Here is a 230,686-nt window from a genome sequence, read left to right as displayed (position 1 = left end):
AAATTTATGGTGGGTTACGAAATGATGGCTGAATCACAACGTGATTTAACCCCAGAGCAAGCAGCACAAAGATTACGTGATGTACCAAACGTACATTATAAGGAGGCTAAGTAATGCCAAGAACTACAATGCTTATTAGCCAATTTGAACAACATTTTAATTGCCCGCCAGAACAGCTATTTCATGCACCTGGGCGCGTTAACCTCATTGGTGAACACACAGATTATAATGATGGTTTTGTGCTACCTGCTGCGATTAATTTTGGCACCGACATTGCTGCAAAAGCACGAGCTGATCGCAACATTAACGTCTTAGCAATTGATTGTAACAGCGAAACCAATAGTTTTAGCCTAGATAAAATAGAATTTAGCCAACAACAAATGTGGGTTAATTATATTCGCGGCACACTGCAAGCATTAATGCAAAGCTATCCAAATATTAGTGGCGCCGACTTAGTGGTATCGGGAAATGTGCCACAAGGTACAGGTTTGAGTTCATCAGCTAGTTTTGAAATTGCTCTTTTAAAAACGTTTGCAACATTAAACAATATTCCGCTCGATGGTGTTAAAGCGGCACTTATGGGACAAAGTGCTGAAAATAATTTTGTCGGCTGTAATTGCGGCATTATGGATCAATTAATTTCATCGATGGGCAAGCAAGGGCATGCCATGTTGCTCGATTGCAGAAGTTTAACCTTTGAATATGCTGTGATTCCAAAGGGAATGTCGTTAGTTATTGTTAACTCTAATGTTAAAAGAGGGCTGGTCGACAGCGAATACAATACCCGACGCGAGCAATGCGAAGCTGCAGCAAAGCACTTTAATAAACCGGCATTGCGCGATGTTACTCTTGAGGAACTAGAAGCAGAGCAAGCTAATTTACCGCCATTAATATATAAGCGCGCTAAACATATAGTCACTGAAAATACCCGTACCGAACTAGCTCTCAAAGCGCTAAACGTCAATGATATGGTAACTATGAGCCAACTTATGGCACAATCGCACCTATCAATGAAAAATGATTTTGATATTACTACCTCTCAAATAGACTTTTTAGTGGATATTACTGCTCAAGTTTTAGGCGAACAAGGCGGCGTGCGTATGACCGGTGGTGGTTTTGGTGGTTGTATCGTTGCTTTAACACCGGATCATTTAGTTGAGCAAGTACGTAACACTATTGACACACATTATTATGCAAAAACAGGGCTTCAAGCAGACGTTTACGTATGCCTGGCTTCTCAAGGTGCTTTTAGTAACGCGGATTCAAATCTGAAGTGCATAACGTTTAGGCGGCTTTAGCCGCCAAGTGATCCTGCATCAATTTTGCAGGCGTTTCAAATCCAAGTGTCTTCCTCGGACGATTATTAAGTTGCTCAAGTACTGGTATAACTTGCGCTGGTGTTACCGCCTTAAAATCTGTGCTCTTCGGCCAATACTGACGTAGTAATCCATTCGTGTTTTCATTCAATCCGCGCTCCCATGAGTGATAAGGGTGAGCAAAATAAACAGGAACACTTAAAGCGTCTGTGATTTGCTCGTGATAAGCGAACTCTTTTCCATTGTCAGCCGTGATGCTATGAAGCGCTGACCTATATGGCCTTAATAGTTCTATCGTCGCCGTAGTGACGGCTTCCGCTGTTTTTCCTGCCACCTGAGTTGATACAGTGAATTGGGTAACCCGCTCTACAATGGTAACAAGGGCGCCTCGATGACCTTTGCCTATGACGGTATCTATTTCCCAATCTCCGATACGACCTTTCTCATCAACTATTTGTGGGCGCTCTTCAATGCTAACGCGATTTTTTATTTGCCCTCGGTTTGTTTTACCATGACTGCGCTTGTGATATTTCTTACCGTGTCGGCGCAGATGTAGGTATAACTCACCACCTGCTTTTTTATCTTCCCAGATATACAGATAAATGCATTCATGGCTGACAGACAGTTCACTTTCTTTGCGTAACCATCCCGTTATTTGTTCAGGACTCCACTTCTCATTAAGCTTCTGGGTAATTAAAGCTATCATTTCAGGTGTCATCTTAAGCGGTTTTCTTACACTTCTTCGACGAAACAAAGCCCGCTCATGAGCTTGTTTGTGTCTGTAACCTCGCTTACCTGTATTTCTAGAAAGCTCTCTTGAAATCGTAGATTGCGATAAATTAGTTAGCTCAGCAATACTTTGTTGCGTAAAACCACTTTTCTTTAGAACGGCGATCTGGCATCTTTGCGCATAGGTCAGTTGTTTGTAATGTCTCATTGTAAAATCTCTTGCCGGAGAAAAAGCAGTTAGCTTATGAGCAACTGACCACTTTATCTAGCCAAAACAAGTTATGCACTTACAATTTGAATCTAGGTAATTAATAAAACACAATAAAAATCAATAAGACAACAAGGTTAAAGTTATGAAATTACAACCGCTCGACATTGCCATATTTTTTACTTATGTGGTGGGGTTATTAGTACTCGCGCTGTGGATCTCGCGAGAGGAGAAAGGTGCCAGTAAAAATACTGAAGACTACTTTCTTGCTAGTAAAGCACTGCCTTGGTGGGCAATTGGTGCATCATTAATTGCTTCAAATATATCGGCAGAACAAATTATTGGCATGTCTGGTTCGGGCTATGCGATTGGTTTAGCTATTGCATCTTATGAGTGGATGGCAGCAATTACCTTAATTATTGTAGGTAAATATATGCTGCCGATATTTCTTAAAAATGAAATATTTACTATGCCGCAATATTTAGAGCAACGCTTTGATAGCAAAGTTAAAACAGTGTTAGCGCTGTTTTGGCTAGCGGTATATGTATTTGTAAATTTAACCGCTGTTTTATGGCTTGGTGGTTTAGCAATAGAAACCGTTGCCGGTGTTGACTGGATGTACGGAATGATCTTTTTAGCCTTATTTTCAGTCGCTTATTCACTTTATGGTGGTTTGAAAGCCGTTGCTTATACCGATATTTTACAAGTAGTACTGCTGGTATTTGGTGGCTTGTTTTTAAGTTACTTAGCACTAGATGCAGTGGCAGATGGCGATGGGATAATAGCAGGTTTTGGTGTTTTAACTGAGCAGCTACCTAACCACTTTGATATGATTTTAAGCCCAGATAGCCCGCATTATATGAGTTTACCTGGTTTATCAGTATTAATTGGTGGCCTGTGGATAATGAACATTAGCTACTGGGGATTTAATCAATATATTATTCAGCGCGCACTTGCCGCTAAAAACCTTAAAGAAGCACAAAAAGGTATTGCCTTTGCTGCCTATTTAAAATTATTAATGCCAGTAATTGTAGTGTTGCCAGGTATTGCTGCGGTTGTTTTATACCCGCAACTTACCACGCCAGATCAAGCGTATCCGTCTATGATGGCGTTAATGCCAACAGGTATTAAAGGTCTTATTTTTGCTGCATTAGTGGCGGCAATTGTTTCATCACTTGCCTCTATGACTAACAGTATTTCAACTATTTTCACTATGGATATTTACAGCAAGTTAAAACCAGGTAAATCACAAAAACATTATGTATTTATAGGCCGCTCAGCTGCATTAATATCTTTAGCTATAGCCTTGGTTGTGGCAGAGCCATTATTAGGTAAGTTCGATCAAGCGTTTCAATATATTCAAGAATTCACCGGTTTCTTTACTCCAGGTATTGTAGTGATTTTTGTAATGGGTATGTTTTGGTCAAAAGCCAGTTCAGCGGGTGCGTTAGCTGCGGCAATTGGCTCGGCTGTATTCTCAATCCTGTTAAAAGTTTACTGGGTAGCGCTGCCATTTATGGACAGAGTAGGCTTAGTATTTTTACTGTGTTTAGCATTGTGTGTAATTGTATCATTAGCTAAGCCAGATAAAGGCCAAGACAGTAGCGTTAGCCTAGACGATGTTAACTTTAAAACCTCAAGCAACTTCAACATAGCGGCATTGGGTGTAGTTATCATCTTAATCGCTTTGTATACTACTTGGTGGTAATGCAGAATGCTTACTAAGTGAGTATGACAGCCATAGCTATCTGCTCACGTGTTTAACGCAAAATATAGTGAATCAAAGCAGCTTAGGTTGCTTTGATTTTTTTGTGTTCTAATAGACATAACAAGAAAACAGTAAATGAATCAATTACACAGTTATATATTAAGCAATGAGCAAGGCATGCGGGTCGAAATATTAAATTATGGCGCGCGGGTTAAATCTATTTTATTTCCGGTAAACGATACACCCACAGAAATGACAGTCGGGTATGTCGATAGCAGTCGTTATTTAACCGATACTTATTATTTAGGTGCTACCTGTGGTCGCGTTGCTAATCGTATTAGTGGTGCTAGTTTTGAGCTTGAAGGTGAGCAATATTTACTGAGTAAAAATGATGGTGAAAATTGCTTACATGGCGGTGCGGATAACTTTTCTCTGCGTTTTTGGCAAGTGCAATCGAGTACTGCCAACGAAGTGATTTTGAGCTTAAGCTCAGAAGATGGCGACCAAGGTTTTCCTGGCAAGGTTGAAATGCAAATACGTTATCATTTATCACATGATAATAAGTTGACTATGAGTTTTAGCGCAACCACAAATAAAGCAACCCCTATTAACGCTACTAATCATTGCTACTTTAATTTAGGTGAGCAAAATTGCTTGCCACTCACGTTACAAATAAATGCGGCCAGCTATTTAGAGCGTGACAATAACAGCTTACCAACTGGTAGAGTGTTAAGTGTCAAAAATAGTGACTTTTGTTTTGACCAACCGGTTATTATTGGCCAGCGTCTGCAGTCAGCTCAGCACCCACAACTAACAGGACCAACAGGGTTTGATCATTGTTTTGTTATAAATCAGCCACAAGCAAACAAAGCTGCAGCGGTATTAAGCTCATTACGCAATAAAGTTAAAATGTCGTTGTACACCGACCAAGCATCTATACAGCTTTATACTGGTGCATTTTTAGCCGCACCATTAAGCCCTGATCAGGGAGTGTGTTTAGAAGCTCAAAATTATAGCGATGCAGTAAACTTTCCAGATTTTGAAAACTCAATACTAAAGCCGGGCGAAGTTTATAATAAATATATTAGCTATCACTTTGAAAATATTTAAATAAAGCTGTGCTAATAGATAGCACAGCTTTATTCGCTATTTAGTATAAGGGCTATGAGCTATTTTTTAACGGGAATATCTTCGAGTATCTTTAAAATAGCCTGATTACTGTTTAATTTGGCTAAATCGATTAGGTAACTTTTTTCAAGATCTTGCATAGGTTGCTTTGTTAATAGCGCTTTTACTGACTCTTCTTCTGCATTTACTATGGCGGTTTTTAACGCTGCAAAGTTTGCGATACTGTGTTCATTTTGCTCAGTCATATTAAATCCTCTTATTGGCGCGAGTTGTGACTTTTAAAGTTATGGCCTTAACTACTTGGCCATATAATTAAATCTACGCGCTTTCATAAACCAGCCAGCGGTGTACTTACTCAATAACAAATAAGTCCATAAAGCTATTTACAGGCATGGCCTCAAGCGCTGTTTGATTTTTACAAAGCGTGAAAATAGTGTGGCATTGTTTATTCTCAAAGCGGGATGCTAAATTAGCTTTAAATTTTTGCTCCAATAGTGGTATCCCTTCCTCACGACGGCGACGATGACCCACAGGGTATTCTATAACTATGTCCTCGGTGCTACTGCCATCTTTAAAGAAAACCTGAATAGCATTGGCGATAGAGCGTTTATCATCCTCTAAATATTCTTTGGTAAAGCGTGCATCTTCTACAATGTGAATTTTGTTGCGCAGCTCATCAATAATCGGGTGTGCGTTATGAAATTCGTCTTCGTAATGATCAGCGGTTAAATTGCCAAATATTAACGGCACTGCAATCATGTATTGTAAACAATGATCGCGATCGGCTGCGTTATCAAGGGAACCCGTTTTTGAAATAATACGAATGGCCGACTCGTGAGTACGCACAACAATTTTATCAATATCGGCTAGCCGATCTTTTACCTGAGGATGTAAAATAACCGACGCTTCAGCGGCTGTTTGGGCATGAAACTCAGCAGGAAACGATATTTTAAATAAAATATTTTCCATAACATAACTGCCGTAGCCTTGGGTGAATAAAAACTGCCGTTCGGCCTCAGGTTTAAGTGCTTGGTCTTTGTTGGTTTTAGAAAAAGAGACATCATAAAACCCCCATTGCGGGGCTGTTAACACGCTTGGAATGCCCATTTCACCACGCATAGATATATCAGCTAAATGAACGGCTCGGGAAGTTGCATCGCCAGCAGCCCATGATTTACGAGAGCCTGCATTGGGTGCATGCCTATAGGTGCGCAGCGCTGAGCCATCTACCCAAGCTTGTGATATAGCGGCCATAATTTGTTGTTTATTGCCGCCCATCATTTTAGTGGCAACCGCAGTAGATGCAACCCGTACTAATAATACGTGGCATAAACCTACCCGATTAAACGAATTTTTTAGCGCTATTACGCCTTGAATTTCATGCGCCATGATCATGGCTTCTAGCACTTCGCGCATTTTTAAAGGTTGTTCACCCTTGCTCAGTCTCACTTGGGATAGATGATCAGCAACGGCTAAAATAGCACCTAAGTTATCTGACGGATGACCCCATTCGGCGGCCAACCAAGTATCGTTATAATCGAGCCAGCGAATAATGCAGCCAATATCCCATGCCGCTTTTACAGGGTCGAGTACCAAAGATGTGCCCGGTACACGTGCACCATTAGGCACAATAGTACCTGCTACTATAGGGCCGAGGAGTTTGCTGCATTCAGGAAATCGCAGCGCTAATAGCCCACACCCTAAAGTGTCTATTAAACAGTTACGGGCAGTATTGAGTGCTTCCTTGCTGCTTACTTTATAATTTAATACATAATCAGCTATATCTTGTATTACATGGTCGTAATCAGGGCGATTATTAATATCTACATTATTACTCATTTTTTATCCTTATTCGTTTAATGTTAACGATTAGAATGTGCACTGAGTATTTAATACATATTTATTAAACACTTTTATTTTTAACTAGTTTACGTTTCAACCATAGCACGAGGCGTTACCAGCTAATAGGGAAGCAGGTAAACATAATGTCGTATATTTAAAATACACTTATGACTAGGTGAAATTATTATGTACACAGAAATATTGGGCGCTTTTGTATTAAATATTGTGTAATCTGTATTTAATTACCTAAATTCAAGATAATAGTGGAGACGCAAAAATTAAAAAGGGCAGCGTAGAGATCCGAGTGGATTTTGCGCTGCCCTTATTTATGCAAACTTAACGTTTAAAGTCATGTTTGTATTTAGTTGGTGATTAATCACCATTGCTTATAAACCCAGTTTACAATTATAACTTAGGTGGCGTACCTTCAGCGTTAGACACTACCGCATCAATTTGTACTAGCGCGTTCATAGGGATAGCTGATACGCCTACCACAGTTCTTGCTGGCAAATCACCTTTAAAGAAGCTGGCGTACACTTTATCAATAGCGGCAATATCGCTAATGTTTTTAACTTGAATGTTAACTTTTACAAGGTCGTCCATAACATGATCAATACTCTCTACAATGGCTTTAATATTGTTTAAGCACTGTGTTGCTTGTGTTGTTACGTCATCAGCTACAAGATTAGCCGTTTTTGCATCAATGGGTAATTGTGCTGAAATATGGTTGTAGTGCGAAAACGCCACTGTTTGTGTAGATAGAGCATTAATGGGGGCATTTTTGGTATTACTTGCTCTAATAATAATGCCGTGTCTGTCCTCAACTGCTTGTGGTGGTGTGCCATCACCATGGGATATAACTGCATCAATTTGTACTAAAGCATCCATAGGCAGTGCTGCAACAACCATGGTTGATCTAGCTGGTACGTAAGCTACAGCTCTGGCAATAGCTGAGTCTGGAAAAAAGGTTGTATAAATTTCGTTTATTGCGTCAATATCTGCCGGATTTTTAACAAATATATTTACCTTAACTATGTCGTCAAAGGGTACGTCAATACTCTCTAAAATAGCTTTAATATTGCTTAAACACTGTTTAGTTTGATTTTTTATACCACCTGTTACTATTTCTCCCGATTTAGGATCGACAGGTAACTGAGCAGAAATATTATTGTAATGAGAAAAAGCAACCGTATGCGTAGACACTGAGCATGTAGGTGCATTTTTGCTATTTTTTGCTACTTTAATTAAATCGCAAGGTGCTTGCGGTGTAGTACCTTCGCCATTAGAGATAAGCGCATCCATTTGTACTAATGCACCCTCTAGCGGTAAAGCTGCCACGGCAACTGTTGTGCGTGTTGGTAAGTAGTCTTGGAAGAAACTAGCGTATACGTCGTTTACAGCATCAATATCTGTGATGTTTTTTAAAAACACATTAATTTTAATCACATCGTCCATAACATGATCAATACTTTCAATAACCGCTTTAATATTTGTTAAACACTGTTTTGCCTGTGTTTTTATATCATCAGCTACAATGTTACCGCTTTTAGGAGCAATCGGTAATTGTGCTGAAATATTATTGTAATGTGAAAAAGCAACTGTTTGTGTAGCTACAGTGCTGCTTGGTGCATTATTGGTGTTTCTTGAAAGCTTTATGATTGTGCCGCTCATCTTGATATTTCTCCTAGCTGAGATAGTTTTAATGAGGTTAAAATTAACCACATTAAAAGTGGGTTTATTCTCGCAGACTATCTAGCTGCTGCTCGATAGTCATTGATTTGAAGGTAAGGGTAACCATAGCATCAACTATGTTAGCGACAGTAAAGCTACCCTAATGGGGATAATAAATTCAGTTGCTATTAGCCAACTGCCAATACGCCACCAATTACAGCAACAACACCGCCAAGTGCACGGGTAGCGCGGTTATCAGCTTTTAGCATAAGTGTGCCTAAACCACGACCAATAAAGGTGATAGCTAAAGTAGCAACAACAAAGCCTGCCATGTAGCTCAATATACTTGCGCCTTCAGCCATTTCTGCACCGTGGGCATAACCATGTGTAAGCATAAATAAAGCGACTAAGCTTGCGCCTAATACGGTTGGTAATTTAGCCATAGTGGCAATTAAAATACCGGCTAGTAATACGGTCATTGCAATACCGGTTTCAACGCCTGCAAAGCTTAAGCCACTCCAAGCAAGGGCCGCACCTAAAACCATGCCGCCAACTACAAATAATGGCGCGCCGCGTTTCATTGCTGTGCTTTGGCGAATACTCCAAAAGCCAATTGCTGCCATTGCTAATAAGTGGTCAATACCCATCAGTGGATGTAACAAGCCACTAAGAAAACCGTTATGGGTTTCAACGCCATGACCAGGGTGGGCTAAAGCTGCAGTAGCTGTTAGCATTAGGCCTAATCCCATCAGTAATTTGGTCATTATTTTCATACTATTCTCCGTTTATATTTTTTACTATTGAATTGTGTTTTGATTAAAAATTGTGTTGCTTAATTAATACTATTTGGCTTGCCAGGTCGGCGTTCAGGTAACATGCCTTGCTTTAAAATAAAGCTGATGATTTCTTCTAAGCCAACACCATCGTAAAGGTTAGCAAAAACGAAAGGGCGTTCACCGCGCATTTTTTTCGAGTCACGTTCCATTACCTCTAACGAAGCATGTACATATTCTGCGATATCAATTTTATTAATTATTAATAAGTCAGACTTAGTGATACCTGGGCCACCTTTACGTGGAATTTTGTCGCCAGCAGACACGTCAATCACATAAAGTGTTAAATCAGAAAGCTCTGGGCTGAAAGTAGCTGATAAGTTATCGCCGCCAGATTCAACCAGTACTATTTCTAAATTGGGGTGGCGTGCTTGTAAGTCGTCAATCGCAGCTAAGTTCATAGAAGCATCTTCACGAATTGCCGTATGTGGGCAACCACCTGTTTCTACTCCTAAAATACGGTCCGCTGGGAGTGCGTCGTGTTTAAGTAAAAAGTCAGCATCTTCGCGGGTATAAATATCGTTTGTAACCACAGCGATATCATAGTGATCTTTCAATGCTTTACATAATTGACGTAATAAAGCTGTTTTGCCAGAGCCAACTGGGCCGCCAACGCCGATTCGTAAACAATGTGTCATTGCTGTTTTCCTTGTGTATATAGAAGCGTATTAGCTTCGAAATAATCTTGAATATTGTGTTTCGTGCTGTGCACTACCAAGCGCTAAGCCAGGCATAATTGGCCCAAGTTGGTCGTCGGCTAATGCTAATGCAGTGTCGATTGCGATAACCATTTTAGGCCGTAATTGCTCAATTAAACGCTGCGCTGCAGTATGGCCAAGCGGCATTGCTTTACAGGCAACCGCCAGTTGGTTTTCTAACCAGCCCCAAACAAACCCGAGTAAGCTTTGGCGTACTGGAATTTGTCGCTGCTGCGCTAACCAGGCAAAAACGGTGACATAACCTGGGTCTTGCGGTAATGCTGCATGACCTTGCTCGATTTGTGGCTGTAACTGTAAACTGTTGAGCAAACGCATCAGAGCTAAGCCTAAGCGGGTATCTTCATCGCTTAATTCGGCAGTTTCACGATTTGCATGTAGCCAGTCGTTCCAGTAGCTTAAACCTTCGCTGTCGCTTTTAGCCCAGCAGTTTTGTAGCCGAGCAAGTACCGGTAATTCGCAGCGCGTTAAACCGTCGTCAAGCACACCTTCTAACCATTCGCCAAGTTGTTGCTCATTAGTAACCCAGCCAAGTTCAAACGCGCTTTCTAACCCCTGAGACCAAGCAAAAGCACCAATTGGCAGCGCCGGGCTGATCAATTGCATCAAGCCCAATAATGCCAGATCACTGCTTTGTGTTGGCTCAGTATTAGTGTGCATGAGTATGACCATCGGCATGTGAATGTTCATGGGAGTGAGCATGCGATTGCTCACGACCCGCGTGTGCATATGCACCTGATTCTGGATCAAACGGTGCTTGATGGTGCGTTAATTGCGCGCCTAAAAGTACCGCTAACTCTTCTAATACATGATCTGGCGGAAAACGTATCCAATGGCGACCATCAGTATCAACGCCAATTGCAAGTGACACATGGCGGTTACCTAAGTGGTAACATAAACGTGCCAAAGGCAAGCCGTTTTCTATGTATGCAGTGGTAACCGGCTCATCGGCAGCGCTTATACTAAATACTTCGCCGCTGCTGGCACGCAGTAAATCGCCATTTCGTAGCACTGGGCCACGGTCAAGAAATAAACCAACATCATGACCATTGTCAGTCACTGCTTTTAGGCGACCACGAATACGTAACTCGTATGGCAAGGTGAGGGTATCGAACACAGCATCTTGTGTGTTGCTATCTATTCTTTTTGTTAATTCAAACATCTAATTGTCCTAAAAATGGATTAAAACAAATGGTAGCGCTGGGCTAACGGTAATTCAGTTGCAGGTTCGCAGGTAAGTAATACACCGTCAGCGTGAACCTCATACGTTTGCGGATCTACCGTTAATACTGGGCAAGCATCATTGAGCTTCATATCGCATTTACGCACTTGTCGCACATTTTTACAGGCCACAAGCTGGCTTTTCAAACCGAGCTTTTCTTCAAGCCCAGTATTCATAGCAGCTTGGCTTACAAAGGTCATACGTGTTGCACTTACTGCTTTACCTAATGCACCAAACATACGGCGGTAATGTACCGGTTGTGGTGTAGAAATAGCTGCGTTTGGATCGCCCATTGCCGCACCTGCAATCATGCCGCCTTTTAATATAATTGACGGTTTAACCCCAAAAAATGGCGGTTTCCACAGTACTAAATCTGCAAATTTACCTACTTCGATTGAGCCTACTTCATGGCTTATACCGTGAGTAATGGCTGGGTTAATAGTGTATTTGGCAATGTAACGTTTTGCGCGAAAGTTATCGGCGCCCAGTGCTTCATCTTCTGGTAATAAACCACGTTGCACGCGCATTTTATGAGCGGTTTGCCACGTACGACACACTACTTCGCCAATGCGACCCATGGCTTGCGAGTCAGAGGACATCATCGAAATAACGCCCATATCATGAAGAATATCTTCGGCCGCAATTGTTTCACGGCGAATACGTGAGTCGGCAAAGGCTACATCTTCAGGAATGTTAGGGTCGAGGTGATGACAACCCATCAACATATCAAGGTGCTCATCCACGGTATTAATAGTGTATGGGCGAGTCGGGTTAGTTGACGACGGCAACACATTAGGCATAGCACAAGCAACAATAATATCAGGGGCGTGGCCACCACCGGCACCTTCGGTATGATAGGTGTGGATACAACGATCTTTAAATGCCTCTAAAGTATCTTGCACGAAACCAGATTCATTGAGGCTATCAGCATGAATGGCAACTTGAATGTCGTAGCGATCGGCAACATCTAAAGCATTGCTAATAGAAGCGGGTGCTGCGCCCCAATCTTCATGAATTTTTAAACTCATAGCGCCGGCTTTAATTTGTTGCTCAAGTGCTTCGGGAGTACTTGCGCTGCCTTTACCTAGAAAACCAATATTAATCGGTAAATCGTCCACGGCTTGCATCATTTTGCCTAAATGCCATGGCCCCGGTGTATGTGTTGTAGCTACTGAGCCTGTTGCTGGGCCAGTGCCGCCGCCAATCATGGTGGTTAGGCCACTCATGAGCGCTTCGTCAACTTGTTGTGGGCAAATATAGTGCACGTGGGTATCAACTCCACCGGCGGTCAAAATTTGACCTTCACCGGCAATAATTTCGGTACCTGGGCCAATAATAATGTCTATATCGGGCTGTGTATCAGGGTTGCCAGATTTGCCAATAGCAGCAATGCGGCCATTTTTTAAACCCACGTCGGCTTTAATAATGCCCCACCAGTCGATAATCACTGCGTTAGTGATAACCGTGTCCATAACGGCGTCATCACAGCGTTGGCTTTGACCCATGCCATCACGAATAACTTTACCGCCACCAAATTTTACTTCTTCACCATAATGGGTATGGTCGTGTTCTATTTCGACCCATAATTCGGTATCACCTAAACGAATTCTATCACCCGTGGTTGGGCCATACATGTCAGCATAGGCTTGACGAGATATTTTCATTACACGCTCTCCTGTTTAGGTTTATTGTCTAAAGGTCCCATTACTTCACCACGAAAACCGTAAAGACGACGTAAACCTGAATAGGGGATCAAAGATACTTCACGGGTTTGTCCTGGTTCAAAGCGAATTGCTAAACCAGCAGCAATAGCTAAGCGATAACCATAGGCTTGCTCGCGATCAAAACTCAGTGCTGGGTTACTTTCGGCAAAGTGGTAATGAGAGCCAACCTGTACAGGTCGATCCCCTTTATTAGCAACATTAATGGTGATGCTTTTACGGCCAACACACAGTTCAATATCGCCACTTTTTAGTTGATATTCACCTGGAATCATAACGAACTTCCTTAAACTATAGGGTTATGCACAGTGACCAGTTTGGTACCGTCAGGAAACGTTGCTTCTACTTGTACGTCTTGAATCATCTCAGCAATGCCTTCCATTACATCGTCGCGGGTCAACATTTCACGACCCAATGCCATCATTTCTGCCACTGTGCGCCCTTCGCGCGCACCTTCCATAATAGCGCAGGTGATTAGAGCAATTGCTTCTGGGTAATTTAGTTTTAGCCCTTTGGCTTTGCGTCGCTCTGCAAGTAAACCTGCAGTGAATAACATTAATTTATCTTTATCTCTGGGTGTTAATTCCATCGCTAACTCCATAGTCCTCGATGTTGTTATATTAATTACCTATGACTAATTGGCACAGGTAGTGTGTTCGCCTAAGCAAAAGCTAAGACGATATGTTTAAAATATCGGTACAGTTTTCTTCAGCCAAGAGGCTAATCATAAGCAATAACTAGGCTCTGCTTATAATTAACACCTTGGTAAATAATAGTGTTTAATTAATCACCTAAAGAGCATAGGCGATAGAATTATTGTTGTTATTTTTAGCCATGACAAACAGTTAAAAATTAGGTTAACCAAATCCGTGGTATGGTGGCTTGATGTCCGCTTAATAGCGGGCGAAGTATGTTGCGTACCTGTTCAAATAATTTCCATACTTGGTTACGTTCGTGCCCTAAATAGCGCACTAATAAAACGTCACGGCGGTAGGTAGCGGCCCAATTATTACTGGGCGGTAGTTGTTCACGCAGTGCAGCAATAGCTGCTGCTGGATCGTTTAAGCCAACAGTCCAAAATGTGCCATGTACGGTAGCACCACCTTGGCCCCATTTACCGTTAAATCTAGGGTGAGTGGGGTCTAAATTTTGACGCTCTAACCACAATGGCTTACCGTCTTGGGTTAACTTAAAACGCTGCTCAATACAGCCAGTAGCAAAGGGCAAATCACTGGCAGGGCGACCAAGGCCTAGTATTTCCCAGCCTAGGCACTTAGCTGTTTTAGCCAGTTCAATGTTAAATACTTGCAGCCCACGAGAGCCATCAAAGGCGAGGGTTTCTTGCGGCAACCACTCTAAAATGGCGTTGTCATCCACTTTTAAATTAGTAGTTTGGCTCCATGCAACCCCGTTGCTGTCGGCTTTATAAAGCTTATTGGCAGCAGGTGTGGTAATTAAACTATGCGCACCTTTAGTGAGCGAAATATTGATATTGAGCGCATCGCCACTCACAACCCCACCGGGCGGATGCAGTAAATACACGTGACAGCAACCATCTTTGCCTTCAGGGTAAAAAGGTCTTTGTACACGTAATGGACCATAATGACGAGCAATATTCATGCGCGTAACACGTGTATCGCCGCTGTTTTGAGCACAGAAGCCGAGCGTTAAAGAAGCCGCCCAGTGGCGATTGGCATCAAAGCTATGCCCAGATTTAGCGTCTGCCCGATGTGCTACGGGCATGGAGGAAAGTGTCATCATTCCAACATATACCTTTTATATAGGCCCAGCAGTGCACCTTTCGCTAAATTTATGGCTTTTCTGACGCGCAGGGGTATAGCCTTAAGATAGCAAAATCTTTAAGAACGTCCACATGTGTGGATTCGGTCAAATTGACGGAGTTGGCTTGTTAGCCTTCGCCGGATGTCAGTATGCGGGCAATTAATTGCCTGAAATTGCAAAACTGATGAAGATAAACTTCGAATACATATCAGGGTGTGTATCTACTTCCCGCAAATAGAGTCTGTTAAAGCTCAAATCATAGGGCGTGTAGAGTTGTGAGGAAATAACTATGTTCTAGCTAGATGTTAGCTGAGGAAAATAAATTGTCCAGAAAAAAATTAATAAAATTGCATTTTTTCAATGTGTTTAACTATTTGTTGTTATTTATTAATTAGATACGAGCTTTTACTGTTGGTACAAAATATGTACCAAAGGTTAAAGTTGATTAAAATAACGCCTGTTTAAGCATTAGTACAATGCTGTACTAGCGGTTTCTAAGCTTTGGATTAGTATAAATATTAAGCCTTTGAGGGTAAAAAACACAAGCTCAGAAATAGCAATTAATGCAAATATACTTTTGCGCTAGCGTACTATTTTAGTGTTAAAATTATATTTTAGCTTAAAATACAGGCAGCTTAATAAGTTAAATTCCCTGTATGCTATGAATTATCTTTGCGATAAAACGGGCTAAATTATTTGCTGTTTTGTGCTGCAGCACTATTTACAAGTTATAGGTATAAACATTTATATAGGTATATACGTTTTAACCTAAAAATAAGACCCTAATTTAAAAGTAAGAATAAAAAACGATTATGTAAATTACCTGCATCTTTTGTGTAATTGCAATGACGTGCCACATTCTCAAAGAGAGAATGGTGCGGGCTAAAGTAACGCTATTCATTAATTAAATAAGAACAAAGGATGTTGGCTTTCGTTAAACTACAATATGAATTATAGATAATCGACTGTATATAAAATCAAAATAACATACGTTTATTTTTATAAAGCAACTTAAGAGGATGTTTATTATGGCTAAAGTGCTTAAAGCGAAAGAGCATGATATTGGTGGGTTAAATGTAAAACGCGTTTTACCTCATCAAGAAAAACGCATGGTAGGTCCATTTGTTTTCTTTGACCAAATGGGGCCAAATAACTTCCCTGAGATCCGAATAAAACTCACACCTATTTATGCATAATAACTAGGTGTGGGTTGCTCAAACTTAACTTGTCTGAAGATAATCTGCAGAATTAACAACAAAAATAAAATATAAAGCAATAAGAGGTAATCATGCTTAGAGTCACACTAGAGCAATGGCGAATGTTTCGCTCTGTGGTGCAATTTGGTGGCTTTAATCAAGCCTCACAAGGAATTCATAAAAGCCAGTCAAGTATTCATAATGCGGTGGGTAAAATAGAAAGCTCGCTCGATGTTAAGTTATTTGAAATTGAAGGGCGAAAAACTGTTTTGACTCAAGCAGGTGAGCTAATGCTTAAGCGCGCCAACTTTTTGCTTGATGAAGCCGCTAAGCTGGAAATAGTGGGTCATACTCTTGGTCAAGGCACAGAAGGGAGCCTAAAAATTGCAGTTGATGAAATGTTTCCACAAGCAAGGCTGTATAAAGTGCTTGATACTGTTTCTGCCCAATACCCAATGCTGCAAATTGAGTTGGTGGAGTCGGTACTGAGTGGGGCAAGCGAACTGATTGAGAATGCTGATGTAGATATTGCTATTTCACCGGTTGCATTAACAGAAGGTTTTAGTGAGCAACTTTGCCAAATAGACTTTATTGCAGTTGCTAATCCAGATCACACATTACATTCTTTGGGGAGAGATTTAACCGCAGAGGATTTAAAAAGTCATCGTCAAATTGTAGTGCGCGACTCAGGTATGCATCGTAAAAGTGATGCAGGCTGGTTAGGTGCTAACCAGCGCTGGACGGTGAGTCATTTACGTACTTCTATTGATATGATCTGCAGTGGTTTAGGTTTTGCTTGGCTACCTTTAACTTCTATTAAAAATGAACTAGCACAGGGCAAACTCAAAACACTCCCTTTGCAACATAACAGCAAGCGCTCTATGCAGTTGCATTTAATCTTTAAAGATGGCGACAGCTTAGGTCCAGCAGCCAGAGCTTTTTTAGCTGAACTAAGATATCAATGTGAAGAACTACAATAAACATTCTTTTAAATCGAATGATTGATACTAAAACAGCTAATTTTAATCGTATAAACACAGTAGTAAACTGGCTTCATTGAAATAGATGAAGGAATTTATAATGAAATATATAAGAAAGTCACAAGAGCGCGGCTCGGTCGATCTTGGTTGGTTGCAAAGCAAACATAGTTTTTCTTTTGGCAGTTACTACGATCCAAAACATATGGGTGTTTCAGCACTGCGCGTAATAAACGACGACATGGTTATGCCAGGTAAAGGTTTTGGGACGCACGGGCACCGCGATATGGAAATTATTTCGTATGTTATGCAAGGCGCATTAAAGCATGAGGACAGTGAAGGCAATAAGCACACTGTACCGGCAGGCGACGTACAACGTATGAGTGCGGGCAGTGGCGTAATGCATTCAGAATATAATGCATCTAACACTGACCAAGTTAAGTTTTTACAAATTTGGATACAGCCCAATAAAATGGGAATTAAACCAAGTTATGAGCAAAAAAGTATTGCGCAAAATGGTCCACTAACGCCATTACTTACACCAGAGGGCGGCGAAAATGCATTGTCAATTAATCAAGATGCAAGCTTGTCACGCTTAGTTTTAAACGTGCAACAAACGTTTATGCTGGCCTCGGGTAAGCAAATTGGTTACCTGCACATTGTAAAAGGTAGCGTAATGGTTGATGGTAAAGAATTTGCTGCAGGTGATGCCTTTGCGGTTGACCCCGCGACAGAGTTAAACCTTGAAGCAACAGCTGAACTTGAAGCTTTATGGTTTGAATTACCGGCGGATTTCTAGTATGGATATTACAACACTTGTTTTAATAGCAGCTGTTGTTGTGTTAATCGGTGTTTCAAAATCAGCATTTGCAGGGGCATTAGGCGTGTTTGCCGTGCCGCTGCTAATGCTAAAATTGCCAGCAGCGCAAGCCATTGCACTGATGCTGCCACTATTAATTATTGGCGACATGTTAAGCGTAAGAAGTTACTGGCGAAAATGGGACAATCAACTATTTCTGCCCCTAATTCCTGGGGCAATAGTAGGTGTGCTCATTGCTTATTTAATTATAGACGTTATTAATGCAAAGCACTTACGCTTGATAATCGCCTTAATATGTATTGTTTTTTCAATTAAAAATATTTTCTTTAAAAAAAGCTCGCTTAAAATTCTCAATAATAAAATTGGCGCGGGGATAATGTCCATGTTCTCCGGTATTACCAGCAGTTTAGTGCATGCGGGTGGGCCACCCATTATTATTTATTTCACAGCGATAGGGCTTACTCCGGGTAAGTTTGTTGCTACCGCGGCGATATTTTTCGCAATGATGAATGTAATAAAACTTATTGCAGCTTTATCGTTCGGCTTGTTAACGGGTGAGACAATTTTAACTGCACTGGCCTTTTTCCCACTGGCATTTGTAGGTAATTGGTTAGGGGTAAAAATTAATGAAGTACTGGATAAAGTGTTATTTTTAAAGATAATGAATTATTTATTGTTAGTGCTCGGTTTTTGGTTACTTTTAGGTAAGTAACTGTAAATAGATTAGTTTTTTAATTACTTAAATATTTGAACAACCACAGGAGATACTCATGTCTGAATTGAAAATGTCAAACTTAAAAGATCTACAACAATTAGCACAGAAGCGTCGCTCTATCTATGCTCTAAGCGATCAGTTGCCAGTTTCTAACGAAGAAGTAGTTAAGCTTGTTGAGCACGCGGTTTTGCATACGCCATCAGCTTTTAACTCACAATCGGCACGTATCGTCGTTTTGTTTGGTGATGAGCATCACAAACTGTGGGACATTACTGAAGAAACGCTTAGAGTTATCGTTGGTGACGACGAAAAATTTCAAGGTACTAAAAATAAAATTGCAGGCTTTAGAGCCGGTGCAGGTACGGTATTGTTCTTCGAGGACAAAGCCGTAGTAAGAAACATGCAAGAAGCTGCACCTTTGTATGCTGACAAATTTCCAATTTGGGCACAACAAAGCAGCGCTATGCATCAGTATGCGATTTGGACAGCATTGGCTAGCTTAGATATTGGTGCCAACCTGCAACATTATAATCCAGTTATCGATCAAAAAGTTGCAGATGAGTGGAACATAGCTGCAGACTGGGAATTAAATGCACAAATGGTATTTGGCGCTATCGATCAGCCAGCAGGCGACAAGGAGTTTAAACCGGTTGAAGAACGTATGAAAGTATTTGGTTAATACACTTACTTTAATATAATTTAACCAATGAAACCGTTTTGATATATTTCTAGCGGTTTCATTTTTTATAAGTAACCAATTAATCTAACATTGATTTAAACAACAGCCAAAGCGTTTAACTTTAACATTTGTAATGTTAAAGTATGACTTACTTTCTTAGTGAATAAATCAGAATACCCGCCATAGCACCTAATACCTAATACCTAGCAATAGCATTCAGTATAAAATGATAAGCACTACTTCGCTTTGTAACCTCTACTTAGCTTATATTTTTAAATTAGCAATTTATAGCTTCAATAATCAAACGCTTGGCAATATAGCTTTATCCTATAAAAACAATACCGTGGCTTTCATAGTTGCTTAGGTATAGTTAGTTTAAGTCATTGTTTTCATTTCTTATTAAATTAAATTTAGGTTTATTATATCTGTAAGAAAGCGCATCTAACCGGCATAGCTTTTCTGAGAGCTTTGTTAAATTTAATTAATATTAGTTCCTTAAATTATTAGGCGACACGTATGAAACTGATGTAGATGGAAATTCAACTCAACTGCAAGCAGGTATTATTCCACCAGCTTCAGTACCTGGCTTCTCTAAGCATGTATTTAGTAGCCAGTTGTACTAGCAAATTGGTGGATTCGATACCGCGGTTATTTACAAATACCGTAGCGAATACTTCCAACCTTACACATCTAATGGTACTCGCTTACGTTATGTTGACGGGGTAGGAGTGTGGGAAATGCGCGCATCTTATAAAATTAATGAGCACATTAGAATTAAAGCAGAGGCAATTAACTTATTTAGTGCACCTAAATCACAAGACTACTTTGTTGAGGGTAACCTAGGTGAAGTGAATGACTACGGGCCACGCTTATTCTTAGGTATGAGCTTTAAGTTCTAATTTAAAGCAATTAACACACAAAAGGCTCTAATTTAGAGCCTTTTTTATTTGGTGAACAAACTAACTTAGTGGGTTAAATGGGTAATAGAATACAATCCACGCGTTTCATCTGTTTTACGTTTTATCTCTTCAAGCGCTTTAGCTTCACTGGCTGCAAATAATGCATTAATTAATCGGTTAAAGTGGTTATGCATTGCTTTTCTTGCTGCTGATGAGTCATGCGATGCAATTGCTTCGTATATAGCAGTGTGTTCTTGTATTCGTTGCTCGTTACTTTGCGAACAAACATCTTCATGAGCCGAGATAATTTCAGGTTCGGTTAATCTCAACTTCCAAAGATTATTAATTGTTAAAACAATAGCGTTATTACGGGTTGATTGCGCAATAATTTCATGAAAACGTTGATCGGCTGAATTCGCGGTTTCAGCAATGCGCATGTCATCAAGTGTTTGTTTTAACAACGCCAACTCTTCACTTTGTATCGTTGCAGCAGACAGTGCTGCAGCCTCGGCTTCAACCAAAGCACGGGCTTGAGTTAGCTCAAATGCACTAATTGGTTTAGCGAAGCTTTCTGACTTTTTAGTGTCAGTAACAAAAACACCAGATCCCGTTTTTACTTCAACGCGCTCTCTAACTTCAAGTGCAATAATTGCCTCGCGTATAGTCGGGCGGCTTACTTGGTGAATTTCGGCTAACTCACGCTCTGCTGGTAACCGTGTACCTACAGGATAAATACCTTGAGCTATCGCGGCTTCTAATTTTTCAACAATTGTCCAAAAACGTCTGCGCCTTTTCATTTTCATATCCTCTGATTTAAATTGTTGTAAATTCATAATGTTGCCACAATAGAAAATTAATAAGGCTACTTTACGCCTACTTTGTAATCGTAAGTTAATTGGTAATTTTATAATACTAATTGGTAAGATAACTCCCTTCAAGAAGCTTGTCAAATTGGCTTCACTTTTCATGTAAGGTATTGATATACATTTCTCTATTGATAAATACCTAGCGTATTATTGCAAACAAAAACGCATTTATTAATCAATCTTATTTACAAATAAATCTAAGGCATAATGCTGTGGTTTGAGGTAGCCTATTCAACACTTTAAAAATGCATTTATAAGCAATTAAAAATTTAGCGATTAAATACATGGTTTATTTAAAGCCATGAGTTAAATATATAAATAAAAGGAGTTTAGTATGAAAAGTTATAAAGCGTTCCCGCTTGAAGTTAAAAATGACATAACAGAGTCAATTAAAAGTCAGTTTGGTGATACTTTTTCAAATGATTTAATTTTAACCTTTATTCGGGTAATGGAAGAGTCAACATTTGTTGAAGTTGACTTTGCGGATTTATTAGCATTTTTAGCCGAGTGTAAACATGGTTTTAAAACCTTTTCTAATCAAGATACGTTAACTGAATTTGTTAAATCAAATCAGTACACACCAAAGGCTTTATTTGGGCATAAAAAGTTGCTTGAAAACTCCGAGACTAATTTTATGGATGACTTTTCTGATAGTGTAAATAAGCTTAAACAGCTTGTAGCAAATGATGGCTTTTTATATGTGTCGGCTGGCTTTAATCAAGACTTAAGTGAGCAGAAAAACGGTTTTGAATTTTTTATGATTAGCTGTCATGAATAGAGAAGGTTAATTATGTAGTGGAACTGGTATAAGGGAGAATATATAAGTGCATTATTTAAATGGGTTATATAAATTAAACCACAGATTAAGGTTAACCACATTTATTACTGCTGTAATTAGCTGGCTTTTTGTTAGAAAAGCCAGCTAGCAATAACTGCGTTTTAGCATAAAACTCACAAATAGACCGGGTTACACTATTAAGCCAATAAAATTATTTGCCCTTTAAGGGCAGCAAATATAACAAAGCATCCTTGCTTATTAAAACTGTGTTTCTAGCTGTAATAGCAAAATTTAGATATAACTAATAGTTTATAAGCAGCCAGGTAAGTGTTTTGCAGGGTCTGTTTCACGTGCTTTTATTGCATCAGCAACAGTCATCCCAAGGGCTTTAGCAACACCTTCACCATAGGCAGGATCGCACCGATTACAGTTACGAATATGACGATATTTAATAAAGTCATAGGTATCACCTATTTGTGCCGCCGTATTACTAAATAGCGCTTGTTTTTGCTCATCATTCATTATGTTAAAAAGAGCGCGTGGCTGACTAAAGTAGTCGCTATCGTCTTCACGGAAGTCGTAATGTTTAGCATCGCCATTAATTTTAAGTGGCGGTTCAACATATTGTGACTGCTCTTGCCACTGGCCAAAGCTATTCGGTTCGTAGTGTGGCCTTGCGCCATAGTTACCATCAACACGGCCTTGTCCATCGCGCGCATTGCTATTAACAGGGCAGCGAGGTTGATTTACCGGCACTTGATTATGATTCACGCCTACACGGTAGCGCTGTGCATCAGCGTAGTTAATTAAACGGGCTTGTAGCATTTTATCGGGTGATACACCAATTCCAGGTACTAAATTACTCGGTGCAAAAGCAGCTTGCTCTACGTCAGCAAAGTAGTTATCAGCGTTTTTATTTAACTCATACTCACCTACTTCAATCAGTGGGTAATCACCTTTAGGCCATACTTTAGTTAAATCAAAAGGGTGATACGGCACGTTATCAGCTTCGGCTTCAGGCATAATTTGCACATACATTTTCCATTTAGGGAAGTCGCCGCGCTCAATCGATTCAAATAAATCTTTTTGATTACTTTCACGATCCATAGCAACTATTTCAGCAGCTTCTGCATCGGTTAAGTTTTTAATACCTTGTTGTGTACGAAAATGAAATTTCACCCAAAAGCGCTCCCCGGCTTCATTCCACAAACTATAGGTGTGTGAGCCAAAACCATGCATATGTCTATACGAGGCAGGTATACCACGATCACTCATTACAACCGTTACTTGATGGAGCGCTTCAGGTAATAAAGTCCAAAAGTCCCAATTGTTAGTTGCAGAGCGCATATTAGTACGAGGATCGCGCTTTACCGCTTTATTCAAATCTGGGAATTTAAGAGGATCACGTAAAAAGAATACAGGGGTATTATTACCAACCATATCCCAATTGCCTTCTTCGGTATAAAACTTTAATGCAAACCCACGAATATCACGCTCAGCATCAGCAGCGCCACGTTCACCAGCAACCGTACTAAATCGAGCAAACATTTCGGTTTTTTTACCAACTTCGCTGAATATTTTTGCACAAGAATACTTACTAATGTCGTTAGTAACAGTAAATGTGCCAAACGCGCCAGACCCCTTTGCATGCATACGGCGTTCTGGAATAACTTCGCGCACAAAATTTGCCAGCTTTTCATTTAGCCAAACGTCTTGAGCAAGTAATGGCCCACGCTTACCAGCGGTCATACTATTTTGGTTATCAACAACAGGCGCACCGCTGTTAGTGGTGAGAGGGGTATGGTCAAAAGGACATCTTTTATCACTCATACAATTGCTCCTTTAATGATTATTTAGAATGAAAACAAAATACACTGATCACTCAATACTATACTAATAGCCCAAATAGTATAGTACGAGAATTAGCCGAGATAGATCCCTGTAAAAAATGGTATTTAAAGTTTTATAAAAAGGCTTTTAGATCAGCAGTGGTTGAGCACAATAAATTTAAAAATAACAATGTGGGGACGAAAAGCACGTTAAATAAACTTTAAAAGTAAAGATCATTTTATTTCTAAGGCATGTTTTGAGTCTTCTAAAGCAGTACGGCAAACATAAATAAGTATGCTATGAATGATATTTCCTTGTATTAAACAAAATAGTTAAAACTACTTTGCAAGCTTGCGATCCTCTTTAATAAATTTTTTAATTTAATATTAAAGGCCTTAAAGTACACAAGGCTTAAATAATGTTAACAATGCAACAAACAACTCATTCAGTTTCGATCACCAATTTTGAATTTATTAAATCAACTTTTCCGGAACTATATCGTTTAGCAAACGAAATGGAATATTATTATTCAACCGACCATAGTTGCGCTTTACTCAAAGCTCGCTTGTTTGCTGAGGTTTGGTGCCATCAAACAGCACAGTTTTTTAATTTAAAGTTAGCTAAAAATTCAGATCTTAGTCAAAAAATAAATCAGTTAAAGCTTTCATCTACGGTTCCAACTTATATTATTGATGAGTTAAGCCTAATAAGAACAAGCACTAATCATGGGGTTCATGCATCTCAGGAGTGGGAAGGGAGTTGGCGTTCAGTTGTTAGTTGTAGTCGTACACAAGTAAAGCAAACACTAAAGGCTACTTTTGAACTAGCTCAGTTTTCTTACTTTAATTTAGCAAATGAGCTAGGAGAGCAGGCTATATGGCAAGAGCCTGTTTTAGAAAATACCGTTTCTAATGTAAACCTTGCTTTAAATGGATGCCCCCAAGCAAATTTAGCAATTGCCGAGCAAGCGTATTCGCAATTGCTTTCAATAAAAAATCAAGTATCTACTTTGAGTAATAAAACAAATAAAAAAGCGTATAACACACTAAATAAAAAAGATTTAGAGTATTGGTTATCTCGGGCGCATTCATTAAATGCTTCAGGTACGTGGCAATTATATGCACAAGCATACGAGCAAAAATTTTTAGAAGAGTCTAAAACTATAAATGCAGAGTATTGTTATAAACAGGCTATAAAAGAATGCACTACGGGTGAATCATACTTTTTATATGCTAATTATTTAAGTGTAATAGGTCAGCCTAAAAGGGCATGGACTTTTTGTGAGGAGTCTGCAAAGCATGGTTATCATCAAGCTATTGTTGCTTTGCAGAAAAAACACTATAGATCAGATGATAGTATTTATAATCATTGGGTTAAGCAGGGGGTTGAGTATAAAGAAATTAACTCATTTACTATCGATGCTGCAAATAAACTCGAATTATGGCTAACAGATAAAGAAAACGATTTGGCAAAAAAACGAGCTCGTACGGCGTTAATTACAGCTCAAGCAACGCAAGCACCAGGGTATCAATATTTAAAAGCATTTTGTGATTACTTTGGTTACTGGGGTAAAACACCAAGATTAAATGTAGTTAGCGAGCTTATTAATACTTATAAAAATTTGCCGGGTACAGTGTATTACCAAACTCGGTTATTTAGCATATTAAAAGAACACACTGCGCACAGAGTAACCGCTATAGAGATTGGTTGTGTCGCAATAAAGTTAGAAAAAAATATAAAACTAAAAGCACAAATTCAGTTTGAAATAGCAATGCTGATGAAAGAAGAGCTAGCAAGTTGTGGCAAAGTAAAATGCAGCTTTGGGCTAAAAGCGTTAATAAAAGAGTCGGCCCAATTAGGATATGAAAAAGCTAAACAATTTTTAAAGCTTCCTGTAGGCAAGGCACTAATGCGAGATAATTCCTTTATTAGCCAAACAACAACATTTAAACAAGTTAATCGTCAAAAGCAAAAAATAGCTAAAAAACAGGCTAAAAAAGCAAACAAAAAATAGTTATACCAAAATAGTGTTAACTTTAAATAGGTAACAACTTATTTAAAGTTAACAAAATGATGTTAAAAAATACAATATAAATTAATTAACTCAATAACATAAGCACTTCTAGTTTCACTTAAGCAGCCTTTGGGATAAGATATAACAATCTCATACGAAAGGATTCTTGATGAAAAATATTCTACTAATAGTTACTGGTGCAAGCCCACAAGTATTAACCGAAACTCTTTTTGCGCTTTATCAGCAGGGTAAGCCTATTCCCGAAGAGATTTTTGTTATTACTACAAAAAGCACAAAGCCAATGCTTACTAATGGATTATTTGAGCAAGGTCATTTAGCTAAATTAATAGCAGATTATAAACTTCCTGATATTAAACTCCCCGATGAAAATATTTGGCTAATAGAAGACGATGAAGGCCAACCTATTAATGATGCTAAATCTGAAATAGAACAAACTTACATGGCCGACTTTATTACCCGTAAAGTGTTTGAACTTACCAATAAAAACGATATTAGTATTCATGCATCTATTGCTGGTGGACGTAAAACAATGGCGTTTTATTTAGGCTATGCCATGTCATTATTAGGCCGTGAGCAAGATTCGCTCAGTCATGTATTTGTGAATAACGAATTTGAATTTGTCAGAGACTTTTACTACCCAACACCTTATGACCATATTATTGATGGTAAAAACGGCACGCAGGTCAATTGTATTAATGCAAAGGTAACCCTTGCCGAAATACCCTTTGTACGAATGCGCCAATCTATAGACGAAACTCTAATTGCTTCAATGCAAAGTGCATCGTTTAGCCAAACAGTAGCAAGCTTAAACTCAGCTCATAAAAAAGATTTAACCCTTGAAGTAAACGCAAAAGCAAAAACGCTCACCTTTGCAGGTATCGAAATTAAACTTACCGCAAAAGAAACCGCCTTTTATTTATGGTTAAACCAATACAGCCAAAGTGAACATAAAAAGCTAGTTGTGGGTCGTGATTTTGAAGAGTCTTTGCGTTACAGCAAAGAATATCTCATGCTTTTACAGCAAAATAGTAGTGATTTACGTATATTCCGCGATACGTTTGGCATAGAGCCCGAAGATTTCAGAGATGGTTTATACAATGATTTGAAAGTAATGGAAAAAACCTTTGTGCAACAAACGCGCAGCCGCATAAACAATAAAATAAATAAGGTGTTACCAAACGAGCTTGCTAAAAAAGTAGCGATTGACTCTAATAACCAAAGCTTTGAAACAAGCTATTGGTTAAGTGCAGCAACAAGTAACATAAAAATAAATATAACAGCTTAATATTCTCAAGCTTGCAAACGCATAAAAATAATAACGCATGGTAAATTAGTTGATAAGGAAGTAATCAGGAATGAAGCAGTCAATGAACTTTGAACATATTCAATCTAAGTGGCCAGAGCTACACCAGTTAGCCGCTTTTGCAGAAGACTATGCGATTACCGATCCGCAAAGCTCATTGGTTAAGCTGCGTTGCTTTGCCGAAAAAGTAGTAGGCTACTTATACAAAGAGCTTAGCTTACCTGTTTTACCAACGTCTAACATTTTCGATAAACTCACCGCCGACGACTTTACCAGTGCCGTGCCGCGTTTAATAACCGATAAGCTCCATGCCATACGTAAAAGCGGCAACCAAGCCGCGCATGAAGGCAAAGTAGATCAACAACAAGCTATTTGGATATTAAAAGAAAGCTACTTTGTAGCCTCTTATTTGTTTATGGCTTATGCCAATGGCACGCAACAAGAATGCCCAGAGTTTAAAGCGCCTGAGCAAACACAACCTAGCAATCAAAGCGATGCCCAGTTTGCTAAAAAGAACAAGCAACTCACTCAACAATTAGCCGAAAATCAAGCCCGTTTAAAACGCGCGCTTGACGAACTAGAAGCCGCAGAGCTTGCACAAAAACAAGCCCAGCAGCAAACAGCAAAACTAAAACAAACTATTGATGCAGAAAAGCTTAACCAGGTTAAAACCCGCAATGAGCAAATTGTTAACTCAAGTTTTAACTTTAACGAAGATGAAACCCGTAAACGCATTATCGACTTAGACCTGCGTAATGCAGGTTGGAATGTAGCACTTGACGACAAATCAACAGAAGACGTTGGCAAAGAAGTAAAAGTAACAGATCAACCTACAACAACAGGCATAGGTTATGTTGATTACGTATTATGGGATGACGATGGCAAGCCACTTGGCGTAATTGAGGCAAAACGCACCCGCGAAAATATCGAAAAAGGCCGCCAGCAAGCAACGCTTTATGCCAACGCGCTCGAAAAGCAATATGGTCAACGCCCCGTTATTTTTTATTCAAACGGCTGGGATATAAAAATTCTTGATGACGCGCAAGGTTATAATAGCCGTGGTTTATACGGTTACTACTCAAAAGATTCCCTGCAATACCTAATAAAGCAACGCACGCTTAAAAAAGAGCTAAACACCACGCCAATAGATACCGCAGTAGCAGGGCGTTTGTATCAAATGGAAACCATAACCCGTGTGTGTGAGCGCTTTAGTGATAAACACCGCAAAGCGCTTATTGTGCAAGCAACCGGCACAGGTAAAACACGCGTATCTATTGCCCTTGCCAAACGGCTGCTCGATGCAGGTTGGGCTAAGCGCGTACTATTTTTATGTGATCGAAAAGAGCTACGTAAACAAGCGGGTAATGCCTTTACTGAACACACCAAAGAGCCAGTACACATTGTAGGCAAAAGCGCTAAAAACACCGCAGCAAGTGCGCGTGTTTTTATAGCAACCTACCCAGGCATGCTGCGTATAATGAACAAGTACGACGTAGGCCACTTTGACCTAATAGTAGCCGATGAATCGCACCGTTCAATTTATAATATTTATGGTGATATTTTTAAATACTTTGACGCGCTAGAAGTGGGCTTAACCGCCACGCCGGTTGAAATGGTATCGCGCTCAACCTGTGACTTGTTTAGCTGTGATTACAAAATGCCAACAGCCAATTACCCACTTGAAGACGCCATAGAACAAGGCAACTTAGTCCCTTACAAAATTGTAAGTTACACCACACAATTTTTACGCGAAGGCATTAAAAAAGATAACCTAACCGATGAGCAAATAGCCCAACTAGAAGAGCAAGGGATTGATCCGAACGAGCTCGACTTTGACGCAAAACAAATAGACGAAGCCATTAAAAATAAAGACACCAACAGGCTAATACTACGTAACTTAATGGAAAAAGGCCTGCGCGATAAAGACGGTCAGCTACCAGGTAAAACTATTATATTTGCCCGTAACATAGCTCACGCCGAATTAATGGCGCAGTTGTTTAGCGAGCTTTACCCGCAGCATGGTGCTAATTTTTGCCGCGTTATTCACTCAAAGTACGAACGCGCTGAAGAGCTAATAGACGACTTTAAATCAAGCGACGAAAACAGCGTACGCATAGCCGTATCGGTCGATATGCTCGACACCGGCATAGACGTACCAGAATGTGTAAACCTTGTATTTGCCAAACCCATAAAATCAAAAGTAAAGTTTTGGCAAATGATTGGCCGTGGCACACGCTTATGCGAAAACCTATATGGCCCTGGCAAGCACAAAACTCACTTTTTAATATTCGACCACTGGGCAAATTTTGAATACTTTGATGAAAACCCAGAAGAAGAAGACGTAAAACAAGCTAAATCGTTACTGCAAAAGCTATTTGAAGCGCGGGTAACCCTTGCACAAACCGCCCTCAAAAAAGCCAATATGGATGTGTTTGATCAAACAATAAAATTAATTCACGACGATATTTGCTTACTGCCAATGGAATCAATATCGGTGCGCGACAACTGGCAAGTGGTCGAAACCTTTAAAGACCTAAAACGCCTTAATCAGTTTATCCCTGATGATGTACAAACGTTGCTAGAAGAAGTAGCGCCGCTTATGCAATGGCGTAACATTATGGGGCAAAGTGAAGCGTATAAATTTGATTCTGAGCTAACCACCATTCAAACGCTGTTAATTACCGATGAAAGCCAAATTGATTTAGCTAAACAAAATGTAATGAACAAAGTTGAATCGCTACAAATGCACTTAAACGAAGTACGTAGCAAAGCACCTGCAATAGCAGAAATACAAACCGAGCAATATTGGCAGTATTTAACCCATGCAGCGCTTGAGCAAAGCCGCATTAATTTACGCAGTATTATACACCTGCGTAATAAAGACATAACACCGCCAAAAAGTGACTTTATACTCGATATAAAAGAAGACGCAAACCAAATACACGAAGCTGATAGGCTTACAAAAATAGTCTCTATTGATTATCAAATATACCGACAAGAGGTTGAAAAAACACTCACCCCGTTATTTGAAACCGACAGCGTTCTGCAAAAAATTCGCAATGGCGAACAAGTAACCGAAGCCGACTTAGCGCAATTAAGCTCGTTAGTGCATACGCAAAACCCAAGTGTTGATTTAAATACATTAAAAGAGTTTTTTCCCGAATCAACCGCTAGCTTAGACAAAATATTGCGTACCATAGTCGGCATGGATAAAAACGCCATAGAGCAAAGCTTTACAACCTTTGTGCAGCAAATACACACCCATGTTAATGCCAAGCAACAGCGCTTTATTGGTATGTTAAAAAACCACCTAATTCGCCACGGCTCTATTGAAATAGCCCAGCTTTACGACGCACCTTTTACACAAATACACGACATGGGGCTCGATGGCGTATTTAGCCAGCAACAAGCCGACGTAATAGAGCAATTTATTAAGCAGTTTGATGTACAATTGGGTGATAAAAACCAATCTGTTGAAAAAGAGGTGAGATTGTAAATGGCTAATCAAGGTGTTGTTATATACCAAACTCCGGATGGTTCGTTATCTTTTGATATTCAATTTAAAAATGAATCGCTTTGGATGTCTCAAGCGCAAATGGCTGATTTATTTGGAACGAAGCGACCCGCTATTACAAAGCACTTGTCTAATATTTTTAAGACTGGTGAACTGGAGCAAGAAGTGGTTAGTTCCATTTTGGAACAAACCACTGAACACGGTGCAATAGCTGGGAAAACACAAAAATCAAAAACTAAATTTTACAATCTTGATGCTATTATTTCCGTGGGCTACCGCGTTAACTCAACCCAAGCAACGCGCTTTCGCCAATGGGCGACTAAAACATTAAAGCAGCATTTATTAAAAGGCTACACTTTAAACCAAGAGCGATTAGCACAAAATGCAACAGAGCTAGATAACGCATTACAACTCGTTAAACGTATTGCTGTTTTGCCACAAAACAGTGAGTTTGGTGCAGGGCTTGTAGATATAATTGCCAGTTACACGCAAACCTTCTTATGGCTACAACAGTATGATGAAGGACTGCTTAATTCACCAAAAGGGGAATTAGGCGGTGCACTTACACCACTTAATGATGCAAAAATCGCGATTTCACAGCTTAAGCAAAACCTTATAAACAAAGGCGAAGCCACCAAGTTATTTGCACAAGAGCGTAACAATGGCCTAAATGCAATTTGGGGCGCGTTAGATCAAAGTGTATTTGGTGAGCCTGCCTACCCAAGCATAGAAAGTAAAGCGGCGCATTTATTATATTTTGTTGTTAAAAACCACCCATTTAGTGATGGCAATAAACGCACCGCAGCATTTTTATTTGTCGATTTTCTAAATCGTAATCAACGCCTGTTAAATGAAAATTATCAACCCGTAATAAACGACACAGGCTTAGCGGCAATAACCTTATTAGTCGCAGAGTCAAACCCTAAAGAAAAAGACACCATTATTCGCTTAATCGAAAATTTATTAAGCCAAAATTAAATAGCACAAAACGTAGGTTGGATAAGCCAGAGCGCCATCCGACGATGTTGGATAAGCCAAAGCGCCATCCGACGATGTTGAATAGGCAAAGCACCATCCGACACCATGATATAAAATTTAACCAATACAATGAGCGCAACAAACCGCTCAAAATAGGAAAACTATGATCACCGGACCTTTAAAAAGTAAAATAGACAAACTATGGGAAGAATTTTGGACAGGCGGAATAACTAACCCGCTTACCGTAGTAGAGCAAATTACTTTTTTAATGTACGCCCGCATGCTCGACATGAACGAGCAAGCCGACGAAAAACGAAGTGCACGTACCAAGCAGCCATTTAACCGCCGCTTTAGCGACGCAGAGCAACACATTCGTTGGCAAAACCTGCGCCATTTAGGCGCAGAAGAGTTATACAAACTAGTTAAAGATGAGCTGTTTCCGTTTTTTTCAAAAACCTCAGACGACGTATCGCCAGAAGGCGCGGTATTTAACGAGTTTATGAAAGACGCGCAATTAATGATTCAAAAGCAAAGCTTGTTGGTAAAAGCCGTTGAAATGGTAAACGATCTCCCGCTTGAAAACGCCGACACCAAAGGCGATTTGTACGAATACTTGCTTAGCAAACTCACCACCGCAGGCATTAACGGCCAATTTAGAACGCCGCGCCACATTATACGTGCCATGGTCGAAATGATGGACCCAGACGTTACCAGCCAAATTTGTGACCCATCAACCGGCACCGGTGGCTTTTTATCGGTAAGTTACGAATACCTGTTACAAAAATACACATCAGCCGAGGGCGTCGAGCGCGAACCCGTGCTTGATGTGGATGGCAACGTACAGCTTGATGACAGCGGCAAACCGCTTGAAAATTGTCTCTATTCAGGTGATTTAATTACTCCAGAGCAGCGCAGCCACATAGATACAAACATGTTCAACGGCTTTGACTTTGACGCTACCATGCTACGCGTAGCTGCCATGAACTTAGTAATGCACGGTATTAAACAACCGGGCATTCATTATCAAGATACCCTAAGCCAAAACTTTAAAGAGCACTACCCACAAAAGGCAAAAGAAGGTTTTGACATAATACTCGCCAACCCGCCATTTAAAGGCAGCCTAGACGAAGAAGACGTATGCCCTGAGTTATTACGTAAAGTAAAAACCAAAAAAACCGAGCTGCTATTTGTTGCCCTTATTGAGCGCATGTTAAAAGTAGGCGGGCAGTCGGCCACTATCGTACCCGACGGCGTACTCTTTGGCTCATCAAAAGCGCACGTACAACTTCGCCAAATGCTGGTAGATAACAACCAGCTAGAAGCCGTAATTTCACTGCCAAGTGGCGTGTTTAAACCCTACGCCGGCGTTTCAACCGCCATACTTATATTCACTAAAGGCGGCAGCACCGATCACGTATGGTTTTACGATGTTCAAGCCGATGGTTTTAGCTTGGATGACAAGCGTACTCCAATAAAAACCAACGACTTACCAAGCCTAATCAGCGAATTTAAAGCCCGTGATAAAGCACAGGCAACAAGTGGTAGTAATGATAAAACCCAGAAAGCCTTTTGGGTAAGTAAAGACGACATAGTTAGCAATAAATACGACCTTTCAATCAATCGCTACAAAGAAGTGGTGTACGAGGAAGAAACATACGAACCGCCAAAAGAAATTTTAGGTAAATTAGTGAGCTTGGAAAATGAAATACTGGCTGATTTAAAAGAGCTGGAGGGGATGCTGTGAGCTGCCCATTGGTTAAGATAGGAGATGTTTGCAGTTTAATGACTGGTGGAACACCAAAAACGACAATCTCAGAATATTATGAAGATGGAACTGTACCTTGGATTGTTTCAGGGGATATTCACAAAGGTGAGATTTTTGATTGTGATAAAAAAATTACAGAACTAGCTGTAGAGAACTCAAACGCAAGATATTTACCAAAGGATAGCGTTCTTATCGCACTAAATGGTCAAGGTAAAACTCGTGGGACAGTAGCATTATTGAGAGCATCAAATGCTACTTGTAATCAATCCATTGTTTCAATAAACCCTAATAACCAAAGAGAGTTATTCTCAGATTACTTATTTTACTTTTTAAAATCTCAGTATCGTCAAATTAGAAATATTACTGGAGATAAAGATAGAGCAGGGTTGAACATGCCACTTATACGTAGCATAACAATCCCACTTCCACCACTCGAAGAACAAAAACGCATAGCAGCGATTTTAGATAAAGCCGACGCCATCCGCCGCAAACGCCAACAAGCCATCCAACTCGCCGACGACTTCCTACGCAGCGTATTCCTAGACATGTTCGGCGATCCTGTCACTAATCCAAAGGGGTGGGAAGTTAAGAAACTTGATGAAGTTGGAGTATTAGACAGAGGCAAGTCCAAACATAGGCCAAGAAATGATCCAAAGTTATTAGGCGGTGAACATCCGTTAATCCAGACTGGTGATGTTGCTAAATCTGGTGGATATATAACATCTTACAGTGCAACTTATTCTGACTTTGGTTTAGCTCAAAGTAGAAAATGGAAAGCGGGGACACTTTGCATAACTATTGCGGCAAATATTGCAAAAACGGGTATCTTAACTTTTGAGGCGTGTTTCCCTGACAGTGTAGTCGGGTTTAAACCAAATCAATTAGTTACAACAGAGTATGTTCAAACTTGGCTTAGCTTTTTGCAGAAAATTCTTGAAGCTAACGCCCCTGAATCGGCTCAAAAAAATATTAACCTAGCTATATTACGTGATTTAGATATTCCTTTACCACCGATAGAACAACAAATTCGTTTTACGAATACTGTTGAAAAAATAAATGAGCTTAAGAGAAAGTTGAATAATTCTAGTAAGTTAAATAAAGATGGTTTTAACTCACTAAGCCAAAAAGCCTTTGCTGGCGAGTTATAACAAAAAATAAGTAATACCCAATAAACTAAGGGAGTAGTAAATATGTTGGATTTTATGCCATCAGAGCATTGGTTGATACCGCAATCTGTATTGGGGGTATCTTTTTGGCTTGCATTAATAGCCGTGTTTGTTGTTGCTTTGATCTCGATTATTGTACTTACGGTTAAGAGCAATAGTCGAGTAAAGCAAGTTAGGCACATTATTAATGGTGAATCTATTACTACGCTTTATGATAATAGCTTGGCTATCAGCGAGCGTGCTAAAGCGTCAAAATCTAAAATAGTGCACAGCCTGTGGCATGAATTTGGTGAAAGCTTAGTAAAAGATGATCGCTTGCAACGTGTTTATAATACGCTGGACGCGGAGCACTTTTTTAACCATAAAACCCTTTCTGCTGGGCTTACATCTAACAGGTTATTAGCGGCTACCCCCTCATTTTTAACCGCAATTGGTGTGTTAGGTACCTTTATGGGCCTCACTATGGGTTTGCGTGATATTAATATTGGAAGTGAGGATATAGAAGTATTAAAAGTTGGCATAAACAGCATGATGAGTGGTGCCGCTTTCGCCTTTGTTACCTCTGTATGGGGGGTAGGTTTGAGCTTACTGCTCAACTTTATTGAAAAAATAGCGGAGCGTTTAATCATACGAAATATTACTGCTGTGCAACACCGCATTGATTTTTTATATCCGCGCTTGCCTGCTGAAAAATCACTTGTTGATATTTCTAAAAACACCAGTGATAGCAGTGAGGCTTTAAAGGAATTGCATGAGCGTATTGGTGATAAATTACAGGAGACGATTTCGGGTGTGAGTGACAGCATGCAAGATGCTTTTACTAACGCACTTAATAATGTAATGGCACCTGCTATGCAGTCGTTAGTCAGTAATACCAGCCAACAAACCAGCGGCGTGTTGGAGCATTTAATTAGTAACTTTACCGAAAGCATGCAAGCGGCAGGTAGAGGCCAAGGTGAGCTTATACAAAAGTCGACTGAGCAAATGCACGAGGCCGTAAGTAGCCTGAGCGGGCAAATGAGCGCAGTGCTTGAGCAAAGCAGTAAACAAGCTGAGCTAATGGCCCAGCAACAAGCGGGGGCATCATCGCAATTTAATCAGCAACTCGAAGTGATGCTGAGCAAAAGTGAAGAACGCCAACAGCTTATGGAGCAAAAGTTATTTACGGCGATCGAATCGCAGCAGCAATCCCAAGCGACGCGTGAAGCAAACCATGTAGATAATTTACAGTCGGTATTAGGTGGTTGGTTAACTGAGCAATCGCAAACGCTTAATAAGCTTTCTGACTCTATGGCCGAAGTACAAAGCGCTATGGGCGAATCGAACCGTGGATTTGTTAATGAGCTTTCTAGCCAAAACGAAAAAACAACGGCGCAGCAACAGGCGTTTACTAGTGGCCTTGAAACAAGTTTACAAAGCTTTATGCAAAGCTCTGAGCAGCGCCAAAAGACGCTTGAAGAAACGTTTGGCTCATTGATTAACAGCCAACAGCTTGAAGCCTCTAAGCGTGACTCAGAGTATCGTGAGCAATTACAATCGCAGTTAGGTCAGTGGCTAGCACAACAAGACCAAATGCTTACCTCGATGACTGATGCTGTAAAACGTACGCAAACACATATGGATTCGGTTATTGCACAGCATAAAGACGTTATTGGAGAGCTTAAAACGGTTGCGGAGTCATCTGCTACAAGTAGCCAAAACCTAAGTAATAGCGCAAACCAAATTGGGGTGTTATCGGGCAATTTATTAAAAGCAACAGAGCTGTTTGATACGCGCTTAGCTGATATGACCGACACTATTAAAGGTATTTCAGCTCAAAATGATGGATTAGCGAATCACGTAATTGAACAAGCTAAAGTGCTAAGAGGGCTCGAAACCTCACTTGTTGCTACAACAGAGCAATTTGGTAATACAGCTAAATTAGCTCAAAGTGGCTTTAGCGAAATGAAAACACACCAAAGTGAGTTTATACGTGGTGTTGAGGCATCGTTTGAAGGGCTAAGTAATACTTTAGCTAAGCAAGTGTCTGATATTGAAAAGCAAACAAATGAGTGGCTACGCAGCTATTCATCAGAAGTAAATACGCAAGTTAAAGAGCGTATGGAAACCTGGAATACCACAACCCTTGAGTTTGGTGACCAGATGCGCCGTACAGTAAGTTCTATTTCTGATTTAGTGGATGAATTGGAGCGTAGCTAATGCGAGTATTTAAAAGCAACCAAGTAAGTGTTGATGAAGAAAACCCTTACTGGATGTCGTTTTCGGATATTTTGTCGGGCTTACTTATTTTATTTGTTTTAGCATCTGTTGTGTTAATGGTTGAGCTTATGGAGGCCAAAGAAGAGCTTGAAAATAAACAACAAGCATTTACCCAAGAGCTAGAAATGCTGCACATGGCTGAGGGTGTTCGCAAAACGATATTACATGAAGCTGCTGAGTTACTGCGTAAGCGAGGCATACAAGTTACGGTTAGCGAAAATGAAACGGTATTAAGTATTCCTAACGATATTTTAGGGTTTGATAGCGCTGCATTTAATATAAGTCCGCAGTTTGAAGGCACTGCACTTGAAATTGGTGAGGTGCTAGCTGAGGTTATAAATAAAGATAACCGTGAGCAATTCCTCGATACTATTTTTATTGAAGGGCACACCGATAGTAAAAACTTTAACGGTATGCTGGGTAAAGGTAATTGGGGCTTATCGACCTTTAGGGCGATTTCGTTATGGGAGCTTTGGAGTAAGTTACTGCCAAGCCAACACGATTTAGCTAGTATTACTAACAAAGAAGGCAACCCACTTTTTTCGGTGAGTGGCTATGCGGCAACAAGGCGCATGGTTGTTGAAGAGCTAACAGAGAGTGATTTTAGATCAAACAGACGCATTGATATACGTTTTACAATTCGTAGACCCACCAGCGCTGAATACGAAACAGTAAGAAGCCGTTTGGAGATGCCTTAATTATGTTGCTTTTACCTCCTATTCCTCAGCTTTCAGAATTTAGCTGGGAGCGATTTTCACAGCAGTGGAATAGCCTGACTTCACAAACAAAGAAAATTGCCGACGGTGCAGGGCAAGGTGAAGAATATAAAGCCCTTGAGCAACAGATTAATCGCTACGTTATGTACGATCAAAAAGAAAAGCTTAAACAAATTTTAATTAAGCGAAAAGGTGTACGTGTTTTAACTCAGTTATGGATTGATAAAGAAGAAGTAAGAAAAAACTCATTAAACGAAGAAACAATAGATTACATTCAAGCTAAACATCCCAAACTTGGTATGTCGTCGTTAATGAATTTAATTTCGTTAGTTTATCGTTATTTTGATGCACTGGTTGATGGTAATATTTTTAACAGATTAACGCAGTGGCTTAAACAGCAAATAGAGCAACGCTTAAAAGATCGAAAAAATACAAGTGACACAATTTTGTCGGTGCTTAATCAAGCCAAATGGCTGTTTGATTTAACAGCTCCTAAGGCTTTGGTTAACCTTGCCAAACAAAACCACTTAGACTTAAACGAACAATTAAAAAAACTACGCTTAAACGAGCTGCCGCAAGGGCGTTTTTTAGATATTTGTCACGCGCAATATTACCTGGATACACTAAAAGAAATTCCTGTTGGTGAGCAGCATGATGTTCTGCATGAGCTATTAAAACAAGATGTTGCCACAATGCCTTTTGAAGAAGGTAAACGAATAGGGCACATAGCGCTTGAAATTATTATTGACCGCTCTGCTGGTGCACCAAGTGAAATATGGCAAAACTTTGTACTGAATTTAGCTGGCGATCCGCGTATTGCTAATACAGCTACAAATTACCGCCAGTGGTGGAAGCCCATTGGTGAGAATAGAGTAAAAGCAGTGACAAGCTGGCTTGCCAAAGAAGACTTGCGGTTATTTTTAGGCGCTATTGAAGAGTACGCAAATTACACCGGTGATGAAGCGTTAAATAGAATGTTCCCTGCACGTAAGCGCTTTTTAGAAGGGCTGTATGAACATGGCTTTGTGCGAAATGCACGGCTAATGCTTGGAAACCAAGCGGAGCATACAGTTAAGCGAGTGCTAGGAAAGAGTTTAACAACCAGCTATATAAAGCTTAGAGGAATGGCTCAAACTTCCATTATTTATTTAGATTGCGGTGATTTTCATATCATTGAAGGATCGCATAACTTTAAGCTATGGATTTATATGGGCCTTCCGAGTAATAAGTTGAATGATTACTCTTTGGGTGAGTTAAACCATTTTGCTTTAACAAATAGCTTTCCACAAGAATATAAAAAGAACTATCTAAAAGGCGATTTAATGCCAATTCAACACTCGCCGACTTCTTGGCAAAAAAATGCGATTGATTTTTTAACTCAAAATGGTGTTGAGCTCGATTTAGAAAAGCTCTTTTATAAAGACGAATACAGGAGATATGTAAATCGTTATGGATTACCTGTTTTAGGAAGAAAAGAAAAAGTAGAAATAGAAGTAGAAGCAAAAACGGAAGCCACTCAATCGCTGGAGTCTTTAATTTTGCATGTACTAGATGTACATCAACCTATAAATAGTAACTCAATTACTAATATCTTAGCGCAGGAGTTTGAGCTTCGCAAAAGTGTTCACCAGGTAAATTTTGCACTTTACTCTTTACGTACAAAAGGTAGGGTCACCTTAAACTCTGAAGAGTTATGGAGCCGTTCGCTGTAGCCCACTTCAGAGAAAAGCATGAACTTTAGGAATATTAAAAAGGGATTTAAAAATACATGTCACTTGTTAGTTTGATAAAAGGGCTTTTGCCTAATAATAAAAATAGTCATTTAGCGGACGATAAATACTCCTTAGTATATGACTCGTATGGCGTTAATTTTGCCACTAATGAAGCTACATTTCATTGCCTAAACAAAGGTGAGGGCGGAGGTAGCCAGCTTATTCAGCATGTTGTACTTAAAATGCTTGAAGAAAGACATATTGCTGAAACACTGCCTAATGGCTTTAGGCTTGATAGTGAGCAAGCATGTTTATTAGACCCAGAAGATGCAGACGTTTTAGGGTTACCGCCTTTTTTTAATAACGACTTTGACGTTGATATTCAAGGTAGAACAACTAAAAGTAGCTTTTCGCTGCAGTTGTTTGCAAAATTTGAGCAGCAAAAATATCCAGTAAAAAGAAAAGGACCGATACTTTTTTTTAGTGAACAAACACAATATTTAATGACGCCTGAGCAGCTTAATGCTGTTTTAGCCGTAGAAAAACATTCGTCGCTTACGCCCGATGACCGCACTGAGCTAAATAATGTGTTGGCAGTTGCTAAGTTACAGCAAGCAGTTAAAGATGGGTTAAAACTAGATTTAAAACATTTTGATAAATTTGATTTAGTACAACCACAACATATTACAGTAACAGCAAATCAAAAAGTTGATGGTAGCCTAGAGCTTAGCCCAAGCTTTGGTGATGGCTCTTCATCTGAAGACTTACAAAATCGCTTAGCTCAGTTACAGGGCGACGGGCAAGTAATGCGAATAAAAGATCGCATTGTTTTACTTACTGACGATAAAAAACAAGCTGTTAAAGAAGTACTGCAAAATAGAACCATTCCTGCACACAAAGTCGCAGAATTTATTAAAACCCCTTCAGCTTTTTTAGATGCATCTATTTTAAACCTCGATCTTGGATTTTCTCTGAGAGTTGCTGGTATTGGCAAAATGGTACACATTCCTTTTGGTCAAGACAGCGATGGCAGTAATGGCTGGTTTTCGACAAATACAGACAGTGAGCCACCAGAGCGCTTAGTTAAGTTGCTTGAATGCGAGGACGATGTTGTATCGTTTGAGCAAAGTTACCAGCAAGCTAAAGGGCAAAATGCAGATAGTGTTGTTGTTGATGATGAGTTAATTGACATACGCGATGAGCAGCGAGTTAGTGAAACACTCGCAGAGGTAAGAGAAAATTTAGCAAACCCTTCTAATGACTCAGATACGCCTGGAGTTGAAGATACTCTGGTTCGTAAAGAGCAAGTCTCCTTGTTACTAAAAGATGCGGAAGAACATAATCAAGACATTGTAAATAAAGTTGCGCAGTTAGACCGATCTATTAGTTTTGACAGAACTAATTTAGCGCGAACACCTTTCCCTCATCAAGAGTCTGGCATTAGCTGGATGATGTCGTTACTTAAGTCAGCTCAATTAGATAACCATGATGATATGTATAGAGTGCAAGGGGCTTTACTAGCCGATGATATGGGGCTTGGTAAAACCTATATGACGTTAGTTATGCTGGCTGAGTACTTGTCAATGCAGCAGCAAAGCAATAAATCCGAAAAGCCCATATTAATAGTCGCTCCACTTAGTTTATTGGAAAACTGGGAACAAGAGGTTGAAGCTACTTTTAAAGATTCTCCATTTAGAGATATTAAAGTCCTGCAGTCATCAAGGGATTTAAAAGAGTTTAAAGTTCAAGGGGCTGAACGAGAGTCTATGCAGCTTGCGACGGTAATGAATGATTCGCATGCTGATCATAAATCTATTCGTTACGCTTTGCATGTTGGGGCTGATGCAGCAACAAAGCGTTTAGATATGGATAGACGTGTTGTTATTACGACTTATCAAACGTTACGGGATTACCAATTTTCTTTATGTGTTATTGACTGGGGAATTGTAATATTTGATGAAGCTCAAAATATTAAAAACCCAAATACTCAAGCAACACGTGCAGCTAAAGCACTAAAAGCTGATTTTAAATTACTAGCTACAGGTACTCCTGTTGAAAATAGTTTAAGCGAGTTTTGGTGTTTAATGGATACAGCGCAACCAGGGCTATTAGGCGATTGGGGCTATTTTAGAGAGCGCTGGATTAAGCCAATAAGTAGTGCTAATGAGGAAGAAAAAGCAGAGGTGCGTTTAGAAGTTGGTAACGATTTACGTAATGCTGCTGGGCAGTTTATGTTACGCCGAACCAAGGAAGACGAGCTAACCGGAATGCCTACTAAAACAATAAAAACAGGTATTCATAAAAACTTGGCTGACAATATGGCATTTGCTCCAGAGTTAGCTCGTAATATGACCGGAGGTCAGTTGCTTGGCTACAACCAAATTGTTGAAGATTATAGAAAGGAGAAAGCAAAAGAGCAGGGCGGCGGCCATGCTTTAACAGTATTACAGCAATTAAGGGCTGTTAGTTTGCATCCAAGGCTTGATGAGGTTTTTAAACAGCCACCTAATAATGCCAAAGAGGCACAGCGTAATTTACAAGAGTCTGAAAAGTTACGCATGTTGTTAGATATATTGTCAGATATAAAAAACAAACAAGAGAAGGTAATTATTTTTGCGACAACTAAAAAGCTCCAGGCTGTTCTTAAAATATGCTTAGATAAAATTTATGAGCTAAACATTCATGTTATTAACGGAGACAGCAAAGCGATTGCTACAAAAAAAGATCAGCTGTCTCGTAAAGGGATGATCACTGACTTTGAAGCAGAAGAAGGCTTTAACGTTATAATTATGTCGCCTGTAGCGGCAGGCGTTGGCTTAACGGTTGTTGGTGCAAACCATGTAGTTCATTTAGAACGCCACTGGAACCCCGCAAAAGAGGCTCAAGCTACAGACCGCGTTTATCGTATTGGTCAAGAAAAACCTGTGTTTATTCACTTACCCTGCCTTTTACACCCAGAATATGATTCGTTTGATGTGAACCTAGACAAACTACTCGCAAAGAAAACCATGCTAAGAGATGCGGTAGTAATGCCTGAAGTTGTGAGTGAGCATGAGCTAATGTCGTCAATGGGGTTATGAGGTTAGTTGGCATTAAGGGTGAGCTTACTACTTTGCAAGCTTGTGAAATTAATTTCGAAAGATAAAAGCATAATATTGAGATGTGTATGAAATATTAAGCCTACAAGGTATTTAAATTATTTATACAGGTTTTAGTAGTAAAAGCAGAATAAGACTTATACATAAAAAATATAGGAAGAATAATGGATACAAAAAGAATTACGCAATGGATGCTATCTAATAAAGATGCGCAACAAATAGGTGTTGATGCATCATTTGACAAAATGGTTATGCATTTAGAAGAAATGATTCAAAAAGAAATTATTGCCTTTGTAAATAATGTAACAGTTACGGGGGAAGATAGGCCATTAGTTAATGCGTTAAATAATTGTTTTAATGAGGTTGAAAGTGAATTTAATAGTGATCGTTGGGTAAACTTTGGGGGTGATATTTACTTTGATAAACAAGCCAAAGGCTTTTGGATGCTTTGTGAAGCTAAGGTAAAAGCATTTAATAAAGACTCATATTTTAACTCGGGCCAATCATATAGTGATGTAATAGAAATAATTAATTCTGAATTAAAAGATGACTTTAATGAGTGGGATGTACCGAACCTCGCTACTCTTAGGTTGTTAACAAAGTTATTAAGTGCACCTTTTAATATTAACCGAGGTCGTTTCTTATTAAATGCTTACTATTTATATAAAAAAAATAATAAGGTACAGGGTTTTGATTGTGATTTAAATTGCTTTACTGATGCCTCAAAAGGTTTCTGCCTACCCTATCTATCCCAGCATGATATATCTGGATTGGGGGCGAAAGGGATATTCATTAATGCCATATACAGTGGTTTTGTCCCGACTAAACTCAAAGATAATGCGTTATATAAAGTATTAATTGTTGCATTAAATTACAAAAATAAAGCTGCAATTCAAAAAATAGCTGATAAAACTGACATATTAAATCAGCTAGTCACAAAAAAAATAACTAATAGCTTGCTACTAGAAGACCATATTCGCGCTGACATAGCGCCTTATCACTCAAAAATGGTAGAAGATACAGAGCTCGGTCATTGGTCTTTGTGGACCGATGAGCTTGAAAATACTAATGAGCAAAGTATTAATTTACCCATTCCACTGGTTGCGCGAGACCCAAAATCGAGTATTAACGATGGGGTGGTCGCAATAGATTTTGGTACAAAAAGTACCGTTGTAGTGTATCAAAAAGATAATGTGAATATTCATCCTATGCGAGTTGGTACTGGGGATTTACGTACAGATATACAAGCCCATCATTATGAAAACCCAACAATTATGGAATTTAGAGACCTTGACGCATTTATTAGTGCTTATGGTGCAAAAGCCAATAAACCTTATACTCGTTGGCAAGATTTAACTATTTCCCATACTGCCAAAAATGCAATGGAAGGCACTGAGTCTAGCCAATTTAATACCTTTTTAGATGAAATAAAACAATGGGCGGGCGATAAAAACAGAAAGCTAAAAGTAGTTGGACAAAAAGGCAAAGTGATTGACTTACCACCATTTTTAGAACTTGGCACTGACGACTTTAACCCTATTGAAATTTATGCATATTATTTAGGTTTATATATTAATAACTTAAATAATGGCATTTTTATGGAGTACATACTGTCGTTTCCTGTGACTTACGAAATGCCAGTGCGCGATAAAATTATAGAAAGCTTTGAAAAGGGGCTTAAAAAATCACTTCCTGCTGAATTAGGGCCTGACACTATTGAGCAATTAACCGTTATAAAAGGGGCGAGTGAACCTGCTGCTTATGCCTTAACTGCTTTTAAATCTCATGACTTTGACCCAGAAGGTGACGAACGCATTTTTTATGGCGTTTTTGACTTTGGCGGCGGCACAACCGATTTTGATTTTGGCATTTTTAGAGAAGCTAAAAGTGGAAAAGAGCGCCGTTTTGACTACGTAATAGAGCACTTTGGTGCTGGTGGCGATCAATTTCTTGGTGGTGAAAACCTTTTAGAATTATTAGCGTTTGAAGTATTTAAGAAAAACAAAGTAGCACTTTTAAAAGCGGGAATTCAATTTGAAAAACACCCTGAAAAAGATGAATTTGCAGGCAGCGAACAACTACTAAGTTATTCACAAGAAGCAAGAAACAACACAAAAAAACTATGTATTGCTTTGCGCCCATTTTGGGAAGAGCACGAAGGCTTTTCGATTGATGCTTCTGGAGAGCTTAGTATAACGCTCACAGATATTAATGGTATTCAGCATTCTGCTTTTGCGCTTGATGTTGATGAGGATGAACTAACTCAGTTACTGTCTGATCGTATTGAGCGAGGCGTTGAAAACTTTTTTAATGCGCTGCGTTTGGCTTTTAGCAATATTCAAGAATCATTAAATGATATTGATGATGTAAAAATATTTTTAGCGGGTAATTCAAGCCAGTCTAGCTTTGTTAACGCATTATTTGAAAAGCATATTAACTTACAAGATGAAGCTATTGGCAATATTAGTGGTAATAGCCATTTTAAATTATTTGCGCCACTGGGCGCTAATAAAACTGACCTTGAAAAACCAACAGGTAAAACAGGCGTTGCTTTTGGTTTAATTGAGTCGCGAGAAGGCGGCAACATAATGGTGATTGACCGTAATGTTGGCGATGATGATATTCGTTTTAAATATTACCTAGGCGAAAGCCGTAAAGGTAAATTTAAACCAATAATAGACCGTGAAAGTAATTTTAATCAGTGGATTGAGTTTATTGATGCAGGCTACCAAAAATTTGAATTATTTTACACTGAACAACCAACATCAAGCACAGGGAATGTATCTATTGCTGACAGTGGTATTAAAAAGAAAGCCATTAAGCTTGATATGACCGATAACGATGCAATGGTTTACTTAAGAATTATATCACCTACTCAGATTGAGTACGTGATAGCTGATGAGCAGGACATTAAAAATAACTCTTATCTAAATGAACCTCAAAGCCTAGAACTATAATATTTAAGGAAGATTATGTTAGTACCTACACTTATCCCTACAATAATAACAGCGGTTAGTAAATTAGCTTCGACTCTAGGACCAATGCTAGTTAGAACCGCACCTATGGTATTAAAAACAGTAGGTGAAAACTTACCTAAGGTTGTTCAAGTCATTGAGCAGTTAAGCATTGCTTCGAGCGTTCTTAAACCGAATGAAAGCGTTAATGAGCTAGGCGCTAAAGCTATTTCTGCTGATAAAACACCCGAAGACTTTAATCAAATTAATGATTATATAGATTACTTACGAAATGATGTGACAGAAGTAACGCTAACTGATGAACCAACAAATGTTTTAGCCTGTCAGGCGATAGGGAGTGCCATTTTATTGCAAGGCTTGAACAGGGAATTGAGTACCAACATTTCTTTACCATTTTTAAATAAAGTAGCAGAGATAGGTGTAGGTTCGAAAGTGGTTTTCGAGATTATTAAAGCGTATTCAGGCAGTGGCTTAAATTTAGAGCAAATAGAAGCTTACAGTGACGGCCAGCTCCAATTGAATGAAACTAAACAACATAGTGATTGCTTGGTTAGCGCTTATAAAAATGCTGAACCATCTATGACTCAACAAGAAGCCGAACAAGCTGTAATGAAGGATTTTTAAAATGGCAAGGATAAAAAAATCGTTAGTTGAACTTTTAAAAGCAAATAGTATAGATGCAGCTGTGCAAGTACCTGCTATTGAAAAGCCATTTTTACTAGCTGAGCATGAATTTTCACTTTACCACATAAAAGAAGTAACTTTTGATGAAGAACTTCCTCGAAAAGAGGCGTTTGAGAATGTGTTAAATTCGTTAAATATTGAAGGTATTCTCTTTCTTTATTTACTCATTGGCGATGGAGAAAGCGTTAAGTTTTTATTTGGTATTGCAAAAGATAAGCGCTACAAAGGAGATTTATCCCTTGATGTTGACGATATAGGCGAAAGTATTTTAAAACCCTCTTTAGAGGGGAATTTTAGAGGAAGCATAGTTAAAAAGCTTGATAAATATGAACGCAAGCAAGTTAAAAGCGATGTGGATGCTTTTTCTAAAGTCTCTAAACTTGAAGGCGTCCCTAGCGTTCATGAAGATAACGAACAGTTTCAAGGTGTTGACCGTTTGGTTGATATAATGAGTGGCGATAAGTTTTGCTTAGCTGTTTTGGCTGATCCTCTTTCACTGACTGAGGTAAACGAACTTGAAGGGCAATTACATGAAATTTATGACAAATTACTGCCCTTATCTAAAAAAAGCATTCAAGACGGAACAAATAAGGCTAAGACAGAAGGAGCCTCTGAAGGTTCTAGTAGCACTAAAACAACGAGTGAAAATGACGGTAAATCTGTAACAACTAATACGGGTAAATCGGTTACTACAAACAAAGGGACAAATAACACCGAAGGTAGTAAGCAGTCATCATCAGGCTTTTCTGAGACCGACCATAGTCGCCATATAAATGGTAGTGAAAGTACAACGAAAGGCACCTCAGAGTCTACGGCTACAGGCAGCAACCGAGGAACAAGTACATCGGAGTAAACAGGTACATCATCTAGTGAATCTCGTGAGTTTTCAGATAAAACAGTGCAAGATTGGGTTAGTTATATTGATGAAGTGTTATTAAAACGGATTCAAATAGGCAAAAATAAAGGGCTTTATCTGTCTAATATTTACTTATTATCTAACTCTGAGGCTAGTGTTTTAAAGCTAGGAAATACGGCAAAATCAATTTTTTCGGGTGAAGAGGCGAACAAGTCACCTTTACAACTTAAAAAATTGACGGTCAAAAATGAGATTTCTACATTAAAAAACTTCCAATTGCCTGCATTGCAAGCAGCAAGTGCTGATGCTGCGAAAAGTGATAACAATATCCATCAATTAAATCTATTGCTTTCTAGAAACCCTTTTAATCGATATTTATGTAATTGGCTCTCTACTAATGAATTGAGTGTTGTTGCTGGTCTACCTCAGAAAGAAGTTGTGGGGTTAACTTTAAAAGAAGAAGTTGAATTTGGCTTGAATATGACGCAACAGGCCAGTGATGAAAACAAACTCTTTTTGGGTAACCTAGTTAAAAGTGGTTTAAAGCAGAGAACAGAGGTGAGTATAGATAAGCGTGACTTAGACAAACATACGTTTATAGCAGGTGTTACAGGAAGTGGTAAAACGACAACTTGCCATCGATTATTACACTCAGCTCAAATGCCATTTTTAGTCATTGAGCCAGCTAAAACAGAATACAGAGTACTAACAAAAAAAGATAACAGCATTTTAATTTTTACCTTGGGTAACGATAATGTTGCTCCTTTCAGACTCAACCCTTTTGAATTTTTCCCCCATGAAAATATTACCTCTAGAGTCGATATGATAAAGGCGAGTATAGAATCAGCTTTTGATATGGAAGCTGCAATACCACAATTAATAGAAGCTGCTATTTATCGTTGCTACGAGGCTAAAGGTTGGAATATTGCTAATTCTAAAAATAGCTATTATGAAAACCCATTTGCCCCAGGGGTGTATGCGTTTCCTACACTAGCTGAATTGATTGATATGACTGAGGTTGTTGTAAACGAGCAAGGCTTTGATGATAGGTTAAAACAGGATTATGTAGGGTCAATAAAAGCACGCTTGCAAGGGTTATTGATAGGCTCTAAAGGCCAAATGTTAAATACACCGCGGTCTATAAACTTTAAAGACTTAGCGCAACGCAATGTGATTTTAGAACTTGAAGAGATCCGTAACCCAAGTGAAAAGTCTTTAATTATGGGGTTTGTTTTAGCTAATCTAAATGAAGCCGTACGTGCTAATCACGAAGAATATAGAAAGCGCGGCGAGAAGTTTAGACATATTACACTGATTGAAGAAGCACACCGTTTACTATCTAAATTTGAGACAGGGGATAGCTCCAATAAAAAACAGGGGGTTGAAACATTTGCTGATATGTTGGCTGAAGTACGAAAATATGGGGAGTCGTTGATTATTGTTGATCAAATTCCGAATAAACTAACGCCAGAAGTATTAAAAAATACGAGTACTAAAATTATTCATAAGCTTTTTGCACAAGATGATAAAGAGGCCGTTGGAAATACAATGGCACTATCGGATGAGCAAAAAGACTTTTTATCAAATCTTGAACCTGGTCGTGTTATTTTATCTACTTCGGGGACGACAAAACCTCTTCAAGTTCAAATAAAAGAGTTTGTTAGTACAACACAAGAAACAGATGTTGATCCTGAAGAAATTAGAAACATAGCGCTTCAATATTATGCGGATAATTACAAGTTAGGTTTAATTCAGGGGTTAGAGCTTTTAGAAAGTAAACCTTCAGCAGATGTTATTCAGGATATATTACAAGGGAATCCAATGCTTGCTTGGATTAACACTGTAAAAAATTATAAATCAAACATTGAGTTACATAACTATATTAAAGGTTATGGTATTGGTTTTATGCATCAATATATTCTTACCACTTGTTATAAAACACCTGCAGAATCAGACGAAAATGAAAAACAGTCAAATAGTCGAAGCGACTGTTTAAGGCTTTACCTATATGCAGTGCTCGAAAACTCTGAAGTTGCATTTAATATGGAACAAAGAAATGCGCTTTGTACTAATAAAAAATTAAATTTTAATTAAGGAAATAACTATGGGTTTTTGGAGTGGTTTGTGTAGTGCTGTGAGCAGTGCATGTAGCGTTATAAGTAGCACAGTATCAAGTATTGGTAGTAGCATTGCAAGTGCTGCTACAAGCATTGCCAGCTTAGGAATAAGCCTTGCGGCAAAAGTTTCTGATGCCATTAAGTCGGTTGGCATTTCTTTAGGCATTATTAGCCCAGAAGATACAATGGAAGAGCTAGGCGAGCGGGCTATGTTAAGTGATAAAAAGCCAGAAGATTTCGATTCAATTAATGATTATATTGATCACCTGAGAAATAACGTCGTCTTTGATAAAGAAAAATTTGATAGCCTTGATGAAAAAGATCTTTTGGCACGTTCTTCTATTGGTGCCTCTATTACTTTAAAAGGAATTAATGAAAAACTAGATGCAACAGTGACACCTGAATTCATGGCGACTGTGGCGGCTCAAGAGCTAGAAACTGATGAAATTATTGGGACTATAAAGGCCTATAAAGAGAAGGAATTAAAGCTAGATAACTACGAGCTTTACCTTAATGATGAGCTCTCTCTTGATGAAACAACGAAGCATAGTAATGCCTTAGTTGATGCTTACCAAAAACTAGAGCCTGAATTATCTATTGAACAGATTGAAAGCAAGGTTATGGGGTTAAGTAAGTAAATGGCTGATTTTTATATTCAAGTAAAAAATAACATGGCTAAAACGAGTCGCATTATAGATGGTGACTTAGAGATTATTCGCTTTGCCGGAGAAGAGTGGATTTCGGTTAATTTATACTGGCAACAATTTAAAAATAAAATTGAATATACTACGACTGAAAAGCTGGCCTTTGTTATTGATACAGATATTAACTCTTTTAATGTTGATACGAGTATTTCAATCGCTGACAAGTTTATTACTAGTGAACAAGATCTTCAGTGGATTATTAATGGTATTGACACTGCTTGTTCTCAAGTTTTTCTTTATCCAGATATTTCAACAAGGCTTAAAGTAAGCAGTGCGGTTAAAAATGATCAACTTGGTGTTGATGAAAAAACCGTTAAGCCAGCTGTTGAAGAAGTAGATGCTGGCAATAGTAATGTTTTACAGAATTATTACCGAAAGGCGACAAGGAATTTTAAAAGAGGCAATCAATAATGGATGAGCAATTAATTGGAGATCAAACTTTAAAACAGAGTTTTTTATTACTTTTGGAAGACAGTGAAGTCCAAGGAAAAGTGCGTGAAATAATGTTGAAACCGGCAGTTAACAGGACTTTAGAAACAACAGTTGTTGAAGACTTAGCTCTCAATGACAATACTTTAACTCAGGAACTACAAGAAGAAGGTAATAATTTAGATATTGAGGTAATAAAATTAAGAAGTGAGAATGAAGAAATGAAAGAAATTATTATAAAACTTAAGTCATTACTCGGATTGAAAGACTCCGCTTTAAATAAAAGCAACGAAGCTATTTTATCACTAAACCAAGATAAGTCAGGCTTAGAAGCTAACTTATCTACAGTAACTTCTAACCTTAATCAAAACAAACAGAGCTTGTCGGAGGCTTCTAGCAATTATAAATATTTAAAGACAGAATATGATTCTATTAAAGCGAAATATGAAGAACAAGAAAAAAAAATAGCATACTACCGCGATAACTTTGAAGAAGATCTTCGAATTAAAGAAATCTATGATGCTCTTTCTACTCAAACCAAATTATCAACGGATAATATATTTACCGATCCTAGCGTAAAAGGGCTAGTTGCTTGTGGTATTCAAGAAAAATATATTTTTAACTTGTGGGATTATATTAAAGCGGAGGTGGTTAAAGGAAATAACTCAGACCAAGAGCGTATTATCCAACTGTTTATGTTGTTGTTTAACCGCTTTAAGCTTGCTTATCCGATGTTTGAACTGCAGCGAGTTAAAGCTGGGGATAAATTTGATACCCAATCTCATATTAAACACAATAAAAGTGAAAATATGAGTGGCGATATTCAAAGTGTTTTATTTCACGGTTGTATAAATACTAAAACAGGTAAAGTGCTTAAGCCATCGATTGTTATTCTTTAATAGTTAAAAATAAATTTTGACTAAGCAGTTATTTAACTCGGCAAGCGGATGTCTGCTTAACTTTATTGTTATACAGATAATCTGCAAAGGCGCGAGGTCGAATTAGGTGCTAGGTCAAGGAGCTAAAAAAGTGGTTTGGGCGCTTGGGCACAAGTTTGGGCACAAATCGATAAAAACTGGAATTTTTAGGATGATCTTTTGAGGCTTGGCTCTCGTTATTTTAAAATTTTGAATACAAAATAATAAAAAACTAAGAATTTAATTTTTAGTTGAATAATTAAACGAATAGATTGAATAGGGTTTTTAACTGTTTGAAATATAGAGTTTAATTGGTACGACCGAGTGGATTCGAACCACCGACCTCTACCATGTCAAGACGTTAGTTTAACTACTTCTATAAATAATAATCTCCAGTAAATATAATGAATTGCATATTATTACAATAACTTATATAAAATTTAGTTAATATTAAAATCTGTTTTTGAGTGTTTTACGAACATTTAAAGCTTGATCTGGGCACTGTTTAGGCACATTATGAAAATGTCAAAAATGACTACTTATTGTTCTGGTGCTGAATATGATTGATGAGAATGTTGAAGGCAAATTAAAAAAGATCGATGAATTATTAGACAGGTCTACATTTGAGTATATTGTCGCAGAAAATATTACCCTTGAAAAAACCATAGATAATTTAATTAGTAATATAAATTTGTTTTCGTTTTTAAAACCAAGTTCAAACGACAGCTTTGATACAATTACTACTTGGAAACTTGATGCTTATCAAGCCCCGATAATTGGATATAAAACTGATAATGAAAAGTTAAAACTAGTCTCTGGCTTATTTACATTTCATAAAGTTTGTCGACTTCAAGAACAGTCAAATCAACTTGTCCCATGTTTGATCCTTCCTAATCGTCCGACACCCGATCTTAGACGTTTAATTTTTCTTAATGATATTGTTCGACTACTTTTTAAGCAGTACTTTAATGCATCCGGCCCTTTAATCTCAGAGTTACTTATTGGCTTATTCAAAGGTGAACAACCAGTAATTGATTCAACAGAATGGCGTACCTTATTTCCAGCTATTAAAACAAAAACAGAATTATGTAAATGGCTTAAAATTAGTACAAAAGTGATTAAATTATGACGGGTACGCTAAAAGTTAAGCTTCTTGAGCATATTGAGTTGTATTGTAAAGGGGTAAACTTGGAAATCAGTATCGAGGATATAAAATCTGACTTTGATGATTTTACTTCTCGCATAAGTGCCCCTGAAGATTTGAGTGGTTTATCACAAGTTTTTTTATTATTAAAAAGGATGAATGATGCGTCACAGAAGCTATGGGAGTTTACTAAAAGTGAGCTATGTCTTCCTGAGTATATTTATTATGCCTTTAATGAGTATGGAGTTGAGCTAGATGCAAGCTCAAGAGAGAGTTTTAATCGCAGCACATATAAAAATGGTTGGTGCAATGAGATACCATTCTATGTATTACTTATTAAATCATATGAGTATAAGCAAGATTCAAAATCATTAAATCTTCTTGCTAATTTTATTGGTAATTATTTTAAAACAATACATACACTCATCGATCCTGAATTAGCTACAAGCTATCTAGCGTCAATTAACTTGGCCGGTTCCGCGTCAATTATCTTGGCCGGTTGACACCGAATTTTATTTGCTCTTATTGAGCGCTGTTTTGCGTCGGTAACTTTCACCTTCGCAATGAATAATCGTTGCATGATGAACCAAGCGATCGATTGCCGCGACAGTCATCGTTGAATCATCAAATAGTTCATCCCATTGTTCGAATGATTTGTTTGATGTGATGATCATGCTGTGTCGCTCATAGCGATGGGCTATCAATTCAAACAGCACACTCGTTTCCTGTTCCGTTTTTCGAACGTAACCAACGTCATCAACGATTAATAAGCTGTATTTATCGAGCTTTACAAGTTCGTCTTGCAAGCGTAAATGTCGCTTTGCTTGCTGGAGTTGTTGAACAATCGCTGACGCGGCAACAAACTTAACTTTATGGCCCTGCTCGATAAGGCCATAACCGATGCTACTGGCGATATGCGTTTTACCAAGACCACTGGCGCCAAATAACAATATATTGCCACCGTACTTCAACCAATCCGGCTGATTTATTAAATCAGCAACAAGGGGCTTACTAACCCCATCAACAAGGGTAAAGTCGAAGCTGCTAAGGTGTTTACCCACGGGCAATTTTGCATCTTTTAAAAGCCGCTGAAGGCGTTTGTCATCGCGTGTCGCAAGTTCAATATGGCACAGCTCAGATAAGTATTGCTGTGGGCTCCATTGTTCTTCTATCGCTTTTTTGCCCAGAGTATTCCACTGTTGAAGCATGGTGCTAAGCTTTAATTGTTTCAGCATTAAAGGTAACGAGGCCGTGAAGTTATCCATGTAGACCTCCCGGTATCATGCTGCTATAAGCGCTCAAGCTGTGTTGCTTTATTGTTATTGTGGGTATGTTTGATGCAATCACTAAAAATTGCGCTTCACATTCTCGGATGGCCGGTAATTGTCGCTGAGTAATTGACGCTGCTACAAATCGTCCTAATTGACGTTCACACCCACTTTGCTTCGCTAAATGGAGCAATTTCACCATGTAATAGCTCGCTTCATCCGCTAAAAGGTGGGCATTAACGTATTCCCAAATAGCTTTGTAATTGTCGCTTGGAAGTAAGTCGTCACGTAGTTGTGAGTAGCGAAATGCCAATGGTTTTTTAACCAGTGCGTCAATAACATGCAAGTAACTAATATTACGTGCACGGCATCCTTTAGAAGCATAGACACGCGCTAACGTTTGAACTAAATCGCTGCCATAGCGCAGCTCTAAACGGTTGTCATATAAACGAACAAGTAATCGGCTACCAATAAGGCGTGACGGGACGCTATAGGTAACACGTTTCAACGAAATAGTACTCGTACGTGACACCGTTAGATAATGCTCGGTGTAATTGACGCTCATCGTCCGTGGTAAAGCATGTAATTGTCGCTGCTCTACTGCGTATTTATCACTTACACGGCGATTACGGCGAGCTACAATGTCGGCAACAAACGATTCATAGACTTCTCTTGTCTGAAAGTCATAACTACCACGGATTTTTAATGCTTGCTCCAGTTGCGATTTAAGATGCCCATGAGGGCTCTCAATAGCCCCATTTTCATGCGCAATACCACGGTTATTGCGGGTCGCTTTAAAGCCATAATGGGTGACTAATTCATTAAAGCGCTCTGTAAAATCGTTATCATTAGTGTGATTACGATAGGCGGCACTCAGACTGTCTGTACGCACTTCTTTAGGCACACCGCCGGCTGCTTTAAATGCGTTTTGCACGCCATCAGAAAAAGCAGCAAAGCTTTCACCGCCGTAAATCACTTGGGCATAAGCCCAGCCACTGGCGGGCATACGATAATGAAACAACATATGCTTTAAGGGTTCACTAGCAATGGTAACGGGTGACTTCACATGTGTAAAATCACACATGCCTAATAGGCCATACTCGTGTGTTTGCAGGAATACGACCTCTTTGCTTGAGCCATACAGTGCTCGCCATTTGTGAATTCGACGCTCTAATGTACGCCGTGAGCTAGGGTTAAATTTGTCGGTGTGAAACTCGCAAAGGTGATCAAAAATTCCCACCGGAGTTAACGTTGCATCACCTTGAAGTAGAGGGACAACAATACTGTCCCAGATAGACTCAAGTGGATCTATACGCGTTCGCCATTGGCGTTTATTAGACAATGGCTGCTCATCCAGTTTATCAATGCGCCTTGCTGAACGTTCAGAAATACCTGCTTTCGCAGCCGCGATAACTTGGCTATTACGTTTTCTATGTTTCATATAAATAGTGACCTGCTGATCAGTGATTCGTGTTCCCGGCACAGTGAACTCCTCCGTTCTGCTGTACCGAACCTTATCAGATCAACCGGCCAAGATAATTGTCGCTAGACCGGCCACCGTAATTGTCGCTTAATATACAAGCTCATCAACAAGAGAAGCTGAGGTTTGTAATAAGTTTCGCTTATTAATGAAAAAGTCCAATATAGCCTTCGAACCAGATAAAGATAAAATATTAACAAACTACCTTGATTCAGCTTCGTCAATCGCGAGTAAGTTAGAGTCAATTATTAATAATGATATATATACTAATAATGTAACGGATAGAGGTTATTTAAATACTTTAATTCATTTTTATAAGAATGACTGGCAACCAGCTCGGCTGTATAAAAGAGGAGGCCGTTACAGAGGCTCCATCGCTAAATGGTATAAAAAACCTAATACTTTACCTATTCCTGGGGCTGTTGATAATTTGTCAGTTTTAATACCATCTTTAAACTTTTTATCAGATACAGAGGGACTTAACCCTGAAGATTCTGAGGTTCAGATGCCTTTTGTAATTGATAACAATGAAAGCAATACTGAAAGAGATAAAACCGATCATCAAAGCATTGAAATGATTTTTAGTCCCGCCTCTAAGAAGAAAAAACAAATAGATATAACTCGCAATGTGCACCGAGCTCATAATATTGCTTACCAAGATACGCGATTATTAAAGGCGCCAGAACTGGGCTTATTATTTGATACATTAAATAAGTATGGCCGTTCCGATAAAAATATTGAGCTAGCAATATTGGGATGGCTGATGTTTTTATTGGGTAAGACGTTACATGAGATAGAAAACTTACAGATATTTAATAAAATAGATGACAAAACACGAGGTTTGTTTCTAGATGAAAATGACCGTGGTTGGTGGTATTTTCCTATAACTCAAACTGCTAAACCAACGATTAAAAAAGTTGGTCTTATTAAAACAGCGAATGGTGTATTTACTGCTTGTCCTACATTTTTAACAGATTTAATAATTAAATATTTAAAGGGCAGAAAAGAAGGTTTACTTATTAACGTAGACAATTTTGCAGCACTTGAAAGCAGTTTAGCCAAAAAATTAAAAAAGGTATCAGATAGAGCTTATAGCGGAAGACTAAGTATCAATAGCATTAGTAATTTTATTGGGAATTATATTAATGCAACAGGTGTGATAGACCCTATTTATATAGACTTTAGTTACGATGTAAAAATGTATTCTACTCGAGTATCTAGAAGCTATAGCAATATTGATGATGTTACGCGGTGTGAAAGGCTATTTGAGTTTTGGCAAGAAGTTGAGTCTGATTACTATGATTATTGTAAAGAAAAATTCCCTATAAAACTTTTTGAATTAGTGTGTTTTGATAAGCGTAATCGTATGCTTGGTTCTAAATTTACACCAGAGAATATGACAGTTAAGAGCCTCATAGCAGCTTTGGTATTAGAAGTTAAAAACACTAAGTTAAACTCTTTAAAACAACTTGATGCAATCTTAAAATACCATAACGCGTTTACAGTCTATACGGCATGGATGTTAATGTTTGGAACGGGTTATCGGGCTGTTTGGAACCCGTTACCAACTTTTTCTCTGTATTTTCCAACGCTAAACCTCATGGGGATAAGTGATAAAGATGATAGTGATTTTACGCATTCTAGATTAGTTTGTTTACCGTCTATTTTAAATGCGCAAATCACAGCTTATCAAGAGCACCTTAGTTGTTTGAGAGGGTTAATAAGAGTATTAAAGCCCAAGTTATGCCAGTCAATAGATGACTTTTTAAATGCCGCCTCTAAAAGCTTAAATCTCGATTACAAAGAATCTTGTCAGTGGTTTAAGCTAATTAGAAATTCACGTATAAATCATGGACCTTTATTCATATTTCAAAGACAAAGAGCAGGAATTGTTACTAAAGGTATTTCTCCTACAGAGTTAGTTCTCAGGTTACCTAAGGAACATAAAATACCTGCAAATGCAGGAAGGCATTGGCTTAAAAGTAATTTGCTTTATAACAACGTCAATTCAGAGCTAATAAACTTTCAAATGGGCCATTGGCAGTCTGGTGAGGTTCCTTTAGCTGATTATTCGACACTAAATTACATAGATTCTGTAAATGAATTATTACCTATTCTAGATAAGTTATTTAAGGGGGTAGGGTGGCAAACTCTAAAGTCCGATCTTATTTAAATGAACTGAAGAAGCAAGGTAAGTTCCATCAATGTTTTCAACAGATTGTAAATGCTTATAGAAACGGCTCAGATAATGATTTTGGAATTAGATTTAGCGATGATGATTTTTTAAACGAATATAAAAAGCTATGCATGCTAATGCTTAGGTATTTTAAAAAATCCGATGAGAATGTTCTTTCTAGTGAAATGAACATTTTAAAGTCACGGTTAAAAGAAGACTTAACGATTAAACACCTTCAGCTCATGCTTATTGATGCTATATTAAATTATGGATTAAAGCATCATGGTATTGAATCTTCAAAAGTCCCTCAAATCGTCGTACTAAAGCGCGATAAACCTATGTTATCACCAGTAGAATTAATAAAACTACCGATAGCACTCCAAATTAAGTCAATATTAAGTAAAGAGCTACAAACACCAACTGCTAATTTATCAAAAGAAGCTAGTTATGGTCGGTTGGTTTTATTTTTATATATGACAACAGGTGTTCAGTTTGACGAGCTTATTACAATCATAAATGCCCCGGATGCTTTAATGTATTTAGGTGGTCAAGTATTTTGGTTTGGGAAAAGCGAAAAAGAGGAACGACGATACGTACTATGTGATGCTGTTGTCCTTTTATTATTACATCATAAAAACTTCATTAAGCCGTCTGAGAAAATACGAGTAAATAAAAATAGATTAAGTGAATTTATAATAACGTTTTTAACAGAAGCTAGTGGTACAAACTGGCAAAGCTTGTCACTTTTAAAATTACGAACACTTAGAAAAATAGATACTATAATCAACCTCAGCCCTATCGACTATCAGATGTATTTACGGTCTAGTACCTGTACCGAGCTACCTCAAACAGCTTTTTTAAGGTTAATAAGTAATAAGGCATTAGTTGCAGACGAAATAGCAAAACAACCTAAGAAATTTAATGAGCTTAATAAGCTATTGTCATTTGATAGTGACAGCTTTGATTATATTGAGCCTAAATTAATAAAAGCCAAGTTAGAGTATACCTATAAAAACTTGAGGGAACTGAATGGCCAAAGAGCTTCAAGGGCACAGTGCATTAAATTTGTTGAACAAGAATTGAAAAATGATAAAAATAGTGTTTATTTCAATATTTTGTGTGGTTGGCTTTATTACCTTTTGAAAGAGGGAGGGGTAACTAAAAAGAAGTTAAAAGTAGACACAGTAATTGATTATGTGAAAAGTATCAGTGAACCTTTTTTAAATGTTTTTACTCGAACTGATCTAGCAGTAATATCAGCGTCAGATTGGGCAATAAAGTTAAATGATACGAGTGAATATTTTAATTCTGCCCAACGTAAAAAGTATTTATATTATTTCTCTGTGTTTTTAATAGAGTCTGAAATTGTCAAAGACTTGTGTATTGACGATCTTGATATAGCTCCTGTCCAAAGTAAAGTTGATGCTAATTTAGTTTCAGCTAGTCATGTAAGCGCAATTCTTGAATATTTAAGTGACAGCCTCAATAACAGTCCGGTTGAGTTATATGCATATTTATTAATGTGTTTTTGTTTTTATAGTGGCTTGCGCCGTAATGAAGCCGCTAAGCTGTACTTTGGTGATATTCAGGTTTCACCTATAAAGCCAAATGAAGATGAATATGATTGGGTTCTACTATCAATCAGACCAAATAAAATAAGGGGTTTAAAAACACCTTCAGCTAGAAGAGAACTGCCCCTAGATGCGTTATGGCCAAAAGAGCATTTAGCCAAGCTAAGAAGCTTTTATGACGTTCAAAAAAACACTGAAAATAAGCCATCAAATTCATTGTTATTTAACTGCTCTGTTAGCGTAAATAAAGCATACGAGCTATTAACGCAATTACTGCATTATTATACTAAGGATCATACTCTAAGAATTCATCACCTAAGACATAGCTTTGCTAATTGGACTTGGTACAGATTAAATTCAAACTTGGTATTAACGGGAAGGCAGTATTTATCTATATTTGAAAATGACTTATTTGAGCAAAATTTTATTACTCACTTTAACAAAAGATTAAAAGTTAAAGACAATACTCGTTCAAAAATGTTTTTTTTGTCTCATTTACTTGGTCATAAAGTCACGGTGTCGACACTAAATAGCTATTTACACTTAAAGGACATACAGCATTGCGCTCAAATGAATCAGACATATACAGTATCTAAGTATTTTTTATCTGAATGTATAGGGAGAGCTAATTTTAAGGAGTTTATGCTAGGTGAAAGTTTAATTGAAAGAATTGAATTTTATAGTAAAAAACAAGAGCAAGACTATTCGATCCAATATGCGGGTAAGGTTAGTGATTTAATCACACCATCGTTTAAAGGTTTTAAACAAAAGTTTGAAGCTGATGGGCAAATAAGAATGTTAGATTATGCAAATGCTCTTAAATCGCTAGAACTAAACTCAATACACGATACAGCATCGAGTTACTCACTCCCTGTGGAGCAAGTTCAAAAATTACATGATAATGCTCTGAGTGTAAGCAGAGAATATCCTAGGAAAGGTAAAAAGCTGCCCTTAATTCCTAACTTCCCAAGTTTAGATAATACTAAAGATGACTTAAAAAGAGTTTCTTCACAAAAAGCATTTTATTATTTATGTCAGAAATTTGATACTTTACTAAGTCAGAAAAGTGTAACTCTTAGTGAAGCATTTGATGCCCTACAAATATTGAAATATGGTGCTGCAGGGAAGAATTTCGCTCTTCGTTGTCCTGATGAGCAAGTAATACGCAACTTTTTAAATTTATGTATAAAATTTAAATTAAAGTCGAGCCACTTCAAATTTCGTTTTCATCAAGTAGATTTACAAAATCAAAATGTTACTCAAGCGAGGTCTTACTGGGAGCAATTAGTTTCTTCATTTGGATTAAGCGATAGTCACATCGAAAGCGCCTCAATTGAGGAGGGCAGGTTTCTAGGTAAACATAATGGCAATGGCTTTTTGGAAGTTGGATTATTAATTACAGTAAAGGGTAGTAAAGGCACATATAAAAAGTCGAGGCGCCACCATAGCTTAATGAGTTTTCTTCATTTGCTGCTTATTATAAGTTATAGGGCCGGCGAAGACCCTTAAAAGCTTCAAATTAAGTTTAGGTATTTTAAAACTTTAACTCATTCTTTTAAGAACTTTATCGCCAACTTTACAAAAATGGTAGTAATCAGGAAGCTCTTGAAATTTAGCATGTATAAAAGCTGATTCAGAAGAGCATCGGTCAGCTTGTTGCACAATATGCTCAATTGCATATCTCGCTTTATAGCCAGATGGCTTGGCAGCTAATAAACTGCTTAATAACTCAAGCAATTGCCTATTCCGACTGCCTAGCTTCGCTAAAGGTTCAGCTAAGATAGCAAAGTTATAACCTTCGTGTGGTCCTGGTATATAGCGATCGTTGGCTTGATGTAGCATGACAAATATTTTACCAATATCGTGAAATAAGCCAGCTACTAATGCAGCTTGGCATTCAATACTGGAATGATTTAAGTGTTTAGCATTATTAAATGCAATTTCAGCTACCTCTATACTGTGCTCAAACAATCCATGAGTATAAGAGTGATGGTGGTTTAGGCTAGCCGGTGCTTGTATGAATTTTTGTAAAATGCTTTGTTTAGTTAAAATAAAATCAATAAAAGGCTGCAACTCACTGCATGTGACAAAGCTAAGCAGCTTAAAAAATCGTGCTATTAAATGCTCATTTGTATTATTTATCATCGAAGTTAAATTAAGGTACTGCTGTTCGTTACATTGAGAAAGTATAGGCTCTATATCACAAACAACATGATTACCCATTATATCGTGAGTTAACTGAAATTGAGCTAAGCCAGACACTATTTGGCATTTTCTAGCAATATCAGCAGATGTAATAGCGTAAATTATTTGCTTGCTTATCAATAGCTCACAATTGGCTGTTGGCAAAGTACCATTAATATGTAAATTTTTTAACCAACCATAGATATAGTTATTCATAAGTAGCCTCTTCTTCAATGTTGGCATTTAGAAGTAGGCGATCAAAAGCACTACCATCTTGTCGAGTATTGTTTGGAACATAACGGCTATAAACTTCAAATAGCATTTTAGTCGTGCTGTGACCCATTTGTTTAGCTATCCATTCAGGATTTTCACCAGCAGAAAGCCATAAAGTTGCGCATGTATGCCTCGTTTGATAAGGGCGTCTCCTCTTTAAAGAGAGCTCTTCTAGCGTTGGATACCATACCCTTTTAGTTATATTTCGATGGTCAAGAGGGTTACCTTTTTTATTACAAAAAACATAAGTGTTCTTACCTGTTATTTTGAATTGTGTTTTTAATGCATCAACAACAACTCTAGACAGCTGGATATTTCTATATGATGTGGCTGTTTTAGGTGTCTCAACATTGCCATCAACTAAGGTTTCATGAATAGTAATTTCATTTCGATCAAAGTTAACGTATTCCCACTTGAGGCCATCAATCTCTGCTGTTCGTATCGCAGTAAAAAAGCGAACTGTATAATAATTACGAAAATCACTTCTTACATACTTAAGAAATTGCTGAACTTCCTTGAGTGAAAAAGGTTCTATCTTGGTTTTAACTACTTTTAGTGGTTTTATATTGTTAAAAGGAGTTTGAAAATCATAACGTAATGACGCTTCTTTAAGTATGCCTCTAAGAGGTGTCATAACATGATTGATCCAATCATTACTTAATTGTTTTTTACTACTACGCTTAGGCTCTAATATGCCCGCGCGATATTTAATAATATGAGCACGACTTATTTCATCAAGATTAAACTTGCCAAATTCAGGAATTAAATAACGCTCAAAGATCATAGACACATTTTTAAAATGACTAATTTTCCAATGAATTTTACTTTCTTCTAGCCACTCATAAGCAAATGCCTCGAAGTTAGGTACATTCTGTAAAATAACATCAGCTTTATTCGTTTCATTGGCTTTTATAGCTTCTATCTGATCATCAAACAGTTTAAAAGCCTTACAGCGGTTACTATTCGGAAACATATCTCGGTAAACAAAACGATCGAGCATAATTTGAATTTCAATATTCTCTAGAACTTTCTCAAGTTTGATACGATTAGCTTTTGTTTCCTTGAGTAAGGTCTGCTCACGACATCGTATGTTTTGATAATAAAAATCAAAAAACAACTTATCGTTTCGGCTTCTTACACTAGCCATAACATACACCTCCACTTGCGAGAGGAATGACAAATTCGCGCTCAGCTTTATACGTGGTGTTGTACATTTCTTCCATTACACTTTCTAAAAGGTAAAGTATTTTTCTTGATCCAAAAGGTCTAATGTAATGCTCACCCTCAAAAAAAACATTGTCTTTCAACTTACGGTTAATGTAATCTGGGCTGAACTTAATAAAGCTTGAAAGTTCTTTAGCAGAAAGCAAAGTAAATTCATTTTTAATCATAAAAGTATCCTCACAAGAAACTAAGCTGATTAAATCATACGTAAAGTATCCTGTAAAGAAACTTTTTAAATAATTGGTTGTATTAAAATGATTGTTTATAACTTAAAGGAATTAATCGCAGCTAAGTCATTGAAAGAGGGACGTAAAATTACGTTAGATGAAGTTGCAAATGCCGCAGGAGTAAATAAAGCCGCTATGTCAAAAATGGCTAATAACAATAATTACTCAACAACTACGCGTACTTTGGATGCATTATGTGCTTACTTCGACTGCAAAATAGAAGAAATTATTACCTACGAAAAAGTCGATAATTAACTAAAGAGTAGTATTAAAAGCGTTAGATAGATTAACACTGCATAACCTTTATATATTATTTAAGATATGATTCTATATAGGCTTAAAAGCAAGTGGTGAAAATCTATTTTGATTGATATCAACTAGTCAGTCTAAATAATATTTTATCTAAAGTGATATGAATTATGAGTGGATTTAAGATTCATCAAAAATTATTTGATATCTATTCACTTTATGAACATACTAGGTTCACTTAGTTGATTTTATAATTAGAAATGAATTTAAACGATATTGGCTTTACTCAAAAACAACGTTTGTCATACATTGATTTTAAACTTTTTTTTGTTGGATATGTTACGAGAGCTGAAATAGTTTCTTATTTCGAGAAAGGGTTAACCTCGGCTACTCGTGATATCAATTTCTATAAAGAGTTGTGCCCTGAAAATATGGTATATGACTCAAAAGAAAAGAGATATTTTCAAGCTGCGGGCTTTAGGCCCTTATTCACACATGACCCTCGCAAAACCCTTGTAAAACTTTCTAATCAAATAACTGATGGCTTTGATGCTATTGGCGATACGACATTCCCTGTCGAAGCGCCAAGCCAGTTAAATATTCCTGATATTTTTATTGTCGCAAAGTTGGTTCAAGCAGTAATTAATCAAAAAGCAGTTAATATCACTTACACCTCCCTAAGTAGCGGCTCAGGAGAAAGAGATATCGTTCCCCACAGTATCGTCGATAATGGTTTGCGCTGGCATGTGAGAGCTTATGATCGTAAATCTAACAGCTTTCGGGATTTTGTATTAACTAGAATCACAAAGGCCACATTGGAAAACTCGGAAATACAACCTTTGGAAGATAAGCTAAGCGATCATCAATGGATGCGTATGATGCCGTTGCAACTCGTTCCTCATCCTCATAATGTAAGGCACCCTACTGCTATCGCATTAGACTATGGAATGAAGGGAGATGAGCTGTCACTTAATGTCAGGGCTGCTATGGCTGGTTATCTATTAAGGCGTTGGAATGTTGATTGTACCGCTGATGCCGAGCTTGTTGGCGCTGAGTATCAATTATGGCTCAAAAATCGTCAAACGTTATTCGGTGCCGAAAACTTAGCAATTGCTCCAGGTTATGTACCAGAACTGGAAGAACTATAAATGACGACTGCAAATACAACACAAATGAAATCATATAGAGACTATCTCGGCGATCTCATTGGCGGCAGTTTAATGATCAAAGAAAGCCAGACCGTAGCTGAGCTATTACTTAAAAAACCGTCACAAGAAGAATGGCTAGAAGCCATTGTAAATCAGAATGTTTTACAAAAACGGTCAGACGCTTCAGCAAAGAGGAATGCGGCTACTATCAAAAAGCGTTTAGAAGATATGTCATACAAATATCTAGAACTAATCGCATTTGGTAGCACTGAGCTATCAACTCAGTTAATGTTTGCAGCTACGTTAATTAACTGCACATTACTTGCTGATTTTATGCGCAATGTAGTGTTAGATGCTAAACGTATGTTCCGTGAAAGTTTAGATGTAGCTGATTGGGAGTCTTTTTGGGATGAACGCATTAGATTATTCCCTGAGTTAGCTCAAATGTCAGAATCATCGACTTACAAAATTTCTCAAGTAGCTTTTAAAGCCATAGCTGACGCTGGTTATATAGAAACAACACGGAATAAAAAAATACAAAATGTATATTTGTTACCAGAAGTGAGAGACTTACTTCTAGAGATCAACAGAGACGATATTATTTCAGCGATGGAGTTGCACTAATGGTTGAGCTTAAAACCAAACAACAAAAACGACTTCACGAGCGGCTTGATGAAATTCAGCCCAAGATTGAAAGCGAAGATTTTTTAAAAAACCAAGGTTTAGGAAACGAGATTGGCTTTTACGTGTTCGACTACCCACCAGAGGCAGAATTAACTGTAAGAGAGCATCTAGAATACATGACAGAACGCCTTGATAAACGTGGGCGTAATTTTAGAAGCATCAACTTATTTGAAGCCATTATTGAATTGCTCGATTCCCGAAAACTTACTGAAAGAGCGTTTAAAGTACAAAAAGAGCGCGGTGATGATGCGCTATTCAACGCACTAAAGGGGCCTCTTGAGCAAAACCGAGTCGCTGAATTTATCGCCTCAAAAATCGACTTCGGCTCTTGTGAAAAAAATAAAACTGAGTTCATTTTACTTCATGGGCTTGGGAGCGCGTGGCCTATTATTCGTGGTCACGGCTTGTTAAACGCTCTACATGCTAAGGTAGGCAACGTACCAACGGTGCTCTTCTATCCTGGTGAGTACGACGGTACAGCGTTAAAGCCCTTTGGCAGAATCGAATCAAATAACTATTATCGTGCATTTAAACTAGTACCGTAAACGGACTTGCAATCAAACAACAAGGATAAAATAACATGCAAATTAAAGACTTATTTACTAAAGATATAAACCGACCAATTAATGGTGTTGTAAAAGCTGACCAATTAGAAAACAGCACTGTTTTTACCGAGCTAGATGAATATGTAATCACCACCGAATTAGCAAAACACTTCGAAGAGTTTTTTGATGCGTATATGCCTTCAGTGCGCGATCCAAAAGCAAAAGCTGCATCAGGCAAGTTAGGGATCTGGGTGAGTGGATTTTTTGGCTCAGGTAAATCTCATTTCATCAAAATATTGTCTTACCTTTTACAAAACATTCAAGCAACAAATGGTGAGTTTGATAAATCAGCTATCGAGTTTTTCAAAGATAAAAACCTAGATGGCTTCTTATTAGGTGAAATAGACACTGCGGTTACCAAAGATAATACCGTTATCCTTTTTAATATCGACAGCCGTGCCAACACCGATGACGGTGATGATGCAATTTTAAAAGTGTTCTTAAAAGTTTTTAACGAGCAAATGGGCTTCAGTGGTGATCACCCTCATATTGCGCACCTTGAACGCGAGTTAGACCAACGAGGTGTATTTGAACAGTTCAAACAAGAGTTCAATGCGTTAGCGTCTGCTAACTGGATTGAAGAAAGAGATGCTTACGATTTTTACCGCGATGACATGGCTGATGCGCTTGGTAAGGTAACTAATCAATCAACTGAATCAGCAAGGCAGTGGGTTGAGCAACTTGAAAACAACTTCACGTTAGACGTTAGCAACTTTTGTAAATGGGTAAAAGAATACCTAGATGTAAACTCAGACCGCCGAGTTTTGTTCTTTGTGGATGAAGTGGGGCAGTTCATTGGCAACAACACCCAGATGATGCTGAAACTTCAAACAATCACTGAAAACCTCGGTACTATTTGTGAAGGCCGTGCTTGGGTGGTGGTTACTTCTCAAGAAGACATCGATGCAGTTATAGGGCAAATGACAGGCTCAAAAGGTCACGACTTCTCAAAAATCCAAGGTCGCTTTGAACGCCTATCTCTTTCAAGTTCAAATACTAGTGAGGTGATAGAGAAACGTTTGTTATCAAAAGAAGATGCGGCTCGTATTGAACTCCAGGACTTGTATGATCAAAAGGGTGACATTCTAAGGAACCAGTTAGCTTTTGACAGTACAACAACCGCTGAGTTAGCTAACTATAAAGATGCAAGTAGCTTTATTAATAGCTATCCATTTGTACCTTATCATTATATTTTAGTTCAAAAAATATTTGAAGCTATTCGTAAAGCGGGTGCAACAGGCTTACATTTAAGCCGTGGTGAACGCTCTTTGTTAGATGCATTCCAAAGCGCTGCCAAACAAGTCCGAAATGAAAATGTCGGAGTTCTAATCCCGTTATATTTTTTCTATCCAGCTATCGAAAGCTTCCTCGATACATCTGTTAAAAAAGATATTGATCAGGCATCCGTTAAAGAATCTATATCGCCGTTCGCGCTGAATATATTAAAAACATTGTTTTTAATTCGTTATGTCGATGTAATTAAGTCAACGTTAGATAACCTTGTCACCCTGTGTGTAAGCAAAGTCGATGAAGACCGCCTAGCGTTAAGGCGCGAAATTGAGCAGGCTTTAAATGCCTTAGAGCTTAATATGCTTATCGCTCGCCAAGGTGACGAGTACATTTTCCTTACTAACGAAGAAAAAGAGATTGAGCAAGAAATCCAAAAAACTGAAATTGAATTATCTGATCAGACTAAAAAGATAAGCGATCTAATTTTTGATGATGTGCTGCGTCGTGAAGCGAACTATCGCTACCCAGAAAACAAACAAGATTTCCCTATCAGCCGTTTTTGTAATGGTAGCCCAAGAGATGGCTCTCAAGAAAACGACTTAGTAGTAAAAGTGATCACACCAAGAGATCCAAACTACGATGAATATACATCTACCGTATGTGCTAATCGTTCAATGGATGGCGATAGTGGCTCGATAATCATCAAACTGGCTGAAAGCAACAGAGTATTCAGAGACATCGAAACGTTTATCCGAACAAGTAAGTTTTTACGTGGTAACTCTGGTAAACGCCCAGAACAACAACAGTTACTTCATCAAAAAGCGACAGAAAACCAAGATCGAAATCGCCGCTTGATAGGAGAAGTAGAGGAGCTACTAAAAGATGCTGAATTTTACGCATTAGGTTCTAAACAAAATCCAAAAGGTGGAGCTGTAAGCTCAATACTTCAAGAGCTTTATCGCTACGTAATTGAAAACACATTCAGTAAATTAAAGTTAGTTAAACCATTTCCAGGTGATATACGCCGCGAAATTCAAAACACCTTAGTTGCAGACGATGTTAGTCAAATTGACCTCGATTTAAACGCTGATGAAATAAATCCGCTAGCCTCTTTGGAGGTAGAAAAGTTTATAACGCTTGGCGATGACACTGGTAGAGCTATTACCGCAGAAGACATTGTAAAACGGTTCTCAAAGCGTCCGTTTGGTTGGAATGATGAAGAAATTATTTTAATCATTTCGCGTTTAGCACTCGCTAACAAAATTTGCTTTCAAATGCGTCAGCAAGAAGTTCCTTTAAAAAGTGCATACGACAATCTAACACAAGTTAGAAAGCGCGCAGAGCTTCGTATTCGACGTATTAAACAACAGTCTGAAGCCAACTTAAACCGTGCAGCTAAATTGTTTAAAAACGTGTTTGGAAAAAATGCTCCAGACAGTGAAAAAGAGCTTTTTAATATTGCTCAAGCTAATATTAACACCATGAAAAAGAAGCTTGATGGCTTTGCCAATAAAGCATCAACGGGGCATTATCCAGGTGTAAAAGATATTGATAATGGCCGAGTATTGCTAGCAGGTTTAATTGAAGCACAATCAAGCTATCAGTTTATTGAATCATTCCTAGCTAATGGTGATGATCTACTTGATTTTGAAGAAGACTATCAAGATCTTGAAAACTTCTACGAGACTCAATTTTCAACTTGGCAAAAGTTATACAAAGCACTCACTATCGACTTTGACCGCAACCGCATAGCACTCGAAAAAGACGAAAGTGCGATAGCGGCGCTGCAAAAGTTAGAATCTATTTTTAATAAAGAACGCCCATACCGTGACATACGCGACGTAGAACCGCTTATTGAAAGTGTAAACAAAGTTAACGAGGCTTTATTAACTGAAAAGCGCACTCATGCAAAGGCAAGAATTGATATTCGTATTGAACATGTAACTGAGCAAATTAAAGCAGCAGGCGCGATAAATAGCGATATTAGCAATAAAGCGCTTTATCCACTTCAAAACGCTAAAAAGCGTGTTGATACGCTGCAAGGTATTGCTGAAATACATCAAGAGATCACAGAAGCAGCCACACTTGAAGAAGATGCTTACGAACTAATCAATAAGTTTATTGAACAGCAACAAAAACTCGCTGAGCAAAAAGCCAAAGAAGCAGCGCAAAAGGCTAAACAAGCCCCCGAATCGGTTCTTGGCTCAGGTATAGACTCAGAAAGTGGTGACTACAAACCAACAAAAACTGAGCCAAAAAAAGTAGCAGAACGAACACCGAAAAAAATAGTTTCTGTTGATACCTCAAGTGTAATGCGAGAGGTAAATGCCACAGGTGTTATTGAAACCGAGCAAGACATTGAGGACTATTTATCAGCGCTTAAAGCTAAATTAGCGAAGTTGGTTAACAGTAATAACAAAGTAAGAATTAGATAAGGATTTCTAAAAATGTATCAAAACGGCGGCACAATAAAATCATTGTTGGATAAAGTACAAGAGAAAAACCTTGTACTACCAGCTATTCAGAGAGAGTTCGTCTGGAAGCCAGAACAGATATGTAGCTTGTTTGATAGCTTACTTCAGGGTTATCCAATAGGAACATTTTTATACTGGAAAATAAAACCAGAAAATCGTAATGCTTATCAGTTTTACGAATTTGTACAAAACTACCATCAAAGGGATGCTAGTCATTGTCCCAGGTTAATAGATATTCCTGAGCATGAGTTTGTTGCTGTTTTGGATGGTCAGCAACGTGTTAGTTCGCTCAACATAGGTCTTAATGGCTCTTATCATCAAAAAATAGCGGGTAAGTGGTGGTCAAGCGATGATGCATTCCCTGAAAAATTACTTTATTTGAATCTATTAGGTGAGCCAAACCTTGATGAAGGAACTGAGTATGACTTTCAGTTTTTGACCAAAGAAAAAGCAAAAAACTCTAACAATACAGCACACTGGTTTTTAGTATCTCGTATTATGACCGAAGATCTTGATGATCTGACAGACGAACTAGATGAGTTCATAGATGATAAATCGTTAGTAAAGATAGCTAGAAACAACATACGATTATTGTTCAGGACAATTCACGATAAGCCTCTTATTTCTTATTACGAAGAGGAAAATCAAAGTTTAGAAAGAGTCTTAAGTATTTTTATCCGCATGAACAGTGGAGGTACGCCGCTGTCATACAGTGACCTTCTACTCTCGATTGCAGTTGCGCAGTGGTCAAACTTAGATGCTAGAGAAGAGATTCATTCTTTGGTAGACGAGTTAAATTCTATTGGGGATGGCTTTGCTTATAGCAAAGATTTAGTTCTTAAAGCTGGTCTTATGCTATCCGATATTGGCAGCGTTGGTTTTAAAGTTGAGAACTTTAATAAAACGAATATGGAAAAGTTAGAATCTAATTGGGAAGCGATAAGAGACTCGTTAAGATTGGCTACTAGCTTGCTTGCTAGCTTTGGTTTCAATGGTCAAAATTTAAGAGCTGATAGTGCTATATTGCCCATTGCCTATTTTTTACACTTTCATAAACGAACCAACGAGTATTTGTCTAAAAGCCAATATGCCACTGATCGAGAAAATTTAAGACTATGGTTGGTTAAGTCGTTACTAAAAGCTTCGGGAATTTGGGGAAGTGGTTTAGATACACTTTTAACGGGCATTCGAGCTGTGATCCAAAAGTCCGATGGTAAAGTTTTTCCAGTTGAAAAAATTGAGGCATTTATGACCTCTCGTGGGAAATCGTTGAAGTTTGAAGAAGAAGAAATTGAAGAATTAGCAGAACTAGAATATGGAAATAAAAGAACTTATGCACTGCTATCGGTGTTGTTTAGTGGCTTTGACTTTTCACACCATTTTCATGTCGATCATATTTACCCAAAAAGCTTATTCAGCAAAAAGTTATTGAGACAAGAAGGACTGAACGAAGAGCAAATCGATAAATATCAAATATTAGTCAACTCCCTTGCAAACCTTCAATTGTTAGAAGGTACAATTAACAACGAAAAACGCCAGAAAATGCCTGCTGATTGGTACAAGTTAATCTGGCCTGACGAAACAGCAAGAAACCTTCACTTGGAAAGACAAGCAATAACTTATTTGCCAGAGTCACTACTTGATTTCGAACAATTTTGCTTCCAGAGAAAAGAAACCCTTATATCCCGTATTAATCAAGTATTAAACCAAAGTTAGGGAAAACGATAAATGAATACTAAAAACCTAAAAGCATACGCACCTAAAGCGCGTAAACAGTTTATTGAAGCCGTTAAAAAACGTGCAGCTCACTTTGGTATATACGAAGACCGAGTAGAAGACGTCCGTATAGAAGGCGGTGCAGCCATAATTGAAGGCCGTGCCTTTACTCGCAAAGAAGGTGAGCAACGTAAACGTTTAGAAAGCAAACTAGCAGAACGTGGCTATGACATGTTCACGCGTGAAATTGCCTACACATGGTTTAACCGCCTTGCCGCACTGCGTTATATGGAAATACACGATTACTTTGATCATGGTTTTCGTGTACTTTCTCATCCCACTAACCAAGGTGGCCTACCTGAAATTTTAAATCATGCATCCGATGTGGCTGAAAGTTTAAATTTAGATAAAGACCATATTATTGAGCTACAGCTTGCGGGTGATAAAGAAGAAGAGTTGTATCGTGAATTGCTATTAGGCCAATGTCACCAACTCGCTAAAATTATGCCTCAAATATTTAAAGGCTTAGCGTTTGAGGCGATTGATGACGCAACCGAGTTATTGCTGCCAAACAACCTAACCAAAACTGATTCTATTTTAAAAGGGCTAATCAACGATATACCAGAAGAAGACTGGCAAGAGATTGAAGTTATTGGATGGCTTTATCAGTTTTACATATCAGAGCACAAAGACTCTGTAATGGGTAAAGTGGTTAAGTCAGAAGATATACCCGCTGCTACTCAGTTATTTACACCAAACTGGATTGTTAAATACCTAGTGCAAAACTCGGTGGGTAGGCAGTGGTTAGCCACTTACCCTGACTCAGACCTTAAAGACAAAATGGAATATTACATTGAGCCTGCTGAACAGTCTGAAGATGTTATTGAACAGCTAAAAGCCATTACGCCAACAAGCATCGACCCAGAAGAAATCAAAGTGCTAGACCCTGCATGTGGTTCAGGGCATATCTTGGTTGAAGTGTATGAAGTTTTACGTGAAATCTATTTAGAGCGTGGTTACCGCCTTCGTGAAATACCCGAACTAATTCTTACCAAAAATATTTATGGTTTAGATATAGACGACCGTGCAGCACAGCTTGCTGGTTTTGCATTAATGATGAAAGCGCGTGAAGATGACAGGCGAATTTTTCAACGAGTTGAAGACGGTGAAGTAACCCTTAATGTGTACTCATTACAATCAACCGAGCACCTTGATATACACAAGCTTTGGAATGCGCTTGATTTAGAGGGAAAACATCAAAGTGGCACAACTGCAGGGTTATTTGATGAGGTAGTACAGCCAAGTGACTTTGCTTACAACGAACAAAGCGAAAAAACGATACCTGCGCAAGCAGGTATTTATGCTGATTATTACCATTTACTACAAATATTGAAAACAGAATTCTTAAAAGCTAAAACATTTGGCTCGTTGATACATATTGATAATCAACATTTACAACAATTATTAGCATTAAAAAAATTATTGCAAGTAAAAGAGAGAGGTTCAGACCCTGCTGCCAAACAAGCTGTGCTGGAAGTTTTACCTTTTGTAAATCAGTCTATTTTAATAGCTCAGCGCTATGACTCTGTGATTGCTAACCCTCCTTATATGGGGAGTAATGGTATGAATGCAGAACTAAAAGAATTTGCTAAAAAGCGCTTTCCAAATTCTAAAGCTGACTTATTTGCGATATTTATGGAGCGCGCTTTTGAGCTTTTAACGGATCATGGTTTCAACGCACAAGTTAATATGCAATCTTGGATGTTCTTATCGAGTTATGAAAAACTACGTCAATGGCTTATAGAGACAAATACATTTGTCACCATGGCGCACTTAGGCGCAAGAGCGTTTGGGCAAATTTCAGGTGAAGTTGTTCAAACAACCGCTTGGGTAATGAGCAATCTTCACCTTGAATCTTATCAGCCTTCTTTTTTTCGTTTAATTGATGGTAACGAGGATAAAAAGCGAGAAGCTTTAGTAAATAAGGAAAATTGTTACAATCAAACTAAACAATGTGATTTTAGGAAAATACCTAACCAGCCGATAGCGTACTGGACTGATTCTAATGCAATAAAAGCTTACGGAAATGAAATGTTATCAAAGCACTTAGTATCAGATGGATCAGTTAAAACAGGGAATAACGAAAAATTCATCCGTTTTTTATGGGAAATTGACTTCAGTGAGATCGGCAAAAACTCAAAGTGGCGAATGCATCCGAAAGGTGGTGAGTATAGGAAGTGGTTTGGTAATACTGAGAGTGTAATCTTATGGTCAGAAGATGCGAGGCGGCACTATAAGAAAGATAAAATAGCGCGTATTTTAGATGAAAGGTATTGGGATCGAAAAGGTATATCATGGTCTGCGGTTAGTAGTGGGAAGCCATCATTTAGAGTCCTTGAAAAAGAATCGGTGGCAAATAATGCAGCCTTGTGTATTTTTCCTGAAATACTTTCAAATGAGTTTTATCTATCTTTTCTGAATTCAGTTGTCTTTGACTATTTTGTAAAAGTAAATACTCAGTCAGTAAATTATCTAGTCGGCGATGTTCTGAATGTACCCATTATTGATTTTAATGATGACGATTTAATAAGTTGTACAAAAGAAGCTATCAGGATTGCAAAATTAGATTGGGATAGTCAGGAAACTTCACTTAAATTTTCGAAAAGTGAGTTTATTGTCAATCGAGGGAACACAAGATTGGCTGATTTATCTAAACAAATATTTAATCAAGATAAAGAATTATCCTTTTTACTTAGAAACATCGAAAGTAATATAAATCGAATTTTTGTAGAAAAATTTGAGTTAAAAGAACTTCTCGAAAGTGAAGTGTCTATCGAAGAAATTTCATTAATTAATAATGTAAGTTTTGATAAAGGGTTTAAAGGAGACGAAAGACTCTACCTATCAAATAAGTTTGTTAAGATATTAAGTTATTTCATTGGTTGTGCAATGGGTCGCTATTCCCTGGATATAGAAGGGGTTCTGTATGCTCATTCCGAAAATGTAGGTTTTAAAGAGTTAGAAGCCGAAGGCGTATATAAAACTTTCCCAGCCGATGATGATGGCATTATTCCATTAGCTTCAGAAGAATGGCTATTTGATGATGATGCAACCTCTCGTTTTAAAGAGTTCGTTAAAACTATTTGGGGTGACAACCATTTATCTGAAAATCTGGAGTTTGTTGCTGAAAGCTTATGCTTACATGCATTGAAGCCTAAGAAGGGCGAAAGTGCTATGGAAACCATTCGTCGTTACTTCTCGACACAATTCTTTAAAGATCATTGTAAGACATACAAAAAGCGTCCTATCTATTGGTTATTTAGTTCAGGTAAAGAAAAAGCCTTTGAGTGTTTAGTGTATCAGCACCGTTATAACGAAGGTACGTTATCACGTATGCGTACCGAGTACGTCACACCGTTAATGGGTAAGTACGATGCTCAGCATACTTTGCTGTCTGAGCAACAACTACAAGCCACAGGCACGGAAGCTCGTGGTATTGAAAAAGACTTAAAGTCACTTGAGAAGAAACAAGCCGAACTTCGCACCTTCGATGAGCAACTCAAACATTACGCCGAAAAACGCATTACGCTCGATTTAGACGACGGCGTAAAAGCCAACTATGGCAAATTTGGCAACTTATTAGCCGATGTAAAAGCCATCCACGGAAAGGCGGTCAAATAATATGGCGGGTACATATAAAGTGCGATATGGCCCAGATGGAGTTCATCTTTTTGATAGGACTACAGGAACCAATATCTTAATGGATGAGATATTGGTTCCTGAGAGAGAATGGTCTAAATCCCCTCGTCAGGTATCTATCGCATTAACTAATTTATGTAACTTAAATTGTACTCACTGTTATGCCCCTAAGTCGTCTTCAGAGCTAGATTTAAGCACTTTACAACAATGGTTAGTAGAGCTTGATAAAAACGGTTGTTTTGGTGTTGGTTTTGGCGGTGGTGAACCAACCCTTTATAAGGGGTTTGTTGAGCTATGTGAGTTTGGTTCAAGAGAAACAGAGCTAGCGATTACTTTTACTACTCATGGACACACGTTGACAGAAAAACTAATTGGTAAATTAAAAGGCCATGTGCACTTTATTCGAGTAAGTATGGACGGTGTAGGTGGAAACTATGAATCTATCCGTGGAAAAAAATTTACTGACTTATTACATTCCTTATCTTTACTTCAAGATCAAATCTCGTATGGAATTAATTATGTTGTTAACGCTACTACTATCAATGATCTAGACAGAGCCGTTGCTATTTGCGAGAAATTCGGTGCCTCCGAGCTATTACTACTGCCTGAGGTTTGTTCAGGTTTGGGAGCGGGCATAGACGAGCTATCCCTAAAAGCTCTTCATCAGTGGGCTAAAGATTATAAAGGCTCAGTGAGGCTGTCCGTTAGCGAGCCATTTAAAGCCGAATTTCAAGTTATAGAGCCTTGTATCAAGGAAAATGATATTCAGTCTTATATTCATATCAATGCAAATGCTGAAGTAAAACGTAACTCGTTTACAAATGATTGTGTTTTGATAGGGACAAATGGTGTTCTCAGTGCACTTGAGAAATTAGCGATATAGGTAGAGGAAAAATTATAATGAAAATATGGACTTCTTATGGTTCTGAGCATTCTATGAATTTAGTTATGGTTGGTACTTTTAAAACAGCTGAAGATGCGACAGAAGCAAAAGAATTATCTGAACGCTTGAGCGACAATTTACAGCATCAAGTAGAGCTTGATGGACAAACAACTCGGTTCCCAGATGAAGTTAGGGATATTTTGTGGAAAGAAAATTTTCATATTTTAAGTCCACAAGAGGTAGAGCACTTCTCTTATGAGCACTGGATTGAACAAGAGGGCGAAAAGCTAATCTTTAAAACGGAGGAAACTGAGTTTTCAGCCTTCTTAAAACTGTTTATTGATAAAGGAGCAAAAGTAGAAGTTTATTCTGCACATAACTTTCCTGATGAACTACATGGCAGAGGAAAATAGTAAATGCCAGCACTTAATTGGGAAAAGTTTAAAGAATGTTCAGGTGATGTACGAATAAATTTTGAGAATTTGTGTCGAGGTATTGTTCGTGCTCATTTCGGTGGGTATGGTCAGTTTAAAGCATTAAAAAATCAACCTGGAGTTGAATATCATATAAAACTATCCAAAGACTGCCCCTCTTTAGGTGACTCAACAAGGTGGTTTGGTTGGCAGTGTAAATGGTTTGAGTTAAACAAAGACAGTAGCTTAAAAGCAGCAAGTAAAAATGATATTGAAGACTCACTAAAGAAAACAATTACTCATGTGCCTAACTTAACAGACTGGGTATTGTGGACACCTTTTACGTTATCAACTAAAGATCAAACTTGGTTCGAAGGGTTGGAAAGAAACTACCCATTTAAGCTACATCTTTGGGCGGAAGAGGAGCTTGATAATTGGCTATCAGGCCCCGCTGAAATGTTACGGAAAACATACTTTGGTGAATTAGTTCTATCATTTGAGGCATTACAAGAGCAGCATGATAGAAGCATTGCTCCAATTAAAGATAGATGGCTGGCCCCTATCCACCAAATCACACAAGCTGAGCATGAGGTGCGCAGGGCATTAGTTACTCCTTCAGCTTATCAAGAGTTTAAAACCATTAGACAAAGCTTAAGCCAATGTCGATCAAATATCTTAAAATTTGAATCTAAGTTAAAGGATGAGGCTAAGCTTTTAGGCGAATTTATAAGTTGTTCTAATGAGTATTTGGATATTTTAGACAACCTAGAAACAATGCTTTTTGACGGGGACATTGAGTCACTTCATGAATGGCTAACTAGTTCTACACTTTTTATTTCAGATAGTACGAAACGTTTTGTCCGAGTGTTAAGAAAGCTCAAACTGCCTATTGCTCTTGATGCTGCTAATGCATTGGATGATATGTTTCTCGCTAAACGATTGTTTAATTCTATAGATGAAAAACTAAAAGTGACATTAATAGCCGTTTTAGCTGATGCTGGAGGTGGTAAAACTCAACTCTCGGCACAACTTTCATCAGCTAACCAAGGTGCTGTTTGTGGGATCTATATTCAAGGTAAGTTTTTAGATAAAGCAAGCTCTCTAGACTCTTTAGCCAAAAGATACAAAATCAATGGTGCGAGCGTTGGTACATTTGAAGAGTTAGTTTCTGCATTAAACTCAGCGGGACAACGTGCAAAATGTAGGCTACCAATTGTTATAGATGGTCTGAATGAGGCTGAAGATCCAAGAGTTTGGAAAGATGAATTAGCCTCGATATTACCAGTATTGGAAAACGCTAAAAACGTACTATTAGTATGTACACTAAGAACTGGTGAACTACCCCGACGCGGTCACTTTCAACGACAGCATGTCGATCAAAGAGAGTCGTTTGCAGTTCAAGCGCTGCCTAAAGGTATAGTTAAAATTGAAATGGACGGTTTTGGTGAGTATACAGTCAAAGCTATTAGAGACTACCTAAACTATTATAAAATTGATGCTGGCGATGCTACTTTACCAATTAATTTCTTCAAGCGTCCAATTACATTAAGAATATATTGTGAGGTCACTAATCCTGATAGAACTGGGATAGTTAAGGTAAATCAATTCCCTACATCTTTGCCCGAAATCTTTGGCAAGTATATTGACTATTCATGTACAAAAATAAGCGGCATGACTCACATTCCTCAACAGTATTCAGAGTCTGATATTAGGTTAGCTTTGTATTACTTGGGGCAGTGTTGGTGGGAATCTAATAGTAGATCCTGTGATGAAAAAGCGTTTAAAAAGCTGGTACAAGATGATGTTGTTTGGGATGCAAGTTTAGTAAACCTTTTATCTCAAGAAGGGATCATCTTCAGGAATCCTGGAGATCGGCCTGGGCAGTTTGAGCTAATACCTGTATATGATGCATTTGGTGGCTTTCTAATTGCTGATTTTCTAATTCAATCTAATCCAAGAGATAACAGTTTATCATGGTTTAACACTGAGGAAGCTTTAGAGAAATTTGGGGGAAATGAAAATCACTATTTATCGAGTGATATTTTTAGATCCTTAACTTCTCTTGTTCCGAAACAATTTTATGGTGCCCAGTTATGGACGCTCGTGCCTCAAGAATATAAAGTTTCAGCGCTTTTAGGTGTATTTGAAATTCAACCTAGTTTAATCGATCAAGATTCTACTGATGAAATAGTATATTGCTTTCAACAAGACACAGAATTAAGAGGTGAAATATTCAATCGGTTATTGGGGGTTAGAAGTAATAAAGATAACCCTCTTAATTCGAAATTTTTAACACAGCTATTAAAAGGCTTATCTGTCAGCGAGCGAGATCTATGCTGGACTGAATGGATAAGGAAAAACTTAGATAAGCTTGCACCAAATGTTGCTAGGCTACGCAGAAAATGGGCAGATACGAACACTAAAGTTTCTGAATCTGATAGATTAATTGCAGAATTTCTGATGTGGTCTCTTACTACGACTCATAGACAGTTTAGAGACGATATCACAAGTGCTCTATATCAGTTTGGATTAAAAGCACCAGAACATTTATTTCAGTTAACACTTGAGTCTTCGAGTATTAACGATCCTTATGTATTTGAGAGAATGCTCGCCGCATCTTACGCAGTTGTTTTAAATGCTAAATTCTTGAACTTACCTGTTGATGCTAATGGGTTTACTGAACAAATTAAAAGTTCGTTTTATTGTATGGACTCTGAAATTTATACCTCTCACTTTATGATTGGGAAATATATACAAAATATTTTACACCTGTCAGGAACATCCTTTACTGCCGAGCAAACTGAGATGAAACAAACCCTCGAAAGCCAATTCAATAGCTCTAGGGGGAAAGTAAACTGGAAAGAGAGAATAAAACATCCATTTGGAATGGACTTTGAAAATTACACTATTGGCAGGCTTGTACCAAATAGAGGAAATTATAATTACAGCCATACAGGATATATTCAAGTAAAGGAACAGATGCTTTGGCGCATTATGGAGCTGGGGTGGGACGAAAAGTTTAACGAAGTAGATTCTCGTATTGCTTCCATGCAACACCACCCAAGAATTGGCAGGCAGGAAGAGAAAATTGACCGCTATGGTAAAAAATATGCGTGGATTGCATATGATGAGATGGCTGGAGTTCTTATAACTAGAAAACAACTTGATGATGATTGGGACTACCCAGCGGCCGAGCTTGATCTTAGTTTTATACCTATTAGGAAGGCAGAAAGTGAAGTAGGGGTTGAAGCTTTAGAGTTAGATGTTCAGCCTGATGACACATGGTTAAACTTAAAGAGTGCACCTTCTAATATTGTTGAATACCTCACTACGGCAGAAAATGGAGTAGAATTTGTTTTATTAGATGGTACGTTTGATAAACAAGAACCTCAATATAACAGAACCGTATTTGCTCAAATGCGTGGATATTTTGTAGTTAATACGAAAGTTGATGAGATTATCGAGCACTATAATAAATGTGAATTTTCGTCAAACCACTTACCTGAAAAAGCTTCGTCTTACAATGTTACTTTTAAAGAGTTTGTGACATTACTCCCAGATACTTCGCTTACTGAAGATAGTTTTGATTTTATTATAGGCACAGAGCATAAAGAAATTGAGAGTCCTAGTTTTAACGTTAATGAAGAAAGTTTAGAAATAGACTTAGAGAATATTGAAAAACGAATAATTGATGTACCTAAGTACCACTCTATAGCCTGCGATTGCACTGCTGTGTCCGTCTCTAAAAGTATAAACGAAGAATCGGAGGGCAGCGTTCGTACAGTCAGTCCCCGATTAATTAAAGAATTTGAATTACGCGGGCAGAGCCAAGGTTTTGATTTAGTTGATAAGCAGGGCCAACTTGCAACGTTAATAAAAGGTAATCAAAAGAACACATACAAAAACTATGAAGAATTTTTGTACATACGAAAAAACCTATTAGATGAGTATTTACGAAATAATGATCTTTCACTCATATACGTGAATTGGGGTGAACGCCAAATTAAGTCTGATGATAGAAATATTCAATATAACGTTTTTCATGACGTTACTTTTTATTTGCCTGAGGCGGTTAAGTAATAATGAATCTAGAACAATTAAAACAAGGCATATTAGCCAAATTTGAAAAGTGCCGACTGGTATTTTGGCAAGACGAAGACATCGAGTTTAAAGAGCAGTTGCCACTAATAAACGACGAACTTAATAGCAGTGATGTAGAGTTTATTGAGCTTGATGAGTGTTCACATTTTGAAATAAAACAGCGTATTGAGTTAAAAGAAGCAAACTCAAAGTTTTTGTTGTACAGCAATAAATCGCAAAGCGAGCCATCACGTGATTGGCTGTATGATATTCGCTTATACGCAGAGCAGTTTTATGCTGATTCAAGCTCAATGATATTGAATGAGTTAGGTATGAGAATGGAGTTTCGCCAAGATATAGGCCGCTATAAGAAATTTTTTGGGAACCAGCAGCGATATAACAAGCTAAAGCGGTTACTACCAGAGGGCGCAGATAAACAAACATTAGAGCTTTCGATGATTGCTGTTATAGCTAAGGTAGAAACGGTTTCTTTTACTGCGGCTTTTTATCAATTAATTAAGTTGTATGCCGAGCAGCCAGAAAAAGCAGATGAGTTGCTATCTGATTTAAATAAATTTGAGCTTGGTAAAGTGTTTTGGCTGTTAGCTGTTGAAGAGTTTGGCTTTGTTGCCAAATGTTTATGGCTTGATGATAAAGCTACTAGTGCACAACTCGTTATGTTCAAAGACTTATTGACCAAGTTATTAGTCACTGATTGCTACCAAGCGTTGCAGTCGTCTGGCGTTACTGTTCAAGCCACGAGTTTTGCCTCAAGCCTTTCTGCACATACTTTACCTATGAGCTTAAGTGATGAAGAAACAACAGCACTGCCAAAGAGCGTAAAAGAGTTGCTATTGAACGCGGCCTCTAAACGCGCATCTGTGGTTAACTTTGTGTCGTCTTGGCGAGAGAGCAGAACGTTATCGGATTCATATAATGTTGTGGCATCTGAAGTTGCCCAAGAGCTAGAAATTAAGAATAAACTTGCCGAGTTTAAACATCCGTCGGAGCTAATACATGTTGAAACCTTTGTTGAAGCGGATCAGCAGTTAATTAAATCGTTAGCAACGGATTTACCTGCATATAACGCTGTTGAAATTAATGAATGGGTTTCGAAAAAGTTACGCAGCCATTGGTGCTCACCAGGCTCACATAAAGATAGTGCTAACTATGCGGCTATTTATACGGCATTAAGAGCCGCTAAAGAGTTCTATGACTTAAAAGAAAAGCACATTGATGGTTTGGCCTTTGAAAGTGCTAGGAGTCTTTACAAGGCATATGAAACGGAGCTTTATAAGTTTGACCATGCGTATCGTATTTTTAGTGAAAACTCGATTGAAATTAGTAAAAACGGCTCTGATATTTTAAAAGCAACAGGTCTTGTTGAAGATATTGAACACTTATATGTTGATTGGTACTTGCATGATTTAGCGATTGTTTGGGGTAAGCTAGTTGATGATGAAAACTTACTTGATAATTGGAGTCTAGCTGGAATAAACAATCAGCAAAACTTCTTCCGTGAAGAAGTAAAAGGTGTATTAAGCAAAACTCAAACTAAACGGGTTTTTGTGATTATTTCCGATGCACTTCGATACGAGGTAGCGCATGATATTCACCAGCAGATTAACGATGAAAAACGCTTTAAATCTGAGATTAAGTCTCAGTTAGGCGTTGTGCCTTCTTATACTCAATTGGGGATGGGTAGCTTGTTACCTCACCAGAAGCTGACAGCTCACCTTGGCACTAAGCCAGAATATAAAGCTGATGGCATGTCTGTGCATGGGCATGACAACCGCCATAAGATTCTTGAAAAGCATGGCGGTGTTGCTTTTAAAGCGGATGAGGTCCTTAACTGGACAAATCAAGAAGGCCGAGACAAAGTGCGTGATACTCAGGTGGTATATATTTATCACGATGAGATTGACGCAATAGGTGATAAGCAAGTAACTGAGAACCAAACCTTTGAAGCCGCTCGCGATGCCGTTGATGAAATCAAGCAATTGATTGGTCGTATCATTAATCGCTTAAACGGTAGTAGAGTGCTTGTTACCGCTGATCATGGTTTCTTGTTTAAAATGACGGACGTGACCGATTCAGATAAAACTGCGCTTAAATCAAAACCAGCAGGCACAACCGAAGCCAAAAAGCGTTATGTAATAGGCTCAAACTTACCTACAGACAGCTATTACTGGACTGGCAAATTGGCTAATACTGCTGGCGTAAATGTTGAAGGTGGTGATGATGCTGAGTTTATGATCCCTAGGGGAAGTAACCGCTTTAACTTTGTTGGTGGGGCCAAGTTTATTCATGGTGGCATTATGCCACAGGAAATTTGTGTTCCTGTTCTTCAAATTAGAGAGTTAGATACAAAGGCTCAAACGAAACACGCAAAGCAGAAAGTAAACGCTGTTCCGCTCAATAATCCTGTGAAAATAGTATCTAATATCGATAGGATCAAATTCCTTCAAACAGATCCGGTAGGCGAGAAATTTAAGGCCCGTGAATTAGAAATATGGATTGAAGATTCCGATGGGAAAAAGGTAAGTTCACGTGAAAAGGTATTGTTTGAATCGACTTCAGAGAAGATGGACGATCGTAAACGCAACGTACAAATAAAATTAGAAGGTAGCGGCTTTGACCGCACAGTGAGCTACAAGCTAATGATGGAAGATACAGAGAGCAAAGTAAAAACAACACACTCTGTGATTATTGATTTAGCTTTTGAAGACGACTTTTTTTAGGGAAGGCATAAAATGGAAACCAAAGACAATTTAGAAAATGATAATCAAGAAAACCAAGTTGCCAACCAAGAACGTGAAATTAATGTACATGTTCATATGCATGAAAATGACGCGACGATAGACCCTATAGACGATACTGCACCTGTGCTTACTGAGCGTGGGGAGCTAAGAAGTATTGATCTAGACGAGCTGATGATAAATGAATTTAAAGGTCGTATTGTACGTAAAGATCTAACAAAGCAGTTAAAAGAAGGTGCTAACGTTCCTGTATACGTACTGGAATACCTTTTAGGTATGTATTGCTCTGCTGCTGAAGATGACTTAATTGAAGAAGGCATGAAAAACGTTAAGAAAATCTTAACGGAAAACTATGTTCGACCAGATGAGGCCGAAAAAGCCAAGTCGCTTATTCGTGAGAAAGGCACGCATAAAGTTATTGATAAAGTGACGGTTAAGCTAAACCAGAAAAAAGATATTTACGAAGCAAGCCTATCTAATATCGGTATCAAAGATGCGGTTGTGCCAAATAAAATTGTTAAAGAAAACGAGAAGCTCTTAACAGGCGGTATTTGGTGCATTATTACAGTTAGCTATTACTATGAAGAAGGCCAGAAAGTATCACCTTTTAGTGTATTTAGCTTAAAGCCAATTCAAATGCCTTCTATGAATATGGAAGAGGTATATCAAGCTCGACGTAAATTCACAATGGATCAGTGGATCGATATGTTACTGCGCTCAATTGGAATGGAACCTGCTAATTTAGATCACCGAACTAAATGGCATTTAATTGCTCGCATGATCCCATTTGTTGAAAATAACTATAACGTTTGTGAACTTGGGCCGCGTGGTACAGGTAAGTCGCATGTTTATAAAGAGTGCTCTCCTAACTCGCTCTTGGTATCGGGCGGACAAACTACAGTTGCTAACCTTTTTTATAATATGTCTTCTCGCCAAATTGGTTTAGTGGGAATGTGGGACGTTGTGGCCTTTGATGAAGTAGCCGGAATCCGTTTTAAAGATAAAGACGGTATTCAGATCATGAAAGATTATATGGCCTCAGGTTCATTCTCTCGTGGCCGTGATTCGATAGAAGCTAAAGCGTCAATGGTGTTTGTTGGTAATATTGACCATAGCGTTGAAACTTTAGTAAAAACGAGTCACCTTTTAGCGCCATTCCCTGATGATATGATTGATGCCGCATTTTTTGACCGTTTTCACGGATACATTCCTGGTTGGGAAATACCTAAAATGCGCCCTGAGTTCTTCACAGACCGCTTTGGTTTAATAACTGATTACTTAGCTGAATACATGCGCGAAATGCGCAAGACAACGTTTTCAGACTCTATTAATAAGTTCTTTAAGCTAGGAAATAACTTAAACCAACGAGATGTAATAGGTGTGCGTCGTACAACTTCTGGATTACTAAAGTTATTAGTACCTCATGGGGAATATACTAAAGAAGATGTAAGGGTATGTTTAACCTATGCTTTAGAAGTTCGCCGCCGAATTAAAGAACAGTTGAAAAAAATAGGCGGCATGGAATTTTTTGATGTTAACTTTAGCTATATTGATAATGAAACACTCGAGGAATTTTTTGTCAATGTTCCAGAACAAGGTGGTTCAAACCTAATACCAGCTGGAATAGCTAACCCTGGTGTGCTTCATTTTGTAAGTGAAGGCGCAGCTGGCAAGTTAGGGCTATACAGAGTTGAAACTCAAATGACACCTGGTAATGGTAAGCACTCTACTTCAGGTTTTGGCTCTGATACGTCAGCAAAAGAACAGGTTAGGGTGGGTTTTGAATATTTCAAAGGTAATTTAAATCGTATAGCAGCGACTTCACGATTTTCTGAACACGAATTTCACTTGCACTTTGTTGATTTACAAAACTCAGGCAATAGTCATACAGCAAGTTTAGCTTCTTTAATTGCTAGTTGTTCAGTTCTAATGAATAAACCAATACAAGAGTCTATGGTTGTGCTTGGCAGCATTACATTAGGTGGTGTGGTAAATCCAGTGCAAGATCTCGCATCTAGTATGCAAATAGCGCTAGAAGGTGGAGCAACCAAGGTACTTCTGCCAATGGCATCAGCCAGTGACATCCCATCAGTCCCAGCAGAGACGTTTACTAAGTTTCAGGTAAGCTTTTATAGCGATCCTGTGGATGCTGTTTATAAGGCGCTTGGGGTAAATTAATGTAAGTGGGGCAATTGTTGCATATTCTCATGCATCGCGATCACCTAATACTATCTAAGCCGATCACCTAATACCATCCATCAAGATCACTCAATACCATCGATGCCGATCACTTTTCGGTCAAAATGGTATTGAGTGATCGGCTTGAATGGTATCGTTCAATTTGTACACGTTTTTGTCTAGCCAGTAGGTGTTTTTAACCGTTATTCTTTTCATTTTTGATGATGAGAATGACCATGCCAACGGCACCTATTTCAATGCGTAAACTTAAAGAGATTTTAAGACTAAAATACTGTCGGAGGACATTAAAGGTGAGCGTCTAGCGAACTACACCTATGTTTTAAAATTCCAGGGTAACAAGCTGTCGATATCGGGCTCAGGCTGGCACAGTTCATCAAGGCAAGCACAGATGTAATTAAATGGGATTAGACCATTTATCTTGGCGGTTTCCACAATGCTGTAAAGGGTGGCACTAGCATGGGCACCGTTAGCCGTTTGGCTAAATAACCAATTCTTTCGGCCTATCACAAACGGTTTTACCGCGCGTTCTGCTCTATTATTATCGATGCTAAGTCGGCCATCATCAACATAGCGTATGAGCTTGTGCCATTGATTTGCCAGGTAATTAGCTGCCTCTATCAGTTTGCTGTTCCCCACTAAATTTGGCTGATCCTGCTCAAGCCATATTTTTAGCTTGCTAAGAATAGGCAGGCTAACCTCTTGTCTTGCCGTATATTTGTCATCCACACTTTTATCTTTGATGCGTGACTCAACGCCGTACAGTTTTTGGATAAGGCTCAATACCACATCCACTTTGCCGGTTTTGTTTTTACCTTGTAGCTTTTTCGCGTCGATAAATTTACGACGAGCATGCGCCCAGCAGCCGATTAAGGTTGCCTCTGTTCTGGCATAGGCTTGATAGCCATCCACGTGCAAGTACCCTTGATATCCATCAAGATAATTGACCACGCAGGCGGCCGCGCGACTATTGTGGAAGTCGTAAAGTACGATATTAGGGATAGGATTATTCGGGTCTGGTGAATCTCGACCCGAGCAATACACCCACATGTAACTGTTTACTTTGTCCGATTTCACCACCTTTAATGGCGTTTCATCGGCAAACAGCGTGGGTTGCCTTAACAGCTCGGCTTTAAGCCGTTCAACTAATGGCGCGAAGAGTGTGGCTGATTTGTCTATCCAGCTGCTCATGGTCTGTCGACTGAGTTCAATACCGTATTGCTTAAACATCGCTTCCTGGCGATACAGCGGTAACCCGTATTGGTATTTACTGGTGATAAGCTGACTGAGCAAACTGCTGGTTGCAATGCCTTTGTTGATGGGCATGGCAGGCATTGAGGCTTGTTTAATCTGTGTCTGAGTTGAGGATTTATCACAGTGACGGCAGGCGTATTTAGGCCTAATATGCTCAATCACTTTGATTTTAGCGGGTATGAACTCAAGCTTTTCTGACTTATCTTCACCCATTCTATGTAGCTCACCGCCACAGCAATCACAGGTTTTGTCGATGATGTCGTGAATAACTTGCTCACGAGGTAAGTCTTTTGGCAGTGGCTTACGCACCGGCTTTTTACGGGTATAGCTAATGGATTGTTGCTCTGCCTCAACTTCCTCAACAATTTCTTCCACTTCATTGAATAACTCGCCTTGCCCGGCAAAGCCTTCAGCACTTTTGCCGAATTGTTTTTGTTGGGCCAAGCTCCAGCGCTCTTCCAATGCCGCAATCTGGGCATCCTTCTGCGCTAACAGTTTTTCAAGTTCAGCAATGCGCTGTTTAAGGGCGAGTTCATTTTTCATGACGCCTATTTTAAGGCATCATCAAAGGCTTTGCAGTGCTAACTGAACTCACTTTGATGATCATCAATCGATCGCAAATATTAAAGCATTTGCTTACCTGCGACATCAATTTTACTGTGTCCAATCACATCATAACCCGATAATAACCAGTGTAATTGCTGCTCGCTTAAGGTCATGGTGGGTGACATGAGTTTGGGCCATTTGAACTTATGCTTATCTAATCGCTTATACCACAGTGCAAAACCGGTGTTATCCCAGTAAAGCAGTTTGAGTTTGTCACGGCCTTTATTACAAAACACAAATAGCGCACCACTGAGCACGGGTAGTTCAAGCTCTGCTTCCACCAACGCCGCCAGACCATTAATTGATTTTCGAAAATCAACGGCATCGGCACATAAATAGACGGTGGGTACATCAACGAACATCCTCATACCGTTAGCCCTTTAATAATGGCAACGATATCGGCCGTCGCTAAATCGATAGGAAACGTGAGTTGGCCGGTTAGCGTATCAAACTGCAGCGTATTTTGACGAGTTTGCGCGCAGACTTCAGTAGTTTGTTTTACCTGGACAAAACGTGATGATGTAAGGCACTGCGTGTGCACTGGCAAGGTGGAATTAGGCTGGTCTTTTGCCAGTAAAGCACGTTGTTTATAATAAGTCGTAATAGCGACATTATGGTGTTGGCAGAATTCAATATTAGTACCACTAAACGTACTGCGTTTCAGCAAAAGCTGCTGCCACTGTGCGCTTGTTCTGTAAGTTTTCATCACCTGCTCCGAATTTATCATTGAGCAGGTATTTTTAGATAATCAGAACATCGATGCTAGGTGTGGTTCGCTAGACGCTTACCATTAAAGTATGAAACTCGACAATAAATACTAAAACCATGACAATAAAGTTCGAAACTTTTCGATGCTATTTGTCGCAGTCTGCCTTTTGTTCTAACAAGCTTTTGCCCCGAAACGTGTTAAAGCAATTACTCTATAGGTCGGCTTTGAGCGAGAAGCAGTCATTGAAAAATTTGAATTTATTCCCGCTTTTTTGAGTAGTCTAATTTTCCCAATAACATAATTCACAGTCATATGAATCATTTGTTTACAAAGGTAATTATTGGTGAAATTATTTAGGCATATAATATACGCCGCTTTATGTGTTATGAACCGCCAAATTGTTGTTAATAAGACATTAACTGCGCTCGGAGTCAAGGAAGCTTTGTGAAGAATTTCGAATTAGAATCTATTTCAGAAAAAATACACTTTGGTAGAACAAAAGAGTATTTTAATGAAGTTTTAACGTCTTATCAAAACCAATGTTATCGCTCTTCAGTCGTTATGCTTTGGTCAGTAGTAATTTGTGATTTAGTTTATAAACTACAAAATTTGGTTGATCAATATGGTGATACGGTTGCTTCCAATATATTAAAAGATATAAAGAAAATTCAAACGGATGATCCAAAATCTCCAAATTGGGAGCTAAAACTCCTTGACGAGGTTTACGACAGAACCGATTTTATAGATAGCTCAGAATATGAAAACCTAAGATACCTACAAAAACAAAGACACCTATCAGCCCACCCAGTTTTAAGACAAAACTTGGAACTTTACAAACCAAATAAAGAAACTGTTAGGTCGCTTATCAGAAATGCGTTAGAAGGTATCTTGATAAAACCTCCATTTTATACTCAAAAGGTCGTAGCTGAATTTCTTGAGGACTTAGATGAGGCTAAGACGGCAATAAACTCATTCCCTAAGTTAAAACGATATATCTCAAGTCGGTATTTAGACCGTATATCTAAAGACGTCGAAATGGTTATTTTCAAGACAATTTGGAAATTTGCATTTAAGTTATCGGATGATAAGTGTAAAGAAAATAGGCAAGTTAACCTATGGGTTGTCCGTGCAATTACCGAGAGACATTCTGCGCGTGTTATTGAAGAAATCAAAGGCAATAATGATGCGTATAGTAATATAGCTGCTGTAGGGGAGCCTATGGGGTTCTTAATGTTCTACTTGGCATATTACCCAGAAGCATACGTGTGCTTGAGTGAAGACGCAAAACTCAAGATTAAGCATGCAAGGGACTCTAGTATATTAGGTAAAATATACGGTTGGTTCATCGATGGGGATTTAGGAGCACATTTTGATTTTCTTTGTTCTTGGTTTGCAAGTGATGAATATCCTACAATTTTAGATCAACAATGGGAACACATTTTAGAGTTATCGGATTCAGATGAATGGGAGGAGTCATTTTCTAAACTGATAGCTGTCTATTACTGCTCAAGTCGTAGTTTCGATACCGCAGATAAAGTCTTTGGCCAGTTAGTTTTACCGTACTTAAAATTTTTCACAAAAAATTCTGCTGTATTCATGCTTGAAAACATTGAAACTAATAATCAAGTTTGGGATAGAAACCGTGCAGCACTTGATCACCCTAAACTAAAAGACAAATTTGATAAATTACTTGGAGAAAAATTTGATTATAAAAAATATCCAAGGTTTTTTAGTAACCTTCCTGCTACGGACTAGAGGCGCATAATGAGATTTATTCTATCGATTAATAAAATAATTAATGTTTTGTTTTTAATTTTCTTATCTGTGATTCTATTAAATGATTTATGGTTTCACAAATTACCTGAGTTATTCGATGGTGGAGAAAGACTGCTTAATTCCGTTTATAACCTGGCAATGGGCTATTTAGTAAGTTATGTGTTTTACCTCATTGTTGTCAGATATAAAGAATATAAAGATGAAGTGCATATTAATTCTGTAATTCTTCCATTAGTAAATGAAGTGATTAAAAGTAATGAGTTGATAAATGAGTGCCTTAGAGATACTGATAAGTCTGAAACGTTAAACTTAAGCGACATAGAGTCATTAAAAAAATTTCTTAAACAAAACAAACTCAATGATAATATTCCCCGTGCAACAGGCACATTTTTATATACTCCAGCAACTTGGGCCGATTTCCTCGAGGGGCAGAAGCAACTTTCTCGTAAAAACATACAAAGGGCTTTTTCTTTCATATCACATTTAGATCCTGAATTAATTCGATTGCTTACAAAACTAGACAATAGCCACTATTATAATTTGTTAGTTTTCATCTCGAAGTTTTCGGACGTTCAGAAAAAAAGCGATATGGAAAATTTGGCAGAATCATACTTTGAGTACAATAAATCTGTAGTTGAGTTAAAAAACTATAAACATACGTGCTTAGTTTCATAACAAGCCATCTAAGTAGTATTTTGCTTCTTTGTTACTTATTTTTAACTAATTTTGGCCTCATTGAGAGGCATTACCAATGTCCGCTCATGGCACAGAGCCGTCCTTCGGCTCTAACTCATTTATGTCCATCGACGATTTATCAATATAACTCACCTTTGCCCCAAAATGAGTTAACCTAAATACTCTGTGGCTTAGCTTTGAGCTGCTGTTAACCATAAAGTTCGTATTTCTCTCTAATTCTACAAAGCATACATTTAATTTTATAACTAGCTGCTTTTTTGAATAGTGCTAATCTAATCGCTTGCATAGTCATGTAGGGGTTTTGCGCCCATCCCCTCGAAATTAACCTTAGCTTGAATTTTCACGCTTAGAGTAACTTTTCGTACCATTGGACTTCACCCCTTGAATAACACAGTTTGTATTATTTAGCCCATCCCCTCGAAATCGGCATTAGTATTCTTAAGTAATAATACACAGTGGTAAACTATCTTATGAAAAGTTTACCACTTTAGTCGCTTAAATCGGCTTTATGGTAATGTTAAGCAGTTGACTGGTAAACATTAACCTCATTGATTAAGGTATGCTGATTAAAAATAACAAGAAAGGCTTACCACTATTTCTTCATCAAACACCAAGCGTATACAAATTCTCAGCGAATCAGAAATCAACGAACTCTATGCCTTACCCAATTTTAACCGTAAAGATCGTGATGATTATTTTTCGTTAGATAGTGAAACTCAAAGGCTCGTCAACGAATTAAGACGTATTGAAACCAGAGTGTATTTTATCTTACTGCTTGGTTACTTTAGGTCACGGCCAATAGTATTTAATTTCTCATTTACTCAAGTCAGTAATGATTTAGATTATGTAAGATCCAAGTATTTCAGCGATAAAGATATGTCTCTTGAGGATTTATCACCAACAACAAAAACTAAGCTGATTAATAAGTTATTAAAATATACAGGGTTTACAGCATACCAAAGCAAGTTAGATAAAGAGCCGCTATTAAAAAGGCTTAACGATGTTGTAAAAATCAACCTTGAACCAAGGTATGTTTTTGATGAATGTATTGCTTATTTTGGTCAAAACAGAATAGCGCTAGCTGGTTATACAACGCTGCAAGACACTATTTCTACGGTATTATCAAATGAGCGTAACCGAATTGAAATGGTGCTGCTTGATAGTTTGTCTTCAGGTACCAGAAAAACATTACTTAAATTACTTGAGTCAAATAATACCTTTACTGACTTAGCCAAGTTAAAGAAAATGGCTAAGGACTTTTCAACGAGCCAAATCACCCAAGAGCTGAAGACGCATAAAATTATACGCTCGCTTTATCCAGAAATTAAGTCACTGATTGCTGAACTGGAGCTATCACCTAAAAATCTTGAATACTATGCTTCACTGGTAAAGCACAAGTCCGTTTATAAGCTTAGAAAACACGCAGATAGCCAAACTATTTTATATCTCGTTTGTTACTTGTTCTTCAGGTACCGAGAGACTAACGACAATCTTGTTGCTGCATTTATTTACTTGGTAAGGAAGTTAACCGAATCAGCTAAAGGCTATGCAAAGCAGCGTATTGTTGAAGATGTAACCATTGTAAGAACCAAATTAAAATCCGCTGGTAGTTTATTAAAGTACTTCATCGATACCGATATGGACGATGATTTAAGCTTTGGTGATGTACGTAAAAAAGCCTTTGAATTGATCCCTGCTGACAGTATTAAACTGTTAAGTGATCACTTAGATAATAACGACTTTGATGGCCGTCAGTACGAATGGCAATTTATTGATAAACAATCCAGTAAAATTAAAAAACTTATCCGCTCATTATTTATGTCTATCGATATTGAGTTCATTCATTTAAAGGATGAACTCCATGAGCAGTATGTTATGGCACATTCTGAACTTAGTGAATTAAAGGCTATCCAAACCATTAACATCGATGTGGTACCTAAACATGACCGAGAGTATTTAGAGGGAGAAAATACCAAATTAATTGCTAATCGATTTGAGTATTTCCTTTATCGTAAAGCCGAACAATTATTTCACAGTAATAGCTTAACGGTGAAAGAAAGCGTTAATAACCGTAGTTTAACGTCAGATCTTATACAACCTAAAGAATGGCAGCAAAAAGAGACAATCATTGAAAACACTGGCCTTGATAAGCTGGCAACACCGATTAACCAAACACTCGCAGATAAGAGCCAACAATTAGAAGTTAAGCTGAAGGAAGCAAGCGAGCATATCTTTAGTGGTGATAATAAGTATGTTGAGTTTATTCCTGGCAAAGCCGAACTCAAGTGGTCAATTCCTAACAGCCGTTGGCAACAAACAATTGAAAACCCGCTCTACAATCAAATTCAACACATGGGTATCGTTGAACTCATGTTGTTTGTTGATCAAAAGACAGGTTACTTAAATTCATTTACACACATATCAGCAACTAAAGAAAAATCACCAGTAAATAAAGAAGATCTGATCGCCTGTATATTGGCAAACGGCACCAATTACGGCCTATATAAAATGGCGAATATCTCTGACCGTTCAATGGGTAAATTACGCAGTGTAGATGATAGTTATGTCAGATATGAAACACTCAAAACGTCTAATGATCAGGTTTCTAATGCTATAGCCACGTTGCCAATATTTGCCTATTACCATGTGGACGATAATCAGTTGTTTTCAAGCATTGATGGTCAAAAATTTGAGTGTCGCATAAATACGTTTAAGGCTCGGTATTCGTCTAAGTACTTCTCCAAAGGTAAAGGTGTTTCAGCATTAACATTGGTTTCTAATCATGTTCCGGTGAGTACGCAAGTCATTGGCGCTAACGAATATGAAGGTCACTTTGCTTTTGACTTACTCTATAACAACTCTTCAGATATACAGCCTAATACCTTATCGACCGATACGCATGGTACCAATAATGTTAACTTCGCTATATTAGATTTCTTTGGTTACACATTCGCCCCTCGATACGCGAAAATGAAAAAGGTGTTTTTTGAGCTATTTGAAGTGACTGAAGAGAACGGAGGCCGTATTCAATTAAAGAAAGATATTAATCATAAGCTAATTGCTGAAGAATGGGACAATATTCAGCATATTGTTTGTTCATTGAGTCGTAAAACCACCACTCAAAGCACAATCATTAGAAAGTTGAGTAACGGCAAGAGCCGAAGATTGTCAGCATTGCATGAGTACGACCGTTTAATTAAATCTATTTATGTTTTGGAGTATGTTGATAATTCAACGTTGCGTCATTACGTCCAGCAAGCCTTGAACAGAGGTGAAGCATACCATCAGTTAAAACGTGCTATTACTTCAGTTAATGGCAATAAATTTCGTGGGGGGAATGATTACCAAGTATCACAATGGAACGATTGTGCTCGACTCATTTCAAATTGCATTATTTATTATAATTCCGCGTTACTATCGGCATTTTTACAAATCCAAGAGAGGAACGGTAGGCAAGATGTGGTTGATGTTATTTCTCGGCTTTCACCTGTTGCTTGGCAACACATTAATCTAAATGGGGAATATGCCTTTAATAAAGACCGCAAAGAAATCGACTTAGCTGGTTTACTTAGTGATGTAGAATCAATAAGTTAAAGAATGCCATCTGTTTGTATTTCTAATTCAAAAGGTACTGCGCATCAAAGTGCCATTAAAAATTGGAGGTGTTGATATTCTATATGCTTGATATATACAAGCTAACATTGATAGAAAACAGATAAGCTAACAAGTTTTTAGTCGAGCCATGAACTGTTCTATAATTGTTCTAATTGCAAAACTCTTCAATTTGGTTTGTTACTAGATTTAAAAATACTTTTCTATGCTCGATTTTAGTAAGTAGCAGCTTTTGGATGTCTTCAGGAACTTTTCTTTCTCCTGCATCTATTGCCATTAGTAATGGCTTGATATCAACTACAAGAAGACCTGCCGCCCTTGCTGCTCGAATGAACTTTAATCTCTTTAATGCACATAAGCCGTAAAGTGAATGGCCTGACTTAGTTTTTTCTTCGCAGTGTACTAAGTTCTCAAGAACATAATTTCTTACCGTATGGACAGATGTTTGTGCAGCTAGTGCCAGTTGAGAAATACTCAAAGGAAAATCCAACGCATCATCATCACTACTAATGAACTTATTGATGTCAGGTATCTCTGTCAAAAAACTGACTTCACCAACAGGAATGTTTTCAACCTTAGATTTAATCATGATTTAGCATGCTTCCAATTTGTGTTGTTAATGGAATGCCTTAAGATATCTTGATTACATTCAATCAATTGGCACTCCATTAACATTTCTGTAAGTACATTACCGTTAAATGATTACCCTGCGCAGCAAGATAGCTCTTTAACGTCTTTGCTAAAGGTTTGAGCGCATAACTTCAATCCTTCAACCATCGTCAAATACGGAAATAGTTGACCTGCCAATTCTTCGACTGTCATTTTATTATGAATAGCAAGAGCCGCACTTTGAATCAGTTCTCCGCCTTCATGGGCTAAAATTTGTGCGCCTATCAGTTTTCCCGTGGATTCTTCAGCTACCAACTTGATAAAACCATCCGTTTCAAAATTTGCTAAAGCTCTTGGTACGTTTTCCATATCAAGTACACGACTTATCGTATTTATTCCTACCGCTGAAGCTTGTACTTCGGTTAGACCTACCGTAGCAACTTGTGGGTCGGTGAATATAACAGCAGGCATGGTAGATAAGTCGAGTTGCGCATTTCCACCTGTCATATTAATTCCAGCCCTACTTCCGGCAGCAGCAGCAACATAAACAAATTGTGGCATATTGGAGCAATCTCCAGCGGCATAAATGTTAGCTGTTGATGTTTCCATCATACTATTAACAACAATGGCACCACTTTTATCTGTTTCAACACCAACATTTTCTAAACCAAGCTTTCCAGTATTTGCATGGCGACCCGTAGAGATAAGCAATTTTTCAGCGATTAATGTTCCTTCGTTAGTTTCCAATGAAAAACCATTGCTATCATAAGAAACATGACTTGCTTGCGTATTATTAAGTACCCTAATACCTTCTTTTTCAAAGCACTCTGCCAGTTTTTCACCTAATAACGGATCTTCAGCATATAAAAGGGTATGTCTGGCTAGAATTGTCACACGGCTACCTAAACGGGCATAAGCTTGCGCAATTTCCAGAGCAACAACGGAGGAGCCGATGACAACTAGACTACTCGGTAACTCTTCTGCAAATAAGGCTTCTGTTGATGTCCAATAAGGTGTATCAACTAAACCCTTAATTGGCGGAATGCTTGGTGTAGAGCCTGTTGCAATTAAAATGCGATCTGCAACCAGCTCTTCTTCACTACCATCAGACTTGTGAACTAGCAAGGTATTTTGATTTTTAAAACGTGCATAACCTTTAAGTAAAGATAGCGCGGGATTACTCTCTAAAATACGTTGATATTTAGCATCGCGTAGTTCTTCGACGCGAGCGTTTTGCTGATGTGCTAATAAGGAGCGGCTAAGTTGTGGCTGAATATTTTCTAAACCATCAAACGGGTTAGTACGTTGCTGATGCGCTAATTGCGCAGCACGGATCAATATTTTTGAAGGAACACAGCCGACATTTACACAGCAACCTCCGATTACATCGGCTCCTTCAATGATAGTAACTCTTGCTCCGCCTTCTGCTGCTTTAATCGCACTGGCAAAGGCCCCTGAACCACTACCAATAATGGCTACATGTAATTGTTCTGGCTGGATGTCATTTGACGAGCAACAACTATTCGTTGACATATTTTATTCCTCTTAAAAAGTTAAGCGGTACAAGTTTCATCATCACAGCGTTTATTCGCAGGAGAAACCATGTCCCAAATTGATACAGCAACCATTAGTCCTAGCCCCGTATAAGTAACGTATGAACTCCACCCGTACTGGAACCAAGGGTATAAAGAGAGTAAAACCAAAATGGGGCCAATTGAACCGATAAAACTACGGTGCCATTGACGATGGCTAAACCAGCCTAAGATATTCATTGCCAGCGCTAATACTGCAAACAGTGGTAACAACGTATTGATAAATACCCCTTCCCACTGACTAAGAAATCCCATCCCAATTGCCGCACCAAGACTAGCTATCGCGGGAAAACACATGGCGCATCCCATTGCCGAAACAAGTGCACCTATAGAGCCTGCTTTATCTCCGATACGCGTAACTAGTTCTAAGGGGCTAAACATTACTTATTTTCACTTTTTAAATTTGAAGGGTAGCCAGCGTTGGTAGTCGCTGCAATTAATGCATTGATGTTGGTTTTAGTGTCATCAAAAGAAACAACAGCTAGCTTAGGCTTGTAGGTAACTTTCGCATTTTCAACGCCATCAACATTTTCTAATGACTTTTTAACTGTGATTGGACATGTCGCACAGTTCATCGTTGGCACTTCCAGTGTAACTGTTTTTACTTCAGCAAAAGCACCAAAACTAGAAAGTGAAAGCAGTGCGGTTAATAATAATTTTTTCATAATTAGCTCCAAATTTTAAAATGTTATAAATTTCTTGATCTGTATATTAAGCAAACAAAAGTATCCAATAATTACTGGTCACTAAAATTGTCGCAACTATAGCGCTCAGCCAGAAAATGACTTTTCGTTGTTGCTGTTTCTTAGGAATTGCACAGGCCGTTCCCGGCTCACACTCTTCTACAGGACGGTAAATTTTCCAACCTGAGTAACCAAACAACAACACTACAAATGCGATAAATAATGGCCTATAGGGTTCAAATGCAGTTAAATTACCAATCCATGAGCCACTTACCCCAAGTAATAACAGGAGCAAAGGACCTACACAGCATACGCCTGCGCCTAATGCTGCTATGATGCCTCCTATCATTGGAAGGTTTGATTCTTTTTGATTCATATAGATACCTCATTAAGTGATAATGCAAGTGTATTGCATGTACCTAAGTACGGAGTCAAGGGTGATTTATAAAAAATTTATCTTTGATAATCTGCTACGACAGATACGGGGAATAAGCTAACTTGAATTAAGGCGCAGAAGTAAAATTGGATATGCTGTTTTAGTGGGAAATGGTAGTTAAGTGAATCATTTACTTCGGTTGCAACGAATCAATTATTGGGCAGTGGCTATCGTCATCATTATTTTGGCATTGTCCTAAATGTTCTTCCAAAGCGTGTTCTAACAACAACAAGTCAGCCATCTTTTTTTGTACTGCGATCAGTTTTTTATTAGCTAATTCTTGTACTTTACTACATGGGCTATCGTTTAACGCAAGTAACCCTTCAATCTCATTTAGCGTAAAACCTAATTCTTGAGAACGCTTGATAAAATGTATTCTATTTACCGTTTCTTTCGGGTAATGTCTATAGCCCTGCATAGGCTTTGGTGGTTGTTTAATTAAGCCTTTGCGTTCATAAAAGCGAATTGTTTCGACATTTACACTCAGTTCTTTAGCCAACATACTTATGGTTCGTTTAGACACGTTATCAATTACCTTACTGACTTTTTGTTTACTTACTTTATATCTAATTAAAGTGACCATCAATGAATACCAGTTTAAACATCGCTAATTGATTTTGTTTTTTCTTCTATTAAATAAGTAAAGTTACCGTTGTTACAACAATATTAAACCACAACAATGTATGGTTTATCCTTTTTCATTATCAAAGTCCAAATTAGTGTTATTACATGCAGTTCTACATGAGTACACCCTAAAGATACTGTTAATATATCACAGGCAATTACGTAATGACACCACTTAAATAAACCTATATGATATGACACCATCTAAATAGACCTAATTAGGCAAAAATGTTCATAAGAGCATATTTACGAGCATCAACTTCTGAGCAAGATGCAAATAGAGCAAAAAGCTCATTAAAAAAATTCGTTTCTGGCTTCAGCAAACGAATTGCTTCTTTTTATATAGAAAATAAATCTGGTAATTCTTTAGATAGACCAGAGCTAATTCGTTTATTGGATGAATCAGAGTCCGGTGATGTTTTGTTAGTTGAATCAATCGATCGTTTAACAAGGCTAAGCCCTGATGATTGGAAAACTCTTGTAGCCTCAATAAATGAAAAAGGAATTAGTGTTGTTAGTTTAGATCTACCAACCAGTCATTTAACATTTGGCAGTTTTCCAAGTGATGATTTTATGAGATCAATACTTAGTGCTATTAATAATATGCTGTTAGAAATATTAGCGGCCAGTGCATATAAAGAATATCGAGAACGTGAACGTAAGCAAAAAGAAGGTATTGTAAAAGCACAGCAAAAGGGACTTTATCACGGTCGTCAGCCTGATTTAGAGGCTCATGATAGGATTGCCTCGTTTACTGAAGCTGGATTTAGTATTAATAAAACGGCTGAAGCAGTTGGAGTTAGTCGAAGTACGGTAATTAGAGTTAGAAAAAAGCTTAAAAATTTAGACTAAGGTTAATTTCGAGGGGATGGGCGCAAAACCCCTAATTGGTGTTGGCAGCTCCATGCGCTGACGGTATGTAAGGCACTTTTTCTATCTTTGGTTGTAAATGAACGACGTGCTGTTTTTCCATCAATGGCAATGATATCAGCACCAGTGGTTTCAATAAGTGATGATATCCAAGATTGAAATGAATGCTCTATTTCATCTGATTTTAACCGACAAATGACACGGGCAATGGTGTCGTGTCTTGGGATACCCTCTTTGAAAGCGCCATATTTTTTTAACCAATCAAGTTTTAGATGCCCAAAATCTTCAATATCCTCCCATCCTTCTGCGCCGGAGAGTACAGCACTAATGGCTAAGAGGAGAATATCGATAAGTTCATGCTTTTTACAGCGTTCAATGCGAGGATCGGTAATTGAATCAAAGTGTTTCAGAAAAGTAGCGCTCATATTAAGTGACCAAGGTGATTATAATGCCTTGATCTGATCGCTACTTGTTCTAGAAGTTCAATTTATAATGATCTTGCCGTGGATTGTCCTGTATAAACTACTTAATTTGATTGACTTGAGTGGGTTTCTTGACTACAATGTTTTTTAAAATTTTGATGTTAGAGTAAAAATGAAAAATACTTGGATTAGTTTGTTAGTAGTACTATCGATTGCATTGCAGTCGTTTGCTTCTGTGGCTAATTCAAATGAAAGTCATCAGATTGACTCTCTACATATTCAAACAGAACATTCCCATGATAGTGATGATATTGAACTTTTCGATGAATCATCTGACACTGAACATAATATTAAAGATTGCCATCATTGTGGTCACTGTCAAGGCACTCACACACAGTGGGTTGCCAGTAATAAATCTACACTACAGACCCCTAAACTTATTATTACAAATCAATATTTTTATGCTGATCATGTAGATAAAATATTCACTGAAGAACCTATACGCCCCCCAATCGTTTAATTTAGTTTTAAAGCTATATTCGTAACAAATTTATTCTTAACTAGCGCTTAATGTAGCCTAGTTGGTTTAGTTGCGGCATTTTATTATTAAATTAAGAGATTATTATGAAATTTTTCTCAGCAAAATCTGCTGGAATCGCATTATTTATCGGCTTTTCAGCAAGTTTATCTGTTAGTAGCTTCGCTTTTGCTAAGCCAACGCTATCGAGTGACTGGCTCGATCGGCAAATCAATAAACACCCTGATATTGTCTCAGCACGTGAACTCATGAATGCTGAATTTTCCAAAGCACAGGGCAGTAAGTTACCACTTTACAACCCAGAACTATCGACAGGTTACGAGCGTGAAGGTGACGGAAATAATTACAATATTGGTATTAGCCAAACGATTGACTTGTGGGATAAGCAGGCTGTTAATGCTGCTATCGGCGATAAAATATTAACGGCGGCCAGTAAACAATTCACTTATGCGATAGAGCAGAAAAAAGCACAAGCCTTAAAAGCACTTATTAATTGGCAACTTGCCATGGATAAGTCGTCACTTGCTTTTGAACAAGAGCAACAGTTAGAAACCTTGCTTAAAATTGTAACTAAAAGGCAGAAAGCTGGCGATCTTGGTCAGGTTGATGCTGAGTTAACTTTCTTGAATTTGTCGCAAATGCTTAATAAAACGGCCCAAATACAAGCACAGTTAACACAAGCTCAAGCCAAGGTTAATGAGTTGTTGCCTGATTGGCGTCCTGATACACAAGCATATCCAGAGCAGGGCTTAGGCGTTACAAACTTTCAAGTAGCTGAGCAGTGGTTAACGCAGCACCCGCAAGTATTAGCCTCTCAAGCACTGTGGCAAATGCAAAAAAGTAAAGCTCAATATGCCATGCTTGAAACCAAAGCCGATCCTACCATTGGAATTAGTGCCGGAAAAAATGATGTCGATAATGTTGTCGGAGTTACTTTTTCTATGCCGTTAAATATTCGTAATGATTACCAAGCTAATGCCAAAGCACAAAACCAACAAGCTATCGCCGCAGAAGCAAATTTTCGTTCAGTAATGCGTAAGCAAAAGTATTTGATACAGGCAAGTACTGCCTCACTAATCTCTAATAAAAAATACCTTGGCCGTTGGCAACAGTTAATGCAAGGACGCGGCGAACACAGCGCGCAGTTATTGCAAAAACAATGGCAAGTAGGTGATTTAAATACCTCGGATTATTTATTGGCATTACAACAAAGAGCGGAAGGTTTATACGCGGGCATTGAATTACAAGCCCAGTTCAAAATAAGCGAAGTGCAATGGCTACTCGATGTAGGCCAATTAAATGCGGCAACTAAGCTATTAAACTAAACCTATTATATCACTTTACGCGGCTTGATGAGCGTGAATTGTTACAGAATTTGGAATTAAAAATGAAAAATAAAATAACTGATAAAACATCTCATAAAATAGTGAAAAAAATAAAACTCATTACCCTAAGTAGTTTATTTACTGGCTTAGCTGTCGTGTCAACTACGGCATTATCATATAACGATGCCGCTCTAGAAAAAACGCCAGCAGTAGAGCAATCCATCGTATTAAAAACTGACCATGATCATGACTCTGAAAGTGAAGAAGTGCATGACGAAAGTGGTCATGAACATGGTAGTGATGAAAGCAAAGACGACCATGCTGCGGAGGAGAAATCTGATGACGGTCATGACCATGGTAGTGAAACAGCGAGTAAAGAAACAGCTGAAGAAGAACATGAAGAAGGCATAAGTTTTAGTCCAGAAAAAATGGCACTCGCCAATATCAAAGTGACTAACTTAAAGCCGGCAATTTTTGCTAAAAGTATCTATGCACCAGGAGAAATAAAAGGGAACGGTTATACCAGTTACATTGTCTCTTCACGTACTGAATCGGTAGTGATCAGTCGTCATGCTATTTTAGGTGAACATGTGACTAAGGGTCAGTCTTTAGTTACCTTATTTAGTGAATCAATGGCCGAAGCACAAGCACAATATCGTGTTGCTTACAGTGAGTGGCAACGAACTAAAAAATTGGGCCTTGGCACCGTCAGTGAAAGCCGCCTATTAGCCAGTGAAACAGATTACATTTCAGCTTATGGTCGATTAACTGCCTTTGGTTTAACCAAAGCAGCCATTAAAGATATTGTAAAAAACAACTCATCAAATCTTGGTGAATATACCTTAGTCGCTCAGCGCTCTGGTGTGGTTTTAAGTGATGATTTCTCTCAAGGACAACGTGTGCCTGCCGGTGAAAAAATCATGGTATTGGCTGATGAAAAAGACTTATGGGTTGAAGCGCGTGTTTCGCCAAATAAAAAATTAAGTCTTCCTATTGGCACCATTGCAAAAGTTGAGTTTGCCGGGCAAGTGCATGTTGCCAAGGTCATTCAAGAAGCACATACCATTGATCCAAGTACGCGTACCCGAATCGTTAGACTGTCGGTTGAAAATACTGATGACAGTTTGCATTCAGGCATGTTTGTTAATGTAAATTTTCAGTTTGATACGCAAAGCCCTGTAATGGCAGTACCAGAAACAGCATTAATGCGTGGTGCCGATGGTGATTGGACGGTATTTGTTGAAGACCATTCTGGTGAATTTAAAGCCGTTGAAGTTGAATTAGGTCAGCCATTAGGCAATTACCGTCAAATTATCGGTATTGAGCCTAATACCCGTTTGGTAACAAAAGGTGCCTTTTTTGTTGCGTCAGAAATAGCAAAAGGCGGATTTGATCCGCACGGCCACTAGGGGAATAAGATTATGTTTAATAAAATGATTGATTGGTCGATCAATAATCGACTCTTAGTAATTATCGCCCTAATTGCTACTATGGCAGGCTCTGTTATGGTGATCCCAAAACTAAATTTAGATGCTTTTCCTGATGTAACCAATGTTCAGGTAGCGGTTAATACTGAAGCACCGGGCTTAGCCGCTGAAGAAGTAGAGCAGTTAATAACCTATCCCATTGAAGCAGTAATGTATGCGTTGCCTGATGTAGAGCAAGTACGCTCTATTTCAAAAACGGGTTTATCGGGTGTTACTGTTGTCTTTAAAGAAGGCACAGACATCTACTTTGCTCGCCAGTTAGTATTTGAGCGTTTACAAGCGGCAAAAGAGTTAATTCCGCAAGGCGTGGGCACACCAGCAATGGGACCTAACACCTCAGGTTTGGGTCAAGTTTTTCAGTATTTGTTAATTGCAGATAAAGATTCTGGTTATGATTCTATGACCTTAAGGAGCTTGAACGATTGGATAGTAAAGTTATTGGTTATGCCGGTAGATGGTGTTACCGACGTCTTATCTTTTGGCGGCAACGTCAGACAGTATCAAGTCAACATTGAGCCAAGTAAATTATTATCATATGAGTTAACGCAAGACGATATTGTTACTGCACTCGATAACAACAATGCCAATGTTGGCGGTTGGTACATGAACCGTGGACAAGAGCAATTAGTTATTCGTGGCACAGGTTGGTTTAATAGTGGCGAAGCAGGTTTAGCTGATATTAGACAAGTACCGGTTAAAACGGTTGATGGTACTGTGGTGACTATCGAAGATGTAGCCAAGGTTTCGCTGGGTAGTGAAATACGCCAAGGCGCAGTTACTATGACGCGCAGAGATGCACAGGGTAACATTGAAAACTTAGGTGAAGTGGTTTCAGGTATCGTATTGAAACGTATGGGCGCAAATACTAAAGCGACAATCGACGGTATAAGTGCACGTATTCCAATGATCAACCAAGCACTACCTGAAGGCGTACGTTTTGAACCTTTCTACGATCAGGCAGATTTAATTACTAAAGCAGTTGATACTGTAGTGCAAGCATTAGCGCTGGCATTTATATTTATCGCTATCGTACTTGCTCTGTTTTTAATGAACTTACGCGCAACCTTTTTAGTGTTAATTTCAATTCCTATTTCAATCGCTATCGCCTTAATGGTGATGTCTTGGATAGGTTTATCGGCAAACTTAATGTCGTTAGGTGGTATCGCTGTTGCTATTGGTATGTTGGTTGATGGCTCTGTTGTGATGGTTGAAAACATGTTCAAACACCTTAATAGACCTGATTCAACACATTACAAAAATGCGCAAGCGAGAACGTTAGGCACAGATGCTGATCCCCACGATGTAGAACATGATAAAGAAGGCATTCCTCTACGATTAAAAGAAGCAGGAAAAGAAGTTGCACGCCCGGTATTTTTTGCTGCCTCTATTATTTTAGTGGTATTTACACCGTTATTTAGCTTTGAAGGAGTGGAAGCTAAATTGTTCCAGCCGATGGCTATCAGTATTATTTTAGCGGTTATTTCGGCTATTTTAGTGGCACTGTTTGTGGTTCCAGCCTTAGCAACCTTTATGTTTAATAAAGGCGTTAAAGAAAGAGAAAGTTTTGTCTTAAAACCATTAGATAAGCTTTATCGAAAAGGCCTCAAAGCCGCGATGAAACACACGAAAGTAGTTATTATTGCTTCATTATTGTTACTTGTGGGTGCAGCATCTTTAATACCTCAAATAGGGACTGAATTTGTACCAGAATTAGAAGAGGGTACCATTAACCTAAGAGCAACATTAGCGCCATCAGCAAGTTTAGAAACAGCCTTGTCGGTTGCTCCAATTCTTGAAGAAAAGTTAATGGAGTTCCCCGAAGTTGAATATACCCTAAGTCGAATTGGACGTGCTGAAATCGGCGGTGATCCTGAACCAGTTAATAACATCGAAATTTACATTGGCTTAAAACCTGTTTCAGAATGGACAAGTGCCAAAAATCGCGTTGAATTACAAGGTTTAATGGAAGAGAAACTTGAGCAATTCCCAGGGTTATTACTTAACTTTTCACAGCCCATAGCGACTCGTGTAGATGAATTACTGTCAGGAGTTAAAGCGCAACTTGCCATTAAATTGTTTGGACCAGAATTAGATATGTTGGCGAGCAAAGGTCAAGAAATTGAAGCGGCAATCAAACAAATTGATGGCGCAAGAGATGTAGCCTTAGAGCAAATCGCTGGTGAAGCACAGTTAGTGATTAAACCGAAAAGACAGCAATTGTCACGTTTTGGTTTGTCAGTTGGCGATGTCATGGAAGTGGTTAAAAACGGTATCGGTGGCGTTAGCGCTGGCCAAATAATCAATGGTAATGAACGTTATGATATTTATGTTCGCATTGAAGAAAAATACCGTGATAACCAAGAAGCTATTGCAGATCTGAGAATACAATCACCTACGGGTGCTTGGGTACGTTTAGGCGATATTGCTACCGTCAGTTTTGAATCTGGCCCACCACAAGTGCGACGTGATGATGTACAGCGACGCGTGGTAATTCAAGCCAATGTTCAAGGTCGAGACATGGGAAGTGTTGTTAGCGACATTCGTGCAGTTATTGATAGCAAAGTAGATTTACCTGCAGGTTATTCTGTAGTGATTGGTGGTCAATTTGAAAACCAACAACGTGCGCAGCAGCGACTATCAGTGGTAGTGCCTCTATCATTGGCACTAATTGCCTTGCTACTTTATTTCGCCTTTGGCTCTGTTGGTCAAGCGATGCTTATTTTAGTGAATGTACCCTTGGCCGTTATAGGTGGTATTTTCTCACTGTATATTTCAGGTCAATACTTGTCAGTGCCAAGTTCAGTCGGCTTTATCACTTTGTTTGGTGTCGCCGTGCTTAATGGTGTAGTCATGGTAGAAAGCATTAACCAGCTGGTAAAAGATGGTATAGACACCTCAAAAGCTGTTTTTGATGGGGCAGTATCTCGTTTACGTCCAGTATTAATGACCGCCATTACTTCTGCGTTAGGTTTAATTCCAATGCTGATGTCCAATGGAGTTGGCGCTGAAATTCAACGACCACTGGCGAGTGTTATTGTTGGCGGTTTGGTTACTGCAACGTTACTCACCTTGTTTGTGTTACCGGTTTTATATGCTTGGTTCTCAAAAGCCAAAATCAAAGATCTTAGAGACTAACGCGCTAGATAACTTAGTGACTTACTCATTAACTTACAAATTAATAAAGTAAGTAACTAATTTGATAGCACTATAAATCGCTACTAGCTAAGCTCTTGTCAAAAGCAGGGCTTAGCCAGTCATTTTCACTCGATGCAGAGATTCAATAGTAGGCTTTTATTAGCTTCGAATTTTTGCATCCTAAATTTAGGGAATAATGATGAAAAAGCTGTCGTTTTTCAATTATTCGCCAAACCTCCTTATTATCGCCACCGTGCTATTTATTATAGTGACGGGCAATTCTACATTTTTTGAACAAGTTAATTCGGTATACCCGTGGCAAGATAATCAAGGTTTTATTATCGCGCTGACTCTTGTGGTAATGAGTGTATTAACCATTATTGTGTCATTTTTCAGTATTATCATTCCCGTTCGAATAGTACTGAGCAGTCTTTTACTCTTATCTGCCATGGCTGGTTATTATACCGATAGCTTTGGCACCATCATTGATAATGTAATGATTCAAAACATTGCTGAAACGAATATCGATGAAGCAACTGACTTACTGTCATTTGAGTATTTTTTAACTGTTTTGTTGTTAGCCATAGTACCTATAGCTTGCCTTTTTATGGTCAAAATAGATAAATCGTCATGGACAAAAAACTGTTGGCTACAAATAAGTAATACCATCATGGCACTTGGTGTAATTACTGTTTCACTTTATATTTTTAGTGCTCAATTCACTAATTTCTTTAGAGAACACAAGCCATTAAGATTTTACTTAAATCCTATCTATCCCATTTACTCTACGGGATTTTTCCTCAAGGACGTGCTTGAACAGCAAGAAAATAACGAATTTTTAATGGTAGTAAACTCTGCCAATGATATTGATAAAGAGTCGCATAAAAAACTCTACATTGTCATTGTCGGTGAAACTGTCCATGCGGGTAATCTTTCTATAAATGGCTATAAACGAGAAACTACACCATTATTAGCTCAAAGAGATGATTTAATTAGTTTTGATAAATTCTATGCTTGTGGCACATCAACCGCGATTTCGGTCCCTTGTATGTTTTCATTCGATAACCGAGAGTCATTTGATAATAAAAAAGCACGGCGAACACAAAACGTATTAGATGTTATTTCCAAAGCCGGGGTAAGTGTCCTTTGGCGAGACAATAACTCTAGTTCAAAAGGCGTCGCAGATCGTGTCGAATACCAAAATTTCAAATCACCTGAGCTAAATTCAGTGTGCGATATAGAGTGTCGTGACATTGGTATGTTAGACGGTTTACAGGGGTATATTGATGATCAAGAAGGTAGTGTACTCATAGTGCTTCATCAAATGGGCAACCACGGCCCGGCATATTACAAACGATACCCCAAAGACTTTGAGAAGTTCACTCCTGCCTGTCAAACAAGCGAACTCTCCGCCTGTGAAACTAGCGAAATTGTTAATGCGTATGATAATGCCATTCTCTATACCGATTACTTTATCAATGAAACCATTAATTTATTAGAAGAGAACAATACCAACTTTGAAACTGCCATGTTTTATATTGGCGATCATGGTGAATCGTTAGGTAAGAACGGACTCTACTTACATGGTATGCCTTACATGCTGGCGCCTGAAGAACAGACTCATGTACCTTTAATTGCTTGGTTCGGCTCTTCATCACACGTTGATATGGAAAGTACGGTCAAACAAAGTAAAAAAGAAAGTTCTCACGATGCTTTTTCTTTTTCTTTACTACATGCGTTAAATATCAGCACAGATATGTCATTGCCTGAAAAAGCGCCATCACCACTATTTGTTATGCAAGAGGAAGAGTAAATGTCAAATAATAACCATACGCACAGCCATGCACATAACCATGACGGAAAATTAAGCATGGCAGTATTTATCAATATTTTACTTACTGTGGCCCAAGTTATCGGCGGGGTTTTATCAGGTAGTTTATCCTTGATTGCTGATGCGCTTCATAACCTCAGTGATGCAGGCGCTATCGTTATTGCGATTGTTGCGAGAAAAATTGCAAGAAAACCCGCTAATAGCCAAATGACTTTTGGTTTTAAACGGGCTGAAATTATCGGGGCATTAATCAACAGTACTACCCTTATTATTCTTGGTATATATCTCATTTATGCCGCAGTTGAGAAGTACTTTAACCCTCAACCTATTGATGGTTGGATTGTTGTTTGGATTGCGACAATAGCCTTAGTGATTGATTCCATAACCGCGTGGTTGACTTATCAAGCAGGCGCGAAGAATAACTTGAATCTCAGAGCGGCATTTATTCATAATTTATCTGATGCCTTTGCTTCTGTCGTTGTCATTGTTGCGGGTAGTTTGATCATTTTATATCAATGGTATGTTGTCGATTTATTGGCAACCATACTTATCTCGGTTTATGTGGTGTACCACGGTATTATTTTAGCTAAGCAAAGTATTCGTATTTTAATGCAAGCGGTCCCCGTTGATATCGATATCGATAAGATTTGTAAGGATATCGAATCAATGGAGAATGTTGAAAAAGTAAGACACATTCATGTGTGGCAATTAGATGATAGCGAAGTGTATTTAGAAACCAGTGTTAACTTAAAAACGATGGAACAATTCCAAGATCTTAAGCCAATTAAAGATTTGCTCGCAGCTCAATACGGTATTCACCACTCGACCATAGAAGTGGTAGTAGGGAACACCTTGCAAATGGAGAATTGTTTTGAACTTGAGTAAACACCTGCTTTATTCAATGTATGCATTAACGCTTATTGCTTTTTTATTTGAAACAACAAATAGCGATATTTGGCTTCAAAATTTGTTATTCAATGCATCCAACCAAACGTGGTTAATTGATAAATATGAAGAGCCTTATCGTTTTATTTTTTACTTGTTGCCTAAATACAGCATTATTTTGTTGGCACTGTCGCTCATTGCTTTTTACGTTATCGCTTGTAGACGCAAGTACTCTAAGCACTTTCAAAAGCGATTATTAGTGGTTATTTTCTCTTTGATGTTAGTGCCGTCAGTCATCGGCGGTTTAAAAGCAACAACCAATGGTGCTTGTCCTGCGCAGCTTGAACTATATGGCGGCGATGTCCCTTATGTTAAGGCGTTTGAATTAATGCCTGAATCGTTTGAGTCAACTAAAAAGTACAAGTGCTTTCCTGCGGGTCATGCCAGCGGTGGTTTTGCCTTAATGTCATTATTCTTTTTGTTTTATCGTCCGAAATACCAATGTATTGCGATAGCGTTTGCTGTTTCTACTGGCTGGATTATGGGGAGTTATAAGATGGCGATAGGTGACCATTTTTTAAGTCACACACTAACAACGATGACGTTGTCATGGTTAATCATTTGTTTGATAGCCGCGGTAGTGTTTCGTACCTTACACTTTCCTAATTCCAAACCTAATGCTAAGAATAGCCAACAGGAGCCAATCAATGGGTACTAAGCAAAAGCCGACGGGAATAAAACGAATATACCTAGCAGCGGGGCATTCACTCAGAGCGTTTAAATGGCTGATAGCAAATGAAGCAGCGTTTAAACAAGAATTCTGGCTGTCAGTTCTTCTCGTTGTGGGCTGTTTATTCTTTCCATTTTCACTTTTTGAGTACGTGTTTCTTTGGTGCGCTTTATTATTCGTATTGTTGGCAGAAATCTTCAATACCGCTATTGAGGCAGTAGTCGATAGAATTGGCGCGGAAATTCATCCGCTGTCAGGTTTAGCGAAAGACTTAGGCTCTTTGGCTGTGATGGTGAGCGTTATCATCGCAACTTTAATATGGGCTGGTGTATTTATTCAGCACTTGAGCTTATGAAGTGTAAATGTTATTAGAATGTATATAGCTATCAAATTCCTTATGAGTTGGATAACAAAAGGCAATATTGAGGAATTTAATGAACGCGATGCTATTACAACTATTAAAAAGCTAGAGCTTAAAAGGCAGCAATTAAAGTCTGAAGGCAATGGTAAAAAATTATCAACTGCAGAACTTAAACTGTTACTTTCTGCATACAATTACACTGGTAATGAGAAGCTATCTAATAAAATAGCTACAACCTTGATTGAAAGGCGTAATAACCGCGCAGAACAAGCATCCAGCAAAGAAGAAATAGATATTGCGAATAAACTGACTATAGATAATTTAGATATTCCATATTAAAAAGCATATTACATATTTTTGGTATGTGCTCTCAATAACACCAAAAATATGTAATGTAGACCTATTTTTAATAACTTCCCATAAAATACGACGAATATAGCCCTACAAATAAATAAAACACCAAGAATATGTTATGTACATACAAAGGTACAAGCTCTCAACACCAAAAATATGTTGCGTACATGCAAAGATATAACCCCTAACACCAAAAATATGTTGCGTACATGCAAAGATATAACGTGAGCGTCTAGCGAACTACACCTATGTTTTAAAATTCCAGGGTAACAAGCTGTCGATATCGGGCTCAGGCTGGCACAGTTCATCAAGGCAAGCACAGATGTAATTAAATGGGATTAGACCATTTATCTTGGCGGTTTCCACAATGCTGTAAAGGGTGGCACTAGCATGGGCACCGTTAGCCGTTTGGCTAAATAACCAATTCTTTCGGCCTATCACAAACGGTTTTACCGCGCGTTCTGCTCTATTATTATCGATGCTAAGTCGGCCATCATCAACATAGCGTATGAGCTTGTGCCATTGATTTGCCAGGTAATTAGCTGCCTCTATCAGTTTGCTGTTCCCCACTAAATTTGGCTGATCCTGCTCAAGCCATATTTTTAGCTTGCTAAGAATAGGCAGGCTAACCTCTTGTCTTGCCGTATATTTGTCATCCACACTTTTATCTTTGATGCGTGACTCAACGCCGTACAGTTTTTGGATAAGGCTCAATACCACATCCGCTTTGCCGGTTTTGTTTTTACCTTGTAGCTTTTTCGCGTCGATAAATTTACGACGAGCATGCGCCCAGCAGCCGATTAAGGTTGCCTCTGTTCTGGCATAGGCTTGATAGCCATCCACGTGCAAGTACCCTTGATATCCATCAAGATAATTGACCACGCAGGCGGCCGCGCGACTATTGTGGAAGTCGTAAAGTACGATATTAGGGATAGGATTATTCGGGTCTGGTGAATCTCGACCCGAGCAATACACCCACATGTAACTGTTTACTTTGTCCGATTTCACCACCTTTAATGGCGTTTCATCGGCAAACAGCGTGGGTTGCCTTAACAGCTCGGCTTTAAGCCGTTCAACTAATGGCGCGAAGAGTGTGGCTGATTTGTCTATCCAGCTGCTCATGGTCTGTCGACTGAGTTCAATACCGTATTGCTTAAACATCGCTTCCTGGCGATACAGCGGTAACCCGTATTGGTATTTACTGGTGATAAGCTGACTGAGCAAACTGCTGGTTGCAATGCCTTTGTTGATGGGCATGGCAGGCATTGAGGCTTGTTTAATCTGTGTCTGAGTTGAGGATTTATCACAGTGACGGCAGGCGTATTTAGGCCTAATATGCTCAATCACTTTGATTTTAGCGGGTATGAACTCAAGCTTTTCTGACTTATCTTCACCCATTTTATGTAGCTCACCGCCACAGCAATCACAGGTTTTGTCGATGATGTCGTGAATAACTTGCTCACGAGGTAAGTCTTTTGGCAGTGGCTTACGCACCGGCTTTTTACGGGTATAGCTAATGGATTGTTGCTCTGCCTCAACTTCCTCAACAATTTCTTCCACTTCATTGAATAACTCGCCTTGCCCGGCAAAGCCTTCAGCACTTTTGCCGAATTGTTTTTGTTGGGCCAAGCTCCAGCGCTCTTCCAATGCCGCAATCTGGGCATCCTTCTGCGCTAACAGTTTTTCAAGTTCAGCAATGCGCTGTTTAAGGGCGAGTTCATTTTTCATGACGCCTATTTTAAGGCATCATCAAAGGCTTTGCAGTGCTAACTGAACTCACTTTGATGATCATCAATCGATCGCAAATATTAAAGCATTTGCTTACCTGCGACATCAATTTTACTGTGTCCAATCACATCATAACCCGATAATAACCAGTGTAATTGCTGCTCGCTTAAGGTCATGGTGGGTGACATGAGTTTGGGCCATTTGAACTTATGCTTATCTAATCGCTTATACCACAGTGCAAAACCGGTGTTATCCCAGTAAAGCAGTTTGAGTTTGTCACGGCCTTTATTACAAAACACAAATAGCGCACCACTGAGCACGGGTAGTTCAAGCTCTGCTTCCACCAACGCCGCCAGACCATTAATTGATTTTCGAAAATCAACGGCATCGGCACATAAATAGACGGTGGGTACATCAACGAACATCCTCATACCGTTAGCCCTTTAATAATGGCAACGATATCGGCCGTCGCTAAATCGATAGGAAACGTGAGTTGGCCGGTTAGCGTATCAAACTGCAGCGTATTTTGACGAGTTTGCGCGCAGACTTCAGTAGTTTGTTTTACCTGGACAAAACGTGATGATGTAAGGCACTGCGTGTGCACTGGCAAGGTGGAATTAGGCTGGTCTTTTGCCAGTAAAGCACGTTGTTTATAATAAGTCGTAATAGCGACATTATGGTGTTGGCAGAATTCAATATTAGTACCACTAAACGTACTGCGTTTCAGCAAAAGCTGCTGCCACTGTGCGCTTGTTCTGTAAGTTTTCATCACCTGCTCCGAATTTATCATTGAGCAGGTATTTTTAGATAATCAGAACATCGATGCTAGGTGTGGTTCGCTAGACGCTTACAGTTTAAATACCTTTTTGATGTTTAGTATAGGATATAAGGAATGCATGAATTTTTAAAAACAGACCAATTAGGGCATATAATAAACCAAGTTAATGATGAAATTTCTATGCTTAAGAATGCTCTGAATGAACCAATAAATAAGAATGTTGAAAGCAATGTACTTGCAGATATTTTAGATCGAGCGGCACTAGAAGAAGAGCGTAAGCAACAATACATTTCACGTTATAGAAAAGGTCTGCAGCTGAAGGCATTGCAACGAGTTAAATTTAGGCTTCAAAAAGAACCTGGCGAATACGGGTATTGTGAAACATGCGGTATTGAAATTCAGTTTAAAAGATTAGTAACAGTGCCAACGGCAGAAAACTGCTGTGATTGCCAATCTATAATTGAAGTTCAAAATAGATATAAGTGTCGGAGGACAATAATTCGATGCTATTTATCGCAGTCTGCCTTTTGTTCTAACAAGCTTTTGCCCCAAAACGTGTTAAAGCAATTATTCTATAGGTCGGCTTTGAGCGATAACCGGACACTGAAAAAGTTAAATTTATTCCTGTGTTTTAAGTAGAAATCTAATTTTGTCCAATAACATTATTAAACGCCGTTTTGGGGCAAAATAACATGCTTAATTCCTAGCTGTTTTAATTACTTGTTTACAAAGGTAATTATTGGTGAAATTATCAGGGTATGTAATATACGCCGTTTCGGTGTGTTATAAACCACCAAAATGGTGTTCAATAAGCTGTTAGCTGTTTTGCTATGTTCTAGGCTTTTTTCAAATAAAAACATCGACTTTCTTTTTGTCGGTTAACAATAAAGCAGCCTTTTCTTGATATAAATCAAAAGTATCGTCTGATATAAATTTATCAAACGTATTAATTATTTCTTTCATGTAAGAGGCTCTTACTTGATAAGTCTGACGTTCAGGATATTCTTTAGCAAGTCCATCTAATTTCTCTGAACTATTAGAAAAATACTCCATAACATTAATTTTTTTATCAGGATCTACATCCCCTCCACCATAAGAAAGGATCCTAAGTTTAGACTCTAAACTATTCATATCTTCTCTTTTTTTGGATATTATGGGGTTTCCTGACTTACCTAATCTAACTGGTTCATCACTATCGTATTTTTGTGTGTATTCTCGTTCCATTTCATTCACATTTTTAACAATACTATGAAGTTCTTTTATACTCATATTAGAAAAGTTGAGCTCTTCTTTTTTAAATACTTTTTCATATGCACTTCCCTCAATTAATGATGAATCAAAAGCATTATTGTCTTTTTTTTCTTTAACTTTAGGATCAAGGTGAGTTGTGTTTATATTAATTTTTAAGCCACTTTCGCTTGTTTTAGTAGAAAAGCTTTTTATTTTTTCATCATCACTGTTTGTAAAAATAGATATTTTACTTTCAAATAGAGTAGGTAGTAGATTGGTGCTGATTTTCATAAAAATCCTTTTTCATATGTCGTTTTCTTTTATCGACATAATTTTATAAAACTTAAGCTTTTATTTTAGATTGTTTTCTATTAACGACTCATAGGGCTGAGTCGTTAATAGAAAGTTTAACTAGCCACCAGATCTTACTTCATAAGTAATTCCACCATAAGTAGATCCAGTTGTTGTTTTATTTTCAACTTCCCAATAATAAGTGCCTGCATTAAAGATAGAAGTGGAAACTGCTACGCTATATCCGCCAGCAACTCTATCTCCATTGCTATCAACCAAAGTCACTTTGAAATCATGTCCGTCATAGTTTCTTAAAATTGCAAAACCGTATCTACGGCAATTACCACCATCATAAGTAAAGCTTGCAATAGTTCGAGTCTGCTCCAATTTAAGACTAGTGTATCTAGTGTAAATTGTAGGGCTACAACGTTCATATTCACTGGTTGTTTGCTCATTTTTAGCTGCTTCTTCAAAATCAAGAATAGAATTCAATGATGCAACTTGATCATGTTGCTCTTGTACTTGAATCGAAGATGACTCTGTAACCGAAGTATCAGCACTGATTGCATTGAAAGAATTCTTTCTTAATGGGTGGCCAAAATCACTGTACCACTACAGGATGCGTCTTTAATGACGCGCATGAAAGAGCTTGAAGATGAAAACCGCCGTTTAAAGAAAATGTATGCTGAAGAGCGGCTCAAATCTGAGGTCATTCAAGAGGCTATGGCAAAAAAGTGGTAACGGCTTCTGAGCGTAAAGTATTGGCACATGAAGTCGTTAGCACAAATAAAATGAGTATTGCCTTAGCTTGCCGTACTTTTATGATAAGTGAAACGTGTTATCGCTATACACCGATATTAAGAAATGAAAATCTAAAAATAGCAGAGCTGTTACTCGATTTGACTGAGTCAAAGCGAAGCTGGGGTTTTGGATTATGTTTTTTATATTTGCGTAATGTAAAAAAGCACAAGTGGAATCACAAGCAAGTTTACCGCATTTACCGTGATCTTGAGTTAAATTTGCGGATCAAGCCAAGGAAACGCTTAAATAGAGATAAGCCTGAGCCATTGGCAGTACCAGAAACCATCAATGAATGTTGGTCAATGGATTTTATGCATGACCAATTAGCGGATGGCAGAGCGTGTCGATTGTTTAATGTCATTGATGACTTTAATCGTGAAGGGCTGACTATTGACGCTGATTTATCACTGCCTGCTGAACGTGTGATCCGCTCGTTAAATCAAATTATAGAGTGGCGTGGTAAACCCAAAGCTATCAGATGTGATAATGGCCCTGAATATATTAGCAAGCAACTAGCGCAATGGGCGTTAAATAATGATATCGAATTACGGTTTATTCAACCCGGTAACCCGCAGCAAAATGCCTATATAGAGCGCTTCAACCGAACGGTTCGTTACGACTGGCTGAGTCATTATATTTATAGTGATATTAGTGAGTTACAAGACATAGCGACTGATTGGCTATGGACTTATAATAATGAACGCCCTAACATGGGGTTAGGTGGTATAACACCAATACAAAAGCTGGAAAAATTAAACAACGGAAATTCTACTGCCAGCCTCCATTAAAAATGGGGGGATTACCCGACGAATCTTTAATTATACCTTATCAAACGTTTGTCATCGCATTGGCTAAACAGATGTTGGTATTAATTAACAATATTCGAGAGTATGACTCACAAATAAACTCAATTTTTACCAGTATGGATGACGCCTCAATATTTACTTCACTTCCCGGCACAGGCCCTTGCCTTGCTCCTAGGCTTTTAGCTACTTTAGGGGAAGATAAATCTCGTTTTAGTAGCGCACAAGAAATACAAAACTATGCAGGCTTATCGCCAGTTACAGAGCGTAGTGGTCAAAAAAGCTGGGTACATTGGCGCTGGCAATGTTCTAAATTTGTCCGTCAGAGCTTTATAGAGTGGGCTTCCAAAAGCGTAGGGCAATCTTATTGGGCGGGCATTTATTACGCACAGCAAAAAGCGAAAGGTAATTCACACCAATCGGCAGTAAGAGCGTTGGCCTATAAATGGGTAAGGATCTTATTTAGGTGCTGGAAAACAGGAAAAGCTTATGATGAATCAAAATATTTAAAAGCACTAAAAGAGAAAGGTTCTCCTCTTTTAGTGGTAGAAAAAGCTTGTTGAGTGCCTCAGGGCGTGAAGCGGACATTCAAGCGTAACCCGTTTCTGCCCCAAAACGAGTTTAGGCGACGGTCGCAAATGAGCGATAAGCGATCATTGAGATTGGATAAATTTTAAAAATAACCAATATAGCTTATAAATACAGAAATCCAGACGAATGAACTTATCAATAGCGCAATTAATACTGCTGCGGAGCCTAAATCTTTAGCGAGACCTGACAATGGATGAATCTCTAAGCCAACTCTGTCTATTGTTGCTTCTATTGCTGTATTAACAACCTCTGCGAATATCACAAATAAAACAGAGATTAGTAGCATGACCTTTTCGTAAATACCTATCTGCCAAATCGAAATAATAATTAGCGATAAAGCGAGTAAAAAAAGCTCTTGTTTAAAAGCAGCTTCATTTTTAGCAAGCCATTTAAATGCACGCTGTGAATTTTTAAAAGCTAAAACTACTCGATTAATACCTGACGGCTTATTTGCACTATCAAATTGCATTGGAAACTCTCTTTATAGACTTAGGGCCTTACAGGCGTTAAAAATATCGTATTCAGGTTGGTATTGACTGCTGCTTACTTGAGTTAAGCCAAGTAAAGTGTCAAAAATATTGTCGTGTGAAAATACTTTTGAGCGTTGTAACTCAATACAATGATTAAATTTAGAGTTAGCGAGTTTATTACTCCAAAAAATCATTGGAATATGGGTTTGCTCGCTTGGTGCTAATGCATATGGAAACCCGTGAAGGTATAAACCTTTCTCACCAAGTGACTCACCGTGATCTGACACATATAGGAGTGACTTCTTTGTTTCGTTACTTGCTTGTAATACTTTTATCAACTGGCTTAACACCTTATCTGTGTATGCGATAGTATTATCATATGTGTTTGTTAGTTCAGTTGTACTACAGTTCTGAATATCGCTTCGAGAGCAATCAGGTTTAAACAAACTTTCGTGTTCAGGATAACGACGATAATAAGTTGGTCCATGTGAACCTATCATATGTAGAACAACCAATTTATGTTTAGCGTTACTAGTCGCTATCTTGTCTGCTAGTTTCGTAACTAATATTTCATCAAAACAGTAATGACCATCACATAACGGATGTTCTTTATTCGGCTCAATGTTGTCTGATTTGATGCGAGCACACACTCCTTTACAGCTGCTGTTATTATCAATCCATGTTACTTCAACACCACTACGCTGAATAATGTCTAGAGCATTTTCTTGACTACTAGCAAGCCGAGAATCATATTCTTTGCGGTTCAGTCGTGAAAACATACAGGGGACTGAAATAGCCGTTGCCGTTCCACACGATGAAACATCACTAAAATACTTTACGCCTAACTTGGGAGTATAAGTATTCGTTGCTCTACTATAGCCTTGTAGTGAAAAGTTAGCCGCCCGAGCTGTTTCCCCGACAACCATTACAGTTAGCGAGGTGCTCGTTTTATTTTTTAAAGTGGGCAAGTTATCGAGTACCTTGAAAGGTAATGGTGGATAAAAGTAATTATCCCTCAGGTATTTATAACTTGCTGTATAGAATGCAAACGGGGTGATATAACTTGTTAGCTGTCGGTTGTTGCGGCCAACAGAAGCGTACTCTTTATAAAAGGGTACAGCGATTAAGGCACAACAGAGCAAAGCTGATAGATTTAGCTTCGTAAAACTTTTTAAACGAACTCTAAAACTCCCAATAATTGTGAACTTGGAAAATAAGTAAGTAGGTACAATCCCCAATAAAAAAATAAATAACACAAGCTGAAAGTTCAAGTATGAAAATGCTTCACCTGAATTTGTTTCAACAATATTTTGTAACATGCTCTTGTCAAAAATAACGCCATAATTAAGTGTTGAATAAAACAACAATGAGCAAACTAAAACACTAAATAGAAGTATAGCTTTAACAAAAGTAATTAAGGACAACCAACTTAAAACTAAAACAGTCAATGAGAAAAGCAATAAAGGGACCGACGCGATAAAAAGCCAATTTATATGCCCTGACTGTGTTGCAGCCATAAAAGTATTGTATAAAAACAAGCCATTAAATGCGATAACGATATACATTGAAACTAAGCAAACAAATTGGCTGTAACTTACTTGCCAAGACGAAATACAAAATCTTTTAAAAGCAATTTTCATAGTTATTCCTTATCACTACTTTTATCAGCTAAACGATAAAGCTGCTCGGTGTAAGCTAAGTTGCTAAATAACACATGAGCTAGTGCTTTTTCAGCCAACGTTTGATCAACGTTTAGCTGTTCATTTTTTTCTTGTATTTTGGTTTGTTTGTTATAGCGCCAATAGCTGGTTTGTTGATTTGGCATTAGGATGACAGCGCGATCATTTTCTAGGTATGCAAAATTGTCGTAGTACTGCATCATTGCGCGTTCAACTGGATAAATTTTAGTCAGATCAAAGCCCAGCATAGGGGTTGCTTGGTCAATTCCTAAAAGTGACATCAAAGTAACAGGTAGATCAATTTGACTAACGAGTCTTGGATCGCGTTTACTTTTCATATCGCTGTTTAAAATAACAGCTGGTATATGAAAAGACTTCAAAGGGACAGGTTCAGAGCCAAAAACACGCACATCATGGTCTGCTACAACCAAAAATACGGTGTTTTCCCAGTACGACCGTGTTTTTGCTTTATTTATAAATTTACCTAGTGCGTAATCGGCATACTTAATTGCAAGATCACGCTTATAGTTTTCAGGGTTATGTCCTTTGGGTAGCGATACTTTGCCTTGTGGTATATCAAACGGATCGTGATTACTAGAAGTAAATACAAGACTAAAAAATGGCTCTGTCGAATTACTTAATTTAGTCAGTTCTTTATCTGCTTGATTGAATAAGTCCTCATCACTTACCCCCCAAGAGGAGATAAATTGGGGATTATCAATATGGTTGATGTCAACAATATCGTTAAACCCGTTTCCTAGAAAAAAGCTTTTCATATTGTCAAAATGGCTTTCACCGCCGTAGATAAACTGTGTTTTGTAACCTTCTTGACTGAATACATCCGCTAGTGAAAAAAAGTTATGCTGCGATTTAGATAGTTTAACTACTGAGCGAGATGGTGATGGTGTAAAACCTGTAGTAATTGCTTCAATACCTCTTACGGAGCGCGTGCCCGTAGCATAAAGGTTGTCAAACCCCCACCCTTGTTGATATAGCTTATCAAGTTCGGGCGTAATATCTAACCCACCAAGTTCTCCAACAAATCGGGCACCTAAACTTTCCTCAAGTATTATAACTAAGTTTTTTTTAACACCAGACACAAAAGGCTTGTTGTGCGCCAAGGTTGGAATATTTCCAACGACAAACTGTTTTCGATAAGAAGCCTTTTTGACCGTATCTATAATTTGTTGACGAAGCATTGTGCCATACAAATTACTGGCACTTTTTTCGTTACCCATGTTTTTCAGCGCAAACGCAACACTGTAAGTGGAGTTAAGAACAAGTGAGTTTACTAGTGAATCTTGAGAAAAATAGACTAATGCAGGGTTAAGCGGTCGGTGATTTAATGTACCTCTAGCAGCAAATAAGCAGATTATTAAAGCAGCCATTAGAATGGGTAAATTGGATGCTTTTTTCAGTGACGGTGGTTGTGTGAATGCTCTGCATAAAAGGCGATAGCTATAAACGCTTGTTAACGAGGCCAAAAGCAATGTACTTAACATTGCAAAAAGATGGCCATGCACTAACATTGAGAAGACTTCTTGTGGGTAATCAAGGTATTCAATATATAATCGGTTAGGCCTTACATCATATTGATTGATGAATGCAGGTGTTGATGCTTCAACAATAACAACTACAGTTACAACGCAGCTACCGTAAAGTGTAAAAATACGCTGGAAAAGCTCTGTTTTAGGGCGTGCAACTACATGTAGTATCAGTATAAAAACCCCAATAGTTGCTAAGTATCCAATGCTACTTAAGTCTATTCTGATTGCTCCTGATATGATCGGCCAAATATCACCATCATTTAATCTTGAATGTTGCCAAAACAATAAAGCAATGCGGGAAGTTATAAAGATTGATATCAATATAATAGTAAAACGCAACAAGGGTTTTAAAACGGAAGTATTTGCTGTCATAGTTGTGCTCGATCTTAATAATTGCAGCAATACTAAAAACCGAAACTTAAGAAATCCTGAGTCTAAACTTAATATTGGCTAAACTATGGAAACTTAAGCAAGTCTTAAGTAAAACTTAAGCTATATGGCGTAACCTAATGATGAAGATGCATTTCAGGTGAATGAGTAACACATGAAGTTATTAATAATTGAAGATTCAGCGTCACTAAGGCGTAGTTTACGAATTGGCTTAGCAAATCTAGGCTTTGCGGTTGATGACACCGGTGATGGTGCACAAGGGCTGAGTATGGCGATGACAGGTGAGTATGAGCTTATAATACTTGATATTATGTTACCGAGTATCGATGGTATTACTTTATTGCAAACCATAAGAACCAAACAGCTTGATTCTAAAGTCTTAATTTTGTCAGCTAAGCAAGAACCTGAAGACCGTGTTTTAGGGCTTTTAACAGGAGCGGATGATTATCTGACTAAACCCTTTTCATTTGATGAGCTCCACGCTCGACTGCTAAATTTAATGCGCCGTGGAGGATTGAAGATGATGAGTGATATCATAACTATTGATAATTTAGCACTGAATTTACAGTTAAAACTGCTAAAAGTTGCTGACAATGTTATCGACTTAACACCCAACGAGTACAAAATTGTCGAATGTTTATTTAGCAATCAAAATAAAGTGTTTAGTGCAGAAAAGCTAAGTACCTACCTTGCAGGGCAATATGATTTGATATCAAAGAACTCGATTGAAGCCCATTTATCATCTGCTCGCAAAAAAGTAAGAGTTGCAGGAGGGGAGCTGCCAATTCAGACCAAACGTGGTTTTGGTTATATTGTACAAGGACAATAATGAAATCTATTCGCAGTAGATTAGTTGTTACACTTTCGGTAACTATAACTAGCTTTGTTTTATGCATTTTGTTGGCAACCGACATTGCTGTTGATAGTTGGATAGATAATGAGTTTGATCGCAGCCTGCAATCCAAAGCAGGTATGTTAATGACCTTAGTACATAAAACTAATGAAGGTTTTTCGTTTCACTTTTCTAGTGAGTTTTTGCCCGAGTTCGAAGGGGAAATAGAGCCTGAGTACTTTCAATTATGGAGCAAAGAAAGTGTTTTTACCCGCTCAAAAAGTTTAGATTTATTTGAAGTTAAAAACCTACCATATGAAAGCTTAGAAATTGGCGAGTCAAAAATACTCCCTATACAATTATCTGATGGCCGAGATGGTCGGGTGTTTTATAGTCGTTTTATACCACAAGAAAAAGACAATATATCAGTAGACACATATAAAAAAACAAATGATGAGCCACTGACTTTAGCTTATGCAGCGTCTTCTGAGGAAGTTGATTTTGTACTTTGGTTGATTGACGTTATTTTTATAGTCACCATAATTACAGTTATTGTATTTATTCGATTATTTGTCAGGAAGGCGATAGATACATCACTTGCGCCATTAATTAAACTCAACCAAGATATCAGTCAGTTAAGTATTACCAGTGAAGGCTCACAGATATTTATACAAGATCCAGTTAAAGAGCTCTTGCCTATTGTTGAAAGCTTAAATGCTTTTATTAAAGAGAATAGACAACTTTACCTAAGGGAAAAGCGACTTACATCCGATATTGCCCATGAAATAAAAACGCCCATTGCCGAACTTATAAATATGGCAGAAGTTGCTATCAGGTTTCCAAATGAGATTGAGCTCAATGAGGATTTTAAGCCTGAAGCGTTGAAAATAAGTTTACGGCTTAAAAATATCGTGTCGAACTTATTGCTATTACATAAATACAGTAATGGTAAGCTAATCAAACAAGATGCTTGTGATTTAAATCAAGTCATTACCAGAGTCTTAGAAAACACTGATTTATCGCGTGTAAATTTGGAGTTGAATGAGAATGCACCAGCAATTATAAGCAACTTGTTTGCCCTCGAATCAATTATTAGCAATTTAGTTAACAACGCTAAACAATACAGCCCACTAAATTCAAAAATTTTAGTTTCGACAATGATTTCAAAAGAAAAACTTTTATTTTTGTCAGTTACTAACTCCCTTATTGAACCTTTGAGTGATAATGATATAGACCAATTATTTGACCCTTTATGGCAAAAAGACACTTCAAGAACATCGAATGATAACTTTGGATTGGGGTTATCAATCGCTAAAACGCTTAGTAAAGCAATTGATGCGCAATTAAGTGCAGAAGTTAGTGACAGAAAAATCACATTCTCTTTAGCCTTAAACACTGATTAGTTTATTTAGCCCTACATAGAAATAAAGGCTGGGGAATGCAATTATGTGATGAGGCTCCTAAATACTTAATTGTACTGGTAGCTATCAAACAATCAACTCCGTTTCTGCGGCTTAGCAGGATGTTGTTATCACTATACATTTTACAGATCCGCCCTCCGGCTCTAACTCGTTTTTGTCCAAAAACGAGTTTACCCGACCGACCGCTTAGGATACTAAATCATAGTTATATTTAAATTTATTTTCTCTAGCCAGAGAATCGAAAAGTTTCGAACTTTATTGTCATGGTTTTAGTATTTATTGTCGAGTTTCATACTTTAATGTCCTCCGACAAATACAGCTGTAAACTCAGTCATCGTCAGATAGCAACAAGCTTATCTGTTTCACCCTCAATCGTGTCTAAATATGCCTGTAAATCAGCAGAGTTAGATATTACTTACTGGCCGCTTGATGAGAAGTGGGATGATCACGCTCTGCAACAAGCGTTCTTCAAAACAAAGCCTCGATTAAAAGGCACAAATGGAAGCTATTTATGATTACATATGCAGCCCTCAATTTGTTCATCGTTTAAAAGCTGTTGTAGATCATCAAGAACAAATGAAAGTTGAACTTGATAAAGAAAGAAACGCAATGCTGCGTAAAAGTGATCACTTACAAGTGATTTTTGTGAGCAAAGCTTAATGAGAATAAGCGGCCAAAGTTAATGCTATTGGGTGATAAAACCTGGAGAGAATATGCAGTATTGACTCACTAATTACCAAACTCGCTGCTACCGGCTACCTCATTTAAAATCAAACTTTAGATGCGTTGATTAGGTGAGTTATGAATAAAATGATGAGTCTTTCATCTCGAAGAGAGATGCTGCTGAGTATAGGAGCAACTTACAACAATGCTCGTAAGTTAGACAAAACTAAAATTTGGGATGGATTTGTAGCAGCAGCAAGTTACGACCGTAAGCACGCTATTCAACGGCTGATCGGTTATGTAATGCTCATTCCTACCGTGACCACTGAAGCGAAGTGTAGCCTAGGGTAGTTGTATATCTGTGCCTTGTGTGGGCACCGGAGCCTAAACAAGGCACAGAAGCAGTTTATGGAATAGGGGTCATAGGATATTTCATGAAATGACACGGAAAATATTAGGGTAGTGGTCACCTGATTTGAAATTTTTGGTTTGGAATTTGTGATTTGAGGTTTGTGAATTTGCAAGGGTAGGGGTCTAATTTTGAGGAAGATTAAAGAGCTAAAAAAGTGGTTTGGGCGCTTGGGCACAAGTTTGGGCACAAATCGATAAAAACTGGAATTTTTAGGATGATCTTTTGAGGCTTGGCTCTCGTTATTTTAAAATTTTGAATACAAAATAATAAAAAACTAAGAATTTAATTTTTAGTTGAATAATTAAACGAATAGATTGAATAGGGTTTTTAACTGTTTGAAATATAGAGTTTAATTGGTACGACCGAGTGGATTCGAACCACCGACCTCTACCATGTCAAGGTAGCGCTCTAACCAGCTGAGCTACGGTCGTACAATTTTTTTAGGATTCTTAAATGTTGGTACGACTGAGTGGATTCGAACCACCGACCCCTACCATGTCAAGGTAGCGCTCTAACCAGCTGAGCTACGGTCGTACAATTTTTTTAGGATTCTTAAATGTTGGTACGACTGAATGAATTGAATCACTGACTCTTGGACCGGGTGATCAAGAGTAGGTAGTGCTCTTTCCTTCAATTATACTTTTTCTTAAATGTTGGTACGACTGAGTGGATTCGAACCACCGACCCCTACCATGTCAAGGTAGTGCTCTAACCAACTGAGCTACAGTCGTATTACTTTAATTTAAGCTAAGTGCTAACTAGGTAGCACGGGCGCTAATATATAGCGTGATGGGAGTTGGATCAAGCAGCTTTATAGTTTTTGCGTTTATTTGCCGTTTTTTTATTCATATTGGGCTGATTTCACACGTTTTATAAAAAATTTGCCACCAAAGTACATGGTTTTTAGCTGAGTATTTTAGTTGGTTCAATAAGTTACTGTTTGCATTGGGCTGGAGTAAATTATTAATTGGTTTGCTGGTGATTGCTGTTTTATACCAAAGTTGTTGATATAGCGGTTGCAGGGTTTCTAAGTAGCCGGCGAGCTGTGCTTGGTAAGGTTGTACTTGTCCTAAGTAATATTTTTTAAAGATATTATTTACAATTTGCGCTTGGTTATTATTTTTACCTGCTTGGCATAGCTGGCTAATATTTATGGTGTTTATAAATTGGGTAGCACTGTTATTTAGGGCTATTTGCGTTCTTACTGATTGAATTAGCTGCTGGTTAAACTGGTATTTATTAAGCTGCTCTAGTGCGGCAAATAAATGCTCGGAGTTTATTTGTGCAAACTGCTGCTTGGTTATTTGTTGTTTAATATTTACCAGCTTTGTTACGGCATTTACTGTGTCGCTAAAGCCTGCTGGGGTTATTGAAAGCTCTCGCGAGCTCAGTTGCCAAATGCGATTAAGCTCTGACTCTTTATAGAGCATGCTATTAAAGTAGTGCATTAAGTTATTTTGTTTGTGTTCGGTTGCCGCCAAAATCTTTTTATAAATAGAAGAGTCTTTTTCAAGCGAAGTTAAGCACTGCTGCGCACTTTGTATAAATTTTATTTGATAGATTAATATGCTTGCCGCTGTGGCGGTTTTACCGAGTTGGTTATTATGCTCGCTAATGAGGACGTTAAGTTTGCAGTGGCTTAAACTGGCAAGTTGAATAATGCCCAAGGTGATGTTGCTATCACTTAATACAGTTAATGGTATTAAGCTTAGTGGCACTAGCGGTTTTGGTGTTACTGGCTGTAAATCAAGCGTGTTAGCTAGTCGCTGGATATAAGTATGATTTGCATTACTGGGCTTATCGCTACAAGCGGTTAATGAAATAAAGCACACTACCAATAAACAGATTATTGGCAGTGGCTTTACTAATAGCCGTTTAAGCTTGCAAAGATGGTTCATATTTAAAACGTCTATGTACTGTGTACATTAACAATACAGCAGCGAGTGTTAAGCCAACAATAATGCCCAACCAAAAACCATGTGGGCCCATTGCTGGGACGATTAAGTCGGTTCTGGCTAATACATAGCCTAGTGCAAAGCCAACTAACCAATACGATACAAATGTAATATATGAAATAGGTGCGGTGTATTTTAATCCACGTAATATGCCATTTGCAGCAACTTGTAGTGCATCAGGTAATTGATATATACAGGCTAAAATCATGATTGATGAAGCCAGTGCCAGTACTTCGGGGCTGTCGCTATACAGTTGGCTTATTAAATCGCGGCCTAAAAAGGTAGTTACGGCAACAAATAGGGCAATGAGCGCTGCCAGTATATAGCTAGTTGAAACAGCAACTTTTAGTTGTTTTAAATGGTTTTGACCATATAAGTTACCTATGCGTATGCTTATAGCAATAGAAAGGCTAAGCGGCATCATAAACAATAAAGTGGTAACACTGGCGGCAATTTGATGGCCAGATACGGCTACGGCGCCTAAATGGGCTATAAATAATGGAATGCAGGCAAATAAGGTTACTTCAAAAAAAGTAGCTAATGAAATAGGAATACCCAATTTAGTGATAATGCCAATAGTGGTTAAATTAGGTTTTTCAAATGGAGTCATTAAGCCTTTAGCATCTATTTTTTTACTCATTTGGCAATAAATAACTTGGGCTATTGCCATTACAGTTAATACTAATGCAGTAGCAATACCACAGCCTGCGCCGCCATAAGCGGGTAGGCCAAATAAGCCATTAATAAAAATATAATTCACCGGAATATTAACCGCTAAACCTAACAGACTGATATAAAAAGCGGGTTTGGTCATGCCCATACCTTCGGTCATATTTCTGTAAACGGTAAAAATTAAAAAGCCAAACACTCCCCATTTAACAAAGCGAATATAATCACTGGCAAGTGTTGCTATAGCAGGGCTGGTGTCGAGTTTTAAAATAATAATATCGGCAAATTGAGCAATACCAAACCCAGCAATACATAGCAGCGCAGTTAAATATAAAGCTTGTTGAAAATAATGGCTGATGCCTTTTTTATCGTTGGCCCCCGCAAACTGTGCAATAACACCGGTTAAAGCGAGTAAAATACCTTGCAGTGCAAGTAATAATGGGTTCCAAATACCAGTGGCAATAGATAAAGCAGCTAAATCAGTTGGGCTTACTTGGCCTGCCATTATCGTATCGACGACAGACATTAAAACAAGGGTAACCTGAGCTAAAAAAACGGGGATGGCAAGGGAAAGTAAGCGTTTAGCTTCCCAATTACTAAATGTCATAACAAACAGCTAAGAAATAATACAGGGCATAATTGTAATCTATTGCGGGGTGCCAATCCATTAAGATAATTATTAAGAGTGCATGATTTTATAACTTGATACGTTAAACTAGAGGCTATTAAGCAGCAAAGGCTTAACAGCCCCAATTTTGTAATAAACTTAAGAGATTATATGTTTACAGGAATTATACAAACCCAAGCGAGAGTCGTGTCGGCTAACCAAGTAAATGGCGTGATGCAATTAACCATAGCGGTTGAAAAGCAATATATACAGCAACTAAATTTAGGGGCGAGTATTGCTATTAATGGCTGTTGTTTAACGGTTGTTAAAGTATTAGCAAGTGATGATGATTTAATGGCGCAGGTATATTTTGATGTGATTGATGAAACACTCAAGTTAACTAACTTAGGTAAGCTTGAACTGGGCAGTTTAGTTAATTATGAGCGTTCAGTAACCTTTGGTACTGAACTTGGCGGGCATATTGTGTCTGGCCATATTCACTGTACGGCTAAAGTGGTGCAAATAGTTAAACAGCAAAGTAATTATAAAATGCAATTGTGCATACCGCCGCAGTGGCAAAAGTATGTATTGTATAAAGGTTTTGTGGCTATAAATGGCGCAAGTTTAACTGTAGGTAATGTTGATGAGCAGGGCTTTTGGCTGCACCTTATTCCCGAAACCCTCGCTATTACCAACTTAGATGCAGCTAAGCTAGGTGATGAGTTTAATATTGAGGTAGATCAGCAAACCTATACCATAATAAATACGGTCGAGAACTACTTGCGTCAGCAGAGTTAAAATATTTGTTCGTCGCCGCTATCTACATGTAATTCTAGTTTATTACGAGCATGGTCAATGTGCATGTTTAAATGAATAGGGTTACAACAGGCGCTGCACTCTTCTATGTAGTCTTGATCTCCCATGCTGGCATCTAAATCTAAATGAATATGATGCCCGCAGTGCGGACATGAAATACGTTGCGATACAAAGTTTTTCATAATCACTCCATGTACATTATTAAGTAGGCTTTCAATAATATAATTACACTAATTAATCACTTACTTAATGCTATTGGTATAAGCTCAATATAGTCGGGTTTGAATGTTTACTGCGTTTAATTTAGTTTATTAGGATTACTTTATTAACCTTTCTATGTGTTGTTTTGCTTGGGTAAGGTAATGCCCCGCAAAAATATTAGCGTGGTTTAAAATAGGGTAAAGCTGGTATATTAATTTACGTTGCTCAAAACTTGCTAGCAACGGATATTGTTGATTATAAGCGCTGTAAAAATCATCTGGCAGTGGTGCAAATAGCTCGCTCATGGCTATATCAACCTCTCGGTCACCGTAATAACAGGCAGGGTTAAATATACTCGGTACTGTATTTATAAACCCTACATTACCACGCCAAAAATCGCCATGTAATAATGATGGCTCTACGGGGTGGCTGTGTAATTGCTCTTTTACTAAATTAATTAATCGCTCTGGCTCTATAAATATAATGCCTTTTTCTGCCAATAATTGTAATTGCCAGCCTATGCGCTCTTCGGCGTAAAATATATTCCACTTTTTATGCCAGCTATTAGGCTGTACTGTAGTGGCTAAATAATTATCTACATCAAAACCAAACATGGCTTGCTGATGCTTTTGATGCAACATTGCTAAGCCTTTACCCATTGCGTTCCATGTGGGGTGTGGTTGTTTGTCAAATTCTAACCACTCTAAAACAATAAACGAGAACTCTATATTTGCACCTGTTGTAATGCAATCAGGCACTATAAACACCCCGTTTTCTGTGAGCAGCTTTAAACCAAGCGATTCGCTTTCTAGGCGCTCAAGCTCATTTTTTAACGCTACTTTTACTAAATAGTTGTGCGTACCATTGGTTATATGAAAAAGTTTGTCTGTGTTGGTGCTCTGAAGTTGCTGTTTATGAGTATGTTTAAAGTCATAATGTATGGCTTGGCTTATTTGCTCGTTTACTGTTTTCCACATAACAATTGCTCGCTTTTTAAACCGATACTTAAACTATGGCAAAAAGGTATTAATTTAACAAACTAATCGTTGTAAAATTAATGCCATAAATCACTGAAATGGAATAAAAATGAATAAAAGTTTAATAACCAATTTGCTAGCGGGTATATTTGTTGTTCTCGGCTTTATATTTGATCAGGCAATTGTGCTGTCGGTTGGTTTATTTGCACTCTCTGGAGCAGTGACTAATTTATTAGCTATTCATATGCTGTTCGAAAAAGTACCTTTTTTATATGGTTCGGGAGTAATCGCGTTAAAGTTTCAAAGCTTTAAAGTAGCAATAAGAAACTTAATTTTAACTGAGTTTTTTTCAGAGCAAAAAATTAATAATTTACTCAGCAAAGCGCAACCTAATATCGACTTTGAACCAATAATAAATAATGTTGATTTAAACCCCGCATTCGACAGTTTACTAGAGGTAATTGAGCAATCTCAGTTTGGCAGCATGCTTGCTATGTTTGGTGGCAGTGCGGCGGTTGAGCCAATGCGTGAAAAATTCATTGAAAAAATGCAACTGTCGCTTGGAGAAATATCTCAAACTGATAACTTTAAAGCCTTAGTTAGTCAAACACTTTCGCAAAGTAATAGTGCTGAAAGTTTACACAATACAGTGCTTAAATTAGTTGATGAGCGCCTTGACGAGCTAACCCCTAAAATGGTTAAAGAGATTATTCAAACCATGATCCGCGAGCACTTAGGTTGGTTAGTTGTATGGGGCGGCGTGTTTGGTGGATTGTTTGGTCTTATTGCCGCAATAATTTAACCACAAATTTAGCATTGAATAATTAAGCAGGTAATTATTACCTGCTTAATAAATATAACTGTAATTAATTATTTAGAGCCGGCCATAATAACCACCGAAGGCATTTTAGCCTTTGCTAAATCGGTAATTGAGGTGCGTGTATCCATATCTATATTTAAAAAACGTGCCGATTTATTAAGACTGTACAGCGAGACAAAATCGCCTACCGATAAATCATTACATAGCAGTTTTTTACTGATGACGGCTTTACTTATACGTAAACTTTTCATTGTGTTGTTAATGGTTAGCCTTTTGTTTGACGCTACCGCCATACATGCTTGCGTACCGGGAGTTGAATCCGCAGCAATAAACTGGGTTGCCATTACGGGTGATGCTATTGAGACTGCACTTAATAGCACACTAGAGTATAAAGTTGCTTTTAGAGTATTCATTATTTAAGCCTCATTATGTGAATGTGCAAGTTCAGTATTGCTCAATTTGAACAAAATACTGTTAACTCAATGATCCCAGTTGTAAGGGCATGTGTACGTAAATTGGCTTATCGTTTAGGTGTTTGAAAGCATACTTAAATTAAGTGTATTTTTTGACACACTTTTATTTTTCCTGCTGACATATTTTTTCAGACTGTTATTATCGCCCCCTAATTTTTAGTGTTTAATTAAAAGGAGCCACTGTGAGTAAAACGCTAGCCAGTTATTATCAGCAGGCGTATGCATGCGACCAACAGCACTTTAACCAATGTTTTTATTGTGGCTGTGAAGCGACAGAGCGCGACCATTGTCCGCCATTACACATGCTACAAAGCATTATTGACCTGGGTGAAGAAGCCGACTTTGTATCAATACCGGCATGTTATGAGTGCTATGCGCTACTACATAACGAAAGGTTAATGACGATAGATGAGCGCTTTACTAAAATGAAAAAAAAGCTTTCTAATAAATACGCTAAACCACTGCGTGTTTATAACATGTGGGAAGAGAGTGAACTGGGTGATATGAGCGACGAGTTTGCGCACAGCATTCAAGCGGGTATGAAACTAGGTAAAGAAGCCGCAGAGCGCTTAGCATTTACTGGCTTTAGTTACGCCACTGAAGAGGCTAAGGTCACAGTGCGGGAAAAAACCAAAGAATTTGACGTAGAAGGCATGTTATTTACTGATTTTAAAGAGGCACTAAGCTACTGCATTACCGACTTAAATGTTGATAAAAGTGATTTTTATAAAATATTGGTTGAAGACTATCAAGGCGATTTTAACAAAGCACTTAGCCAGTATCGTCATCGGCATGACAAAGTAACTGCCGCTAAAGATGGCAACACGTTAATTAAAGATTTTTCAAAGCTGCACAAACAAAACTCTGATTTTGTAACTCGCACTGTTAAACACTTTATGGAAAAAGATCCAGTGTTAACAACCGAAGGCGCACTAGAGAAACTTTATAACAATTATATAAAAAAGTAATTACAGCAACTCATCTCAATTTATTGGTTTTTGGCCTGTTTTTTTAGCTTTATTAGTTAGCTTTAGCTAAAGTAGCAAAAAAACAGGAGAACCGAATAACATGCAAAAATTTGCTCCCTCATTGTTAGCTATTGGCTTAGCAACTGCACTTGTTGGTTGCCAAGAAAACGGCCCACAAGACGATAAAATAACAATAAACAAAAACCCTTACCCAAGTACTTATAAAGTGGTTGCTACATCAAGCACGCTGATCACTAATGCCACTGTATTAACAGGTACGGGCGAGCGCTTAGACGATACCGATGTATTACTTGTTGATGGTAAAGTACAACAAGTAGGCAAAGATTTAACTGCATCAGCAGATACCACAATTGATGCTCAAGGCAAGTGGGTAACACCGGGTATAATTGACGTTCACTCACATTTAGGTGCATATCCAAGCCCCTCGGTTGAGTCGCATCAAGACGGTAACGAAATGACCAGCCCAAATACAGCAGAAGTATGGGTAGAGCACTCTATTTGGCCACAAGATCCAGGCTTTAACCGTGCTCGCGAAGGCGGTATTACCTCACTACAAATATTACCTGGCTCTGCTAACTTGTTTGGTGGGCGCGGCGTAACACTTAAAAACGTACCAGCGCATACAATGCAAGCAATGAAATTTCCAGATGCGCCGTACGGCTTAAAAATGGCGTGTGGCGAAAACCCAAAACGCGTTTATGGTCGTAAAGGCACGTTACCGTCAACCCGTATGGGGAACATGGCCGGTTACAGAATGGCATGGGCCGAAACTGTAGAATACAAACGCGCGTGGGATAAATACGATAGCGATTATGCAGCGGGTAAAAACCCAGCAGCACCTACCCGCGATATTAAATACGATACATTGCGAGGAGTGTTAGAGGGCGAAGTGCGCATTCATAACCATTGCTATAAAGCAGAAGAAATGGCGATGATGATTGACCTTTCAAAAGAATTTAATTATCACGCGGGTACTTTTCATCATGGTATAGAAGCCTATAAAATTGCTGACATGCTAGCTGCAAACGGTTCATGTGCTGCGCTTTGGCCAGACTGGTGGGGCTTTAAAATGGAAGCCTACGACATGGTGCAAGAAAATGTGGCCATTGTTGATGCGGTTAAAAACTCGTGTGCGGTAGTTCATTCTGATTCAGATACGACTATTCAGCGCTTAAACCAAGAGGCTGCTAAGGTAATGTTCCGCGCTAATCAAAATGGTTTTGATATTTCGGAGCAACACGCAATTAAGTGGATCACTGCTAATGCGGCAAAATCACTAGGAATTGATGATAAAACAGGCTCACTCGAAGCGGGTAAACAGGGCGATGTGGTTATTTGGAACCAAAGCCCGTTTAGTGTTTACGCTAAAGCTGAGCAAGTGTTTGTTGATGGTGCAAAAGTTTACGATAGAAACGATAGCACGTATCAGGCAACAAGTGATTTTATGTTAGGTCAACAATAAGGAGCACCCAGAATGAAAAATTTATCACGTTCGTTTTCGCTTTCTCTGGTTGCTGCAGGGTTATTAGCAGCAGGCGCGGTTAATGCGCAGTCACTGGCAATTATTAACGCCACATTACACACCTCAACAGAGCAAGGTGTATTAGAGGGCGCGAGCATTGTAATGACTGATGGCAAAATTTCTGCCATTAATCCAAGCGCTGTAAAAGCCGACAAAATTATTGATGCTAAGGGCCAAATAGTAACGCCTGGCTTTATTGCCAGTATTAACCAATTAGGTTTAGTTGAAGTAGGTGCGGTTGCAGGCTCACGCGATGGCGGCGATGAAAAAGCCGGTATTGATTTTGATGCAAGTTTAGCTTTTAACGGCCACTCGGGGTTAATTCCTTACGCACGTAAAGGCGGAATTACACGCGATGTGATCACCCCACAGGGCGGCGAGAGTATTTTTGCAGGCCTTGCAAGTGTAGTTGATTTAAGTGGTAGCTTTGAAAGCGTACTGCAAAAACAAGTGGCACTAGTGGTTAATTTAGGTGAGCGCCGCAAAGGTTCGCGTGCGTTTACTTTGCAAACACTTATAAATAAGCTAGATGAACATCAAACTAAAGCCGATAAAAAAGCTAAAAAAGATGACAAAAAGCCAACCGCCGAAGATAAAATAATGGTTAAAGTACTTAGCGGTGAAATGCCATTAATCGTTAATGTATCTCGCGCTGCCGATATAGTTGAGCTTATTAAAGTAAAGCAGCAGTTTGGCATTAACTTAGTACTTAATGGTGCGCAAGATGCTGTTGTCGTTAAAGAGCGTTTAGCTAAAGCAGACATTCCAGTGATCATTAGTGCTATGGATAGTTTGCCAGGTAGTTTTGACTCATTAAATGCGAGTTTAAATAATGCAGGATTACTTGAAAAGGCCGGCGTAAAAGTACTGCTAACAGTGGGCGGTGATGCCAGTCATAATGTTTACCAGCTACGTTTTGATGCGGGTAATGCTGTATCGTATGGTATGAGCCAACAAGGTGCGTTAAAAGCAGTTACAGCAAACGTGGCTGATGTATTTGGCATTAATGCAGGCAGCCTAGCAGTAGGTAAAGCGGCCGATGTGGTTATGTGGAGCAATGATCCGTTTGAGCTTAGCAGCCACGTGAGCAAAATGTTTATTAATGGGGTTGAGGTATCTACACAATCTCGCCAAGATAAACTGCGTGACCGTTATACAACTGAGTCAAGTATGCCACGCGCATATACTAAGTAATCAGAAACTAAGCTAAACATCCTATATATTGGAGGTTAAAGCTACTACTAAAAAGGCCGCTATTTTATAAATAGCGGCCTTTTTATTTGTAAATTTTAGACATAAAAAAGCCGCTTACTTTTGCAAGTAAGCGGCTTTTAAATTCATTTCAATATTATACTAATTTAGCAAGAATATCGTTAAAGGTAGTGCTTGGACGCATCGCTTTAAAAGCAGCATCGTCGTTAGGCTGGAAGTAACCGCCTAAATCTACCGCTGGGCCTTGCGCGTTGTTTAGCTCACTAACAATTTGTTCTTTGTTAGTTTCAAGGTCGCTAGCAATTTGCGTAAACTGCGCTTTAAGTTCGCTGTCGTCATTTTGCTTAGCAAGCTCTTGTGCCCAAAATAAAGATAAGAAGAAATGAGAACCACGGTTATCAATTTCTTTTACTTTACGTGAAGGCGACTTGTTTTCTGCAAGGAAAGTACCAGTTGCTTTATCTAGGGTGTCAGCAAGTACTTGTGCCTTGTTGTTACCCGTCGTTACGCTTAGGTGCTCAAGCGATGCAGCAAGTGCTAAAAATTCACCTAAAGAATCCCAACGTAAGTGGTTTTCTTTTTCGAATTGTTGCACATGCTTAGGTGCAGAACCACCTGCGCCAGTTTCAAATAAGCCACCACCGTTCATAAGTGGAACAATTGACAGCATTTTAGCACTTGTACCCAACTCTAAAATTGGGAATAAATCTGTAAGGTAATCACGTAAAACGTTACCTGTTACAGAAATAGTGTCTTTACCTTCTTTAATACGCGCTAAAGAGAATAAAGTTGCTTCAAGCGGTGCTAAAATTTGAATATCTAGACCAGCTGTATCGTGATCTGGTAGGTATTTATTTACTTTTTTGATTAGCTGCGCATCATGTGCACGGTTTTCGTCTAACCAGAAAATAGCAGGAACGCCCGTTGCGCGTGCACGGTTTACTGCAAGCTTAACCCAATCTTGGATTGGTGCGTCTTTAACCTGACACATGCGCCAAATATCACCTTGCTCAACGCTGTGCTCAAGTAAAGTAGTACCGTTTGCATCAACAACACGGATAGAACCGTCTGCTTTAGCTTCAAACGTTTTGTCGTGTGAACCGTATTCTTCAGCTTTTTGCGCCATAAGGCCAACGTTTGGAACGCTACCCATAGTTGTTGGATCAAACGCGCCATTTTCTTTACAGAAATCGATAGTTGCTTGGTAAATACCTGAGTAACAACGATCTGGAATTACAAAGCTAGTGTCTTGTAATTTACCATCGTTATTCCACATTTGACCGCTTGAACGAATTGCAGCAGGCATAGACGCATCGATGATCACGTCACTTGGTACGTGTAAGTTTGTAATACCACGGTCAGAATCAACCATAGCAATAGCAGGGCGGTTAGCATAAACAGCTTGAATGTCTGCTTCAATTTCTTCGCGCTTAGCGTCATCTAATGTTTGAATTTTAGAATACACATCGCCTAAACCATTATTAACATCAACACCTAGCTCTTCAAAAAGTTTACAGTGCTTAGTAAATACATCTTTGTAGAATACTTTTACAGCGTGACCAAAAATAATTGGATCAGATACTTTCATCATTGTCGCTTTCATATGCAGCGAGAATAAAACGCCTTTTTCTTTAGCAGCATCAATTTCAGCAGCTAAGAAAGCTTGCAGTTTAGCAGCGCTAATGCTTGATGCATCAATAACTTCGCCAGCTAAAAGCGGTGTGCTTTGTTTAAGCACAGTAACGTCGCCGTTAGTTGCAGCATGTTCAATACGCACATCAGTTGCTGTATCAACTGTTACTGATTGCTCAGAACCAAAAAAGTCGCCTTCGCTCATGCTAGCAACGTAAGATTCAGAATCTTTGCTCCACGCACCCATTGAATGCGGGTTGTTACGTGCATATTCTTTTACAGAACCAGGTGCACGACGATCTGAGTTACCTTCACGTAGTACTGGGTTTACTGCACTGCCTTTAATTTTGTCGTACGCAGCTTGAATTGCTTTTTCTTCATCGTTTTTAGGCTCAACAGGGTATTCTGGAAGTGCATAACCTTTTGCTTGAAGCTCTTTAATTACCGCGCGAAGCTGTGGTACAGAGGCGCTGATGTTTGGTAATTTAATAATGTTAGCTTCTGGTGTTTTAGCCAGTTCGCCAAGTTCAGCCAGTGCATCGTTAATACGTTGTTCTGGTGTTAAATAATCAGGGAAGCTTGCAATTACACGACCTGCTAATGAAATATCGCGAGTTTCAACTTCAACACCTGCCGCATTTGTATATGCTTGGATGATAGGTAGCAACGAGTAAGTTGCGAGTGCCGGAGCTTCGTCCGTTTTTGTATAGATAATTTTTGATGTCATCATCATTCCTAGATAGTTGGCCATAACGACCATATTCAACAATGCAAAGAAATCATTGCCACCAGTATTGGTAATACATTAAAGTGTTAATAATGGAGCAACGAGCAGTCAGTTAGGTGTTTATTGCCCTATATTTATATAAAGCAAAGTAGTCACACCTGACCAGCTAGTACCGTATTTATAACTAAACATTTAATAAAAATAAATTAGCCTTTAGGCTAGCGTTAATACGTTATTTTTAGGGTAAAGAGTGTAACAAGCTTGGTTTAAAAGGGCTAGTTTTTGCAAGCACCATCCAAGTAGTTATACCAATTGAATTAAAAACATTGATCGTTCTAACGGACTAAAGTTTCATAATGGCATTAAAATTTTCATATAGAATAACTATACGGTTAAATTTATGCTTAATTATTGAGCTTTTTTACTTGTCGCTATAGTTAATGCCAATTTTATTAAAAATACGAGCATGCTAGCGTATTCAATGGCTTACTAGTCACTTTTAAAATAACTAATATAAAACAATGGTATACATTATTTAACCAGGTTGTTAAGCCATTTTTTTGCGCCGAAATTACTCATTAATTTAATGTTATTGGTATATTCGCGTATTTAATACAAATTGATATTTAACATTCAATACAGAAAATATTGGGGTAGATAAAATAAATTCAAGGAGAAGGGTTGAATTTGCAGATAATGAGGCTATTAATACAGAAGAAGAGATGATAAAAAAGATGCTGAAGGAATTAAGCGAGGATCTAAGCAGGTCACTCGCTTTAGTAGAACAAAATAACAGTCACTCAATAATATCACCGTTAGGCGCTATATTTTTAGCGTGTAAGCCTTTAGGGCCTTGTTCTAATTCGAATGTTACATCTTGACCAGCTTTAAGTGTTTTATAGCCGTCCATTACAATTGTTGAGTAATGAGCGAAAATATCATTCTCGCAGCCGTCTTCTACGATGAAACCGAAACCTTTGGCATTATTGAACCATTTGACTTTACCACAAGCCATACTTCTACATCCTTCTATAAGTTCACTAATTTAGTTAATCTAAACTGTATAATTTGCTAGACTGACTAAGGTTTAATCAATCTATGTTTGACTGTAGTTTATTTAGCCAGTCAGTCAAGTGTTTTGATCTATTAATTAACATTTTATTTATTTTTTTATTCAAGTTTGCTTGAGTTACAAAGACAAGACTATATTTAATTATGAGTGGTATGAAAGATTCAGGTGTTATAGACATCGTTCGCGACAAGGAAAAGCAAAAGCTGCAACCACCGCGAAAATATAAAGTTGTTTTAAATAACGACGATTACACGCCAATGGATTTTGTGATAGAGATCCTGATGACATTTTTTAATATGGATAGCGATAGAGCAACCGACGTGATGCTGCAAATTCATCAACAAGGGAAGGGGATCTGCGGCGTATTTAGCTCAGATGTAGCCCATACAAAAGCTGAACAAGTTAACCGATATTCAAGGGATAACGAGCATCCACTGCTATGTAGTTGTGAGCAGGAATAAATACCAAGCGAATGATCTTTCGTTCGATTGTAATGGTATAAAATTATTATCTCTGTAAGGGGTTGCCAATGCTAAATAAAGATTTAGAACTTACTTTGAACAGCGCGTTTCGCGAAGCGCGTACACGTCGTCATGAGTTTATGACGGTAGAACACCTTTTACTTGCGCTTTTGGACAATCCATCTGCTGGGGAAGCGCTAAGTGCCTGTGCAGTAAATGTTGCAGAGTTAAAAACTGAACTACTTGAGTTTATTAACGAAACCACACCAGTTATTCCAGATTTAGAAGAAGAGCGTGAAACTCAGCCAACACTTGGTTTTCAACGTGTATTGCAACGTGCTGTTTTTCATGTGCAATCATCGGGTAAAAACGAAGTAACAGGCGTAAACGTGCTGGTGGCTATTTTTTCTGAGCAAGAAAGCCAAGCAGTATATTTACTTAAAAAACACGATATATCACGTCTTGATATTGTTAATTTTATTTCGCATGGCATTGCCAAAAGCGATGATGAATTAGGCGATGATACCGACGATATTCACGAAGACGTACAAGAAGTGCAAAGCGAAGAAGCGAGCAAGCTCGACAGCTTTACCACTAATTTAAACGTACAAGCGCTCGAAGGCCACATTGACCCATTAATAGGGCGCGATAGTGAAGTAGAACGTACTGTGCAGGTGTTGTGTCGTCGTAAAAAGAACAACCCATTATTAGTAGGCGAAGCAGGTGTTGGTAAAACAGCAATTGCAGAAGGCCTAGCGTATCGTATTGTAAATAAGCAAGTACCCGAAGTAATTGCCGATGCCGTTGTTTACTCGCTTGATATGGGCGCATTATTGGCAGGTACTAAGTACCGTGGCGATTTTGAAAAACGCTTTAAAAGCTTACTAAAAGAGTTGCAAGCACAGCCGGGCTCTATTTTATTTATTGATGAAATTCATACCATTATTGGTGCCGGCGCGGCATCGGGTGGCGTTATGGATGCATCAAACTTACTTAAGCCGCTACTCTCTAGTGGGCAATTACGCTGTATGGGTTCGACAACTTATAACGAGTATAAAAATATTTTTGAGAAAGACCGTGCTTTGGTACGTCGCTTTCAAAAAATTGATGTGCTTGAGCCGAGTGTTGCCGATACCACTAAAATATTAAATGGTTTAAAAGAGCGTTACGAAGCGCACCATGGTATTCGTTATACGCAAAAAGCGTTAAAAGCAGCGGCAGAGTTAAGTGCAAAATATATTAATGAACGCCATTTACCCGATAAAGCAATTGACGTAATTGACGAAGCCGGTGCAAGCCAGCGTTTACTGCCTAGCTCTAAACGTAAAAAAACCATTGGCGTTGCCGATATAGAAAATATTGTGGCTAAAATGGCGCGTATTCCACCGCAAAGTGTGTCATCTAGCGATAAAGAAACGCTTAAAAGCTTAGACCGCAATTTAAAAATGTTGGTGTTTGGGCAAGATCAATCTATTGATGCGCTTACATCGGCTATTCGCTTATCGCGCTCTGGTTTAGCCAACGAAGAAAAACCAGTAGGGTCGTTCTTATTTGCAGGCCCAACAGGGGTAGGCAAAACCGAGGTAACTAAACAGCTAGCTAAGTGTATGGGTGTTGAGTTTATTCGCTTTGATATGTCGGAGTACGTAGAGCGCCATGCAATTAGTCGACTAATTGGTGCGCCACCAGGTTATGTTGGTTTTGAGCAAGGTGGTTTACTCACTGAAGCGGTAATTAAAAACCCGCATGCGGTAGTACTGTTAGATGAAATTGAAAAAGCGCACTCAGATATTTACAACATATTGCTGCAAGTAATGGATCACGGTACATTAACTGATAATAACGGCCGCAAAGCCGATTTTAGAAATGTAGTCGTGGTAATGACCACCAATGCGGGCGTGCAAGAAACAACGCGTGCGTCAATTGGTTTTAGCGAGCAAGACCATACGCACGATGCAATGGGTGAAATTAATAAAGTATTTTCACCAGAATTTAGAAACCGTTTAGATAACATTATTTGGTTTAATCACCTTGATAAAGACGTTATTTTACTTGTGGTTGATAAGTTTATTGTGGAGCTTCAGGCGCAACTGGATAAAAAGTCAGTTAATCTTGAGCTAAGTGCTAAAGCACGGGAATGGTTGGCTGACAAAGGTTACGACAAAGCGATGGGGGCACGTCCTATGGCACGTATTATCCAAGAGCAGCTTAAAAAACCATTAGCCAACGAAATACTCTTTGGTGAACTTGTTGAAGGCGGTACGGTTAAAGTATCGGTTAAAGATAAAAAAATTCGCTTTGATTATCAAAGTGATTTAACACCAGCTTAGTTTAATATTCGCTAAATGAGTTAAATAAAAAGGCCTGCTTTTAAAAAGCAGGCCTTTTTTGTAATGTTTTATAGACAACAAAAAACCCAGCAAGGCTGGGTTTTTTGTTTATTAAATGTAATTGCTAGTTAATATCCATCAATTACATTTAATAAACGCTTAAAGCTAGTGAAACACTAGCCAAAAACTAAATCTCGTTTACGCACTTACTTAGCGAGCACGGAATACGATACGACCTTTCGATAAATCGTAAGGAGTCATTTCTACCGTTACTTTATCGCCGGTTAAAATACGGATATAGTTTTTGCGCATTTTGCCTGAAATATGAGCCACAACTACGTGACCATTTTCTAGCTCAACTCGGAACATTGTATTTGGTAAAGTATCAAGGACTGTCCCTTGCATTTCGATTACGTCTTCTTTCGCCATGTTTAGCGTAACACCTCTTTAATAGTTAAACGCTGCAGATTCTGCCCAAAATACGCCAATAAGTAAAGGCGCAGCGGCTATTTTTGCAAATTAAATAGTCAACCACTGGTCTTTGACTTGTTTTTGCGCCGGTAAAAATTGCGTTTTGTAGTTCATTTTAGGACATTCGTCTATTTGGTAGCCCAAGTACACGTAGTGCTTATTTTGTGCTTTAGCAAATATTAGCTGCTGTAAAATCATCACAGTACCCAAACTATACTGCTCATAGTCGGGGTCAAAAAAAGTATAAATAGCTGAAATAGCCTTGTCCATACAATCAGTTACGGCAACCGCAACTAAATTGTCTTGATCCCAAAGTTCTATAAAAGTGATGTTTAACCAACTGCATAATAAAAAACTCTGAAACTGTGTTTTATCAGGAGGATACATACTACCGTCTTGATGGCGCAAACTAATATATTTACTGTACAGCGCGTAGTATTGCGGGCGCTCTTGGTTAGAATATTTAACTTCAAAGCGTGTTTTTGCTTTGTTTAGTTTACGTTTGTGCGATTTTGTCTCAATAAACTCTTGTGCTAATACACGTACAGAGCTACATGCGCTGCAAGTTGGACAGTGCGGGCGGTAAATTTGGTTACCGCTGCGACGAAAACCTAACGCCAGCAAAGACTCAAATTTATCGCTGCTGTAGCAACTTGGATCAAGAATGACCAATAACTGCTCTTGGCGGTTGGGTAAATAACTACAAGCAAACTCTTGGCTTAAACCAGCGCGTGCAGGAATATGTTCATTCATAAATAGCGTTAAGCTCCTGTGGTATCCACATAGCAGGGTCTACTTTATAATTTTGCGCTGCGTGTAGTTTAGCTAAAAATGCAGGGCGTGGGATCACTGTCGCCCCTAACGACATTAAATAGGGGTTTTCGAGCTGACAATCAATAAAATGCGCGTTATGGCGCTTAAGCCAATTAACCAACGCCCACATAGCCAGCTTAGAGCAGTTTGTTTGATGATGAAACATCGACTCGCCACAAAAAACACCATTTTGCATAATGCCATATAAGCCACCTGCAAGCTCTCCCTCGCGCCACACTTCTACACTATGAGCAATGCCTGCGTTATGGGCGTTAATGTACGCAGTGAGCATGTCAGAGGTTATCCACGTACCATCGGTATCAATGCGTTGCTCGCAGCATGCTTCAATCACTTCAATAAAGGCATTATTTATAGTAACGGTGACCGGGTGCTTTTTTAAATGCTTGCGCAGGCTTTTACTAATATGAAAATTATCGAGCTCTACAATGCCGCGCTCACTGGGCGACCACCACATTATTGGCTCGTCTTCGCTAAACCACGGAAATATACCATTATTATAAGCGTTACTTAGCCGCGCTAAACTTAAATCGCCACCAATAGCGAGTAAACCGTCGGGGGAGTCGAGAGCGCACTCTATAGGTGGAAATGCTATATCGGTATTACTTAGCTGGTACAGCTGCTTTTTCATACAATACTTCAATAAAAACGAATAACAAAAGTGTAACTATAATTTAGACATAAAAAAAGGCTGATTTATCAGCCTTTTTACTAAACACTTAACAGCTTATAGATTATCTAAAAAGCGCTCAGCATCTAATGCTGCCATACAACCTGTTCCAGCAGAAGTAATTGCTTGGCGGTAAATATGATCCGACACATCACCAGCGGCAAATACGCCTGGTACGCTAGTTTGTGTAGCGTTGCCATTAAGGCCCGACTCAACAATTATATAGCCGTCTTTCATTTCTAGTTGGCCAACAAACATATCGGTATTTGGCTTATGGCCAATAGCAATAAATACGCCCGCTAGGTCTAACTCTTCGGTTGCATCAGAGTTTGCATCTTTAATACGCACACCGGTAACGCCCATTTGGTCACCTAATACTTCGTCAAGCGTACGGTTGTAATGCATTACCACATTACCGTTTGCTGCTTTTTCAGCTAGGCGGTCGGCTAATATTTTTTCACTACGGAAACTATCACGACGGTGAATTACATGCACTTCATCGGCAATGTTAGATAAGTAAAGCGCTTCTTCAACAGCTGTGTTACCGCCGCCAACAACCGCTACTTTTTGTCCTTTATAGAAAAAACCATCACAGGTCGCACACGCAGATACGCCACGGCCTTGAAAATTTGTTTCTGACTCTAAGCCTAGGTACTTAGCAGACGCGCCTGTTGCAATGATAAGTGCGTCACAGGTGTAAGTGCCTTGGTCGCCAGTTAAAGTGAAAGGGCGTTTAGACACGTCTACTTTATTTATGTGATCAAATATAATTTCAGTTTCAAAGCGCTCAGCATGCTCTTTCATACGATCCATTAACGCAGGACCAGTTAAGCCATGCGCATCGCCAGGCCAGTTTTCTACTTCGGTAGTGGTGGTTAATTGGCCACCTTGTTGCATACCAGTAATTAATACCGGGTTTAAATTTGCGCGGGCTGCGTAAACTGCGGCAGTGTAACCAGCGGGGCCTGAGCCTAAAATAAGTAACTTACAATGTTTTGCTTCAGTCATGGTTTTTTCCTAAACGTTTAATTCACTCTGTAATGCGCTCGATTCTAAGAAAAACAAGCAGGAAGTAAACAAAATCCGTGATTAATTTTTTTAACAAATTTTAAAGCTGTGCAATATTGTGTACTTAAAATGGAGTAATTTATGTCTAATAAGTAAAATTAGTTCAATAAACAGACTAATACGCAACAAAACTGCGTTAATTCATGACCGGTTTGATTTTTTTTGATATGTTTTACCTAATTTTGATTTGTCACTGAAAGATTATGTGACCTAAGTGAATAGGCAACTATGTTATTTTGGCAGGAAAAACCCGCATTTGGGTTGACTTCAAAAGACCTTAACGTCTTAACCAATGCGCAAGAGTACCGTACGCAATTGCTACGTTTAATTGCCAACGCAAAAAAACGAATTTATATAACCACGCTTTATTTACAAGATGATGAAGCCGGACGTGAAGTTTTAGAGGCACTGCACCAGGTGTCATTAGCTAACCCAGCGCTTGAAATAAAAGTGCTGGTAGATTTTCATCGCGCGCAACGTGGCCTTATTGGTGCCGAAAAATCTGAGGGGAATGCCAGTTTATATTGTGATTACCTCGAAAAGTTTCAATCGAACGTGCAGGTATACGGCGTACCAGTAAAAGCGAAAGAGTTATTTGGCGTATTGCATTTAAAAGGTTTTGTGATTGACGACACCTTGCTTTATAGCGGCGCGAGTATAAATAATGTGTATTTAGAGTATAACGACCGTTATCGCCTCGATCGTTACTTTTTAGTTACGCAAAACGCGTTATGCGATGCTGTAATAGACTTTATTGAAACAACATTACTTAGCTCAAATGCAGTGCCGCGTATTGATAGCCGCCCGCTTCCAAAGCTTAATGACTTTAGATTAGATCAAAAGCAATTAATGCGTGATTTAAAAACAGCAAGGTATAACAGCGCCGAGCTGCATAATACTCAGTCCTTAGGTATTCGTTTGTTTTTAGGATTAGGGCGACGCAATAACGAACTTAATCGTTTAATTAAAACCATGTTTGACGCCACCGAGCAAGAGCTAGTGTTGTACACGCCTTACTTTAATTTTCCGGCGCCATTAATGCGCTCATTACGCCGCTTATTAAAACAAGGTAAGCAAGTCACTATTGTAGTAGGCGATAAAACGGCTAACGACTTTTATGTACCGCCTAGCGAGCCATTTAGTAAAATAGGCGCGTTGCCGTATTTATACGAAACTATTTTGCATAAATTTGTTAAAACGCAAAAACGCCATATTGATAACGGTAATTTAAACGTTTATTTATGGAAGCACGACAGTAATTCGTTTCATTTAAAAGGCATTTGTTCAGACAGAAAAGTACATTTACTCAGTGGTCATAACCTTAACCCGCGGGCGTGGGGACTAGATGTTGAAAATGGTATTTTAATTGAAGATCCACAGCAAACAATAATGCAAGATATTGACAACGAAAAGCAAGAAATTCTGCAGCACTGTCGCCGTTTAACTGGCCCAGATGATTTAGAAACCATGGACGATTATCCGCAAGCGGTTAAAAAGTTACTTGGCCAAGCAAAACGTGTAAAAGTAGATTTTATAATTAAACGTTTTATATAAGCTTATAAATTTAAAATCTATACAACAAAAAAGCAGCTAATAGCTGCTTTTTTTGTTTGCACTAATGTTTACTCTAAAGCACTCAAGTAAGTTAATGCTTGAGTGCTTTACGCTAAATTAAACGTTTTCTAGCGCAGTACGAGGATCAACATATTCCATGTTAAACGCTTGTGCTACTTCTTTGTAAGTTACTTGGCCTTTTATTACGTTTAAGCCTTTTAAGAAGTGAGCGTCGTCAAGCAATGCCTTTTTATAACCTTTGTTTGCAAGGTTAATAATAAACGGCAAGGTTGCATTGTTAAGTGCAAACGTAGAAGTACGTGGCACAGCGCCCGGCATATTAGCAACACAATAGTGAACAACGTCATCAACAATGAACGTAGGATCAGCATGGGTAGTTGCTTTAGAGGTGGCAATACAGCCACCTTGGTCAATGGCAACGTCAACAATTGCAGAGCCTGGTTTCATGGCTTTAATGTGCGCAGCAGTTACTAGTTTAGGTGCAGCTGCACCTGGAATAAGTACACCACCAATTACTAAATCGGCCTCTAGTACGTGTTTTTCAAGTGCGTCGGCAGTTGAGTAAATAGCGCGTACTTTGTTGCCAAACTGTGCGTCTAGTGCGCGTAATACGTCAATGTTACGATCAAGTATTACTACGTTTGCACCTAAACCAACCGCCATAAGTGCAGCGCTACGGCCAACCATACCGCCGCCAATAATAACTACTTTAGCTGGCTCAACGCCCGGTACGCCACCAAGTAACATACCACTGCCTTTATTTATTTTTTCAAGCGCTTGTGCGCCCGCTTGAATAGACATACGACCTGCTACTTCACTCATAGGTGCTAATAGAGGAAGGCCACCGCGAGAGTCTGTGACTGTTTCGTATGCAATACAAATTGCTTTGCTTTTAACTAGGTCTTCAGTTTGTGGTAAATCAGGGGCAAGGTGTAAGTAAGTGAAAAGAATTTGATCTTCGCGCAGCATGGCACGCTCAATTGCTTGTGGCTCTTTTACTTTAATTATCATCTCGGCTTTTGCGAATACATCAGCAGGTGTTGCTAAAATTTCAGCACCGGCTTGTACGTAATCGTCGTTAGTAAAGCCAATGCCCATACCCGCATCTGTTTCCACTAATACTTGGTGGCCGTGATTAACGAGCTCACGAACACTAGCAGGAACCATACCTACGCGGTATTCATGGTTTTTAATTTCTTTAGGTACACCTATAATCATAATTTTGCCTTGTTAGAACGGGATAAGTTTTTTCACTATTATATTCATGAGTTGCTAGTGTGTCTTACCTTTTTTTTAACATATTATAGTGATAATATCTGTTTTTGGCTTTTAAACAGAATAATAAACTAGGTGAGTATGCATACACTATTAGATAGAATAGATCGCAAAATATTAGTGGAATTACAACAGGATGGGCGGTTATCTAATGTGGAACTGGCCCGACGAGTTGGCTTAAGTGCGACACCTTGTTTAGAGCGTGTAAAAAAGTTGGAGCGAGAAGGTTATATACTTGGTTACAAGGCTGTGGTCGATCCGGCTAAGCTTGGCCAAGGTTTATCGGTATACGTTGAGGTAACTATTACTAAAACATCGGCAGATGTATTTGACGAATTTAGTGCTGCAGTTAAAAAGCATAACGAAATAATAGAGTGCCATTTAGTATCGGGTAATTTTGACTTTTTACTTAAAACGCGGGTAAACGACATGTCAGAATATCGAGGAGTACTGGGCGATATACTCTTAAAGTTACCCAATGTTAGCGAAAGTCGTACTTATGTAGTAATGGAAGAAGTAAAAGGCGAGGAAGGCGTAATTATTCGCCCCTATGTTGCTTAAGCTGATTTACAATATGTGTGTTATTTATAGGCTAATATAGTAATTTATAATTAGTTTCGCATAATATAAGTTTAAATTATAAAAACTTGTTCATAATCAGGCCATCAAGGTTAAGATAAAGTGCAACAAAATACATTTCCTGCTAAGGTATTCCACTGCTAAGTGAGTGTAAAAATAATAAAGAGGAATAGGGAATTATGCGCCTAAACGGTGTGCAAAGGCTATTAGAAACAGGGCTGATAATCAGCACTTTTACAGCAATATTTATTTTATGTGCCTTAATCAGCTTTGATCCGGCGGATGCTGCATGGTCGCAAACTAGTTTTAGCGAAGTAAAAAACATTACTGGCGCTGCGGGTGCATGGATTGCTGACATATTATTACTCACTTTTGGCTGGTTGGCTTATTTAGTACCGGCCGCAATTCAGATATTTGGTTATTTATTATTTAAACAACCGCACCGAATTTTACAACTCGACTACACCACCTTAGCATTGCGTGTTATTGGTTTTGCTTTATTTATTACCTCAGCTACCGCTATTAGCAGCATTAATTTTGATGATATTTATAACTTTTCATCAGGCGGGGTAGTGGGCGATGTGATTGAATCGGCAATGATGCCAGCATTTAACTTTACCGGTACTTCAATACTATTATTGTGCTTCTTTTTTGCCGGTTTAACATTATTAACGGGCGTTTCGTGGGTAGATTTTGTTGATTATTTAGGTGATTTAATCGTACGTTTTTATCGTTACATTAGCAATTATGTAAAAGGCTGGTTAAACCGAGAGCGTTTAGCAGGTAATGATAATCAGCAAATAGACGCACAATTTGAACCAGACACCAACGAGCAAGCCGATGAAACAAATACCAAAAAAGTAAATAAACAAAAATCAATTAACAAACCGCAAACGCCATTTAATGAGCCGCAAATTAGCGACGAATTTATGCCGTTTGACGAGCTAGACGACATTCTCGATCAAGAAATTGGCTTTAGCGCCATAGATGACGATCCAATGGATACAGAAGCTGCACTTAATGCACTTGATCAGAGCCCAGTAGTAGAGCCTGAAAAGCCAGTAACTACGGTAGTATCGCCAGCAAGGCCAATGAACAAGCCAAAAGCTGCGTATCAGCCGCCGCCAACAGCCAAAGAAAAATTTGAACAATTACTAAATCAAGAGCCGCCACTAGGGCCATTACCATCGCTTGATTTACTCGACAGACCCGACAAAGCTAAAAACCCTATTTCGCAAGAAGAGCTCGATACAGTATCGCGACTAGTAGAGACAAAACTGCTCGACTTTAACGTACAAGCAAAGGTTGTAGCAGTATACCCAGGGCCAGTTGTAACGCGCTTTGAGCTAGATTTGGCACCCGGTATAAAGGTGTCTAAAATTACCGGTTTAGCAAAAGATTTAGCCCGTTCGCTTTCGGCAATTAGTGTACGTGTGGTTGAGGTTATTCCGGGTAAAACATATGTAGGCATAGAGCTGCCTAACAAGTATCGCGAAATAGTGCGTTTATCAGAAGTAATAAATGCCCCTAAATTTGAGCAAAACCCATCGCCACTCACTATGGTATTAGGTAAAGATATTGCCGGGGAGCCGGTATGTGCCGACCTTGGCAAAATGCCGCATTTACTGGTAGCCGGTACTACAGGCTCGGGTAAATCAGTGGGCGTTAATGTGATGATAGTAAGCTTACTGTACAAATCGGGGCCTGATGATGTACGTATGATCATGATTGACCCTAAAATGCTTGAACTTTCGGTATACGAAGGTATTCCGCATTTATTGTGTGAAGTAGTTACCGACATGAAAGAAGCCGCTAATGCACTGCGTTGGTGTGTAGGCGAAATGGAGCGTCGTTATAAGCTAATGTCGGCTTTGGGTGTACGTAACTTAAAAGGTTACAACCAAAAAGTGCTTGAAGCCAAAGAAGCGGGCTATCCAATAATGGACCCATTATTTAAAGACACCGATGGCATGAAAGATGGCCCAGATGAGCTTGGAAAACTACCTAGTATAGTGGTAGTAATTGACGAATTTGCCGACATGATGATGATTGTAGGTAAAAAGGTAGAAGAGCTAATTGCCCGTATTGCGCAAAAAGCACGTGCCGCAGGTATTCATTTAATACTGGCAACACAGCGCCCATCGGTAGACGTAATTACCGGTTTAATTAAAGCAAATATACCAACGCGTATGGCGTTTCAGGTATCGAGTAAAATAGATTCGCGCACTATACTTGACCAACAAGGTGCCGAAAATTTACTAGGTATGGGTGATATGTTGTATTTACCGCCAGGTACAAGTGTTCCTGAGCGTGTGCATGGCGCGTTTGTAGACGACCACGAAGTACACGCAGTAGTAAACGACTGGAAAGCCCGTGCTAAACCAAATTACATAGACGAAATACTTAATGGCGACGCGAACGAGGATATTTTATTACCGGGTGAAGCCAGCGAAAACGCAGATGAAGAAAACGATCCGCTATACGACGAAGCCGTGTCGTTTGTAATTGAAACCGGTAAAGTATCGGTGTCGTCTGTGCAACGTAAATTACGTGTTGGCTATAACCGCGCAGCACGCTTAGTAGAACAAATGGAAACATCGGGTATCGTGAGTTCAGCTGGCCACAATGGCGCTCGCGATGTATTAGTACCTAATGGAGCAAATTAATGAAAAAACTTAACACCTTATTATTAGTACTTGGCAGCTTAGTTGCTACGCCAAGCTTTGCAGACGACAGCCAAGCATTACAAGATCAACTCGCAACGCTAAAAAGCTTTAAAGCGCAGTTCTCGCAAAAAGTAACAGACAAACAAGGCCAAGCAGTAATGCAAGGCGAGGGCACAATTGCCCTGCAACAACCTATGATGATCCGCTGGCAGCAAACCAATCCAGACGACACATTATTTGTATCAAATGGGGATAAAACATATTACTTCGACAGCTTTGCTGAGCAAGTAACTATTATGCAAACTAGCAGCCTTATAGATTCAACGCCGTTTGTGTTACTTACCTCAAAAGACCCAGCGCAGTGGGAAAAATACAGCGTACTGGCTACAAATAGCGGCTTTAGCGTAACGCCAAACAAAGGCGTAGAAAGCCAAGTAGAGCAGCTAGATATAACCTTTGCTGGTAACGAGCAAGGTTTGGCTAAATTAGTGGTAACCGATAATTCAGGGCAGTTATCGTCGTTTACTTTTAATGATGCACAAGTTAATACGCCGCTTGATAAAAGCACCTTTGAATTTACGCCTCCTGAAGGTGTTGAAATAGACGATCAGAGTAACGGTGAGTAACTTAGGATTTAACTTTGGGCCCGATGTGCGCCCACTCGCAGCGCGTATGCGCCCAACAACGCTTGATGAATACATTGGCCAGCAGCACTTACTCAGCGCCGATAAACCACTGCATCAGGCAATTGTTGCAGGGCGCTGCCATAGTTTAATATTGTGGGGCCCGCCGGGTGTGGGTAAAACAACGCTTGCGCAAATAATTGCTAATCATGCCGATGCTGCGCTTATTCAAATGTCGGCAGTTACTGCAGGCGTTAAAGACATTCGCGACAGCGTTACGCAGGCGCGCGAAAACCTACAAAGCCGTGGCCAACGCACCTTAATGTTTGTTGACGAAGTACACCGTTTTAATAAATCTCAGCAAGATGCATTTTTACCGCACATAGAAGACGGTACGTTTATATTTGTAGGTGCAACCACCGAAAACCCATCATTTGCACTTAACAACGCTATTTTGTCGCGGGCGCGGGTGTATGTTTTAAAATCGCTTGCCGATACCGATCTATACACAGTAATAGATCGCGCACTCAAACAAGACGAACAATTAAGCCAAAAGCACATAGTAATTGCCGACAACGCTAAAAAAGCACTGTGCCAAGCAAGTGGTGGCGATGCGCGCAAAGTACTTAACTTACTTGAGCAAGCGGTTGATTTAACCACAGAGCAAAACGGCCAATACAAGGTAGACGAGCACGTACTTAGCCAAGTGCTGCCCACACATTTAGCTAAATACGACAAAGGCGGCGATGAATTTTACGACTTAATATCGGCCTTTCATAAATCGGTACGAGGAAGCTCCCCCGATGGCGCGCTGTACTGGTATTGCCGTATTTTAGCCGGTGGGGGCGATCCTTTATATGTAGCTAGGCGCTTACTTGCCATTGCTACAGAAGACATTGGCAACGCCGATCCGCGCGCTATGGAAGTGGCGCTAAACGCATGGGATATTTTTCAGCGAGTTGGCCCAAGCGAGGGCGAACGCGCAATTGCCCAAGCCACACTTTATTTAGCCAGCGCACCTAAAAGTAATGCGGTGTATATGGCGTTTAATCAAGCCAAGGCCGATGCCCAAAACGAGCCAAGTTACCCCGTGCCAGAGCATTTACGCAATGCGCCAACCAACTTAATGAAAGACTTAGGGTATGGCGCTGAGTATCGTTATGCGCACAACGAAGAAGGCGCTTTTGCTGCCGGAGAGAAGTATTTACCACCAGAAATGCAAGGTAGGGAGTATTACTTACCGAGCGATCGTGGCCTTGAGCAAAAAATTAAGCAAAAGCTCGATTACCTAAAAGAGCGCGACGCGCAAAGCCCACTTAAACGATACGAAAATGATTAAACTTTATATGATGATCGCCCTTGGCGGAGCCTCAGGAGCGTGTTTACGGTTTTTTATTAGCGAAAGCATGCTAAAACTCCTCGGTAGGGGATTCCCTTTTGGCACGTTGGCGGTTAATATTCTGGGTTCATTGTTGATGGGCATTTTGTACGGTTTACTAGATAAAGATATAATCGCCGAAAGCCCTGCTAAAGCCCTGATCGGGGTTGGCTTTTTAGGTGCGTTAACCACCTTTTCAACATTTTCAATGGATTCGCTGTTGTTGTTACAACAAGGTCACTTTATTAAAATGGCCCTCAATATCATCTTAAACGTGATGGTGTGTATTTTTATGGCTTGGCTGGGCCTTCAGCTAGTAATGCAAAAAGGTTAAAAACTAACATGTTAGATTCTAAATTTTTACGTCAAGATATCGAACAAACTGCAGCACGCTTAGCGGCTCGCGGTTACGAACTCGATGTAGCGACGGTCACGGCACTTGAAGAAAAACGCAAAACATTACAAGTAAAAACGCAAGAACTTCAAAGTCAGCGTAATGCAAGCGCAAAAGCAATTGGCCAAGCTAAAGCCAAAGGCGAAGACGCTCAACCGCTACTTGATGCAGTTGCTAACTTAGGTAGCGAACTAGACGCAGCAAAAGCGCAGCAAGATGTAGTATTAGCCGCAATTAACGACATTGCCTTAGCAATTCCAAACTTGCCAGACGAATCAGTACCTGCAGGTAAAGACGAAGACGACAACGTTGAAATACTAACGTGGGGCACTCCTAAAAAGTTTGATTTTGACGTGAAAGATCACGTTGATGTAGGCCAAGACTTAAACGGCTTAGACTTTGAAATGGGCGTTAAAATTAGTGGCGCACGCTTTACTGTAATGCGCGGCCAAGTAGCGCGTATGCATCGTGCATTAACGCAATACATGCTAGACACCCACACAGACAAAAACGGTTACACAGAAATGTACGTACCGTACCTAGTAAATAGCGCAAGTCTATACGGCACTAGCCAATTACCTAAGTTTGCGGGCGATTTGTTCCACACGCTAGGCCTTGTAAACGACGATGGCGAACAGCAATCAGGCTTTAGCTTAATCCCTACAGCAGAAGTACCACTTACTAACAGTGCACGCGATGAAATTTACGACGAAAGCGATTTGCCAATTCGTTTAACCGCGCACACGCCATGTTTTAGAAGTGAAGCCGGCAGCTATGGTCGCGACACTCGCGGCTTAATTCGCCAGCACCAGTTTGATAAAGTAGAACTTGTACAGCTGGTAAAACCAGAAGACTCAATGGCAACGCTTGAAGAGTTAACAGGTCATGCAGAGCAAATACTACAAGAGCTTGAACTACCGTACCGTAAAGTAATTTTATGCATGGGCGACATGGGCTTTGGCTCAGCTAAAACCTACGACTTAGAAGTATGGTTACCAGCGCAAAACACCTACCGCGAAATTTCATCATGTTCAAACATGGTAGATTTTCAGGCGCGCCGTATGCAAGCACGTTTTCGCCGTGAAGGGGCTAAAAAGCCAGAGTTACTACATACACTAAATGGTTCAGGCTTAGCCGTTGGCCGTACACTCGTAGCCATACTAGAAAACTACCAACAAGCCGATGGCTCAGTAGTAGTACCAGAAGTATTACGCCCATATATGGGCGGCCTTGAAGTGATTGGTAAGCAATAAAATAAAACTTAAGCTTTAAGTCAGGTTTTAGGCTTATGAGCTTAAAAAGAAAGCCGCTGTTAATTACAAACAGCGGCTTTTTTATTATAGGTTAAAAGTAAAAAGGTTCAGCTAATATGTAGGGCGTGCTTTAGCGCGTTACAGTTATTTGCCAAAAAATATGCGCCTGTCCTTTTTACTTGTAGCGTTTTAAATGCATTTGTTCAGAAATCATAGTTAAAAAAGATGATTTCATAGTGTTAACCTCTAAAAAACAAACTGCTGTATACATAGACAGTTAATCGGGTTTTGTCCAATAACATTATTAAAAGTCGTTTTGGGGTATTGTAACAACGGTGATTTTATAACATACGTAATTACTTGTTTACATTGTAGTTATTTAGTGGAATTATTGAGCTATGTAATATACGCCGTTTTGGGGTGTTATAAACCCCCAAAGTGGTGTTCAATAAGCTGTTAGCACTATCCGAGGTTCCTGTGAAAATTGAGAGAATTCGTAAATGCGAACATGGAAAATTTATCGCTGATATACACCTCGAGAATGGAGAGTACTATTTCACAACTGAACATTTTCCAACTTTTAAAGAAGCCGAAGAATGGGTAACTAATTGGTGTGATTGGGCAAATAAAGTTTCCCTTGGATCTATTGATAGTATTTATTACGTAATTCAAGTTCCTGATTCATGGGCTGGTCCCCCAAAAAGTGCACACCCCTTACACGGTTTATTTATAAAAATAGGACGTTCAAAAAATGTACTTCAACGTTTGCAAAACCTCCAAACAGGAACATATGGGGAATTGATTATTGGCGCTTTAGAACCCGGAGGTTCTGCTCGTGAATCTGAACTGCACAAAAAGTTCTCACACCTTCGACGTCATGGTGAATGGTTTTCTTGTAACGAAGAGCTTTTTCTACATGTATTTCGTACGTGGTATAGGAATAAAATGCTTCCGCCTGAGCATCAGCAGCAAATTATAACGTTGGGAGAAAGAAGTAATGCATATCGATATATGCGAGATATTATTGGTGGAGCACCTGATACAGTAAATCCATCACTTGACGATGAATGGCACGGTACAACTTTTGTTGATCTTGTATATAGTTCTTTGGCAAAGTCGTTAAAATAGTGCTAATCGGGTAGCCGGAGGTCTCTAACCTCCAGCCCCCACACCACCCATCATGCGGGTCCGCAATGGGCGGTTCATCTCCCGTAATGAATATTGATCCAAATATCTTTCAATGACACTAAACCTTGTGATGCTAAATAGTCATTACCTAGCGCAATGTTAATTCCTTTTGTTTTTGAGCTTCTACAAGGGCCTTTACTGGTGATACCACAGGCTATGGCGAGTCGCTCGCTAACACCCAATTTCATTAAACTGCGTACTTTGGTGCGAGGTTTACGCCATTGCCGCCAGTAGCACATTCTTATCCTACGACGGATCCAATGATCTAAATCCACTGTTAGTTGATAAGCGTTGGCTATTAGGTAGTAGTGTCCCCAGCCGCGTAAATACTGCGTGAGTTTATGAATTTGTAGGGTCATTGAGATCCCCCAGTTGCGGTTAGTGAGTTCTCTTACATTTGCTTTAAATTTCTTTAGCGCCTGTTCGTGGATCTGCACTTGAGCGTAACGGAATGTGAACCCGAGAAATTTCGAGCCTGATACGGGACCGACTCGACTTTTCGATTCATTCACTTTGAGTTTTAATCGCTGAGTGATAAACGCAGTAATTTCCCGTTGGATTATGAGTCCTTCGCTTTTCGTTTTTACTAAAATGATTATGTCATCAGCGTAACGTGCAAACTTAAGGTGTTTGTAGGTTAGCTTCTTATCTAATTCATCGAGTAAAATATTGGAAAGTAAAGGGGATAATGGCCCACCTTGAGGGACTCCTTTGGTTGACTCAAACCACAGACCCGTTTCGCGCTCTGCGATCCCCGCTCGGAGGTATTTACCAAGTAGGCGCATGAGTGCTTTGTCTTTGACTTTACGACCAACACGATTCATCAGCATGTCATGGTTTACTTCATCAAAGAACTTAGACAAGTCAATATCAACTGCTGTTTTATAACCTTGTTTAACACAAGATTGAACATGATTTACTGCTTGGCTGGCTCTTTTATGAGGGCGATAACCATAACTATGTGGTGAAAATAGAGGCTCAAAGTAAGGGCTAATCACTTGAGCAATAGCTTGTTGGATCACTCTGTCGATAACAGAAGGGATCCAAGCATTCGCTCACCGCCATCGGGTTTGGGTATCATCACGCGTTTGACTGGCAAGGGTTGATAAGTGCCGCTAAGTAATTGTTGTTTAATACCCAGCCAATGTAACTTAGCGAAGTGATTAAATTCCTCAATACTCATATTATCAATACCCGCAGCCCCTTTATTGCGCTTAACATGTTGCCATGCTGCACCAATATTGTGGTTGCTCAGTACCCTTGCCATCAGGTCACGATCTGTTTGGTTGTATTCATTCGAGGTATTATTCACAGTCGAACGCTGTTCATCACTATCACAACACGGTGATCTATGTGAATTCAAGTTCATTTGTAGTATCTCCTCTGGTTAAGATGTTCAGGCCTTCACCGTGTCCCCTCCATTACGATGGGCGTTTGGCTACTATGCCGTCTGCTGACTTCTGATAAATCACTCTAGCGATTACTCGATAAAGCGCGTCGAAACTAACGCTTGTTTACTGCTATTTCGCTCGCTGTAGGTCGCAGCAACCAAAGCGCCAAGGGTTGAACAACCAGTCCCTAACTGGTAATCTCCAAGCGTTAGCGCGGATGCGTGTTTATCAGATCTCCCCGAATAAGGTGCATCGACTTTCTCTGCACAACTGCATCATTTACGGTGGCCGTTAGATCACATGACTTCGCTATCTTGTGCTAGCTCGTCTCCAGCCTACGCCTCATATGATGTTTTTGTTCATCAGCTCACAGATTTGCTAGCGGCTTCCTCTAGACTATCTCTCGCGATTTAGCCCTTGCCATTCGCTAGTAGTTATCGTTTAATAACAGTGTGTTATTTAAACGGTGATCTTCCTACAGAGGACTTTCACCCCATAAGTCAATGCCCATGTCGGGCGTACACAAGACCTTTAAACGGACAAAAAACAGTTTGCTGTTTTCACTTCGTTCAACATTTTAGCAAACAATTTTTTGCCGCTTAAGGTGGCGTTAGTTTTATTTCATTATTACTCTATATCCGAGTGTAAGAGAAAATATCTATAGGAAGTTATATGCTTTTTAAAACATTCTTGAGGATTTTTGGTTCTAGAAGTGTAATGTTTTCTTTTGGATCTATTGTTGCCATCTCTTTATTGGGCATAATTCATTTAGCTCTTTCTTTTTGTTATAATAACTTCAATTGGTTAGGGGCGTTCGGTGCATTATTAACAGTCTATTCTCTATTGTTAGGATTCACGCATTCTGTCTACCCTGACTTCGAAAAAGACTCCGAGGATCCTGTGTTAAATAAGGGTCACCAATGGGTTGAGCTTCCAACGGTAAAGGGCGCATTGGCTGACGTAGTGTCAGAAGAATATGCGAAAAAGACAAATAGTGAACACCGAGAGGCAATAGCTAATAAATATAAATCGTTGGTTAATATTTATTACATATCTATATTGGGCACCATTTTGTGGGCTTACTCTGGTTTTATTAAAATATAAAACTAACAAGCGCATTAAATCTGACGTCACACATTGTCCGATTTTTTGCTTAAAAGAAAAGTAAAATAGGACAGGCACATTTTTACATACAAGAACAAATAACAGTTAGCGAAGTATTATATTTATAGTTGAACTCTAGCCACCAATAATTGATTAAATAAAGGGTATTAAAATGGATAAAATGTCAGTTAACATAACATCTAAACCTTTAGAAACTTACCCGAAAAAACAAATTTTAAAGGTGGTGGCTGATGACGATTCTGAAAAAGAGACAGTGCAAAAGGGAGTGGCTCAAGGCGTCCAAGTAGATATATCTGAAGAGGGGGCGGAAAAAAGTCTGGCAGATAAAAATCAAGCGGCGTTTCGCAAGTTATTAGGTAATGAAGATGTAGATCAAGCATCACAATCTGAAGGTGACCCCCTTGATGAACTAATTGCTGAAATACAAGAGAAGCTTGAAAAACTACTGCAAGAAACTGCATTGTTACGCAGTAAAGATGATGAAGAGTCGCAGGCAAAAGTGAAGGTGCTAGAAGGTGAAATTACCGGGCTTAATATTCAACTTATTGAATTATTAAAACAGAAATTAGAATCGGGTAAAAACTAGGTGTAAAGCTCCTGTAATTACCTTTAATACATTTTTCGGTTACTGCATAACGCGGTAAGTCGGGTTGTTTCTAGTAAACTCATCACTTTTGTCGGATGGCGTGGCTTCGCCACTTATCCGACTTACGTCAAAAGGTAGGTTGGTTAAGCCGAAGGCGCCACCCAACAGAGTTATTAAACCTATTAAAGCGGCTTACTAAAAGGCGCTATCCCCCCCCCTAAAAGCGAAGTCTCTCTAACCCTCTTGTGAACTAATTTGATTTAACTAACATCAGCTTTGCATCTTCCCCATCGGTTAATATTGCTACATTACCTTTAGTGGTTACAAACACATCTCTTAATCGGCCTGTGGCCTCTGGGAATATATGAGACTGGGTAAATTCACCATTAGCTAAATTTACAGCGTAGAGCTTTTTATCAACCAAAGTCGTAATTAACACATGTTTTTGTAGTGAAGGGAAAGCCGCGTGCTTAGAGCCGTAATACGCCATGCCAGATGGGGCTATTGATGGCGTCCAATTAACACTTGGTTTTTGCATGCCTGGGTATTGCGTAAAAGGTGAAATACGCGCTTGCGAATAATCCCTACCGTAAGTAATTACTGGCCAGCCATAATTGGTGCCTGCGGTTAAGTAGTTTAGCTCGTCGCCGCCTGCGGGGCCGTGTTCGTGGCTAATAATTTGCTGTGTATCGTAATCATATACAAGGCCTTGAGGGTTACGGTGGCCAAGTGAGTAAACAGCATGGGCATTTGGGTTTGTATGGTTAATAAATGGGTTATCTGTTGGAATACTGCCGTTTAAGTTTATACGTAATATTTTACCAAGCTGGCTGGTAATAACCTGTGCTTGCTCTCTAAAGTCAAAGCCATCGCCCGTTGAAACTAATAACGTATTGTCGGGTAGTACAAGGGCGCGCCCAGCGTAATGTTGTGGTGTGTTTTTATTGGTAGCTACTTTATAAATAATTTGCGGCTTTGAAAAACGAGTACCATTAAAGGTGGCTTTGGCAACAACAAGCCTGTTTGCGTTGGCATCGCCTTGGGCGTAGGTAAAAATTACTTCTTTGGAATTGCTATAATCTGGCGATAATACTATATCGAGTAAGCCACCTTGGCCTGCAAGGTATAAGCCCTCTAGGTTTAGTTTTACTCTTGATTGCGCATTATTTTTAATTATAACTACGTGGCCATCGCGCTCTGTAATTAACCATGTACCGTTTGCTAGTTCAACCATGCTCCACGGAGACTGTAATTGTGTAGCAAGGGTTTTTGTACTGTATTGCTTTTTTGGTAACGCAGCGCCTGCATTAACAGAAAACGCAAAAAGCGAAAGCAGAGTAAAAAAAGAGATACATTGTTTACGGGGTAAGCCTTTGCTAGCATGGCTTATATAAGAAAAAAACTTTATTTTAAGTTGAGATAACCATGTCATTTTTAACACGTATATTGCCCTCATTTTTAGTTTCTTGGTTATTTACATTCACACTTGCTAGCTTGTTTCATAGCCAATACGTTGTCAATCAATTAGTTAATGTAGGTGTTGTAGTGGGCTTTAGCGACCGTGTTAGTTTAACACTGGATGATTGGCTGGGCTTATTACCCACCTATGGCGCTATTATTGCCATTGCATTGGCAATCGCTTTTTTAGTTACGGTGCAGCTTAATAAAAAGGTTCAAAAATACCGTACTCAGCTATTTGTTATTGCTGGCATTGTGGCATTTGCTATGGTGTTAATTGCCATTGAATCGATTATGAATATTCATATTATAGCGGGCGCAAGAGGTTGGGGGTTTTACACTCAATTACTTGCAGGTGCGGCCGGTGGCTATGTGTTTTCACGCTTAACAAAAACAAATATTATCTGATTTTAATTACTGCAGGATACAGGTAAGGTTTTTATAATAGTGAATAAGGTAAAAGCCACTGTTTTTAATAAACAGTGGCTTTTAATTAGATGTTTTTAGTTTAATTAAAAAATCAAACTAATCAGCTTGTAGCTGCTTAAGCCAAATATAAGCAGTAATATAGGCACAGTGATAAGGTTTAATAACACAGAATTGGTGTAATTGCCCATCACCGCTTTTTGATTTACCAACCAGAGTAAATAAACAGTAATAATAGGCAGTAATAAGCCATTAGCAGCTTGGGCAAAAATGATCACGGCAACCGGATCTAACCCCAAAGAGGCAACAGCTGCGCCAAACAATAAGATAACCAGTGCTACCGATTTGAAACGGCTACTTTGCATTTTGTTAGACCAACCAAGCATTCCGCAAACTGCATAGGCTCCCGCTAAAGGAGCAGTAATTGCACTAGTTAAACCTGCAGCAAATAAACCAATAGCAAAAAAGTAATGGGCAGCGCCACCTAATAATGGCTCAAGCTGTACTGCCATATTTGCTGCGCTAACTTTACCTGCGTCGGTACCATAAAAAGCCACCGAGGCGGTAGATAAAATAGCCAAAGTGATCACTCCACCTAAAGTGATTGATAAGCTGGTATCGATATTTGTTTGCTTAATTATTTTACGTTTATCGCTATTATTGTTGTACTTTGCTGCGAGCACTCCTGAATGCAAAAATAAATTATAAGGTACTATGGTGGTGCCAATCAGTGCAAGTACAGTGGTAACAGAGCCCTCAGGCATAGTAGGAATAAAACCCGCTAGTACTTGGCTTATAGGCGGAGCAGCCATAACTAAAGTAGAAATAAACACTAAGCTCATTAAAATCACTAATAAAATGAGCGCGTTTTCTACCACTTTATGTTTTCCGCTGTACAGTAACAATGCGCTAATAAAAGCAATGAGCGGCGTCCATATTTGCGCATTTATTGTCGGAAATATCTTTATTAAACCCATGCTAGCGCCACTAAGGTTACCCGCTTCATAGGCGGCGCTGCCCACGCCAATGGCGCTTATTACCAAAAAGCTAGCGAGCACTTTAAGCACTGGGGTATGAATATGCGCGCGCAGTGCTTGAGCAAGATCTTTGCCTGTTGCTACGCCAAGGCGAGCAGCCATAGATTGTAATAATATAGTGGCTATTACTGAAAAAAGTAATGTCCAGATAAGTGCAAAGCCAAAGTTTGCACCTGCTACGCTAGCAGTCGTTATGGTGCCTGGTCCTATAAAGGCTGCGGTGACTAGTAGTCCTGGTCCTAATCGCATAATTTACCTGTATGTTGGTGTTTAAAGTGTGCACCTGTATGGGCGCGCGTTTTATTACTGCCACTTAGTAAGCGTTTGCAGCCTGAACTACCTTTTATGCTACCCGCTAGTAAATAGCGTGTAAAAAAGGTCGCGTAGAATAACAGTTTATATATAAATTTAAAGAGTATAGCGCGCGTTTGCACAAAAAGAGTACAGTATTACAGAGGTAAATAAGGGATAAAGGCAACACTTGCTCAATAGCGTGCCGTTATAGTGGATGTTAAGTTATAGCCAAAGCGTAGATAGCATAAGCATTAATTTACGCCATTAAATACTTTATGGTTTGTAAACCTTTGCGTAGTGTTGCTTCATCGGTTGCATAGTTAATGCGAATACACTCGTGCTTGTGCGCCCAGCTATCGTCAATGCCAATAAAAAAGTTGTGTCCAGGAATTACATACACATCTTGCTCTTTAAGCTTTTGGTATAGTGTTTCGCTTGTTATTTTTGCATCTTTAAACCACAGCCACATAAAAAATGCGCCTTCAACTTTATGCAAGTAAACACTCATATCGGCAAATATTTCATCAAACAGTTCAATCGCTATTTGTGCTTTATTACGATAAAAAGGCAACACAACATTACGACACAGCGGCAGTAGTTCGTCGTCGTTAATTAAACGGGTAACTAAGCTTGGGCCTATACTATTTGGCGATAAAACCATGCTGCCATTTACGCGGCCAATTGCTTTAATAATTTCATTGTTTGCAACCACAATACCGCTGCGTAAACCCGGTAAGCCAAGCTTTGAAAGCGACATACATAAAATTATGTTTGAGTTCCAGGTTAGGTTTGCGTCGGTGTAAATACAGCCCGGGAATGGATCGCCATATGCGTTATCTATAATGAGTGGAATGTTGTATTGCTTAGCGAGTAAATCAAGGTGTTTTACTTCATCATCGGTTATTACATTACCGGTTGGATTGGTAGGGCGCGATACGCACAGCGCGCTGATACTGCTGTCGTTTGCTAATATTTTTTCAACCGCTTTAAAATTAATAACGTATTTAAATTGTTTAGATGTGCTACCGGTATTTAAAATTTCGATATCGGGCTTTATGGCAACAAACATATCGTCCGATAAACCTTGGTCGGCATAACCTACGTATTCTGGCGCGAGGGGAAATAAAATCTTTTTATGGCTGCCATCAGGCATTTCGCCTGCAAACATATTAAACAGCACAAAAAAGTTAGCTTGGCTGCCATTACCAAGTGCTACGTTATTGGCGCTTATATCCCATGCATATTTTTTACTTAGTTGGCTTGCTAATGCAGCTCTAAACTCGTCGTTACCGGTTGGGCCGTCGTAAAGGCCAAATACTTGCGATACTTTATTACTGGCAACGAGCTTTTGTAACTCACTTAAAAAAACCTCATTTACTTGTGGTACTAATGCAGGGTTACCGCCACCAAGCATAACAATATTAGGATTGTTACTGCTTTTAGCACTGCCTAAGTCTTCCATTAACTGAGTAATGCCGTTGGGTTGTGTAAATTTAGTGCCAAAGTTTGAGTAGTTCATAATACATAGCGTTTGTTGGTAATGGAAAGGGCAGTATAGCCTAAATAAAGGGCTAAAATAGTAAGTTGAGAATTATTCAATGCGTAGTTTTAAAGGTTGTTACTGCAACCTCATTGCATACAAACATAATAAAGCAGTAATAAAATAGGCACTGTGCTTTTTGGAGATATTTGTAAAAGATGAGGGGGTTTTTGGTTTTAATAGCGCGTAGCGATACTCAAGGGTAAAAACAAAGCGTACGAATACGTAAGCAGCTAAATTTGTAATGCTATTGTTTGATGTATGAAATTGAATTGATTTGCCATGTATGATCTTATTTTTACAAGTTTACTTAAATAGCACAGGTTTTGACCCCCCCCCCTAAAGCCTTAAAAACGATAAGCAATAGGGTATACTGCTATTACATACTTTTACGTATTCATTTAAGCAAGCATTAGGGCTAATAACTCAGCGATGTTTGTTATTTTAAAATGTACAGCAGTGGAACCTCTTTTGATAAAAAACACTCAACTAAAAATAGCCACATTTAACTTGTTTAATTACCTTGAGCCACCCAATGCATACTATGAGTTTGAGAAAATTTATACCGCGCAACAGTGGGCTAAAAAGCAGCAGTGGATTATTGATTATTTAACAGAGCACGCACCTGATGTGATTGGTTTTCAGGAAGTGTTTAGTATTGAGTCGTTACAAGAATTAGTACGTGGGCAAGGTTATGAGCACTTTGCAGTGGTAGATACGCCCGAGGTGATTGACGACTTTATTTATAAACGACCCGTAGTGGCAATTGCCGCAAAATATCCTATTGTTGAAGTGGCTGCGGTGCAGCACGATAATGAACTTGTAGCTACCCTTGGGCTTAGTGCTGATTTTACATTTAGCCGCAAGGTATTAAGAGCCACAGTAACTTTGCCGCACATAGGTAATACCGATTGTTATGTGGTGCATTTTAAATCTAAACGCCCAATGATTGAGGTTGATGAGCACAATAAAGCACTTTCGCCCGAAAAGAACATAATTGAGATTTTAAAAGCGAATGTAGCGGGTGGCTGGGGATCAACTATTCAGCGCGGCAGCGAAGCCACATTATTAATGATACAAATGATTGCGCGCCGCGAAGCTACGCAGCAGCCTATGATTTTAATGGGCGACTTTAATAACAGCATAGCTGATGGTGTGTTAAGCCACATGCTTACTAATACACTGCGTTTTGCACCTGCTTTTGACGCTAAAACTTACCTTGCTAAATATTGTTTAAATGATGCATGGGACTTATTTACAAAGTCGCAATTGGCAAGTGCTGAGTCACAAGCACCAACAGACGACTTGCGTGTTGATGGCCATATAGCGAGTGTTGTAATTGAGCAAGGTGATGCAAATAATGTAGCTAAGCCAGCAACTCCACGCACGCCAACCCATTATTATGGCGCGAGCAGTTCAGTGCTTGACTATATTTTATTGTCTAGTGAATTTGATGCCAGCTACCATGATAGCTTTTTTGAAGTAAGTGACTATAACACTTACGATCGGCATTTAATTAACCCAGTATTTGAGCGAGACGATTTAAGTACCGACCATGGGGTGGTTATAGTTAGTTTAACTTTGAGGTCGTAGGCTATAATTTTAATGATTAATATTGCTAATAATATTTGTTTAACAATATTACTTTTACGGTTTTTAATTTAAGTATTAAGTGCTTTTATGTAAAAACGTCGGAATAAATTACTGAGTTTAAACGATAGCTTTAATTATTTGTATAACTATCAAATAATTAAACTCGGCCTAAAACTTGCCTGTTATTAATGTTAAACATCTAAAAATTGATAATCTTTAATAAAAACAAGGAAATTAACTATGACTAATATTGCACTTTCGGCGTATTTGGCGTTTTACCTGTATTTAATTATGTTGCTTGTACAGTGGGCGGTAGCAACTTTTAGCAAAGCAAAACAGCCTAATGCAGTGCCGGGTAAAATAAGTGACGATTTATCTCACGATAGTTTTATATTTAGAGCACACCGTACTTTTCACAATACCCTTGAAAATAGTGCGTTATTTATAGGAACAGTGTTGTTTGCTTTTGTAATAAATTATCAAAGCCCAATATTTGCACTATGTGTATGGATATACGTTATTGCGCGATTAATTCATATGGTGCTGTACTACGCAATTGCTACTAATAAAAATCCTAGCCCACGTAGCTACTTCTTTTTAATTGGCGTACTTGCCAATGTTGTGATGCTAGTAATGGTAGGCTTAAGGTTAATTGCCTAATACAAATTAAATAACAAACAACAATTAACCAAGAGCGAAGTTGCTTACATAGCAACTTCGCTTTTTTTGTAAACTACTTTCGCAGCACTAAATAAAAACAATGTAACCAATTGAATTTTAAATGATTAATCTGTAAATATTAAAGCTTGCACAACCACCATTCACACACTCTATTTACAATATAGCAACCATCTATGCATATATAGACCTCAGTACAATAGCCACTTGGTAATGCTGTGCTATTTTATTGTGGTGAAAAAATAATAACCAATAAATACTCACCAAAATGCGTATCAATAAAGCAGATAAATTGCTTTATTGTAATTAAAGCCAGCTGATTTATGTAATTAAAACAGGAAATGTAAAATGAAGAGTTTGTTACGGGGGTTCAACATAGTATGTATTGCTATGTTGTTTTTTTGCTCGCCAGTTTGGGCTGCGCAAGGGCAGTTAGATTTAACATCATCGAGTATTGGTTGGTTTTGTATTGGTATATTTTTAATTGCTTATACCGTGGTTATGCTCGAGGAAAAGCTACATTTAAGAAAGTCGAAACCAGTATTGGTTGCAGCAGGATTAATTTGGATATTAATAGGTGCCTATTACGTTAGCCATGATATTACTGAACTTACCGAAACTGCATTTAGGCATAATTTACTTGAGTTTGCCGAGCTTATGCTCTTTTTACTAGTCGCTATGACCTACATAAATGCGCTAGAAGAAAGAGGAGTATTTGATGCATTGCGCGCTTGGATGATCCGTAAAGGCTTTAACTATAAAAATTTATTTTGGATAACCGGTTTTTTAGCATTTTTTATCTCCCCGATTGCCGACAACCTTACCACCGCGTTATTAATGTGTGCAGTGGTAATGAAAGTTGCCGAAGGTGATAAGCCATTTATAAACATCAGCTGTATTAATATTGTTATTGCGGCTAATGCGGGCGGCGCATTTAGCCCCTTTGGCGACATAACCACGCTAATGGTGTGGCAAGCTGGATTGGTGCATTTTAACGAGTTTTTAGTGCTGTTTTTACCTGCTTTAGTTAATTACTTAGTGCCCGCAGCCATTATGAGCTTTTATGTTGCCGATAAGCACCCAACCGCACAATACGAAGCGGTTGAGCTAAAACGCGGCGCAGTGCGAATATTAGTGTTGTTTTTACTTACCATAGCCACTGCCGTTGCTTGCCATAGCTTTTTAAACCTGCCACCAGTATTAGGTATGATGATGGGGCTAGGCTATTTACAGTTTTTTGGTTATTTTTTAAGAATGACTTTACCAGGATCACTGGCACGTAAAAGAGCCCATGCAGAGCAGTTGGGCGATCAAGAACGATTAGCTAAACTAGGCAGTGTTGTACCATTTGACGTATTTAGTAGAGTGCAACGGGCAGAGTGGGACACGTTATTATTTTTTTACGGTATTGTTATGTGCGTGGGTGGCTTAGGGTTTTTAGGTTATTTAAACTTTATGTCTGAGATGCTATACGGCAATTGGTCTACTACAACGGCAAATGTTTTTCTTGGGGTGATTTCTGCAGTGATCGATAATATACCGGTTATGTTTGCGGTATTATCTATGGATCCTGAAATGTCGCATGGGCAATGGTTGCTGATCACTTTAACTGCGGGGGTAGGCGGTAGTTTACTCTCGATTGGCTCGGCTGCGGGAGTGGCATTAATGGGGCAAGCACGCGGCTACTATACTTTTTTTGGTCACCTAAAGTGGACGCCTGTGATTGCGTTAGGTTACGGGGCCAGCATAATACTGCACTTATGGCTTAACGCATCATTATTTTAAAGATACCAGCAAACGCCTATAAGCTATTTTTTATCACAGTAACAATACTATAAAGCTTTAATTTAAGTATTAAATGGTAGTAAAAGCGAAGGAGCATAAACAGCATCTTCGCTTTTTTTATTACTTAAATTTAAGCCGTTATAAACTAATGGCTGAGTGCTTACTGATTAAATTTTTTAAGCCAAATAAGTTACGGTGATAATAGACGGCTAGTTAATAAAATATTGATTTATTTTATGTTTTTTTAAAGGTAAATGTTATAAAAAAGGATTTATTTTTATTGTGGCAAATAATTTGCATGAAAAAATGTTATAGTAAGGCTCGTATTAGCTATTAGGAGTCGACTTTTATAATGAAAAAAATTGCTATTTTGGGCGCAGGTCCAAGCGGTTTGGCACAATTACGTGCATTTGAAGCAGCTCGTTTAGCCGGTATTGAGAATTTACCGGAAGTTGTTTGTTACGAAAAACAAAATGATATTGGTGGCATGTGGAACTATACATGGCGCACTGGGCTAGACAGAAATGGTGAGCCGGTACATGGCAGTATGTATCGTTATCTTTGGTCTAACGGACCAAAAGAATGCTTAGAATTTGCTGATTATTCTTTTGAAGAACATTTTGGTAGACCTATTCCTTCGTATCCCCCTCGTGAAGTGCTTAAAGACTACATAATGGGGCGTATTAACAAGCAAGATATTCGTAAATACATTCGCTTTGAGTGCCCGGTTCGTTGGGTTACATTTGACGACGAAACACAAATGTTTACTGTAACGGTTATGAACCATAAAACCGGCGAGCAGGAAGTGAATGAGTTTGATTATGTTATTGTTGCTACAGGTCATTTCTCTACACCAAACATGCCTTATTTTGAAGGGCTAGAAGAGTATTCTGGTCGAGTATTACATGCTCATGACTTTAGAGATGCGCTAGAATTTAAAGATTCAGAAGTTTTACTTATAGGCAGTAGCTATTCTGCCGAAGATATAGGTACGCAGTGTTATAAGTATGGCGCTAAATCGGTAACTATAAGCTACCGTACTAAAGCACTTGGCTATAATTGGCCAGACGGCATTGCAGAAATGCCACTTGTGACCCACTTTGAAGGGGACGTTGCGCATTTTATAGATGGCACTAGTAAGCGCTTTGATGCTGTGATTATGTGTACTGGGTATTTATTTCATTTTCCATTTTTACCTGACGAACTACGTTTACAAACACATAACTGTTTGTATCCGGCAAACTTGTATAAGGGTGTTTTTTGGCAGCCAAACCCTAAGTTAGTTTATTTAGGCATGCAAGATCAGTACTTCACTTTTAATATGTTTGATGCGCAAGCATGGTATGTACGCGACGAAATTTTAGACAGAATAAAAATACCAGCATTAGCAGCACGACAAGAAGATGAAAAAAATTGGTTAGCTAAGTACGATGAAGTAACGAATGTTGAAGGCTCTATTGATTATCAAGCAGCGTATATTCGTGATTTAACTAATGCCACAGATTACCCTGAATTTGCAGTTGAAAAACAGGCAGATATTCTCAAAGAATGGCAAAAAGATAAACAACAAGACATTATGTGTTTTAGAGAAAAAGCGTATCGCTCTACTTTAACAAATACCTTGGCACCTGAGCTTCCTGTGCCGTGGTTAGATGTACTTGATGATTCATTAGAATACTTTTTAGAATTATCGGCTACTCACACCATAGAAAAAAGTAAAGCGAGCTAGCACGTAATAAAACAATATTAAACCATAACGCATTTTTCGTTATGGTTTAATATTTTAAGTTTGTTGTTAATACTTAAAAAAACTATTCAACGCCAATAAACCCACCTGTTTGATGTGCCCAAAGTGCAGCGTAAATCCCATTCTTAGCTATTAACTCATCATGTGTGCCTTGCTCAACAACACCGCCGTTATCAAGTACGATAAGCCTGTCCATTTGCGCTATGGTTGATAGCCTGTGAGCAATAGCAATTACTGTTTTATCTGTCATTAAATCATCAAGACTTGCTTGAATAGCGGCTTCTACTTCTGAATCAAGCGCGCTGGTGGCTTCGTCGAGTATGAGAATAGGGGCGTTTTTAAGCAGTACGCGCGCAATAGCAATACGTTGGCGCTGCCCACCCGATAAGGTAACGCCACGTTCGCCTACTTGCGCGTCAAAGCCTTTATTACCTTTGCTATCAACTAAGTCGGTTACAAACTCTAGCGCTTTAGCTTGCTTGGTGGCATCGATCATTTCGGCTTCAGTGGCATCTGGTCTGCCGTATAAAATGTTGTCTTTTACTGAGCGGTGCAGCAGGGAAGTGTCTTGAGTTACCATGGCAATGTAACGGCGTAAGCTTTCTTGGCTCACATCGGTAATGTTTTGGCCGTCAATTTTTATACTGCCAGAGTCGGTGTCGTAAAAGCGTAGTAGTAAATTAACTAGCGTTGATTTACCCGCGCCAGAGCGACCCACTAAGCCAATTTTTTCACCGGCTTTAATATTTAAGTTTAAACCGTTAATAACCGGGCCACGCAGCGTTTCACTTGCTGCTTTGCCGTAGTTAAAGTGCACATTGTTAAATTCAATTGCACCTTGGCTAACGTTAAGAGTGCTGGCATTGGGTTTATCGGCTACTGCAATTGGGTTAGAGAGGGTTTGCATGCCATCGGCCACGGTGCCAATATTTTCAAATAAGCTGCTTATTTCCCACATGATCCACTGCGCCATGCCGTTTAATCTAAGGGCTAAACTTACCGCAACGGCAATTGCTCCTGCGCTAATGGCACTTAGCGACCACAAGTAAAGTGATACCGCAGTGACCGAAAACACTAATAAGTAATTTAAAGTTTGAATAACAAAGTTGAGGCTGGTAACTAAACGCATTTGCTTGTACACCGGCTGTAAAAAAACATCCATACTTTGTTTTGCGTATTCTTCTTCGCGTTGGGTGTACGAAAATAGTTTAATGGTAGCAATATTAGTGTAGCTGTCGACAATGCGGCCGGTCATTTCTGAGCGGGCATCGGCTTGTGAGGTAGCCACTTTTTTAAGACGCGGTACAAAGTAAAGTTGAATGCAAATATACAAAACAAGCCAAACAAGTAAGGGTAACATTAAGCGCCAATCGGCCTCGGCTACTAAAAACAACATAGAGCCAAAATAAACGATTATGTACATTAATACATCGAGTAGTTTTGTTACAGCTTCGCGCACAGCCAGAGAGGTTTGTAATACCTTGGTGGCGATGCGTCCGGCAAATTCATTTTGATAAAAACTAACACTTTGGCGCAATAAATATCTATGTGCTAACCAGCGAATCGACATGGGGTAATTGCCCAGTAATGCCTGGTGCAAAATTGCAGAATGAAAAAACACCACTACAGGCAGCACCACAAGGAGCATAAGGGCCATTTTTGTCAGCTCGGACTGCTGCTCTACAAAGAGTGTTTGTGGTGTATAAATTGCCAGCCAATCAACTAGTTGCCCCATATAGCTAAATAGCGATACTTCTAAAATAGCGAGCAAGGCGGCACTTAACGAGAGTAGTGCTAGCGACAGCCCCATGCCTTTGGTGTAATGAAGACAAAACGCAAGCAGCGTGTTAGGTGGCTGCGTTGGTTTATCTTGTGGGAACGGCTTAGTAATGCGCTCAAATAATCGATACATTTTAATAGCTTAAATGGCAAGTAATTGCAGCTATCATAGCATTTTTGTGTTTTTAAATGCAGCTTAGTAGAGGCTTAATTACTCATACTCTAAGGTATAATTAATATTAGTAAGCATTAAAACAATACTAAGATTGCAATGATCAGCCATTAGGTTAAAAATAATAATTTAATTATAAGGAAGTTGTATGTACACAGGTTCATGTTTATGTGGTGAGGTTACAGTAAAAATAACGGGTGCTATTACGAGTATTATCCATTGCCATTGTTCACTTTGCAGAAAAAATAGCGGAACCGCTTTTGCAACTAACGGGTTTATAAATGTGCATGAATTTTCAATTTCAACAGGCAATGATTTACTAAGTAAGTATTCTTTTAAAGCAGGGCGCACACGTTATTTCTGTAAGTGTTGTGGTTCACCTATTTATAGTGCTAATGCGGATGATAAATCTCGGTACAGAATTCGCTTAGGCCTTATAGATTCAACAATTACAGAAAAGCCATTATCACATAATTTTGTGACTTCTAGGGCTAATTGGGAACTGCTAGAAACGAGCCTACCTTGTTACGATACATTTGAGCCTGGTCGTTAATTTTTATACTGCTGCTATATGGTAAATAGTATTTATATTGCTATGCAAGTTTGGCGCTATGCTTTGCATTACTGTTGAGGCTTGTATTGCCTCTACCGTTATATGCTTTAACGACAGGTTACTTAGTATAAGAACAATGTTTTTGTATTCATAAAACTCTATAAGTGCAATACAGTTAAAGTAATGGCGTAACAGTACTAAAGTAGTTTGTAATTCTTGCCCTGTTTTAGGATTTAGGTTAATGATTGCCTGGCCGCTTTTATTAATGCAGTGGTTAATGGCGTGCCAAAACGACTCGCTTTGAATAAACGTTTGGTGGTGCTCGCCACTAAATATATCTATGTAAATTAGGTCGTATTGTTGAGTGCATTGACTAATAAATTGCTGAGCACATTGCTGGTGCACAGTATGATCACTGGGTAATTTAAAAAATTGCTTAGCGATACTTATAACATCAGGGTTTATTTCTACACTTTCAAACGTATCAATTAAATTACGGCGGCTAGATTCAATGTGTTTAAGTGCGCGCTCTATTGCTGCAGTGCCTAAGCCCAAATTTAAAATATGTAGCTCACTAACCGGGGCTAATAAAAATAACAACATGCTTTGATATATTGGTACACATAATAGTTCAGGCCGGGCTTTGCTCATTACTCCTTGAAGAGTAACGCCTAGCAGCGGATCGTTATTAAAAGTGAGCCATCTATAATCTTCATTTTGATAAACGCGTACCGGACCAAACTTACTGTCGGCATGATAGATTTGATTAGTAAGCTTGGTATCGTTTTTTAATTGGCGCATAAAGTTTTTAATAAATAAAAACCCTAGTGTGGCATAAATAAAATAACCATATTACTAAATATTCTAGTTGCAGATTATCTGGCTTAATTAAACTTTTGATCTGTGCTTTAACTTACTTTTTTGTGGTGCCTACCGCAAAAGTATTGCGCAATAAGCTTACTTGCGTAATGGTGATTATAATAAAAATAAGGAGCTATAAATGCTTAAAACACCTTTTAAAATAACAACAAAATTACTTAGCGTGAGTACCCTTACAGCTGCTTGTTTTGTGGGTTTAACTTCGCAAGCATTGGCAGCGGGCGAGATTAAATACACTGATCAACAAAAATTGCATGCTATAGCCGGTGATATTTCAGCGCAGCGTATTGGTGGCGATATTCAAACGCTGGTGGATTTTGGTACGCGCCATACATTATCAGACACTAAATCGGAAACCCGTGGCATTGGTGCAGCAAGGCGCTGGATAAAACAAGAGTTCGAAAAAATATCAGCACAATGCGGCGGATGCCTAGAGATTATTGAAGTAAAAGACACTATATCGGGCGAAAAACGAATTCCTGATGCAACCGAAGTGGTTAATATTGTCGCTATTCAGCGCGGTATAAGCGAGCCTAACCGTATGGTAATAATGTCGGGCGATATAGACTCACGCGTAAGCGATGTGATGGATTTTACTAGCGACTCGCCGGGGGCTAACGATAACGCCTCTGGTGTGGCGGGCGTAATAGAGGCGGCGCGTGTATTGAGTAAACATAAATTTAATGGCTCTGTGGTGTACGCGGCGCTGTCGGGCGAGGAGCAGGGTTTATTTGGTGGTAAAATTTTAACCGCTTATGCGCAAAAACACGACTGGCAAGTACACGCAGTACTAAACAACGACATGATAGGCAATATTACCGGGGTTAATGGCGTAACCGATAACACCACAGCGCGGATATTTTCTGAAGGTACGCGCGTAATAGAAACTAAAGAGCAAGCACGAACGCGGCGCTTTACGGGGGGCGAGGTTGACTCAGCTAGTCGTAACTTGGCGCGTTACATAGATACCATTGCCGACAGATACATTGCTAATTTAAATACTATGTTAGTTTATCGGTTAGACCGATTTGGTAGAGGTGGGCACCATAGACCTTTTAATGACGCGGGCTTTGCTGCAGTGCGCATTATGGAAACAAACGAGCATTACGATCGCCAGCATCAAGACTTACGCATTGAAAACGGCATTGAATATGGCGATACGATCAAAGGCGTTGATTTTGACTATGCGGCCAAATTAACCGCACTTAATGCTGTAAGTTTAGCGTCGATGGCGTGGGCACCAGCCCCTCCTAAAGACGTGAAAATCGCGGGTGCGGTAACGGCTAATACGCGTTTGTCGTGGCAGGCATCTAAAGACAATAATATAACCGGTTATCGTATTTATTGGCGTTATACCAGCGAGCCACAATGGCAGTTTAGTAAAACCGTGGGTAAGGTTACTCAAGCTATACTTAACAATGTAGTAATTGATAATTACTATTTTGGTGTTGCAGCCATTAATAAAGAAGGGATTGAGTCGCCGGTGGTATTTCCGGGGGATGTGGGCTCATTCGATCATAATATTAAAATAGTTAAGTAAAGCTTATAAATTTGGCTAAAAACCAGGCAAACAGCGGGTTTTAGGCTAAAAAATACTATTTTTGTACTTGCACCTTATTTGTTAAGCCCTTAAAGTGTTAAAAAAGAAGTAAAAGGTTATTAATAATGACACAACAAGAAAAAAAACCGTTAACAGCACAAGAACAAGCTCAAGTAGAGCAGCAAAATATATTATGGCAGCGTGAATGCTTTCAAAACGCACAAAAGCATTTAGCTGAAAAAGGCATTATGCCTAAAACGTTGATTGAAAAAGACAGTCGTTTTTTAGCCCCATTTTGTGCTCTATGGAAATTTAAGGCGCAAAACGGTAAAAACTATTGGGTAATTACCGGTCGTTTACCAACTGATCATGCTGAAGTGAGTGCTGCAAAAGATGCTCGCGATGCAATACGTTATTTTTCACTGCAATGGCAGTTAAAAGCTGATCAAATAATGCAAACAGGGGCGAGTGATAAAACCAAGGTTGATTTTGCCAATTTACTGATCAATCGTGCCCATGGTTTATACGAAATGCACGAAAATGAACAACTGTGGGCTAACGAGCCTAAATAAGTTTAATATGTTTGTATAACAAATTAAAAAAGCGAGCTACTTTGTTTATTGTAGCTCGCTTTTTAATGCGTTAACGTAAATGGACGAGTTTCAAAGCTGGTAACAGGGCATTGCATTCGTAGCTTTGCAATGCCAGCCTCCATGAATACATTGCCTTGTTGGCTAAAGCCATTTTGTTTAAATAATTCAACTTCTTCTAAAATGCAGTTAATACTCAGTACTTCAATATTTTGCTCTGCAGCAAGTGCAACAATAAAGTTAAGTAGGGATTTGTAAACATTGCGATTGCGGTGGGCGGGTAATACAGCTATACGGCCTATAAGGCCATCGCTACACAGCCTGCCTGTGGCTACAGGAGACTGTGTGTCGTTGGTAATACAGGTGACAAGAATATGTTGGGCAAGTGGGTCTAGGTTGTCAAATTCAATATGTTTAGGAATATGTAACTCATAAACAAATACACGCTCTCTTATTTGCTGCAGTAGCGCTTTTTGGCTGTGCCAATCGACCTGTTCTACCCGGTAGTCCATAATACACCTCTAATTGAACCAAATACCCTCATTAATTAGTGTAGTGAATATTTCAATAAAAACTAGGCTTGGGGCCGTGTTTTTTAGCTGTTGCGCATTAAAACCTGTAAAATCAGTAAGTAACTTAACAGCATTCAAGTCACTATTTGGTACAGAGTAGTTTTCTCCGTTAACACTTACTAATAATTCATCAGCTGTTTGCTGATATATAGCACGCGTTCCACCTAGGCGTTCAAAGCTTATGTCGTCACTGTTTATTGCATCAGCTATTTGCGCCGCACTAAACGGTTGCTCAACAGGCATTAAGTCCATATCGTGCTTTGGTTGGCTTAAAGTTGTGCCAAGCCATTGTTTAAATAAGGTGTGGTCGTTTAGTAATGCCTGCATTAGCACTTTTACTTTATCAACCTCAGTATCGCTCAGCTCGCCCTTAGACTCTCTTAATGTAAGGTTGTGGTCGGTGTAACGCTTTTGTCCGCTTTCGGTATCAATAATATGATCGGCAAAGCTAGAGAGTAAATCTTGTTGATTTGGCGCTCTAAAACCCACCGAATAATTAAGGGCGTTTTCTACGGCATAACCTTCGTGCGGGCAACCTGGTGGAATATATAAAATATCGCCGGGTTCTAAAATACAATCAATAACCGCAGTAAACGCTTCTACTTGCAATAATGTTTTATTTTGGGTGAATTGTTTAAGGCTAGGATCTGGTAGGCCTACTCGCCAATGGCGTTTGCCTTCACCTTGAATAATAAATACATCGTATTGATCTAAATGCGGGCCAACACCACCGCCAGGCGTTGAATAGCTGATCATTAAATCATCTATGCGCCAGTTTGGGATGAATCGAAACGGCTCTAGCAGCTGTGCTGCATCGTTATGCCAATGATCAACCGCTTGTACTAATAAAGTAGAGTGTTGCTCTGTAAGCTGTTCAAAGTCTTCAAACGGCCCTTGGTGCGATTGCCATTCATTATTATGATTAGTAACAATACGCGACTCTATGCTGTCTTCCATTGCAAGGCCTGCAAGTTCATTCGCATCAAGCGGGTCTTGAAAATTACTAAAACCTTGTTTAATTAAGAGTGGTTTTTTTTGCCAGAACTGAGTTAAAAACTCTTGCTCTGATAAGTCATTTATTTTTAATTGATACATACAGTGGCCCTACAAATTAGTGCAAGTGGTATTAAAACAAAAAAAGCGAAAGGAGACCTTTCGCTTTTTCATTGATTTTAGTTTAGTTATTAAACTAAATCATCAATAAACTCAACAGCGCGGCCAATATAATTAGCAGGTGTTAGTTTTTTCATTTCTACTTTAGCGTGTTCAGGAAGGTCTAAACCATCGATGAAGTCTGCCATTATTTCTTGGTTTACACGTTTGCCACGGGTTAAGTCTTTAAGCTTTTCGTATGGCTTTTCGATACCGTACTTACGCATAACTGTTTGAATTGGCTCTGCTAGCAGTTCCCAGTTTTGATCAAGCTCTTCTAATAAACGTTGCTCGTTTACTTCAAGCTTACTTACACCTTTAAGTGTTGATTGGTATGCAATAAGTGCATAACCCATACCTACACCTAAGTTACGTAATACCGTTGAGTCGGTAAGATCACGTTGCCAGCGAGAAACAGGCAGCTTTTGTGCAAGGTGAGAAAAAATAGCATTTGCTAAACCTAAGTTACCTTCTGAGTTTTCAAAATCAATAGGGTTAACTTTATGTGGCATTGTTGATGAGCCAATTTCGCCAGCAATGGTTTTTTGCTTAAAGTGATTAAGGGCAATGTAACCCCACATGTCACGATCAAAATCGAGCAGTATTGTGTTAAAACGGGCAATAGCATCAAAAAGCTCAGCAATGTAGTCATGCGGTTCAATTTGTGTAGTAAACGGGTTTAGAGTTAAACCTAGGCTTGATACAAATTTGTCTGCATGTGTGTGCCAATCGTAATCTGGGTATGCACTAAGGTGAGCGTTGTAGTTACCTACAGCACCGTTAACTTTACCTAGCATTTCTACTTGTGCAATTTGGTCGCGTTGACGTTTTAAGCGCATGTAAACGTTAGCAAATTCTTTACCCATAGTAGACGGTGTAGCAGGTTGTCCGTGCGTACGTGTCATCATAGGGATTGTTTTGTACTCAATCGCTTTTTCTTTAATTGAGCTAAGTAACTGATCGCAATATGGTAGTAATACATTATTGCGTGCTTCAGTTAGCATTAAACCATGAGATAGGTTGTTAATGTCTTCAGAGGTACATGCAAAATGAATAAATTCGTTAATTGCATGTAGTTCTGCGTTATCGGCTACTTTTTCTTTTAGAAGGTATTCAACCGCTTTAACGTCGTGATTTGTTGTGCGTTCAATATCTTTAACGCGCTGTGCATCAGCTTCGCTGAAGTTATCAACAATGGCGTTTAGTAATGCATTAGCTTGTTCGCTAAATGCAGGGACTTCTTTAATATCGCTCGCTGCAGCTAACGCTTGCAACCAACGCACTTCAACGGTTACGCGGTATTTGATTAGGCCAAATTCGCTGAAAATACTGCGTAGTTCAGTGGTTTTGCTGCCGTAGCGACCATCCACTGGAGAGATAGCCGTTAACGCTGAAAGCTCCATAATAACTCCTAAATTTTAGTTTGAACGATAATTAAATTTTTGCTTTAGCAATGGCGATTATTTTTCTTTTTGCAAAGAAAAAGTGACGGCGTTTACCGCCCATTTGTCGCCATAAAACTGCACTTCTAATACCGGCTAATAATAATGCGCGGATTTTATTTTGAGTGAGCTGCTGCTTTAGTAACTCAGGTTTACCATAAACCTGTATACGGTGCCCAAGGGGGCTTAGCACCGTTGAGTATATATCCGCTAAACCGGCGACAACGCTCTCGTCGGTTATAGCAAAATGATCTAAACGTCGATGAATGTCATCAATACGTTTACCTAATTCGTTTAAGCTTTTGTCGTTTGCACTCAAGGCACGTTCTAGCTGCATTAAACCACCGACGTATTTTACAATTTCAACATCTTTTTGCGCGCCAGCACTTAGCTGTGCCAATAATGTTTTGTAGCCATCGCGTAGGTTATCTGTGCCTTGGTATACATCCTCTGGCGATGCCGGCGAGGTTTGAATAATACTCGAAAGTAGTATTTCTAAATCGTGTTCATTATTATTGCCGTACTGAGCAACTTTTTGAACTTGTTTAGCAACTTGGCACATGGCGGCAAGCGCCATGACTTGGTGTTGATTCATTATTTGATCACCGAATCAATAATACCACCACCTAAACACACATCTTCTGCATAAAATACGGCAGATTGACCTGGAGTAACGGCTTTTTGTGGCTCGTCGAATAATACGCGTGCCATGCCGTCTTCGCCTACAAGTAGCGTACAGCTTAAGTCTTCTTGGCGGTAACGGGTTTTAACTGTGCAGCGAGTAGTGCCTTTAGGGCCAATACGGTCAACCCAGTGCAATTGGTTAGCATTAAGGCCATTACTGTATAGGCGAGGGTGATCTTTACCTTGGCCAACAATAAGTACATTTCGCTCAAGGTCTTTATCTACTACATACCATGGCTCGCCTGAGCCTTCTTTCATACCACCAATTAGCAAGCCTTTGCGTTGACCTAGGGTGTGATACATTAATCCTTCGTGCTCGCCTACATTGTTACCATCAGTGTCTTCGATAACACCAGGTTGGGCAGGTAAAAACTTTTGTAAAAAGTCTTTAAATTTGCGCTCACCAATAAAACATATACCTGTGCTGTCTTTTTTATCGTGAGTAATTAGGTCTTGCTCTTCAGCTATGCGGCGCACTTCTGGCTTAGCAATATCGCCAACAGGGAATAATGTTTGGCCAATATGTTCGTGGCTAAGCGTGTATAAAAAGTAGCTTTGATCTTTATTATCATCTAACCCGCGGCACATAACGTATTTGTCATCGCGTAGTTCGCGGCGTACATAGTGACCGGTGGCAATAAAGTCGGCGCCTAATGCTTGGGCCGCAAATTCTAAAAAGGCTTTAAATTTAATTTCTTTATTGCACATTATATCTGGGTTAGGTGTACGACCTGCTTTGTATTCTGCTAAAAAGTACTCAAATACGTTATCCCAATACTCAGCGGCAAAGTTAACTGTATGCAGTTCAATACCGAGTTTATCGCAAACTGCTTGCGCGTCTTTTAAATCATCAGCTGCGGCGCAATATTCATCATTGTCGTCTTCTTCCCAGTTCTTCATAAACAGGCCTTCTACCTGATAGCCTTGTTGCTTTAACAAATATGCAGATACAGAAGAATCAACACCGCCGGACATACCTACGATGACTTTAATGTGACTATTTTCGCTCATGAATAATTTCGCTTATACAGATTACTGTTATTAATAACATCTTGGAAAGGCCGCGATTATAGCATGTATTTAAGCAGCGCTTAAAGAGGCTTAGCCTTAATGCAGCGCTTTTGTAGTTATTTTTATAGCGTCAGCAAAACGTTTTTGCTATTTGCAGTAAGCAAAATAAATATAAATAGTAAATAAGTGTGAATATTAGCTGTGTAATAGTAGGAGGAGTTATAGCTTTATATTGCTTTATAGTGTTATATTTAAGCGTAACTAAGGTTATTATTAATATACTCAATGGAATGAATATATGAACTATGCTTCTCACGTCAACAAAGTAAAATCTTTTATTTTAGATTACCCAAAAAAAACCGATATAAGTGAGTTGCTTAACAACCCGTTGAGTGAACTTAAAGAAACAGCTTATTATTTGTTTGATGAATTGATCACAATAACTCCCCCTATTTTTTTCCAAGAGCCACATCCTATTGTTGAGTTATTTAAATTAATTGAACAGTCGTTGACCCCTAATCTAAAAGTAGAAAAAGCATTATTAAAGCGTTTAGAAGCATGGTGGGTTGAATGGCATTTTGTAGCGACTATGAATGCCAAATTACTTAACGAACATAACGATCCACAACAAAAATATTTAATTGCTCACACGCATCACCCTATGCGTAATCATGAGCTGAGCCATTATGCAAAATTATTTACAGTACTTCCTATGCCTATTTGTAATGTGTGCGTTGAAACGGGTGATATATTAAAAGTTAACCAGCGTTATATTGATGTATTTGGTTTTACTATAAATGATACGCCCAATGTAGATATTTGGTGGGGAAAAGCCTACCCAGATATTGATAAAAGAAATGCTGCTCGGGCATTATGGAGCGCATCGCTTGCACAAGCCGAAAGTAATAAAGGCGATATTCCTGCAAACGACTACCAAATAACCTGCAAAAATGGTGAGCAAGTCATTATGCAAGTATCGGGTATTAATATTGGTAATGAATTTTTGGTTGTTTTTAATGACGCCACTGAGCGGATTAAAGCACATGAGATTTTAAGCGAAATGGCGTTTTTAGATTCGTTAACCAAAATTGCCAATAGGCGCCGCTTTGATGAAAAAATTGTTGATGAATTTTCCCGTGTTAAATTAGCAAACTGTCAGCTTTCACTCATTATAATTGATATTGATAACTTCAAAAAATTTAACGACCGTTACGGGCATATTGCAGGCGATAAGTGCTTATACGCTGTGGCACAAAAACTTGCCGACACAGTGAGTCGTCCAGAGGATTTTGTTGCCCGTTATGGGGGCGAAGAGTTTGTTGTATTGCTACCACAAACAGATAAACAAGGGGCGCTATTTGTGGCTGAACAAATTCAAAAAGCAATTGAAATGTTGGCAATTGTGCATGAAGATAGCTTTACAGGGTATTTATCAGTAAGCATGGGAATTAATACTGTTAATCATCATCAGTGTGATGATCATTTAACATTTATTCAAGCTGCCGACGATGCTCTTTATTATGCAAAAAACCAAGGAGGTAATTGTATTGCGCTAAGCCCTGGCAAATAGCTTAAACGCTAATTTAAAGTTAATAATGGCTTATAAATTAGCGATTGTAAGTTGGTTTACATCAGTTAGGTATGCTCTATACCTGTCATTACTTTATACTCGCCGTTTTTAATGCCATCTAGGGTGTACTTACCAATACTATAGCGAATTAAACGCAAAGTAGGGTGCCCAATATGTGCTGTCATGCGTCTAACTTGGCGGTTACGCCCTTCACTTATTGTTATGCTGAGCCAAGTTGTAGGTATTAGTTTTCGCTCTCTTACTGGTGGGTTTCGCGCCCACAGCGTTGGCTCACTGATGATGCTCACTTTAGCGGGTAATGTAAGGCCATCTTTTAATTCTACGCCTGTGCATAGTGCAGCAATTGACTCTGAGCTCGGCTCACCTTCTACCTGAACCCAATAAGTTTTACTGGTTTTTTTACCCGGTGCGGTTAGGGTATTTTGTAATTTACCGCAATTGGTGAGCAGTAATAAACCTTCACTGTCTCTGTCGAGTCTGCCTGCAGCGTAAACTTCTTTTATAGGAATAAATTCAGCAAGGGTTTTTCTGTTGGCATCATCAGTAAATTGGCACAAAACGTCGAAAGGCTTATTAAATAAGACTATTTTTATATCTTGTGCAGCTATTGCTGGTTTTATTTCTCTTTTTGAAGCGACGCTTTTTAGCGTGCTGCGAGAATAGGTTCTGCCAGTATTACGTTTGGGTTTAGCTGTGTACTCTTGCTTATTAGCTGACTTATTATTCATTATATGCACCTGGCAGGTTTTGGTAAGCCGGCAATTTTAGTCGCTTGTTTTGCCGGGCCTTTAGGAAATAATTTATATAAATATAGGCTATTACCTTTATCTTCACCGAGTGCTTTAGCCATGGCTTTTACCAGCATTCTAATAGCGGGGCTGGTGTTGTATTCTAGGTAAAAGTTGCGAACAAAGTTAATAACTTCCCAATGCTGCTCAGTTAAACTAATGTTTTCTTGCTGTGCAATAATGAGCGCTAATTCTTTTGACCATAAAGTATGGTCAAGTAAATAACCTTGTTTGTCTGTTTCAAGCTGTTGGTTGTTAATTTCAAGCATAAGTTACCAGGTAATAGATTGATTGGTTGATAAGCTAAGGGTTACAAATTCGTCATAGCTAATTACTTTATCGTTATTATTTAGCTTTATAGCGCGAGCACTCGCATCAGGCGCTAAAATAAACAATGATTCGGCAAATTGTCGATACTGCTTTGCTGCATAACAGGCATCGCCAACCAGAAGTACAATATCAGTTGCTTGAATTAGGTTTTCTAATCGATTGGCGCTGTAGTAGCTAAGTGGTTTAGAAAATATATGTAAGGTGCTCAAAGCATTAGTTTGTAGGTTACTCATAGGTTCACCACATGTTGCTGGGTTTTAATTAGCGCTTTTTGCTGATCAAAGTTTAGTGCTTGCACATCTAACAATAAATCATTTTTGTTTAAGCCATAATCGAGTAGTGACTTTTCGCAGACGTAAATATTTTCAACGTCATAAATTTCCAATGTTTTAATGTTTTTAAAAAAATCTTTTATACCAAGCATATTTGGTTGTTGTTGCTTTTTTAGTGCCAGTACAGCTGGGCCACTAAATAGCCAACTGATATTCTGATCGACAGCTGCAAATATGAGGGTCATGTCTAGGGCGTCGCGAATATGCAAGTCATCAAAAGGACTGCATTGGCTCATTACGAGTACGTTAATCATTTAAACTGTATCCATTTGTCGGCATCACTAGCAAGCATGGCAAATTCAGCAAGCCCAGCAACATTAAACACATTGGTGTGTTTAATGTCTAAACCACGTTTTTCAGCGGCGGTTACACATAACATTAAATTAATTTTTTGATCTGCTAATTGCTGCCATAACATCGGAATTTGTAGCTCATCAGTGGGAAGATCAAAGTGGTTAGAAGCATGATAAACCCCTTGCTGATATAAAAATATAGCGTCTATGGTGTGTCCTTGCGCTAAGCAAGCGTGCGCAAATTTAACTAAACGCTGCGTAGTATCGTGATCAGAGGGTGGAGTATGTAAAGACAAGACGAAACGCGACAAAATTATTCCAAAAAAAAGCCCCAATTAAGGGGCTATTTTAACAGAACTTTTTAATTAGTCATTATTTGCGCCAAGCAGAGCAAGTAATGAAGTAAATAAGTTATATACACTTAGGTAAAGTGACACAGTTGCGCGAATATAATTTGTTTCGCCACCGTTAATAATACGGCTGGTATCAAATAAAATTAAACCAGACATAATTAATACCACAGCAGCATTAAGTACCATAAACATCAGTGAACTACCGATGAAAATATTAACAATGCTTGCCACAATAACAACGATTAAACCAACCGTTAAAAAGCCACCCATAAATGAGAAGTCTTTTTTAGTGTTAAGTGCATAAGCCGATAAACCAAAAAATATCAGCGCGGTAGAGCCCAGCGCTTGCATAATTAGCATAGGGCCATTAGGCATTTCTGCATAGTGGTTAAGCATTGGGCCAAGGCCTGCGCCCATTAAGCCGGTAAAAGCAAATACCCAAAATACACCAGATGCAGTTTCTGCTTTTTTATTTACTACAAATAATAAGCCGAACGAGACAAGTGTGAACACTAATCCCATAAAGTATGGTAACTGTAGTGCCATTGAAATACCCGCTGTAACAGCGCTAAATGCGAGTGTCATAGCAAGTAATAGGTAGGTGTTTTTAAGCACCTTGTTTGTTTCAATGGTAGACATTACCGGTTTAGCGGTATTGTACGATTGATTAAACGCCATTGTAGAGCTCCTGTGGTTGAAACTGAGTAGTTCCGATAATTTAACTAAATTTAGATTAACAACTCTTATATGTTTGGGCAAACCTTTGTAGTTCAATAGAGTGAAATATTTAAATAAAAGTTCAATTACAATTAATACAGGCCACTTTTGCTTTAACTTTAAACAAATTAGTTGTTTTTTAATCACTTAAACAATTAATTTAAAATAAAGCTTCACAAACCTCTGCGCTTTCCCTATTATTCAGGCCGTGCGGAGAGATGGCAGAGTGGTCGAATGCACCGGTCTTGAAAACCGGCATGGGTTTATAGCCCATCTAGGGTTCAAATCCCTATCTCTCCACCACTTATTTAACAAATAAATGGTGTTATTGGTTTTTAAAATCAATAATAAGCATTTATTTAAAATAGTTTAAAATACACTCTTATTTTTAACTATAGCAGTATCGGAGAGATGGCAGAGTGGTCGAATGCACCGGTCTTGAAAACCGGCATGGGTTTATAGCCCATCTAGGGTTCAAATCCCTATCTCTCCACCATATAACAAAACAGCCCGCTTAATTAGCGGGCTTTTTTGTGCCTCATATAAAATAACGCGTTTGTTTTGTAAGTTTAAATTACGACCATAGTCTCTATTTATAAGCTACCTCGCTTAGGGCATGCTTATATTATTGAGGCTTATGTTTGTATATTTAAGGATTTTACGATGAAACATCAACTTGCAAAAAGTGTCGGGCTTTCATTACTCTCCCCAATCATTATTGGTGGTATGTTGGGTGTTTATTATGGCCTTGCTATGAGTGGCGACTTTTTATCAATATTTTTTCAATTATTGATGACGGCAATAGCAAACGCACATATTGTAGGGTTAACGATGGCCGCATTTGTAGTGCCAGGTTACTTACTTATGTTTAAGTACGCTAAAGTAAATTATTCAGGGGTTTTAACGCTTGGTTTATTAGGCGGCGCTATTTTTAGTTACTTACTTAGTGCTACTACGGGCGAGATATTTTTAATAAATAGTGTGATGTCTGGGTTTGCTGCAGGGCTGTTTTTGTTTGGGCTGCGTAAAACCGCAAAAAAATAATCGTAGCATTATTAAGCAAGCATGCTGATAAAGCGTGCATTTTCCTTTTTTTTAGCCGCAAAAGGTTTCAATTTTTCACGACAAAGAGTACCTTTAGCTACTGTATGTTTAATAAGAAGTAGTTTGGTATGCAAAAGCACGATTTTTACCAGTCATTAGTTAAGCAAACGCAATCGCTGATAGGCGGTGAATCGAATGTAATTGCTAATATGGCAAATATAAGCGCGCTGTTATTTACTTCATTAGATGATGTAAATTGGGCGGGCTTTTATTTTATGGATTCACCTACCGAATTAGTGCTTGGTCCGTTTCAAGGTAACCCAGCTTGCATTCGAATTCCGGTAGGAAAGGGTGTATGTGGAACCGCCGCTGCAACCGGACAAACACAATTAATAGAAGATGTTCACGCTTTTGATGGGCATATAGCCTGTGATGCAGCGTCAAATTCTGAAGTAGTTGTACCTATTATGAAAGCTGGTAAAGTATTTGCTGTACTTGATATAGATAGCCCAAGTATTAGCCGATTTGATACTGACGATCAAGCGGGTCTTGAAGCATTAGTAAAATGCTTAGAGGCAAGCCTATAATGAAAGACTTGCTAAATGTTCAAGACTACCTTTTTGCCGTACAAGATGTGGGCGATTGGGAAGGCGATGAAGAACATGTAGCGGAAACGCTCAATGATTTGATTCATATTGCTTGGGATCGTCTACCAGACGAAGCCGAGTGTGAATTTATCGATGAAACAATTAATGGTATTTGGGAACACCTTCGTGGTGATATGGCTGTAATTGAGGCCGACTTCGAAGAATTGGTCGACTGGGTAATACACTATGTTGATTCGTCCCTTGATGAAAAGATGTGAAAAATAGGTTCTAAAATGGAAACCACAAACAAGCTAAAAGATATGAACGAAGTGTTGGAATTTTTATATCAAGAATTCCCGCAGTGTTTTAAACAAAAAGACGGTATCAAACCGCTTAAAGTCGGTATTTTTAAAGATATTGCTGAGCGTATTGAAGGGTCTGAAAAAGTAAGCAAGACTCAAGTGCGCCAAGCGCTTAGAAAATACACGTCTAACTGGCGTTATTTAGAAGCTGTGACTAAGTCAGAGTTTCGTATTGATCTTGATGGTAATCAAGCTGAAAAAGTTGAGCAAGAGCATATCGACCATGCACAAAAAGCATTGGAAGAAAGCCGCGCGAAAATGGCTAAACGCAAAAAGCAGCAACGTCCGCGTCCAGATGCAGATGCAAAATCTTTCAAAAAGAAACCTGCTCATGCCGCTAAAAATGCTACTTCAGCAGATAAAACAGCTAAAGCCGCACCGGTTAAGCGTTCAGGAAAAATTGAACCTTTACCAGCAAGTGAGGTCAAGGTTAATAATAAGGTTAAGGTTAAACTTGGCCAAGCACTTGTTAATGCAATAATCACTGAAGTGAACAAAGACGACGTTCATGTTGAATTAGTGACTGGTATGCAAGTTAAAACCAAAGCTGACAGCTTATACATTATTTAAGCTGAAAATAAATTAAGGAGTTGTGTATGAGTAAAAAGTTTACGCTCATTCCGTTAGTTGCTGCCCTGTTTTCAGGTTCATTATTTGCTGCCGTTGAAGCCGTTACGTTAAAAGACTTACCGTTGCTCAAGCAAGAAAGTCAACATGCTACAGCCAGCAAACGAGTGGTTAACTTATTTACTCGTTCACACTATACACCGGTTCGATTTAACGATGAGCTTTCAAGTAAAGTGTACGATCGTTATATCGAATCCCTTGATTTTAATAAAAGTGTATTCTTAGCCAGCGATATTGCGTCATTTGAGCAATATCGTAATGGCTTTGATAACGCATTGGTAACCGGCAAGTTAGGCTTTACGTTTGATATTTTTAACCTAAGCCTTAAACGTCGCTTTGAGCGTTATGATTACTCGCTTTCATTACTTGAAAATGAGATGACGTTTGATAAACAAGATGAATACTTTTTTGATCGAGAAGATGCTGATTGGGTAACCACCCAAGACGAACTTGATGAAATATGGCGTGAGCGCGTTAAATATGACGCACTACGCTTAAAAATGACCGGTAAAGATTGGGAAGGTATAAAGGATGTACTTGTAAAGCGCTATAAAAATGCACAAAAGCGTTTAGTACAATCAAAATCCGAAGATGCCTTTCAAATAGTAATGAATTCGCTTGCACGCAGTATAGAGGCGCATACCTCTTATTTATCGCCGCGCCGTGCAGAGCAATTTAAAATGGATATGGACCTAGAGCTTGAAGGCATAGGTGCAGTATTAAGCCCAGACGAAGACTATACCGTTATTCGCAGTTTAGTACCGGGTGGTCCTGCCGATAAATCACAACAAATTAAAGCCGATGACCGCATTATTGGCGTTGCCCAAGACGGTAAAGAGTTTGTTGATGTGATAGGTTGGCGCTTAGATGACGTGGTTGATTTAATTAAAGGCCCTAAAGGTACAAAAGTACGTTTACAGTATTTAAAAGGCGCTGATGCGCACGGTACGCCTAAAATAGTTGAAATAACCCGAGATAAAATACGCCTAGAAGACAGAGCAGCTAAATCTGAAGTGTTTGAAGCACAGTATTCCGATTTAACCAGTAAAATAGGCGTTATTGAAATTCCTGGCTTTTATAATAACTTGTCGCAAGATGTAAAAGTTGAATTGGCTAAACTAAAAGAAGCCAAAGTAGACGGTGTTATTATAGATTTACGTCAAAACGGTGGTGGTTCTTTATACGAGGCAACACAGCTTTCTGGATTGTTTTTTGACCAAGGCCCAGTGGTACAAATTCACACTCTTAATAATCGTATTGAAGAGCAGAAAGACCGCGATGGTATTACGTACTACGATGGCCCGTTAACTGTTCTAGTAGACAGATACAGTGCATCTGCTTCTGAAATTTTTGCAGCAGCGATACAAGATTATGGTCGCGGTATTGTGATTGGCGAGCAAACCTTTGGTAAAGGCACTGTACAACAGCACAAAGGCTTAGGGCGAGCGTACGACCTGTACGACAACGAGCTTGGCAGTGTGCAGTATACAATTGCTAAGTTTTACCGCATAAATGGTGGTAGCACACAACACAAAGGCGTTATTCCTGATATTTCGTTTCCATCTGCAATTGATCCCGCAGAGTGGGGAGAAAGCAAACAAGATAATGCACTGCCGTGGGATAGCATAGTACGCGCTAGATACCAAGAAATGGGTGACTTAAAACCGATTATTACGTATTTAGATAAGCAACATGCGCAGCGTATTCAGTCAGAGCCAGAGTTTAATTATGTATTTGAAGACATTACTCGCTACAACGAAGAGAAAGACCGCAAAACTATTTCGTTAGTAGAAGCTCAGCGTATTAAAGAAAAAGATGAAAATGAAGCACGCGCTTTAGTGCGTACTAATGAGCGTTTAGCGCGTTTAGGTGAAAAACCAATCGAAAACTTAGATGATGTGCCGGAAGTAATTGAAAAGCTGGATCCATTTTTAGAGGAAGCAGCCCTGATCACTCAAGACTATATTAAATACGGGCGTATAGCCAAAAAGTAATAATTGGTTTACCTCTATAAAAAAAGGCGCAATTGCGCCTTTTTTGCTACCCATAATTTACAAGATTGTTATAATCGCTGATTACACAAAGTTGAGCTAGATCAATGTTGCTCGATTAATGCGCTGTATGTGCTAAGAAGAATAATTAACATGCATTAGATGTGTGTAGGAGTCTTTATCTTGAAGTCATTAGAAGAAAAACCAATAAAACCCGCCTCGTTTTTTGATGCACTCATTCCAATCTCAGTTCTCATTTGTTTACTTGGTGCGGCTGTTTATCTATTTGGTGATAATTCCTCTTCTGGGCCAAATCAAATAGCTTTGTTATTTGCTACTTTTGCAGCAGCATTAATAGGTCTAAAAAATGGCTACAATTGGAAAAAACTAGAAGATGCGATGATTGAAGGGATCACCTTGTCGTTAGGTGCTATCTTAATTTTACTTATGGTAGGTGCGTTAATAGGCACTTGGTTGCTTTCGGGCACAGTACCTACGCTAATTTACTATGGCTTACAGGTTATTAATCCGAGTTGGTTTTATGCAGCTAGTTGTTTAATTTGTGGCATTGTAGCAATGAGCATTGGTAGTTCGTGGACCACAGCGGCTACAATAGGTGTGGCTTTATTAGGCGTTGCTACAGGCTTAGGGTTAGAGCAAACAGTAACGGCTGGTGCGGTTATATCGGGCGCGTATTTTGGCGATAAGCTTAGTCCACTATCAGAGACTACTAATTTAGCGCCTGCGGTTGTGGGGGCAGATTTATTTGAACATATTCAGCATATGCTATGGACTACAGTACCGAGCTTTGTAATTGCCTTAATAATCTTTATATTTATGGGGTTTAACGCGACTGCATCGAGTGAAGCAGGGCGTATTGATGAAATTACTGCTATTTTGCAGCAAAACTTTAATATTGGTTTAGAAATGCTAGTGCCTTTAATTGTACTTTTAGTACTTGCGATACGCAAAATGCCAGCGTTTCCTGCTATATCGATAGGCGCGGTACTTGGCGCTGTGTGGGCTGTGTTGTTTCAATCTGATTTAATTGCCAGCCAAATAGACATAAGCCAAGGCCAGCTAATAGGCTACTTTAAATTAATTTGGACCACTTTTTTTGATGGTTTTAGTATTAGTACCCAAGACGACAATATGGATGCGCTCCTCAGTGGTGGCGGTATGTCAGGTATGCTTACAACAACCTGGCTAATTATGACGGCACTGATGTTTGGCGCTATTATGGAAAAAACGGGGCTGTTAGATGTGTTTGTTAAGAGTATTCTTAAAATCGCAAAAAGCACAGGGTCGTTAATCACTGCAACTATAGCGACTTGTATTGGTACAAACGTCATTGCAGCGGATCAATATATTGCTATTGTGGTACCGGGGCGGATGTTTAAAGAAGAATACGCAAACCGTGGTTTAAAGCCGGTTAATTTATCGCGTACCTTAGAAGATGGCGGCACAATTACTAGCCCGCTGATCCCATGGAATACCTGTGGTGCATATATGCAAAGTGTGTTATTGATCAATCCATTTGACTATGCACTGTATGCTTTCTTTAATTTAATTAACCCTGTCTTGGCAATTATTTACGCTTATTTAGGTATTAAAATATTACGTATTAAACCTAAACAGACAGCTTAATTTAAACAGCCTCTTTTAAACATAAAAGAGGCTGTTTTTGGAGTATTTATGACTGCCGCACAAAAACCGCAAACACAATATTTAAAAGACTACCAAGCGCCAAACTTTTTAATTAACCACACCGAGCTTAACTTTGATTTACAGCCGTTAACAACAAGAGTCACTGCGCTACTTACATTGAGCCGCGTGGGCGCTAAAACGGCACCTTTAGTACTCGATGGTATTGATTTACGCTTAGTGTCGCTCTCAATAGATACTCATGATATTAGCGATTATAAAATAGTGGGTGAGCAACTCATTATTAATAATTTACCAGATCACTGCCAACTTAGTATAGTGACCGAAATTTCTCCGCAAACAAATACTTCCCTAGAAGGACTTTATTTATCGGGTGGGGCTTATTGTACTCAGTGTGAAGCGCAGGGTTTTAGAAAAATAACTTACTATATGGACCGTCCAGATGTTTTATCAACATTCGATGTAACCATAATAGCAGACAAAAAATACCCGCAGTTACTCTCTAATGGCAACATGGTAGATAGTGGTGAAACGCAAGACGGTCGTCATTTTGCTAAGTGGCAAGATCCGTTTAAAAAGCCAAGTTACTTATTTGCGCTAGTGGCGGGTGACTTTGATGTATTAAATGACAGCTATACTACAAAAAGTGGTAAGAATGTCGATTTAGCCTTATTTGTAGATAAAGGTAACTTGTCAAAAACACCGCATGCAATGAGCTCACTAAAAAAAGCGATGCAGTGGGATGAAACACGTTTTAATTTAGAATATGACCTTGATATTTATATGATTGTTGCCGTTGATTTTTTCAACATGGGAGCGATGGAAAATAAAGGGCTTAATATTTTTAATAGTAAGTGTGTTTTGGCAAATCAAGAAACCGCTACCGATAAAGACTATCACACCATTGAATCTATTGTTGGGCATGAATACTTTCATAACTGGACCGGCAACCGCGTAACCTGTAGAGATTGGTTTCAGTTATCGTTAAAAGAAGGCTTAACAGTATTTAGAGATCAAGAATTTAGCAGTGATTTGGGCTCGCGCGCGCTAAACCGTATTGATGCCGTTAAAGTAATGCGTACTCACCAGTTTAGTGAAGATGCAGGGCCTATGGCGCATCCTATTCGTCCAGAAAAAGTAATTGAAATGAATAACTTTTACACTGTGACTGTATACGATAAAGGCGCTGAAGTTATTCGCATGATGCACACCTTGCTTGGTGAAACTAACTTTCAAAAGGGCATGACACTTTACTTTGAACGCCACGATGGCCAAGCGGTTACCTGTGACGATTTTGTAAGTGCTATGAGTGATGCATCTAATATTAACTTAGAGCAATTTAAACGCTGGTATAGCCAATCGGGTACTCCTCGTTTAAATGTACAACAAAGTTATCATAGCGAGACGCAAACGTTTAGCCTTACCATTGAGCAGGCTGCGCCAATTAATCAGCCACAAAACGATACTTTGCATATTCCTTTTGCAATTGAGCTGTTAGATAGCAAGGGGAAAAGTGTACCGTTACAATATAAAGGTCAGAGCGTTGATCATGTGCTTGATGTAACTAAAGCAACGCAAACATTTAATTTTGATCAGCTAGCAGAGCAACCTGTTGCCGTTTTATTGGAAGACTTTTCAGCCCCGTGTATATTAAAGCAGCACAGTAACGATCAAGACCTATTGCACATAATGCGCTTTGCGCGTAGCGACTTTTCGCGTTGGGATGCACAGCAACAGCTATTTATTAATGCGGTTAAGCGTGGTATTGCAAGCAAAAACCCTGAACCATTAAGTAATGAAATAATAGCAGCATTACAGGTATTAATAGCCAGTAGAGCAGGTGACTTGGCATTACTTGCTGAACTGTTAAAACTCCCTAGCTTTGATACCTTAGCAGCTGAGTTTGAGACGATCCCAGTTGATGCTATTCTTACTATTACGCAGCAGTTTGAACAGCAAATAGCCGATACCCTTGAACAAGAATTTATTAATTGTTACCAAGCACTTCAAGACGATGGCAGTGTTAATGCGGCTGCTGTGGCAATACGTTCATTAAAACAACAATGTTTGTATTACCTAGCAAAAACAGACAGTTTATCAGCGGCTGAATTTATAAAAGAAGCTGCAAGCTCAACTAATATGACCAATGTGCTCGGTGCGCTCAGTGGTGCTATAAAAGCGTCGCATACATTAAGTGACACCTTGCTTGCACATTTTGATAGCCAATGGCGACACGACGTATTAGTAATGGACAAATGGTTTGCACTGCAAGCCATGCAGTCGGGTGATGATGCAATTGACAATATTAAAGCACTGTATGAACATCCTTGTTTTGACTTTTCAAACCCTAACCGAGTGCGTGCTTTAATTGGCAGTTTTAGTCACTTTAATACCGCGCAATTTCATCGCCTAGATGGTAAAGGTTATGCTTTGCTTGGTGATTTACTCATTAAGCTCAATACTATTAATCCGCAAAATGCATCACGCATGTTAACGCCTTTTATGTCGTGGAAACGTTACGATAAAGTACGTTCTGCAGCAATGAAAACACAACTGCAGCGTTTAGCTGATTTAGATACGCTGAGCGACGATTTATTTGAGAAGGTTGAAAAAGCCTTAAATTAAATCATGATTGAATATTATTTTAGATTAAATTTGAGCTACAACGAATGCATGGATTACTACCATGGACGTTATCGCTCAGTACAAGTTGTAGATGACAGCGGTAAAACCATTCGATTTGCCGCAAACTACCTGCGCCCCTACATTTCTAGTTTAGGGGTGCGAGGTAGGTTTAGATTGATACTTACCCCCGAAAATAAGTTTATCCGCCTCGAACGAGTAGCTTAAGCGCTTGTATTTATGTTATAGATATACATAAATATTGCCTTTTTGTTAATTTCGATTTGTCCTATTGTTAATTTGCGTGTATAAATTACTGGTATGACGTCTTACCATTGCGTAAACGTCAGTGAATAAAAAAAGATTATGACTGATTGAAGGCGACTGTTTGTAATTTGTTTAATTCGCTTCTATCGTTACGATTACACTAAAAACAATAACTTGATCACACAAAATGACCCGCGACAGGGGGGAAACCAAAATGATAAGAAGATCGCTTTTTGTTAAAAATAAAATCGCTATAGGTTTAGCAGCCGCAAGCTTAGGGTTATCTGCAATGACTGCACAAGCGGCAGTTTTTGAAGCCGGAGGTTTTGATATAACTTTCGACTCCACTTTTTCTTATGGGCAAAGTATTCGTGTAGAAGACCGAGACTTTGGCTTAATAGGTAAAAGTAACAACCCTTCATTCGATTGGACGGGTTATAACCCAGCCTTAAACAATACCGTTTACTCATCGCAAGATGTGTGGGCGCAACCAGGATCATATTCAAACAATGGTGATGCAGGCGATTTAAACTTTGATAGTGGTGATTCGTTTTCAAAACTATTAAAGGGCACCCATGATCTATCTATCAGTAAAGATAATTATGGTTTGTTTACTCGATTTATGTATTTTTATGACTTTGAGTTAATGGATGGCGATCGTGCTTATGTAAACCCTACCTCAGGCCAAGGCGTCGATCCATGTGATGACAAAGATACAAAAGCACAAAGCTGTGCTGACATCCGTTTATTAGATGCGTATGTATGGGCAAGCTTTGATTTAAATGAAGGAAAAAACCCACTATCAATTCGCGTTGGTCAACAAGTAATAAATTGGGGTGAAAGTACATTAATATCGCATGGTATTAACGTTAACCCAGTTGACATAGACCGTTTAAAAGCGCCTGGTGCAGAGCTTAAAGAAGCCTTTATACCTGTTGGTATGTTATGGGCGTCGTTAGGTATTACTGATAACGTAACCTTAGAGGGTTTTTATCAATACCAATGGCAAGAAACACGCTTACCAGCAACGGGAACGTATTTTTCTACCAATGACTTTGCCTCTGAAAATGGTTATCAGCAAAATGTGCAGTTAGGTTTTACTTCAAATCCTGATATTGATTTAGCATTTTTAACCGACAGTTTAAATAATTTAACCTCTGACTTTGCCCTAGCAGCCTCACTCAAAGGCGTTGATCCTTCAAGTGCTCAAGGCAAAGCGCTACTGGCCGAAATGTATTTAGCCTATCCAACTAAGGTAGCACTAAAAGGTAAAGGCGATGAAGGTAAAGTAGAGCCGGATGACGGCGGCCAATACGGTTTACGTTTAGGCGTGTTTTTACCTGAATTTAATGACACGGAAGTGGCATTTTATCATGTGAATTATCATAGCCGTCGCCCGTTAGTATCTGGTCGAGTGTCTAATTTTACTCAAGCTTCACTTGCCCAAGATTTAGCAATGATTACAACGACTGAAATCACTGAAGATAATATTCATAATTTAAGAGCTTTCTCTTTAGCAAAAAATGAATACCCAGAAGACATTAAACTCTATGGTTTGAGCTTCAACACATCTTTAGGTGAAACTGCGTTTGCCGGTGAGTTTACTTTTCGCGAAGATGAACCACTACAAATTGATGACGTAGAGCTACTTTACGCTGCAATGCCAGAGCAATTAGCAGTGGCAGGTTTACGCCCTGAATTTGCAGGTATTTCACAAATGAGCCAAGGCAATGCTGTCAGTGTTGTTGGCCCAGGCGAGCTAGCAAAAGGTTATATAGAGCGTAATACCAGTCAATTACAATTTACCGCGACGCATTTATTTGGCCCATCTTTGGGTGCAGATAGCTGGGCTGTGGTAGGTGAGGTTGGTGGCGTGCGTATTCATAGTATGCCGGAGTACGATGAAATGCGTTTAAACGTTTCTGGTACTGGGCGTAGTGGCATTATGACCGGCCCAGGCAGTTCTGATTATTCTGCGCTACATATGGCGTTATCAAATGGAGCAGAGCAAAAACAATTTGCTACGGCTACATCGTGGGGTTATCGCTTAATTGCTAAAGGTGATTATTATAACCTGTATAACGGTATTAACTTTTCGCCACGTTTTGTATTTTCTCATGACGTAAATGGTAGCACGCCAGATCCTATGTTTTTGTTTATAGAGGATCGTAAATCGTTAGGTGCAACCATGAACTTTAACTATCAAAATGCGTGGTCATTAGATGTTAGCTACAACTCATTTTGGGGTGGCGGCGACATTAATACCTTCTCTGATCGCGATTACATTTCATTTAACTTAAAATATTCTATTTAGGGGTAATATTATTATGATTAAAAAACCTACCCTCATTGCTACTGCATTTTGTAGCTTGTTTGCAAGTCACGCTGCTTTAGCTAAAATTAGCAGCGAAGAAGTTGCGCGCTTAGGTGCAGACTTAACGCCACTAGGCGCTCAAAAAGCAGGCAATGCAGATGGTTCTATTCCTGCGTGGAATGGTGGTATTACCGCAGCACCGGCAGGTTATAAAGCAGGTATGCATCACTTAGACCCGTTTAATACGGATAAAGTGTTGTTTACTATTGATAAAAGCAATATTGAAAAATATAAAGCGAACTTAAGCCCTGGCCAAATTGCGTTATTTGAAGCGTATCCTGATACCTTTAAAATGCCAGTATATGCAACTCGTCGCTCTGCTTCGTTCCCGCAATTTGTATATGATGCAACTAAGCAATTTGCACCCACTGCAGAGCTAATAGAAGGCGGTAATGGGATTAAAAGTACAGCAATTGGTATTCCATTTCCTATTCCTAAAACTGGTTTAGAGGCAATTTGGAATCACTTGCTACGTTACCGTGGTCAGTCTATTGAGCGTTTTGGCGGCCAAGCAGCACCTACCGCTTCGGGTTCGTATAACTATGTTGGTTTTGATGAGCAACTACTAGTTAAATACTCAGATCCAAGTGCTACACCTGCGCAACTGCAAGACTCAAATATTTTGTTTAAGTTTAAACAAAAAGTAACCGAGCCTGCACGCCTAGCGGGTACTGCGTTATTAGTGCATGAAACCATGGACCAAATATTAACGCCACGCCAAGCATGGACCTACAACAGTGGTCAACGTCGTGTTCGTCGTGCACCTAACGTTGCTTATGATGCACCAGGTACAGCAGCTGACAGCTTACGTACTACTGATGACTTTGACATGTTTAACGGGTCACCAAACCGTTACACCTGGACATTAAAAGGTAAGCAAGAGCTTTATATTCCATACAATAGTTATAAGCTCCATAGCGATAAACTAAGCTATGACGAAATATTAATGCCAGGACATATTAACCCTGAGCATACACGCTACGAAAAGCACCGTGTGTGGGTGGTTGAAGCTAACTTAAAAGATGATACGCGCCATATTTATAAAAAACGTGTGTTTTATATTGATGAAGATAGCTGGCAAGTACAGGTTACCGATATTTACGATAACCGTGACCAACTTTACCGTGTAGCTATGGCTTATGGCCTTAACTACTATGAAGTACCAACGCAGTGGAGTACGTTAGAGGTTTATCACGATTTAAACTCTCGTCGTTACTTAGCAATTGGTTTAGATAACCAGCACAAAATGTATGATTTTTCTCAGTCGTTTAACGACAATGAGTTTACATCAAGCGCATTACGTCGCGAAGGTAGATAGTTAATAGTAGGCACCTAACCGATTGGTTAGGTGCCTTTTTTCCTTTCTCATCGCGTTTGTCTTTTTGACGCGCAGGGCTTTTCCTCACCTAAATAGACAAACAATTCCCCAGTTCAAGGCGATTTAAATTTATGAAGTATTTGGTATATGCCAGCCTGATCCTCAGCGGTGCGAGTGTTGCACAAGAAACTCCTCAATTTGCTATTAGTGCAATAAACGCCGATAAAACGTTATTGACTGATATTACCCAAACTAAAGCGGGTTTAGTGGCTGTTGGTAAGCATGGCACTGTAATTACAAGTATTAATGGTATTGATTGGCAACAAGCAGAATCGGTGCCAACTCAAGTATTGTTAACTGCGGTTGATTTTACTAATGAAAACAATGGCTGGGCCTGTGGGCACGATGCAACAATAATAAATACTACAAATGGTGGTAAAACGTGGCATTTACAACAAGCTAAGCCAGAGATAGATAAACCGTGTTTAGATATTTTATTTAAAGATGAGCTACATGGTTATGCTGTGGGGGCTTATGGCATGTTTTATCAAACCAGCGACGGTGGTAAGCACTGGCAAAAACGTTTTTTAGACTCGCTATTATTTAGTGACGATAGAGAATATTTGAGTGATTTAAAAGAACACGACCCAGAAGGTTATGAAGCAGAAACAGCCTCAATTTTGCCGCACTTTAACCGCATTGAGCAAACTCCAGACGGTTTAATGTTAGTGGGTGAAATGGGCTTAATGGCAAAAAGTACCGATGCAGGCTTAACATGGCAGCGAGTTGACGAAATTTACCCAGGATCATTTTTTGCATTTAGCGCCAATGCGCAGCAAGAGGTAGTGGCAGGATTACGAGGCAATGTTTTTACTCGCCAGCAAGGTGATCAAAATTGGCAGCACCTTGATAATAAAAAAACAGCAACGATTAACAACATCATAAATTATAACAATGAACAATGGCTAATGTTGGCCAATAGCGGCGTGATTTTTCATTTGCAAAACGCTGAGCTTACACATGAGCAGTTGGCCGACGGTAAAGCAATTCTAGATGGTGTGATTTTAAATAATAAACTAATCATGGCAACAGAAGATGGCATTAAAGTGAAGGAGTTGACCCCTTAATGCATAAGATTTTAGACTTTATAGAAAATGCGATATTTAAACATCGCTTAATTATGCTTATAAGCTTTGTGCTTATAACCTGTTTATTGGCATTTAAAGCGACACAAATTCAACTTGATGCCTCGTTTAATAAAAACATTCCGTTAAACCACGATTATATGAAGGTATACACCAAACATGAAAAGCAGTTTGGTGGCGCTAACAGTATTTTAATTTCGGTGTGTGACGACAGCGGCGATATTTTTAATCCTGAATTTTTTACCCAATTAAAAGCGGTACACGACCAGCTATATTTTATCCCTGGTGTTAATCGACCTTTAGTAAATTCAATATTTTCACCCAGCGCTCGATTTGTTGAAGTAGTTGAAGATGGTTTTGCCGGCGGGCCAATAATTCCTGCTAATTTTAAAGCCGATAAACAGGGTTTAGGGGTCGTTAAAGAAAATATCGAAAAAGCGAAAGTAGTTGGGCGCATGATTGCCAGTGACTATTCGTGTGCGATGGTGACAGCGCAATTAATGGAAACCGATCCGCAAACCCAAGAAAAGCTCGATACCTTAGCATTTGCGCAAAAACTCGAAACACAACTACGTGAACCGCTAAGCACCGACAAGGTGAGTATTCATATAATTGGTTTTGCTAAAATGGCCGGTGATATAGCCGAAGGTGCAAAAGGTGTGGTGGTATTTTTTGCCATCGCGATTGCCTTTACTTTTATTATGGTTTGGCTATTTTGTGGCAGTTTAAAGCTGACTATTTTACCTATAATGTGTTCGATCATTGCTGTAATTTGGCAATTAGGGCTACTGTCGAGTTTAGGCTTTGGCTTAGATCCTATGTCTATTTTGGTACCTTTTTTAGTATTTGCAATTGGTGTGAGCCATGGTGTGCAGATGATTAACGCGATAGGTAAAAAAGTAGGCGAAGGTAAAAGTACGCGAGAATGTTGTCAGTCAAGCTTTAGAGCATTATTGATCCCAGGCGGCATTGCGTTGTTATCGGATACGGTTGGCTTTTTAACTCTGCTAACCATTGACATTGGTATTATTAGAGAGCTTGCTATAACAGCTAGTTTAGGTGTTGCGGTAATTATATTTACTAACCTGATTTTACTCCCTGTATGGGCGTCGTATATGCACTTTGAAAATAGTGTACATATTCAATCGGGTGATGCTAAAAAACCAAATATGCTTGATGCAATTAGAGATTTATTGGTTAAAGCCACCGATCCTAAAATTGCTAAAATGATAATTGCTTTTACTTTAGTGTTATTTGCACTTGGTTATTGGCAAGCAGATAAAATGCGTATTGGGGACTTACATGCTGGCGCACCATCATTGCACCAAGATGCACGCTATAACCAAGACACATTTTTAATCTCGGACAAATACACCATTTCGTCTGATATCTTAAAGGTAATTGTAGAAGCGTATCCTGCAGCATGTACTGAGCATGATGTGATGCAGCGTATTAGCCGTTTTCAATACAAAGTAGAGAATGTTGCCGGTGTGCAATCAGCGGTAAGCTTAAGCTCGGTAGCGCAGTCGGTAAATGCCGGTTATAACGAAGGTAACCTTAAATGGCAAAGCCTGCCACGTAACTCTGCAAGCTTAGTACAATCTACCTCGCGGGTAGAAACCAGCACGGGATTACTCAACGGCGATTGCTCAGTGATGCCAGTGATTATCTTTTTAGATGATCATAAAGCGCAAACAATTGACCTTGTAATTGAAAGTGTTAAACGCTTTGCACAAGAAGAGGGCACAGATAAAGTTGCGTTTAAACTCGCATCAGGCCCAGTAGGTGTAATGGCAGCCACAAACGAGTCAGTGTCAGCGGCGCAAATTCCGATGATGCTGTATGTTTACGGCGCTGTAATTGTTTTGTGTTTACTAAGCTTTAGAAGCGTAAAAGCAACCATTGCAGTAGTGTTACCTCTGTATGTGGTATCTACTCTTGCACAAGCACTAATGGTACAGCTGGAAATTGGCTTAACCGTATCTACACTGCCAGTTATTGCATTAGGTGTGGGTATAGGCGTTGATTATGGTATTTATATATTGTCGTCGATGATGGGGCAGTTAAAACAAAATGTACCGCTGAGTGTTGCTTATCGAAATGCGTTAATTGAGCGCGGTAGTGCAGTATTATTTACCGGTATTACACTTGCTATTGGCGTGAGTACTTGGATTTTCTCTGATTTGAAATTTCAAGTTGATATGGGAATTTTGCTTACCTTCATGTTTTTAGTAAATATGCTGGGTGCAGTGCTGCTTTTACCAGCAATTGGTAGCTTGCTCTGGACTGACCAGAAAAAATAAAGTGAATAAGTTTGCTCCTAAATGGCCTGTAAAGGCCATTTATATCTATAATTTGTGAATAGATGACCAAATAGCTGAAAAGCTAAAAATGTTTTCATCGTAAAAGGCTGTTTATTAGTTGTAAACGAGTTAGAATTTGCTCGACTCCACGCTAATAAATGCTGTACAAATATTCTGCTATTAAGCAGTAATAGATTTAAGGAATAAACAATGACACGAAATGAAGGTCAAGCCTCAGTTATTTTAGATAATGTTTGTAAGCTTATCCACAAAAAAGTTCGCGCTGATAATGTGTTACTCGTTGAAAAATTCGCCAAAGCCTTGTACAGCAATATGTCTAAAGAGGATTTGGCTAATCGTAACGATAGTGACTTATATGGTGCTGCACTAAGCCTTTGGAATTCGCTAGAAAAGAACACGTCTGATGACGCGGTTATTCGCGTTTTCAACCCAGAAGTGGCAAAAGATGGCTGGCAGTCATCGCATACGATTGTTGAGATTATAGCTAAAGACATGCCGTTTTTAGTTGATTCAGTACGTATGGCCATGACTCGTGAAAATATTGCCTCTCACTTATTACTACATAGCCCGCTTAAAATCCAACGAGATGAAAATGACAAGATCTCAGGTTTATCTGGTTTAAAAGCAGAGCAAGAATCAACCTCGACCAAAACAGTATTCTTTATTGAAATTGACCGTCAAACAGATTCAGCTGTGATTGAGTCTTTCAAACAAGAGTTAGAGTCTGTACTTACAGATGTATCGGTAGCGGTAGAAGACTGGCAGCCAATTCGCGAAAAGCTAATTGCAGTTAGTAAAGAGCTACCAAAACGTCGTGCTGGCAAAAATAATGCTGAAGTAGATGAAACGGTTGAGTTTTTAGACTGGTTAGTTAAAGACAACTTTACCCTAATGGGCTATCGCCAATATGAGTTATCGCCAATACAGGGTGATTACGAGTTAAAAGGCGTAATGGAAACCAGTTTAGGTTTGATGAAAAATGCCGGTGTAGAACACACTCGTCTACTTTCGGAATTACCAGAAGCTGCTCGCCAAGATGCGCGTAGTAGTAACTTACTAATTTTAACTAAAACTAACTCATTATCACGCGTACATCGCCCGGCTTATATCGACTATGTTGGTGTAAAACGTTTTGATGACAAAGGCAATGTTATTGGTGAGGATCGCTTTATTGGCTTGTTCTCGTCAAACTTTTATAACTACAGTGCGGCAGACGTACCGGTTCTTAAAAGTAAAATTGACCGTATTATGCAAATGTGTGATTTTGCCAAAGGCACCCATGCTTATAAAGCGGTGCTTAATATTTTAGAAACCTACCCGCGAGATGAACTTGTACAAGCCCGCGAAAGCGAATTGCTAGAAGTTGCAATGGGCGTGTTGCAAGTACAAGAGCGTGATATGTGTCGCTTGTTTGTACGTAAAGATGCCTATGGACGTTTTTTCTCATGTATGGTTTATGTACCACGTGAGCGCTATAACACGGCACTGCGTCATGAAACGCAAAATATTTTAGCAAATGCATTTAATTCTGACGAAAAAGTCGAATTTACAACCTATTTCTCTGAGTCAACACTAGCCCGTACTCATTATACCGTGCGTGTGACTGATAATAATATAGAGTATAAAGTGAAAGACATTGAAAACAATTTAGTTGAAGCGGCCCGTACTTGGGAAGATAAATTACAATCAGCCTTACTAGAGCAAGCTGGCGAAGCACGCGGTAATGAATTAAACCGTAAGTATGCTCAAGCATTTGCTCGCTCATATAAAGATGAAGTATTACCAAGTGCAGCTGTTGTTGATATTGAAAAGCTAGAAATGCTTAACGATGAAAACAAACTTGAAATGTTATTTTATCGCCCGCAAGAAGAAGCTAACAGCAATGTTGTGCGTTTAAGCTTATTTCATAAAGATGAGCCTATTCACTTATCTGATGTGATGCCGATGCTAGAAAACTTTGGCTTACGTGTCGTTGGCGAAACACCTTATTCAGTTAAAACTAGCGATGGTAGCATTAATTGGATCATGGATTTCTCTATGCTAATTGATAGCAAAGGGATGGCAGATTTTGATAAAATTTCAGCACGTTTTCGCGCTGCGTTAACCAGTGTTTGGAATAACCGCTTAGAAAACGACGGTTTTAACCGTTTAGTATTAATGGGTGGTCTTACTGGGCGTGAAGCGTCAATATTACGTGCGTACGCTAAATACATGCGCCAAATTGGGGTTACCTTCTCGCAAGCTTACATTGAAGGCACTTTTGCAAATTATCCACACATTGCAGCAAAAATTGTTAACTTGTTTACTAAAAAGTTCTCAGTTAAAAGCCCTGCAAGTGAAAAAACACTTGAAAAGCTTAGTACAGAAATATATTTAGAACTTGAAAACGTAGCCAATCTTGATGATGACCGTATTATACGTTTATACGTTGATATGATAGTGGCAACACTGCGTACTAGCTTCTTTCAAAAAGATGGCAATGGCCAATTTAAATCGTATGTATCGTTTAAAATTAAGCCAAGCTTAATTCCTGGCGTACCATTACCATTACCGGCGTTTGAAATTTTTGTATATTCTCCGCGTATTGAAGGTGTGCATTTACGATACGGTAGTGTTGCCCGTGGTGGCTTGCGTTGGTCAGATCGCCGTGAAGATTTCCGTACTGAAGTACTTGGCTTAGTTAAAGCACAACAAGTGAAAAATGCGGTAATTGTGCCAGTAGGTTCTAAAGGCGGTTTTGTTTGTAAACAATTGCCAACTGAGCGTGAAGCATTCTTAAAAGAAGGCCAAGAGTGTTACAAAATCTTTATTCGTGGTTTGTTAGATATCACAGATAATATTGTACAAGGTGAAATTGTTGCGCCTGTAGATGTAACTCGCCACGATGGCGATGATGCTTATTTAGTTGTAGCAGCCGATAAAGGTACTGCAACTTTCTCTGATATTGCTAATGGCATTGCAAATGAATATAACTTTTGGCTAGGTGATGCGTTTGCATCAGGTGGCTCAGTGGGTTATGACCATAAGAAAATGGGTATTACAGCACGTGGCGCGTGGGAATCAGTTAAACGTCATTTCCGCGAAATGGATATTGATTGTCAAACAACCGATTTTACCGTGGTAGCTATTGGCGATATGGCAGGGGATGTATTTGGTAATGGTATGTTGTTATCTAAACATACTCGTTTACAAGTTGCATTTAACCATATGCATATTTTTATTGACCCAACACCAGATGCAGCAGCAACGTATCCTGAGCGTGAACGTTTATTTAAATTACCGCGTTCATCGTGGGAAGACTTTAATAAAGATTTAATTTCTGCCGGTGGTGGTGTTTTCTCTCGTGCGGCTAAGTCGATTACACTAAGCCCAGAAATGAAAAAAATGTTAGGCACTAAAAAAGCCAGCATGACACCAACTGAACTGATCAAAGCTGCGCTAATGATGGATTACGATCTATTGTGGAATGGTGGTATTGGTACTTATGTTAAGAGCAGCAAAGAAACTGACGCCGATGTAGGGGATCGTGCAAACGATGCACTGCGTATTAACGGTGGCGAGCTAGGTGCTAAAGTATTTGGCGAGGGCGGTAACTTAGGTGCAACTCAGTTAGGACGTATTGAATTTGCAGCGAAAGGCGGCCGTGTTAATACTGACTTTATTGATAACGTAGGTGGCGTTACTTGTTCAGATAACGAAGTTAATATTAAGATTTTACTTAATGGTTTAGTTACCTCAGGTGACTTAACGCGCAAGCAACGCGATGAACTTTTATACGCTATGACAGACGAAGTGTCTAAGCTGGTATTGAATGATTGTTATCGTCAAACACACACTATTTCAATTACTCAATCTAAAGGCTCATCAACGCTTAAAGAGAAAATTCGCTTTATTCATGCTCTTGAAAAAGAAGGCAAGCTAAATCGTGCGATTGAGTTTATCCCAAGTGATGAAGAATTAGCAGAACGTGCAGCAGCTGGCAAAGACTTAACACGTCCAGAGTTAGCGATTTTAGTGTCGTACTCTAAAATGGTACTTAAAGAGTCATTTGTTACAGATGAAATTACTGAAAATCCATATTACCGTCAATTGTTAGTTAATTCGTTCCCGTTACCACTGCGTGAGAAGTTTAACGAAGCGATGGATAATCACCCACTTCGTAAAGAAATTATTGCCACTAAACTGGCTAATCAAATTGTTAACGATATGGGCCTTAACTTCATGGTGCGTATGCATGAAGAAACCGGTGCAAATGAAGCTGAAATTGCTTTATGTTATTCAATTGCCAGCGAGTTGTTCCAAATGAGCGATACGTGGGCCTCGGTTGTTGCACTTGATAATAAAATTCCGGCTGCTGTACAAACTGAAATGCTATACCAATTACGTCGCACGGTTCGTCGTGTAACACGTTGGTTCTTACGTCATCGCAACAAAGCACAAACAATTACCCAAACAGTTGAATTTTTTGCGCCAACATTTGCAGATTTAAGTGCTAATTTAACAACGTATATGGTTGATAAAGAAGGCGAGCTTTTAGTTGCAGCTGCCCAAGAGTTAACACAAAGTGGTGTGCCTGCTGAACTAGCTAATCGCATTACTGGTTTATCTAGCTTGTTTTCTGCTATGGACTTAGCTGAAATCTCAGCAAGTTCGAAACAAAGTATCGATACTGTATCGCATACTTACTTCAAGCTTGGTGCAAACATGGGCTTACATTGGTTCTTAGAGCAAATTACTAAGCAACCAGTAGCAAACCATTGGCAGGCATTAGCGCGTGCATCGTACCGCGAAGAGCTTGATTGGCAACAACGTACATTAGCAGAAGTGGTATTAAACGGTTTTGCCGATGATAACAAAGATGTTAATGGCCAAATTGAGCAATGGATGGATAGCCAAGAGTTATTATTACAACGTTGGAAGCAAATGCTTGCAGAGTTTAGAACATCACAAACTCACGATTTTGCTAAGTTTTCAGTAGCACTACGTGAACTCATGTTATTAAGCCATAACTGCGTGTAATAGAATAAAAACCATAATTAATGCCTACTCATTATTTTCCTTGGTGAAAATAATGAGTTAATGGTTAAAATTGTTATACAATACCTCGGCCTAGTCTGAGGTATTTTTTTGTCTGCATTTTAAGAGGATTATATTCATGTTTTACGATTTAGCTCGCCGTTTTATGTTTACCCGTGATGCGGAGTGGGCGCATGAGTTCGCTCTTAATAATTTAAGTCGTTTTGCCAATACACCATTAAGCGCTGCTTGGTCACAAAATATTGTGAATAAACCAGTTAATTTTTTAGGCTTAGAACTTAAAAACCCCGTTGGTCTTGCTGCAGGGCTTGATAAAAATGCAGAGTGTATTACTGCATTTGCACAAATGGGCTTTGGTTTTGTTGAAGTGGGTACAGTTACTCCGCGCCCACAAGCTGGTAACGATAAACCACGTATGTTTAGATTGCCGCAGTCAAATGCCATTATCAATCGCATGGGATTTAATAACAAAGGCGTTGATAATTTAGTTAATAACGTTAAAGCAGCCAACTATACCGGTATTTTAGGTATTAACATTGGTAAAAATAAAGACACACCGAATGAGCAAGGCAAAGACGATTACATACATTGCATGCGCAAGGTGTTTGAACATGCCTCGTATATAACTGTTAATATTTCATCGCCAAATACCCCAGGGCTTCGTGATTTACAATACGGTGCAGCCCTTGATGATTTACTACAAAGTTTGAAAAACGAGCAGCTTGATCTTGTTGCTAAACATGGTAAACAGGTACCTATGCTGGTAAAAATTGCGCCAGATTTAGATCCAATCCAAATTGCTCAAGTAAGTGAATCTTTACTAAGCAATAAAATAGATGGGGTAATTGCTACCAATACTACACTTGAGCGTAGCATGGTTGCGGGTCAGCAATATGCTGACGAAGCCGGTGGTTTATCGGGGCAGCCAGTTAGGGAGCGTGCGACGCATGTAGTTAGCGAGCTAAAGCGCTTAACTAATGGGCAGTTACCTATTATAGGTGTAGGCGGTATTGACGATGTGTCATCGGCGAAAGAAAAAATAAACGCAGGTGCCGATTTAGTACAAATTTATACTGGCTTTATTTATAAAGGCCCACAATTAATTAAATCGATAGTTGATAGTTTATAAAAAATAGGGCTACTTAGCCTTAAAAGTTAAGTTTGTTTTAACACTAAAAGGCTAACTTGCCCTCTAAGCTTTTGATCGTTCAATAAATGTTCTAATAAAACATTTTAAAAATGATTAAAAGCGGCTATACTTTGTTCTTATTGTTTTTATTATATTTAAATGCTAAGCGTGGAGGGGATATGTTACAAGCATCAAAGCAATGGCAGTGGATATCTTGCGCCAAAAAAAACCGCTTATTACTTGATTTAAATGAAGATATGCAGCTCTGCACTCCTTATAAGTTAAGACAACTTACTGACAGTACATTTAAAAACCCTTATTTTAGCTTAGAAGATGCCGCTTTTTATGAACAAGTTTATCAATATCTTGTGCAATTTAAGCTGTGGAATCCAGCGCAATTATGTCAAATATCACTCAATGCAACCGCAGTGAAATTTCAATTAAAGCCAGTACTTGCTAAAAGTTGGTTTTTTGAGCAATACACAGGAAGCACTCCAAGTACTGAAGCCGTTATTAATTTAACCTCTAAAGCGCAGTCGGGAGAGTTTTTAATTGTAGAGCACAGCAGTGATGCATCTGTGTGTATTAACCTAAGTGAAAATTTTCAATTAGATGATAATTTATCATTAGTACAGTTTGAAGCCATTCGCGTTTTAAACAATCGTGTACATCCTCTCTTAAATCAGCATATTCATAGCAAAATAGCTTAATCTAATTTTATTTTCAGCCCGTGTTTATGGCGTGTTTGTATGCAAACCTATGTTATAATCCTGCGCAATTAGCTATTAAGGGTTACTACTTTGCAATTTATCGCACTTACTTCTATCGGAATCGAAAATTTATTGGTTGATGAACTAACAGAACTTGGCGCAACTGTGTCTAAGCAAACTGTTGGTTCTGTTCGCTTTGAGGCAGACTCATTATTGGCGCAAAAGGTGTGTTTATCGACTCGCTTTGCTACGCGCGTGCTTATGCTTATTGAAGAAAAAGAAGGCGTAGATGACAAAAATAGCCTGTATAACTTTGCTCGCTCACAACCATGGCAAGAATGGTTTGGGCCTACACAAACGTTTGCTGTCGACTTTAATGGCACCAACGACTCATTAAAAAATACACAGTTTTCTGGTTTAGTTATAAAAGATGCCATAGTTGATTACTTTAACGACTTATTCGAGCAGCGCCCTAATGTTGATAAACAAGACGCTAATGTGCGTGTGGTTGCGCGTTTAAATCGTTATGGCGTATCTATGTATATAGATTACTCTGGCCCGCGTTTATCTGAGCGTGGTTACCGACAGGGCCAAGGTAAAGCACCTATAAAAGAGCATTTAGCAGCGGCATTAATCAAACGCAGCGGCTGGCTTGAAAATGTAAATCAGCCTTTGTTTGACCCATGTTGTGGTGCAGGTACTATTTTAATTGAAGCTGCCGGTATGGCGCGCAACGAAGCTCCCGGCTTATTTCGCGAAGGCTTTGCATTTGAGCGCTTACCAAGTTTTAGAGCTGCGAAATTTAAAGAGCTAAAAGAAGAATTGCTGGGCAATATTATAGACCCTAAATTATGGCTCATTGGCCACGATTACGACGCTCAAGTATTAGGTAAGGCAATTGATAACGCAAAACGTGCTGAGCTAGACGATATTATTAAGTTTAAACAAAGTGATGCAACTAAACTAACCGCAGTGGCTAAATTACCTGGCGTAGTTATATCTAACTTACCTTATGGTGAGCGTATTGGTTCTATGGCTGAGCTTGTAGATTTACATCGTAATTTAGGTGTGGGCTTTAAAAAGCACTTCAATCATTGGAAGCTTGCTTTACTGGGTATGGATGAGAGCTTATTTAAGCTGTTAAAGTTGGTTAGGCTGAAACGTTATAAATTTAAAAATGGCCCGTTAGATGTTGAACTTAACTTGTATCAACTTGATGACAAACAAGTAAGCCTGACAACCGATGATAAAAAAGCGCTGAATTTTGAAGGTTCAATGTCTTTTGCTAATCGATTGAAAAAGAACAAGCAGGGTTTAAAAAACTGGCTTAAGCAAAACGAAATTACAGCATACCGTGTATACGAAGCTGATATTCCTGAGTACAACGTTGCTGTAGATATTTACGGTGACTCAGCGGTTATTTTTGAATACGCAGCCCCGAAAGAAATTGATGAAAAAACGTCTGAAAAACGCTTACAAGATGTGATCAGCTTAACCGCTGAACAACTCAAAATAGCACCAGAGAATATTGCTGTAAAAGTACGTAAAAAGCAAAAAGGCGAAGAGCAATACACGCCAATGGCTAAACAAAACCGCACTATGGTGGTTGAAGAGTTTGGCGCTAAGTTTAAAGTGAATTTATTTGATTACTTAGACACTGGCTTGTTTTTAGATCACCGTTTAATGCGTCGTTATATTCAAGAAAACGCCAAAGATAAGCGCTTTTTAAACTTATTTGCCTACACAGGTACTGCGTCAGTACATGCAGCACTTGGTGGCGCTAAAGCAATTACCACGGTTGACTTGTCAAAAACCTATTTAAAATGGGGCCAAGACAACTTTGATTTAAATAATATTAGTAATACTCGCTACCGTTTTGAGCAAGCAGATTGCTTAAAGTGGCTAGAGCATGCGACGGCGCAGTACGATTTAATCTTTTTAGATCCCCCGACGTTTTCAAACTCTAAGCGTATGAAAGATGCATTTGATGTGCAGAGCGATCATATTAAGTTATTAACTTGGGTTAAAAAAATATTAAGCCCGTCGGGTACGCTTATTTTTTCTAATAATAAACGTGGCTTTGTTATGGATGAAGTGGGTTTAATTGGCTTGGGCTTAAAAGCGGTTAATATTTCTGACAAAACCTTATCGCCTGATTTTAAGCGTAATAAAAAAATTCATAATAGCTGGTTAATTACCCATGGCTAAGTGGATTTTATATCACACAGATGGTTGTCATTTGTGTGAACAAGCTGAGCAATTAATTAAGGGATTAGTTAATAGCCACAATGAATTATTGCTAGTAGATATTATGACTGATGATCAGCTTATTGCTGATTATCAGGTTAGTATTCCGGTATTTAAAAGTGAGCAAGGCCAACAATTATTTTGGCCTTTTACTGCACTAGACGTGCGTGAATTTTTAGCGCAAGCAGAATAAGAGCAAAGAAGAATTATGGATTTAATTAGAATTTTAAAAGCACAACTGGCCTTTGGTACTCATGCATTGCTTAATAAAGCAGATGCAGTGATTGAAAGTGGCGAGCGTGTGTGTGTTGTAGGTCGAAATGGTGCTGGTAAGTCAACGTTATTAAAAGTACTCGATGGTGAGGTTTTATTAGATGATGGCGAAATAAACCAGCTTGGCGGTATAAGAATTTCTCGTTTAGAACAAGATCCACCAAAAGGCGCAAGCGGCACTGTATTTGATTATGTTGCTCAAGGTATGCCTGAAATTGCCAACTTACTGATTGATTTTCATCATGTGAGTACAGAGCTACAGACCGTATGTACCGATAAGTTATTAAATAAACTTGAGCGTTTATCAAACCAATTAGAAGCGGTTGATGGCTGGCGTTTTGACAGTCGCATTCAAGTTGTTTTAACCCAATTAGAGTTAACACCTGATGCTAAGCTTGAGTCACTTTCAGGTGGTTGGTTACGTAAAGTTGCACTTGCTCGTGCACTGGTTAGTGAGCCAGACTTATTATTACTCGATGAGCCTACTAACCACTTAGATATGGCAAGTGTTATGTGGCTTGAGCAATTTTTAAAAGAATTTAAAGGCGGCATTGTATTTATATCGCATGACCGTGCCTTTATTCGTGCTGTTGCAACGCGTATTTTAGATTTAGACCGTGGTAAATTAATATCATACCCTGGCGACTATGCTACTTATTTAGAGCAAAAAGCCCACGACTTAAAAGTTGAAGAAAGCCAAAATGCTTTATTTGATAAGCGTTTAGCCGAAGAAGAAACGTGGATACGCCAAGGTGTTAAAGCACGAAGAACCCGTAATGAAGGGCGCGTACGTGAACTTAAGCAACTACGTAACGAGCGTAAACAACGTGTTGACCAAGTAGGTAAAACAGACTTTAATATTGAAACCGCAGATCGTTCGGGTAAATTAGTATTTGAAGCTAAGCATCTTTGTCATGCATTTAAAGATAAAGTGATTGCAGATGATTTTTCAACCTTGGTTATGCGCGGCGATCGTATTGGTTTAGTTGGTCCTAATGGCATTGGTAAAACAACGTTATTAAAATTAATGTTTGGTAGCCTAGCCCCAGATAGCGGTGAAACTAAGCAAGGTGTTAATTTAGAATTTGCTTACTTTGACCAATACCGTGAAAAATTAGATGAAGAAGCAACAGTACAAGACAACGTTGCTGAAGGTAAGCAAGAAGTAATGATGGGTGGTCGCTCGCGCCATGTATTAGGTTACTTACAAGACTTTTTGTTCCCGCCAGCACGTGCCCGTACACCAGTTAAAGCGCTTTCGGGTGGTGAAAAAAACCGCTTGTTATTGGCTAAACTGTTTTTAAAACCGTCAAACATATTGGTACTCGATGAGCCAACTAATGATTTGGATATAGAAACATTAGAGCTTTTGGAAGATATTATTAACCAGTATCAAGGCACAGTATTAATAGTAAGCCATGACCGTGAGTTTATTGATAATACCTGCTCTAGTGTTTGGGCATTTGAAGGTAATGGCAAGATTACTGATATTGTTGGCGGCTACAGTGATTACGAAGCCTATGTTAATTACTTAGCAGAGCAACAAAAAAATCAACCACAGCAAGCAACTAAAAAAGTTGAAAAAGCACCTGCTGCGCCAGTAGTTAAAGCAGAGGCTAAAGGTAATAAACTCTCTTACAAATTAAAACTTGAATTAGAGCAACTGCCTAATAAAATGGAACAACTCGAAGCCGATGTTGAAATTCAACAAGCCATAGTTAGTGATGTTGATTTTTTTAAGCAAGACAGTGATATAACGGCTAAGGCATTGAACTATTTGGCAAAACTTGAGTCAGACCTTGAGGCCGCGTTTTCGCGCTGGGAAGAACTTGAAGAATTAAAAAATCAGTAGTAAGGACTAAAATGAAATATAAATTACTCGCTGCCAGTATTTTAGCAACAATGAGTACTTCAGCATTAAGTGCGACTTATCAATTAACGGAATTAGGTGCACTTGAAGGCGCAAAACTCAGCTACGTTACCGATGTAAGTGAAAGTGGTCATGTTATAGGCATAGCTAATGGCTTATATAATTTACCTGTAGATATTGAGCATATTGATTTTACAGAGAGCTCAATAAAAAGCGCTTACACTAGTGAAGTTAATATATTTGAGCGTAGTAATAAAGAGATTACTTTTACGTTAGAGGACATAGAAAAAAACAATGCTGTAGCAACTAATGCAGATGCGCATAGTTTCATGGTTCGTTTTTTAGCAAATATGTCGTCTAGTTATCAGTTTCAAAAGTTAAGCTCACTAACAGCAATAAAATATGATAGCGGCGCTGCTGTTGAGCAAACTTTGTTTGATATAAGCTCACCAGATTACCCTGGTGTTACCCGCTCTGTAACTAACTTTTATAATGCTGTTGCAGAAGATGGCACTACAGTTGGCTGGGGCAGTGCTCCTTACAATAAAAAGGATTTCACACCAGAAAATGAAAATGAGGCTGAGTCTTGGTTTACCCGCGACTTTATAGAGCGCGGTATTATTATATCTGAAAGCGGTGTGGAAGTTCCTCTGGAGCCCCAATTTAGTGAATATGGTGGCACTAGCCAAGCCTCTGATATTGTAAAAACCGCAGATGGTTATATTGTTGTTGGCAATATGTCACTTGGTATACCGCAATCGCGTCAAACTAATATTACAGATAACTGCGATGAAAAAGATGAGCCATTTTTAGCCTGTATTGAAGTTATTAACAACCAAACAACCCGCGGACTATTTAATAAGCAAGCAACTAAATGGACGCTCGATAACGCATTTAATATCACCTTTACTGAGGTACTAGGTTTAGCTTTAGCGCCTGATGATGATGAAACTGAAAATACCACGTTGATCAGTAATGCATTAGCAGTTAACAGCAAAGGGGTTGCTGTTGGTGTATCAAACACGCGTTATTTTGACCGTGAAAGTACTATTTTAACCATGCCAGCTTATTTTAAAGATGGCGAAGTAATTGATTTTATTGAACAGCGGGATGACTGGCAAGGTGGAATGTCTTTAGCGATCAACGATAATAATATTATTACTGGTTATGCAACAAAACGTCTTGAGGGTACCTTACGTAATAAGTTTTTCTATCATGATATAGCAACAGGTACTACCGTTTATCCAGATAGCTATTTTACGAGCTCAAGCTCATACGGTAACAGTATAAACAATCAAGGTTATATTGTTGGCGAAGGTGAGGTTGGTGTTTCTGATAGTTCACGTAGATCAGCTGCGTTCATTTATAAAATAGGTGATGATAAAATCACTAATTTAAATGACTTATTGCCGTGTTACGACATGGACGGTACAAGTAGTTATGGCTATAGCATGAGTGAAGCTAAAGTGATTAACGAAAACAATGAAATATTTGGTGTGGCCACTAAAACTGTTGAAAAGCGTAACTCATTAGGTGAAGTTGTAACCGATGTTAACGGTAAAACTGAATATGAAAGTGTTGCTGTAGCAGTAAAGCTTTCGCCAATACCTAATGGCACGATAGAGGATTGCGCACCACCTGATGCCGAAGTGTATGAGCGTCGCTCTGCAAGCTTCTCTTGGTATGGATTATTATTATTACCACTGATTGCGTTTAGACGAGTATTTAGATTTTAATAGAATTTAAATCGAAAATTTAAGCCGAAAAACTAAAAAAAGCCCAAACTTGTTAAGTTGGGCTTTTTTTGTCTATAGTCATTATAACTATTGGCTACTTGTTACGTATTAACCATGCTTTTCTAACTGAACGCCGCCAAACAATATCTATTCCAAAATAGCCGATCATCGCGGCAACTGATGCCGACACCAAGGAGCCAACTAAAAATGCTGGACCAATAGTCGTTAAGCTTTCGATAAACCAAGGCCAGCTTGCTTCAAAGGAAAAATGTTGTTCTGGCTGGTTTAGTACTAGGGTGCCAATAAGATAAGAGCAGTAAAAAATAGGTGGCATGGTAACGGGGTTAGTTATCCACACTAAGGCCACTGAAATGGGCAGGTTTACCCTAAACACTATAGCGGTTGCTGCAGCTAGGACCATTTGAAAAGGAACAGGGATGAACGCAAAAAATAACCCGACAGCAAATGCACCACGCGCAGAGCGTCTATTTAAATGCCAAAGGTTTGCGTCTTGTAACAAACGGCCAAATATTTTAAGTGATTTGTGATGCCTAATTTTATTTGGATCGGGTAAAAATCGTTGGATCGTTTTTTTAGCCATTTAAAGCAACCATTTACATCAATGTGGATTAGTCTTGGATTTGTGTGCGGAAGTATTGCAACCGTATTTTATTTTCAAACCCTCGAATTTATACTCATCACAATTTCAATCCTAATTGCGAGCGCTTATTTTAAGCCGTTTTCAAATGTTTTGTTAGGCTTTATTTGCGCTATTTTTGCTATCTTAGTGCATTTCACACTTTTTTACTCGTTTGAGCTACCAGCGCAGGGTGAAAAGTATGCATACTCAGTAAAGTTAGTTGTTGAAGACGTTGTATCAGCTAATGCTCCGCAATATATAAAAGCAAAAATTATTAAGCTTGATGAGCAAGATTACGCTTATTTTACTGCCCCCAGTGCTATGTTAAGTGTTGATTCAGCGCAAATATTAGAAGTAGGCGCAACCTTCAGTGCTCACGCACATTTAAAAAACTTTAGAAGCACAAAAAATTTTACTGTTTTTGACAATCAACTTTATGCATTTACACAAAAAATATTTTTTAAAGGCAAAGTACTCAATAAAAATTTAATTATTACTGATACAAAAAGAAACCAACACGTTATAGCTTATCGCCACTATATTAAACACATATTTAAAGAGTCTAAGCTTAACTGGCTTTATTATACGCTGCTGACGGGCGACAAGTCTTTAATGAACTTTGAACAAAAGCTGACCATGCAAACGCTGGGGTTAAGCCATTTACTGGCAATTTCTGGGTTGCATATTTCGTTAGTATTTGGCTTTGCTTTTTTTGTAACACGCTCACTTGTAAGCCACGCCAGAATTAGAATAAAACAAACAATTAACCTTGCAACTTGTTATAGCTTAATGGGCTTTATAGCGGCATTTGTTTATGTATATTTAAGCGATTTTATTGTTTCTGCGACCCGGGCTTTAATAATGTTAGGGTGCTACTTATTATTGTATTACCTAGCTAAACAATCGCTACGTTGGCGCAGTATTTTATACGCCTTGGTTTTAGTTTTAATGATTAACCCTTTTAATGTATTAAATCCTGGTTTGTATTTTTCATTTTTAGCTGTGGTTATCATCTTTATTGTTATTACAAAAGTACCCTTTAAGGGGGCCTCTGTTATCGCTAAAGTAGGCATGTTATGTGCTATACAAGGGGCACTATTTATAGGCTTATTGCCTTTGTCTTTATACTTTTTTAATGGTGTGAGTTTGGCAGGGTTAGTCTTGAACTTAATCGCTATTCCGTTGCTCGCCTTTATCATTATGCCATTATTATTAGTGGTTGCGATATTGAGCAGTGTTATTGATATGAGCCTGATAGTGTCGTTATTTGACCCCGTATTGTATTTTTTGTATCAACAATTAATGGCAATACCGCCAGGCTGGCGTTGGTTTAATGTAGGAACAATTACTTTAGATATAGTAATGTTTAGTTATGTAATCATGCTACTACTGTATTTAGTGAAATTTAAATGGCTTGCTTGTATCCCGTTAAGTGTATTGCTGGTTGATAGTTACTTTACTTCCAAAAGTGATTGGCAAGTAAACATATTTGATGTTGGCCATGGTTTGATGGTGTTGTTAGAAAAAGATAACAATGCATTAATTTATGATTTTGGCCCTAGTTATTTTAACCGCTTTAGCCGTACACGTAGTATTTTACTGCCGTATATAAAAGCTAATAACCTGAATGTTGCGACCGCTATTTTAAGCCATCAAGATAACGACCATGCAGGAGGAGTTAAACATTTTATTGAGGCAGGCTTTGAATCGACTCTCAGTACTTTTCATCCAAATGGTATACCGAGTTTATGTAAAACCATGACTATGGATTTTTATGGGCTTAAAATACAAACGTTTAGTTCAATTACTTTTAACAATAACAACGATGACTCCTGCGTAGTTAAAATTAGTAGCGCGCAACACAGTGTACTTTTTACTGGTGATATTTCTAAGCAACGAGAGCACGCACTAATTGCCGCAGGATATAATTTAGCAAGCAATGTATTAATAAGCCCGCATCATGGTAGTGGTACTTCATCAAGTAGTGAGTTTATCGCGGCTGTTAACCCTAAAGTTGTGGTGCATTCGAGTGCTTACAAAGGGCAATGGCATTTTCCTAATGATGAAGTGGTTGCGCGGTTTAACAAAATTGGCGCTGCGCAATATATTACTGGGCAGCAAGGACAAATTAGAATTAAATTTTATAGTACTAATCTGCATGTTGAAACGGCCAGAGGGCGTGAAAGTTATTGGTTTATTAAAGATTGACGTTTTGTTTTAGCCTCCCTGAGGATACAATAGGGGCTGTAACTGTATAAAGAGAGTGTTATGGATCAAAGTACTACACAAATTTATAAACGTCTTATTTCTTACGTTGGTGCGTACAGAACAGTCGCCATCGTCGCTATTATTGGCATGATAGGGTATTCAGGTATGGATGCTTTATTTATTCAGCTTATGAAGCCGTTTATTGACGAAGGTCTTAATGAGCGCAATGCTGATGTACTAAAATATGCACCATTTGTAGTTATTGCTTTGGTAATAGGGCGTGGTGTATTTAACTTTATGTCGTCTTATTGTTTGAGTTATGTAGGCTCACAAGTTGTCCGCTCGCTGCGCCAAGAGTTGTTTGAACATATTCTACATTTACCGGTATCGTTTCATGATGAAAACTCCACCGGCGATCTTATTTCCAAAATAACCTTTGATACCGAACAAGTACAACAAGCTATTACCAAGGCATTATTAATTGTAGTGCGTGAAGGCGCTTTTGTGGTGTTTTTACTCGCAGTTATGTTTTATACCAGTTGGCAATTATCGCTGATATTTTTAGTTATTATTCCTTTAGTTGCTGTCATAGTCACTGTGGTGTCAAAGCGCTTTAGACACATTTCTAAAAGTATTCAATCAGCTATGGGGCAAGTTACTCGTAGCTCAGAGCAAATGCTAAGCGGTCATAAAGTGATCCATGGTTTTGGTGGCCAAAATCAAGAAATAGATCAGTTTTCAAAAGTAAATAATCATAATCGTCAGCAACGAATTAAAATGGACGCAACTAAAGCCTTGAGTGTATCAATCATTCAAGTATTGGCTGCCAGCGCTATGGCGGTTATTTTATGGGTTGTGTCAATGCCTTCGATGATTGACACCATAAGCTCAGGCGACTTTGTAGTATTAATTTCATCAATGATGATGTTACTTCGCCCGCTTAAACAGCTAGCTAATGTAAACAGTGATATGCAGCGAGGAGTTTCAGCCGCGCAAAGTGTGTTTTTAATACTCGACGAGGAAGTAGAAAAAGACACAGGTACTGTAAGCGTAGATAAAGTAAAAGGCTTGATTGAAGTTAAAAATGTCACCTTTAAATACCCAACTAAAGATGAGCCGGTATTAAACAATTTATCGTTAACGATTAAAGCGGGTGAAAGCATTGCTTTAGTTGGGCGTTCGGGCTCAGGTAAATCTACTATTTCTAACCTATTGCCACGTTATTATGATTTAGAAGCGCCTAGTGAAGTTTTACTCGATGGCATTGCACTGCATGATTATAAGTTAACCGATTTACGTCGTCAGTTTGCGCTAGTGTCGCAACAAGTGGTGTTATTTAACGACTCCATTGCCAATAATATTTGTTACGGTTTACAGCGTGAAATATCGCAGCAAGAACTGGAAAAAGTAGCCAAGCAAGCGCATGTATGGGAGTTTGTAAAAGACTTACCAGAGCAGCTAAATACTATGGTTGGCGAAAATGGGGTAATGCTCTCTGGTGGTCAACGCCAACGTATTGCTATTGCTCGTGCAATATTAAAAGATGCGCCTATTTTAATCCTTGATGAAGCAACATCTGCGCTCGATACCGAATCAGAAAAACTAATTCAGCAAGCACTCGAGGCATTAATGAAAGACAAAACCTCGATTGTAATTGCGCATCGCTTATCAACGATTGAAAATAGCGACCGAATTTATGTTATAGATAATGGCAGTGTTATTGAAAGTGGCGATCATTTAAGTTTACTGGCAAATAATGGCACTTATTCAGCATTATGCAAAATGCAATTTGGTGAGCAAGGGTGAGCAAAATTGAACAAAGCTGGTATCAGCCTGTCAGTTTAATTACTATATTATTACTGCCTTTAGCTGCACTGTTTTGGCTAATATCAACATTACGTAAATGGCTTTATACATGCGGTATATTAACGCAATTTAGTAGCAAAACACCTGTAATTGTAGTGGGTAATATTAGTGTTGGCGGCAATGGTAAAACGCCATTTGTACTGTGGCTACACGCTCATTTAACTCAGCAAGGTTTATCTGTAGGTATTATTAGCCGAGGCTACGGCGGGCATGCTAAGCAATATCCATTGCTTGTTGATCATAACAGTACTACGCTTGAGGCGGGCGATGAACCGATACTTTTATATCATCGTTTGCAGTGCCCCATAGCGGTTGGCCCAAACAGACAACAAAATATAGAATTACTTGAACAAACCTCTGCTATTGATGTAATTATATCTGACGATGGCATGCAACATTATAAAATGGCACGTAGTATTGAATGCTGTATTGTTGATAGTGCACGTCAATTTGGCAACGGTTTGTTAATGCCAGCAGGCCCGCTTCGCGAAACTAAAAAGCGTTTAAAGAGCGTTGATTTAGTGATAGAAAATGGCGGCAACAACCCACAACGTTATAATTTGCAGCCTGCAGCTTTAAAATCTGTGCTCAATAATAGTATGCTAACAGAGCCTATATTAACAGCCCACGCTGTGAGTGCTATTGGTAATCCGCTGCGTTTTGAGCAGTCATTACAAGCACAAGGCATTACCTTAGTATCAACCCATCATTATCGAGACCATTATGCATACACTGCTGATGATTTTACTCAGTTTGGTGATGAAAATGTGTTAATGACCGAAAAAGATGCTGTAAAGTGTAGTGCTTTTGCAAAACAAAATTGGTATTACTTACCAGTGGATGCTCAACCTACCGATAGCGTTATAAACAAATTAAATTCATTATTAAAAGATAAAGGGATCCTCAATGGCCTTTGATACAAAATTACTCGAAATTATCGCCTGCCCAGTATGTAAGGGTAAATTACGTTTTGATAAAGAAAACAGCGAACTAATAAGTACAGCCGCTAAGTTGGCGTATCCGGTTATCGATGACATTCCAGTATTGCTTGAAAATGAAGCGCGTGAATTGTCACTTGATGAGGTACAAAAGTGGAATTCGTAGTTGTTATTCCTGCGCGTTACGCTTCTAGCCGTTTACCAGGCAAACCACTAGCCGATATTTGTGGTAAGCCAATGATCCAGCATGTTTACGAAAAAGCCTGTTTATCGGGTGCGAGTAAAGTTGTTATTGCGACCGATCATCAAAAAGTATTTGATGCTGTGAGTACCTTCACAAGTGATGTATTAATGACGCGTGAAGATCATCAGTCAGGCACGGAACGTTTAGCAGAGGTTGTTGATTTACTTAAGCTTGATAACAACACTATTGTAGTTAATGTGCAAGGTGATGAGCCATTATTGGCACCAGAAAATGTATCTCAAGTTGCCACGTTATTAAATGAATCAACTGCACCTATGGCCACTTTAAGTGTAGCGATAGAAGAGCAAGAAGACGTTTTTAATCCTAATGCAGTTAAAGTCGTTAGCGATATTAATAAAAATGCATTGTATTTTTCGCGTGCCAGTATTCCGTTTGATCGTAGCGCCATGATGGGCGAGCAGAGCACGCTGGATTTAACGCCGTTTCAACGCCATGTGGGTATTTATGCCTACCGAGCTGGTTTTATTAAGCAATATATTGAGCTAAGTGTGTCGCCGCTAGAGCAGCTAGAATCACTAGAACAATTACGTGTGCTTTACCATGGCTACAATATTAAAATAGAGCAAGCGCATATTACTCCACAAGCGGGTGTCGATACGCCAGAAGATTTAGCTAAAGTAATTAGCTATTTGCAAAGTAAACACGCGTGAGCATTACGAATAAAGCCTATTTAAAAGTTGTGCATAGTCATAGCGACTTTTATATTTTAGCAAAACCTGCAGGGCTGAATTTTCATTCAGAAGACGCCGCAGGTTTTGTGGTATTAGCAGAGCAGCAATTAAATGAAAAACTCTTTGCAGTACACCGTCTCGATAAAGTGACCTCAGGCTTGCTTATTTTAGCGCGCAATAAACTCGCCGCCGCTAAATTTACGCAAATGTTTACTGAGCACACAATTAATAAGTTTTACTTGGCTATTAGCGACGCCAAGCCTAAAAAAAAGCAGGGTTGGATAAAAGGCGATATGGCAAAATCACGCCGTGGTACTTTTAAGTTACTTACAACAACAGCTAATCCTGCTATTAGTCGTTTTTATTCTGTAAGTTATAAACCCGGTTTTAGGGGGTATATTTTAAAACCTTACTCAGGTAAAACGCACCAATTAAGAGTAGCGCTAAAAAGTATAGGCGCACCTATATTAGGTGATACCTCTTATGCAGGTGCGCATAGCGCACGTACTTACTTGCATGCATTTGCGCTTGATTTCTTATGGAATGAGCAGCAAATACAATTTACTCTTTTACCCGATAATGGGGATGAGTTTACACAATTAATTAAACATCAAGATTTTCAAGCATGGAAAACACCATGGCAACTGGATTGGTAAATGACTGAAAAAGTAACAGACATACGTTTTGGCGGGATCAAACGTTTATACGGACAACAACAGTTTGACTGGTTACAGCAGGCACATTTTTGTGTTGTTGGCATTGGTGGTGTTGGTAGTTGGGCCGCAGAAGCATTGGCGCGCACTGGGGTTGGCAAATTAACCCTAATAGATTTAGATGATATTTGTGCCACTAATGTAAATAGACAAATACACGCACTTACCGGCACCATTGGCCAAGCTAAAGTGGAGGCGATGAAAGCGCGTTGTGAGTTAATTAACCCACAATGTGAAGTGCAGGTGATTGATGACTTTATTACTTTAGATAACATTCATGAGCATATTCAGGGCTTTGATTATGTTATTGATTGTATTGACGCAGTGAAAGAAAAAGCGGCATTAATTGCGCATTGTAAACGCAATAAACTAGCTGTAATTACTACCGGCGGCGCAGGTGGGCAAACTGATCCGGGGCAAATTACGTTTGGCGATGTGGCTAAAACTACCCAAGATCCACTCTTAGCTAAAGTGCGTTATATTTTACGCAAGCAATATAATTTTAGTAATAACCCTAAGCGTAAGTTTAATATTGATTGCGTATATTCAACAGAGCAGCTGGTATACCCAGGTAGTGATGGCAGTGTTTGCCATGCTAAGCAAAATGCCGATGGTAGTATGAATATGGATTGTAATAATGGCTTTGGCTCAGTGACTATGATCACTGGCAGCTTTGGCTTTTTTGTAGCAGCAAAGGCCGTTCGTAAGTATTTAGATAAAAAACAGCGTTTACTTAGTTCCCAAGCATAACGCTGCTTATAACTTAACCTGATCTTGGGTTAATTTAACTTATTTTTTGCTTAGCCATGGTTTGAATAGTCTCTACCATGGCTTTAATACCATTCCCTCTAGATGGACTTAAGTGGCTAATTAACCCTAGTTTTTCAAACTCTTGATAGGCGTTTATTTCAAGTACTTGCTCTGGAGTAAGGCCATTGTATAGCGCTAATATTAAGGCAAGTAAGCCCTTTACAATACGGGTATCAGAATCACCTATCACCACGAGTGTATTTTCGGTTAAATCAAACTCCACAAATAGCCACACTTTACTTTCGCAGCCAGGAACTAATGCGCTGTCTATTTTCAAAACGTCAGCAAGTACTGGTAATGTTTTACCAAGTAACATTATTTCTCGGTATTTTTGCTGCCATGCAGGTGCATTTTTTATCCCTTGGGCTGCTTTATTAAAAGTATTTGTCATATTCTTATCCAACATTAGTCTAATAGAGCAATGCATTTTTGTAGTGCATCAATAAAATTATCTACATCTGTATGGTTATTATAGAAAGCTAAGCTTGCTCTAAGGGTGCCATTGACCCCTAAATGCGCCATTAAAGGCTGAGTGCAATGATGGCCACTGCGCAGTGCAACCCCATATCCGTCAAGTAAAGTTGCCAAATCGTATGGATGCTCATCTTTATAGTTAAAACATAAAGTGCCAATATTATGCTTAAGGTCACTAAATAGGGTGATGCCATCAATTTGCTGTAGTTTATTGGCTGCATAATTAAATAGCGTTTGTTCATATTCAATTAAAGCAGGGTGATTTAATGCATTTATATACTCAAGTGCTGCACCAAAGCCTAATACGCCGGCAATATTTGGCGTGCCTGATTCAAACTTTGCCGGTGCATCGCGATAAGTGCTGTGCGTTAAGGTTACGGTTTGGATCATTTCTCCCCCGGTTTGGTATGGGGTGAGGGCATTTAATTGCTCGTAGCGGCCATATAAGCCACCTAAACCGGTTGGCCCCAGCATTTTATGGGCAGAAAAAACGTAAAAATCACAATTAAGTGTGCTTAAATTAGCTTTTAAATGCATTGCTCCTTGTGCGCCATCAACCAGTACTAATGCGCCTACCGCTTTCGCACTGGCAATTAACGGCGCTAAATTAGTGATATTACCAAGCGCATTAGAGGCTTGGCTAATGGCCAATAACTTAGGTTTATGCTGCTTTATAAATTCACAGCATGCAGGTATATCAAAGGTGGCATCGTCGTTAAGCGGTAAAATAGCAAGCTTAGCACCAGTTTGTTGAGACAAAACCTGCCAAGGTACAATATTAGCATGATGCTCAATAGGCGTAATAATGATGGTATCGCTGGCTTTTATTTGATTTTTTAAGCCATTAGCAACTAAGTTTATAGCTTCAGTTGCCCCTTTAGTCCATACAATTTCATTACTATTAACACCAAAAAATTCTGCAGCTTTATCGCGTACTTGCTCATAACGATAAGTAGCCTGCTCACTGAGGGTATGGCGTCCACGATGTACGTTCGCGTTTTGCGCTGCATAAAACTGTGCCGTGGTATCAATAACGCATTGTGGCTTTTGTGTGGTTGCCCCAGAGTCTAAATAAGTTAAAGTTTGGCTATTAATCGTTTGATTTAGGATAGGGAAATCATTACGTATTTTAGTGATATCAAACGTGGAAACAGACATAAGCTCATTTAATTAGTCAATTTAGGGCGAGAATTGTAATCTGTTTAAGATAATTCTCAAGTGCTGAGTAACAAAAAAGGTCGCAATAGCGACCTTTTAAAATACTTAAGCAATATTACAGCGAATTAACGCTTGTCAGCTGCTTTGTAGTCACGTCGTGTGTAACCCGTGTAAAGCTGACGTGGGCGGCTGATCTTATGACCAGGTTGAGATAGCATCTCATCCCAGTGAGTGATCCAACCAACAGTACGTGCCATTGCAAAAATTACAGTGAACATGCTTGTTGGAATACCGATCGCTTTTAAGATAATACCTGAGTAAAAATCTACGTTAGGGTAGAGTTTCTTCTCAACAAAATACGGGTCTTCAAGCGCAATTTGCTCAAGCTTCATTGCAATATCAAGCAATGGATCTTGAATATTTAGTTCAGCAAGTACTTCGTGACACGTTTGACGCATTACCGTTGCACGTGGATCAAAGTTTTTGTAAACACGGTGACCAAAGCCCATAAGACGGAACGGGTCTGACTTATCTTTTGCTTTAGCTACGTATTCGTCAATGCGATCAACAGAACCAATTTCTTCTAACATGTTTAAACATGCTTCGTTAGCGCCGCCGTGTGCAGGGCCCCAAAGAGATGCGATACCAGCAGCAATACAAGCATATGGGTTAGCACCAGATGAACCTGCAAGACGTACAGTAGACGTTGATGCGTTTTGTTCATGATCAGCATGAAGCATGAATATTTTATCCATAGCTTTAGCCGTTACAGGGTTAACTTTATACTCTTCAGCAGGTACAGAGAACATCATATGTAAGAAGTTTTCGGCGTAGCTTAAATCATTACGTGGGTATACAAATGGTTGGCCAATGTTTGTTTTATAAGCCATAGCTGCAATAGTAGGTAACTTAGCTACTAATTTAATTGCACTTGTTTTGCGTTGGCTTGCGTCTGTAATATCAAGATCTTCATGATAAAAAGATGATAAAGCACCAACCACGCCACATAGCATTGCCATAGGGTGTGCATCAAAACGAAAACCTTGGAAGAAAGTTGCAATTTTTTCATCTAGCATAGTGCTGCGAGTGATTTGTTGTGCAAATTCTTCATACTGCTCTTTTGAAGGTAACTCACCGTTTAATAGTAAGTAACATAGCTCTACATAGTTAGAGTCTTCAGCAAGCTGCTCAATTGGGTAACCACGATGAAGTAGAACACCTTTGCCGCCATCAATATAAGTAATTGTAGATTCACAAGAGCCAGTCGACATAAAACCTGGATCGTAAGTAAAGTGACCATGTGAACCTAATGTACGTACGTCAATTACATCCTGGCCAGCAGTACCTTGATAAATTGGAAGTTCGATTGGATCTAGACCATCAATATGGACTGTGGCTTTCTTATCCGCCATCTATGTATCTCCTATTAAGATAACTATTCTGATTTTATACTCTAAAATCTGTTTTAAGCACATCTTCTCATTTTAACGTGAAAGAGGGGTATAAAGTCAATTTTTATAAGCAATATGCGTATACGTATAATAAATATTCGGTATGGTTTGAATATTATACCATTGGCTAATTTGCAAATGGCTCTAACTAAACAAGAATTGTAAAAAGGCCTGCGGCTATATATACTGTCGAAGGTTTTTAACCGTATTGTATTTAGGTAAACATATTTTTACATTATAATTTTTGCATTATAGTGAACTTTATTTGTAAAGAGACGTTTATTTTGATAGTTCCATCAAAAATATTTGGTGGGTTTTAGAAAAACAAGTAGATGAGCCCCACTGTGGGCAAGATGGGCAAGTAACTGTGAAAAAGCAAAGACCTGTAAATCTAGATCTAACAACTATATCTATGCCGGCAACGGCTAAAGCGTCAATTTTCCACCGCGTCACCGGTGTTGCATTATTTTTTGCTTTAACGTTTGTCATTTGGGCTTGGTCAGAGTCTCTTTCTTCTGCTGAAGGTTTTGAATTCGTCAAGGGTCTGTTTAACGGATTCATTGCCAAATTTATTGCTTGGGGCACCGTGTCTGTATTGGGTTATCACCTTATTGGTGGTATTCGCCATATGATTATGGATATGGGACATTGGGAAGAACTTGAATCAGGTAACCTCAGCGCTAAAATTGCAATGGCTCTTGGCGTTGTGTTTGCCGTATTGGCAGGGGTGTGGATATGGTTTTAAATCAAGCAACTCTTAAACGTGATGGTGTACAAGATTTCGTATCTTTACGTACCACGGCATTAATAATAAGCGCGTATGCGATTTTTATTATCGGCTATTTTTTAGCAACGCCAGAAGTCACTTTCGAAGCCTGGACAGGCCTCTTCTCTAACCTAGCAATGAAAGGGTTTACTTTAATTGCCCTGGTTTGCATTATGGTTCATACCCGCATTGGCCTTTGGCAAGTTCTAACAGACTATGTTAAGTGCGCTAAGCTTCGTGCTGTTTTAGGCTTTGTACTAAACCTAATGGCCTTTGCTTACGTAGCTATTGGTCTAATCGTATTATGGGGTGTATAAGTGAAATATTCTGTTCGTGAATTTGACGCCGTAGTAATCGGTGCCGGTGGTGCAGGTATGCGCGCTGCTTTAGCTATTACTGAGTCTGGCAAAACGTGTGCTTTAATCTCTAAAGTATTTCCAACTCGCTCACACACTGTATCAGCACAGGGTGGTATTACAGTAGCGCTTGGTAACTCGCACGAAGATAACTGGGAATGGCACATGTACGATACCGTTAAGGGCTCCGATTTTATCGGTGACCAAGACGCTATTGAATATATGTGTCAAACAGGCCCAGAAGCTATTACTGAATTAGAAAACATGGGTCTCCCATTTTCTCGCTTTGAAAATGGCCGTGTTTACCAACGTCCTTTCGGTGGTCAATCGAAAAACTTTGGTGGTGAACAAGCTGCACGTACTGCGGCAGCTGCCGATCGTACTGGTCACGCACTATTACACCTTCTTTATCAACAAAATGTTAAAAACAAAACAAATGTATTCTCAGAATGGTATGCACTTGATTTAGTTAAAAACGATAATGGTGATGTAGTAGGTTGTACTGCAATTGAAATTGAAACAGGTGAAATCACTTATTTCAAATCTAAAGCAGTAGTATTAGCAACAGGTGGTGCGGGTCGTATTTTTGCATCAACTACTAATGCGCACATCAACACCGGCGATGGCGTTGGTATGGCAACACGTGCTGGTATTTCTATGCAAGATATGGAAATGTGGCAGTTCCACCCAACGGGTATTGCTGGCGCGGGTACGCTAGTAACTGAAGGTTGTCGTGGCGAAGGTGGTTATCTTTTAAATAAAGATGGCGAGCGCTTCATGGAACGTTATGCACCAAACGCAAAAGACTTAGCGTCTCGCGATGTGGTTGCACGTTCAATGATGACTGAGATCCGTGAAGGTCGTGGTTGTGATGGTCCTTGGGGTCCTCACCTTAAGCTAAAACTAGATCACTTAGGTGCAGAAACACTAAATCTGCGTCTTCCTGGTGTATGTGACCTTGCTAAAACATTTGCTCACGTTGACCCTGCAAAAGAACCAATTCCAGTAATTCCTACATGTCATTACATGATGGGTGGCGTGCCAACCAACGTAAATGGTCAAGCGCTACAAATCGACGCAAACGGCAAAGAAACAATCGTTGAAGGTTTGTTTGCGGTAGGTGAGATTGCCTGTGTATCAGTACACGGTGCTAACCGCTTAGGTGGTAACTCATTACTTGATTTAGTGGTATTTGGTCGTGCGGCCGGTAACTTCTTAGGTAAATACCTAAATGATGTTGAAATTTCTAAAGCGGCATCAGAGTCTGATTTAGAAACATCACTTGCACGTTACAATCGTTGGGAAAATTCAACGGCTGGCCAAGGTGAAGATCCAGTTCAAATCAAAAAAGACTTACAGCAATGTATGCAACTTAACTTCTCGGTATTTCGTGAAGGTGACTCAATGGCTGCTGGTCTGCAAGAACTTAAAGAAATTCGTGAACGTCTGCAACATGCACGTCTTGATGATAAATCATCAGACTTCAACACGCAGCGTATTGAATGTCTTGAACTAGATAACTTAATGGAAACAGCTTACTCAACTGCAGTAGCTGCAAACTTCCGTACCGAAAGCCGTGGTGCACACTCTCGCTTTGACTTCCCAGATCGTGATGACGAAAACTGGTTATGTCACTCAGTATTTAATCCGTTAACGGATGAAATGAGCAAGCGTGACGTAAACTACGCGCCTAAGTCGCGTGAAGCTTTCCCACCTAAAGCACGTGTGTACTAGGAGATAGACGATGGCACAAGTACAATTTTCAGTTTATCGTTATAATCCCGATGTTGACAACGCACCTCGTATGCAAGAATACACCTTGCAAACAGAGGAAGGTCACGACATGATGGTTTTGGATGCACTTATTCTTTTAAAAGAACAAGATCCAACATTATCTTTCCGTCGTTCATGCCGTGAAGGCGTGTGTGGATCTGATGGTGTTAACATGAATGGTAAAAATGGTTTGGCATGTATCACTCCTTTATCTACGCTGCAAAAAGGTGGCAAAGGTAAAATAGTAGTGCGTCCATTACCAGGCTTACCTGTGGTTCGTGACCTTGTTATTGACATGAGTCAGTTCTACACTCAATACGAAAAAGTTAAACCGTATCTAATTAATGACACGCCAGCAGCTGGCGAGCGTCTTCAAACAATCGAAGAACGTGATAAGTTAGATGGGCTTTATGAGTGTATTTTATGTGCATGTTGTTCAACATCGTGTCCTTCGTTCTGGTGGAATCCAGACAAGTTCATTGGTCCAGCAGGCCTTCTTCATGCTTACCGTTTCTTGGCTGATAGCCGAGATACAGCAACAGAAGAGCGTTTAGCTGACTTAGACGATGCTTTCAGTGTGTTCCGTTGCCACAGTATAATGAACTGTGTTAGCGTTTGTCCTAAGGGTCTTAATCCGACCAAAGCAATTGGACAAATAAAATCTATGTTATTAAACCGAGCGGTTTAATTACTTAGTAAATGTAGGATGGCTAATACTAATTAGTCATCCTGTTATCATAACTATTAATTTCTGCGCTAAAGAAAAGGGCTTATAAATGCACGAAGGTGTGATGAAGGCATGGCTAGAATCTTCACATTTAAACGGCGGTAACGTTGCTTATATTGAAGAGCTTTATGAAGCGTATTTAGACGATGCGACTTCGGTGCCAGAAGAATGGCGAGAAGTGTTTGAACAATTACCTAAAGTTGATGGTGTGGATGTTGAAGTAAAACATTCAGAAGTTCGAGCACAGTTTGCGGCGCTTGCTAAAAACAAGCATAGAGAAGTAGTGGTAGCAGAGGGCAGTGGCGGTGACCTTAAACAGGTTAAAGTATTGCAACTTATTAATGCTTTCCGTTTTCGTGGACACCAAAATGCTAACTTAGATCCGTTAGGTATTTGGCAGCGAGAGCGCGTACGAGATTTAGAGCTAGATTACCACGACCTATCCAATGCTGACTTTGACCGCGAATTTAATGTAGGATCGTTTGCTGTAGGGCGCGATACTATGCCTCTAGGTGAGTTATACCAAGCACTAAAAACCACGTATTGTGGTTCTATTGGCGCCGAGTATATGCACATCACATCAACAGAAGAAAAACGTTGGTTACAACAGCGTTTAGAGTCTGTTCAGTCTAGGCCAAAATTCAATAAAGACGAAAAGCTACGTATCCTTAAAGGATTAACCGCAGCCGATGGTCTTGAAAAATATTTAGGGGCTAAGTTCCCAGGTGCTAAGCGCTTCTCACTTGAAGGTGGCGATGCGTTAGTACCTATGCTTAAAGAGCTGATTCACCGCGCTGGTGAAAGTGGCCAAAAAGAAGCTGTTATTGGTATGGCTCACCGCGGCCGTTTAAACGTACTTGTGAACGTACTTGGTAAAAATCCATCAGAGTTATTTGATGAGTTTGCCGGTAAACACAAAGACACGTTAAGCTCGGGTGATGTTAAATACCACATGGGTTACTCATCTGACTTTGCTACTAAAGGTGGCAATGTGCACATGGCACTTGCGTTTAACCCATCGCATCTTGAAATTGTAAATCCAGTGGTTATGGGCTCAGTACGTGCTCGTTTAGACCGCTTAGGTGACAGCTCAGGTATTAAAGCACTGCCAATTACTATTCATGGCGACTCAGCAATTGCTGGTCAAGGTGTTGTACAAGAAACATTTAACATGTCACAAACAAACGCCTTTAGCTGTGGCGGTAGTATTCGTATAGTAGTAAATAACCAAGTTGGATTTACAACGTCTAAACAAGACGATGTACGTTCTACTCCATACTGTACTGACATTGCTAAAATGGTGCAGTCGCCAATATTTCATGTTAATTCTGACGATCCAGAAGCAGTGGCATTTGTTACTCAACTGGCACTTGATTTCAGAAACCAATTTAAGCGTGACGTTGTAATTGACCTTGTTTGTTACCGTCGCCATGGTCATAACGAAGCTGATGAGCCTAATGCTACTCAGCCTGTTATGTATCAAAAAATTAAAAAGCATCCAGTTCCACGTTTAATTTACGCTGATCAATTAATTGCCGAAGGCTCATTCACTGAAGATGAGGTTAAAGCACTTGTTGATGATTACCGTAATGGTTTAGACGAAGGTAATTGTGTGGTTGATGAAATACAGCCAGAAACATCACATTCATCAGATTGGGCAAAGTATGTTGGCCATGAATGGAGTGTTGATTACGATGCAAGTGTCTCGGTTGAAAAACTAAAAGAGCTTGGCAACATAGTGTCTAGCTACCCAGAGAGTCATAAAGCGCAATCGCGCGTGAAGAAAATTTACGACGATCGTAAGCTAATGGCATCTGGCGAAAAGCCGCTTGATTGGGGCATGGCAGAAACACTAGCTTATGCAACTATTGCAGCAGAAGGCACAGATATTCGCTTTACTGGACAAGATTCTGGTCGTGGTACTTTCTTCCATCGCCATGCGGTAGTACATAGTCAAGCCGATGGTGCGACTTACACTCCACTTGAGCATGTTGGTAAAGATCAAGGTACTTTCCAAGTATTCGATTCAGTTCTTTCTGAAGAAGCGGTTGTTGCTTTTGAATATGGTTACGCAACCGCAGAGCCAACGTCATTAATTATTTGGGAAGCACAGTTTGGTGACTTTGCAAACGGCGCACAAGTTGTATTTGATCAGTTTTTAAGCTCGGGTGAGCAAAAGTGGGGGCGTTTATGCGGCCTTACTATTTTATTACCACATGGTTACGAAGGCCAAGGTCCAGAGCACAGCTCTGCACGCTTAGAGCGCTTTTTACAACTTTGTGCTGATCACAATATGCAAGTATGTGTACCTTCAACGCCAGCGCAAGTATATGCAATGCTTCGTCGTCAATCAGTTAGACCATTGCGTCGTCCACTGATTGTTATGACGCCTAAGTCATTACTACGCCATCCGTTAGCAGTGTCTTCGCTAGAAGAACTCTCTGCAGGTGTTTTTCATAATGTGATTGACGAAATTGATGATATTAACCCTGAGAAAGTAGAGCGCGTTATTTTTTGTAGTGGTAAAGTTTACTATGAACTATTACAAGAGCGCCGCAAGCTTGAACAAGATAATATTGCTATCGTACGTGTAGAGCAGCTTTACCCGTTCCCACACGACGAAATGAAAACTATTATAGAGCGTTACCAGCACGTAACTGATTTTGTATGGTGTCAAGAAGAGCCGCAAAACCAAGGTGCATGGTATTGCTCGCAACATCACTTCAAAGATGCTATTCCACAAAACGCTAAACTAACGTATGCGGGTCGTAAGGCTTCAGCATCACCAGCATGTGGTTATATGTCAGTACATACTAAAGAACAACAAGCGCTCGTTGCCGACGCGCTTACTATCGAAAATAAAGGATAAGCAATGAGCACAGAAATTAAAGTTCCTGTTCTTCCTGAGTCGGTTGCAGATGCTACCGTTGCTACATGGCATGTAAGTGTTGGCGACAAAGTAACTCGCGACCAAAACTTAGTAGACATTGAAACAGATAAAGTGGTTTTAGAAGTTGTTGCGCAACATGACGGTGTGATTACTGAAATTACACAAGAAGAAGGCGCTACGGTACTTGGCGATCAAGTTATCGGTTTACTTGGCGATGCTGATGCAGCACCAGCAAGTGAAGATGCACCAAAAGAAGACTCTTCAACTGAAGAATCTGCAGCAACTAAATCAGAAGACGCGCCAGCGGCGCAATCAGCACCAGCATCAGAAGGTAAAGAAGTGGATATTAAAGTTCCTGTACTTCCAGAATCAGTTGCAGACGCAACAATTGCTACATGGCATGTACAAGCAGGCGACGCAGTAACTCGCGATCAAAACTTAGTAGATATTGAAACTGATAAAGTGGTACTTGAGGTTGTTGCTCAAGAAGACGGTATCATGGGTGAAATAATCCACGGCGAAGGCGACACTGTATTAGGCGAGCAAGTAATTGGCTCGGTTAAAGCGGGCGGCGCTCCAGCAGCACCAGCTAAAAAAGCAGACGCAGCTGCACCAGCAGCAAGTGAGTCAAACGACAGCTCTGATGTGTTAACACCTTCAGTACGTCGTTTAATTGCTGAAAAAGGCCTAGACGCTGCAAAAATTAAAGGCACGGGTAAAAACGGTCGTGTAACTAAAGAAGACGTAGATACTTTCTTAAAAGCACCTGCACCAGCGGCAAAAGCAGCACCAGCGGCAGCACCTGCAGCAGCAATGGGCGATCGTACACAAAAACGTGTTCCTATGACGCGTTTACGTAAAACAATTGCTAAGCGCTTACTTGAAGCGAAAAACTCAACTGCAATGTTAACAACATTCAACGAAGTGAACATGGAACCTATCATGAGCCTTCGTAAGCAGTATCAAGAAGTGTTTGAAAAGCGCCACGGTATTCGTTTAGGTTTCATGTCTTTCTACGTGAAAGCGGTTACTGAAGCACTTAAGCGCTTTCCAGATGTAAATGCATCAATTGATGGTGACGATATTGTTTATCACAACTACTTCGATATCAGCATCGCTGTATCTACACCTCGTGGTCTAGTAACGCCAGTACTTAAAGATTGTGACAAGTTATCAGTTGCAGAAATCGAAAAAGGTATTCGTGAGCTAGCACTAAAAGGTCGTGATGGTAAGCTAACACTTGATGATATGACGGGTGGTAACTTCACTATTACAAATGGCGGTGTATTTGGTTCTTTACTATCTACTCCTATCATTAATTTACCGCAGTCTTCAATTTTGGGTATGCATAAAATCCAAGATCGTCCAATGGCTGTAAACGGTAAAGTAGAAATACTTCCTATGATGTATTTAGCACTTTCTTATGACCACCGCATCATTGATGGCAAAGAATCTGTTGGCTTCTTAGTAACAATTAAAGAGTTACTTGAAGATCCAACACGCTTATTACTGGATGTTTAATTTAGTTGTATGAAATGTAAGCTGTGAATGAACATTCACAGCTTTTTTTTTGCGCCTTTGGTCATACTGGGGTTTTCATGTTAAGCCTTGGGATCTATACTATGGTCGCAATTTGGGATAGTTGTTTATTTGAAAAAATATTCGGCTCTTTTAGTATAAAAATTTGGATAAAGCATCATGAATTTGCATGAGTATCAGGCAAAACAACTTTTTGCCGAATATGGTTTACCAGTTTCTACAGGTTACGCTTGCGATACACCTGAAGAAGCTGCAGCTGCTGCTGAAAAAATTGGCGGCGATATGTGGGTTGTTAAAACTCAGGTTCACGCAGGTGGACGTGGTAAAGCTGGCGGTGTAAAGCTAGTAAAAACTATCGACGAAGTTAAAGCGTTTGCAGCTAACTGGTTAGGTAAAAACCTAGTTACTTACCAAACAGACGAGAAAGGCCAGCCAGTTGCTAAAATTTTAGTAGAAAGCTGTACTGACATCGCCAACGAATTGTACCTAGGTGCAGTTGTTGACCGTGCATCTCGCAAAGTTG

At 39.0% G+C, this 230,686-nt stretch carries 190 protein-coding genes, 5 tRNA genes and 5 pseudogenes (2 of these 200 only partly in view); 126 read left to right on the top strand and 74 right to left on the bottom strand.

The window, feature by feature from the left end:
- Positions 1-114, top strand: partial view of a UDP-glucose--hexose-1-phosphate uridylyltransferase gene (locus PNIG_RS10215; RefSeq protein WP_011328446.1) — the final stretch only. The gene continues 930 nt to the left of window position 1, outside the view; 114 of the gene's 1,044 nt are visible here — the last part of the coding sequence; the start codon falls outside the window, past its left edge; it ends in the stop codon at positions 112-114.
- The gene (gene galK, locus PNIG_RS10210; protein WP_089368423.1) at positions 114-1,298 is read left to right on the top strand and encodes a galactokinase; all 1,185 of its coding nucleotides are present in this window, start codon (positions 114-116) and stop codon (positions 1,296-1,298) included. The genes PNIG_RS10215 and galK overlap by 1 nt, the downstream gene beginning before the upstream one ends.
- On the opposite strand, the gene PNIG_RS10205 is transcribed toward galK, so the two are convergent.
- A complete protein-coding gene (locus tag PNIG_RS10205; protein WP_089368422.1) occupies positions 1,285-2,253 on the bottom strand; it encodes an IS30 family transposase in 969 nt (322 codons plus the stop codon). The two genes, galK and PNIG_RS10205, sit on opposite strands and share 14 nt — an antisense overlap.
- 145 nt (positions 2,254-2,398) lie before the next feature.
- Between PNIG_RS10205 and PNIG_RS10200 the strand changes: the two genes are divergently transcribed.
- Together PNIG_RS10200 and PNIG_RS10195 are read left to right on the top strand one after the other, a co-directional pair.
- Positions 2,399-3,961, top strand: coding sequence for a sodium/sugar symporter (locus PNIG_RS10200; protein WP_011328444.1), 1,563 nt, complete (start codon positions 2,399-2,401; stop codon positions 3,959-3,961).
- 135 nt (positions 3,962-4,096) lie between these two features.
- Positions 4,097-5,071: an aldose epimerase family protein gene (locus tag PNIG_RS10195; RefSeq protein WP_089368421.1), complete on the top strand. Its 975-nt coding sequence runs from the start codon at positions 4,097-4,099 to the stop codon at positions 5,069-5,071.
- Positions 5,072-5,130: 59 nt separating this feature from the next.
- Here the strand turns inward: PNIG_RS10195 and PNIG_RS10190 are convergent, their stop codons facing one another.
- The 11 genes from PNIG_RS10190 to PNIG_RS10140 all read right to left on the bottom strand — a co-directional run bounded on the left by PNIG_RS10190 (position 5,131) and on the right by PNIG_RS10140 (position 14,855).
- The gene (locus PNIG_RS10190) at positions 5,131-5,334 is read right to left on the bottom strand and encodes a hypothetical protein (protein WP_011328442.1); all 204 of its coding nucleotides are present in this window, start codon (positions 5,332-5,334) and stop codon (positions 5,131-5,133) included.
- A 106-nt stretch (positions 5,335-5,440) separates the two neighbouring features.
- Positions 5,441-6,928 carry a bifunctional 2-methylcitrate dehydratase/aconitate hydratase gene (locus tag PNIG_RS10185; protein ID WP_089368420.1) on the bottom strand — a complete coding sequence of 496 codons (1,488 nt, stop codon included), beginning with the start codon at positions 6,926-6,928 and terminating at the stop codon, positions 5,441-5,443.
- Between the two features lie 408 nt (positions 6,929-7,336).
- Positions 7,337-8,602 (bottom strand): RidA family protein, encoded by a 1,266-nt coding sequence (locus tag PNIG_RS10180; protein ID WP_089368419.1) that lies wholly within the window; start codon positions 8,600-8,602, stop codon positions 7,337-7,339.
- Between the two features lie 188 nt (positions 8,603-8,790).
- Positions 8,791-9,375, bottom strand: coding sequence for a HupE/UreJ family protein (locus PNIG_RS10175; protein ID WP_089368418.1), 585 nt, complete (start codon positions 9,373-9,375; stop codon positions 8,791-8,793).
- Between the two features lie 59 nt (positions 9,376-9,434).
- Positions 9,435-10,073 (bottom strand): urease accessory protein UreG, encoded by a 639-nt coding sequence (gene ureG, locus PNIG_RS10170; RefSeq protein ID WP_089368417.1) that lies wholly within the window; start codon positions 10,071-10,073, stop codon positions 9,435-9,437.
- A gap of 30 nt (positions 10,074-10,103) precedes the next feature.
- On the bottom strand, positions 10,104-10,811 hold the full coding sequence (locus tag PNIG_RS10165; protein ID WP_041454462.1) for an urease accessory protein UreF: 708 nt from the start codon (positions 10,809-10,811) through the stop codon (positions 10,104-10,106).
- A complete protein-coding gene (gene ureE / locus PNIG_RS10160; RefSeq protein WP_089368416.1) occupies positions 10,801-11,313 on the bottom strand; it encodes an urease accessory protein UreE in 513 nt (170 codons plus the stop codon). Before ureE ends, PNIG_RS10165 begins: the two co-directional genes overlap by 11 nt.
- A 20-nt stretch (positions 11,314-11,333) precedes the next feature.
- Positions 11,334-13,037: an urease subunit alpha gene (ureC, locus tag PNIG_RS10155; protein ID WP_011328435.1), complete on the bottom strand. Its 1,704-nt coding sequence runs from the start codon at positions 13,035-13,037 to the stop codon at positions 11,334-11,336.
- Positions 13,037-13,369 carry an urease subunit beta gene (locus tag PNIG_RS10150; RefSeq protein ID WP_011328434.1) on the bottom strand — a complete coding sequence of 111 codons (333 nt, stop codon included), beginning with the start codon at positions 13,367-13,369 and terminating at the stop codon, positions 13,037-13,039. The genes ureC and PNIG_RS10150 overlap by 1 nt, the downstream gene beginning before the upstream one ends.
- Positions 13,370-13,380: 11 nt before the next feature.
- Positions 13,381-13,683: an urease subunit gamma gene (ureA, locus tag PNIG_RS10145; RefSeq protein WP_011328433.1), complete on the bottom strand. Its 303-nt coding sequence runs from the start codon at positions 13,681-13,683 to the stop codon at positions 13,381-13,383.
- A gap of 263 nt (positions 13,684-13,946) precedes the next feature.
- Positions 13,947-14,855 carry an urease accessory protein UreD gene (locus PNIG_RS10140; RefSeq protein ID WP_089368415.1) on the bottom strand — a complete coding sequence of 303 codons (909 nt, stop codon included), beginning with the start codon at positions 14,853-14,855 and terminating at the stop codon, positions 13,947-13,949.
- A gap of 1,049 nt (positions 14,856-15,904) precedes the next feature.
- Between PNIG_RS10140 and PNIG_RS19950 the strand changes: the two genes are divergently transcribed.
- The 6 genes and pseudogenes from PNIG_RS19950 to PNIG_RS10115 form a co-directional block, all read left to right on the top strand.
- A complete protein-coding gene (locus PNIG_RS19950) occupies positions 15,905-16,072 on the top strand; it encodes a hypothetical protein (RefSeq protein ID WP_157696008.1) in 168 nt (55 codons plus the stop codon).
- 92 nt (positions 16,073-16,164) lie between these two features.
- The gene (locus PNIG_RS10135) at positions 16,165-17,052 is read left to right on the top strand and encodes a LysR family transcriptional regulator (protein ID WP_089368414.1); all 888 of its coding nucleotides are present in this window, start codon (positions 16,165-16,167) and stop codon (positions 17,050-17,052) included.
- Positions 17,053-17,152: 100 nt separating this feature from the next.
- Positions 17,153-17,848 carry a pirin family protein gene (locus PNIG_RS10130; RefSeq protein ID WP_086995358.1) on the top strand — a complete coding sequence of 232 codons (696 nt, stop codon included), beginning with the start codon at positions 17,153-17,155 and terminating at the stop codon, positions 17,846-17,848.
- A gap of 1 nt (position 17,849) precedes the next feature.
- On the top strand, positions 17,850-18,581 hold the full coding sequence (locus PNIG_RS10125) for a sulfite exporter TauE/SafE family protein (RefSeq protein ID WP_089368413.1): 732 nt from the start codon (positions 17,850-17,852) through the stop codon (positions 18,579-18,581).
- A gap of 58 nt (positions 18,582-18,639) precedes the next feature.
- The gene (locus tag PNIG_RS10120) at positions 18,640-19,263 is read left to right on the top strand and encodes a nitroreductase family protein (RefSeq protein WP_217896478.1); all 624 of its coding nucleotides are present in this window, start codon (positions 18,640-18,642) and stop codon (positions 19,261-19,263) included.
- A gap of 500 nt (positions 19,264-19,763) precedes the next feature.
- A pseudogene (locus tag PNIG_RS10115) lies at positions 19,764-20,162 on the top strand (TonB-dependent receptor); the annotation flags it as partial.
- A 65-nt stretch (positions 20,163-20,227) separates the two neighbouring features.
- On the opposite strand, the gene PNIG_RS10110 reads toward PNIG_RS10115, so the two are convergent.
- The gene (locus PNIG_RS10110; RefSeq protein ID WP_089368963.1) at positions 20,228-20,959 is read right to left on the bottom strand and encodes a FadR/GntR family transcriptional regulator; all 732 of its coding nucleotides are present in this window, start codon (positions 20,957-20,959) and stop codon (positions 20,228-20,230) included.
- 403 nt (positions 20,960-21,362) lie between these two features.
- Here PNIG_RS10110 and PNIG_RS10105 point away from each other — a divergent pair, with 403 nt between their 5' ends.
- Positions 21,363-21,806: a hypothetical protein gene (locus PNIG_RS10105; protein ID WP_089368412.1), complete on the top strand. Its 444-nt coding sequence runs from the start codon at positions 21,363-21,365 to the stop codon at positions 21,804-21,806.
- A gap of 309 nt (positions 21,807-22,115) precedes the next feature.
- Here the strand turns inward: PNIG_RS10105 and PNIG_RS10100 are convergent, their stop codons facing one another.
- Positions 22,116-23,636 (bottom strand): catalase, encoded by a 1,521-nt coding sequence (locus PNIG_RS10100; protein WP_089368411.1) that lies wholly within the window; start codon positions 23,634-23,636, stop codon positions 22,116-22,118.
- A 418-nt stretch (positions 23,637-24,054) separates the two neighbouring features.
- On the opposite strand from PNIG_RS10100, the gene PNIG_RS10095 reads away from it, so the two are divergent.
- The 19 genes from PNIG_RS10095 (at position 24,055) to PNIG_RS10010 (ending at position 52,511) form a co-directional block, all read left to right on the top strand.
- Positions 24,055-25,650, top strand: a complete 1,596-nt coding sequence (locus PNIG_RS10095; RefSeq protein ID WP_089368410.1) for a hypothetical protein — start codon at positions 24,055-24,057, stop codon at positions 25,648-25,650.
- 169 nt (positions 25,651-25,819) lie between these two features.
- Positions 25,820-26,956: a CRISPR-associated ring nuclease Csm6 gene (csm6, locus tag PNIG_RS10090; protein ID WP_089368409.1), complete on the top strand. Its 1,137-nt coding sequence runs from the start codon at positions 25,820-25,822 to the stop codon at positions 26,954-26,956.
- Positions 26,957-27,026: 70 nt separating this feature from the next.
- Positions 27,027-30,470, top strand: a complete 3,444-nt coding sequence (locus tag PNIG_RS10085) for a type I restriction endonuclease subunit R (protein ID WP_089368408.1) — start codon at positions 27,027-27,029, stop codon at positions 30,468-30,470.
- Positions 30,471-31,466: a virulence RhuM family protein/type II toxin-antitoxin system death-on-curing family toxin gene (locus tag PNIG_RS10080; RefSeq protein WP_089368407.1), complete on the top strand. Its 996-nt coding sequence runs from the start codon at positions 30,471-30,473 to the stop codon at positions 31,464-31,466.
- Between the two features lie 163 nt (positions 31,467-31,629).
- The gene (locus PNIG_RS10075) at positions 31,630-33,210 is read left to right on the top strand and encodes a type I restriction-modification system subunit M (RefSeq protein WP_089368406.1); all 1,581 of its coding nucleotides are present in this window, start codon (positions 31,630-31,632) and stop codon (positions 33,208-33,210) included.
- Between the two features lie 38 nt (positions 33,211-33,248).
- Positions 33,249-34,379, top strand: a complete 1,131-nt coding sequence (locus PNIG_RS10070; RefSeq protein ID WP_115121819.1) for a restriction endonuclease subunit S — start codon at positions 33,249-33,251, stop codon at positions 34,377-34,379.
- A gap of 42 nt (positions 34,380-34,421) precedes the next feature.
- On the top strand, positions 34,422-36,596 hold the full coding sequence (gene zorA, locus PNIG_RS10065; protein WP_089368404.1) for an anti-phage ZorAB system protein ZorA: 2,175 nt from the start codon (positions 34,422-34,424) through the stop codon (positions 36,594-36,596).
- The gene (locus PNIG_RS10060; protein WP_089368403.1) at positions 36,596-37,354 is read left to right on the top strand and encodes an OmpA/MotB family protein; all 759 of its coding nucleotides are present in this window, start codon (positions 36,596-36,598) and stop codon (positions 37,352-37,354) included. Before zorA ends, PNIG_RS10060 begins: the two co-directional genes overlap by 1 nt.
- Before the next feature lie 2 nt (positions 37,355-37,356).
- The gene (locus PNIG_RS10055) at positions 37,357-39,084 is read left to right on the top strand and encodes an EH signature domain-containing protein (RefSeq protein WP_089368402.1); all 1,728 of its coding nucleotides are present in this window, start codon (positions 37,357-37,359) and stop codon (positions 39,082-39,084) included.
- Between the two features lie 56 nt (positions 39,085-39,140).
- Positions 39,141-42,164 (top strand): DEAD/DEAH box helicase, encoded by a 3,024-nt coding sequence (locus tag PNIG_RS10050; RefSeq protein ID WP_089368401.1) that lies wholly within the window; start codon positions 39,141-39,143, stop codon positions 42,162-42,164.
- A gap of 182 nt (positions 42,165-42,346) precedes the next feature.
- Positions 42,347-45,139: a molecular chaperone DnaK gene (locus PNIG_RS10045; protein WP_089368400.1), complete on the top strand. Its 2,793-nt coding sequence runs from the start codon at positions 42,347-42,349 to the stop codon at positions 45,137-45,139.
- Positions 45,140-45,154: 15 nt separating this feature from the next.
- A complete protein-coding gene (locus tag PNIG_RS10040; protein ID WP_089368399.1) occupies positions 45,155-45,781 on the top strand; it encodes a hypothetical protein in 627 nt (208 codons plus the stop codon).
- A 1-nt stretch (position 45,782) separates the two neighbouring features.
- Positions 45,783-46,694 carry a hypothetical protein gene (locus tag PNIG_RS20075; protein ID WP_208619484.1) on the top strand — a complete coding sequence of 304 codons (912 nt, stop codon included), beginning with the start codon at positions 45,783-45,785 and terminating at the stop codon, positions 46,692-46,694.
- 45 nt (positions 46,695-46,739) lie between these two features.
- Entirely contained in the window at positions 46,740-48,791 is a 2,052-nt protein-coding gene (locus PNIG_RS10035) for an ATP-binding protein (RefSeq protein WP_208619483.1), read from the top strand.
- Positions 48,792-48,801: 10 nt separating this feature from the next.
- Complete coding sequence (locus PNIG_RS10030; RefSeq protein ID WP_089368398.1) at positions 48,802-49,452, top strand: hypothetical protein; 651 nt, start codon at positions 48,802-48,804, stop codon at positions 49,450-49,452.
- Positions 49,453-49,929, top strand: a complete 477-nt coding sequence (locus PNIG_RS10025; RefSeq protein WP_089368397.1) for a hypothetical protein — start codon at positions 49,453-49,455, stop codon at positions 49,927-49,929. It begins immediately after the preceding gene.
- Positions 49,929-50,846 carry a coiled-coil domain-containing protein gene (locus tag PNIG_RS10020; RefSeq protein ID WP_089368396.1) on the top strand — a complete coding sequence of 306 codons (918 nt, stop codon included), beginning with the start codon at positions 49,929-49,931 and terminating at the stop codon, positions 50,844-50,846. The genes PNIG_RS10025 and PNIG_RS10020 overlap by 1 nt, the downstream gene beginning before the upstream one ends.
- 577 nt (positions 50,847-51,423) lie before the next feature.
- Complete coding sequence (locus PNIG_RS10015) at positions 51,424-51,993, top strand: hypothetical protein (protein ID WP_076919047.1); 570 nt, start codon at positions 51,424-51,426, stop codon at positions 51,991-51,993.
- Entirely contained in the window at positions 51,990-52,511 is a 522-nt protein-coding gene (locus tag PNIG_RS10010) for a hypothetical protein (RefSeq protein ID WP_089368395.1), read from the top strand. Before PNIG_RS10015 ends, PNIG_RS10010 begins: the two co-directional genes overlap by 4 nt.
- Positions 52,512-52,520: 9 nt before the next feature.
- Here the strand turns inward: PNIG_RS10010 and istB are convergent, their stop codons facing one another.
- Positions 52,521-53,273, bottom strand: coding sequence for an IS21-like element helper ATPase IstB (gene istB / locus PNIG_RS10005; RefSeq protein WP_089368257.1), 753 nt, complete (start codon positions 53,271-53,273; stop codon positions 52,521-52,523).
- The gene (gene istA, locus PNIG_RS10000) at positions 53,266-54,759 is read right to left on the bottom strand and encodes an IS21 family transposase (RefSeq protein ID WP_089368256.1); all 1,494 of its coding nucleotides are present in this window, start codon (positions 54,757-54,759) and stop codon (positions 53,266-53,268) included. Before istA ends, istB begins: the two co-directional genes overlap by 8 nt.
- 145 nt (positions 54,760-54,904) lie before the next feature.
- Between istA and PNIG_RS09995 the strand changes: the two genes are divergently transcribed.
- Both PNIG_RS09995 and PNIG_RS09990 read left to right on the top strand, forming a co-directional pair.
- Positions 54,905-56,929, top strand: coding sequence for a hypothetical protein (locus tag PNIG_RS09995; protein WP_089368394.1), 2,025 nt, complete (start codon positions 54,905-54,907; stop codon positions 56,927-56,929).
- The gene (locus PNIG_RS09990) at positions 56,899-60,012 is read left to right on the top strand and encodes a site-specific integrase (RefSeq protein ID WP_089368393.1); all 3,114 of its coding nucleotides are present in this window, start codon (positions 56,899-56,901) and stop codon (positions 60,010-60,012) included. Before PNIG_RS09995 ends, PNIG_RS09990 begins: the two co-directional genes overlap by 31 nt.
- Positions 60,013-60,045: 33 nt before the next feature.
- Here PNIG_RS09990 and PNIG_RS09985 read toward each other — a convergent pair whose 3' ends face one another.
- From PNIG_RS09985 to PNIG_RS09975, 3 genes are read right to left on the bottom strand one after another with little or no spacing between them, the layout of a single operon-like run.
- Positions 60,046-60,903 (bottom strand): HD domain-containing protein, encoded by an 858-nt coding sequence (locus tag PNIG_RS09985; protein WP_157696007.1) that lies wholly within the window; start codon positions 60,901-60,903, stop codon positions 60,046-60,048.
- Entirely contained in the window at positions 60,896-62,107 is a 1,212-nt protein-coding gene (locus PNIG_RS09980; RefSeq protein ID WP_089368391.1) for a site-specific integrase, read from the bottom strand. The genes PNIG_RS09985 and PNIG_RS09980 overlap by 8 nt, the downstream gene beginning before the upstream one ends.
- Complete coding sequence (locus PNIG_RS09975; protein ID WP_024594200.1) at positions 62,100-62,351, bottom strand: hypothetical protein; 252 nt, start codon at positions 62,349-62,351, stop codon at positions 62,100-62,102. The genes PNIG_RS09980 and PNIG_RS09975 overlap by 8 nt, the downstream gene beginning before the upstream one ends.
- An 87-nt stretch (positions 62,352-62,438) precedes the next feature.
- Here PNIG_RS09975 and PNIG_RS09970 point away from each other — a divergent pair, with 87 nt between their 5' ends.
- The 12 genes from PNIG_RS09970 to brxL all read left to right on the top strand — a co-directional run bounded on the left by PNIG_RS09970 (position 62,439) and on the right by brxL (position 84,529).
- Positions 62,439-62,666 carry a helix-turn-helix domain-containing protein gene (locus PNIG_RS09970; protein ID WP_089368390.1) on the top strand — a complete coding sequence of 76 codons (228 nt, stop codon included), beginning with the start codon at positions 62,439-62,441 and terminating at the stop codon, positions 62,664-62,666.
- 254 nt (positions 62,667-62,920) lie between these two features.
- Entirely contained in the window at positions 62,921-63,808 is an 888-nt protein-coding gene (locus PNIG_RS09965; protein ID WP_089368389.1) for a WYL domain-containing protein, read from the top strand.
- Positions 63,809-64,432, top strand: coding sequence for a DUF1819 family protein (locus tag PNIG_RS09960; protein WP_208619482.1), 624 nt, complete (start codon positions 63,809-63,811; stop codon positions 64,430-64,432). It abuts the gene before it with no gap.
- Positions 64,432-65,037 carry a DUF1788 domain-containing protein gene (locus PNIG_RS09955; RefSeq protein ID WP_089368388.1) on the top strand — a complete coding sequence of 202 codons (606 nt, stop codon included), beginning with the start codon at positions 64,432-64,434 and terminating at the stop codon, positions 65,035-65,037. The genes PNIG_RS09960 and PNIG_RS09955 overlap by 1 nt, the downstream gene beginning before the upstream one ends.
- Positions 65,038-65,072: 35 nt before the next feature.
- Complete coding sequence (gene brxC / locus PNIG_RS09950) at positions 65,073-68,762, top strand: BREX system P-loop protein BrxC (RefSeq protein WP_089368387.1); 3,690 nt, start codon at positions 65,073-65,075, stop codon at positions 68,760-68,762.
- A 12-nt stretch (positions 68,763-68,774) separates the two neighbouring features.
- Positions 68,775-70,517: a DUF262 domain-containing protein gene (locus PNIG_RS09945; RefSeq protein ID WP_089368386.1), complete on the top strand. Its 1,743-nt coding sequence runs from the start codon at positions 68,775-68,777 to the stop codon at positions 70,515-70,517.
- 12 nt (positions 70,518-70,529) lie between these two features.
- On the top strand, positions 70,530-74,198 hold the full coding sequence (gene pglX, locus PNIG_RS09940; protein WP_089368385.1) for a BREX-1 system adenine-specific DNA-methyltransferase PglX: 3,669 nt from the start codon (positions 70,530-70,532) through the stop codon (positions 74,196-74,198).
- Between the two features lies 1 nt (position 74,199).
- Entirely contained in the window at positions 74,200-75,099 is a 900-nt protein-coding gene (locus tag PNIG_RS09935) for a radical SAM protein (protein ID WP_089368384.1), read from the top strand.
- A gap of 17 nt (positions 75,100-75,116) precedes the next feature.
- Complete coding sequence (locus tag PNIG_RS09930; protein ID WP_089368383.1) at positions 75,117-75,512, top strand: DUF6375 family protein; 396 nt, start codon at positions 75,117-75,119, stop codon at positions 75,510-75,512.
- A gap of 3 nt (positions 75,513-75,515) precedes the next feature.
- Positions 75,516-79,592, top strand: a complete 4,077-nt coding sequence (locus tag PNIG_RS09925) for an NACHT domain-containing protein (protein WP_089368382.1) — start codon at positions 75,516-75,518, stop codon at positions 79,590-79,592.
- A 2-nt stretch (positions 79,593-79,594) separates the two neighbouring features.
- A complete protein-coding gene (gene pglZ / locus PNIG_RS09920) occupies positions 79,595-82,333 on the top strand; it encodes a BREX-1 system phosphatase PglZ type A (RefSeq protein ID WP_089368381.1) in 2,739 nt (912 codons plus the stop codon).
- A 12-nt stretch (positions 82,334-82,345) separates the two neighbouring features.
- Complete coding sequence (gene brxL / locus PNIG_RS09915; protein WP_244181030.1) at positions 82,346-84,529, top strand: protease Lon-related BREX system protein BrxL; 2,184 nt, start codon at positions 82,346-82,348, stop codon at positions 84,527-84,529.
- A 333-nt stretch (positions 84,530-84,862) separates the two neighbouring features.
- On the opposite strand, the gene tnpC (PNIG_RS09910) is transcribed toward brxL, so the two are convergent.
- The 3 genes from tnpC (PNIG_RS09910) to PNIG_RS09900 all read right to left on the bottom strand — a co-directional run bounded on the left by tnpC (PNIG_RS09910) (position 84,863) and on the right by PNIG_RS09900 (position 87,113).
- Positions 84,863-86,344 carry an IS66 family transposase gene (tnpC, locus tag PNIG_RS09910; protein WP_008467384.1) on the bottom strand — a complete coding sequence of 494 codons (1,482 nt, stop codon included), beginning with the start codon at positions 86,342-86,344 and terminating at the stop codon, positions 84,863-84,865.
- 80 nt (positions 86,345-86,424) lie between these two features.
- Positions 86,425-86,775, bottom strand: coding sequence for an IS66 family insertion sequence element accessory protein TnpB (gene tnpB, locus PNIG_RS09905; protein WP_010554756.1), 351 nt, complete (start codon positions 86,773-86,775; stop codon positions 86,425-86,427).
- Positions 86,772-87,113 carry a hypothetical protein gene (locus PNIG_RS09900; protein ID WP_008467385.1) on the bottom strand — a complete coding sequence of 114 codons (342 nt, stop codon included), beginning with the start codon at positions 87,111-87,113 and terminating at the stop codon, positions 86,772-86,774. Before PNIG_RS09900 ends, tnpB (PNIG_RS09905) begins: the two co-directional genes overlap by 4 nt.
- A 447-nt stretch (positions 87,114-87,560) precedes the next feature.
- Here PNIG_RS09900 and PNIG_RS09895 point away from each other — a divergent pair, with 447 nt between their 5' ends.
- The 3 genes from PNIG_RS09895 (at position 87,561) to PNIG_RS09885 (ending at position 93,182) form a co-directional block, all read left to right on the top strand.
- Positions 87,561-88,871: a hypothetical protein gene (locus PNIG_RS09895; protein ID WP_076920568.1), complete on the top strand. Its 1,311-nt coding sequence runs from the start codon at positions 87,561-87,563 to the stop codon at positions 88,869-88,871.
- 9 nt (positions 88,872-88,880) lie between these two features.
- Positions 88,881-89,567 carry a hypothetical protein gene (locus PNIG_RS09890; protein ID WP_089368380.1) on the top strand — a complete coding sequence of 229 codons (687 nt, stop codon included), beginning with the start codon at positions 88,881-88,883 and terminating at the stop codon, positions 89,565-89,567.
- A 615-nt stretch (positions 89,568-90,182) separates the two neighbouring features.
- Positions 90,183-93,182, top strand: a complete 3,000-nt coding sequence (locus PNIG_RS09885) for a Tn3 family transposase (protein ID WP_076915769.1) — start codon at positions 90,183-90,185, stop codon at positions 93,180-93,182.
- Between the two features lie 169 nt (positions 93,183-93,351).
- On the opposite strand, the gene PNIG_RS09880 is transcribed toward PNIG_RS09885, so the two are convergent.
- From PNIG_RS09880 to merR, 6 genes are all read right to left on the bottom strand, one after another.
- Positions 93,352-93,789: a MerR family transcriptional regulator gene (locus tag PNIG_RS09880; RefSeq protein ID WP_008110853.1), complete on the bottom strand. Its 438-nt coding sequence runs from the start codon at positions 93,787-93,789 to the stop codon at positions 93,352-93,354.
- 113 nt (positions 93,790-93,902) lie between these two features.
- Positions 93,903-95,342: a mercury(II) reductase gene (gene merA / locus PNIG_RS09875; RefSeq protein WP_008467329.1), complete on the bottom strand. Its 1,440-nt coding sequence runs from the start codon at positions 95,340-95,342 to the stop codon at positions 93,903-93,905.
- Between the two features lie 20 nt (positions 95,343-95,362).
- Entirely contained in the window at positions 95,363-95,782 is a 420-nt protein-coding gene (merC, locus tag PNIG_RS09870) for an organomercurial transporter MerC (protein ID WP_008467331.1), read from the bottom strand.
- Positions 95,782-96,066, bottom strand: a complete 285-nt coding sequence (merP, locus tag PNIG_RS09865) for a mercury resistance system periplasmic binding protein MerP (protein ID WP_008110847.1) — start codon at positions 96,064-96,066, stop codon at positions 95,782-95,784. Before merP ends, merC begins: the two co-directional genes overlap by 1 nt.
- Positions 96,067-96,112: 46 nt before the next feature.
- Positions 96,113-96,460, bottom strand: a complete 348-nt coding sequence (locus PNIG_RS09860) for a mercuric transporter MerT family protein (protein ID WP_016899520.1) — start codon at positions 96,458-96,460, stop codon at positions 96,113-96,115.
- Between the two features lie 190 nt (positions 96,461-96,650).
- Positions 96,651-97,022, bottom strand: coding sequence for an Hg(II)-responsive transcriptional regulator (gene merR / locus PNIG_RS09855; RefSeq protein WP_033011277.1), 372 nt, complete (start codon positions 97,020-97,022; stop codon positions 96,651-96,653).
- A gap of 350 nt (positions 97,023-97,372) precedes the next feature.
- Here merR and PNIG_RS09850 point away from each other — a divergent pair, with 350 nt between their 5' ends.
- Positions 97,373-97,996 carry a recombinase family protein gene (locus PNIG_RS09850; protein WP_008467336.1) on the top strand — a complete coding sequence of 208 codons (624 nt, stop codon included), beginning with the start codon at positions 97,373-97,375 and terminating at the stop codon, positions 97,994-97,996.
- Positions 97,997-98,028: 32 nt separating this feature from the next.
- On the opposite strand, the pseudogene PNIG_RS09845 reads toward PNIG_RS09850, so the two are convergent.
- Positions 98,029-98,439 (bottom strand): annotated as a pseudogene (locus tag PNIG_RS09845) (ISAs1 family transposase); the annotation flags it as partial.
- Between the two features lie 169 nt (positions 98,440-98,608).
- On the opposite strand from PNIG_RS09845, the gene PNIG_RS09840 reads away from it, so the two are divergent.
- From PNIG_RS09840 to PNIG_RS09800, 9 genes are all read left to right on the top strand, one after another.
- A complete protein-coding gene (locus PNIG_RS09840) occupies positions 98,609-98,956 on the top strand; it encodes a hypothetical protein (protein ID WP_010554760.1) in 348 nt (115 codons plus the stop codon).
- A gap of 104 nt (positions 98,957-99,060) precedes the next feature.
- Complete coding sequence (locus PNIG_RS09835) at positions 99,061-100,299, top strand: TolC family protein (protein ID WP_024603421.1); 1,239 nt, start codon at positions 99,061-99,063, stop codon at positions 100,297-100,299.
- A 62-nt stretch (positions 100,300-100,361) separates the two neighbouring features.
- Positions 100,362-101,708: an efflux RND transporter periplasmic adaptor subunit gene (locus PNIG_RS09830; protein WP_089368379.1), complete on the top strand. Its 1,347-nt coding sequence runs from the start codon at positions 100,362-100,364 to the stop codon at positions 101,706-101,708.
- Between the two features lie 12 nt (positions 101,709-101,720).
- Complete coding sequence (locus PNIG_RS09825; RefSeq protein WP_076920499.1) at positions 101,721-104,921, top strand: efflux RND transporter permease subunit; 3,201 nt, start codon at positions 101,721-101,723, stop codon at positions 104,919-104,921.
- A gap of 196 nt (positions 104,922-105,117) precedes the next feature.
- Positions 105,118-106,734 carry a phosphoethanolamine transferase gene (locus PNIG_RS09820; RefSeq protein ID WP_229816631.1) on the top strand — a complete coding sequence of 539 codons (1,617 nt, stop codon included), beginning with the start codon at positions 105,118-105,120 and terminating at the stop codon, positions 106,732-106,734.
- A complete protein-coding gene (locus PNIG_RS09815) occupies positions 106,735-107,637 on the top strand; it encodes a cation diffusion facilitator family transporter (RefSeq protein WP_002962881.1) in 903 nt (300 codons plus the stop codon).
- Positions 107,624-108,355, top strand: coding sequence for a phosphatase PAP2 family protein (locus PNIG_RS09810; RefSeq protein ID WP_002962876.1), 732 nt, complete (start codon positions 107,624-107,626; stop codon positions 108,353-108,355). The genes PNIG_RS09815 and PNIG_RS09810 overlap by 14 nt, the downstream gene beginning before the upstream one ends.
- Positions 108,345-108,722: a diacylglycerol kinase gene (locus PNIG_RS09805; RefSeq protein ID WP_008467350.1), complete on the top strand. Its 378-nt coding sequence runs from the start codon at positions 108,345-108,347 to the stop codon at positions 108,720-108,722. The genes PNIG_RS09810 and PNIG_RS09805 overlap by 11 nt, the downstream gene beginning before the upstream one ends.
- Positions 108,723-108,764: 42 nt before the next feature.
- On the top strand, positions 108,765-109,067 hold the full coding sequence (locus tag PNIG_RS09800; RefSeq protein ID WP_008467353.1) for a hypothetical protein: 303 nt from the start codon (positions 108,765-108,767) through the stop codon (positions 109,065-109,067).
- Positions 109,068-109,328: 261 nt separating this feature from the next.
- Here PNIG_RS09800 and tnpC (PNIG_RS09795) read toward each other — a convergent pair whose 3' ends face one another.
- From tnpC (PNIG_RS09795) to PNIG_RS09785, 3 genes are all read right to left on the bottom strand, one after another.
- Entirely contained in the window at positions 109,329-110,810 is a 1,482-nt protein-coding gene (tnpC, locus tag PNIG_RS09795) for an IS66 family transposase (RefSeq protein ID WP_002963282.1), read from the bottom strand.
- A gap of 80 nt (positions 110,811-110,890) precedes the next feature.
- Positions 110,891-111,241 (bottom strand): IS66 family insertion sequence element accessory protein TnpB, encoded by a 351-nt coding sequence (gene tnpB, locus PNIG_RS09790; RefSeq protein WP_010554756.1) that lies wholly within the window; start codon positions 111,239-111,241, stop codon positions 110,891-110,893.
- Positions 111,238-111,579 (bottom strand): hypothetical protein, encoded by a 342-nt coding sequence (locus PNIG_RS09785; RefSeq protein ID WP_008467385.1) that lies wholly within the window; start codon positions 111,577-111,579, stop codon positions 111,238-111,240. The genes tnpB (PNIG_RS09790) and PNIG_RS09785 overlap by 4 nt, the downstream gene beginning before the upstream one ends.
- 123 nt (positions 111,580-111,702) lie before the next feature.
- On the opposite strand from PNIG_RS09785, the gene PNIG_RS09780 reads away from it, so the two are divergent.
- Positions 111,703-112,227: a TraR/DksA family transcriptional regulator gene (locus PNIG_RS09780; RefSeq protein ID WP_089368378.1), complete on the top strand. Its 525-nt coding sequence runs from the start codon at positions 111,703-111,705 to the stop codon at positions 112,225-112,227.
- 207 nt (positions 112,228-112,434) lie between these two features.
- On the opposite strand, the gene PNIG_RS09775 is transcribed toward PNIG_RS09780, so the two are convergent.
- On the bottom strand, positions 112,435-113,109 hold the full coding sequence (locus PNIG_RS09775) for a hypothetical protein (protein WP_013463096.1): 675 nt from the start codon (positions 113,107-113,109) through the stop codon (positions 112,435-112,437).
- Positions 113,110-113,229: 120 nt separating this feature from the next.
- Positions 113,230-113,601, bottom strand: coding sequence for a hypothetical protein (locus tag PNIG_RS09770; protein ID WP_024599458.1), 372 nt, complete (start codon positions 113,599-113,601; stop codon positions 113,230-113,232).
- Positions 113,602-113,727: 126 nt separating this feature from the next.
- Between PNIG_RS09770 and PNIG_RS09765 the strand changes: the two are divergent.
- Together PNIG_RS09765 and PNIG_RS09760 are read left to right on the top strand one after the other, a co-directional pair.
- Positions 113,728-114,698: pseudogene (locus PNIG_RS09765) on the top strand (IS3 family transposase); the annotation flags it as partial.
- Between the two features lie 149 nt (positions 114,699-114,847).
- Positions 114,848-115,276, top strand: a pseudogene (locus tag PNIG_RS09760) (transposase); the annotation flags it as partial.
- Positions 115,277-115,386: 110 nt separating this feature from the next.
- Here PNIG_RS09760 and PNIG_RS09755 read toward each other — a convergent pair.
- Genes PNIG_RS09755 through PNIG_RS09745 form a run of 3 tightly spaced genes read right to left on the bottom strand, consistent with a single transcriptional unit; the run spans position 115,387 to position 119,372 of the window.
- Entirely contained in the window at positions 115,387-115,773 is a 387-nt protein-coding gene (locus PNIG_RS09755; protein WP_024599461.1) for a diacylglycerol kinase, read from the bottom strand.
- Positions 115,774-115,785: 12 nt separating this feature from the next.
- Positions 115,786-117,414, bottom strand: coding sequence for a phosphoethanolamine transferase (locus tag PNIG_RS09750; RefSeq protein WP_024599462.1), 1,629 nt, complete (start codon positions 117,412-117,414; stop codon positions 115,786-115,788).
- Positions 117,415-117,416: 2 nt separating this feature from the next.
- Positions 117,417-119,372, bottom strand: coding sequence for an LTA synthase family protein (locus tag PNIG_RS09745; RefSeq protein ID WP_076920374.1), 1,956 nt, complete (start codon positions 119,370-119,372; stop codon positions 117,417-117,419).
- A gap of 172 nt (positions 119,373-119,544) precedes the next feature.
- Here PNIG_RS09745 and PNIG_RS09740 point away from each other — a divergent pair, with 172 nt between their 5' ends.
- The 5 genes and pseudogenes from PNIG_RS09740 (at position 119,545) to PNIG_RS09730 (ending at position 122,657) form a co-directional block, all read left to right on the top strand.
- Positions 119,545-120,219, top strand: coding sequence for a response regulator transcription factor (locus PNIG_RS09740; protein ID WP_058429029.1), 675 nt, complete (start codon positions 119,545-119,547; stop codon positions 120,217-120,219).
- Complete coding sequence (locus PNIG_RS09735; RefSeq protein WP_008464634.1) at positions 120,219-121,625, top strand: sensor histidine kinase; 1,407 nt, start codon at positions 120,219-120,221, stop codon at positions 121,623-121,625. The genes PNIG_RS09740 and PNIG_RS09735 overlap by 1 nt, the downstream gene beginning before the upstream one ends.
- Positions 121,626-121,906: 281 nt before the next feature.
- Positions 121,907-122,137 (top strand): annotated as a pseudogene (locus tag PNIG_RS19945) (hypothetical protein); the annotation flags it as partial.
- 4 nt (positions 122,138-122,141) lie between these two features.
- Positions 122,142-122,303 carry a hypothetical protein gene (locus PNIG_RS19940; protein WP_208619481.1) on the top strand — a complete coding sequence of 54 codons (162 nt, stop codon included), beginning with the start codon at positions 122,142-122,144 and terminating at the stop codon, positions 122,301-122,303.
- Between the two features lie 150 nt (positions 122,304-122,453).
- Positions 122,454-122,657, top strand: a complete 204-nt coding sequence (locus PNIG_RS09730; protein ID WP_125825535.1) for a hypothetical protein — start codon at positions 122,454-122,456, stop codon at positions 122,655-122,657.
- A gap of 415 nt (positions 122,658-123,072) precedes the next feature.
- Here PNIG_RS09730 and PNIG_RS09725 read toward each other — a convergent pair.
- From PNIG_RS09725 to PNIG_RS09705, 5 genes are all read right to left on the bottom strand, one after another.
- Positions 123,073-123,149: transfer RNA gene (locus tag PNIG_RS09725), tRNA-Val, on the bottom strand.
- Between the two features lie 26 nt (positions 123,150-123,175).
- Positions 123,176-123,252 (bottom strand) — tRNA-Val (locus PNIG_RS09720).
- Positions 123,253-123,372: 120 nt separating this feature from the next.
- Positions 123,373-123,449: transfer RNA gene (locus PNIG_RS09715), tRNA-Val, on the bottom strand.
- Between the two features lie 114 nt (positions 123,450-123,563).
- The gene (locus PNIG_RS09710) at positions 123,564-124,616 is read right to left on the bottom strand and encodes a DUF3080 domain-containing protein (protein WP_089368377.1); all 1,053 of its coding nucleotides are present in this window, start codon (positions 124,614-124,616) and stop codon (positions 123,564-123,566) included.
- Complete coding sequence (locus PNIG_RS09705) at positions 124,594-125,949, bottom strand: MATE family efflux transporter (RefSeq protein WP_011328411.1); 1,356 nt, start codon at positions 125,947-125,949, stop codon at positions 124,594-124,596. The genes PNIG_RS09710 and PNIG_RS09705 overlap by 23 nt, the downstream gene beginning before the upstream one ends.
- Positions 125,950-126,120: 171 nt before the next feature.
- Here PNIG_RS09705 and PNIG_RS09700 point away from each other — a divergent pair, with 171 nt between their 5' ends.
- Positions 126,121-126,747, top strand: coding sequence for a riboflavin synthase subunit alpha (locus tag PNIG_RS09700; protein ID WP_089368376.1), 627 nt, complete (start codon positions 126,121-126,123; stop codon positions 126,745-126,747).
- Here the strand turns inward: PNIG_RS09700 and PNIG_RS09695 are convergent.
- Both PNIG_RS09695 and PNIG_RS09690 read right to left on the bottom strand, forming a co-directional pair.
- Positions 126,744-126,947 (bottom strand): CPXCG motif-containing cysteine-rich protein, encoded by a 204-nt coding sequence (locus PNIG_RS09695; protein WP_011328409.1) that lies wholly within the window; start codon positions 126,945-126,947, stop codon positions 126,744-126,746. The genes PNIG_RS09700 and PNIG_RS09695 overlap by 4 nt on opposite strands.
- Before the next feature lie 135 nt (positions 126,948-127,082).
- A complete protein-coding gene (locus tag PNIG_RS09690) occupies positions 127,083-127,943 on the bottom strand; it encodes a fructosamine kinase family protein (RefSeq protein ID WP_011328408.1) in 861 nt (286 codons plus the stop codon).
- Between the two features lie 109 nt (positions 127,944-128,052).
- On the opposite strand from PNIG_RS09690, the gene PNIG_RS09685 reads away from it, so the two are divergent.
- Positions 128,053-128,745 (top strand): DUF445 domain-containing protein, encoded by a 693-nt coding sequence (locus tag PNIG_RS09685; protein ID WP_089368375.1) that lies wholly within the window; start codon positions 128,053-128,055, stop codon positions 128,743-128,745.
- A gap of 68 nt (positions 128,746-128,813) precedes the next feature.
- On the opposite strand, the gene PNIG_RS09680 is transcribed toward PNIG_RS09685, so the two are convergent.
- Positions 128,814-129,176 (bottom strand): DUF3718 domain-containing protein, encoded by a 363-nt coding sequence (locus PNIG_RS09680; protein WP_089368374.1) that lies wholly within the window; start codon positions 129,174-129,176, stop codon positions 128,814-128,816.
- Positions 129,177-129,418: 242 nt separating this feature from the next.
- Between PNIG_RS09680 and PNIG_RS09675 the strand changes: the two genes are divergently transcribed.
- The 3 genes from PNIG_RS09675 to PNIG_RS09665 all read left to right on the top strand — a co-directional run bounded on the left by PNIG_RS09675 (position 129,419) and on the right by PNIG_RS09665 (position 132,941).
- Positions 129,419-130,204: a hypothetical protein gene (locus PNIG_RS09675; RefSeq protein ID WP_011328406.1), complete on the top strand. Its 786-nt coding sequence runs from the start codon at positions 129,419-129,421 to the stop codon at positions 130,202-130,204.
- Positions 130,205-130,304: 100 nt separating this feature from the next.
- Positions 130,305-131,687 carry an amidohydrolase gene (locus PNIG_RS09670; protein ID WP_011328405.1) on the top strand — a complete coding sequence of 461 codons (1,383 nt, stop codon included), beginning with the start codon at positions 130,305-130,307 and terminating at the stop codon, positions 131,685-131,687.
- A gap of 12 nt (positions 131,688-131,699) precedes the next feature.
- Positions 131,700-132,941 carry an amidohydrolase family protein gene (locus tag PNIG_RS09665; protein ID WP_089368373.1) on the top strand — a complete coding sequence of 414 codons (1,242 nt, stop codon included), beginning with the start codon at positions 131,700-131,702 and terminating at the stop codon, positions 132,939-132,941.
- A gap of 154 nt (positions 132,942-133,095) precedes the next feature.
- On the opposite strand, the gene PNIG_RS09660 is transcribed toward PNIG_RS09665, so the two are convergent.
- Entirely contained in the window at positions 133,096-135,318 is a 2,223-nt protein-coding gene (locus tag PNIG_RS09660; protein ID WP_089368372.1) for an NADP-dependent isocitrate dehydrogenase, read from the bottom strand.
- Between the two features lie 796 nt (positions 135,319-136,114).
- Positions 136,115-136,333, bottom strand: a complete 219-nt coding sequence (gene cspD, locus PNIG_RS09655; RefSeq protein WP_011328402.1) for a cold shock domain-containing protein CspD — start codon at positions 136,331-136,333, stop codon at positions 136,115-136,117.
- A gap of 209 nt (positions 136,334-136,542) precedes the next feature.
- Between cspD and clpS the strand changes: the two genes are divergently transcribed.
- Complete coding sequence (gene clpS / locus PNIG_RS09650; protein WP_083497543.1) at positions 136,543-136,851, top strand: ATP-dependent Clp protease adapter ClpS; 309 nt, start codon at positions 136,543-136,545, stop codon at positions 136,849-136,851.
- A gap of 68 nt (positions 136,852-136,919) precedes the next feature.
- Entirely contained in the window at positions 136,920-139,181 is a 2,262-nt protein-coding gene (gene clpA / locus PNIG_RS09645; RefSeq protein WP_089368371.1) for an ATP-dependent Clp protease ATP-binding subunit ClpA, read from the top strand.
- A 210-nt stretch (positions 139,182-139,391) separates the two neighbouring features.
- Here clpA and infA read toward each other — a convergent pair whose 3' ends face one another.
- From infA to trxB, 4 genes are all read right to left on the bottom strand, one after another.
- Positions 139,392-139,610 carry a translation initiation factor IF-1 gene (gene infA, locus PNIG_RS09640; RefSeq protein WP_002962494.1) on the bottom strand — a complete coding sequence of 73 codons (219 nt, stop codon included), beginning with the start codon at positions 139,608-139,610 and terminating at the stop codon, positions 139,392-139,394.
- 90 nt (positions 139,611-139,700) lie between these two features.
- On the bottom strand, positions 139,701-140,405 hold the full coding sequence (locus tag PNIG_RS09635; RefSeq protein WP_041454455.1) for an arginyltransferase: 705 nt from the start codon (positions 140,403-140,405) through the stop codon (positions 139,701-139,703).
- Positions 140,398-141,114 carry a leucyl/phenylalanyl-tRNA--protein transferase gene (gene aat / locus PNIG_RS09630; protein ID WP_011328398.1) on the bottom strand — a complete coding sequence of 239 codons (717 nt, stop codon included), beginning with the start codon at positions 141,112-141,114 and terminating at the stop codon, positions 140,398-140,400. Before aat ends, PNIG_RS09635 begins: the two co-directional genes overlap by 8 nt.
- A gap of 96 nt (positions 141,115-141,210) precedes the next feature.
- A complete protein-coding gene (trxB, locus tag PNIG_RS09625) occupies positions 141,211-142,161 on the bottom strand; it encodes a thioredoxin-disulfide reductase (protein ID WP_011328397.1) in 951 nt (316 codons plus the stop codon).
- A gap of 288 nt (positions 142,162-142,449) precedes the next feature.
- Between trxB and pssA the strand changes: the two genes are divergently transcribed.
- Positions 142,450-143,775, top strand: coding sequence for a CDP-diacylglycerol--serine O-phosphatidyltransferase (gene pssA, locus PNIG_RS09620; RefSeq protein WP_011328396.1), 1,326 nt, complete (start codon positions 142,450-142,452; stop codon positions 143,773-143,775).
- 117 nt (positions 143,776-143,892) lie between these two features.
- Here the strand turns inward: pssA and ald are convergent, their stop codons facing one another.
- Positions 143,893-145,014, bottom strand: coding sequence for an alanine dehydrogenase (ald, locus tag PNIG_RS09615; protein WP_011328395.1), 1,122 nt, complete (start codon positions 145,012-145,014; stop codon positions 143,893-143,895).
- Positions 145,015-145,152: 138 nt separating this feature from the next.
- Here ald and lrp point away from each other — a divergent pair, with 138 nt between their 5' ends.
- The 7 genes from lrp to PNIG_RS09580 all read left to right on the top strand — a co-directional run bounded on the left by lrp (position 145,153) and on the right by PNIG_RS09580 (position 153,092).
- Positions 145,153-145,632, top strand: coding sequence for a leucine-responsive transcriptional regulator Lrp (gene lrp, locus PNIG_RS09610; protein ID WP_011328394.1), 480 nt, complete (start codon positions 145,153-145,155; stop codon positions 145,630-145,632).
- 197 nt (positions 145,633-145,829) lie between these two features.
- Positions 145,830-148,316: a DNA translocase FtsK gene (locus PNIG_RS09605; protein WP_089368370.1), complete on the top strand. Its 2,487-nt coding sequence runs from the start codon at positions 145,830-145,832 to the stop codon at positions 148,314-148,316.
- Positions 148,316-148,942 (top strand): outer membrane lipoprotein periplasmic chaperone LolA, encoded by a 627-nt coding sequence (gene lolA / locus PNIG_RS09600; protein WP_089368369.1) that lies wholly within the window; start codon positions 148,316-148,318, stop codon positions 148,940-148,942. Before PNIG_RS09605 ends, lolA begins: the two co-directional genes overlap by 1 nt.
- Positions 148,935-150,278 carry a replication-associated recombination protein A gene (locus PNIG_RS09595; protein ID WP_086998673.1) on the top strand — a complete coding sequence of 448 codons (1,344 nt, stop codon included), beginning with the start codon at positions 148,935-148,937 and terminating at the stop codon, positions 150,276-150,278. The genes lolA and PNIG_RS09595 overlap by 8 nt, the downstream gene beginning before the upstream one ends.
- A complete protein-coding gene (gene crcB / locus PNIG_RS09590) occupies positions 150,271-150,651 on the top strand; it encodes a fluoride efflux transporter CrcB (protein ID WP_041454454.1) in 381 nt (126 codons plus the stop codon). The genes PNIG_RS09595 and crcB overlap by 8 nt, the downstream gene beginning before the upstream one ends.
- Positions 150,652-150,659: 8 nt before the next feature.
- The gene (gene serS / locus PNIG_RS09585; protein WP_058373536.1) at positions 150,660-151,964 is read left to right on the top strand and encodes a serine--tRNA ligase; all 1,305 of its coding nucleotides are present in this window, start codon (positions 150,660-150,662) and stop codon (positions 151,962-151,964) included.
- Positions 151,965-152,441: 477 nt separating this feature from the next.
- The gene (locus tag PNIG_RS09580; RefSeq protein WP_089368368.1) at positions 152,442-153,092 is read left to right on the top strand and encodes a GIY-YIG nuclease family protein; all 651 of its coding nucleotides are present in this window, start codon (positions 152,442-152,444) and stop codon (positions 153,090-153,092) included.
- 74 nt (positions 153,093-153,166) lie between these two features.
- Here PNIG_RS09580 and PNIG_RS09575 read toward each other — a convergent pair whose 3' ends face one another.
- Both PNIG_RS09575 and PNIG_RS20165 read right to left on the bottom strand, forming a co-directional pair.
- Entirely contained in the window at positions 153,167-154,174 is a 1,008-nt protein-coding gene (locus PNIG_RS09575; RefSeq protein ID WP_244181029.1) for a reverse transcriptase domain-containing protein, read from the bottom strand.
- Complete coding sequence (locus tag PNIG_RS20165; RefSeq protein WP_244181028.1) at positions 154,171-154,521, bottom strand: reverse transcriptase family protein; 351 nt, start codon at positions 154,519-154,521, stop codon at positions 154,171-154,173. The genes PNIG_RS09575 and PNIG_RS20165 overlap by 4 nt, the downstream gene beginning before the upstream one ends.
- Before the next feature lie 694 nt (positions 154,522-155,215).
- Here PNIG_RS20165 and PNIG_RS09570 point away from each other — a divergent pair.
- Entirely contained in the window at positions 155,216-155,647 is a 432-nt protein-coding gene (locus tag PNIG_RS09570) for a hypothetical protein (RefSeq protein WP_089368367.1), read from the top strand.
- Positions 155,648-155,819: 172 nt separating this feature from the next.
- Positions 155,820-156,254: a hypothetical protein gene (locus tag PNIG_RS09565; RefSeq protein WP_089368366.1), complete on the top strand. Its 435-nt coding sequence runs from the start codon at positions 155,820-155,822 to the stop codon at positions 156,252-156,254.
- A 250-nt stretch (positions 156,255-156,504) separates the two neighbouring features.
- Here the strand turns inward: PNIG_RS09565 and PNIG_RS09560 are convergent, their stop codons facing one another.
- Complete coding sequence (locus PNIG_RS09560; protein WP_089368365.1) at positions 156,505-157,695, bottom strand: PQQ-dependent sugar dehydrogenase; 1,191 nt, start codon at positions 157,693-157,695, stop codon at positions 156,505-156,507.
- Between PNIG_RS09560 and PNIG_RS09555 the strand changes: the two genes are divergently transcribed.
- Positions 157,680-158,120 (top strand): hypothetical protein, encoded by a 441-nt coding sequence (locus tag PNIG_RS09555; RefSeq protein WP_058373532.1) that lies wholly within the window; start codon positions 157,680-157,682, stop codon positions 158,118-158,120. The genes PNIG_RS09560 and PNIG_RS09555 overlap by 16 nt on opposite strands.
- 104 nt (positions 158,121-158,224) lie before the next feature.
- On the opposite strand, the gene PNIG_RS09550 is transcribed toward PNIG_RS09555, so the two are convergent.
- Both PNIG_RS09550 and PNIG_RS09540 read right to left on the bottom strand, forming a co-directional pair.
- Complete coding sequence (locus tag PNIG_RS09550) at positions 158,225-159,424, bottom strand: Nramp family divalent metal transporter (RefSeq protein ID WP_086998656.1); 1,200 nt, start codon at positions 159,422-159,424, stop codon at positions 158,225-158,227.
- A 301-nt stretch (positions 159,425-159,725) separates the two neighbouring features.
- On the bottom strand, positions 159,726-160,988 hold the full coding sequence (locus tag PNIG_RS09540; RefSeq protein ID WP_089368364.1) for a valine--pyruvate transaminase: 1,263 nt from the start codon (positions 160,986-160,988) through the stop codon (positions 159,726-159,728).
- A gap of 531 nt (positions 160,989-161,519) precedes the next feature.
- Here PNIG_RS09540 and PNIG_RS09535 point away from each other — a divergent pair.
- The 4 genes from PNIG_RS09535 (at position 161,520) to PNIG_RS09520 (ending at position 166,794) form a co-directional block, all read left to right on the top strand.
- Positions 161,520-162,602: an endonuclease/exonuclease/phosphatase family protein gene (locus tag PNIG_RS09535; protein ID WP_041454718.1), complete on the top strand. Its 1,083-nt coding sequence runs from the start codon at positions 161,520-161,522 to the stop codon at positions 162,600-162,602.
- A 240-nt stretch (positions 162,603-162,842) separates the two neighbouring features.
- Positions 162,843-163,262: an MAPEG family protein gene (locus tag PNIG_RS09530; RefSeq protein WP_011328379.1), complete on the top strand. Its 420-nt coding sequence runs from the start codon at positions 162,843-162,845 to the stop codon at positions 163,260-163,262.
- A gap of 366 nt (positions 163,263-163,628) precedes the next feature.
- A complete protein-coding gene (gene nhaD / locus PNIG_RS09525) occupies positions 163,629-165,065 on the top strand; it encodes a sodium:proton antiporter NhaD (RefSeq protein ID WP_172459225.1) in 1,437 nt (478 codons plus the stop codon).
- Positions 165,066-165,417: 352 nt separating this feature from the next.
- Positions 165,418-166,794 carry an NAD(P)-binding domain-containing protein gene (locus tag PNIG_RS09520; RefSeq protein WP_011328377.1) on the top strand — a complete coding sequence of 459 codons (1,377 nt, stop codon included), beginning with the start codon at positions 165,418-165,420 and terminating at the stop codon, positions 166,792-166,794.
- Positions 166,795-166,876: 82 nt separating this feature from the next.
- Here the strand turns inward: PNIG_RS09520 and PNIG_RS09515 are convergent, their stop codons facing one another.
- On the bottom strand, positions 166,877-168,724 hold the full coding sequence (locus PNIG_RS09515) for an ABC transporter ATP-binding protein (protein WP_058373524.1): 1,848 nt from the start codon (positions 168,722-168,724) through the stop codon (positions 166,877-166,879).
- Positions 168,725-168,911: 187 nt separating this feature from the next.
- Between PNIG_RS09515 and PNIG_RS09510 the strand changes: the two genes are divergently transcribed.
- A complete protein-coding gene (locus PNIG_RS09510; protein WP_086998643.1) occupies positions 168,912-169,316 on the top strand; it encodes a GFA family protein in 405 nt (134 codons plus the stop codon).
- A 3-nt stretch (positions 169,317-169,319) separates the two neighbouring features.
- Here the strand turns inward: PNIG_RS09510 and PNIG_RS09505 are convergent, their stop codons facing one another.
- Positions 169,320-170,117 (bottom strand): spermidine synthase, encoded by a 798-nt coding sequence (locus tag PNIG_RS09505; RefSeq protein ID WP_089368362.1) that lies wholly within the window; start codon positions 170,115-170,117, stop codon positions 169,320-169,322.
- Positions 170,118-170,316: 199 nt separating this feature from the next.
- Between PNIG_RS09505 and PNIG_RS09500 the strand changes: the two genes are divergently transcribed.
- Together PNIG_RS09500 and PNIG_RS09495 are read left to right on the top strand one after the other, a co-directional pair.
- A complete protein-coding gene (locus PNIG_RS09500; protein WP_089368361.1) occupies positions 170,317-171,735 on the top strand; it encodes a M28 family metallopeptidase in 1,419 nt (472 codons plus the stop codon).
- A gap of 125 nt (positions 171,736-171,860) precedes the next feature.
- A complete protein-coding gene (locus tag PNIG_RS09495; RefSeq protein ID WP_011328373.1) occupies positions 171,861-172,307 on the top strand; it encodes a DUF4826 family protein in 447 nt (148 codons plus the stop codon).
- A gap of 62 nt (positions 172,308-172,369) precedes the next feature.
- Here the strand turns inward: PNIG_RS09495 and PNIG_RS09490 are convergent, their stop codons facing one another.
- The 5 genes from PNIG_RS09490 to mnmA form a co-directional block, all read right to left on the bottom strand.
- The gene (locus PNIG_RS09490; RefSeq protein ID WP_011328372.1) at positions 172,370-172,837 is read right to left on the bottom strand and encodes a GNAT family N-acetyltransferase; all 468 of its coding nucleotides are present in this window, start codon (positions 172,835-172,837) and stop codon (positions 172,370-172,372) included.
- Positions 172,838-172,846: 9 nt separating this feature from the next.
- On the bottom strand, positions 172,847-173,992 hold the full coding sequence (locus PNIG_RS09485; protein ID WP_089368360.1) for a cupin domain-containing protein: 1,146 nt from the start codon (positions 173,990-173,992) through the stop codon (positions 172,847-172,849).
- Between the two features lie 89 nt (positions 173,993-174,081).
- A complete protein-coding gene (purB, locus tag PNIG_RS09480; protein WP_089368359.1) occupies positions 174,082-175,452 on the bottom strand; it encodes an adenylosuccinate lyase in 1,371 nt (456 codons plus the stop codon).
- A 31-nt stretch (positions 175,453-175,483) separates the two neighbouring features.
- Positions 175,484-176,086: a high frequency lysogenization protein HflD gene (gene hflD / locus PNIG_RS09475; protein ID WP_011328369.1), complete on the bottom strand. Its 603-nt coding sequence runs from the start codon at positions 176,084-176,086 to the stop codon at positions 175,484-175,486.
- Complete coding sequence (mnmA, locus tag PNIG_RS09470; protein ID WP_011328368.1) at positions 176,086-177,186, bottom strand: tRNA 2-thiouridine(34) synthase MnmA; 1,101 nt, start codon at positions 177,184-177,186, stop codon at positions 176,086-176,088. Before mnmA ends, hflD begins: the two co-directional genes overlap by 1 nt.
- Positions 177,187-177,484: 298 nt before the next feature.
- On the opposite strand from mnmA, the gene PNIG_RS09465 reads away from it, so the two are divergent.
- Positions 177,485-178,756: a GGDEF domain-containing protein gene (locus PNIG_RS09465; RefSeq protein WP_086998625.1), complete on the top strand. Its 1,272-nt coding sequence runs from the start codon at positions 177,485-177,487 to the stop codon at positions 178,754-178,756.
- A 65-nt stretch (positions 178,757-178,821) separates the two neighbouring features.
- On the opposite strand, the gene PNIG_RS09460 is transcribed toward PNIG_RS09465, so the two are convergent.
- Genes PNIG_RS09460 through PNIG_RS09435 form a run of 6 tightly spaced genes read right to left on the bottom strand, consistent with a single transcriptional unit; the run spans position 178,822 to position 181,551 of the window.
- Complete coding sequence (locus PNIG_RS09460) at positions 178,822-179,505, bottom strand: pseudouridine synthase (RefSeq protein WP_089368358.1); 684 nt, start codon at positions 179,503-179,505, stop codon at positions 178,822-178,824.
- Positions 179,505-179,834 (bottom strand): TusE/DsrC/DsvC family sulfur relay protein, encoded by a 330-nt coding sequence (locus PNIG_RS09455; RefSeq protein ID WP_089368357.1) that lies wholly within the window; start codon positions 179,832-179,834, stop codon positions 179,505-179,507. Before PNIG_RS09455 ends, PNIG_RS09460 begins: the two co-directional genes overlap by 1 nt.
- A 3-nt stretch (positions 179,835-179,837) precedes the next feature.
- Positions 179,838-180,104, bottom strand: a complete 267-nt coding sequence (gene tusB / locus PNIG_RS09450) for a sulfurtransferase complex subunit TusB (RefSeq protein WP_041454715.1) — start codon at positions 180,102-180,104, stop codon at positions 179,838-179,840.
- 20 nt (positions 180,105-180,124) lie between these two features.
- Positions 180,125-180,481, bottom strand: coding sequence for a sulfurtransferase complex subunit TusC (tusC, locus tag PNIG_RS09445; protein ID WP_041454449.1), 357 nt, complete (start codon positions 180,479-180,481; stop codon positions 180,125-180,127).
- The gene (gene tusD, locus PNIG_RS09440; RefSeq protein ID WP_011328362.1) at positions 180,478-180,831 is read right to left on the bottom strand and encodes a sulfurtransferase complex subunit TusD; all 354 of its coding nucleotides are present in this window, start codon (positions 180,829-180,831) and stop codon (positions 180,478-180,480) included. The genes tusC and tusD overlap by 4 nt, the downstream gene beginning before the upstream one ends.
- 54 nt (positions 180,832-180,885) lie before the next feature.
- Positions 180,886-181,551: a Bax inhibitor-1/YccA family protein gene (locus PNIG_RS09435; RefSeq protein WP_041454448.1), complete on the bottom strand. Its 666-nt coding sequence runs from the start codon at positions 181,549-181,551 to the stop codon at positions 180,886-180,888.
- Between the two features lie 251 nt (positions 181,552-181,802).
- Between PNIG_RS09435 and PNIG_RS09430 the strand changes: the two genes are divergently transcribed.
- From PNIG_RS09430 to PNIG_RS09330, 21 genes are all read left to right on the top strand, one after another.
- A tRNA-Ser gene (locus PNIG_RS09430) sits at positions 181,803-181,893 on the top strand.
- A gap of 102 nt (positions 181,894-181,995) precedes the next feature.
- Positions 181,996-182,086: transfer RNA gene (locus PNIG_RS09425), tRNA-Ser, on the top strand.
- A 167-nt stretch (positions 182,087-182,253) separates the two neighbouring features.
- Positions 182,254-182,634: a hypothetical protein gene (locus tag PNIG_RS09420; protein WP_011328360.1), complete on the top strand. Its 381-nt coding sequence runs from the start codon at positions 182,254-182,256 to the stop codon at positions 182,632-182,634.
- Between the two features lie 128 nt (positions 182,635-182,762).
- Complete coding sequence (locus tag PNIG_RS09415; RefSeq protein WP_011328359.1) at positions 182,763-183,221, top strand: GAF domain-containing protein; 459 nt, start codon at positions 182,763-182,765, stop codon at positions 183,219-183,221.
- Complete coding sequence (locus tag PNIG_RS09410; protein WP_011328358.1) at positions 183,221-183,499, top strand: hypothetical protein; 279 nt, start codon at positions 183,221-183,223, stop codon at positions 183,497-183,499. The genes PNIG_RS09415 and PNIG_RS09410 overlap by 1 nt, the downstream gene beginning before the upstream one ends.
- A gap of 15 nt (positions 183,500-183,514) precedes the next feature.
- Complete coding sequence (gene proQ / locus PNIG_RS09405) at positions 183,515-184,153, top strand: RNA chaperone ProQ (RefSeq protein WP_086998613.1); 639 nt, start codon at positions 183,515-183,517, stop codon at positions 184,151-184,153.
- A 26-nt stretch (positions 184,154-184,179) separates the two neighbouring features.
- Entirely contained in the window at positions 184,180-186,204 is a 2,025-nt protein-coding gene (gene prc, locus PNIG_RS09400; RefSeq protein ID WP_011328356.1) for a carboxy terminal-processing peptidase, read from the top strand.
- A 159-nt stretch (positions 186,205-186,363) separates the two neighbouring features.
- Positions 186,364-187,848 (top strand): Na+/H+ antiporter NhaC, encoded by a 1,485-nt coding sequence (nhaC, locus tag PNIG_RS09395; RefSeq protein WP_011328355.1) that lies wholly within the window; start codon positions 186,364-186,366, stop codon positions 187,846-187,848.
- Between the two features lie 48 nt (positions 187,849-187,896).
- Positions 187,897-190,491: an aminopeptidase N gene (gene pepN / locus PNIG_RS09390; protein WP_089368356.1), complete on the top strand. Its 2,595-nt coding sequence runs from the start codon at positions 187,897-187,899 to the stop codon at positions 190,489-190,491.
- Positions 190,492-190,494: 3 nt separating this feature from the next.
- On the top strand, positions 190,495-190,716 hold the full coding sequence (locus PNIG_RS09385) for a DUF2835 domain-containing protein (RefSeq protein WP_089368355.1): 222 nt from the start codon (positions 190,495-190,497) through the stop codon (positions 190,714-190,716).
- 253 nt (positions 190,717-190,969) lie between these two features.
- Positions 190,970-193,069 carry a DUF1302 domain-containing protein gene (locus PNIG_RS09380; RefSeq protein WP_011328352.1) on the top strand — a complete coding sequence of 700 codons (2,100 nt, stop codon included), beginning with the start codon at positions 190,970-190,972 and terminating at the stop codon, positions 193,067-193,069.
- 13 nt (positions 193,070-193,082) lie between these two features.
- Positions 193,083-194,447, top strand: coding sequence for a DUF1329 domain-containing protein (locus PNIG_RS09375; protein ID WP_011328351.1), 1,365 nt, complete (start codon positions 193,083-193,085; stop codon positions 194,445-194,447).
- 131 nt (positions 194,448-194,578) lie between these two features.
- Positions 194,579-195,574: a YCF48-related protein gene (locus PNIG_RS09370; RefSeq protein ID WP_011328350.1), complete on the top strand. Its 996-nt coding sequence runs from the start codon at positions 194,579-194,581 to the stop codon at positions 195,572-195,574.
- Entirely contained in the window at positions 195,574-197,895 is a 2,322-nt protein-coding gene (locus tag PNIG_RS09365; RefSeq protein WP_011328349.1) for an efflux RND transporter permease subunit, read from the top strand. The genes PNIG_RS09370 and PNIG_RS09365 overlap by 1 nt, the downstream gene beginning before the upstream one ends.
- A 210-nt stretch (positions 197,896-198,105) precedes the next feature.
- Positions 198,106-202,935: an NAD-glutamate dehydrogenase gene (locus tag PNIG_RS09360; RefSeq protein ID WP_011328348.1), complete on the top strand. Its 4,830-nt coding sequence runs from the start codon at positions 198,106-198,108 to the stop codon at positions 202,933-202,935.
- A 136-nt stretch (positions 202,936-203,071) separates the two neighbouring features.
- On the top strand, positions 203,072-204,082 hold the full coding sequence (gene pyrD / locus PNIG_RS09355) for a quinone-dependent dihydroorotate dehydrogenase (protein ID WP_011328347.1): 1,011 nt from the start codon (positions 203,072-203,074) through the stop codon (positions 204,080-204,082).
- A gap of 179 nt (positions 204,083-204,261) precedes the next feature.
- Entirely contained in the window at positions 204,262-204,792 is a 531-nt protein-coding gene (locus tag PNIG_RS09350; protein WP_011328346.1) for a cell division protein ZapC, read from the top strand.
- Between the two features lie 90 nt (positions 204,793-204,882).
- A complete protein-coding gene (gene rlmKL, locus PNIG_RS09345; protein ID WP_011328345.1) occupies positions 204,883-207,000 on the top strand; it encodes a bifunctional 23S rRNA (guanine(2069)-N(7))-methyltransferase RlmK/23S rRNA (guanine(2445)-N(2))-methyltransferase RlmL in 2,118 nt (705 codons plus the stop codon).
- The gene (locus PNIG_RS09340; RefSeq protein WP_041454446.1) at positions 206,993-207,232 is read left to right on the top strand and encodes a glutaredoxin family protein; all 240 of its coding nucleotides are present in this window, start codon (positions 206,993-206,995) and stop codon (positions 207,230-207,232) included. The genes rlmKL and PNIG_RS09340 overlap by 8 nt, the downstream gene beginning before the upstream one ends.
- A 15-nt stretch (positions 207,233-207,247) precedes the next feature.
- Positions 207,248-209,164, top strand: coding sequence for an ATP-binding cassette ATPase Uup (uup, locus tag PNIG_RS09335; RefSeq protein ID WP_089368354.1), 1,917 nt, complete (start codon positions 207,248-207,250; stop codon positions 209,162-209,164).
- Positions 209,165-209,175: 11 nt separating this feature from the next.
- The gene (locus PNIG_RS09330; RefSeq protein ID WP_089368353.1) at positions 209,176-210,918 is read left to right on the top strand and encodes a DUF3466 family protein; all 1,743 of its coding nucleotides are present in this window, start codon (positions 209,176-209,178) and stop codon (positions 210,916-210,918) included.
- 94 nt (positions 210,919-211,012) lie between these two features.
- Here PNIG_RS09330 and PNIG_RS09325 read toward each other — a convergent pair whose 3' ends face one another.
- Positions 211,013-211,519 carry a DUF2062 domain-containing protein gene (locus PNIG_RS09325; RefSeq protein WP_089368352.1) on the bottom strand — a complete coding sequence of 169 codons (507 nt, stop codon included), beginning with the start codon at positions 211,517-211,519 and terminating at the stop codon, positions 211,013-211,015.
- Here PNIG_RS09325 and PNIG_RS09320 point away from each other — a divergent pair.
- From PNIG_RS09320 to tcdA, 7 genes are read left to right on the top strand one after another with little or no spacing between them, the layout of a single operon-like run.
- On the top strand, positions 211,499-213,766 hold the full coding sequence (locus PNIG_RS09320) for a DNA internalization-related competence protein ComEC/Rec2 (protein ID WP_089368351.1): 2,268 nt from the start codon (positions 211,499-211,501) through the stop codon (positions 213,764-213,766). The two genes, PNIG_RS09325 and PNIG_RS09320, sit on opposite strands and share 21 nt — an antisense overlap.
- A gap of 60 nt (positions 213,767-213,826) precedes the next feature.
- Positions 213,827-215,572, top strand: coding sequence for a lipid A export permease/ATP-binding protein MsbA (gene msbA, locus PNIG_RS09315; RefSeq protein WP_089368350.1), 1,746 nt, complete (start codon positions 213,827-213,829; stop codon positions 215,570-215,572).
- Positions 215,569-216,549 carry a tetraacyldisaccharide 4'-kinase gene (gene lpxK, locus PNIG_RS09310; protein ID WP_089368349.1) on the top strand — a complete coding sequence of 327 codons (981 nt, stop codon included), beginning with the start codon at positions 215,569-215,571 and terminating at the stop codon, positions 216,547-216,549. The genes msbA and lpxK overlap by 4 nt, the downstream gene beginning before the upstream one ends.
- Positions 216,539-216,736, top strand: coding sequence for a Trm112 family protein (locus tag PNIG_RS09305; RefSeq protein ID WP_011328337.1), 198 nt, complete (start codon positions 216,539-216,541; stop codon positions 216,734-216,736). Before lpxK ends, PNIG_RS09305 begins: the two co-directional genes overlap by 11 nt.
- Positions 216,724-217,485 carry a 3-deoxy-manno-octulosonate cytidylyltransferase gene (gene kdsB, locus PNIG_RS09300; protein ID WP_011328336.1) on the top strand — a complete coding sequence of 254 codons (762 nt, stop codon included), beginning with the start codon at positions 216,724-216,726 and terminating at the stop codon, positions 217,483-217,485. The genes PNIG_RS09305 and kdsB overlap by 13 nt, the downstream gene beginning before the upstream one ends.
- Positions 217,482-218,162, top strand: a complete 681-nt coding sequence (locus tag PNIG_RS09295; protein ID WP_011328335.1) for a TIGR01621 family pseudouridine synthase — start codon at positions 217,482-217,484, stop codon at positions 218,160-218,162. Before kdsB ends, PNIG_RS09295 begins: the two co-directional genes overlap by 4 nt.
- Complete coding sequence (gene tcdA / locus PNIG_RS09290; protein WP_089368348.1) at positions 218,163-218,969, top strand: tRNA cyclic N6-threonylcarbamoyladenosine(37) synthase TcdA; 807 nt, start codon at positions 218,163-218,165, stop codon at positions 218,967-218,969. It abuts the gene before it with no gap.
- Positions 218,970-219,003: 34 nt separating this feature from the next.
- Here the strand turns inward: tcdA and PNIG_RS09285 are convergent, their stop codons facing one another.
- The 3 genes from PNIG_RS09285 to PNIG_RS09275 all read right to left on the bottom strand — a co-directional run bounded on the left by PNIG_RS09285 (position 219,004) and on the right by PNIG_RS09275 (position 222,073).
- Complete coding sequence (locus PNIG_RS09285; RefSeq protein WP_011328333.1) at positions 219,004-219,420, bottom strand: SufE family protein; 417 nt, start codon at positions 219,418-219,420, stop codon at positions 219,004-219,006.
- Between the two features lie 14 nt (positions 219,421-219,434).
- Positions 219,435-220,661, bottom strand: a complete 1,227-nt coding sequence (locus tag PNIG_RS09280; RefSeq protein WP_086998567.1) for an aminotransferase class V-fold PLP-dependent enzyme — start codon at positions 220,659-220,661, stop codon at positions 219,435-219,437.
- 125 nt (positions 220,662-220,786) lie between these two features.
- Entirely contained in the window at positions 220,787-222,073 is a 1,287-nt protein-coding gene (locus tag PNIG_RS09275) for a citrate synthase (RefSeq protein WP_089368347.1), read from the bottom strand.
- Positions 222,074-222,479: 406 nt separating this feature from the next.
- Between PNIG_RS09275 and sdhC the strand changes: the two genes are divergently transcribed.
- From sdhC to sucC, 7 genes are all read left to right on the top strand, one after another.
- A complete protein-coding gene (gene sdhC / locus PNIG_RS09270; protein WP_011328329.1) occupies positions 222,480-222,857 on the top strand; it encodes a succinate dehydrogenase, cytochrome b556 subunit in 378 nt (125 codons plus the stop codon).
- Entirely contained in the window at positions 222,848-223,195 is a 348-nt protein-coding gene (sdhD, locus tag PNIG_RS09265) for a succinate dehydrogenase, hydrophobic membrane anchor protein (protein WP_011328328.1), read from the top strand. Before sdhC ends, sdhD begins: the two co-directional genes overlap by 10 nt.
- Complete coding sequence (gene sdhA, locus PNIG_RS09260; protein ID WP_011328327.1) at positions 223,196-224,968, top strand: succinate dehydrogenase flavoprotein subunit; 1,773 nt, start codon at positions 223,196-223,198, stop codon at positions 224,966-224,968.
- 10 nt (positions 224,969-224,978) lie between these two features.
- Complete coding sequence (locus tag PNIG_RS09255; RefSeq protein WP_011328326.1) at positions 224,979-225,695, top strand: succinate dehydrogenase iron-sulfur subunit; 717 nt, start codon at positions 224,979-224,981, stop codon at positions 225,693-225,695.
- Positions 225,696-225,783: 88 nt separating this feature from the next.
- Positions 225,784-228,603: a 2-oxoglutarate dehydrogenase E1 component gene (sucA, locus tag PNIG_RS09250; RefSeq protein ID WP_011328325.1), complete on the top strand. Its 2,820-nt coding sequence runs from the start codon at positions 225,784-225,786 to the stop codon at positions 228,601-228,603.
- 3 nt (positions 228,604-228,606) lie between these two features.
- Positions 228,607-230,145, top strand: a complete 1,539-nt coding sequence (odhB, locus tag PNIG_RS09245) for a 2-oxoglutarate dehydrogenase complex dihydrolipoyllysine-residue succinyltransferase (protein ID WP_011328324.1) — start codon at positions 228,607-228,609, stop codon at positions 230,143-230,145.
- 177 nt (positions 230,146-230,322) lie between these two features.
- Positions 230,323-230,686 carry the 5' portion of an ADP-forming succinate--CoA ligase subunit beta gene (gene sucC / locus PNIG_RS09240; protein WP_011328323.1) on the top strand. Its footprint extends 803 nt past the window's final position, so only the first 364 of its 1,167 coding nucleotides appear in the window; it begins with the start codon at positions 230,323-230,325; its stop codon lies beyond the right edge, outside the window.

Origin of the sequence: Pseudoalteromonas nigrifaciens (assembly GCF_002221505.1) — a bacterium.
In the GTDB taxonomy this organism is placed as follows: domain Bacteria; phylum Pseudomonadota; class Gammaproteobacteria; order Enterobacterales; family Alteromonadaceae; genus Pseudoalteromonas; species Pseudoalteromonas nigrifaciens.
Note: the sequence above shows the minus strand (reverse complement) of the source record. Positions and strands in the feature narration are given on the sequence as shown.

Excerpts from the sequence above, each read along its gene's own strand:
- galK (WP_089368423.1), top strand. The coding sequence starts at position 114 with ATGCCAAGAACTACAATGCTTATTAGCCAATTTGAACAACATTTTAAT.
- PNIG_RS10205 (WP_089368422.1), bottom strand. The coding sequence starts at position 2,253 with ATGAGACATTACAAACAACTGACCTATGCGCAAAGATGCCAGATCGCC.
- PNIG_RS10200 (WP_011328444.1), top strand. The coding sequence starts at position 2,399 with ATGAAATTACAACCGCTCGACATTGCCATATTTTTTACTTATGTGGTG.
- PNIG_RS10195 (WP_089368421.1), top strand. The coding sequence starts at position 4,097 with ATGAATCAATTACACAGTTATATATTAAGCAATGAGCAAGGCATGCGG.
- PNIG_RS10190 (WP_011328442.1), bottom strand. The coding sequence starts at position 5,334 with ATGACTGAGCAAAATGAACACAGTATCGCAAACTTTGCAGCGTTAAAA.
- PNIG_RS10185 (WP_089368420.1), bottom strand. The coding sequence starts at position 6,928 with ATGAGTAATAATGTAGATATTAATAATCGCCCTGATTACGACCATGTA.
- PNIG_RS10180 (WP_089368419.1), bottom strand. The coding sequence starts at position 8,602 with ATGAGCGGCACAATCATAAAGCTTTCAAGAAACACCAATAATGCACCA.
- PNIG_RS10175 (WP_089368418.1), bottom strand. The coding sequence starts at position 9,375 with ATGAAAATAATGACCAAATTACTGATGGGATTAGGCCTAATGCTAACA.
- ureG (WP_089368417.1), bottom strand. The coding sequence starts at position 10,073 with ATGACACATTGTTTACGAATCGGCGTTGGCGGCCCAGTTGGCTCTGGC.
- PNIG_RS10165 (WP_041454462.1), bottom strand. The coding sequence starts at position 10,811 with ATGCACACTAATACTGAGCCAACACAAAGCAGTGATCTGGCATTATTG.
- ureE (WP_089368416.1), bottom strand. The coding sequence starts at position 11,313 with ATGTTTGAATTAACAAAAAGAATAGATAGCAACACACAAGATGCTGTG.
- ureC (WP_011328435.1), bottom strand. The coding sequence starts at position 13,037 with ATGAAAATATCTCGTCAAGCCTATGCTGACATGTATGGCCCAACCACG.
- PNIG_RS10150 (WP_011328434.1), bottom strand. The coding sequence starts at position 13,369 with ATGATTCCAGGTGAATATCAACTAAAAAGTGGCGATATTGAACTGTGT.
- ureA (WP_011328433.1), bottom strand. The coding sequence starts at position 13,683 with ATGGAATTAACACCCAGAGATAAAGATAAATTAATGTTATTCACTGCA.
- PNIG_RS10140 (WP_089368415.1), bottom strand. The coding sequence starts at position 14,855 with ATGATGACACTTTCCTCCATGCCCGTAGCACATCGGGCAGACGCTAAA.
- PNIG_RS19950 (WP_157696008.1), top strand. The coding sequence starts at position 15,905 with ATGGCTAAAGTGCTTAAAGCGAAAGAGCATGATATTGGTGGGTTAAAT.
- PNIG_RS10135 (WP_089368414.1), top strand. The coding sequence starts at position 16,165 with ATGCTTAGAGTCACACTAGAGCAATGGCGAATGTTTCGCTCTGTGGTG.
- PNIG_RS10130 (WP_086995358.1), top strand. The coding sequence starts at position 17,153 with ATGAAATATATAAGAAAGTCACAAGAGCGCGGCTCGGTCGATCTTGGT.
- PNIG_RS10125 (WP_089368413.1), top strand. The coding sequence starts at position 17,850 with ATGGATATTACAACACTTGTTTTAATAGCAGCTGTTGTTGTGTTAATC.
- PNIG_RS10120 (WP_217896478.1), top strand. The coding sequence starts at position 18,640 with ATGTCTGAATTGAAAATGTCAAACTTAAAAGATCTACAACAATTAGCA.
- PNIG_RS10110 (WP_089368963.1), bottom strand. The coding sequence starts at position 20,959 with ATGAAAAGGCGCAGACGTTTTTGGACAATTGTTGAAAAATTAGAAGCC.
- PNIG_RS10105 (WP_089368412.1), top strand. The coding sequence starts at position 21,363 with ATGAAAAGTTATAAAGCGTTCCCGCTTGAAGTTAAAAATGACATAACA.
- PNIG_RS10100 (WP_089368411.1), bottom strand. The coding sequence starts at position 23,636 with ATGAGTGATAAAAGATGTCCTTTTGACCATACCCCTCTCACCACTAAC.
- PNIG_RS10095 (WP_089368410.1), top strand. The coding sequence starts at position 24,055 with ATGTTAACAATGCAACAAACAACTCATTCAGTTTCGATCACCAATTTT.
- csm6 (WP_089368409.1), top strand. The coding sequence starts at position 25,820 with ATGAAAAATATTCTACTAATAGTTACTGGTGCAAGCCCACAAGTATTA.
- PNIG_RS10085 (WP_089368408.1), top strand. The coding sequence starts at position 27,027 with ATGAAGCAGTCAATGAACTTTGAACATATTCAATCTAAGTGGCCAGAG.
- PNIG_RS10080 (WP_089368407.1), top strand. The coding sequence starts at position 30,471 with ATGGCTAATCAAGGTGTTGTTATATACCAAACTCCGGATGGTTCGTTA.
- PNIG_RS10075 (WP_089368406.1), top strand. The coding sequence starts at position 31,630 with ATGATCACCGGACCTTTAAAAAGTAAAATAGACAAACTATGGGAAGAA.
- PNIG_RS10070 (WP_115121819.1), top strand. The coding sequence starts at position 33,249 with ATGACTGGTGGAACACCAAAAACGACAATCTCAGAATATTATGAAGAT.
- zorA (WP_089368404.1), top strand. The coding sequence starts at position 34,422 with ATGTTGGATTTTATGCCATCAGAGCATTGGTTGATACCGCAATCTGTA.
- PNIG_RS10060 (WP_089368403.1), top strand. The coding sequence starts at position 36,596 with ATGCGAGTATTTAAAAGCAACCAAGTAAGTGTTGATGAAGAAAACCCT.
- PNIG_RS10055 (WP_089368402.1), top strand. The coding sequence starts at position 37,357 with ATGTTGCTTTTACCTCCTATTCCTCAGCTTTCAGAATTTAGCTGGGAG.
- PNIG_RS10050 (WP_089368401.1), top strand. The coding sequence starts at position 39,141 with ATGTCACTTGTTAGTTTGATAAAAGGGCTTTTGCCTAATAATAAAAAT.
- PNIG_RS10045 (WP_089368400.1), top strand. The coding sequence starts at position 42,347 with ATGGATACAAAAAGAATTACGCAATGGATGCTATCTAATAAAGATGCG.
- PNIG_RS10040 (WP_089368399.1), top strand. The coding sequence starts at position 45,155 with ATGTTAGTACCTACACTTATCCCTACAATAATAACAGCGGTTAGTAAA.
- PNIG_RS20075 (WP_208619484.1), top strand. The coding sequence starts at position 45,783 with ATGGCAAGGATAAAAAAATCGTTAGTTGAACTTTTAAAAGCAAATAGT.
- PNIG_RS10030 (WP_089368398.1), top strand. The coding sequence starts at position 48,802 with ATGGGTTTTTGGAGTGGTTTGTGTAGTGCTGTGAGCAGTGCATGTAGC.
- PNIG_RS10025 (WP_089368397.1), top strand. The coding sequence starts at position 49,453 with ATGGCTGATTTTTATATTCAAGTAAAAAATAACATGGCTAAAACGAGT.
- PNIG_RS10020 (WP_089368396.1), top strand. The coding sequence starts at position 49,929 with ATGGATGAGCAATTAATTGGAGATCAAACTTTAAAACAGAGTTTTTTA.
- PNIG_RS10015 (WP_076919047.1), top strand. The coding sequence starts at position 51,424 with ATGATTGATGAGAATGTTGAAGGCAAATTAAAAAAGATCGATGAATTA.
- PNIG_RS10010 (WP_089368395.1), top strand. The coding sequence starts at position 51,990 with ATGACGGGTACGCTAAAAGTTAAGCTTCTTGAGCATATTGAGTTGTAT.
- istB (WP_089368257.1), bottom strand. The coding sequence starts at position 53,273 with ATGGATAACTTCACGGCCTCGTTACCTTTAATGCTGAAACAATTAAAG.
- PNIG_RS09995 (WP_089368394.1), top strand. The coding sequence starts at position 54,905 with ATGAAAAAGTCCAATATAGCCTTCGAACCAGATAAAGATAAAATATTA.
- PNIG_RS09985 (WP_157696007.1), bottom strand. The coding sequence starts at position 60,903 with ATGAATAACTATATCTATGGTTGGTTAAAAAATTTACATATTAATGGT.
- PNIG_RS09980 (WP_089368391.1), bottom strand. The coding sequence starts at position 62,107 with ATGGCTAGTGTAAGAAGCCGAAACGATAAGTTGTTTTTTGATTTTTAT.
- PNIG_RS09975 (WP_024594200.1), bottom strand. The coding sequence starts at position 62,351 with ATGATTAAAAATGAATTTACTTTGCTTTCTGCTAAAGAACTTTCAAGC.
- PNIG_RS09970 (WP_089368390.1), top strand. The coding sequence starts at position 62,439 with ATGATTGTTTATAACTTAAAGGAATTAATCGCAGCTAAGTCATTGAAA.
- PNIG_RS09965 (WP_089368389.1), top strand. The coding sequence starts at position 62,921 with ATGAATTTAAACGATATTGGCTTTACTCAAAAACAACGTTTGTCATAC.
- PNIG_RS09960 (WP_208619482.1), top strand. The coding sequence starts at position 63,809 with ATGACGACTGCAAATACAACACAAATGAAATCATATAGAGACTATCTC.
- PNIG_RS09955 (WP_089368388.1), top strand. The coding sequence starts at position 64,432 with ATGGTTGAGCTTAAAACCAAACAACAAAAACGACTTCACGAGCGGCTT.
- brxC (WP_089368387.1), top strand. The coding sequence starts at position 65,073 with ATGCAAATTAAAGACTTATTTACTAAAGATATAAACCGACCAATTAAT.
- PNIG_RS09945 (WP_089368386.1), top strand. The coding sequence starts at position 68,775 with ATGTATCAAAACGGCGGCACAATAAAATCATTGTTGGATAAAGTACAA.
- pglX (WP_089368385.1), top strand. The coding sequence starts at position 70,530 with ATGAATACTAAAAACCTAAAAGCATACGCACCTAAAGCGCGTAAACAG.
- PNIG_RS09935 (WP_089368384.1), top strand. The coding sequence starts at position 74,200 with ATGGCGGGTACATATAAAGTGCGATATGGCCCAGATGGAGTTCATCTT.
- PNIG_RS09930 (WP_089368383.1), top strand. The coding sequence starts at position 75,117 with ATGAAAATATGGACTTCTTATGGTTCTGAGCATTCTATGAATTTAGTT.
- PNIG_RS09925 (WP_089368382.1), top strand. The coding sequence starts at position 75,516 with ATGCCAGCACTTAATTGGGAAAAGTTTAAAGAATGTTCAGGTGATGTA.
- pglZ (WP_089368381.1), top strand. The coding sequence starts at position 79,595 with ATGAATCTAGAACAATTAAAACAAGGCATATTAGCCAAATTTGAAAAG.
- brxL (WP_244181030.1), top strand. The coding sequence starts at position 82,346 with ATGGAAACCAAAGACAATTTAGAAAATGATAATCAAGAAAACCAAGTT.
- tnpC (WP_008467384.1), bottom strand. The coding sequence starts at position 86,344 with ATGAAAAATGAACTCGCCCTTAAACAGCGCATTGCTGAACTTGAAAAA.
- tnpB (WP_010554756.1), bottom strand. The coding sequence starts at position 86,775 with ATGAGGATGTTCGTTGATGTACCCACCGTCTATTTATGTGCCGATGCC.
- PNIG_RS09900 (WP_008467385.1), bottom strand. The coding sequence starts at position 87,113 with ATGAAAACTTACAGAACAAGCGCACAGTGGCAGCAGCTTTTGCTGAAA.
- PNIG_RS09890 (WP_089368380.1), top strand. The coding sequence starts at position 88,881 with ATGAGATTTATTCTATCGATTAATAAAATAATTAATGTTTTGTTTTTA.
- PNIG_RS09880 (WP_008110853.1), bottom strand. The coding sequence starts at position 93,789 with ATGATTAAATCTAAGGTTGAAAACATTCCTGTTGGTGAAGTCAGTTTT.
- merA (WP_008467329.1), bottom strand. The coding sequence starts at position 95,342 with ATGTCAACGAATAGTTGTTGCTCGTCAAATGACATCCAGCCAGAACAA.
- merC (WP_008467331.1), bottom strand. The coding sequence starts at position 95,782 with ATGTTTAGCCCCTTAGAACTAGTTACGCGTATCGGAGATAAAGCAGGC.
- merP (WP_008110847.1), bottom strand. The coding sequence starts at position 96,066 with ATGAAAAAATTATTATTAACCGCACTGCTTTCACTTTCTAGTTTTGGT.
- PNIG_RS09860 (WP_016899520.1), bottom strand. The coding sequence starts at position 96,460 with ATGAATCAAAAAGAATCAAACCTTCCAATGATAGGAGGCATCATAGCA.
- merR (WP_033011277.1), bottom strand. The coding sequence starts at position 97,022 with ATGTTGGCTAAAGAACTGAGTGTAAATGTCGAAACAATTCGCTTTTAT.
- PNIG_RS09850 (WP_008467336.1), top strand. The coding sequence starts at position 97,373 with ATGTTCATAAGAGCATATTTACGAGCATCAACTTCTGAGCAAGATGCA.
- PNIG_RS09840 (WP_010554760.1), top strand. The coding sequence starts at position 98,609 with ATGAAAAATACTTGGATTAGTTTGTTAGTAGTACTATCGATTGCATTG.
- PNIG_RS09835 (WP_024603421.1), top strand. The coding sequence starts at position 99,061 with ATGAAATTTTTCTCAGCAAAATCTGCTGGAATCGCATTATTTATCGGC.
- PNIG_RS09830 (WP_089368379.1), top strand. The coding sequence starts at position 100,362 with ATGAAAAATAAAATAACTGATAAAACATCTCATAAAATAGTGAAAAAA.
- PNIG_RS09825 (WP_076920499.1), top strand. The coding sequence starts at position 101,721 with ATGTTTAATAAAATGATTGATTGGTCGATCAATAATCGACTCTTAGTA.
- PNIG_RS09820 (WP_229816631.1), top strand. The coding sequence starts at position 105,118 with ATGATGAAAAAGCTGTCGTTTTTCAATTATTCGCCAAACCTCCTTATT.
- PNIG_RS09815 (WP_002962881.1), top strand. The coding sequence starts at position 106,735 with ATGTCAAATAATAACCATACGCACAGCCATGCACATAACCATGACGGA.
- PNIG_RS09805 (WP_008467350.1), top strand. The coding sequence starts at position 108,345 with ATGGGTACTAAGCAAAAGCCGACGGGAATAAAACGAATATACCTAGCA.
- PNIG_RS09800 (WP_008467353.1), top strand. The coding sequence starts at position 108,765 with ATGAGTTGGATAACAAAAGGCAATATTGAGGAATTTAATGAACGCGAT.
- tnpC (WP_002963282.1), bottom strand. The coding sequence starts at position 110,810 with ATGAAAAATGAACTCGCCCTTAAACAGCGCATTGCTGAACTTGAAAAA.
- tnpB (WP_010554756.1), bottom strand. The coding sequence starts at position 111,241 with ATGAGGATGTTCGTTGATGTACCCACCGTCTATTTATGTGCCGATGCC.
- PNIG_RS09785 (WP_008467385.1), bottom strand. The coding sequence starts at position 111,579 with ATGAAAACTTACAGAACAAGCGCACAGTGGCAGCAGCTTTTGCTGAAA.
- PNIG_RS09780 (WP_089368378.1), top strand. The coding sequence starts at position 111,703 with ATGCATGAATTTTTAAAAACAGACCAATTAGGGCATATAATAAACCAA.
- PNIG_RS09775 (WP_013463096.1), bottom strand. The coding sequence starts at position 113,109 with ATGAAAATCAGCACCAATCTACTACCTACTCTATTTGAAAGTAAAATA.
- PNIG_RS09755 (WP_024599461.1), bottom strand. The coding sequence starts at position 115,773 with ATGCAATTTGATAGTGCAAATAAGCCGTCAGGTATTAATCGAGTAGTT.
- PNIG_RS09750 (WP_024599462.1), bottom strand. The coding sequence starts at position 117,414 with ATGAAAATTGCTTTTAAAAGATTTTGTATTTCGTCTTGGCAAGTAAGT.
- PNIG_RS09745 (WP_076920374.1), bottom strand. The coding sequence starts at position 119,372 with ATGACAGCAAATACTTCCGTTTTAAAACCCTTGTTGCGTTTTACTATT.
- PNIG_RS09740 (WP_058429029.1), top strand. The coding sequence starts at position 119,545 with ATGAAGTTATTAATAATTGAAGATTCAGCGTCACTAAGGCGTAGTTTA.
- PNIG_RS09735 (WP_008464634.1), top strand. The coding sequence starts at position 120,219 with ATGAAATCTATTCGCAGTAGATTAGTTGTTACACTTTCGGTAACTATA.
- PNIG_RS19940 (WP_208619481.1), top strand. The coding sequence starts at position 122,142 with ATGGAAGCTATTTATGATTACATATGCAGCCCTCAATTTGTTCATCGT.
- PNIG_RS09730 (WP_125825535.1), top strand. The coding sequence starts at position 122,454 with ATGATGAGTCTTTCATCTCGAAGAGAGATGCTGCTGAGTATAGGAGCA.
- PNIG_RS09710 (WP_089368377.1), bottom strand. The coding sequence starts at position 124,616 with ATGAACCATCTTTGCAAGCTTAAACGGCTATTAGTAAAGCCACTGCCA.
- PNIG_RS09705 (WP_011328411.1), bottom strand. The coding sequence starts at position 125,949 with ATGACATTTAGTAATTGGGAAGCTAAACGCTTACTTTCCCTTGCCATC.
- PNIG_RS09700 (WP_089368376.1), top strand. The coding sequence starts at position 126,121 with ATGTTTACAGGAATTATACAAACCCAAGCGAGAGTCGTGTCGGCTAAC.
- PNIG_RS09695 (WP_011328409.1), bottom strand. The coding sequence starts at position 126,947 with ATGAAAAACTTTGTATCGCAACGTATTTCATGTCCGCACTGCGGGCAT.
- PNIG_RS09690 (WP_011328408.1), bottom strand. The coding sequence starts at position 127,943 with ATGTGGAAAACAGTAAACGAGCAAATAAGCCAAGCCATACATTATGAC.
- PNIG_RS09685 (WP_089368375.1), top strand. The coding sequence starts at position 128,053 with ATGAATAAAAGTTTAATAACCAATTTGCTAGCGGGTATATTTGTTGTT.
- PNIG_RS09680 (WP_089368374.1), bottom strand. The coding sequence starts at position 129,176 with ATGAATACTCTAAAAGCAACTTTATACTCTAGTGTGCTATTAAGTGCA.
- PNIG_RS09670 (WP_011328405.1), top strand. The coding sequence starts at position 130,305 with ATGCAAAAATTTGCTCCCTCATTGTTAGCTATTGGCTTAGCAACTGCA.
- PNIG_RS09665 (WP_089368373.1), top strand. The coding sequence starts at position 131,700 with ATGAAAAATTTATCACGTTCGTTTTCGCTTTCTCTGGTTGCTGCAGGG.
- PNIG_RS09660 (WP_089368372.1), bottom strand. The coding sequence starts at position 135,318 with ATGACATCAAAAATTATCTATACAAAAACGGACGAAGCTCCGGCACTC.
- cspD (WP_011328402.1), bottom strand. The coding sequence starts at position 136,333 with ATGGCTTGTGGTAAAGTCAAATGGTTCAATAATGCCAAAGGTTTCGGT.
- clpS (WP_083497543.1), top strand. The coding sequence starts at position 136,543 with ATGAAAGATTCAGGTGTTATAGACATCGTTCGCGACAAGGAAAAGCAA.
- clpA (WP_089368371.1), top strand. The coding sequence starts at position 136,920 with ATGCTAAATAAAGATTTAGAACTTACTTTGAACAGCGCGTTTCGCGAA.
- infA (WP_002962494.1), bottom strand. The coding sequence starts at position 139,610 with ATGGCGAAAGAAGACGTAATCGAAATGCAAGGGACAGTCCTTGATACT.
- PNIG_RS09635 (WP_041454455.1), bottom strand. The coding sequence starts at position 140,405 with ATGAATGAACATATTCCTGCACGCGCTGGTTTAAGCCAAGAGTTTGCT.
- aat (WP_011328398.1), bottom strand. The coding sequence starts at position 141,114 with ATGAAAAAGCAGCTGTACCAGCTAAGTAATACCGATATAGCATTTCCA.
- trxB (WP_011328397.1), bottom strand. The coding sequence starts at position 142,161 with ATGACTGAAGCAAAACATTGTAAGTTACTTATTTTAGGCTCAGGCCCC.
- pssA (WP_011328396.1), top strand. The coding sequence starts at position 142,450 with ATGTTATTTTGGCAGGAAAAACCCGCATTTGGGTTGACTTCAAAAGAC.
- ald (WP_011328395.1), bottom strand. The coding sequence starts at position 145,014 with ATGATTATAGGTGTACCTAAAGAAATTAAAAACCATGAATACCGCGTA.
- lrp (WP_011328394.1), top strand. The coding sequence starts at position 145,153 with ATGCATACACTATTAGATAGAATAGATCGCAAAATATTAGTGGAATTA.
- PNIG_RS09605 (WP_089368370.1), top strand. The coding sequence starts at position 145,830 with ATGCGCCTAAACGGTGTGCAAAGGCTATTAGAAACAGGGCTGATAATC.
- lolA (WP_089368369.1), top strand. The coding sequence starts at position 148,316 with ATGAAAAAACTTAACACCTTATTATTAGTACTTGGCAGCTTAGTTGCT.
- crcB (WP_041454454.1), top strand. The coding sequence starts at position 150,271 with ATGATTAAACTTTATATGATGATCGCCCTTGGCGGAGCCTCAGGAGCG.
- serS (WP_058373536.1), top strand. The coding sequence starts at position 150,660 with ATGTTAGATTCTAAATTTTTACGTCAAGATATCGAACAAACTGCAGCA.
- PNIG_RS20165 (WP_244181028.1), bottom strand. The coding sequence starts at position 154,521 with ATGAACTTGAATTCACATAGATCACCGTGTTGTGATAGTGATGAACAG.
- PNIG_RS09570 (WP_089368367.1), top strand. The coding sequence starts at position 155,216 with ATGCTTTTTAAAACATTCTTGAGGATTTTTGGTTCTAGAAGTGTAATG.
- PNIG_RS09565 (WP_089368366.1), top strand. The coding sequence starts at position 155,820 with ATGGATAAAATGTCAGTTAACATAACATCTAAACCTTTAGAAACTTAC.
- PNIG_RS09555 (WP_058373532.1), top strand. The coding sequence starts at position 157,680 with ATGTCATTTTTAACACGTATATTGCCCTCATTTTTAGTTTCTTGGTTA.
- PNIG_RS09550 (WP_086998656.1), bottom strand. The coding sequence starts at position 159,424 with ATGCGATTAGGACCAGGACTACTAGTCACCGCAGCCTTTATAGGACCA.
- PNIG_RS09540 (WP_089368364.1), bottom strand. The coding sequence starts at position 160,988 with ATGAACTACTCAAACTTTGGCACTAAATTTACACAACCCAACGGCATT.
- PNIG_RS09530 (WP_011328379.1), top strand. The coding sequence starts at position 162,843 with ATGACTAATATTGCACTTTCGGCGTATTTGGCGTTTTACCTGTATTTA.
- nhaD (WP_172459225.1), top strand. The coding sequence starts at position 163,629 with ATGAAGAGTTTGTTACGGGGGTTCAACATAGTATGTATTGCTATGTTG.
- PNIG_RS09520 (WP_011328377.1), top strand. The coding sequence starts at position 165,418 with ATGAAAAAAATTGCTATTTTGGGCGCAGGTCCAAGCGGTTTGGCACAA.
- PNIG_RS09515 (WP_058373524.1), bottom strand. The coding sequence starts at position 168,724 with ATGTATCGATTATTTGAGCGCATTACTAAGCCGTTCCCACAAGATAAA.
- PNIG_RS09510 (WP_086998643.1), top strand. The coding sequence starts at position 168,912 with ATGTACACAGGTTCATGTTTATGTGGTGAGGTTACAGTAAAAATAACG.
- PNIG_RS09505 (WP_089368362.1), bottom strand. The coding sequence starts at position 170,117 with ATGCGCCAATTAAAAAACGATACCAAGCTTACTAATCAAATCTATCAT.
- PNIG_RS09500 (WP_089368361.1), top strand. The coding sequence starts at position 170,317 with ATGCTTAAAACACCTTTTAAAATAACAACAAAATTACTTAGCGTGAGT.
- PNIG_RS09495 (WP_011328373.1), top strand. The coding sequence starts at position 171,861 with ATGACACAACAAGAAAAAAAACCGTTAACAGCACAAGAACAAGCTCAA.
- PNIG_RS09490 (WP_011328372.1), bottom strand. The coding sequence starts at position 172,837 with ATGGACTACCGGGTAGAACAGGTCGATTGGCACAGCCAAAAAGCGCTA.
- PNIG_RS09485 (WP_089368360.1), bottom strand. The coding sequence starts at position 173,992 with ATGTATCAATTAAAAATAAATGACTTATCAGAGCAAGAGTTTTTAACT.
- purB (WP_089368359.1), bottom strand. The coding sequence starts at position 175,452 with ATGGAGCTTTCAGCGTTAACGGCTATCTCTCCAGTGGATGGTCGCTAC.
- hflD (WP_011328369.1), bottom strand. The coding sequence starts at position 176,086 with ATGAATCAACACCAAGTCATGGCGCTTGCCGCCATGTGCCAAGTTGCT.
- mnmA (WP_011328368.1), bottom strand. The coding sequence starts at position 177,186 with ATGAGCGAAAATAGTCACATTAAAGTCATCGTAGGTATGTCCGGCGGT.
- PNIG_RS09465 (WP_086998625.1), top strand. The coding sequence starts at position 177,485 with ATGAACTATGCTTCTCACGTCAACAAAGTAAAATCTTTTATTTTAGAT.
- PNIG_RS09460 (WP_089368358.1), bottom strand. The coding sequence starts at position 179,505 with ATGAATAATAAGTCAGCTAATAAGCAAGAGTACACAGCTAAACCCAAA.
- PNIG_RS09455 (WP_089368357.1), bottom strand. The coding sequence starts at position 179,834 with ATGCTTGAAATTAACAACCAACAGCTTGAAACAGACAAACAAGGTTAT.
- tusC (WP_041454449.1), bottom strand. The coding sequence starts at position 180,481 with ATGATTAACGTACTCGTAATGAGCCAATGCAGTCCTTTTGATGACTTG.
- PNIG_RS09435 (WP_041454448.1), bottom strand. The coding sequence starts at position 181,551 with ATGGCGTTTAATCAATCGTACAATACCGCTAAACCGGTAATGTCTACC.
- PNIG_RS09420 (WP_011328360.1), top strand. The coding sequence starts at position 182,254 with ATGAAACATCAACTTGCAAAAAGTGTCGGGCTTTCATTACTCTCCCCA.
- PNIG_RS09415 (WP_011328359.1), top strand. The coding sequence starts at position 182,763 with ATGCAAAAGCACGATTTTTACCAGTCATTAGTTAAGCAAACGCAATCG.
- PNIG_RS09410 (WP_011328358.1), top strand. The coding sequence starts at position 183,221 with ATGAAAGACTTGCTAAATGTTCAAGACTACCTTTTTGCCGTACAAGAT.
- proQ (WP_086998613.1), top strand. The coding sequence starts at position 183,515 with ATGGAAACCACAAACAAGCTAAAAGATATGAACGAAGTGTTGGAATTT.
- prc (WP_011328356.1), top strand. The coding sequence starts at position 184,180 with ATGAGTAAAAAGTTTACGCTCATTCCGTTAGTTGCTGCCCTGTTTTCA.
- nhaC (WP_011328355.1), top strand. The coding sequence starts at position 186,364 with ATGTGTGTAGGAGTCTTTATCTTGAAGTCATTAGAAGAAAAACCAATA.
- pepN (WP_089368356.1), top strand. The coding sequence starts at position 187,897 with ATGACTGCCGCACAAAAACCGCAAACACAATATTTAAAAGACTACCAA.
- PNIG_RS09385 (WP_089368355.1), top strand. The coding sequence starts at position 190,495 with ATGATTGAATATTATTTTAGATTAAATTTGAGCTACAACGAATGCATG.
- PNIG_RS09380 (WP_011328352.1), top strand. The coding sequence starts at position 190,970 with ATGATAAGAAGATCGCTTTTTGTTAAAAATAAAATCGCTATAGGTTTA.
- PNIG_RS09375 (WP_011328351.1), top strand. The coding sequence starts at position 193,083 with ATGATTAAAAAACCTACCCTCATTGCTACTGCATTTTGTAGCTTGTTT.
- PNIG_RS09370 (WP_011328350.1), top strand. The coding sequence starts at position 194,579 with ATGAAGTATTTGGTATATGCCAGCCTGATCCTCAGCGGTGCGAGTGTT.
- PNIG_RS09365 (WP_011328349.1), top strand. The coding sequence starts at position 195,574 with ATGCATAAGATTTTAGACTTTATAGAAAATGCGATATTTAAACATCGC.
- PNIG_RS09360 (WP_011328348.1), top strand. The coding sequence starts at position 198,106 with ATGACACGAAATGAAGGTCAAGCCTCAGTTATTTTAGATAATGTTTGT.
- pyrD (WP_011328347.1), top strand. The coding sequence starts at position 203,072 with ATGTTTTACGATTTAGCTCGCCGTTTTATGTTTACCCGTGATGCGGAG.
- PNIG_RS09350 (WP_011328346.1), top strand. The coding sequence starts at position 204,262 with ATGTTACAAGCATCAAAGCAATGGCAGTGGATATCTTGCGCCAAAAAA.
- PNIG_RS09340 (WP_041454446.1), top strand. The coding sequence starts at position 206,993 with ATGGCTAAGTGGATTTTATATCACACAGATGGTTGTCATTTGTGTGAA.
- uup (WP_089368354.1), top strand. The coding sequence starts at position 207,248 with ATGGATTTAATTAGAATTTTAAAAGCACAACTGGCCTTTGGTACTCAT.
- PNIG_RS09330 (WP_089368353.1), top strand. The coding sequence starts at position 209,176 with ATGAAATATAAATTACTCGCTGCCAGTATTTTAGCAACAATGAGTACT.
- PNIG_RS09325 (WP_089368352.1), bottom strand. The coding sequence starts at position 211,519 with ATGGCTAAAAAAACGATCCAACGATTTTTACCCGATCCAAATAAAATT.
- msbA (WP_089368350.1), top strand. The coding sequence starts at position 213,827 with ATGGATCAAAGTACTACACAAATTTATAAACGTCTTATTTCTTACGTT.
- PNIG_RS09305 (WP_011328337.1), top strand. The coding sequence starts at position 216,539 with ATGGCCTTTGATACAAAATTACTCGAAATTATCGCCTGCCCAGTATGT.
- tcdA (WP_089368348.1), top strand. The coding sequence starts at position 218,163 with ATGACTGAAAAAGTAACAGACATACGTTTTGGCGGGATCAAACGTTTA.
- PNIG_RS09285 (WP_011328333.1), bottom strand. The coding sequence starts at position 219,420 with ATGACAAATACTTTTAATAAAGCAGCCCAAGGGATAAAAAATGCACCT.
- PNIG_RS09280 (WP_086998567.1), bottom strand. The coding sequence starts at position 220,661 with ATGTCTGTTTCCACGTTTGATATCACTAAAATACGTAATGATTTCCCT.
- PNIG_RS09275 (WP_089368347.1), bottom strand. The coding sequence starts at position 222,073 with ATGGCGGATAAGAAAGCCACAGTCCATATTGATGGTCTAGATCCAATC.
- sdhD (WP_011328328.1), top strand. The coding sequence starts at position 222,848 with ATGGTTTTAAATCAAGCAACTCTTAAACGTGATGGTGTACAAGATTTC.
- PNIG_RS09255 (WP_011328326.1), top strand. The coding sequence starts at position 224,979 with ATGGCACAAGTACAATTTTCAGTTTATCGTTATAATCCCGATGTTGAC.
- sucA (WP_011328325.1), top strand. The coding sequence starts at position 225,784 with ATGCACGAAGGTGTGATGAAGGCATGGCTAGAATCTTCACATTTAAAC.
- odhB (WP_011328324.1), top strand. The coding sequence starts at position 228,607 with ATGAGCACAGAAATTAAAGTTCCTGTTCTTCCTGAGTCGGTTGCAGAT.